Annotated in this window: 176 protein-coding genes (1 of these 176 only partly in view); 71 read left to right on the top strand and 105 right to left on the bottom strand. The window is 69.9% G+C overall.

The features are described from left to right. Positions 1-1751, bottom strand: a 1751-nt coding sequence (locus tag ACOWU6_RS03555; protein WP_421074730.1) for a carbohydrate binding domain-containing protein, incomplete at its 3' end; no start/stop codon positions are given. Between the two features lie 233 nt (positions 1752-1984). On the opposite strand from ACOWU6_RS03555, the gene ACOWU6_RS03550 reads away from it, so the two are divergent. The 4 genes from ACOWU6_RS03550 to ACOWU6_RS03535 are packed head-to-tail and all read left to right on the top strand — an operon-like array spanning position 1985 to position 4629. Beyond that, entirely contained in the window at positions 1985-2914 is a 930-nt protein-coding gene (locus tag ACOWU6_RS03550; protein ID WP_271172351.1) for a Ppx/GppA phosphatase family protein, read from the top strand. A 52-nt stretch (positions 2915-2966) separates the two neighbouring features. Then, positions 2967-3944 carry a formylglycine-generating enzyme family protein gene (locus ACOWU6_RS03545; RefSeq protein WP_421074729.1) on the top strand — a complete coding sequence of 326 codons (978 nt, stop codon included), beginning with the start codon at positions 2967-2969 and terminating at the stop codon, positions 3942-3944. Beyond that, positions 3941-4294, top strand: a complete 354-nt coding sequence (locus tag ACOWU6_RS03540) for a YidH family protein (RefSeq protein ID WP_421074728.1) — start codon at positions 3941-3943, stop codon at positions 4292-4294. The genes ACOWU6_RS03545 and ACOWU6_RS03540 overlap by 4 nt, the downstream gene beginning before the upstream one ends. Beyond that, entirely contained in the window at positions 4291-4629 is a 339-nt protein-coding gene (locus tag ACOWU6_RS03535) for a DUF202 domain-containing protein (protein ID WP_282978223.1), read from the top strand. Before ACOWU6_RS03540 ends, ACOWU6_RS03535 begins: the two co-directional genes overlap by 4 nt. A 109-nt stretch (positions 4630-4738) precedes the next feature. Here ACOWU6_RS03535 and ACOWU6_RS03530 read toward each other — a convergent pair whose 3' ends face one another. The 47 genes from ACOWU6_RS03530 to ACOWU6_RS03300 form a co-directional block, all read right to left on the bottom strand. After that, on the bottom strand, positions 4739-5086 hold the full coding sequence (locus tag ACOWU6_RS03530) for a hypothetical protein (RefSeq protein ID WP_421074727.1): 348 nt from the start codon (positions 5084-5086) through the stop codon (positions 4739-4741). Positions 5087-5163: 77 nt separating this feature from the next. Further along, on the bottom strand, positions 5164-5760 hold the full coding sequence (locus ACOWU6_RS03525) for a GTP cyclohydrolase II (protein ID WP_421074734.1): 597 nt from the start codon (positions 5758-5760) through the stop codon (positions 5164-5166). Between the two features lie 675 nt (positions 5761-6435). After that, complete coding sequence (locus tag ACOWU6_RS03520) at positions 6436-7509, bottom strand: hypothetical protein (protein ID WP_421074726.1); 1074 nt, start codon at positions 7507-7509, stop codon at positions 6436-6438. 204 nt (positions 7510-7713) lie between these two features. Continuing rightward, positions 7714-9069 carry a phosphoglucosamine mutase gene (gene glmM, locus ACOWU6_RS03515; RefSeq protein WP_421074725.1) on the bottom strand — a complete coding sequence of 452 codons (1356 nt, stop codon included), beginning with the start codon at positions 9067-9069 and terminating at the stop codon, positions 7714-7716. Between the two features lie 14 nt (positions 9070-9083). Continuing rightward, positions 9084-9548, bottom strand: a complete 465-nt coding sequence (gene rpsI / locus ACOWU6_RS03510; protein ID WP_374727767.1) for a 30S ribosomal protein S9 — start codon at positions 9546-9548, stop codon at positions 9084-9086. Between the two features lie 33 nt (positions 9549-9581). After that, the gene (gene rplM / locus ACOWU6_RS03505; protein ID WP_271172358.1) at positions 9582-10028 is read right to left on the bottom strand and encodes a 50S ribosomal protein L13; all 447 of its coding nucleotides are present in this window, start codon (positions 10026-10028) and stop codon (positions 9582-9584) included. A 169-nt stretch (positions 10029-10197) separates the two neighbouring features. Beyond that, a complete protein-coding gene (locus ACOWU6_RS03500; RefSeq protein WP_271172359.1) occupies positions 10198-10866 on the bottom strand; it encodes an endonuclease/exonuclease/phosphatase family protein in 669 nt (222 codons plus the stop codon). A 104-nt stretch (positions 10867-10970) separates the two neighbouring features. Further along, positions 10971-11834: a tRNA pseudouridine synthase A gene (locus tag ACOWU6_RS03495; RefSeq protein WP_421074724.1), complete on the bottom strand. Its 864-nt coding sequence runs from the start codon at positions 11832-11834 to the stop codon at positions 10971-10973. A gap of 515 nt (positions 11835-12349) precedes the next feature. After that, positions 12350-13045: a 5'-methylthioadenosine/S-adenosylhomocysteine nucleosidase gene (mtnN, locus tag ACOWU6_RS03490; protein ID WP_421074723.1), complete on the bottom strand. Its 696-nt coding sequence runs from the start codon at positions 13043-13045 to the stop codon at positions 12350-12352. Continuing rightward, positions 13042-13509 (bottom strand): S-ribosylhomocysteine lyase, encoded by a 468-nt coding sequence (locus tag ACOWU6_RS03485; RefSeq protein ID WP_282978270.1) that lies wholly within the window; start codon positions 13507-13509, stop codon positions 13042-13044. Before ACOWU6_RS03485 ends, mtnN begins: the two co-directional genes overlap by 4 nt. A 115-nt stretch (positions 13510-13624) precedes the next feature. After that, positions 13625-14203, bottom strand: a complete 579-nt coding sequence (rplQ, locus tag ACOWU6_RS03480) for a 50S ribosomal protein L17 (RefSeq protein WP_271172362.1) — start codon at positions 14201-14203, stop codon at positions 13625-13627. 35 nt (positions 14204-14238) lie between these two features. Next, entirely contained in the window at positions 14239-15228 is a 990-nt protein-coding gene (locus ACOWU6_RS03475; RefSeq protein WP_271172363.1) for a DNA-directed RNA polymerase subunit alpha, read from the bottom strand. A 144-nt stretch (positions 15229-15372) separates the two neighbouring features. Further along, the gene (gene rpsK, locus ACOWU6_RS03470) at positions 15373-15771 is read right to left on the bottom strand and encodes a 30S ribosomal protein S11 (RefSeq protein ID WP_271172364.1); all 399 of its coding nucleotides are present in this window, start codon (positions 15769-15771) and stop codon (positions 15373-15375) included. Between the two features lie 28 nt (positions 15772-15799). Further along, positions 15800-16174 (bottom strand): 30S ribosomal protein S13, encoded by a 375-nt coding sequence (gene rpsM, locus ACOWU6_RS03465; protein ID WP_271172365.1) that lies wholly within the window; start codon positions 16172-16174, stop codon positions 15800-15802. Between the two features lie 168 nt (positions 16175-16342). Then, positions 16343-16459: a 50S ribosomal protein L36 gene (rpmJ, locus tag ACOWU6_RS03460; protein ID WP_005050492.1), complete on the bottom strand. Its 117-nt coding sequence runs from the start codon at positions 16457-16459 to the stop codon at positions 16343-16345. 73 nt (positions 16460-16532) lie between these two features. After that, on the bottom strand, positions 16533-16760 hold the full coding sequence (gene infA / locus ACOWU6_RS03455) for a translation initiation factor IF-1 (protein ID WP_156242004.1): 228 nt from the start codon (positions 16758-16760) through the stop codon (positions 16533-16535). A 164-nt stretch (positions 16761-16924) separates the two neighbouring features. Continuing rightward, a complete protein-coding gene (locus ACOWU6_RS03450) occupies positions 16925-17614 on the bottom strand; it encodes a DsbA family protein (protein ID WP_421074722.1) in 690 nt (229 codons plus the stop codon). A 23-nt stretch (positions 17615-17637) separates the two neighbouring features. Next, complete coding sequence (gene map / locus ACOWU6_RS03445; RefSeq protein ID WP_421074721.1) at positions 17638-18483, bottom strand: type I methionyl aminopeptidase; 846 nt, start codon at positions 18481-18483, stop codon at positions 17638-17640. Between the two features lie 4 nt (positions 18484-18487). Further along, positions 18488-19081, bottom strand: coding sequence for an adenylate kinase (locus ACOWU6_RS03440; protein ID WP_271172368.1), 594 nt, complete (start codon positions 19079-19081; stop codon positions 18488-18490). Next, positions 19078-20403 carry a preprotein translocase subunit SecY gene (gene secY / locus ACOWU6_RS03435; RefSeq protein ID WP_271172369.1) on the bottom strand — a complete coding sequence of 442 codons (1326 nt, stop codon included), beginning with the start codon at positions 20401-20403 and terminating at the stop codon, positions 19078-19080. Before secY ends, ACOWU6_RS03440 begins: the two co-directional genes overlap by 4 nt. A 110-nt stretch (positions 20404-20513) precedes the next feature. Next, positions 20514-20975, bottom strand: coding sequence for a 50S ribosomal protein L15 (gene rplO / locus ACOWU6_RS03430; protein ID WP_271172370.1), 462 nt, complete (start codon positions 20973-20975; stop codon positions 20514-20516). Then, complete coding sequence (gene rpmD, locus ACOWU6_RS03425) at positions 20975-21160, bottom strand: 50S ribosomal protein L30 (RefSeq protein ID WP_271172371.1); 186 nt, start codon at positions 21158-21160, stop codon at positions 20975-20977. The genes rplO and rpmD overlap by 1 nt, the downstream gene beginning before the upstream one ends. Next, a complete protein-coding gene (gene rpsE / locus ACOWU6_RS03420; RefSeq protein WP_374727720.1) occupies positions 21160-21840 on the bottom strand; it encodes a 30S ribosomal protein S5 in 681 nt (226 codons plus the stop codon). Before rpsE ends, rpmD begins: the two co-directional genes overlap by 1 nt. After that, on the bottom strand, positions 21837-22196 hold the full coding sequence (rplR, locus tag ACOWU6_RS03415) for a 50S ribosomal protein L18 (RefSeq protein ID WP_271172373.1): 360 nt from the start codon (positions 22194-22196) through the stop codon (positions 21837-21839). Before rplR ends, rpsE begins: the two co-directional genes overlap by 4 nt. A 2-nt stretch (positions 22197-22198) precedes the next feature. Continuing rightward, positions 22199-22735, bottom strand: coding sequence for a 50S ribosomal protein L6 (gene rplF / locus ACOWU6_RS03410; protein WP_271172374.1), 537 nt, complete (start codon positions 22733-22735; stop codon positions 22199-22201). Positions 22736-22742: 7 nt separating this feature from the next. Then, entirely contained in the window at positions 22743-23141 is a 399-nt protein-coding gene (rpsH, locus tag ACOWU6_RS03405) for a 30S ribosomal protein S8 (RefSeq protein ID WP_271172375.1), read from the bottom strand. A 150-nt stretch (positions 23142-23291) separates the two neighbouring features. Continuing rightward, positions 23292-23882, bottom strand: coding sequence for a 50S ribosomal protein L5 (rplE, locus tag ACOWU6_RS03400; RefSeq protein WP_271172376.1), 591 nt, complete (start codon positions 23880-23882; stop codon positions 23292-23294). 2 nt (positions 23883-23884) lie between these two features. After that, entirely contained in the window at positions 23885-24244 is a 360-nt protein-coding gene (rplX, locus tag ACOWU6_RS03395; RefSeq protein ID WP_271172377.1) for a 50S ribosomal protein L24, read from the bottom strand. A 3-nt stretch (positions 24245-24247) separates the two neighbouring features. Then, positions 24248-24616 (bottom strand): 50S ribosomal protein L14, encoded by a 369-nt coding sequence (rplN, locus tag ACOWU6_RS03390; RefSeq protein ID WP_271172378.1) that lies wholly within the window; start codon positions 24614-24616, stop codon positions 24248-24250. A 36-nt stretch (positions 24617-24652) separates the two neighbouring features. Next, positions 24653-24937 (bottom strand): 30S ribosomal protein S17, encoded by a 285-nt coding sequence (gene rpsQ, locus ACOWU6_RS03385; RefSeq protein WP_271172379.1) that lies wholly within the window; start codon positions 24935-24937, stop codon positions 24653-24655. Continuing rightward, positions 24937-25251, bottom strand: coding sequence for a 50S ribosomal protein L29 (rpmC, locus tag ACOWU6_RS03380; RefSeq protein WP_271172380.1), 315 nt, complete (start codon positions 25249-25251; stop codon positions 24937-24939). Before rpmC ends, rpsQ begins: the two co-directional genes overlap by 1 nt. Further along, entirely contained in the window at positions 25251-25670 is a 420-nt protein-coding gene (gene rplP / locus ACOWU6_RS03375) for a 50S ribosomal protein L16 (RefSeq protein WP_271172381.1), read from the bottom strand. The genes rpmC and rplP overlap by 1 nt, the downstream gene beginning before the upstream one ends. Next, the gene (gene rpsC / locus ACOWU6_RS03370) at positions 25670-26431 is read right to left on the bottom strand and encodes a 30S ribosomal protein S3 (RefSeq protein ID WP_271172382.1); all 762 of its coding nucleotides are present in this window, start codon (positions 26429-26431) and stop codon (positions 25670-25672) included. The genes rplP and rpsC overlap by 1 nt, the downstream gene beginning before the upstream one ends. Next, entirely contained in the window at positions 26431-26826 is a 396-nt protein-coding gene (gene rplV, locus ACOWU6_RS03365; RefSeq protein ID WP_271172383.1) for a 50S ribosomal protein L22, read from the bottom strand. Before rplV ends, rpsC begins: the two co-directional genes overlap by 1 nt. Positions 26827-26847: 21 nt before the next feature. Continuing rightward, positions 26848-27129 carry a 30S ribosomal protein S19 gene (gene rpsS / locus ACOWU6_RS03360; RefSeq protein ID WP_147911206.1) on the bottom strand — a complete coding sequence of 94 codons (282 nt, stop codon included), beginning with the start codon at positions 27127-27129 and terminating at the stop codon, positions 26848-26850. A gap of 11 nt (positions 27130-27140) precedes the next feature. Then, the gene (gene rplB, locus ACOWU6_RS03355) at positions 27141-27980 is read right to left on the bottom strand and encodes a 50S ribosomal protein L2 (protein ID WP_271172384.1); all 840 of its coding nucleotides are present in this window, start codon (positions 27978-27980) and stop codon (positions 27141-27143) included. 24 nt (positions 27981-28004) lie between these two features. Beyond that, the gene (rplW, locus tag ACOWU6_RS03350) at positions 28005-28304 is read right to left on the bottom strand and encodes a 50S ribosomal protein L23 (protein ID WP_271172385.1); all 300 of its coding nucleotides are present in this window, start codon (positions 28302-28304) and stop codon (positions 28005-28007) included. Next, entirely contained in the window at positions 28301-28960 is a 660-nt protein-coding gene (gene rplD, locus ACOWU6_RS03345) for a 50S ribosomal protein L4 (RefSeq protein ID WP_271172386.1), read from the bottom strand. Before rplD ends, rplW begins: the two co-directional genes overlap by 4 nt. A 5-nt stretch (positions 28961-28965) precedes the next feature. Then, positions 28966-29625, bottom strand: coding sequence for a 50S ribosomal protein L3 (gene rplC / locus ACOWU6_RS03340; RefSeq protein ID WP_271172387.1), 660 nt, complete (start codon positions 29623-29625; stop codon positions 28966-28968). A gap of 8 nt (positions 29626-29633) precedes the next feature. Beyond that, positions 29634-29942, bottom strand: coding sequence for a 30S ribosomal protein S10 (rpsJ, locus tag ACOWU6_RS03335; RefSeq protein WP_098409068.1), 309 nt, complete (start codon positions 29940-29942; stop codon positions 29634-29636). Positions 29943-31020: 1078 nt separating this feature from the next. Beyond that, positions 31021-31968 carry a lytic transglycosylase domain-containing protein gene (locus ACOWU6_RS03330; protein WP_421074720.1) on the bottom strand — a complete coding sequence of 316 codons (948 nt, stop codon included), beginning with the start codon at positions 31966-31968 and terminating at the stop codon, positions 31021-31023. A 27-nt stretch (positions 31969-31995) separates the two neighbouring features. Further along, positions 31996-32841, bottom strand: a complete 846-nt coding sequence (locus ACOWU6_RS03325; protein WP_421074719.1) for a phospholipase — start codon at positions 32839-32841, stop codon at positions 31996-31998. A gap of 315 nt (positions 32842-33156) precedes the next feature. After that, positions 33157-34074: a dihydrodipicolinate synthase family protein gene (locus ACOWU6_RS03320; RefSeq protein WP_421074718.1), complete on the bottom strand. Its 918-nt coding sequence runs from the start codon at positions 34072-34074 to the stop codon at positions 33157-33159. Between the two features lie 101 nt (positions 34075-34175). Further along, positions 34176-34394 carry a hypothetical protein gene (locus ACOWU6_RS03315; RefSeq protein ID WP_271172391.1) on the bottom strand — a complete coding sequence of 73 codons (219 nt, stop codon included), beginning with the start codon at positions 34392-34394 and terminating at the stop codon, positions 34176-34178. A 196-nt stretch (positions 34395-34590) separates the two neighbouring features. Beyond that, entirely contained in the window at positions 34591-36180 is a 1590-nt protein-coding gene (locus ACOWU6_RS03310; RefSeq protein ID WP_309299959.1) for a sugar transferase, read from the bottom strand. 112 nt (positions 36181-36292) lie between these two features. Further along, entirely contained in the window at positions 36293-38377 is a 2085-nt protein-coding gene (locus tag ACOWU6_RS03305; RefSeq protein WP_421074717.1) for a DUF4012 domain-containing protein, read from the bottom strand. Positions 38378-38466: 89 nt separating this feature from the next. Then, on the bottom strand, positions 38467-40662 hold the full coding sequence (locus ACOWU6_RS03300) for a carbohydrate binding domain-containing protein (protein ID WP_421074716.1): 2196 nt from the start codon (positions 40660-40662) through the stop codon (positions 38467-38469). A gap of 127 nt (positions 40663-40789) precedes the next feature. Between ACOWU6_RS03300 and ACOWU6_RS03295 the strand changes: the two genes are divergently transcribed. From ACOWU6_RS03295 to ACOWU6_RS03285, 3 genes are read left to right on the top strand one after another with little or no spacing between them, the layout of a single operon-like run. Further along, the gene (locus ACOWU6_RS03295) at positions 40790-41749 is read left to right on the top strand and encodes a glycosyltransferase family 2 protein (RefSeq protein WP_421074715.1); all 960 of its coding nucleotides are present in this window, start codon (positions 40790-40792) and stop codon (positions 41747-41749) included. 13 nt (positions 41750-41762) lie between these two features. Continuing rightward, positions 41763-42968 (top strand): lipopolysaccharide biosynthesis protein, encoded by a 1206-nt coding sequence (locus ACOWU6_RS03290; RefSeq protein WP_421074714.1) that lies wholly within the window; start codon positions 41763-41765, stop codon positions 42966-42968. Further along, on the top strand, positions 42968-43978 hold the full coding sequence (locus ACOWU6_RS03285; protein WP_421074733.1) for a glycosyltransferase family 2 protein: 1011 nt from the start codon (positions 42968-42970) through the stop codon (positions 43976-43978). The genes ACOWU6_RS03290 and ACOWU6_RS03285 overlap by 1 nt, the downstream gene beginning before the upstream one ends. A gap of 462 nt (positions 43979-44440) precedes the next feature. On the opposite strand, the gene ACOWU6_RS03280 is transcribed toward ACOWU6_RS03285, so the two are convergent. Next, positions 44441-45286, bottom strand: a complete 846-nt coding sequence (locus ACOWU6_RS03280; protein ID WP_421074713.1) for an NAD(P)H-binding protein — start codon at positions 45284-45286, stop codon at positions 44441-44443. 196 nt (positions 45287-45482) lie between these two features. Between ACOWU6_RS03280 and ACOWU6_RS03275 the strand changes: the two genes are divergently transcribed. Beyond that, a complete protein-coding gene (locus tag ACOWU6_RS03275; RefSeq protein WP_421074712.1) occupies positions 45483-46373 on the top strand; it encodes a LysR family transcriptional regulator in 891 nt (296 codons plus the stop codon). A gap of 388 nt (positions 46374-46761) precedes the next feature. On the opposite strand, the gene ACOWU6_RS03270 is transcribed toward ACOWU6_RS03275, so the two are convergent. The 3 genes from ACOWU6_RS03270 to ACOWU6_RS03260 all read right to left on the bottom strand — a co-directional run bounded on the left by ACOWU6_RS03270 (position 46762) and on the right by ACOWU6_RS03260 (position 50404). Next, positions 46762-47793, bottom strand: a complete 1032-nt coding sequence (locus tag ACOWU6_RS03270) for a hypothetical protein (protein WP_421074711.1) — start codon at positions 47791-47793, stop codon at positions 46762-46764. Then, on the bottom strand, positions 47790-49229 hold the full coding sequence (locus ACOWU6_RS03265) for an O-antigen ligase family protein (protein ID WP_421074710.1): 1440 nt from the start codon (positions 49227-49229) through the stop codon (positions 47790-47792). The genes ACOWU6_RS03270 and ACOWU6_RS03265 overlap by 4 nt, the downstream gene beginning before the upstream one ends. Before the next feature lie 155 nt (positions 49230-49384). Beyond that, entirely contained in the window at positions 49385-50404 is a 1020-nt protein-coding gene (locus ACOWU6_RS03260) for a LacI family DNA-binding transcriptional regulator (protein ID WP_421074732.1), read from the bottom strand. A gap of 192 nt (positions 50405-50596) precedes the next feature. Here ACOWU6_RS03260 and ACOWU6_RS03255 point away from each other — a divergent pair, with 192 nt between their 5' ends. The 7 genes from ACOWU6_RS03255 (at position 50597) to ACOWU6_RS03225 (ending at position 60135) form a co-directional block, all read left to right on the top strand. After that, positions 50597-51910 (top strand): ABC transporter substrate-binding protein, encoded by a 1314-nt coding sequence (locus tag ACOWU6_RS03255; protein WP_421074709.1) that lies wholly within the window; start codon positions 50597-50599, stop codon positions 51908-51910. A 55-nt stretch (positions 51911-51965) separates the two neighbouring features. Beyond that, a complete protein-coding gene (locus ACOWU6_RS03250; protein ID WP_421074708.1) occupies positions 51966-52880 on the top strand; it encodes a carbohydrate ABC transporter permease in 915 nt (304 codons plus the stop codon). Continuing rightward, the gene (locus ACOWU6_RS03245) at positions 52877-53707 is read left to right on the top strand and encodes a carbohydrate ABC transporter permease (RefSeq protein ID WP_421074707.1); all 831 of its coding nucleotides are present in this window, start codon (positions 52877-52879) and stop codon (positions 53705-53707) included. Before ACOWU6_RS03250 ends, ACOWU6_RS03245 begins: the two co-directional genes overlap by 4 nt. Further along, the gene (locus ACOWU6_RS03240; RefSeq protein WP_421074706.1) at positions 53704-55572 is read left to right on the top strand and encodes an alpha-L-rhamnosidase C-terminal domain-containing protein; all 1869 of its coding nucleotides are present in this window, start codon (positions 53704-53706) and stop codon (positions 55570-55572) included. Before ACOWU6_RS03245 ends, ACOWU6_RS03240 begins: the two co-directional genes overlap by 4 nt. Next, positions 55569-58139 carry a glycoside hydrolase family 78 protein gene (locus ACOWU6_RS03235; protein WP_421074705.1) on the top strand — a complete coding sequence of 857 codons (2571 nt, stop codon included), beginning with the start codon at positions 55569-55571 and terminating at the stop codon, positions 58137-58139. Before ACOWU6_RS03240 ends, ACOWU6_RS03235 begins: the two co-directional genes overlap by 4 nt. Positions 58140-58259: 120 nt before the next feature. Next, positions 58260-59141 (top strand): EamA family transporter, encoded by an 882-nt coding sequence (locus tag ACOWU6_RS03230; protein WP_421074704.1) that lies wholly within the window; start codon positions 58260-58262, stop codon positions 59139-59141. Between the two features lie 301 nt (positions 59142-59442). Next, on the top strand, positions 59443-60135 hold the full coding sequence (locus ACOWU6_RS03225; protein WP_421074703.1) for a hypothetical protein: 693 nt from the start codon (positions 59443-59445) through the stop codon (positions 60133-60135). A 291-nt stretch (positions 60136-60426) separates the two neighbouring features. Here ACOWU6_RS03225 and ACOWU6_RS03220 read toward each other — a convergent pair whose 3' ends face one another. From ACOWU6_RS03220 to ACOWU6_RS03210, 3 genes are read right to left on the bottom strand one after another with little or no spacing between them, the layout of a single operon-like run. After that, on the bottom strand, positions 60427-61392 hold the full coding sequence (locus ACOWU6_RS03220) for a glycosyltransferase (protein ID WP_421074702.1): 966 nt from the start codon (positions 61390-61392) through the stop codon (positions 60427-60429). Positions 61393-61425: 33 nt separating this feature from the next. Then, the gene (locus tag ACOWU6_RS03215; RefSeq protein ID WP_421074701.1) at positions 61426-62484 is read right to left on the bottom strand and encodes an acyltransferase family protein; all 1059 of its coding nucleotides are present in this window, start codon (positions 62482-62484) and stop codon (positions 61426-61428) included. A 46-nt stretch (positions 62485-62530) separates the two neighbouring features. After that, positions 62531-62998 carry a MarR family winged helix-turn-helix transcriptional regulator gene (locus tag ACOWU6_RS03210; protein WP_421074700.1) on the bottom strand — a complete coding sequence of 156 codons (468 nt, stop codon included), beginning with the start codon at positions 62996-62998 and terminating at the stop codon, positions 62531-62533. Positions 62999-63051: 53 nt separating this feature from the next. On the opposite strand from ACOWU6_RS03210, the gene ACOWU6_RS03205 reads away from it, so the two are divergent. Then, a complete protein-coding gene (locus tag ACOWU6_RS03205; protein WP_421074699.1) occupies positions 63052-63420 on the top strand; it encodes a VOC family protein in 369 nt (122 codons plus the stop codon). A 30-nt stretch (positions 63421-63450) separates the two neighbouring features. On the opposite strand, the gene ACOWU6_RS03200 is transcribed toward ACOWU6_RS03205, so the two are convergent. The 4 genes from ACOWU6_RS03200 to ACOWU6_RS03185 all read right to left on the bottom strand — a co-directional run bounded on the left by ACOWU6_RS03200 (position 63451) and on the right by ACOWU6_RS03185 (position 70061). Next, positions 63451-64548, bottom strand: coding sequence for a glycosyltransferase (locus tag ACOWU6_RS03200; RefSeq protein WP_421074698.1), 1098 nt, complete (start codon positions 64546-64548; stop codon positions 63451-63453). A gap of 177 nt (positions 64549-64725) precedes the next feature. Beyond that, positions 64726-66450, bottom strand: a complete 1725-nt coding sequence (locus ACOWU6_RS03195; RefSeq protein WP_421074697.1) for a DUF4012 domain-containing protein — start codon at positions 66448-66450, stop codon at positions 64726-64728. Positions 66451-66693: 243 nt separating this feature from the next. Further along, entirely contained in the window at positions 66694-68454 is a 1761-nt protein-coding gene (locus ACOWU6_RS03190) for a right-handed parallel beta-helix repeat-containing protein (RefSeq protein WP_421074696.1), read from the bottom strand. Positions 68455-68618: 164 nt separating this feature from the next. Further along, entirely contained in the window at positions 68619-70061 is a 1443-nt protein-coding gene (locus ACOWU6_RS03185) for a polysaccharide biosynthesis tyrosine autokinase (RefSeq protein WP_421074695.1), read from the bottom strand. Positions 70062-70257: 196 nt separating this feature from the next. Here ACOWU6_RS03185 and ACOWU6_RS03180 point away from each other — a divergent pair, with 196 nt between their 5' ends. From ACOWU6_RS03180 to ACOWU6_RS03150, 7 genes are all read left to right on the top strand, one after another. Beyond that, on the top strand, positions 70258-72384 hold the full coding sequence (locus ACOWU6_RS03180; RefSeq protein WP_421074694.1) for a polysaccharide pyruvyl transferase family protein: 2127 nt from the start codon (positions 70258-70260) through the stop codon (positions 72382-72384). Continuing rightward, positions 72381-73241 (top strand): polysaccharide pyruvyl transferase family protein, encoded by an 861-nt coding sequence (locus ACOWU6_RS03175; RefSeq protein WP_421074693.1) that lies wholly within the window; start codon positions 72381-72383, stop codon positions 73239-73241. Before ACOWU6_RS03180 ends, ACOWU6_RS03175 begins: the two co-directional genes overlap by 4 nt. Next, positions 73242-74330, top strand: coding sequence for a glycosyltransferase (locus ACOWU6_RS03170; RefSeq protein ID WP_421074692.1), 1089 nt, complete (start codon positions 73242-73244; stop codon positions 74328-74330). It abuts the gene before it with no gap. Positions 74331-74730: 400 nt separating this feature from the next. After that, complete coding sequence (locus ACOWU6_RS03165) at positions 74731-75672, top strand: O-antigen ligase family protein (RefSeq protein ID WP_421074691.1); 942 nt, start codon at positions 74731-74733, stop codon at positions 75670-75672. Next, entirely contained in the window at positions 75659-77122 is a 1464-nt protein-coding gene (locus tag ACOWU6_RS03160) for a lipopolysaccharide biosynthesis protein (RefSeq protein WP_421074690.1), read from the top strand. Before ACOWU6_RS03165 ends, ACOWU6_RS03160 begins: the two co-directional genes overlap by 14 nt. 9 nt (positions 77123-77131) lie before the next feature. Next, positions 77132-78070 (top strand): hypothetical protein, encoded by a 939-nt coding sequence (locus ACOWU6_RS03155; RefSeq protein WP_421074689.1) that lies wholly within the window; start codon positions 77132-77134, stop codon positions 78068-78070. A 203-nt stretch (positions 78071-78273) separates the two neighbouring features. After that, on the top strand, positions 78274-78894 hold the full coding sequence (locus ACOWU6_RS03150) for a polysaccharide pyruvyl transferase family protein (protein WP_421074688.1): 621 nt from the start codon (positions 78274-78276) through the stop codon (positions 78892-78894). Positions 78895-79508: 614 nt separating this feature from the next. Here the strand turns inward: ACOWU6_RS03150 and ACOWU6_RS03145 are convergent. The 3 genes from ACOWU6_RS03145 to ACOWU6_RS03135 all read right to left on the bottom strand — a co-directional run bounded on the left by ACOWU6_RS03145 (position 79509) and on the right by ACOWU6_RS03135 (position 82659). Further along, positions 79509-80567 carry a polysaccharide pyruvyl transferase family protein gene (locus ACOWU6_RS03145; protein WP_421074687.1) on the bottom strand — a complete coding sequence of 353 codons (1059 nt, stop codon included), beginning with the start codon at positions 80565-80567 and terminating at the stop codon, positions 79509-79511. Continuing rightward, positions 80564-81454 carry a glycosyltransferase family 4 protein gene (locus ACOWU6_RS03140; RefSeq protein WP_421074686.1) on the bottom strand — a complete coding sequence of 297 codons (891 nt, stop codon included), beginning with the start codon at positions 81452-81454 and terminating at the stop codon, positions 80564-80566. The genes ACOWU6_RS03145 and ACOWU6_RS03140 overlap by 4 nt, the downstream gene beginning before the upstream one ends. Positions 81455-81606: 152 nt before the next feature. Beyond that, positions 81607-82659: a glycosyltransferase gene (locus ACOWU6_RS03135; protein ID WP_421074685.1), complete on the bottom strand. Its 1053-nt coding sequence runs from the start codon at positions 82657-82659 to the stop codon at positions 81607-81609. A 508-nt stretch (positions 82660-83167) separates the two neighbouring features. On the opposite strand from ACOWU6_RS03135, the gene ACOWU6_RS03130 reads away from it, so the two are divergent. Then, the gene (locus ACOWU6_RS03130) at positions 83168-85273 is read left to right on the top strand and encodes an acyltransferase family protein (protein WP_421074684.1); all 2106 of its coding nucleotides are present in this window, start codon (positions 83168-83170) and stop codon (positions 85271-85273) included. Between the two features lie 87 nt (positions 85274-85360). Here ACOWU6_RS03130 and ACOWU6_RS03125 read toward each other — a convergent pair whose 3' ends face one another. Next, positions 85361-86521 (bottom strand): acyltransferase family protein, encoded by a 1161-nt coding sequence (locus ACOWU6_RS03125; protein WP_421074683.1) that lies wholly within the window; start codon positions 86519-86521, stop codon positions 85361-85363. Positions 86522-86687: 166 nt separating this feature from the next. Between ACOWU6_RS03125 and ACOWU6_RS03120 the strand changes: the two genes are divergently transcribed. Together ACOWU6_RS03120 and ACOWU6_RS03115 are read left to right on the top strand one after the other, a co-directional pair. Further along, complete coding sequence (locus tag ACOWU6_RS03120; protein ID WP_421074731.1) at positions 86688-87356, top strand: GntR family transcriptional regulator; 669 nt, start codon at positions 86688-86690, stop codon at positions 87354-87356. Positions 87357-87510: 154 nt separating this feature from the next. Then, on the top strand, positions 87511-88842 hold the full coding sequence (locus ACOWU6_RS03115) for a D-alanyl-D-alanine carboxypeptidase family protein (protein ID WP_421074682.1): 1332 nt from the start codon (positions 87511-87513) through the stop codon (positions 88840-88842). 625 nt (positions 88843-89467) lie between these two features. On the opposite strand, the gene ACOWU6_RS03110 is transcribed toward ACOWU6_RS03115, so the two are convergent. The 4 genes from ACOWU6_RS03110 to ACOWU6_RS03095 form a co-directional block, all read right to left on the bottom strand. Continuing rightward, on the bottom strand, positions 89468-90589 hold the full coding sequence (locus ACOWU6_RS03110) for a hypothetical protein (protein ID WP_421074681.1): 1122 nt from the start codon (positions 90587-90589) through the stop codon (positions 89468-89470). Positions 90590-90647: 58 nt separating this feature from the next. Next, positions 90648-91316 carry a response regulator gene (locus tag ACOWU6_RS03105; RefSeq protein ID WP_421074680.1) on the bottom strand — a complete coding sequence of 223 codons (669 nt, stop codon included), beginning with the start codon at positions 91314-91316 and terminating at the stop codon, positions 90648-90650. Then, positions 91313-92485 carry a sensor histidine kinase gene (locus ACOWU6_RS03100; protein WP_421074679.1) on the bottom strand — a complete coding sequence of 391 codons (1173 nt, stop codon included), beginning with the start codon at positions 92483-92485 and terminating at the stop codon, positions 91313-91315. Before ACOWU6_RS03100 ends, ACOWU6_RS03105 begins: the two co-directional genes overlap by 4 nt. A 495-nt stretch (positions 92486-92980) precedes the next feature. Next, positions 92981-94117 (bottom strand): epoxide hydrolase family protein, encoded by a 1137-nt coding sequence (locus ACOWU6_RS03095; protein WP_421074678.1) that lies wholly within the window; start codon positions 94115-94117, stop codon positions 92981-92983. Positions 94118-94179: 62 nt separating this feature from the next. On the opposite strand from ACOWU6_RS03095, the gene ACOWU6_RS03090 reads away from it, so the two are divergent. Further along, a complete protein-coding gene (locus ACOWU6_RS03090; RefSeq protein ID WP_421074677.1) occupies positions 94180-95142 on the top strand; it encodes a helix-turn-helix transcriptional regulator in 963 nt (320 codons plus the stop codon). A 342-nt stretch (positions 95143-95484) separates the two neighbouring features. Here ACOWU6_RS03090 and ACOWU6_RS03085 read toward each other — a convergent pair whose 3' ends face one another. Both ACOWU6_RS03085 and ACOWU6_RS03080 read right to left on the bottom strand, forming a co-directional pair. Continuing rightward, complete coding sequence (locus ACOWU6_RS03085; protein WP_271174472.1) at positions 95485-95817, bottom strand: hypothetical protein; 333 nt, start codon at positions 95815-95817, stop codon at positions 95485-95487. Positions 95818-95909: 92 nt separating this feature from the next. After that, positions 95910-96542 (bottom strand): VanZ family protein, encoded by a 633-nt coding sequence (locus ACOWU6_RS03080; protein WP_421074676.1) that lies wholly within the window; start codon positions 96540-96542, stop codon positions 95910-95912. A 135-nt stretch (positions 96543-96677) separates the two neighbouring features. Here ACOWU6_RS03080 and ACOWU6_RS03075 point away from each other — a divergent pair, with 135 nt between their 5' ends. Continuing rightward, positions 96678-97505 carry an alpha/beta fold hydrolase gene (locus tag ACOWU6_RS03075; RefSeq protein ID WP_421074675.1) on the top strand — a complete coding sequence of 276 codons (828 nt, stop codon included), beginning with the start codon at positions 96678-96680 and terminating at the stop codon, positions 97503-97505. Then, entirely contained in the window at positions 97505-97948 is a 444-nt protein-coding gene (locus ACOWU6_RS03070) for a GbsR/MarR family transcriptional regulator (RefSeq protein ID WP_421074674.1), read from the top strand. The genes ACOWU6_RS03075 and ACOWU6_RS03070 overlap by 1 nt, the downstream gene beginning before the upstream one ends. Here the strand turns inward: ACOWU6_RS03070 and ACOWU6_RS03065 are convergent. Further along, positions 97945-98781, bottom strand: a complete 837-nt coding sequence (locus ACOWU6_RS03065) for an aldo/keto reductase (protein ID WP_421074673.1) — start codon at positions 98779-98781, stop codon at positions 97945-97947. The genes ACOWU6_RS03070 and ACOWU6_RS03065 overlap by 4 nt on opposite strands. A gap of 49 nt (positions 98782-98830) precedes the next feature. After that, positions 98831-99964 carry an epoxide hydrolase family protein gene (locus ACOWU6_RS03060; protein WP_421074672.1) on the bottom strand — a complete coding sequence of 378 codons (1134 nt, stop codon included), beginning with the start codon at positions 99962-99964 and terminating at the stop codon, positions 98831-98833. A gap of 67 nt (positions 99965-100031) precedes the next feature. On the opposite strand from ACOWU6_RS03060, the gene ACOWU6_RS03055 reads away from it, so the two are divergent. After that, positions 100032-100997 carry a helix-turn-helix transcriptional regulator gene (locus ACOWU6_RS03055; protein WP_421074671.1) on the top strand — a complete coding sequence of 322 codons (966 nt, stop codon included), beginning with the start codon at positions 100032-100034 and terminating at the stop codon, positions 100995-100997. A gap of 96 nt (positions 100998-101093) precedes the next feature. Here ACOWU6_RS03055 and tuf read toward each other — a convergent pair whose 3' ends face one another. From tuf to ACOWU6_RS03030, 5 genes are all read right to left on the bottom strand, one after another. Beyond that, on the bottom strand, positions 101094-102287 hold the full coding sequence (tuf, locus tag ACOWU6_RS03050) for an elongation factor Tu (RefSeq protein WP_271174467.1): 1194 nt from the start codon (positions 102285-102287) through the stop codon (positions 101094-101096). A 160-nt stretch (positions 102288-102447) separates the two neighbouring features. Then, positions 102448-104562, bottom strand: a complete 2115-nt coding sequence (gene fusA / locus ACOWU6_RS03045) for an elongation factor G (protein WP_282980231.1) — start codon at positions 104560-104562, stop codon at positions 102448-102450. Between the two features lie 92 nt (positions 104563-104654). Further along, on the bottom strand, positions 104655-105125 hold the full coding sequence (gene rpsG, locus ACOWU6_RS03040; protein ID WP_271174465.1) for a 30S ribosomal protein S7: 471 nt from the start codon (positions 105123-105125) through the stop codon (positions 104655-104657). Positions 105126-105130: 5 nt separating this feature from the next. Then, the gene (rpsL, locus tag ACOWU6_RS03035) at positions 105131-105499 is read right to left on the bottom strand and encodes a 30S ribosomal protein S12 (protein ID WP_018171438.1); all 369 of its coding nucleotides are present in this window, start codon (positions 105497-105499) and stop codon (positions 105131-105133) included. 299 nt (positions 105500-105798) lie between these two features. Beyond that, positions 105799-107916, bottom strand: coding sequence for a hypothetical protein (locus ACOWU6_RS03030; protein WP_421074670.1), 2118 nt, complete (start codon positions 107914-107916; stop codon positions 105799-105801). A 174-nt stretch (positions 107917-108090) separates the two neighbouring features. On the opposite strand from ACOWU6_RS03030, the gene ACOWU6_RS03025 reads away from it, so the two are divergent. After that, positions 108091-108480 carry an META domain-containing protein gene (locus ACOWU6_RS03025; protein WP_271174463.1) on the top strand — a complete coding sequence of 130 codons (390 nt, stop codon included), beginning with the start codon at positions 108091-108093 and terminating at the stop codon, positions 108478-108480. Positions 108481-108557: 77 nt separating this feature from the next. Here ACOWU6_RS03025 and ACOWU6_RS03020 read toward each other — a convergent pair whose 3' ends face one another. The 6 genes from ACOWU6_RS03020 to ACOWU6_RS02995 all read right to left on the bottom strand — a co-directional run bounded on the left by ACOWU6_RS03020 (position 108558) and on the right by ACOWU6_RS02995 (position 118830). After that, a complete protein-coding gene (locus ACOWU6_RS03020) occupies positions 108558-109229 on the bottom strand; it encodes a spermidine/putrescine ABC transporter substrate-binding protein (RefSeq protein WP_282980224.1) in 672 nt (223 codons plus the stop codon). Positions 109230-109274: 45 nt separating this feature from the next. Then, entirely contained in the window at positions 109275-109760 is a 486-nt protein-coding gene (locus tag ACOWU6_RS03015) for a hypothetical protein (protein WP_271174461.1), read from the bottom strand. Then, positions 109757-111013 (bottom strand): ABC transporter, encoded by a 1257-nt coding sequence (locus ACOWU6_RS03010; protein WP_421074669.1) that lies wholly within the window; start codon positions 111011-111013, stop codon positions 109757-109759. The genes ACOWU6_RS03015 and ACOWU6_RS03010 overlap by 4 nt, the downstream gene beginning before the upstream one ends. Before the next feature lie 95 nt (positions 111014-111108). Further along, the gene (locus tag ACOWU6_RS03005) at positions 111109-111288 is read right to left on the bottom strand and encodes a hypothetical protein (RefSeq protein ID WP_271174459.1); all 180 of its coding nucleotides are present in this window, start codon (positions 111286-111288) and stop codon (positions 111109-111111) included. Between the two features lie 129 nt (positions 111289-111417). Beyond that, on the bottom strand, positions 111418-115293 hold the full coding sequence (gene rpoC / locus ACOWU6_RS03000) for a DNA-directed RNA polymerase subunit beta' (protein WP_271174458.1): 3876 nt from the start codon (positions 115291-115293) through the stop codon (positions 111418-111420). A 42-nt stretch (positions 115294-115335) separates the two neighbouring features. After that, the gene (locus tag ACOWU6_RS02995; RefSeq protein WP_324012344.1) at positions 115336-118830 is read right to left on the bottom strand and encodes a DNA-directed RNA polymerase subunit beta; all 3495 of its coding nucleotides are present in this window, start codon (positions 118828-118830) and stop codon (positions 115336-115338) included. A 314-nt stretch (positions 118831-119144) separates the two neighbouring features. Here ACOWU6_RS02995 and ACOWU6_RS02990 point away from each other — a divergent pair, with 314 nt between their 5' ends. From ACOWU6_RS02990 to ACOWU6_RS02980, 3 genes are all read left to right on the top strand, one after another. Then, complete coding sequence (locus ACOWU6_RS02990; RefSeq protein ID WP_421074668.1) at positions 119145-119558, top strand: GIY-YIG nuclease family protein; 414 nt, start codon at positions 119145-119147, stop codon at positions 119556-119558. 54 nt (positions 119559-119612) lie between these two features. After that, complete coding sequence (locus ACOWU6_RS02985; protein WP_421074667.1) at positions 119613-120473, top strand: spermidine synthase; 861 nt, start codon at positions 119613-119615, stop codon at positions 120471-120473. Positions 120474-120588: 115 nt separating this feature from the next. Then, positions 120589-121116: a hypothetical protein gene (locus ACOWU6_RS02980; RefSeq protein ID WP_271174454.1), complete on the top strand. Its 528-nt coding sequence runs from the start codon at positions 120589-120591 to the stop codon at positions 121114-121116. 3 nt (positions 121117-121119) lie between these two features. Here the strand turns inward: ACOWU6_RS02980 and erm are convergent, their stop codons facing one another. Further along, on the bottom strand, positions 121120-121887 hold the full coding sequence (gene erm / locus ACOWU6_RS02975; protein ID WP_421074666.1) for a 23S ribosomal RNA methyltransferase Erm: 768 nt from the start codon (positions 121885-121887) through the stop codon (positions 121120-121122). Between the two features lie 743 nt (positions 121888-122630). Here erm and ACOWU6_RS02970 point away from each other — a divergent pair. Continuing rightward, the gene (locus ACOWU6_RS02970) at positions 122631-123119 is read left to right on the top strand and encodes a SprT-like domain-containing protein (RefSeq protein WP_271174452.1); all 489 of its coding nucleotides are present in this window, start codon (positions 122631-122633) and stop codon (positions 123117-123119) included. Between the two features lie 15 nt (positions 123120-123134). Here ACOWU6_RS02970 and ACOWU6_RS02965 read toward each other — a convergent pair whose 3' ends face one another. Together ACOWU6_RS02965 and ACOWU6_RS02960 are read right to left on the bottom strand one after the other, a co-directional pair. Continuing rightward, positions 123135-123824, bottom strand: a complete 690-nt coding sequence (locus ACOWU6_RS02965; protein ID WP_421074665.1) for a response regulator — start codon at positions 123822-123824, stop codon at positions 123135-123137. Further along, on the bottom strand, positions 123821-125518 hold the full coding sequence (locus tag ACOWU6_RS02960) for an ATP-binding protein (protein ID WP_421074664.1): 1698 nt from the start codon (positions 125516-125518) through the stop codon (positions 123821-123823). Before ACOWU6_RS02960 ends, ACOWU6_RS02965 begins: the two co-directional genes overlap by 4 nt. Positions 125519-125673: 155 nt before the next feature. Here ACOWU6_RS02960 and ACOWU6_RS02955 point away from each other — a divergent pair, with 155 nt between their 5' ends. From ACOWU6_RS02955 to ACOWU6_RS02945, 3 genes are all read left to right on the top strand, one after another. After that, positions 125674-127077 (top strand): cation:dicarboxylate symporter family transporter, encoded by a 1404-nt coding sequence (locus ACOWU6_RS02955; protein WP_282980209.1) that lies wholly within the window; start codon positions 125674-125676, stop codon positions 127075-127077. Between the two features lie 35 nt (positions 127078-127112). After that, positions 127113-127427, top strand: coding sequence for a hypothetical protein (locus tag ACOWU6_RS02950; protein ID WP_421074663.1), 315 nt, complete (start codon positions 127113-127115; stop codon positions 127425-127427). Positions 127428-127517: 90 nt separating this feature from the next. Next, positions 127518-128726, top strand: a complete 1209-nt coding sequence (locus ACOWU6_RS02945; protein WP_421074662.1) for a DUF418 domain-containing protein — start codon at positions 127518-127520, stop codon at positions 128724-128726. A gap of 458 nt (positions 128727-129184) precedes the next feature. Here ACOWU6_RS02945 and ACOWU6_RS02940 read toward each other — a convergent pair whose 3' ends face one another. Then, positions 129185-129817 carry a 2-phosphosulfolactate phosphatase gene (locus tag ACOWU6_RS02940; protein ID WP_421074661.1) on the bottom strand — a complete coding sequence of 211 codons (633 nt, stop codon included), beginning with the start codon at positions 129815-129817 and terminating at the stop codon, positions 129185-129187. 80 nt (positions 129818-129897) lie between these two features. On the opposite strand from ACOWU6_RS02940, the gene ACOWU6_RS02935 reads away from it, so the two are divergent. After that, the gene (locus ACOWU6_RS02935; RefSeq protein WP_421074660.1) at positions 129898-130419 is read left to right on the top strand and encodes a GNAT family N-acetyltransferase; all 522 of its coding nucleotides are present in this window, start codon (positions 129898-129900) and stop codon (positions 130417-130419) included. Here ACOWU6_RS02935 and ACOWU6_RS02930 read toward each other — a convergent pair. Beyond that, complete coding sequence (locus tag ACOWU6_RS02930) at positions 130403-131332, bottom strand: oxidoreductase (RefSeq protein ID WP_421074659.1); 930 nt, start codon at positions 131330-131332, stop codon at positions 130403-130405. The genes ACOWU6_RS02935 and ACOWU6_RS02930 overlap by 17 nt on opposite strands. A gap of 97 nt (positions 131333-131429) precedes the next feature. Here ACOWU6_RS02930 and ACOWU6_RS02925 point away from each other — a divergent pair, with 97 nt between their 5' ends. Next, complete coding sequence (locus ACOWU6_RS02925) at positions 131430-132089, top strand: DNA-binding response regulator (protein WP_421074658.1); 660 nt, start codon at positions 131430-131432, stop codon at positions 132087-132089. Between the two features lie 38 nt (positions 132090-132127). Beyond that, the gene (locus tag ACOWU6_RS02920) at positions 132128-132628 is read left to right on the top strand and encodes a hypothetical protein (protein ID WP_271174438.1); all 501 of its coding nucleotides are present in this window, start codon (positions 132128-132130) and stop codon (positions 132626-132628) included. A gap of 7 nt (positions 132629-132635) precedes the next feature. Here ACOWU6_RS02920 and ACOWU6_RS02915 read toward each other — a convergent pair whose 3' ends face one another. The 4 genes from ACOWU6_RS02915 to ACOWU6_RS02900 form a co-directional block, all read right to left on the bottom strand. Further along, positions 132636-134102, bottom strand: coding sequence for an FtsX-like permease family protein (locus ACOWU6_RS02915; protein WP_421074657.1), 1467 nt, complete (start codon positions 134100-134102; stop codon positions 132636-132638). Then, a complete protein-coding gene (locus tag ACOWU6_RS02910; protein WP_324012369.1) occupies positions 134099-134896 on the bottom strand; it encodes an ABC transporter ATP-binding protein in 798 nt (265 codons plus the stop codon). The genes ACOWU6_RS02915 and ACOWU6_RS02910 overlap by 4 nt, the downstream gene beginning before the upstream one ends. Positions 134897-135001: 105 nt before the next feature. After that, positions 135002-135637, bottom strand: a complete 636-nt coding sequence (locus ACOWU6_RS02905) for a response regulator (protein ID WP_271174433.1) — start codon at positions 135635-135637, stop codon at positions 135002-135004. Between the two features lie 123 nt (positions 135638-135760). Beyond that, positions 135761-137035, bottom strand: a complete 1275-nt coding sequence (locus ACOWU6_RS02900; RefSeq protein ID WP_421074656.1) for a sensor histidine kinase — start codon at positions 137033-137035, stop codon at positions 135761-135763. 232 nt (positions 137036-137267) lie between these two features. On the opposite strand from ACOWU6_RS02900, the gene ACOWU6_RS02895 reads away from it, so the two are divergent. The 8 genes from ACOWU6_RS02895 to ACOWU6_RS02860 all read left to right on the top strand — a co-directional run bounded on the left by ACOWU6_RS02895 (position 137268) and on the right by ACOWU6_RS02860 (position 145432). Next, positions 137268-139001, top strand: a complete 1734-nt coding sequence (locus ACOWU6_RS02895; protein WP_282980192.1) for a nitrite/sulfite reductase — start codon at positions 137268-137270, stop codon at positions 138999-139001. Beyond that, a complete protein-coding gene (locus ACOWU6_RS02890) occupies positions 138998-139741 on the top strand; it encodes a phosphoadenylyl-sulfate reductase (RefSeq protein ID WP_421074655.1) in 744 nt (247 codons plus the stop codon). The genes ACOWU6_RS02895 and ACOWU6_RS02890 overlap by 4 nt, the downstream gene beginning before the upstream one ends. Next, positions 139738-140670 carry a sulfate adenylyltransferase subunit CysD gene (cysD, locus tag ACOWU6_RS02885; protein WP_421074654.1) on the top strand — a complete coding sequence of 311 codons (933 nt, stop codon included), beginning with the start codon at positions 139738-139740 and terminating at the stop codon, positions 140668-140670. The genes ACOWU6_RS02890 and cysD overlap by 4 nt, the downstream gene beginning before the upstream one ends. Continuing rightward, positions 140670-141986 (top strand): sulfate adenylyltransferase subunit 1, encoded by a 1317-nt coding sequence (locus ACOWU6_RS02880; RefSeq protein WP_421074653.1) that lies wholly within the window; start codon positions 140670-140672, stop codon positions 141984-141986. The genes cysD and ACOWU6_RS02880 overlap by 1 nt, the downstream gene beginning before the upstream one ends. Continuing rightward, on the top strand, positions 141979-142773 hold the full coding sequence (gene cobA / locus ACOWU6_RS02875) for a uroporphyrinogen-III C-methyltransferase (protein WP_309299977.1): 795 nt from the start codon (positions 141979-141981) through the stop codon (positions 142771-142773). The genes ACOWU6_RS02880 and cobA overlap by 8 nt, the downstream gene beginning before the upstream one ends. After that, on the top strand, positions 142770-144122 hold the full coding sequence (locus tag ACOWU6_RS02870; RefSeq protein ID WP_421074652.1) for an FAD-dependent oxidoreductase: 1353 nt from the start codon (positions 142770-142772) through the stop codon (positions 144120-144122). Before cobA ends, ACOWU6_RS02870 begins: the two co-directional genes overlap by 4 nt. Then, a complete protein-coding gene (fdxA, locus tag ACOWU6_RS02865) occupies positions 144119-144439 on the top strand; it encodes a ferredoxin (protein WP_271172157.1) in 321 nt (106 codons plus the stop codon). Before ACOWU6_RS02870 ends, fdxA begins: the two co-directional genes overlap by 4 nt. Positions 144440-144988: 549 nt before the next feature. Then, positions 144989-145432 carry an RrF2 family transcriptional regulator gene (locus ACOWU6_RS02860; RefSeq protein WP_271174752.1) on the top strand — a complete coding sequence of 148 codons (444 nt, stop codon included), beginning with the start codon at positions 144989-144991 and terminating at the stop codon, positions 145430-145432. A gap of 9 nt (positions 145433-145441) precedes the next feature. Here ACOWU6_RS02860 and ACOWU6_RS02855 read toward each other — a convergent pair whose 3' ends face one another. Further along, the gene (locus ACOWU6_RS02855; RefSeq protein ID WP_421074651.1) at positions 145442-146368 is read right to left on the bottom strand and encodes a sulfite exporter TauE/SafE family protein; all 927 of its coding nucleotides are present in this window, start codon (positions 146366-146368) and stop codon (positions 145442-145444) included. Positions 146369-146467: 99 nt separating this feature from the next. After that, complete coding sequence (locus ACOWU6_RS02850; RefSeq protein ID WP_421074650.1) at positions 146468-147091, bottom strand: NUDIX hydrolase family protein; 624 nt, start codon at positions 147089-147091, stop codon at positions 146468-146470. 48 nt (positions 147092-147139) lie between these two features. Here ACOWU6_RS02850 and ACOWU6_RS02845 point away from each other — a divergent pair, with 48 nt between their 5' ends. Together ACOWU6_RS02845 and ACOWU6_RS02840 are read left to right on the top strand one after the other, a co-directional pair. Further along, positions 147140-147775: an alpha/beta hydrolase gene (locus ACOWU6_RS02845; RefSeq protein WP_421074649.1), complete on the top strand. Its 636-nt coding sequence runs from the start codon at positions 147140-147142 to the stop codon at positions 147773-147775. Between the two features lie 245 nt (positions 147776-148020). Continuing rightward, positions 148021-149664, top strand: a complete 1644-nt coding sequence (locus tag ACOWU6_RS02840) for an ABC-F family ATP-binding cassette domain-containing protein (protein ID WP_421074648.1) — start codon at positions 148021-148023, stop codon at positions 149662-149664. 51 nt (positions 149665-149715) lie between these two features. On the opposite strand, the gene ACOWU6_RS02835 is transcribed toward ACOWU6_RS02840, so the two are convergent. Next, the gene (locus ACOWU6_RS02835) at positions 149716-152397 is read right to left on the bottom strand and encodes a hypothetical protein (RefSeq protein WP_421074647.1); all 2682 of its coding nucleotides are present in this window, start codon (positions 152395-152397) and stop codon (positions 149716-149718) included. 256 nt (positions 152398-152653) lie between these two features. Between ACOWU6_RS02835 and ACOWU6_RS02830 the strand changes: the two genes are divergently transcribed. The 3 genes from ACOWU6_RS02830 to ACOWU6_RS02820 are packed head-to-tail and all read left to right on the top strand — an operon-like array spanning position 152654 to position 158523. Further along, positions 152654-157234: an ATP-dependent helicase gene (locus ACOWU6_RS02830; protein WP_421074646.1), complete on the top strand. Its 4581-nt coding sequence runs from the start codon at positions 152654-152656 to the stop codon at positions 157232-157234. After that, positions 157234-158034 (top strand): DNA-formamidopyrimidine glycosylase family protein, encoded by an 801-nt coding sequence (locus ACOWU6_RS02825; protein WP_421074645.1) that lies wholly within the window; start codon positions 157234-157236, stop codon positions 158032-158034. The genes ACOWU6_RS02830 and ACOWU6_RS02825 overlap by 1 nt, the downstream gene beginning before the upstream one ends. Positions 158035-158094: 60 nt before the next feature. After that, a complete protein-coding gene (locus ACOWU6_RS02820; RefSeq protein WP_421074644.1) occupies positions 158095-158523 on the top strand; it encodes a rhodanese-like domain-containing protein in 429 nt (142 codons plus the stop codon). A gap of 38 nt (positions 158524-158561) precedes the next feature. Here the strand turns inward: ACOWU6_RS02820 and ACOWU6_RS02815 are convergent, their stop codons facing one another. After that, positions 158562-159089 carry a transferase gene (locus ACOWU6_RS02815; RefSeq protein ID WP_271174743.1) on the bottom strand — a complete coding sequence of 176 codons (528 nt, stop codon included), beginning with the start codon at positions 159087-159089 and terminating at the stop codon, positions 158562-158564. A gap of 68 nt (positions 159090-159157) precedes the next feature. Here ACOWU6_RS02815 and ACOWU6_RS02810 point away from each other — a divergent pair, with 68 nt between their 5' ends. Continuing rightward, positions 159158-159889: a LysR family substrate-binding domain-containing protein gene (locus tag ACOWU6_RS02810; protein WP_421074643.1), complete on the top strand. Its 732-nt coding sequence runs from the start codon at positions 159158-159160 to the stop codon at positions 159887-159889. Between the two features lie 5 nt (positions 159890-159894). On the opposite strand, the gene ACOWU6_RS02805 is transcribed toward ACOWU6_RS02810, so the two are convergent. Genes ACOWU6_RS02805 through ACOWU6_RS02795 form a run of 3 tightly spaced genes read right to left on the bottom strand, consistent with a single transcriptional unit; the run spans position 159895 to position 161974 of the window. Next, a complete protein-coding gene (locus ACOWU6_RS02805; RefSeq protein ID WP_271174741.1) occupies positions 159895-160701 on the bottom strand; it encodes a tryptophan-rich sensory protein in 807 nt (268 codons plus the stop codon). A gap of 55 nt (positions 160702-160756) precedes the next feature. Further along, a complete protein-coding gene (locus ACOWU6_RS02800) occupies positions 160757-161242 on the bottom strand; it encodes a glutaminase (RefSeq protein ID WP_421074642.1) in 486 nt (161 codons plus the stop codon). Positions 161243-161260: 18 nt separating this feature from the next. After that, positions 161261-161974 (bottom strand): GTP pyrophosphokinase, encoded by a 714-nt coding sequence (locus ACOWU6_RS02795; protein WP_271174739.1) that lies wholly within the window; start codon positions 161972-161974, stop codon positions 161261-161263. Between the two features lie 81 nt (positions 161975-162055). Here ACOWU6_RS02795 and ACOWU6_RS02790 point away from each other — a divergent pair, with 81 nt between their 5' ends. After that, the gene (locus ACOWU6_RS02790; protein ID WP_271174738.1) at positions 162056-162364 is read left to right on the top strand and encodes a hypothetical protein; all 309 of its coding nucleotides are present in this window, start codon (positions 162056-162058) and stop codon (positions 162362-162364) included. 4 nt (positions 162365-162368) lie between these two features. Here ACOWU6_RS02790 and ACOWU6_RS02785 read toward each other — a convergent pair whose 3' ends face one another. Both ACOWU6_RS02785 and ACOWU6_RS02780 read right to left on the bottom strand, forming a co-directional pair. Further along, a complete protein-coding gene (locus tag ACOWU6_RS02785; protein ID WP_271174737.1) occupies positions 162369-162695 on the bottom strand; it encodes an ATP-dependent DNA ligase in 327 nt (108 codons plus the stop codon). Positions 162696-162748: 53 nt separating this feature from the next. Next, entirely contained in the window at positions 162749-163228 is a 480-nt protein-coding gene (locus ACOWU6_RS02780) for an SRPBCC family protein (protein ID WP_421074641.1), read from the bottom strand. Positions 163229-163434: 206 nt separating this feature from the next. Between ACOWU6_RS02780 and ACOWU6_RS02775 the strand changes: the two genes are divergently transcribed. From ACOWU6_RS02775 to ACOWU6_RS02765, 3 genes are read left to right on the top strand one after another with little or no spacing between them, the layout of a single operon-like run. Beyond that, on the top strand, positions 163435-163566 hold the full coding sequence (locus ACOWU6_RS02775) for a hypothetical protein (protein ID WP_421074640.1): 132 nt from the start codon (positions 163435-163437) through the stop codon (positions 163564-163566). Between the two features lie 10 nt (positions 163567-163576). Then, the gene (locus ACOWU6_RS02770) at positions 163577-164254 is read left to right on the top strand and encodes a DUF6766 family protein (RefSeq protein ID WP_421074639.1); all 678 of its coding nucleotides are present in this window, start codon (positions 163577-163579) and stop codon (positions 164252-164254) included. 47 nt (positions 164255-164301) lie between these two features. Continuing rightward, entirely contained in the window at positions 164302-165966 is a 1665-nt protein-coding gene (locus ACOWU6_RS02765; RefSeq protein ID WP_421074638.1) for an ABC-F family ATP-binding cassette domain-containing protein, read from the top strand. Between the two features lie 69 nt (positions 165967-166035). On the opposite strand, the gene ACOWU6_RS02760 is transcribed toward ACOWU6_RS02765, so the two are convergent. Next, positions 166036-166518, bottom strand: a complete 483-nt coding sequence (locus tag ACOWU6_RS02760) for a ferritin-like domain-containing protein (RefSeq protein ID WP_271174732.1) — start codon at positions 166516-166518, stop codon at positions 166036-166038. A 253-nt stretch (positions 166519-166771) separates the two neighbouring features. Between ACOWU6_RS02760 and ACOWU6_RS02755 the strand changes: the two genes are divergently transcribed. Genes ACOWU6_RS02755 through ACOWU6_RS02745 form a run of 3 tightly spaced genes read left to right on the top strand, consistent with a single transcriptional unit; the run spans position 166772 to position 169898 of the window. Beyond that, complete coding sequence (locus ACOWU6_RS02755) at positions 166772-168169, top strand: ABC transporter substrate-binding protein (protein WP_421074637.1); 1398 nt, start codon at positions 166772-166774, stop codon at positions 168167-168169. Then, a complete protein-coding gene (locus ACOWU6_RS02750; RefSeq protein WP_324012417.1) occupies positions 168166-169059 on the top strand; it encodes a sugar ABC transporter permease in 894 nt (297 codons plus the stop codon). Before ACOWU6_RS02755 ends, ACOWU6_RS02750 begins: the two co-directional genes overlap by 4 nt. Further along, entirely contained in the window at positions 169056-169898 is an 843-nt protein-coding gene (locus ACOWU6_RS02745; protein ID WP_421074636.1) for a carbohydrate ABC transporter permease, read from the top strand. The genes ACOWU6_RS02750 and ACOWU6_RS02745 overlap by 4 nt, the downstream gene beginning before the upstream one ends. Positions 169899-169956: 58 nt before the next feature. On the opposite strand, the gene ACOWU6_RS02740 is transcribed toward ACOWU6_RS02745, so the two are convergent. Both ACOWU6_RS02740 and ACOWU6_RS02735 read right to left on the bottom strand, forming a co-directional pair. Then, positions 169957-170166, bottom strand: coding sequence for a hypothetical protein (locus ACOWU6_RS02740; RefSeq protein WP_271174728.1), 210 nt, complete (start codon positions 170164-170166; stop codon positions 169957-169959). 83 nt (positions 170167-170249) lie between these two features. Then, positions 170250-170999 carry an enoyl-CoA hydratase/isomerase family protein gene (locus tag ACOWU6_RS02735; RefSeq protein ID WP_421074635.1) on the bottom strand — a complete coding sequence of 250 codons (750 nt, stop codon included), beginning with the start codon at positions 170997-170999 and terminating at the stop codon, positions 170250-170252. Positions 171000-171155: 156 nt separating this feature from the next. Between ACOWU6_RS02735 and ACOWU6_RS02730 the strand changes: the two genes are divergently transcribed. From ACOWU6_RS02730 to ACOWU6_RS02705, 6 genes are all read left to right on the top strand, one after another. Continuing rightward, positions 171156-171914, top strand: a complete 759-nt coding sequence (locus tag ACOWU6_RS02730; RefSeq protein WP_421074634.1) for an SDR family NAD(P)-dependent oxidoreductase — start codon at positions 171156-171158, stop codon at positions 171912-171914. A gap of 76 nt (positions 171915-171990) precedes the next feature. Continuing rightward, positions 171991-173517 carry an MmgE/PrpD family protein gene (locus tag ACOWU6_RS02725; protein ID WP_421074633.1) on the top strand — a complete coding sequence of 509 codons (1527 nt, stop codon included), beginning with the start codon at positions 171991-171993 and terminating at the stop codon, positions 173515-173517. Then, on the top strand, positions 173517-174416 hold the full coding sequence (prpB, locus tag ACOWU6_RS02720) for a methylisocitrate lyase (protein WP_421074632.1): 900 nt from the start codon (positions 173517-173519) through the stop codon (positions 174414-174416). The genes ACOWU6_RS02725 and prpB overlap by 1 nt, the downstream gene beginning before the upstream one ends. 13 nt (positions 174417-174429) lie before the next feature. Next, the gene (locus tag ACOWU6_RS02715; RefSeq protein ID WP_271173083.1) at positions 174430-175608 is read left to right on the top strand and encodes a bifunctional 2-methylcitrate synthase/citrate synthase; all 1179 of its coding nucleotides are present in this window, start codon (positions 174430-174432) and stop codon (positions 175606-175608) included. Positions 175609-175639: 31 nt separating this feature from the next. Continuing rightward, positions 175640-176821, top strand: a complete 1182-nt coding sequence (locus tag ACOWU6_RS02710) for a thiolase family protein (protein WP_421074631.1) — start codon at positions 175640-175642, stop codon at positions 176819-176821. 414 nt (positions 176822-177235) lie between these two features. Then, positions 177236-177388: a hypothetical protein gene (locus ACOWU6_RS02705; protein ID WP_271173085.1), complete on the top strand. Its 153-nt coding sequence runs from the start codon at positions 177236-177238 to the stop codon at positions 177386-177388. 9 nt (positions 177389-177397) lie between these two features. Here ACOWU6_RS02705 and ACOWU6_RS02700 read toward each other — a convergent pair whose 3' ends face one another. Both ACOWU6_RS02700 and ACOWU6_RS02695 read right to left on the bottom strand, forming a co-directional pair. Next, the gene (locus tag ACOWU6_RS02700) at positions 177398-178330 is read right to left on the bottom strand and encodes an aldose 1-epimerase family protein (protein WP_271173086.1); all 933 of its coding nucleotides are present in this window, start codon (positions 178328-178330) and stop codon (positions 177398-177400) included. A gap of 95 nt (positions 178331-178425) precedes the next feature. After that, positions 178426-179613, bottom strand: coding sequence for an MFS transporter (locus ACOWU6_RS02695; protein ID WP_421074630.1), 1188 nt, complete (start codon positions 179611-179613; stop codon positions 178426-178428). Between the two features lie 65 nt (positions 179614-179678). Here ACOWU6_RS02695 and ACOWU6_RS02690 point away from each other — a divergent pair, with 65 nt between their 5' ends. From ACOWU6_RS02690 to ACOWU6_RS02680, 3 genes are all read left to right on the top strand, one after another. After that, positions 179679-180251 carry a TetR/AcrR family transcriptional regulator gene (locus ACOWU6_RS02690; RefSeq protein ID WP_282978941.1) on the top strand — a complete coding sequence of 191 codons (573 nt, stop codon included), beginning with the start codon at positions 179679-179681 and terminating at the stop codon, positions 180249-180251. A 26-nt stretch (positions 180252-180277) separates the two neighbouring features. Next, positions 180278-181693, top strand: a complete 1416-nt coding sequence (locus ACOWU6_RS02685) for an amino acid permease (RefSeq protein WP_421074629.1) — start codon at positions 180278-180280, stop codon at positions 181691-181693. Between the two features lie 64 nt (positions 181694-181757). Further along, positions 181758-182446, top strand: the 5' portion of a protein-coding gene (locus tag ACOWU6_RS02680; protein WP_421074628.1) for a hypothetical protein. 424 nt of this gene lie beyond the right edge of the window; the window shows 689 of its 1113 coding nt (coding positions 1-689); its start codon is at positions 181758-181760; its stop codon lies beyond the right edge, outside the window.

Raw genomic sequence — 182446 nt, 5'->3', positions numbered from 1 at the left:
ACGGCGCCGTTCGCGACCGCAGCGGTCGTGCCCGACAGGACGTAGTCGGACCCGCCGTTGTTGTCCCACGTGCCCGCGCCGTTGTTGAACGCCGCCGTCACCGACGCGCCGTTCGAGTCGATCGTCCGCGACACCCATCCCGAGCACGCCGCCGTCATCGACTGCCCCGGCGCCGTCGTCCACGCGCCCGAGCCGACCTTGTAGTGGATGTTGTACGCCGACCATCCCTTCGACGTCGAGTAGTACACCGTCAGGTCGTCGCCGGTGACGGGACCCGTCGTCACCTTCGCGTCCTTGTGGAGCGCGATGGCGTCGTCGGCGCCCACCGTCGCGGTGAACTGGCCGCCCGAGACCGTGATCGTGGGGCCCGACCACACGCCGTTCGTCTTCACCGCGTCGATGACGTTGTAGTAGGTGCCGTCCGGCAGGCTCGTCGTGAACGTCCGGGTGAGGTCCCCGCCGCGGTTGATCGCGACGAAGCCGGCGTCTCCGCGGCCGAACGCGATCGCGCTGCTGCCGTTGGTCCACTTGTCCGTGATCGGCTTGCCGTACGTGGCGGTGCGGAAGCCGACCATGTTGAGGATGTCGTTCTGCTTGTGCGTGAAGGTCCATCCGCCCTGAGGGCTCGCGTCGACGACCGCGCCCGCGCCATCCGTCGCCGGGCCGGCGTCCTTGTTGCTGAACGCGTAGCCGGAGTGGATCGACGGCGATCCGTAGTTCCACGCGAGGGTGAAGATCTGCGCGAGGTCGTAGGCGGCGCCGTCCTTGTACGAGAGGGTCTCGCCGTTGCGCTCGGTGTCGTGGTTGTCGACGAACACCGCGGCGTTGGCCTGCGGGAGGAAGCCGCTCCAGGTCGGTCCGATGCCGTTGCCCTCGATGAGCCAGTTGAGCGTGCGGCCGCCGAACGCCTCCTTGAGCTTGCGCGCGAACGCGAACTCGTGGATGTCGCCGGTCGAGGTGTACTCCTCCGGCTGGATGGGCTCGTTGGCGCGGATGACCTCCTGCACGACGTAGAGCGAATCGCGGTTCTTCACCTTGCTCCAGATGCCCTGCATGTCGGTCGCGGCGATGTGCTTGACCGCGTCGATGCGGAAGCCGGCGACGCCCATGTCGACGAGCTTGTTGAGGTAGCCGGCGATCGTGTTCTGCACGTACGTCGAGCTCGTGTTGAGGTCAGCGAGGTTGACGAGATTGCACTCCTGCACCTCCCAGCGGTCCTGGTAGTTGACGATGTCGCGCTTGCAGCCGTGGAAGTCCCAGCTCTGGTAGAGCCCGGGGTACGTGTAGTGCTGGTACTGGGTTCCGGCCCATCCGGTGCCGCCCGCAGACTGCCCCGACATGTGGTTGATCACGGCGTCGACGATGACGCCCACCCCCGCCGCGTTGCACGTGTCGATCATGTTCTGGAACTCGGCCTCGGTGCCGAGGCGCGAGTCGAGCTTGTACGAGACCGGCTGGTAGTGCGTCCACCACGCCGACCCGAGCACGTGCTCCTGCGGCGGCGACGTCTGCACGTACCCGTATCCCGCAGGGCCGAGGGTCTCGGTGCACTCGCGGGCGATCGCGTCCCACGTGTACTCGAACAGGACGGCCGTGGTGTCCTTCGGCCCGGGAGCGGCGGCTTCGGCGGGCTCGGCGGGAGCGGCGATCGCGAGGAGCGGGGCCGCGAGGGCGAGGGCTCCGGCGAGGGCGATCGCGCGGAGCGGGCGCCTTCTGCGGCGCGGGCGGTCGACGGTCGGGGCAGGGTTCATCGGGGCATGCTCCTTCGCTTGTCGTCGATGCGCGCTTCGTCTTCGAGTGCGCACCGGGGCACATCCGCGTGCCCGCTGTGACGCTAGCGGCGCGGATGGGTCTGCTGCAAGCGTTTGCAGAAAATCCGTCGAGGGCGGATGGTGATGGCGCGGGTCGCGCGCAATCTCGGGGCTTCTCATCGACATAAGTCGGCAAGCGCTTGCATCCACGGCACGACCACTACGCTGTCGACGTGCGCCTCGGAGTCCTCGACATCGGTTCGAACACCGTCCACCTGCTCGTCGCGGATGCCCACCCCGGCGGCAGACCGCTCGCGCAGACGAGCGAGAAGTCCGTCCTGCGGCTCATGCGCTATCTCGAGGACGACGGGCGCATCTCCGACGAGGGTGTGAAGGCGATCATCGACGCCGTGCATCGCGCGCGCGAGGTGGCCGAGAAGGAGGGCGTCGACGAGCTGCTCGCCACGGCGACCTCCGCCGTGCGCGAGGCCGCGAACGGCACCGACGTCATCCTGCAGATCGAGGCCGCGCTCGGCCAGCCGCTCCAGGTGCTGGGCGGCGAGCAGGAGGCGCGCTTCACGTTCCTCGCCGTCCGGCGCTGGTTCGGCTGGTCGGCGGGGCAGATCCTCCTCTTCGACATCGGCGGCGGGTCGCTCGAGATCGCGGGTGGCAGCGAGGAGCTGCCCGATCTCGCCGAGTCGGTCCCGCTGGGCGCCGGCCGGATGACGATCGGGTTCCTGCCCGACGACCCGCCCGGCGACCGGCAGGTCGACCGGCTCCGCGCGCACGCGGCGTCGGCACTCGCTCCGCTCGCCGAGCGCTTCGCGTCACTCCCCCGCCCCGACCACGTCGTGGGGTCGTCGAAGACGATCCGCTCCCTCGCGAGGCTCGCGGGCCATCCGCTCGAGGGCTGGGCAGGCAACGACCGGATGGTGCTGCGCCGCGACGCGCTCGGCTCCTGGATCCCGGTGCTCGCGCGGATCCCCGCGCAGGCGCGGCAGGAGCTGCCCGGCATCACGGCCGATCGCACGTTCCAGATCACGGCGGGTGCGGTCGTCCTGCACGAGGCGATGGCCGCACTCGAGGTCGACGAGCTCGAGGTGTCGCCGTGGGCGCTCCGCGAGGGCGTGCTGCTGCGCTACATCGAGGACCTGGGCTGGTAATCCCCACTTCTGGCGCGGGATTCCGCGCCGCGCCGAGGGCTACCGTGGAAGGGTGAGCGACGAAGACACCGGCTGCGGCTGCGGGTGCGGAACCCCCGGGCGCGGCGCTTTCCTCTCCCTGAGCACACGGCCGCCTTCCACGGCGCCGACCAGCACAGGGCGCCACGCGATCGAGCAGGCGCGCATCCCGGCGGGCGCGTTCACGATGGGCGACTCGTCGGGCGATCGCAATCCGCAGGACGGCGAGACGCCGCTGCATCGCGTGACGCTCGATGCGTTCGAGATCGACGCGACGGCCGTGACCAACGCCGACTTCGCGCGCTTCGTCGACGACACCGGCTACCGCACCGAGGCCGAGACGTTCGGCTTCTCGGCGGTGTTCCACCTCGCTGTCGCGGCTCCCGAGGAGGACATCGTCGGTCAGCCGCCGGGGACTCCCTGGTGGTTCGGCGTCAGGGGCGCCGACTGGCGCCATCCGGGAGGATCCCGCTCCGACCTCGACGGACTCGACGACCATCCGGTTGTGCACGTCAGCTGGAACGACGCCGTCGCGTACTGCGCGTGGGCCGGCCGGCGCCTGCCCACCGAGGCGGAGTGGGAGTACGCGGCGCGCGGCGGAATCGAGGGCGCGAAGTACCCCTGGGGCGACGCGGAGGTCGACGAGGGCGGATGGCGCGCCAACATCTGGCAGGGCGTGTTCCCGCGCGAGAACACTCTGGACGACGGATGGCTCACCACGGCTCCCGTGCGCACCTTCCAGCCGAACGGCTTCGGGCTCTGGCAGACCGTCGGGAACGTGTGGGAGTGGTGTCAGGACTGGTTCGATCCGCGCACCTACGAGCGCGGCGACGTCGAGAACCCGAGAGGGCCCGCCACCGGGGCCGCGCGCATCCTGCGCGGCGGCAGCTATCTCTGCCACATCTCGTACTGCAACCGCTACCGCAACTCCGCCCGGTCGCAGAACACCCCGGACTCGTCGATGGGCAACGCCGGGTTCCGCACCGTCGCGCTCCGCGAGGAGCGCTCGTGAGCCGCTTCCCGCAGCGCGTCTACCGCGAGGGCGACGAACCCGACCCCCGTTTCAGCCTCGCGAACGAGCGCACGTTCCTCGCGTGGCTCCGCACCGCGCTCGCGATGTACGCCGGCGCGTTCGCTCTCGAGGCGCTCGACATCCCGACGGCCGCCGGGTGGCGCCTCGCGGCCGCGGCCGTCTTCCTCGTGCTGGGCACCCTCGCCGCCATCCAGGCCTGGCTCGGGTGGGCGCGCACCGAGAAGGCGCTCCGTCTGGGTCGGCCGCTTCCGGGGCTCGGCGTCGGAGGGGTCATCGTCGTCGGCGTGGTCGTCGCCGTGGCGCTCGTCACCATCGGGATGTTCGTGTGACGGACGCGGTCTTCGACCCGGGGCTGCAGCCCGAGCGCACGCTGCTCGCATGGCGCCGCACGTGCCTCTCCTTCGGGCTCGCGAGTCTCGTCGCCATGCGCTTCACGGCGGAATCGCTCGGGCTCGCGGCCGTGATCGTGGGCCTCGTGGGGGCAGGGCTCGCCGTGGGGGCGTACTTCGCGGCGGCCATCGGATACCGCCGTGCGCACGCGTCGCTCCACCGCTCCGGCGCCCTGGAGCGGGGAGCGTGGCCGCTCGCTCTCGCGACCGCCGCCGCGCTCATGCTCGGTGCCGCATGCGCCGGCTACCTCGTGATGGGCGCGCTCGGGAGCTGAGGCCCGTCATCCTCGTCAGACTAGCTTTCGTCGTCGAAACCGGTGCTCCCGGCACAGGTCCCGACGACCAGGGCTAGTCTCGACGGCGGTGGCGGTTCCCGACCCGCGCTCAGACGAAGAGGGAGTACGTGACGAGCGCGCCGCCGCGTCCCCGAGACCGTTCGACGACGACCTCGGGCGGTCGCTCGGCCTTGCACTGGCCTGCGACCGCTGCCGGCGGCAGTCCGCCGGTGAACGGACGCGCCTTGCCCTTCGATCGGTCGCGGACATGCTCGGCGACGCCATCCGGAACCCTCATGACCGGGCCGCAGCGCGAGCCGTCGATCACGACGTGCACCGAGACATCCGCGGGCGCCGAGGGCTCATCCGGCTGGTCGTCCGCGTGCGCGGCGCCGCCGAACGCGAGCGCGCCGCAGATGGCGAGCACTCCGCCCCATCGCGCCGTCCGCCGCATCACCCCCGAAGCATATCGGGGCGCTGCCGCAGCGCGATACACGGATGGCGCCACGCGTGCGGGCGCGGCGCCATCCGTGCTCAGGCTGCGGGCAGATCGATCGTGTGCGCGGTGTGATCGCGCTTCGTGCGCAGGTAGTTCGCGTTCGAGGCCGAGAGGTGCACGGCCGTGGGAACGCGTTCCTCGACCCCGACGCCGAGGGCGCCGAGCTGGGCGGCCTTGTCGGGGTTGTTGCTCAGCAGACGGATGCGGTCGACGCCGACCGCGCGCAGCATCTGCGCCGCCGCGGTGTAGTCGCGCTCATCCTGACCGTGGCCGAGCGCGAGGTTCGCCTCGTAGGTATCGAGTCCCGCGTCCTGCAGGGCATAGGCGTCGAGCTTCGCGTAGAGTCCGATGCCGCGTCCCTCCTGGCGGAGGTACAGCAGGAAGCCGCCCTCGTCGGCGATGCGCTCGACGGCCTCGCGCAGCTGCGGGCCGCAGTCGCAGCGCTCCGAGCCGAAGACGTCGCCCGTGAGGCACTCGCTGTGCGGGCGGACGAGCGGTGCGACGCCGTCGCGCTCGAGCGCGCCGCGCCAGTCGCCCAGGGCGAGAAGGAGGTGCTCCCGGCCGTCGACGAGTCCGTCGAACGTGATGACCTCGACCTCCGTCGCGTATCCGTCGGGGAACCGAAGAGGGATGCGCACGCGCACCCGCTCACGGGCGGCGGGGACATCCAGCGTCGCAGCGGGGCGCGAATCCGAGAACTCGATCACAGCAGGTGAAACAGCCCTCTCCGGCGTCTATTCCCGCGAATCGAGAATGTGACGAGGGGGCCTTTGGCGCGTGTCTCGGTACGGGCGGGAATCCGCCCCGGACAACCGCGGGATGCGAGACACGGGGCGTGCGTCGGACCGGCGTGTCTCGGTGCAGGCGGGAATCGGGCCCGGATAGCGGCGGTAACCGAGACACGCGGCGTCAGCCGGACCAACGTGTCTCGGTACCGGCGGGAATCCGCCCCCAATAACCGCGGTAACCGAGACACGGAACGTCAGCCGGACGAGCGTGTCTCAGTACCGGCGGGAATCCGCCCCCCGATAACGGCGGGGCGTGAGACACGGGGTGCCCGCCGGACGAGCGTGTCTCGGTACCGGCGGGAATCGAGCCCGGATAACCGCGGAAACCGAGACACGCGCCGTGCGCCGCACCGGCATGTCTCAACACCGGCGGGAATCGAGCCCGGATAACCGCGGTAACCGAGACACGGAAGCACCGCCCCCACAGAAGGCCGAACGAGCATGTCTCGCCACCGGTGGGATTCCGCCCCGAATTACCGCGCGAAGTGAGACACGTGAGGTCTCGGCCCGGACGAGCGGCTACGACGCGTCGGGAGTGGGGGTCTCGGGAGTCGGGTCGTCGGGAGCGGGCGTCTCGGGCGCGGGCGTCTCGGGAGTCGGATCTTCGGGCGTCGGCGTCGGCTCCTCGGGCTCGGGCGTCGGCTCCGGGCTCGTCTCGGGCGTCGGCTCGGGCGTCGGGTCCGGCGTCGGCACGGGAGCGGGCACGACCGGCGTCTGCTGCCGCTCGCGCTCCTCCGCCTCGCGCTGCTCCTGCTCGAGGCGCTCCTGCTCGATCGCGATCGCCGCCCGATGCTGGTCCGCACGCAGCGCATCGACCGCAGAGGCGAACTCCTTCAGCCGCTGCTCCAGCTGGGCGGGGTCGCTCGCGTCCGCCGCGCTCTGCGCGGCCGACGCGACCGCCGCGCGGAAGTCCTCGACGGCATCGGGGTTCTCCCCCAGGATGACCTCGGCGCGGGGCAGCAGGGATCCACGGAATGCCTCGAGCGCTGCGGAGAACTCGGCGTCGAGCTCGGCCATCCGATTGCGCGCCTCGCCGACGGCGGCGATGGTCGCGTCGGCTTCGGCCTCGGCCCCGTCGAGAGCCGTGAGGGCACGGTCGAGCTCCTCATCCGTCTCGACCGTCGCGGTCTCGGGCACGGCCGCCGGCTCGGACGGCAGCTCGAGCCGGCCGAGCCCGTCCGCATAGGCGGCCACCGCCTGCGCGGCGGTCGACCGCGCGGCCTCGTCGGCGTACCCCTCCGCGCCTGCAAGGGCCGTGGACATCCGCTCGGCCGTCTCCGTGCGGGTCGCGATCGCGGCGGCGACATCGGACCGCGCGGAAGACGCCTCATCCCGAGCCGAGACAGCCTCCGCACGAGCGCTCGCGTACTGCTCGGTCCGGTCCGACTCCCCCGCCCGCGCGAGCATCGGCCCCGCCACGAGCGCGACGACGACGATCGCCAGGACGACGGCCGCCGCCGACCCGATGAGCAGCGGACGCAGACTCCGGCCCGGGGCCTGCGCGCGAAGCGAACGACGCGTGGGCGCGAGGTCGGGGTGAACCGGCACCCAGGTGGTGCGCATCGGGCGTTCGGGCGTCTCGGAGCGGGGCATCGTCTCCAGGATAGAGAGCCGACCGTACGTCCGACGATTCGGCGGCCGCGGCCATCCGCCCAGAGAGCGCGGAGGGCACGACCGGGGATGGCCGCCGCTCGCGTCAAGCCCGCCGACGGATGGCCCCGGCTCGCGTCAAGCCCGCCCCGGCAAGCCGCGCCGGCGGAGGGCCCGGCAGGCCCGCGCGCCGGGAGCGGCCGCGCGTCAGAGCGCGAGCCGCTCCCGGACGACGTCGGCGATCGCGTCGGCGTGCCGCTGGGCCGAGGCGCCGTCGGCGGCCTCGACCATCACGCGGACGAGCGACTCCGTGCCCGATGCGCGCAGGAGCACGCGGCCGGTGTCGCCGAGCTCGGCCTCGACCGTGCGGACGACGTCCTGCACGATCTCGTCGTCGACGCGCGTCTTGTCGACGCCCTTCACGTTGACGAGCACCTGCGGGTAGACCGTCATGATCGACGCGAGCTCGGCCAGGCTCTTGCCCTGACGTGCCATCTCGGCCACGATGTGCAGGCCCGTGAGCACGCCATCGCCCGTCGTCGCGAAGTCGCTCATGATGACGTGGCCCGACTGCTCGCCGCCGAGGGAGTATCCGCCGGCGTTCATCTCCTCGAGCACATAGCGGTCGCCGACGGCGGTCGTCTTGACCGTGATCCCCCGCTCGCGCATCGCGACGTGCAGGCCGAGGTTGCTCATCACGGTCGCGACGAGCGTGTCCTGCGCGAGCATGCCGCGCTCCTGCATCGAGGCGGCGAGGATGGCCATGATCTGGTCTCCGTCGACGGGTGTGCCGTCGGCGGTCACGGCGAGGCAGCGGTCGGCGTCGCCGTCGTGCGCGATGCCGACGTCGGCGCCGTGCGCGACGACGGCCTCGGCGAGCTTGTCGATGTGCGTCGATCCGACGCCGTCGTTGATGTTGAGCCCGTCGGGGTCGGCGCCGATGACGGTGACCTGAGCGCCTGCGTCGCGGAACACCTCGGGCGAGACGCCGGCGGCCGCGCCGTGGGCGCAGTCGAGCACGACGTGGATGCCGTCGAGGCGCGCGGGAAGCGAGCCGAGCAGGTGCAGGAGGTAGCGGTCCTCGGCGTCGGAGAAGCGCCGGATGCGGCCGACCTCGCCGCCGGTCGGCAGCAGCTTGTCGCGCGTGAGGTAGCTCTCGATCCGCTGCTCGACGACGTCGGGCAGCTTCACGCCGCCGCGCGCGAAGATCTTGATGCCGTTGTCGGGCGCGGGGTTGTGCGATGCCGAGACCATGACGCCGAAGTCGGCGTCGCGATCGGCGATGAGGAAGGCGAGCGCGGGCGTCGGGATGACGCCGGCGTCGTAGACGTCGACGCCGGATGCCGCGAGACCCGCCGCGACGGCAGCGCTGAGGAACTCGCCCGAGATGCGGGGGTCGCGGCCGATGACGGCCGTGGTGCGCTTGCCCGCGGCGCGGCGCGCCTCCGCGGAACGCCCCTGGCCCAGGACGACCGCGGTCGCCTGGGCCAGGGAGAGAGCCAGGTCGGCGGTGAGGGTGCCGTTGGCAAGCCCTCGCACGCCGTCCGTGCCGAAAAGCGGCATGGAGTGTGTCTGCCTCAGCGCTTCGAGAACTGCGAAGCCTTGCGGGCCTTCTTGAGACCGGCCTTTTTGCGCTCGATGACGCGAGCGTCGCGCGTGAGGAAGCCGGCCTTCTTGAGGGTCGGGCGGTTGTTCTCGCGGTCGACCTCGTTGAGGGCACGGGCGATCGCGAGGCGCAGCGCGCCGGCCTGGCCCGAGGGGCCGCCGCCGTTGATGCGGGCGATCACGTCGTAGGCGCCGTTGAGGTTGAGCACCGTGAAGGGGTCCGTGATGAGCTGCTGGTGCAGCTTGTTCGGGAAGTAGTCCTCGAGGGTGCGGCCGTTGACCGTGAAGGAGCCCGAGCCGGGGATGATGCGCACGCGGGCGATGGCCTGCTTGCGACGGCCCACGGCAGCACCGGGGACGCTCACGACGGGGCGCTCGGCCACGACGACGTCGTTCGCCGGCGTCTCGGTCGAGTAGTTCTGGATGTCGTTTTCGATTTCGTTCGCCACGATGAAGTCCTTAAACGCCGCTTACTGGGCGACCTGGTCGAGGGTGTACGTCTTGGGCTGCTGAGCGGCGTGCGGGTGCTCGGCACCGGCGTACACCTTCAGCTTGGCGAGCTGCTCGCGACCAAGGGTGTTCTTGGGGAGCATGCCGCGGACTGCCTTCTCGACAGCGCGAACCGGGTTCTTCTCGAGGAGCTCGGCGTAGGTGACCGACTTGAGGCCGCCCGGGAAGCCCGAGTGACGGTAGGCCTTCTTCTGCTGGAGCTTCTGACCGGTGAGCGCGACCTTGTCGGCGTTCACGATGATGACGAAGTCGCCCATGTCCATGTGGGGAGCGAAGGTCGCCTTGTGCTTGCCGCGGAGGAGGGCGGCGGCGTGCGAGGCCAGGCGGCCGAGAACGACGTCGGTGGCGTCGATCACGAGCCACTCGCGCTGGGCTTCACCGGCCTTCGGGCTGTAAGTGCGCGTCACAGTAGTGCTGCTTTCTGTTCGAACGGAGACGTTCGTGAATCCCGCTCCGGGCGGTTTGACCGGTCGATGCCGGCCATCACCTGCGGTGGAGGGCTCACGTTCGCGGCGCCCGAGACGGGCACCAAAGAGCAATCCTAACCGATGAGGGTGCGGATGGCCAAAGTGGTCGTCAGCGATAGCTCGCGCTGACGAGGATGGGCAGGTGATCGCTCGCGCCCTGCGGCAGCGTCGTGATGTCGTCGATCGTCAGTCCGGCGGACGTCGCGAAGTCGTAGTGCCCCCGGAAGAACCGATACCGCGTGTAGGTGCGGGCGTCGCTCAGGGTCAGGTCGTAGCCGTGGCCCTTGATCCGCTCGTGCAGCCGCTCCTTGAAGACGGGGTAGTTGTAGTCGCCCACCATGAGCGTCGGGAGGCCGGGGCCCAGGCGCTGGAGCGCACCCAGCGCCGAGCGGATCTGGTGACGCCGGAGCGAGTTGAGTGCGGTGAGCGGAGCCGCATGGAATGACGCGAAGATCACCTCGCGCCCGGCATCGATGTCGAACATCCGCGCTCCGAGGAGTCGCTCGTGGGCGGGCTTCAGGAGGATGTCGTGCAGCGAGCGCTTGAGCGAGAGCACGACGACGTCCTCGAGGCGGAACATGTTCTCGCGGTAGTAGAGCGCGAGGCCGAGCCGGTTCCGCTCGGTCGCCTTCGCGAGTCGGAGGCCCGCGACGTGCTCGGGGAGGTCGGTCGTGTCGGCCTCCTGCAGGCAGAGGACGTTCGCCTCCCACCGATCGACCAGGTGCTCGAGCTCCGCGGCCGCGGCGTGCTTGCGGAGGTTGTACGAGATGACTCTCATGCCGCCCACGGTATGCCCGCCGAACGTGCGGAGGCTATGGGTTGCGCGCGCGTGTCCTGGACGCGAGCCGGCCCCCATCCGCTCGGCCGCCACCCGCTCGCGCGTCAGCCGCCGACCTCGTCGGCGTCGCGCCGGTTGCGCGTCTGCTCGGCCCGCTGCGCGAGCTGGCCGTCGGCCGGATAGCCGACCTCGGTGAGCGTGAGGCCGCGCGCGGCGAGCACCTTGAACTCGTTCGTGCGCTCGAGTCCGTCGCGGATGATGCGGAGGTGCTCGGCGGTGAGCTTCCCCTCCCCCACGGCGACGCACGCGCCGACGAGCGCACGCACCATCGAGTGGCAGAACGCGTCGGCGCGGACGTTCGCGACGAGCACGCCGTCGTCGTCACGACGCCAGTCGAACTCGAGGAGCGTGCGGATGGTCGTGGCCTCGGGCCGCGGCTTGCAGTACGCGGCGAAGTCCCAGAGTCCGACGAGTCCGCGCGCGGCATCGTCCATCGCGGCGACGTCGAGCTCCGCGCGGACGGTCGTCGTGCGGTGGCGCTCCATGGGGTCGTAGCCGACGACCTGGTCGGCGATGCGATACGCGTAGCGGCGCCACGTCGCGGAGAAGCGCGCGTCGAATCCCTCGGGCGCGGTCGACACGCGGTTCACGGCGACATCGGAGTACTGGCCGAGCACGCCCATGAGGCGACGCGCGACCGGCTCCATCGGGTCCTCGACCTCGGGGGCGTTGCGGCGACGCTGCGTCATCCGCTCCCACTGCACGTCGTCGATGTCGGCGTGGGCGACCTGCCCGGTCGCGTGCACGCCGGCGTCGGTGCGCCCTGCGACCACGAGCTGCACGGGCGAGCTCGCGATCCGCGTGAGCGCCGCCTCGAGCGTGCCCTGGACGGTGCGGAGCCCCGGCTGCCGGGCCCATCCTCGGAAGTTCGTGCCGTCGTACGCGATGTCGAGCCGGATGCGCCGCATCGGTTCAGGATATCGGGGAGCGGCCGGCGCTCTTTCGCGGCCGGGAGCCGGCGGCGTCCATCCAGGGCCGCGGCACCGCCGGGGACACGCACCACCCCGCCGCCCCGCCCCGCCGCACCGGTCGCCGCCCAGGGCCCCGCCGCCCCGCCGCCCAGGTCGCGGAAGCCGTACCAGAAACCGCCGATACGGACGACAACTGCGACCCAGACAGATGGCGCCTCGCCCAGGTCGCGAAAACCGTCCCAGAAACCGCCGATACGGACGACGACTGCGACCCAGACGGATGGCGCCCAGCTGTTCACGCCCAGGTCGCGAAAACCGTCCCAGAAACCGCCGAAAGGGACGACAACTGCGACCCAGACGGACGGCGCCCCGCCCAGGTCGCGAAAACCATCCCTAAAACCCTCGATAGGGACGACAACTGCGACCCGAACAGATGGCGCCCAGCCCAGGTCGCGAAAACCGTCCCAGAAACCGTTAATACGGACGACAACTGCGACCCGAACGGATGGTGCCTAGCCGACGAGCTGCGGGAGCGCCGCGAGCACCGCCTTCGCCGACCGCTCCGCGGCGTCATCGACGTGTGTGAGGAACTCGGTGCCGTCGGGGGCGCAGAGGTCGCTGATCGCACGCACCGACACGAAGCGGACGCCGTGATTGAAGGCCGTCTGCGCGATGGCCGCGGTCTCCATGTCCACGACGTGGATGCCCGGGAAGACCTCGCGGAGACGATGGGCGATCTCGACCGTGACGAACTTCTCGCCCGAGCCGATGCCGCCGCCGCGCACGCGCACGCCGTCCGGTGCCGATGCGGTGAGAGCGGCGACGGCGAGCGGGTCAGGTGCGTAGCTCGCGGGCATCCCCGGAACCTGGCCCGCCTCGTAGCCGAATGCACGGGCATCCGCCTCGACGTTGACGTAGTCCATCCCGACGAACACGTCCCCGACCTCGACCTCGGCGGCGAGGCCACCGGCCGACCCGGCCGAGACGAGGAGCACGTCGTCGCCGTACCGATGCAGGGCGCCGACCGCGGCATCCGCCGCGTTGACCATGCCGATGCCCGATCGCACGAGCACGAACGTGCGGCCGTCGACCACGACTCCGCGGTGCTCGGCGCGCGCGATGCGGACCGGCTCGCTCACTTCGCTGGCGGCGTCGAGGAAGGGCTGCGCCTCCTCGTCCATCGCGACCTGGACGACGACGGTCGTCATGCGCTCGCGCCCGGCGCGAAGACGGTCGCCCACGCGTCGCGGTGCGCGAGGAAGTCGCGGACGGCGCTCTGGGCGCCCTCGAGAGTGTGGTTCGCACCCCATCCGCACTGCGTCTCGTTCGCGGCGGGCACCTCGGTCGCCTCGAGGATGTCTCGGAGAGTCGCCTCGACGAGCGCGAGGACCTCCTCGTACGCGGGCTCGCCCTGCAGGATGAGGTAGAAGCCGGTCTGGCATCCCATCGGCGAGAAGTCGATCACGCGATCCGAGTGATTGCGGCTCTTCTCGGCGAAGAGGTGCTCGATCGAGTGGATGGTCGGCATCTCGAGATGCGCGACGTTCGGCTGCGCGAAGCGGACGTCGTACTTCACGATGACGTCGCCCGCCGGCAGCTGCTTGCGGTCGGCGAGGCGCACGTACGGCGCGGACACGATGCGGTGGTCGAGGTTGAACGACTCGACGTTCATGCGGGGCGCTTCAGTCACCCTCCGAGCCTACGCGCACCGCCCCGCGCCATCCCCCGCCCGAACAGCGAAGCGCCCCGCACCATCCGGTGCGGGGCGCTGCGCGGTCGCGAAGTGCTTACTTCGACTCGGCCTCGGGAGCGTCGGCCTCCTCGGCCGCCTCCTCGTCCGATGCCTCGTTGTCGACGAGAGCCTCGCCGGCGGTGTCCTCCGCGGCGACGCCGGCCTCTTCGACCTCGGCGGGCTCGGCGGCCTCGTCCTCGTTCGCGTCGGCGACGGGAGCGGCGGGCTCAGCCGGCGCGGCGGGCTTCGACGTGGACTTCTTCGCCTTCGGCGTGACGGGCTCGAGGACGAGCTCGATCACGGCCATGGGAGCGTTGTCGCCCTTGCGGTTGCCGACCTTGGTGATGCGCGTGTAGCCACCCTCGCGGTCCGCGACGAGCGGAGCGATCTCGTTGAACAGGACGTGCACGACTTCCTTGTCACCGATCACCGAGAGCACGGTGCGGCGCGCGTGGAGGTCGCCGCGCTTGGCCTTGGTGATGAGGCGCTCAGCCAGGGGGCGGAGGCGCTTCGCCTTCGTCTCCGTGGTCTTGATCGACTTGTGGGTGAACAGAGCCGCTGCGAGGTTCGCGAGAAGCAGGCGCTCGTGGGCCGGGCCGCCGCCGAGGCGGGCACCCTTCGTGGGCTTGGGCATTTCTTGTTACTCCAGTATCAGGACAGGAAGTCGGGTCAGAGGGACTCTTCGTCGTAGCCGCTGTAGAAGCCGGTGCCGTCGAAACCGGGCACCGAGTCCTTCAGCGACAGACCGAGCGAGACGAGCTTGTCGCGCACCTCGTCGACCGACTTCTGACCGAAGTTGCGGATGTTCATGAGCTGCGTCTCCGAGAGGGCGACGAGCTCGCTGACCGTGTTGATCCCCTCGCGCTTGAGGCAGTTGTACGAGCGGACCGACAGGTCGAGGTCCTCGATGGGCATCGACAGCTCGTTCGAGAGGACGGTCTCGACCGGCGCGGGGCCGATCTCGATGCCCTCGGCCTCGACGTTCAGCTCGCGGGCGAGGCCGAACAGCTCGACCAGCGTGCGGCCGGCCGACGCGACGGCGTCGCGGGGCGCGATCGACGCCTTCGTCTCGACGTCCAGGATCAGCTTGTCGAAGTCGGTGCGCTCACCGGCACGGGTGGCGTCGACGCGGTAGCTGACCTTGTAGACGGGCGAGTAGATCGAGTCGACGGGGATCTGACCCGCCTCTGCGTACTCGTTGCGGTTCTGCGTCGCCGACACGTAGCCGCGCCCGCGCTCGATCGTGAGCTCGAGCTCGAACTTGGCGTCCGAGTTGAGCGTCGCGATGACGAGCTCGGGGTTGTGGACCTCGACGCCGGCCGGAGCCGAGATGTCTGCGGCCGTGACCTCGCCGGCACCCGTCTTGCGCAGGTACGCGGTGATGGGCTCGTCGCGCTCGCTCGAGACGACCAGCTGCTTGATGTTGAGGATGATCTCGGTGACATCCTCCTTCACGCCGGGGATCGTGCTGAACTCGTGCAGCACGCCGTCGATGCGGATGCTCGTGACAGCCGCGCCGGGGATCGACGAGAGGAGGCTGCGACGGAGCGCGTTGCCGATCGTGTAGCCGAAGCCGGGCTCCAGGGGCTCGATGACGAACCGGCTGCGGAACTCGGAGATCTTCTCCTCGGTGAGGGTCGGACGCTGTGCGATGAGCACTATGTGTTCCTTTCGATCAAGTGCCCGCTATATGACACTTGCGATGATGAGAGGTCTTGAGTTGTACTCGGGACCCAGCTCGCGCCGGGCGTTGAACGGCGAATGCGCCGGGGTGCTCGAACGAGCACCCCGGCGAAGACGTTCTCAGACGCGGCGACGCTTCGGCGGACGGCAGCCGTTGTGAGCCTGGGGCGTCACGTCCTGGATCGAGCCGACCTCGAGGCCGGCGGCCTGGAGCGAGCGGATCGCGGTCTCGCGGCCCGAGCCCGGACCCTTCACGAACACGTCGACCTTCTTGACGCCGTGCTCCTGCGCCTGACGCGCGGCCGACTCGGCGGCGAGGCCGGCGGCGAACGGCGTCGACTTGCGCGAGCCCTTGAAGCCCACGCCACCCGACGAGGCCCAGCTGATCACGGCGCCGGACGGGTCGGTGATCGAGACGATCGTGTTGTTGAACGTCGACTTGATGTGGGCCTGGCCCAGCGCGATGTTCTTCTTCTCCTTGCGGCGCGGCTTGCGCGCGGCAGTCTTCGGTGCAGCCATGGTTTTCTCCTAAACCTATCCGCGCGCCTTAGCGGGCCTTCTTCTTACCGGCGACGGTGCGCTTGGGACCCTTGCGCGTACGCGCGTTGGTCTTCGTGCGCTGACCGCGGACCGGGAGACCACGACGGTGGCGGAGACCCTCGTAGGAGCCGATCTCGACCTTGCGGCGGATGTCGGCGGCGACCTCGCGGCGGAGGTCACCCTCAACCTTGTAGTTGCCCTCGATGTAGTCGCGCAGCGCGACGAGCTGGTCGTCGGAGAGGTCCTTCACGCGGATGTCGGGGCTGACACCGGTGGCGGCGAGGATCTCGTTCGAGCGGGTACGGCCAACGCCGTAGATGTACGTGAGTGCGATCACCACGCGCTTGTCGCGCGGGATGTCGACGCCGGCAAGACGTGCCATGCGGTTCTCCTGATGATTGTGGAGGTGTGGAGCAGGATCGGTGCCCGGGCCTCCGCCCCGAGGTGTCCCCCGCCGAGCGGGTTCTGATCCTGCCTGAATTCAGTTGTGGGTCTCTGCGACTGATCCGTCACGACTCAACGCTCCTTCGTCGCATTGAGCCGCGCCGCATCAGCCCTGGCGCTGCTTGTGGCGCGGGTTGCTCTTGCAGATGACCATGACGCGGCCGTGACGGCGGATCACCTTGCAGTGGTCGCAGATCGGCTTGACGCTGGGGTTGACCTTCATGATGCTTCCTGTTCGCTGTCTTCGTACCGGCGTCGTCGCGCGCGACGGCCGCCGGTCGTTACTTCTCGACCGGTCAGCGGTAGCGGTAGACGATGCGGCCGCGCGTCAGGTCGTAGGGGCTCAGCTCCACGACCACACGGTCTTCGGGGATGATGCGGATGTAGTTCTGCCGCATCTTCCCGGAGATCGTTGCGAGCACCTTGTGCCCAGCGGGCTTGTCGAGCTCGACACGGAACATCGCGTTCGGCAGCGCCTCGACGATGGTCCCCTCGGACTCGATGACTCCGTCTTTCTTCGCCATATCCTCGCTCGCGTAGCTGCAGACCGGTCGGTCTGCGGTGGTTGGATGGTGATGCCGGGTTCGTCGAGACGACACGCCGAGATGAGGCGCAAGGCACCAAAGATCTATGTTAGGTCACGTCGGGCGTGTCGGCAACTCGGCGTGTCGCGCCCTGCGCACCCCTGCTACTTCGTGAGGAGCGGCTCGAGGTCGGCCTCGGGGCCCTGGAGCGTGAGCGAGACGACCTCGCCGTTGACGACGATCGTCGGCGTCGAGATGCCGGTGGCGCCCTCCGCGAGCGGCGTCTCGGGCGTGCGCTCGGCGACGTAGTCGGCGTACTCCTCGCCCTGGATGCACGACGCGGCGTCGCCCGCGCCGACCTGCGACGCGTACTCGACGAGCTGGTCGTTCGTGAGGCCCTCGGTCGACTCCGCCGGCTGCTTCTCGAAGAGGCGGTCGACGTAGGCGTAGAACGCGTCGGGGTTCGTCTCGGCGACGCAGTACGCGGCGCTCGCGGCGCGCGTGGAGTACTTCGTGCCCATCGACGCGTTGTCGAGGATCGAGATGGGGTGGATGACGAGCGTGACGTCGCCCGACTTCACCTTCTCGCTCACGTAGTCGCTGTAGCCCGCCCAGTAGTCCCCGCAGAAGGGGCACATGAAGTCGACGTACTCCTCGATGACGTTCGGCCCGTCGCCGAGGCTCACTCCCCCGGTCTCCTCGTTGACGACGCCCGCGGCGGGCGCCTCGGCGGGAGCGGTCGCGGCGTTGTTCATCGTCACGACGAGCGCGCCGACGCCGACGACGGCGACCACGACGACCAGCGAGATGATGATCGCGAACCAGTTCGTCTTCTTGCCAGGGGCTGCCATCATCACGTCAGTTCTTCTCCGGGGTGTCAGGCGATGGGGTGAGGGGTCACGCCGAACGCGGCGAGAGCAGCGGCTCCGCCGTCGGGCGCGGTGAGGACCCAGATGCCGTCATCATGCACGGCGACGCTGTGCTCCCAGTGGGAGCCGTCGCTGCCGTCGACGGTCGACACGGTCCAGTCGTCGTCCTCGACGAAGACGTCCTCCGATCCGGAGGTCATCATCGGCTCGATGCACACGGTGAGCCCGGGGCGCACATCCGCGCCGCGGTCGCTCGTGCGGTAGTTGAAGATCGAGGGCGCCTCGTGCATCTTGCGGCCGATGCCGTGGCCGACGTAGTCGCGCAGGATGCCGGCGGGCTGCCCGGTCCACGAGAGCGGGTTCGCCTCGATGTGGTCCTGGATGGCTGCGCCCACCTCACCGAGGTGCGCCGCGGATGCGAGGGCGGCGATCCCCGCCCACATCGAGCCCTCGGTCACGCGAGAGAGCTCCTCGCGGCGCGCGACGACATCCGCATCTCCCCCGGGCACGACGATCGTGATGGCGGAGTCGCCGTTCCAGCCGTCCTTCGTCTCGGCGCCGCTGTCGATCGACACGATGTCGCCGGGCTCGAGCACGCGCTCACCCGGGATCCCGTGGACGACCTGCTCGTTGACCGAGATGCACGTCGTGTGGCGGTACCCGCGGACGAGCTGGAAGTTCGAGCGCGCACCGCGCTCGACGATGACGCGGTGGGCGGCGGCGTCGAGCTCGGCGGTCGTGATGCCCGGGCGGATGATCCGGCGCACCTCCTCGAGGGAGGCGGCCGTGATCAGTCCGGGCTCGATCATCGCCCGCAGCTGCGCGGCGTTCTTGTAGGGCGAGCGGCGGAACACGCGCTCAGGCAGCCACGCGCACGAGGCCGCGGGCCTCGAGGGCGGCGAAGATGCGCGCCGTGATCTCGTCGAGCGTGCCGACGCCGTCGATGCGGTCGACGATGCCGCGCTCGGCGTACACGTCGACGATGGGCGCGGTCTCCGACTCGTAGATGTCGAGGCGCTTCGCGATCGCCTCCTCCGTGTCGTCGCTGCGTCCCTGCTCCTCGGCGCGCTTCGCGATGCGCGCGATGGACTCGTCGCGCGGGACGTCGAGGAGGATCACGGCGTCGAGGTTCTCGCCGCGCTCCGCGAGGAACGCGTCGAGGTGGCCGACCTGCGTCGTGTTGCGCGGGTAGCCGTCGAGCAGGAAGCCGCCCTGGGCGTCGTCCTGCGAGAGGCGGTCGCGCACGATCTCGCTCGTGACCTCGTCGGGCACGAGGTCGCCGGCGTCGGTGATCGCCTTCACCTTGAGGCCGAGCTCGGTGCCCTGCTTGATGTTGGCGCGGAAGATGTCGCCGGTCGACACCACGGGGATGCCGAACGCCTCGGCGACGAGCACGCCCTGCGTGCCCTTGCCGGAGCCCTGGGGGCCGACGATGAGGAGACGGGCTGTCATCGGAGGAGTCCTTCGTAGTGGCGCTGCTGGAGCTGCGCGTCGATCTGCTTCACGGTCTCGAGTCCCACACCGACGATGATGAGGATCGACGCGCCCCCGAACGGGAAGTTCTGGTTGGCGCCGACCGTCGCGAGGGCGATGAGCGGGATGAGAGCGATGAGGCCGAGGTACAGCGAGCCCGGGAGCGTGATGCGCGTGAGCACGTAGTCGAGGTACTCGGCGGTGGGGCGGCCGGCCCGGATCCCGGGGATGAAGCCGCCGTACTTCTTCATGTTGTCGGCGACCTCGACGGGGTTGAACGTGATCGCGACGTAGAAGTAGGTGAACCCGATGATGAGCAGGAAGTACACCAGCATGTACAGCGGGTGGTCGCCTGTCGTCAGGTAGCTGTTGATCCACGTGACCCAGCCGGGCAGGTTGCCCTCGGCGTCGGGCGTGGAGTTGAACTGCGCGACGAGCGACGGGATGTACAGCAGCGACGAGGCGAAGATGACCGGCACGACGCCCGCCATGTTGACCTTGATCGGGATGTACGTGTTCGTGCCGCCGTACGTGCGGCGTCCGACCATCCGCTTCGCGTACTGCACCGGGATGCGCCGCTGGGACTGCTCGACGAACACCACGGCCGCGACGACGACGATGCCGACCGCGAGCACGAGGAGGAAGATCTCGAAGCCGTTCGCCTGCCAGATGGCCCACATCGCGGCCGGGAAGGTCGCGGCGATCGACGTGAAGATGAGCAGCGACATGCCGTTGCCCACGCCGCGCTCGGTGACGAGCTCGGCGAACCACATGATGAGGCCGGTGCCGGCGGTCATCGTGATGATGACGAGCAGCTGCGCCCACCAGGCGTCGTTGGTCAGCACGTTCTCGCACTCGGGGACGCCGGTGACCCCGAACAGCTGGCCGCTGCGCGCGACGGTGATGAGCGTGGTCGACTGCAGGAGCGCGAGCGCGATCGTCAGGTAGCGCGTGTACTGCGTGAGCTTCGCCTGGCCCGCCTGGCCCTCCTTGTAGAGGGTCTCGAAGTGCGGGATGACCACGCGCAGCAGCTGCGTGATGATCGTCGCGGTGATGTAGGGCATGACGCCCAGCGCGAAGATCGACAGCTGCAGGAGCGCGCCACCGGAGAAGAGGTTGACGAGGGAGAGCAGGCCCTGCGTGCCCGACGTCTGATCGATGCAGCTCTGCACGTTCGGGAAGTTGACGAACGGTGCGGGGATGTGCGCGCCGAAGCGGTACACGGCGATGATCCCGAGCGTGAAGCCGATCTTCCGCCGCAGATCGGGCGTGCGGATGATCCGCGCGATAGCGCTGAACAAGGAAGAGCCTCCCAGTGGAATGGAGTGGTGGGCCGCGAAGAGAAGGCGCACCGATGTCCAGAGTAACGGAAAGGGCCGGAGGCTCTCGCCTCCGGCCCTTTCGCGGGGTGTTACTTGATGCTGCCGCCGGCGGCGACGATCTTCTGCTCAGCCGAGCCGGAGACCTTGTCCACCGAGACGTTGAGCGCGACCGAGATGTCGCCGTTGCCCAGGAGCTTGACCTTCTCGTTCTTGCGAACGGCGCCCTTGGCGACGAGGTCGGCGACGGTCACGTCGCCACCCTGGGGGTAGAGCTCCGCGAGCTTGTCCAGGTTCACGACCTGGTACTCGACGCGGAACGGGTTCTTGAAGCCGCGGAGCTTCGGGGTGCGCATGTGCAGCGGCATCTGCCCACCCTCGAAGCCGACGCGCACGGTGTTGCGGGCCTTCGTGCCCTTGGTGCCACGACCGGCCGTCTTGCCCTTCGAGCCCTCACCACGGCCCTTGCGGGTCTTCGCGGTGTTGGCGCCCGGGACGGGACGGAGGTGGTGGGCCTTCAGCACGCCGGGGCGCTGCTCGTTGGTCTCAGCCATCAGTCGATCTCCTCAACGTTCACGAGGTGAGCGACGGTGCGGACGTAGCCGCGCGTCTGAGCGTCGTCGGGACGGACGACCGAGTCGCCGATCCGCTTGAGGCCGAGGCTGCGCAGCGTGTCGCGCTGGTTCTGCTTCTCGCTCACCTTGGACTTGATCTGGGTCACCTTGAGACGCGCAGCCATCACGCACCTGCCTTTGCGGTAGCGGCGGCCTCGGCCTCCGCGCGCACGAGACGAGCCGGAGCCACCTGGTCGAAGTCGAGACCGCGACGCGCGGCGACCGCACGGGGCTCCTCGAGCTGCTTCAGCGCCTCGACGGTCGCGTGCACGATGTTGATCGTGTTCGACGAGCCGAGCGACTTCGAGAGCACGTCGTGGATGCCCGCGCACTCGAGGACGGCGCGGACGGGGCCGCCCGCGATGACACCGGTACCGGCAGCGGCCGGACGGAGGAGGACGACACCGGCGGCCGCCTCACCCTGCACGGGGTGCGGGATGGTGCTGCCGACGCGGGGCACGCGGAAGAAGTTGCGCTTCGCGTCCTCGACGCCCTTCGAGATGGCCAGGGGCACCTCGCGGGCCTTGCCGTAGCCGACGCCGACCACACCGCTGCCGTCGCCGACGACGACGAGCGCGGTGAAGCTGAAGCGACGACCGCCCTTGACGACCTTCGACACGCGGTTGATCGTGACGACGCGCTCGAGGAACTGGCTGTCGTTGCCGCGGCTGTTGCGGTCACGGCTGTTGCCGCGCTGCTCGCGACCGCCGCGGCGAGGCTCGCGCTCGCGGCGCTCCTCGGTCTGCTCGGGCGCTGCCTGAGCAGCGGCTTCGGTGGTCACTTCGGTCTCCTTGTTCTCACTCACAGGTTCAGGCCTCCCTCACGGGCGCCATCCGCGATCGCGGCGACACGACCGGCGTAGCGGTTGCCTCCACGGTCGAACACGACGTCGTTGATGCCGGCGGCCTTCGCGCGCTCGGCGACGAGCTCGCCGACCTTGCGGGCCTTGGCGGTCTTGTCACCCTCGAACGAACGGAGGTCGGTCTCGAGCGTCGACGCGCTGAAGAGCGTGATGCCCTTGCTGTCGTCGACGAGCTGCACGAACACGTGGCGCGCAGAGCGGTTGACGACGAGACGGGGGCGCGCCTCGGTGCCCACGACCTTCTTGCGAAGGCGAGTGTGGCGACGCGAGCGCGCGACGGACTTCGACTTCACAGCCATGATTACTTACCAGCCTTTCCGGCCTTGCGACGCACGACCTCGCCGGCGTAGCGCACACCCTTGCCCTTGTACGGCTCGGGCTTGCGGATCTTGCGGATGTTGGCAGCCACCTCGCCGACGGCCTGCTTGTCGATGCCGCTGACGGTGAGCTTGTTGTTGCCCTCGACCGTGAACGTGATGCCGGCCGGCGGCTCGACGACGACCGGGTGCGAGAAGCCGAGAGCGAACTCGACGGACGAGCCCTTCTGGGCGACGCGGTAACCCGTGCCGACGACCTCGAGGCCCTTGGTGTAGCCCTGGGTCACGCCGATGATGTTGTTGGAGATGAGGGTGCGGGTGAGGCCGTGCAGGGCACGCGACTCACGCTCGTCGTCGGGGCGGGTGACGAGAACCTGGTTCTCCTCGACCTTGACCTCGATGGGCTTCGCGACCTCGAGGGCGAGCTCGCCCTTAGGGCCCTTGACCGCAACCTGCGACCCGTCGACCGTCACGGTGACGCCGGCGGGGATGTCGATGGGAAGACGTCCGATACGCGACATGGTTCGATCACCACACGTAGGCGAGAACTTCTCCGCCCACGCCCTTCTGCTCGGCCTGGCGGTCGGTGAGGAGACCGCTGGAGGTGGACAGGATGGCGACGCCGAGTCCGCCGAGCACGCGCGGGAGCTCGGTCGACTTCGCGTACACGCGGAGACCGGGCTTCGAGACGCGCTTGATGCCCGCAATGGAGCGCTCGCGGTTCGGGCCGTACTTGAGGGTCAGCGTGAGGGTCTTGCCGACGCGCGCGTCGGTCTCCTCCCACGCCGAGATGTAGCCCTCCTGCTTGAGGATGTCGGCGATGTGCGTCTTCAGCTTGCTCGACGGCAGCGACACGGAGTCGTGGTGCGCCGAGTTCGCGTTGCGCAGACGGGTCAGCATGTCTGCGACCGGGTCTGTCATTGTCATATGACGATTCCTTTGTTCATGAGGTTTCGGCTGCCGTTACACGACAGACGACCTTCGATGACCTGCGATGTTCGATTGTGTGCCTTCACACGAGACGCCCCCGCGGCGCGGCCGCGGGGGCGAAACGCATGAAGCAAACGCCCTAGTGTATCAGGCCTGCTCGTTCTTGCCCACGAAGGGGAATCCCAGGTGGCGCAGGAACGCGCGACCCTCGTCATCCGTCTTCGCGGTCGTCACGATGGTGATGTCGAAGCCGCGGACGCGGTCGATCTTGTCCTGGTCGATCTCGTGGAAGATCGACTGCTCCGTGACACCGAAGGTGTAGTTCCCGTTGCCGTCGAACTGCTTCGGCGACAGGCCGCGGAAGTCGCGGATGCGGGGCAGGGCGAGCGAGATGAGACGGTCCAGGAACTCCCACGCGCGGTCACCGCGGAGGGTGACGTGCGCGCCGATGGCCTGGCCCTCGCGCAGCTTGAACTGAGCGATCGACTTCTTCGCCTTGGTGACGACAGGCTTCTGGCCGGTGATGGCGGTGAGGTCTGCGACCGCGCCCTCGATGACCTTGCTGTCGCGAGCGGCCTCGCCGACACCCGTGTTCACGACCACCTTGACGAGGCCGGGAACCTGCATCGGGTTCGCGTAGCCGAACTCGTCCTGCAGCTTCTGACGGATCTCGTCCCGGTAGACCTGCTTCATACGCGGCTGGATTTTGCCAGTCTGCGCAGCGGTATCCGTGCTCATTCTCAGATGTCCTTACCCGACTTCTTCGCGTAGCGCACGCGAACAGTCTTCTTGACGCCGTCCTTGACCTGCTCCTCGAGACGGAACCCGACGCGGGTCGGCTTCTTGGTCTCGGGGTCGACGAGCGCGACGTTGGACACGTGGATGGGGGCCTCGAGGGTCTCGATGCCGCCGGTCTTCGTGCCGCGCTGCGTCTGGCCGACGCGGTTGTGCTTCGTGATGTAGTTGACGCCCTCGACGACGACGCGGTTGCCGCCGTCCACGACCTCGAGCACCTTGCCCTGCTTGCCGCGGTCTCCACCGCGCTCGGGCTTGGCGCCGGAGATCACCTGGACGAGGTCGCCCTTCTTGATCTTCGCCATGAGTTACAGCACCTCCGGTGCGAGCGAGACGATCTTCATGAACTTGCGGTCACGAAGCTCGCGGCCGACGGGCCCGAAGATGCGGGTGCCGCGGGGCTCCCCGTCGTTCTTCAGGATGACGGCGGCGTTCTCGTCGAACTTGATGTACGAGCCGTCGGGACGGCGCGTCTCCTTGACAGTGCGGACGACGACGGCCTTGACCACGTCGCCCTTCTTCACGTTGCCGCCGGGGATCGCGTCCTTGACGGTGGCGACGATCGTGTCACCGAGACCCGCGTAGCGGCGGTTCGAGCCGCCGAGCACGCGGATGGTGAGCAGCTCCTTGGCGCCGGTGTTGTCAGCGACCTTGAGGCGGGATTCGTTCTGAATCACTTCTTACTCCTTGGTTCCAAGCGAGCCCCGGAGGGCTTACTTGGCCTTCTCGAGGATCTCGACCAGGCGCCAGCGCTTGGTGGCGCTCAGCGGGCGGGTCTCGTTGATGACCACGAGGTCGCCGATGCCGGCGGTGTTCTGCTCGTCGTGCGCCTTGAGCTTCTTCGTGCGACGGATGACCTTGCCGTAGAGGGGGTGCTTCACGCGGTCCTCGACCTCGACGACGATCGTCTTGTCCATCTTGTCGCTCACGACGTAGCCGCGGACGGACTTGCGGTAGCCGCGCTCGGCGGTCTCCTCGGTCTTGTTCTCGGTGGCCATCACTCAGCCTCTCCCTCGGCGGCAGCCGGCGTCTCCGCCTTGTCCGCCTTCTTCGCCTTGGTCTTCTTGGCCTTCGTCTCGACCGGAGCCGGCGTCGCCCGGATCCCGAGCTCGCGCTCGCGGATCACGGTGTAGAGACGCGCGATGTCGCGCTTGACCGCACGGATGCGGCCGTGGCTCTCCAGCTGGCCGGTGGCCGACTGGAAGCGCAGGTTGAACAGCTCTTCCTTGGCCTTGCGCAGCTCCTCGACGAGGCGCTGGTCTTCGAACGTGTCGAGCTCCTTGGGGGCGAGCTCCTTGGTGCCGATCGCCATTACGCGTCGCCCTCCTCGCGCTTGATGATGCGTGCCTTGAGAGGCAGCTTGTGGATTGCTCGGGTCAGTGCCTCACGGGCGAGCTGCTCGTTGACACCGGCGACCTCGAAGAGGACGCGACCCGGCTTGACGTTTGCGACCCACCACTCGGGCGAGCCCTTACCGGAGCCCATTCGGGTCTCGGCGGGCTTCTTCGTGAGCGGACGGTCGGGGTAGATGTTGATCCACACCTTTCCGCCACGCTTGATGTGACGCGTCATGGCGATACGAGCTGCCTCGATCTGACGGTTCGTCACGTACGCGGGCGTGAGCGCCTGGATGCCGAAGTCGCCGAAGCTGACCTTCGTGCCACCCGTGGCCTGGCCGTCGCGCTTGGGGTGGTGCTGCTTGCGGTACTTGACCTTGCGGGGGATGAGCATTACGCCGACGCTCCTTCCGCGACCGGCGCTGCCTCGGCGTCGTTGCGACGCGGGCCACGACGGCCGCCACGGTCGCGCTGCGAGGAGGGCTTACGCGAAGCCTCTTCACGCGCGAGTTCCTTGTTGGTGAGGTCGCCCTTGTAGATCCAGACCTTCACGCCGATGCGGCCGAAGGTGGTCTTCGCCTCGTAGAAGCCGTAGTCGATGTTCGCGCGGAGCGTGTGCAGCGGCACACGGCCCTCGCGGTAGAACTCCGAGCGGCTCATCTCGGCGCCGCCGAGACGGCCCGAGACCTGGATCCGGACGCCCTTGGCGCCGGCGCGCTGCGCGCCCTGCAGGCCCTTGCGCATCGCGCGGCGGAAGGCCACGCGGGCGCTGAGCTGCTCGGCGACACCCTGCGCGACGAGCTGAGCGTCGGCCTCGGGGTTCTTCACCTCGAGGATGTTCAGTTGGATCTGCTTGCCCGTGAGCTTCTCGAGCTCACCGCGGATGCGCTCGGCCTCCGCACCACGGCGGCCGATGACGATGCCCGGACGCGCGGTGTGGATGTCGACGCGCACGCGGTCGCGGGTGCGCTCGATCTCGATGTTGCTCACGCCGGCGCGGTCGAGCGACGTGGTGAGCAGCTGACGGATCTTGATGTCCTCGGCCACGTAGTCGGCGTACCGCTGACCCGGCTTGGTCGAGTCAGAGAACCAGCGCGAGACGTGGTCCGTGGTGATGCCGAGGCGGAAGCCGTACGGGTTTACCTTCTGTCCCATTACTTGCTCGCCTTCTTGTTGCCCGCAGCGGCCGCCTCGGCGACCTCCGGGGTCGAGAGCACGACCGTGATGTGGCTCGTGCGCTTCTTGATCTGGAACGCGCGGCCCTGTGCACGGGGCTGGAAGCGCTTGAGCGTCGTCCCCTCGTCCACGAAGGCGTTCTTCACGTACAGGTCCTGCTCGTTGAGGTACTCACCGGCGTTGCCGGCCTTGACCTGCGCGTTGGCGATCGCCGACTCGACGAGCTTGTAGATGGGCTCCGAGGCGGACTGCTGCGCGAACTTGAGGATCGCGAGAGCCTCCTGGGCCTGCTTGCCCTTGATGAGGGCCACGACACGACGAGCCTTCTGAGGGGTCACGCGGATGTGTCGCACACGTGCGATGGACTCCACCATTTCTCTCTCCTCTCGGTCGCCTTAGCGGCGACGGCCCTTCTTGTCGTCCTTCACGTGACCGCGGAAGGTGCGGGTGGGCGCGAACTCGCCCAGCTTGTGGCCGACCATGGTCTCGGTCACGAACACGGGGATGTGCTTGCGACCGTCGTGCACGGCGATGGTGTGTCCCAGCATGGCGGGGATGATCATCGAACGGCGCGACCAGGTCTTGATGACGTTCTTGGTACCCGCCTCGTTCTGCGAGACAACCTTGCGAAGCAGGTGCTCGTCGACGAAGGGGCCCTTCTTCAGACTGCGTGGCATCTTCTTGACTCCTACTTGCGCTTCTTGCCGGCGTTACGACGACGAACGATGAGCTTGTCGCTTTCCTTGTTCGCGTGACGGGTGCGGCCCTCAGGCTGACCCCACGGCGTGACGGGGTTGCGACCACCGGAGGTCTTGCCCTCACCACCACCGTGCGGGTGGTCGACCGGGTTCATCGCGACACCGCGGACGGTCGGGCGGACGCCCTTCCAGCGCTTGCGGCCGGCCTTGCCCCAGTTGATGTTGGACTGCTCGGCGTTGCCGACCTCGCCGATGGTGGCGCGGCAGCGTGCGTCGACGTTGCGGACCTCGCCCGAGGGCAGACGGAGCTGCGCGTAGGGGCCGTCCTTGGCGACGAGACGCACCGAGGCGCCCGCCGAACGGGCCAGCTTCGCGCCGCCGCCGGGGCGGAGCTCGATCGCGTGGATGACCGTACCGGTGGGGATGTTGCGCAGCGGCAGGTTGTTGCCGGGCTTGATGTCGGCGCCGGAGCCCGACTCGACGATGTCGCCCTGACGGAGCTTCTCGGGCGCGAGGATGTAGCGCTTCTCGCCGTCGAAGTAGTGCAGGAGCGCGATGCGCGCGGTGCGGTTGGGGTCGTACTCGATGTGAGCGACCTTCGCGTTGATCCCGTCCTTGTCGTTGCGACGGAAGTCGATCACACGGTACTGGCGCTTGTGGCCACCGCCGATGTGACGCGTCGTGATGCGGCCCTGGTTGTTGCGGCCACCCGTCTTGGCGAGCGGGCGGAGCAGCGACTTCTCGGGCGTCGAGCGCGTGATCTCTGCGAAGTCAGCCACCGACGAGCCGCGGCGACCCGGGGTCGTGGGCTTGTAGTTGCGAATAGCCATTTCTCTCTATTCCTCCTGGCCGTCTCAGGCGACAGCCGTGAAGATGTCGATGGTGCCCGACTTGAGGGTCACGATGGCGCGCTTGGTGTCCTTGCGCTTGCCCGTGCCGAAGCGGGTGCGGCGTGCCTTGCCGACGCGGTTGATCGTGTTCACCGAGGCGACCTTCACGTCGAAGATCTTCTCGATCGCGAGCTTGATCTCCGACTTGTTCGAGCGGGGGTCCACGATGAACGTGTACTTGCCCTCGTCGATCAGGCCGTAGCTCTTCTCCGAGACGACCGGCGCGATGATGACGTCGCGCGGGTCCTTGTTGAGAGCGGTCATGCCGAGACCTCCTGGGTGGCGCCGGTCTTCTGCGCGATGAACGCGTCGATCGCGGCCTTCGTGAACACGACGTCGTCGGAGGTGACCACGTCGTAGGCGTTGAGCTGGTCAGCGGCCAGGACGTGGACGTTGCGCAGGTTGCGCACGCTCAGCCAGCCGAAGTCGTCCGTGCGGTCGAGCACGACGAGGACCTTCTTCGACGAGGTGACCTGCGCGATGAACTGCGCAGCGGCCTTCGTCGAGGGCTTCTCGGTGCCGAACGCGTCGACGACGTGCAGGCGTCCGCCGCGGAAGCGGTCGCTGAGCACGCCCGCGAGGGCGGCGGCGATCATCTTCTTGGGGGTGCGCTGCGAGTAGTCGCGCGGCTTCGGACCGTGGACGATGCCACCGCCGGTCATGTGCGGCGCACGGATCGAGCCCTGACGGGCGTTGCCCGTGCCCTTCTGCTTGAAGGGCTTGCGGCCGGCGCCCGAGACCTCACCGCGACGCTTGGTCGAGTGGGTGCCCTGGCGAGCCGCCGCGAGCTGCGCGACGACGACCTGGTGGATCAGCGGGATGTTCGTCTTGACGTCGAACACCGAAGCGGGAAGCTCGACCGTGCCGGTCTTCTTGCCGTCGGTGCCGAGGACGTCGAGAGCGAGAGTCGAGTCAGCCATGTGCCTCAGGCTCCCTTCACAGCGTTGCGGACGAAGACGATCCGGCCGCGCGCACCGGGGACGGCGCCCTTGACGAGCAGCAGACCCTTCTCGGCGTCGACGGCGTGAACCGTGAGGTTGAGGACGGTCACGCGCTCGCCGCCCATGCGGCCGGCCATGCGCATGCCCTTGAAGACGCGGCTCGGGGTCGACGACGCGCCGATCGAACCGGGCTTGCGGTGGTTGCGGTGCGCACCGTGCGAAGCCGAGACGCCCTTGAAGTTGTGGCGCTTCATGACACCCGCGGTGCCCTTGCCCTTGCTGGTGCCGACGACGTCGACCAGCTGGCCGGCCTCGAACACGCCGTCCACCGTGAGCTCCTGGCCCAGGGTGTAGTCGGCGGCGTCCGCGGTGCGGATCTCGGTGAGGTGACGACGGGGCGTCACGCCGGCGGCCTCGAAGTGGGCCGTGAGGGGCTTGTTCACCTTGCGGGGGTCGACCTGCCCGTAGCCGATCTGGACGGCGTTGTAGCCATCCTTCTCGACCGAGCGGATCTGCGTGACCACGTTCGGAGCGAGCTCGATCACCGTGACGGGGATGAGCTTGCCGTTCTCGTTCCAGACCTGGGTCATGCCGAGCTTGGTGCCGAGCAGACCCTTCGAAACCTTGTTGTTGATGTCAGCCATGTCGAACCTCAGAGCTTGATCTCGATGTTGACGTCAGCAGGGAGGTCCAGACGCATGAGCGAGTCGACCGCCTTGGGGGTCGGGTCGACGATGTCGATGAGGCGCTTGTGGGTGCGCATCTCGAAGTGCTCGCGGCTGTCCTTGTACTTGTGAGGCGATCGGATGACGCACACGACGTTCTTCTCCGTCGGGAGCGGCACCGGGCCGACGACCTGAGCGCCGGCACGGGTCACCGTGTCGACGATCTTGCGCGCCGACGTGTCGATGACCTCGTGGTCATACGACTTCAGGCGAATGCGGATCTTCTGTCCCGCCATTGTCTGTCTCTCTTTCCGCGTCGTACCTCTCGGGCATTGGACGCACTGCGGCGCTGGCGCGCCTTCGGCACATCGAGGCCGCCCGAGGACGGCGCATGCTGCACCACTGTTCTGCTGTCAATCGGCCGTCCGGAGACGACCGCAGCCGCACTTCTCCCCGGGAGGGGAGGTGGGGTTGTGTGTGTTCTGCTGCCCGCGGCCTAGGTCTCTGCGCTCGAGGCGCCGCCTATGCACTGCCCTGGCAGTGATCCGGCTGGCGCGCCGAAGCGCACGCCGGAATGTGGAACCTGTCTATTCTGCCATCCCCGACGGTGTCGTCGCAACCCGGGCGTGTCGCGCCTCGGGCCGTTGTGCCGCAAGGGATCCCGGGCAGGCGTTCAGGTTCGTCGCGCACCCCTCCGGATGCCCCGTCGTCGGACTGCCGGGGCTGTCGCACCCCCTCCTGCATGTCTCACTTTCGGCGGCCATCCACTCGCCATTCCAGCGACGAGTGAGACACGGATGGGGGTGGTGGCACGGCCGCTGCGGGCATGTCTCGCTTCCGGCGACCATCCGGTCACCATTCCAGCGACGAGTGAGACACGGACGAGTGGGTCGCCGACGTGGTGCGGGGCATGTCTCACTTTCGGCGGCCATCCGGTCACCATTCCAGCGACGAGTGAGACACGGACGGATGGATGTCTCACGCACTGCGGGGCATGTCTCGGTTTCGGCGGCCATCCGGGCACCATTCCAGCGACGAGTGAGACACGGACGGATGGATGTCTCACCCGCAGCGGCTATGGGCCTTCGATTCCCACGCCAGGTGAGACACGGGCAAGGTGGCGGACCCGTGCTCCGTTGCCGTAGGCCGGCCTGCCTCGAGGATACTCATCCCCTTGCCGCGATTCGCGACGAACCGGCGTCCGTTCGACGCGCTCCGGGGCAAGGCTCGTCGAGCCTTGCCCCGGAACGCGTCGAGTCCAGACCGGATGGCCGCGAAACGCGGCGACGGCCCCGGCGCGGCGGACGGCCCCGGCTCACCGAAGCGCGGCTGCCCCACACGCCAGCCCCGCCCGCCGAACGAGCCTCGTGCCGCTCAGTACCAGCCGACGGACTGGGAGTGACCCCACGCACCGCACGGCGTGCCGTAGGTGCCCGCGATGTAGCTCAGACCCCACGCGATCTGGGTGGCCGGGTTCGTCGCCCAGTCCGCGCCGAACGACGCCATCTTGTCGCCGGGGAGCGCCTGCGGGATGCCGTAGGCGCCGCTCGACGGGTTCTGGGCGGTCGACGACCATCCCGACTCCTTGTCCCACAGGGACACGAGGCACGCGAACTCGCCGTCGCCCCAGCCGTACTGGTCGGCCGCCATCTGCCGTGCGATCTCCTGCGCGCTGCCCGACGGCACCGCCGGCGCCTGGGGCGCGGGCTGAGGCGCGGGAGCAGCCTGCTCCTGCTGAGCCTGCTCCTCCGCCGCCTGCTGCTCCGCCGCGGCCTGCTCCTCCGCGGCGCGCTGCTCCGCCGCGGCCTGCTCTGCGGCCGCCTTCTCGGCGGCAGCCTTCTCCGCGGCGGCCTTCTCGGCCGCGGCCTTCTCCTCGGCGGCCTTGCGCTCGGCGTCGGCCTTCTCGGCGGCAGCGGTCTCGGCGACGACCTCGTCGGTCTCCGCCTCGGCGTCCTCGGCCGCGGCGAGCACCGTCACGACGGGGAGCTTGTCGGAGGCGTCGAGCGTCGCGACGTACTTCTCGAGCTGCGCCGTGTCGACCGAGGGGTGCGCCTCGTCGATCGCCTGCTGCGCGGCGTCGAGGGCCTCGGTCGCCGTCCGCGCCGCGGTGTCGACGGTCGCAGCGGCCGTGACCTCCTGCGCCGTGCGCGGCACGGGCGTCAGCTCGACGGCGGCCGCGGCGACGCTCCCGCCCGCGGCGGAGAGGCACAGCGCGAGAGCCGACCCGATCGCCCAGCGGCGACGGCGACGGCGTTCCTTCTCCTGACGGAGGAGCACGAGGTGGTTCGGGCGGGGGAAGGGGGTGAGAAGCTGCTCGGCCATGCGGTGTCCTGATCTCGTGTTCGTGGCTCAGTACCAGTCGGTGGCCTGGGAGTGCCCCCAGGCGCTGCAGGGGGTGCCGTACGCGGCGGCGATGTACTCGAGGCCCCAGGCGATCTGCGTCGACGCGTTGGTCTGCCAGTCGGCGCCGGCCGTCGCCATCTTGTCGCCGGGGAGCGACTGCGGGATGCCGTAGGCGCCGCTCGAGGGGTTGGTCGCGGTGTACGACCATCCCGACTCCTTGTTCCAGAGCGAGACGAGGCACGAGAACTCGCCGTCGCCCCAGCCGTACTGCTCGGCGGCCATGGTGCGGGCCGTGGCCTGCGCGCCCTCGACCGTGTTGGCGGCTGCGGCGGCCTCGGCGGCGGCAGCGGCCTCCGCCGCCTCGGCGGCCGCCTTCTCCTCGGCGGCCTTCTTCGCGGCCTCCGCGTCGGCGGCCTCGGCGGCAGCGGTCTCGTCGGCGACGCGCTCGGTCTCGGCAGCGGCGTCCGCGATGGCGGCCTCGACGGTGACGACGGGGAGCTTGTCGTACGCGCGAAGCGTGTCGACCTGCTCGACGAGCGCGGCCGTGTCGACCGACGGATGCGCGTCGGCGATGGCTGTCTCGGCCTCCTCGATCGCCGACGTCGCGGCCTCGACCGTCTCGGGCTGCACGAGGGCGACCGTCACCTCGGCGGCCGTGCGGGCGCCGGTCTGGAGCTCGGCGGCCGCTGCCGCGACGCTTCCGCTCGCGGCGGTCACGCAGAGGGCGAGCGTCGCGCCGATCGCCCAGCGGCGGCGCGTGCGTCGCTCCTTCTCCTTGCGGAGCAGCGAGAGGTGGTTCGGTCGGGGGAACGGGGCGAGCAGGGGCTCACCCGCTTCGAGATCGCGGGGCATTCAACGTCCTGTGTCGTGGGGGCCGGCGGTGCGCCGGGGCGGGCGCCGGTCTCGCCGGTGAGGGTGCCGGTGTCGGGTGCACCGGTGCGGCCGCCGTTCGGGCGTCGGCCACAGGACGAAGACCCTGACCCGCGAGTCTGGGCGGTCTCTGGGTATGCCCTCCGAGGCGCATGGATGGCCCCGCTCACGTCGATCACGGAATGTAACGGATCGATAACGAGAGATCCGCATGCTGACGCGGATCGCGGAGGGGCGCGTCACACCGCCCGAACCGGAACCTCCGAAATGCCTGGCAATCCCCCGAACCGGGCGCGATCAGCGCGTGATCGCCACTCCCTCGGCCACGAGGACGGCGCGGATCTCGTCGATCTCGGCGGCGTCGAGCGCGCCGAGCGGGGCGGATGTCGCGGGCGTCGCGATCACGCCGCGCAGCCACAGAGCGGCCTTGAATGCCCCGAGCGCTGCGGCCGTATAGCCCAGCCGCGCACGGTCGCCGACCTCGGTGATGCGGAAGAGCCGGATGAGCCGCTCCTGCTCGCGCCGGGCGGTCGCGATGTCGCCCGCGGCGACGGCCCGCTCGATGGCGACGTAACCGGCGGGATCGACGTTGCCGAGGCCGGGCACGATGCCGGCCGCACCGAGTTCGAGTGCCAGGTCGGCGAACAGCTCGGAGCCGGTGAAGACGGCGACGTCGGTTCCGGCGACGGCGTCGAGCGCCCGCCGGAAGCCCGCGATGTCGCCGCTGGAGTCCTTGAAGCCCGCGATCACGCCATCCCGACCGAGTTCGCCGAGGACGGATGCCGGAAGCGGCACGTGCGTCGCAGACGGGATGTCGTATGCCACCACGGGGATCGACACGGCCTCCGCCAGCAGCCGGTAGTGGCGGGAGATCTCATCGGCGTGCGGCGCGACGTAGAACGGGGGCGTTGCGACCACGGCGTCGACGCCCGCCGCCTCCGCCCGCTGCGCGTGCCGCACGACCCGCGCCGTGCCGGTGTCGATGACGCCCGCGAGCACGGGGACGCGCCCGGCCGCCGCCTCGACCGCGACCTCCGCCGCCCGCACGCGCGTCTCGTCGTCGAGCAGGGCGATCTCCCCCGTCGACCCGCCGACGAAGACGCCGCCCGCGCCCGCCGCGATCTGGTCCTCGACGACCCGGACGAGGCTCGCCTCGTCGAGAGCACGCTCAGCCGTGAGGGGCGTGACGACAGGAGGGATGACTCCGCGCAGCATGTGCCGCACCCTACCGAACGCACGGGGCGAGCGGGTGAACCGCCCCGGACGCAGACGAGGGCCCCGCCGTCCGGCGGGGCCCTCGTGCGCTCACGGCTGCGTCAGCGGTCGTTGCCGATCGCGCCGTCGATGTTGTCGCGGACCTCGTCGATCTTGCCGTCGACCGAGTCCGGGAGGATCTTCTTCGCGAAGTCGGCGACGCCGCCGAGCACGTTGTCGCTCACCTGCTCGGCCTGGTCGCTGTGAAGCGCCTCGTCGACCTTGTCCTTGTTCTGCTCGTAGAGATCCTTGCCCTTGTTCACGAGGTCATCCAGACCCATGTCACCCTCCTCGGCGTTGGACGCCCGCAGGTCCGGGCGCTTCGCGATCAGTCTGGCATCCGGGGAGCGCAACCGGCTAGACATCCGGGTGAATTCGTGCATGGGGTGCCCGGGGCGCGACCGGACCGGCCACGACGCGCGGCGCGTCAGGAGGCCGTGACGCGAGGCGCGTCAGGAGGCCGCGATGCGCGGCGCGTCAGGAGGCGGTGTCGCCCGGGAAGAGCGCGGCCTTGCCCGTCTTGAGGAGGATCACGATGTCGCCCATGACGCTCCAGTTCTCCACGTAGGAGAGGTCGAGACGCACACTGTCGTCCCACGAGAGCGTCGAGCGCCCGGAGACCTGCCACAGGCCCGTGATGCCGGGCTTGACGAGGAAGCGGCGGTGCACATGGTCGGCGTACTGGTCGACCTCGCGCTGGATGGGCGGGCGAGGGCCGACGAGCGACATGGATCCGCCGAGCACGTTGAACAGCTGCGGCAGTTCGTCGAGGCTGAACTTGCGCATGACCCGGCCGACCTTCGTCACGCGCGGGTCGTCCTTCATCTTGAACTGCACCTCGTTGCCGAGGTCCTGCTGCTCGATGAGGTCGTCGAGGAGGTGCTCCGCACCCACGACCATGGAGCGGAACTTGAGCATCTGGAACTCGCGCCCGTGGCGCCCGATGCGGGTCTGCTTGTAGATGACGGGGCCGGGCGAGGAGACCTTCACGATGGCCGCGAGCACGAGGAGCACGGGGCTCAGCAGCGTGACGATGAAGAGCGAGCCGAAGAGGTCCATCATGCGCTTGACGAAGCGCTGGCCCGGCGAGAAGCGCGGGGTCTCCACGTGCATGAGCGGGAGGCCCGACACGGGGCGCATGTGGATGCGCGGACCCGCGATGTCGGTGATGCTCGGCGCGAGCACGAGGTGCTGGCGACCGGCCTCGAGCGCCCAGGAGACCTGCTTGACGCGCTGCGGCCCGAGCTCGTCAGTGCTCGTGATGACGACGGTGTCGGCACCCGTCACCTCGATCGCGCGCTCGACCGAGTTGACGCTGCCCATGACGGGGATGTCGGTGTCGGTGAGCTGACCCGCGATGCGCCCGGTCGGGATGCACGCGCCCACGATCCGGTAGCCGGCGCCCTTCGCGCGCTTGAGCTCGCGCGCCGTGTGCGCGACCGAGCGCTCGGAGCCGACGAGGAGGACGCGGGCCGAGTACTCCCCCTTCGCCCGCTGCCGCGCGAGCCAGCGTCGCCAGATCCAGCGCTCGATGAAGAGCGCGGCGACCCCGGACGGGAGGGCGATGAGCAGGTACCCGCGGGCGATCTCGACCTTGAGGAGAAAGGCCGCGATGGCGATGACGCCGAAGAGCATGAAGCTCGCGTCGAAGATGCGCTTGTACTCGGCCGTCCCGACGCCGATCACGCGATCGGAGCGCGTGTCGTTGAGGGCGAGCACCATCATCCAGAGCAGCACGACGACGACCGAGAGCATCGTGTACGACGTGAGCCCCGGTAATGCCGGGATCGGCATCTCGATGAGCTTGTGCATGCCGAGCCAGCTGAACTGCGTGCCGAACACGACGAGCGTGAGGACGATGAAGTCGGTCAGGCGCAGGTAGCGCGCGTAGCGCTTGCGCCAGTTGAACTTCGGCGGCGCCGACGCGGCGACGACCGGGATCTTGCCGCTCGCGGTGCGCACGAGGGCGGGGAACGCTGCGCTCGTCGTGAGAGCAGAGGCGGTCGTCGCGGCGGCGGACTCGGCGTCCGCGGCGCGCTGCCCGCTTCGTGTGATCTCCGTGGTCACGCGTGTTCCCCCGTGTCCTGATCGAAAGATGGACTGAGGCAGTGTACCGCGCAGGTTATTCCCAGACACGCCGAGGAGCGCGCGAAACGGCTCGAACGGGCGCTTCTGCCCATCAGCCGCATGCCGTCAGCGCACCCGTCGTCGCCTGCACCATCGGGGTCGAGCGCAGCGCGAGCGGGCCGAACTCGCCCTCGCCCGAGAACGTCGCGGTCACCGTCGCGAGCTCACTCGGGTCGAGCACGGTCGTGAACCACGCGACCGGACGACCGAGGTCGACGACGTCGTCGCGCCGCAGCGTGACCTCCTCGCCCTCCACCGCGACCGACTCGACGGTCGTGCCGGGAGGGCCGTACACGTAGACCTGCGTGTGGAAGCGCGTCCCGTCGGTCTGGCTCTTCACATACTGCGGAAGCGCATCCGCCGTCGCCTGGTCGATGTCGAGGTGCAGCGTCGTCCGGACCTCGAAGGTCGACGCGTCGGCCTGGCACGTCTGGGTGACGTCGATGTTCGACTTCATGTAGTAGTCGATCTTCGACGCCGACTCGTCGCGGAAGAACACGCCGAGGGTCGTCTGGTCGTCGTTGTCCTTCGGCAGGATGCCCGCGACCTTCTCGTCGGCGATCTGCTTCTGGACATCCTCGTTCTGGCTGTGGAAGAGGATGTTGCCGCCCTCGATCCCGTGGCGGATGGCCCACAGCATCGACTGGATGTCGAAGTCGCCGGCCGACACCTTGGTGAAGACCTGCTCGGCGACGCTCGCGAAGAACTCGTCGGCGGCGGCCGGATCGGTGACGCTGTCGAAGCGGCTGTAGACGTCGCTCAGCAGCAGCTGCGCGGCGTTCTGGCTCGTCATGACGTCGCCGGTCGTCAGCTGGATGGGCCCGGTCGCCTCGAGGATGTAGCCGAGCGCGATCGGGTCGATCGACGCGACCCCGTCGATGCGGTCGTCGGAGATGTCGCGCTGCCAGAACTTCGTGACGATCTCGGCCATCGTCGGGAAGTCCGGGCGGCTCGGCGACGTGTTGACGTGGTGGATGAGGTACTCGTTGTAGAGGTCGAGCGCGCTCTGGTCGACGTCGACGTCGACCGGCACGAACTCGGTGAAGTCGGCGCTCGAGGCCTGGTTCACGATCTGCAGGTTGCCCGCATCGGCGCTCATGAGGGTCTGCGACGCCGCGGACCCGCCGAGGCCGACCGACTCCGCGTTGTTCTGGAACACGAGCAGGTAGTTGCGCGAGCCGTTCGCGCCGAGCAGCTCGGGGCCGTACTCGAACGCGGGCGCGGCGACCGACATCACGGAGTCGACGAGGTTCACGCCGGTCTGCACGGGAGGGATGAGCGTCCCCGCGTCCTTGACGTCGGCGATGCCCTCCGCGATGCGCACGACGTCGTCGGTCGAGTCCTGGAGGAGCGGCAGCACGCGCGCGATGATCGACTCGCCGCTGTCGGATGACATGGCCTCGAGCGCGGGCTGGCCGATCCGGTTGCTGACGACGTCGAGCGCCTCGGCCGCGAGGCGCACGCCGCGGAGGTTGTCGCCGGCCCACGGGATGAACTCGGCGAGGCGCCACACCGGGTCGACCGAGACGCTCGCGGCGTTGGCGGCGTGCTCGCCGAGGATGGGCACCGACACCTCGAGGGTTCCGCCGTCCTGCACGTGGTTCACCACGCGCTGGGCGGCCTCGAGCTCGCTCTTGACGATGAGCACGCGCGCGCCCAGCCACAGGCCCGCGACCACGAGGACGGCGATGCCGATGAGCACGCCGATGCGGATGCGGCGGCGGCGCGAGCCGTCGCCCTTGTCCTTCGCGCCCTTCCCGGGAGGCGGGGCGGATGGCGGTGCCGCGCTCTCGCCGCGGGGCGCGTCGAGAAGCTGGGTCGGCGCGTCGAAGCGCTGCGTCGGCGTCGCGTCGGCGGCCCCGCCGACCGCGCCCATGCGGGTCGTCGGCGTCTCCCCCGCGTCGCGCGGGGTGTGCAGCACCTGCGTCGCGGGCGCCGCGTCGGCGCCGCTCGGCGCCTGCGCGGAAGCCGGCGCATCCTGCCGCTCGAGGTCGAACACGTCGATGCGGCCGGTCGCGGCCGCATCGATCCCGGTGGCGTAGAACCCGGGCTCCTGCGGTGCCTCAGCCTGGCGTGCGAGCCGTCGGGCGCGTCGACTCAGGGGCTTGTCGCGCGCGTCGTCCTGCGAGTGGGGCATTCTCCAACCCTACGAAACCTTCTGCAAGATTCCCTCGTTGTCGCGTGCGCGACATGGCCGGGGCGCGCGGCCCCGGCCATCCGCTCGTCTCAGTCCTCGGGGCGCGCGGGCGTCTCCGTGGGGTCGGGCGTCGCGGTCGGCGACGCCGTCGGAGTCGGCGTGGGCTCGTCGGCGGGCGAGAAGTCGCCGGCCAGGAAGACGGCGCTGCCCGTCAGCGGCACGGTCACGGTGCCGTTCTCGGGCTCGAGGGTCGTCACAGCGCCCGACATGTCGGTCATCGTGATGGGGCCCGACGCCTCGTACTCGGCGCTGGCCTGGCCGTTGAGCGTCCACGCGACGCGGACGCCGTCAGACTCCTCGCCGAAGAGGTACGAGTGGTTGCCCGACCCGATGTCGTCGCGCGCGGTGGCCTCGCGCCCGCCCAGCTGGTCGATGAAGAGCGCCTGGGCGAAGGCGGCGGGCTTCGGGGCCGCGGTCGCGACGCTCGCAGCCTCCTGGTAGAACATGCCGAAGTTGCCCTCGTGGTTGTTGCCGTCGGTGCTGTCGTCGATGAGGTCGTACCAGTAGTACTTCTCGACGCCGTTCGCGAGGCTCACGGCCTCGGCCGCGACGAGGTTCTGCGCCTGCGCCTCGAGCGAGCGCGCCTGGCCGAGCTCGTTGCCCGTCGTCCATCCGAACTCGGTGAGCCAGATCGGCAGCTCGCCGCCCGCGCCCGCCTGCATGTTCTCGCGCGCGTCGGCGAACGCGCCGGTCAGGTTCTCGGGCTGCTGGTAGTACGACGGGTTGTACGGGTGGAAGCTCATCGCGTCGGCGTGCGCGAGCGTGTCGGTCTCCGCCCACAGGCGCCGGAACCACTCGGCGTCGTAGTTGGCCGTCGATCCCGCGATGACGGGGATCGAGTCGTCGACCTTCGCCTGCACCGACTGGACGAGCGGGAAGTAGCAGGTCGGCGCGGTGCCGCAGCCGCCCGTGTTGAAGCGCTCGTGGTTGAACTCGTTGAACACCTCGAGGCCGACCACGTCGAACCGCTGCGCGATCGCCGCAGCGTAGTTGCCGTACGCCTCGACCGCGCCGGGCGACGACGGCGGGTTGCCGCCGTCGTAGAGCGGGTTGCCGTAGTTGACGATGCCGAGCAGGCCGATGCCGTGCGCGTGCATCTTGTCGAACTCGGACGTGTAGTGGCCGCTGAACTCGTAGACGCCGGGTGTGCGCTCGTTCTGCTCCCACAGCACGTCGTTGCGCGCCGAGCCGAAGCCGACCGACTGCAGCACGTCTGCCGCGTCGACGTACCACGACTGGTCGACGTGGGTGATCGCGCCGATGCGCTCGTCGGGCGCGATGCGGGCGCCCTCGAAGTCGACGACGGCGACGGGGGTGGCGACGCTCTGCCCCGAGGCGTCGGTGACCGAGACGCGGTAGTAGCCCTGCGTGACGCCCTCGAGCGGGATGGCCGAGACGCCGTCGCGCAGCGGGGCGGTTCCCTCGGCCGCGACCGAGCCGTCGGCGCGGGTCACCTGCCAGCGCGCGTCGCCGGCGCCCATCTTCACGCCGAGCGCCGCGCTCTTCTCGCGGAGGATCAGGGCGTTGTTGAGGATGCCCCAGTCGGAGGTGACCTCCTCGAACGACGGGTTCGGCACGACGTTCTCGCCGCCCTGGGGCGTCAGCGAGAGGTCGTCGATGCCGAGACCCGACACCGGCCCCTCGATCTGGATCGCGATGGTTGTCTCGCCGGCGCCCTCGGGCGCGGTGTACTCGCCCTCGACCTCGGTCCACGACGCGTCGATCTCGCCGAGCTCGATGCGCGTCTCGCCGATGAGGATGGCCGCGGAGACGGGCTCGGGCAGGGTCGCCATCTGGCGCACCTGAGCCGAGAAGTCGTAGGTGGTTCCCGCCTGGACCGCGACCGTCGCGCTGAGGGCGGCGACCGGCGCGTCGACGACGGGGGCGTCGATGTACGCGGAGGTCTCGCCGCTCGCGGCATCGCCCGCCTGCGGCCACACGTCGGCGATCTGCGCGGAGCCCGCGCCCTGCCATCCGTTGAGCGCGCCCTCGACGGGAACCGAGACCGGCAGCTCGACGGGCTCCGGCGTGGGGGTCGGCGTCGGGGTGGGGGTCGGCGTCTTCGTCGCCGTCGGCGTCGCGGTCGGCGTCTCCGACGCGACCGGCGCGGGCTGCTGCGTGAGGTTGAGCGCGAGCGCCGTGCCTCCGCCCAGCACGGCGACCGCGCCGACGGCGCTCGCCGCGATGATGGCGATCTTCTTCTTGTCTCTCTGGCGAGCGAACATCGGCTGGTCCTTCCCCCGAGGGCTGGTCGACTGCGTCAATCCTGTCACCCGCGCGGCTCCTCCCCCTGCGCATTGCCCGGGGATGCCGCCTCCCGGCGCCGGCCATCCGCCTCCGTAGGATTGACGCATGCCGCACGACACCCCGCTCATCGACGTCGTCGTGCCCGTGTACGGCGGCTGGGATCATGTCGAGCCATGTCTGCGCGCGCTCGAGGAGCAGACGGTCGCGGCGAACGTCATCGTCGTCGACGACCGCTCGCCCGACGACACCGCCGACCGGATCGCCCGCGCGTTCCCGGGCGTGACGCTCCTGCGCAACGGCCGCAACCGCGGATTCGCGCACACATGCAACCGCGGCATGGCGCACGGCGAGGCGCCGTACGTGCTCCTCGTGAACAGCGACGTCATCGCCGAGCCGACGCTCGTCGAGCACGTCCTGGCGGCCTTCGAGGCGGCGCCGTCGACGGTCGGCAGCGTGGCTCCCCTGCTCCTGCGCCCGGATGGCCGCGTCGACTCCCTGGGGATCACGGCCGACGCGACGGCTGCGGGCTTCGTCCGCTATCACGGCGCGACGGTCGACCGCGCGTCGGCGACGCGGCCCGCGCTGCTCGGACCGTATGGCGCCGCCGCGGCATATCGTCGCCGCGCGCTCGGCGAGGTCGGCCTGCTCGACGAGGGCATCTTCATGTACGGCGAGGAGCTCGACCTCGCGTTCCGACTGCGGGCCGCGGGATGGGACGCGATCGGCCTCGAGACGCCGGGCGGCATGCACATCGGCGGCGCGTCGGCCGGCGAGGGCTCGCCCAAGCAGCGGTACCTCGCGGGCTTCGGGCGCGGCTACCTCCTGCGCGCGTGGGGCATCCTCCGGACGCGTCGGGCGGCGCGCGCGCTCGCGACCGAGGCGATCGTGTGCCTGCGCCGGATCGTGCTGTACCGCGACGTGAAGTCGCTCACCGGGCGGATCGCCGGATGGCGCGCGGCGGCGCGCGAGGTGCGGCCGCAGTTCCCGCTCGCGGCGGCGGATGCCTCGATCGACATGCCCCGGTCGCTCCGGATGCGCTCGGCGTCGTTCTGGGAGAAGCTGTGACGGGCTCTCGCTGATGGCCCTCGCACGACGGCTCCTGAGCTTCTCGACGATCCCGGCGGCGTCGGCGCTCATCCCGTTCCTCGTCCTGCCGGTCCTCGCGTACAACGCGGGAGCGGGCCCGTGGGTCGCCGTCGCCGTCGGCCAGTCCGTCGGCGGGTTCTTCGCGCTCGCCGTGAGCCTCGGCCTCAATGTCGTCGGGCCCACGCTCGTGAGCCTCGCGCCCGAGGCCGAGCGCCCCGAGCTCTTCGCGACCGGGACGCGCGCTCGCCTCGCGGTCGCCCTCCCCGGGGCGCTCGTCGCGGCGGTGATCGCAGCGGTGCTTGCTCCCGGTGCCGACGCCCCGATCGCGGCGACCATGGCGGTCGCGATCACGCTCGGCGGGCTGTCGTCGGCGTGGTTCCTCATCGGGCTCGGGCGGCCGCTGCCGCTCATCCTGTTCGAACTGCTCCCCCGGGCCGCCGCGACCGCACTGGGCGGCGCGATCATCCTCGTCGGCGGCCCTGTGCTCTGGTACCCGGCGCTCCTGCTGCTCGCGATCGCGGGAGGCGTCGCCGCATATGCCGCGACCGTGATGAAGCCCGCCGCCCTCGTGCGCGGCGACTGGCGGGGATCGCTCGCCTTCGCCCGTCGACACCTCGCGGCGGCGGCGACGGAGACGGTGAGCGGCGCGTACACGACGCTCGCCGTGTCGCTCGTCACGGCCGGGACGACAACCGCGCAGGCCGCCGCCTACGTCTCCGGCGACAAGCTGTTCCGGATGGGCCAGACGGTCGTGGGCGCGCAGGGCAACGCCCTGCAGGGCTGGGTCGTCGAGGAGGATCGCGCGCACTTCGGCGCCCGCGCGCGCAAGGCCCTGCTCCTGCACGCGGTGCTCGGCGTGCTCGGGTTCGCGGCCTTCGCGCTCATCGGTCCGTGGCTGACCGGCATCCTCTTCCGCGGGAAGGAGATGGACGCGGCCACCGCCATCCTCTTCGGCGCGGCGATCCTCTGCATCTCGCTCACGACATCCCTGGGGCGGCATGTGCTCGTGCCGCTCGGGCGCACCCGCGCGATCTTCGTGAGCGTCGTCGCGGGCGCAGTCGTCGGCGTGCCGCTGACGCTCGTGCTGTCGGCGCTGTGGGGGTCGGTCGGCGGCGCGACGGGCCTCGCCTCCGCCGAGGTCGTCGTGCTCCTCGTGCAGGTGGGGTACGTGCTCGCGGCGCGGAAGGCGAGGGTGTGATGCGGGTTCTCGTGGTCGTCCTGAACTGGAACGGCATCGACGACACGGAGGAGTGCCTCGACGCCCTCGCGGCGCAGACGCATCCGGCCGACGTGCTCGTCGTCGACAACGGCTCCTCTCCCGACGACGTGCGGCGTCTTCGCGCGCGTGCCGCGAGCGGGGCCATCCGCCTCCGGCTGGAGCCCGAGAACCTGGGGTTCGCCGGCGGCGTGAACGTCGGCATCCGCCTCGCGCAGCACGACGGCTACGACGCGGTCGCGCTGCTGAACAACGACGCGCTCCCCGAGCCCGGCTGGCTCGAGGCACTCGTCGCGGCGCTTGAGGCCGACGCCGACGCGGCGATCGCGACCGGCCTGCTCGTCCGGCGCTCCGACGACCCTGCGACCGCGGGCACGATCGACACGGCCGGCGACGGCCTGAGTGTCTGGGGCATGCCGTTCCCCCGCGGGCGATCGGATGGCCGCGCGGACGCCCCCAAGAAGGGGCGCGTGTTCTCGGCGAGCGGCGGCGCGTCGCTCTATCGCACGGCGCTGTTCGATGAGATCGGTCGGTTCGACGAGACGTTCTTCGCGTACTTCGAGGACATCGACATCGGGTTCCGCGCACGGCTCGCGGGCCACGAGATCGTGTACGAGCCGGCGGCTGTGGCCCATCATCGGATCGGCGCGACGAGCGGACGCATCCCCGGCTTCACCGTGCGGCAGACGTTCAAGAACCTCCCCGTCCTCCTCGTGAAGGACGTGCCCCGCGGCCTCCGTCACGTGATCTGGCCGAGGTTCGCCCTGCTCTTCGCGATGATGCTCGGCAAGACCTTCGCGACCGGCTCGGGAGCGCATGCCCTGCGCGGAATCGGCGGGGCCATCCGCCTGCTGCCGCACGCGCTGCGGGAGCGTCGCCGGATCCAGCGCGCCCGCATCGCGACCGCGGCGGACATCGACGCGCTCCTGCTGCACGACCTTCCTCCGGAGCAGCACGGGATGCGGAAGCTGCTGCGCGTCTTCCGGCGCTGAGGCCGGGGCGGGTGGCCCGGGGCGCGTGTGGTTCGGACGGGGCCGGGGCGGTCAGCGGCGTCACCGGGGTCGGACTCGTGGGGCAGAAGTGCGCGTGTCGCACGACACCAGGCCACACCAGCTCCACCGATCCGAATCGGGTGACGGGTGGGCCGGCGCCGGCGGCGGCGTCACCGGAATCGGACTCGTGAGACAGATGTGCGCGTGCCACACGACACCAGGCCACACCAGCCCCACCGATCCGAATCCGGTGACGGCAGCGACGGCGACGGCGACGGCGACGGCGACGGCGACACCGGAATCGGAGTCGTGGGGCAGAAGTGCGCGTGTCGCACGACACCAGGCAACACCGGCCCCACCGATCCGAATCCAGTGACGGATGGGCCGCGCCCGCCGCCCGCGCCCGCCACCCGGCCGCGCCACCCGCGCCCGCCACCCGCCCCGCCCTGGCCCCGGCCCCGGCTACCCCGCGAGCTCGTCCTGCAGCGTCTGGGGCGCGCGACCGAGCGCTTCCGCCAGCGCCGGATGCACCGCCGCGAACTCCCCGGCGTGCGCCGCGGCGAACATCTCGACGAGCATGCCCGCGAGGAAGGCGTGAACGCCCGCGTCGAGGAGCCCCGAACGGAACTCCTCCGGCGAGACGACCGTGTGGCGGATGGTCTTCCCCGTCGCGCGCGACGCGACGTCGGCCACGGCCGCCATGTCGAGGGCTTCCCCGCCCGTAAGCGGAGGTGTCGCGCCGGTGCCGAGGCCGGTCGTGAGCGCGACGGCCGCGGCGTCGGCGAGGTCGGCGTGCGTGGTCCAGGAGACGGGGCCGTCGACGGGAGTCCGCAGCTCCCCCGTCGCCATCGCCCCGGTCAGCAGGATCGGCACGGTCGAGGCATAGAACCCGTTGCGCAGCGAGGTGTACGACAGGCCCGACTCGTCCAGGGCGGCCTCGGTCGCGTGGTGATCCCGCATCGGCGAGAAGAGCGAGTCGGCGCGCGACGCCATGTGGCTCGTGTAGACCAGGTGCTCGACGCCCGCACCGCGCGCGGCGTCGATCGCGCGGCGGTGGAGCTCGACCGTATCCGGGCCGTTTCCGCGCGCCGAGACGAGAAGCACGCGCCGCGCTCCCTCGAAGGCGTCGATGAGCGACGCGCGGTCGGCGTAGTCCGCGCGGCGGACGCGAACCCCGCGCTCGGCGAGGTGCGCGGCCGCGGCCGGATTGCGGACGGCGACGCCCACCTCCTGCGCCCCCACGCGGTCGATGAGACGCTCGACGACCGCGCTGCCGAGCTTGCCCGTGGCGGCTGTGACGATGATCATCCGTGCTGTGCTCCTCGTGTTCGCGCGCCGGCGCACGGCCGAAGCGATGGATGGCCCGAGTTCTGGGCGTCTCCACCCTCGCGCCGCGCCCGTCGCGGTGGAAGGATCGGGTCGGTCACGGGTATTGCCCCTGGAGTCATACCGGCACGCCATCGCGGTCGGGATGGTCGAGGATGGTCGCAGAAGAGGAGGTGCGATGCTCGAGTCCCGATCGCTCCGCTACTTCGTCGCGGTGGCGGAGGAGCTGAACTTCACGCGTGCCGCCGAGCGCCTGCGCATGTCGACGCCGCCGCTCTCGCGCGCCATCCGAGCCCTCGAGCGCGAGCTCGGCGTCACCCTGTTCGAGCGGAGCACGCACGCCGTGTCGCTCACGTCGGCGGGCATCGTCCTCCTCGAGCACGCTCGCACGGCCCTCGATGCGCTGCACGCCGCGGGACGCCGGGCACAGCGTGCGGCGGCCGCCCCGCGCGGCGTCGTGCTCGCGATGAAGGCCGACAACGACGGCGGATTCCTCGATGCTCTGCTCCGGCGCCTCGCCGAAGACGAGCCCGACCTCGAGGTCTCGGTGCGCCTATGCGCGTGGGGCGAGGAGCCCGTCCTGCTGCGGCGCGGCGAAGCGGATGTCGCACTCATCCGCGGAGCGTTCGACCGCACGGGTCTGGATGCCGACCGCCTGAGCGAGGAGGAGACCGTCGCCGCCGTGCGCGTCGACCATCCGCTCGCGGGAGCGCCCCTCGCCGGATCGGGCACGACCCTCGCCGCACTCGCGCTCCCGATCTCGGGTCCTGACGACGAGGTCGGTTTCCATGCGTACCAGCGCGCCCTGGTCCGCGACCACGACATCCGCGACCTGCCCCAGCTGCTCGCGCTCGTAGAGCTCGAGGGCATCGTCGCGCTGCTGCCCGCGCATGTGGCGGAGCGGTACCCGCGCCCGGGTGTCGCGTATCTGACAGTGGCTGACGCTCCGACGACGGAGCTGTCGATCGTGTGGCCGCAGGACTCGCGGTCACGCGCCGTCGCGGCGCTCGTGCGAGCAGCGGAGCAGGTCGCGGACGCCCCGGCTCCGGCTCGGGCTTCGGCCCGCTGAGGCCGCCGGCGGCCGCGGCAGCGAGGCAGCGACGGGGCGGCACGTCGCGCCGAGCGACACAGCCGACCTGCAGGCCGAATGACGTCACCGGATTCGGAGTCGTGGGACGGATGTGCGCGTGTCGCACGACACCAGGCCACACCAGCCCCACCGATCCGAATCGGGATACGGCACCGACGTCACGGGAATCGGAGTCGTGGGGCGGATGTGCGCGTGTCGCACGACACCAGGCCACACCGGCCCCGCCGATCCGAATCGGGATACGGATGGGCGCTGAGGGAAGGCAGGTGACGGACGCGGGATACGGATGGCCGGCACGGCATGGCCGGGCCCGGTGACGGATGGCCGGTCACCGGGGCCACCCGCCCGAGCGCCCCAGCCTCCGCCCCTACACCCCCGCGGCGCCGTCGCGGCCGAACTCGCCTCGGATGAACGCCGCCTCGACCTCGCGGTCGAACACCTCGCGCTCACGGCGGATGGCTGCACGGTACGGCTCCTGCGCGGCGAGTGCGGCGGCCGGGTCGGCGAGCACGCGCTCGATGGCGGTGTGCGCCGCCGCGACGACGTCGGGGGCGACGTCGACCTTGTGCTCCCACGGCAGCGGCACGTCGACGTCGTTCGCCCCCGCGCCGCGGCGCGCGACGAGCACGATCGAGCCCATCGCGGCGGCTTCGCGGGGCATCCGGTCCTTGCCGGGGTGCGTGCCGAGGTCGAGGTAGATGAGGGATGTCCGCAGCGCGTCGGCGACCTCGTCGCGCGTCATCCCGCGCAGCGGCAGGAGCTCGATGCCCGGCCAGCGCCGCGAGAACTCGCGCATGAGCGCGGCCGACTTCGCGGGGTTGTAGGTGATGCGCGGCGCGCGGCCTTCGACCGTCACGGAAGCGGGAAAGTCCAGGGGCGTGTAGTCGGAGAGGATGGTCCCCACCCGGCCGAGGTGCGCGAAGACGTGGTTCCACGCGTAGTGCGACTGCACGAGGTGGCCCGCGCGGGCGAGCACGGCGTCCTCCCCCGTCGTGACACCGCGCAGGGCGCGCTTGAGATGGCGGGCCCAGATGAGCGGCGGGCGCGACATCGGCGTGCGCTCGAGCGGGAGCGTCGACTTCTGGGCCCGCTCGATGACGAAGCGCGGCGCGTAGTCGATCGAGAGCCACCACACGAACGGCTGCGCGTGCGCGAGCCCCCGCAGCAGGAGGGCCTGCGTCTCGGGGACGACGACGGCGTTGCCCGGCGCATCGACGACCGCGAGCGCCTCGGGAGCGTCGTAGTGCGCGTAGCGCTCCGCGCGAGGCGCGTCCTCGGTGCCGGGAACGGGGACGAGGAAGGCGTCCTGCCCCTGGCGACGGAGCGAGTCGACGAGCTGGTGCAGCGCCTCGGGCCCGCCTGTGGCGAGCCCGCGCGGGTAGTAGACGTAGGTGGTCATGCGGCCTGACTGACGGAGGCGGATGGGATGCGACCATCCTGCCGTGTCCCCAGCCGCGTCGAGAACGCGACCGCCGTGATCGCGGCGAAGAACGGCACGAGGTGGTTGTCGCCGAGGAACGTCGTCGTGTCGAGCATGCCGTGCGCGAGCACCCACGAGACGCCGACGAACACGACGAGCAGCTCGACGGACCCGCGCGAGACGAGCTTGTCGTGGCGCGCGGCACCGATGCGACGGAGCACGGCGATGATCGGGAGCAGCGACAGCGCGATCGTCAGGAGCAGCGCGATGATGCCGGCGTCGGCCCACGCCTGAGCGAAGAGGTTGTGCGGCGGGAAGAGCTGCAGGCCGCGGCCGGGGAAGGCCATCCGCCACTCCTCCGCGATCGTGAGCCGCCAGTTGCCGAAGCCGAGCCCCGTGAACCAGTTCTCGGGGAACCTCTGGAAGACGACGCCCCACAGCCGCCGCCGCTCGTCGAGCGTGCGCACGACCTCGTCGAGCAGGCGCGGCCGCATGGCGGTGACGACGGCGACGGCGCCCGCGGCGAGCCCCGCGCCGGCGACCGCGACGACGACCGTGAGGATGGGCTTGCGCACGGCGACGAGGGCGAGCACGCCGAGCACCGGCAGGATGACGATGGCGACGAGGGGCGTCTTCGATCCGGTCCCGAGGGAGGCGTCGATCGAGATGGCCGCGACCGCGAGGAACAGCGAGAAGCGAGCGCGCCCTGGGCGCTGCAGAGCGGCCCACACGTACAGGCACGCGACGACCGCGAGGAAGAGCGACGCGGTGTTCGCGTTCAGGAAGAGGCCGCCCGCCTTGAAGAGGTCGTTGACGTTCTCGGTGCTGCCGTGCGCGATCATCTCGACGCCCGGCTCGGTGAACACGCGCGCGATCGGCGACGTGAGATACGCCTTCTCGAGATCGGGCGCGAGGCGGAAGAGCGTGACGAGCCACGCCTCGATCAGGATGAGCGGCGACACGATCGCGAGAGCCTCGATGAGCCCCTGCGGAGACGAGCGGATGGTCTCGCGCGCGAGGAGCGCGGTGGCGATCAGCGCGAGGGTGAGCAGGACGCCATAGGCGGCCGAGCCGACCTTGTCGGCCCAGAGCACCGAGATCGCCTGCCACACGGCGAGCGCGCCGAGCAGCCCGATCCAGACGTGGGCGTTGCCGCGCCAGAAGCGCCAGATCGCGCCCGGGAGGAGGGCCGCCGTCGCGATGAGCCCGAGGGACGTGAACCCGAACGGGCCGAAGAACTGCAGCGTGCCGAGCGCGAAGGCGCCCGCGAGCAGCGTCCGCGCCGGCAGCCGGAACGACAGCAGCACGATGACGCCGGCCCCGAGCAGGGCGGCCGCGAGGATGAGGACGATCTCGAGCGGCGTGCGGGAGCCGAGGAACGACGGCTCGGCCAGGACGATCACGATCTGCTCCACACGTCGACGGCACGGTATGGAGGTCTTGCGTCCCCCGCCATCCAGGTTAGCGCTCTCACTTCCGAGCCCTGGGAGGCGGTGCCCGGGCGATAGTCCCCACCCCGGCCCGGCGGGCGCGCGAGGCCGCAAGTCGCGCGCGGCCGGCTCCCCGGCCGCTAGTCGCGCGGCGGGCGCGTCGAGCCGCGGACGACGAGACGTGTCTCGCTCACAGCGTGCGCGGGCTCGGTGCGTCCGCCGATGCGCTCGAGCAGCAGGGCCACCGCCGTGCGCCCCATGCCGACGCCGTCCTGGTCGATGGTCGTGAGGTCCACCCCGGGATGCCCCGCGAGGTCGATGCCGTCGTATCCCGCGATGGAGACGTCGTCGGGAGTGAGCCCCGCGTCGGCGAGCGCGCGCTGCGCATCGAGCGCGAGCGAGTCGTTGCCGGCGAAGATCGCGGTCGGCGGCTCGGGTTCGGCCAGGAGCGCGCGCACGACGTCGTAGGCATCTCCCCCGGCCTCGCCGCTCCGTGCCACGCGGATGGACTGCGCCAGGCCTGCCTCTCGCATGATCCGCTCGTAGGCCCCGATGCGGCGCCCGTGCGGCGAGCGGTCGCCGGAGTCCGCGGTGGTGATCGTCACGTGCGCGATCCTGCGGTGGCCGAGCTCGATGAGGTGGCGCAGGACGAGCTCGGTGCCGAGGTCGTCGTCGCCCGTGACGGTGTCGTAGAGCGCAGACTCGTCGTGGCGGCCGATCATGACGAGCGGCGTCATCGGCGCGATCCGCTCCAGCCAGGCCTGCTCGATCTGCGGCCCGATCGCGACGAGGCCGTCGACCTGGCGGTCCACCAGCGCGTCGATGGGCCCGCGCTCGGATGCGCCCGGCGGGGTGGGTGCGACGATCAGCTGGTAGCGCGACCCCTCCATGGCGTCGGTCGCTCCCGTGAGGATCTTCGCGAGGAACGGGTTCGTGAGCGCGGGCAGCTCGAACCCGATCGTGTGCGTCGAGCCGCGCAGCGCGCGAGCCCCCACGCGCGGGCGGTAGCCGAGCTGCTCGATCGCTGTCTCCACGCGCTCGCGCATGGCGGGGCTCACGCCGTAGGCGTTGCGGATGACCTTCGACACGGCCGCGCGGGACACTCCGGCGAGGTCGGCGACATCCTGGATGGTCGCCTGCCCCACGCTCGCCTGCGTCATCGCCACGTCTCCCCTTCGACCCGCGGTCGCCCGCTTCGGCCTCATGGTAACAGCCGGATCTCGATTTCGTAGATCGCTCTACGAATTTGTGTAGATCGATTGACAACCGCGCTTTCGGCTCCTTAGCCTGCTCATGCCGCGCAAGGTCGAGCGGCGCACAGACGAAGACGTTTCGCACCAGGAGGTTCCCTGATGTCCCCTCACACCCAGCGCAGGCTCCTCGCCGCGGCGGCTGCCGCCGGCGGCGCGGCGCTCGTCCTCACCGGATGCTCCGGCGGGGCGTCCGACGACGGCTCCGAGATCTCGATCCTCATCGACAATGCCGAGACCTCGGTCACCACGATGGAGGCCCTGGTCGAGGCCTTCGAGGCCGAGCACCCCGACATCCAGGTCGAGATCGAGACCCGCCCGCAGGGCACGGAGGGCGACAATGTCGTCAAGACGCGCCTGTCGACGGGCGAGATGACCGATCTGTTCGCCTACAACACGGGCTCGCTCCTGCAGGCGCTCAACCCCGACCAGCAGCTCGTCGACCTCGGCGACGAGCCGTGGGTGTCGAAGCTCCAGGACAGCTTCGTGCCCGTCGTCTCGACCGAGGAGGGCTTCTACGGCGCTCCGCTCGGGCAGACGTCGTCCGGCGCGATCATGTACAACAAGCGGGTCTACGAGGAGCTCGGGCTCGAGATCCCGCAGACCTGGGACGAGTTCGTCGCGAACGCCGAGAAGGTCAAGGCCGAGGCGCCCGACATCGCGCCGATCATCCAGTCCTACGGCGAGACGTGGACGTCGCAGCTGTTCGTGCTCGGCGACTTCGCCAACGTCATGAAGGCCGACCCGGAGTGGGCCGAGAAGTACACGGCGAACGAGGCCAAGTACGTCGACGAGCCCGCGTTCACCGGGTTCCGCCACCTGCAGGAGCTGAACGAGGCCGGCCTCTTCAACGAGGACTACGCGTCGGCCACCTACGACGAGGCCGTGGGCATGCTCGCGAACGGCGAGGGCGCGCACTACCCGATCCTGTCGTGGGCCATCCAGAACCTCGCGGCCAACTATCCCGACGCCGTCGACGACATCGGCCTCTTCGCGATCCCCGGCGAGTCCGCCGAGGACAACACCCTGACGGTGTGGCAGCCGGGCGCCGTGTACGTGCCGTCGTCGACGGAGGGCGCGCGGCTCGAGTCGGCGAAGGTCTTCCTCGAGTGGCTCACGACGCCGGAGAGCTGCGACGTGCAGGTCGAGGCGACCGGCGTTCCGTACGGCCCGTTCGTGGTGGAGGGCTGCGAGCTCGGTGACGACGTTCCACCGATCGTCACCGACGAGATCGCCTACTTCGACGAGGGGCGCGTGCAGAACGCGCTCGAGTTCCTCTCCCCGATCAAGGGCCCGTCGCTCGAGCAGATCACCGTCGCCGTGGGCTCGGGCATCACCTCCGCCGAGGAGGGTGCGCAGCAGTACGACGACGACGTCCGCAAGCAGGCCCAGCAGCTCGGCCTCGAGGGCTGGTGACCTCCGAGAGGGGCGGCTCCGGCCGCCCCTCTCCCGACATGCCTTGGAGCACCCCATGACCGCACTCGCCGCCGAGCCGACGCGCGTCGCGCAGGCGCCCGCCCGACCCGCCCGGCGCCGGAGCATGTACCCCTCGTGGTTCTTCCTGCCCGCCGGCGTCTTCTACGTCATCCTCTTCCTCATCCCGACGGTGGCGTCCTTCTACTTCGCGCTCACCCGCTGGACCCTCTTCGACTCGGAGTTCATCGGCTTCGAGAACTTCGTCGAGTTCTTCAAGGACCCGGCTCTCAGCACGGGCTTCGTGAACACCTTCGTCTTCGCGGCCGTGACGAGCGGGCTCAAGGTCGTCCTCGGGATGGCTCTCGGCCTGCTTCTGAGCTCGCAGATCATCGGCCGCGGTTTTCTGCGCAGCGTCGTGTTCTTCCCCGTGCTCGTGTCGACGATCGGCGTCGGCATCACGTTCAAGGTGCTCCTCGATCCGTTCGACGGGCTCGTGAACCGCGTCATCGAGGCGCTCGGGGCGACCGGGCCCGGATGGCTCACCGATCCGGCGCTCGCGCTGCTCTCGGTCGCGCTCGTGGACGTCTGGAAGGGCGTCGGCCTCGCCGCCCTCATCTACATCGCCGGCATCGTGGCCATCCCCCAGGAGTACAGCGAGGCGGCGCGCGTCGACGGGGCGAACGCCTGGAACCACTTCCGGCACATCACACTTCCGCTCCTTCGCCCCGCGACCGTGACGGTCATCCTGCTGTCGCTCATCGGCGGTCTGCGGTCGTTCGACCTCATCTGGGCGATGACGAAGGGCGGGCCAGGATTCACGAGTGACGTCATCGCGTCGGTCATCTACAAGCAGTACCAGGCCGGCTTCTTCGGGCTCTCGACCGCCGGCAACGTCATCCTCTTCCTCGTGGTCGCGGCGATCATCTTCCCGCTGTCGGCCTGGCTCAACCGCAAGGAGACCGAGCTGTGAGAACCCGACTCTGGCGATACGGCGGCGGGGCCGCCGCGATCGCGCTCGCGATCGTCGTCTTCATCGTGCCGTTCGCGTTCATCGTGCTGACGGCGTCGAAGACGCAGCAGGAGGCATCTCTGCTCGACTTCACGCTCCCGACGCAGTGGGCGTTCTTCGAGAATCTCATGACCGTGCTCGAGAACCGCGACTTCCTCCTCGTGCGCGCCTTCGTGAACAGCATCGTGCTGACCGTGGTCTCGGTGACGATCATGGTCGTGCTCTCGGCCATGGTCGGGTACGTGCTGCAGCGCCGGTCGTCGCGGTGGAATCGCGTCGTCAACGCGCTCGTCCTGTCGGGGCTCATCATCCCGCCGGCGGTGGTCCCGACCATCTGGGTGCTGCAGACTCTCGGCCTCTTCAAGACGCTCCCCGGCCTCGTCTTCGTGCACGTCGCGTTCGGGCTGTCGTTCTGCGTGCTGCTGTTCCGCGCGTTCGTCGCCACGATCCCCAAGGAGCTCGACGAGGCGGCCATCATCGACGGCGCGAGCCCGCTGCGCCTGTTCTTCGGGATCATCCTGCCGCTGCTGAAGCCGGTCGTCATGACCGTGGTCGTCGTGCAGTCGGTGTTCGTGTTCAACGACTTCACCTACGCGCTGTACTTCCTGCCCGGCGACGAGAACGCGACCGTGCAGCTGACGCTGTTCAACTTCTCCTCGCAGGCGGTGAGCAACTGGAACCTCCTCTTCATGGACGTCCTGCTCATCACCCTCCCGCCGCTCGTCATGTACATCTTCTTCAACCGCCAGATCGTCGCCGGCATGACCTCGGGCGCGGTGAAGGGGTGACGCCGGACGACATCCGCCGCCTCTCGCGCGCCGCGAGCCCCGACCCCTTCCCGCTGCAGCTGCCCGCCCGCGGCGAGCGCACCTGGCTCTACGCGCCCGGCGCCTACGCGCGCGGCGTGCTGAGCCGGCTCGTCGCCGAGAGCCGAGCGAGTGCGCGGTTCGTGCACTACGACGACAACCAGCGGCCCGCGGCATCGCGTGTGCGCTTCCGCGCCGGCGACGGCGAGGTCGTCGAGTGCGTCGCGGCGGAGGGCGAGCCCGCCGCGCTCTGCGACGACGGGCGCGGATGGCGCGTCGAGGCGGATGGCGCATGGGTCGCGCCGGACATCCGCCCCGGAGGCGACCGCCCGCCGCACCTCGACCCCGGGACCCCGTTCGCGCTCGAGCCGACCGCGCTCGGCGTGGGCCTGCACGACGCGGGCGCGACGGTGCTCGCGCGCCCGGTGATCGCGAGCGGCACGCGCCCCGCCATCCGGGTCGGGGAGTCCCTCGCGGAGGTCGAGGCGGATGGCGACCAGGAGGCGGTCGTCGAGATCGTGCGGCGCGCAGACGGCGCGTGGACGACGCGGGGCCGCCTCGGCTTCCGCTACCTGCGCGTCGACGACGCGGCCGCCGAAGTGCGCCTCGAGGCGTTCGCGCATCCGGTCGAGCGCGGCGGCGCGTTCGCCTGCTCGGATGACGACCTCACCCGCATGTGGGCGGTCGCGGCGTACACGACGCGGGCGAGCCTGCAGGGGCTCGCCGTCGACGGACTCAAGCGCGACCGTGTGCCGTGGGCGGGCGATCAGGCGCTCGCCCTGCTCGCGAACGCCTACGCGATCGGCGACGGCGGCATCGCCCTCGACAGCCTCGACGCGCTCGGCGCTCCCGAGGGCGGGTACGTCAACGGGCTCGCCGACTACTCCCTGTGGTGGGTCGTCGCGCAGGGCCTGCACGTGACGCACTTCGGCGACAGCGTCTCGACGCGCCGCAGGGCCGATGCGGTCGCGCGGATGCTCGGCACGCTTGCGTGCGACGTCGACGACGACGGGGTGTTCCGCCCACGGCAGCCGTCGGGCTTCCCGGCCGGCCCCGTGCTCATCGACTGGGGCGTCGACACGACCCCCGGCCGCGATCTCGCCGCGCTCCAGGTGCTCTTCGCGTGGGCCGCGCGCACGGGGGCCGACCTGCTCGCGCGCGGCGGTCATCCCGACGCCGCGCGATGGCGCGAGGCCGCCGTGCGCGCCGAGCGCGTGCTGCGTCAGCGTGCGTGGGATGAGCGCGGATTCTGGCGCGAGCACCTCGACGCCGACAGCGGGCCATCCGCGTATCCGAACCTTCTCGCGATCCTCGCCGGCTTCGGCGTCTCCGACGGCGTGGTGGATGCCGTGCGAGACGGGCGGGTCCGCACGCCGTACATGACCGGGTTCGCGGCCGCCGCCCTCGTCGCGGGCGGGTGTCGCGACGACGCGCTCGCGCTGCTGCGTCGACGCTGGCAGCCCATGCTCGACGCGGGGGCGACGACGTTCTGGGAGGAGTTCGCCGAGCCGGGGCACTCGCCGTACGAGATGTACGGACGCCCGTTCGGCAAGAGCCTCTGTCACGCGTGGGGCGCGGCGCCCGCTGCCCTCCTGCCGTGGGCCGTGCTGGGCATCGAGCCGCGCGCGGCCGGATGGCGCGAGGTCGCGGTCGCCCCGGCGCTCGGAGACCTCACCTGGGCGGCCGCGGTCGTCCCGACACCGCACGGCGATCTGACCGTGCACGCCGAGGGCGACGTCGTCACGGTCGACGTGCCCGCCGGCATCCGCATCACGGGGCTGGGCGACGACGTCGTCGGCCCGACGCGCGTCGAGAGGCGCGCCGCATCCACGAGGGGGACAACATGACACAGGTCGCATCCGTGCGTTTCGAGCACCGAGACGAGGCGCTCGGCATCGGCGAGGCGTGCCCGCGCCTGTCGTGGCACACGACCGCGGCAGCCGGATGGGCGCAGCGCGCCTACGAGGTCGAGGTCGCGCGGGGCGGCGAGAGCCGTCGGTTCGCGGTGGAGTCGGCGGAGTCCGTGCTCGTGCCGTGGCCCGATGACCCGCTCTCGTCGCGCGAGGAGGCGCGCGTGCGCATCCGCGTGGCCGGCGACGACGGCGCGTGGTCGGGATGGTCGGAGCCCGCGGTTGTCGAGGCGGGTCTGCTCGACCCGCTCGACTGGATCGGTGCGGGCGTGCAGGCTCCGTGGGACGACCCCGCCGGCGGCGAGCGCCGCCCTCCCCTCTTCCGGCGCGGGTTCACCCTGTCGTCGGGCGTCCGCCGTGCGAGGCTCTACGCGACGGCGCACGGCGTGTACGAGCTCGAGGTGAACGGCCGCCGCGTCGGCGCCGACGAGCTGAACCCCGGATGGACCGTCTATCCCGCACGCCTCCGCTACCACACCTATGACGTGACCGATCTGCTCCGCGCGGGCGAGAACGCGGTCGGCGCGTGGATGGGCGACGGATGGTGGCGCGGGCGCCTCGGGTTCGACGGCGGGCAGGCGGATCTCTACGGCGCCGACCTCGCGCTGCTCGCGCAGCTCGAGGTCGAGCTCGAAGACGGCTCGCGCGTGACGATCTCGACCGACGCGGAGTGGCGCGCGCACCGCTCGCCGATCCTGCGCAGCAGTCTCTACCTCGGCGAGACCTTCGACGTGCGGGAGGTGCCGCGCGGATGGAGCGAGCCGGGGTTCGACGACGCCGCGTGGGAGCCCGTGCGCGCGGCGCACGTCGCGCACGGCACGCTCGTCGCGCCCGAGGGGCCTCCCGTGCGGTGCACGGAGGACCTCACTCCGGTCTCGATCGAGCGGCGAGCGGATGGCCGCATCGTCATCGACTTCGGGCAGAACTTCGCGGGGCGCCTGCGTGTGCGCGCGAGCTCGGGCGTCGGGCCCGAGCTGACCATCCGCCACGCCGAGGTGCTGCAGGACGACGCGCTCTACACGCGCACCCTGCGCGGCGCGATCTCGGAGGACCGCTACCTCGGCTCGGACGGCTCGATCGACTGGGAGCCGCGCTTCACGATCCACGGCTTCCGCTACGCCGAGATCGCGGGCTACGACGGGCCTCTCGACGACCTGGCGGTGACGGGGCGCGTGCTGCACACCGCGATGCGCCGGACGGGGTGGCTCGAGACGTCTGATCCCTCGCTCGACCGGCTGCACGACAACGTGCTGTGGAGTCTGCGGTCGAACTTCGTCGACATCCCGACCGACTGCCCGCAGCGCGACGAGCGGCTCGGGTGGACGGGAGACATCCAGGTCTTCGCGGCGACGGCGACCTATCTCTACGACTGTGCCGGATTCCTGTCGAGCTGGCTGCGCGATCTCGAGGTCGAGCAGCGCCGGGTGGGGACCGTGCCGGTGTACGTGCCGTTCATCCCCGGCGGCTTCTGGTGGACCCCCGGGCGCCCGATCGCCGCGTGGGGCGACGCCGCCGCGCTCACCCCGTGGGATCTGTGGCGGCGCTATGCCGACCGCGAGCTCGTCCTGCGCCAGCTGGAGAGCGCTCGCGCCTGGGTCGACCAGGTGGCCGGTCGCGCGGGCGCGACGCGGCTGTGGAACGCCGACCGGCAGCTGGGCGACTGGCTCGATCCCACGGCTCCGCCCGAGGATCCCGCGGCCGCGCAGACCGACCCCGCGCTCGTCGCGACGGCGTTCTTCGCGCACTCGGCCCGCCGCGTGGGCGAGCTCGCCGCGGCCGTCGGGCAGGCCGCCGTCGCGGAGCAGTACGAAAGCCTCGCCGCGGAGGTGCGCGCCGCCATCCGCGGGGAGTGGTTCGATGCCGACGGGCGCCTCGCCCACCCGACGCAGACCGGCTACGCGCTCGCGATCGCATTCGAGCTGCTCGACGAGCGGATGGCCCGGGTCGCCGGAGCGGAGCTCGCGCGGCTCGTGCGCGAGGGGGGCTTCCGCGTGGGCGCCGGCTTCGCGGGGGTCAACCTCGTGGCTGACGCGCTCACCGCAACCGGCCATGCCGACGACGCGTTCGCGATGCTCACGGAGCGGAGCACCCCGTCGTGGCTCTCGATGGTCGACAAGGGCGCGACGACGATCTGGGAGCGGTGGGACAGCCTGCTCGACGACGGCACGGTGAACCCGGGCGAGATGACCTCGTTCAACCACTACGCGCTCGGGTCGATCGCCGACTGGATGCACCGCGAGATCGGCGGCATCGCGACGAAGGCACCCGGCAGTCGCACGGTGCGGATCGCTCCGCGCCCAGGCGGCGGACTGACCTGGGCGCGGGCTCGGCACGCGTCGCCCTATGGCGAGATCGCCGTGGCGTGGTCGGTCGACGGCGGCCGCTTCACGCTGGATGTCTCGGTTCCGGTGGGTGTCACGGCCGAGGTGGTGCTGCCGTCAGGCGCGACGTCGACCGTGTCGCACGGCACACATCACTTCGAGGATCCTGGCCCCGGTCGTTGAGCGAGCGAAGCGAGACGAAACGCCCCACCCGCGCCCGGCGGGCGCCGTCTCTCGCGCCGCCAGGCCGCCCCTAGCGCTACGGTCGGACGTGTCACCCGTTCGCAGGCCGGGCTCAGGAGGATGCATGCACCCGACGCCCTCCTCGGCGACCGCCTCGAGCTGACGACCGTGCTCACGCTCCCCTTCGCAATCGCGGCAGCCATCTCGTACGGCCTGTCGGACTACGTCGGCGGGCGCGCGTCCGAGCGGATCGACGCTCGGGTCGTCGCGCTCATCAGCCAGGCATGCGCGGCGGTGCTCGCGGTGCTCCTCGTCGTCTCGCCGGCCGGGCAGGGAGCTCCGACCGGAGCGGATGTCCTCTGGGGAGCAGGCGCGGGGCTCGGCAGCGCGATCGGCAACGTGCTGATCTACCGGGGCATCGCGACGAGCTCGGTCACGAGCGTCGCGCCGATGTCGGGTGTCGTCGCGGTGACGATCCCAGTGGTCGTCGGCGTCGCGTTCGGCGGCCTGCCGACGCCGTTGCAGACGGCCGGTCTCATCGCCGTCGTGCCGGGGATCTGGCTCGTCGCGGCAGGCGGCCGGTCCGAAGTGGACCGGCGCGGCCTGCTCATCGGCGCGGGAGCCGGCGCCGGCTTCGGCACTCAGTTCACCTGTCTCGGCCAGACGTCGGAAGCGGCGGGCCTGGTGCCCCTCGCGATCGGCCAGGGCGTGTCGGTGGCGCTGCTCGCGGTGCTGGCCGTCGGCGTCCTGCGCACCGGAGGTCCGCTCCCCCGGCGGACGGTCGGGATGGCGGCGGTGGCGGGCGTCCTCGCCGGCGTCGCGACGGTGAGCTACCAGATCGCGGCACAGCTCGGGGATCTCGCCATCGCGGCGGCGGTCACGTCGCTCTACCCCGCGGTGACGGTGATCGCGGCGGCGATCGTGACGCGTCGCTGGTGGACGCGCACCGAGGGCATCGGCCTCGCGCTGTGCACACTCGCGCTCGTGCTCATCAGCACGTGAGCGCGCGTTTCGGCTCGCACCCCCGGTGGATGAGCGAGCGTCCACCCCCGGTCGTCGAGCGAGCAACCACCTCCCGGTCGTTGAGCGAGCGGAGCGAGACGAAACGACACCCGCTCCCGAGATCGGCTCGCGACGTTTCGACTGCGCTCGCTGGCGCTCGCTCCGCTCAACGACCGGGAGGACGGCCACCCCCGTTGAGCGAGCACGCCACCCCGGTCGTTGAGCGAGCGAAGCGAGACGAAACGACGCAACCTTCCTCGAGTTCCTGGCGCGCTGACGGCGCTCGACCACACTGGAACCCATGCAGTACGTCGAGGTATCGCCGGAGGACATCCCCGACCCGCGCGTGGAGTGGCGTCAGAAGCTCCGCGAGATGCCGGTGCCGGCGCTGACCTTCGTGGCGCAGAGACATCTCGAGAGCACCATGCCATCCGGATATGAACAGGGTCAGGACGGCCGCGGGCTGCGCGAGATGCGTGTCAGCTTCACGTACACGCTCATCCGCGATCCCGACAACCGGATGGCCCCGGGGAACCTCGTCGAGATGGACAATGACATGCGGCGTTCCCTCGAGGTGGCCTCCGCCCACCCTCGGCCGGACTGGCTCGTCGAGATGACCGAGCAGATGCGGTTCCCGCAGCTGTGGGAGGCCGTACGGACGACGTGGCACCGCGATCACTCGGAGGAGGCGTCTGTTGCGGGGGTGCTCGTCCAGCATGCGAACCACGTGCTGCGCAACACCTTCCGCGTCGAACACGGCCTCGAGGGAATCGCCGGCGGACTCCCGCCCGCGCCCGACATCCACGAGCGCGCGGTCCAGCGGCCGATCTCGCTGATGGTGGATGGTCTCGAGCTCGATGGCGCGTTCATCGACACCGACCCGCACATCTATGCGATCGGCGCGGAGCTGCCCACGGGCGGAATCGTCACGGTCGTCGTTCCTCGCGACGAGCTTCCGCTGATCACGCTCGAGCTGGAGACCGTTCCGCGCTGACGCGGATCGTCAGCGCCCCGCCTCCCGGTCGTTGAGCGAGCGAAGCGAGACGAAACGACGCCCGCCCCCGACGTCGGCTCACGACGTTTCGACTGCGCTCGCTCCGCTCAACGACCGGAAGGACGCCCCGCCCCGGTCGTCGAACGAGCAACCACCGCCGGTCGTTGAGCGAGCGAAGCGAGACGAAACGACACCCCGTCCCGACATCGGCTCACGACGTTTCGACTGCGCTCGCTGGCGCTCGCTCCGCTCAACGACCGGAAGCTCCGCTCAACGAGCGGGACGGCGCGCTCAACGACCGGAGGCCAGCAGCTCCCCCAGCGTCGCGTCGATCGTGCGCGCGGTCGCGTCCCAGTCGTATCCCGACGCGGGCGGATCGACGCGACGCGGGGAGGCCAGGGCCGAGCGGATGGCCCCGGCCCACTCCTGGACGTCGGTCGCGTTCTCGACGGCGCGGCCGCGATCGCCCACCGTCTCGGCGACCGCCGCGCAGCCGCGCCAGAAGAGCACGGGCGTGCCGGTCATGACGCTCTCGAGCGCGGGAAGACCGAAGCCCTCGAGGGTCGACGGCATCACGGTCGCCGCCGCGCCGCGGTAGTGGCGCGCGAGCGCGGCGTCGTCGATCCCCGCGAGCAGCTCGACGCGAGCCGAGATGCCCCGCTCCGCGGCCATCCGCTCGGCCTGCTCGTGCTCGCGCGCGGGCAGGAGCATCCGCAGTCGCGCATCCGGAACGCGCCCGAGGGCGTCGAGCACGACCTCGACGTTCTTGTGCGCGCGGAGGTTGCCGACATACATGAGGTACGGATCACCCGTGGCCGGCGCGACGTCGGCGCGGAAGGCGTCGGAGCATCCGATGCCCGCGTTGACGACCTGCACGGCGTCGTCGTCGAGCCACTCCTCGATGAGCGCCTTCGACGTCTCGGAGACGGTGAGCACGACCCCCGTCCGCCGCACGACCGGGCGGACCACGAGCCGGTAGTACGCGAGGTACTTCGCGCGCCCGGGCCACGGCGTCTGCAGCTGGATGAGGTCGTGCAGCGTCACGAGCTGCCGCTTCGCCCGCACGAAGGCGTTGTAGCCGGGCGAGTAGATGAGGCGGTCGCGCGGCACGGCGCGCAGCGCGTCCAGCGGGGCGAGGTGGTCGCCGTCGAGCCCGAGCGACTGCCACGGCGTCGTCAGCCGCGGGAGCACCTCGCGCGAGTAGCGCTGGATGCCGGCGATGCCATCCCACCGGGTGTCGATCGCGACCTGTGCCATGGGTTCCATTCTGTCGTCCCGGAGACCGGGCCCCTACCGCCGCTCCCCCAGCAGCGCGCGCTTCGCCGGCCGCGGCAGCTCGAACACGACCCGCGCGGGGGTGCGCATGACGAGCTCGTAGACCGCGACCGACAGGATGGCGATGGCGAGCGTCACCAGCAGCGGCGCCAGCGAGCGGATGACCGGGCGGTCGATCACGAGGCCCCAGTTCGGCACGCGCGACAGCAGCTCGAGCAGGAGTCCGTGCAGGACGTAGATCGGCAGGGTCCGGCGCCCGATCCACGCGAGCGCCCGGCCGACGGGCCGTGCCCGGCAGATCACCGACATGAGCAGCAGGAGCAGGATGGCCGCGGCCGCGTCGCGCGGAACCGACAGCACCGCGCCGACGTGCGGATCACCCATGGCCATGATGCCGCCCGCGCCGAGGTACACGGCGAGCGCGCCGAGCGCGAACGGGAGGTGCCGCGACGCGACGCGCTCACGCAGCCACGTCGAGCCGTAGACGCCGATCGCGAAGAAGACGGCGTACCGCATGAGGTTGCGGTACTGGTCGTTGTCGTCGGCGACCGGCACGTAGTGGCTGCAGATCGACACGACGACGAGGATCACGAGGACGAGCGCGGGGTCGACCCTGCGCAGCGTCGCCAGGAGGGCGGTCCACACGGCGAGCGCGAACACGTACCAGAGGAGCGTCTTCGGCAGGACGAGCTCGTTGAGGTACGCGTCCCAGCGGATGGCACCGGTCCCGCCGAGCGGGCCGGTCCAGACGTACGCGCCGACGAGCCCGGCGTAGAGCGCGAACGCGAGGAGCCACACCGCGTAGAGCCAGTACGACGAGGCGACCGACACGCGCACGGTGCGGTCGGACCATCCGTGCCGGATCCGTCGCGCCAGCAGCAGGCCGCTCAGCATCGCGAGCCCCGGGATGCGGAACGGCGTCATCGCGTCGATGAACCACGACCAGAAGCCCGTGGATGCCCCCGGCTGCAGATGCCCGAGGTAGCTCGAGAGCGTCGTGTGCATGAGCACGACGCCGAGCACGCAGATGCCGCGGGCCGCGTCGATCCACACGATGCGCTCGGTCCGGGCCATGCGCCCCAGCCTATGCGGGAGGGCTCGGATGGCCGGGGCCGGGCCGTCACGGCTCCTCGGCACGCTCCGCATCGCCGCGCCCGGTGAGCGCCGCGATCATGCTCCGCAGGGCAGACCGTGCCGCCTCCTGCTCGCGCGGGGTCATCCCGCTGACCATCCTGTCCTCGACCGCGCGGACGGCGGTGCTCGCCGCCTCGAGGCGCTCCCGACCGAGCGGGGTGAGCTCCGCGGGCAGCGCCCTCCCCACGCGGGCCTCCGCGGGCCTCGTCACCGAGCCGTCCTGCTCGAGGGTCTGCAGCAGGACGTTCATCGACTGACGCGTCACGAATGCCCCGCGTGCGAGTTCGGAGTTCGACAGGCCCGGCCGCTGCGCGAGCAGCTCGAGGCAGGCGTAGTGCGTCACCGTCATCCCGAGCGGTCGGAGCACGGCCTCCATGGCCGAACGGAGCGCGGAGGACGCCTCCTTCAGCAGATAGCCGAGGGATGTCTCGAGATCGATCACGTCTTGACTCATGTCAGAAGTCTGACATAGCCTCCTTGTCAGTTATCTGACACAAAGGAGCAGACATGCCCGTCACCGGCCCCGATTTCATCTCCCTGCAGGTGCGCGACCTCGAGGCGTCGCAGGCGTTCTACGAGCAGCACCTCGGTCTCGTGCGGTCACCCGCAGGGCCGCCGCACGCCATCGTCTTCGATACGACTCCGATCGCGTTCGCCCTGCGCGACATCGTGCCCGGGACAGACCTCGAGTCGGCCGCGCAGCCGGGCATCGGCACGGCGATCTGGCTCCACGCGACCGACGCGCAGGCGATCCACGATGCGCTCGCCGATGCGGGTCACACGATCGTCTCCGCGCCGATCGACGGCCCGTTCGGGCGCACCTTCACCTTCGCGGATCCCGACGGCTACCACGTCACGATCCACGACCGGGCGTAGGCGAGGAAGGGGCGCTCCGGCGCCCCTTCCTCACACGTTCCGCTCGACGAACCCCTGGATCTCGCGGGCGAAGACGTCCTCGCCGAACCGCTGCGCGCGCACGCGGCACTCCGCGGGCGACGAGGCGAGCGCCTTGTCGACCGCCGCGCGCAGCTCCGACGGAGAGTCCCAGTCGTGCACGTGCGCGCCTGTGACGCCATCGAGCACCGACTCGACCGCTCCCCCGATGGCGTTCGCGAGCACGGGCGTGCCGGCCGCCATCGCCTCGACGGGGATGATCCCGAAGTCCTCGATGGGCGCGAAGACGAGCGCCGAGGCACGCTGCAGGATGGCAGTCAGCAGCGGATTCGACGGATGGTGCACGAAGGTCACCGCGCCGGGGTACGTCTCGTCCGCGATCGTGCGGAGGCGGTCTTCGTCAGGCCCCGACCCGGCGAGCACGACCGGCAGTCCGGAAGCGCGGCCGGCGGCGATCGCCGCATCGAGGCGCTTGTACGGCACGAAGCGCGAGAACCCGAGGATGAACGACTCCGGCAGCGCGTCGAGCTGATCCTGCTCGGCCGCCGTCAGGTCGGGCTCCTCGCCGAAGCCGTGGACCGCGACGGGCGGGTAGATGACCTCCGACTCGCGCTCCCAGGCGTCGGCGATCCGCTCGGCGATGAACCGACTGTTCGCCGCGATCGCGACGGGCTCCTGCGCGCGCTTGCGGTCCAGCGGCTTCAGCACTGCGGAGACCGCACGGATGGGCAGGCTGTCGCCTCGTCCGTCGAGCTCGGGCACCCAGATGTAGCGCGCCGGCGTGTGCGTGTAGACGAGCTTCGGCACGTCGCGTGCCGGGCCACCGAAGCGCGCGTGGTGCGCAAACAGGTGCGTGCTCGCGAGCAACCAGTCGGCGTCACGCGCAGGGAGGTGACGCCATACCGTCGGCATGAACGGAAGGGCGAGCGCCTTGCGCCCGCGCAGCGGCGTGCGTGCGAGGACGGTCTCGTGGACGGGCTGCAGCCGGTCGCCGGCGTCATTCCACAGGCACCAGCGCTCCGCGTCGGGGAAGACCTGCGCGATGGCCTCGAACACGTTCTCCGACCCGCCTGCGGGCGAGAGCCACTCGTGCACGATCAGACCACTCACCGGTGTCTCCTTGTTGAAGCTGTGGTCTCGATCCTATGGGTCGACGACTGAGCGGACGCCTGAGGCAGCGGATGGCGCGCCGCGCGACTGCGGGGGAACCTCGCGGGGAAATCGCCGCCGACGCGAAGCGCAGCTGAGGCGACCACGCTCACGTTCCGCGTGGCCGCCCCAATTTCGTCAGCCGCAGCGCGGGCTCGATGTCTCGACCGGAACCGGCTTGACGAGCGGAGTGTGGACGACGCTGAGGGGGCCGTACTCCTGGTCAGGCGCACCGCTGAACGTCACCTCGAAGGTATGCGATGTGGCCGGCTGGTTTTCAACGCGGATGCGGACCGCTGGTCGCCCCTCGTCCATGGTGCCGACGTCCGGCTGCACCTCGACGCCGTCGACCTTCGCGGAGACATACGTGCCTCCGACGGGACCGTAGAACACCATGTCCGTCGCCTTCACGCCACGCTCGAAATAGCGGCCTGTCGAGATGTAGATCGGCAGACTCGCGACATCACCCGGCTGAAGGTTGTAGTTATACGTCGCCTTAGTCGTGAAAGTTGGCGCTTCGCCCGTCGCTGCGTCGCAGACGTTCGACGTGGCCTCAACTTCCATGTCGGCGTAGTAGTCGAGCTTGCCTTCGGTCGTGTCGTTGACGAATACCGCGAGGGCTGTCTCATCCTCGTTGTCGGCAGGCAAGGGGTTCGAGAGCGTGGTGCCCTGCACAGCCTGCGACTCGATCGGATCCGTCGAGGAGAAGTAGAGGCGCCCTTCGGCGCCCGCCCTGCCGAAAGCCTGAGCGAGTTCTACGATATCCACGGATCCGCTGGTGATCTTTTGGAATACGCCCGCCGCCGCTGCGGCAAAGTAGCCATCCTGCGCTGACCGTTCCACGGGGGTGGCCCCAGGGAACTTGAAGTACACGCCATTGAGCAGCGCCTCAACTGCGTTATCTGACGTCAGGGGTCCACCCACCGGCATGTCCACGGGACCCGTCGCTTTCAGCATGTACGACAGGGCAACTGGGTCAAGCGACAACACTCCGACCCCAGGGTCACCATGCGCTTCCTGCCAGAACGCTCTAACAATTCGAGCGGTCTCATTAAAATCGGGCGTCATGGTCGCGTCCTGGATCCATCTGCCCACCCGATCGCCATAAAGTGCGACGGTAGCCGGATCGAGCGCCGTGATCTCCGATTCACGCGCGTTGTTGAAATCGGTCGACGCGGCTTGCTGAGAGATCGCGATCCTTCCTTGATCCGCCGTCAGCATCATAAGCGAAGCAGGATTGCCACCCGTGGTCCGCGCCTCCGCATTGTTTTGCACGATGACGATGTAGTTCCTGGGTCCCTCCGCACCGAGCATGGTCGGAAGATGGGGCATTAGCTCACTGAGCCGAGCAAGCGTCGGCCACAACGCACCGACCGCGTCCGTCAACTTCCCCACGGCCGACGCGACGGGCGGGAGGAGAGTGGACGATTCAATCTCGGACAGATCAATTTGCACTCGTTCGGCGGCAACCGCAGCGTCGGCGACAGGAGCGCTTAGCGCTCGAACACCGTCGAGGTTGATAACCCCGTCTACTGGACCGATCGATGCGAGATCAACGCTCGCAAACGGGCGCATAGCGCCCGCCGCCAGGTCGTCTGCAGCAGCAGCAGCGAGCCTCACCGCCCTTAAATCGTCACCGAAGAACGGCACCAACTCCGCGCCACGCCACAACGGATGACTCGTCGCCGCTCGCGCCGCTCCTGTGCGCTCGGACACCTGCTCAGCGGCAGCTTGCGCCCTCGCATGATCGCCCTCAGCGATAGCTGATTGAACGTTGCTCGCCGCGGTCGGAATCTCATCGAACGCGCTCTTCGCGATAAATCCGCTTACGGCGAGAGCAGCCACGTAAATGAGGAGCAGCACGGGCAAACCCCACCCGAGCCAACGACGCAAAAGTAGACGGCGCCGCGCCCCGGCCTCTCGATCCGACTCGGTACCAACCACGGCCGGTGCCTCTCCCTGGTGTGAACTCATCGCTCCCAGCGACTCCTAACTCCATCGGCACAAGCGCGAACCCACCGCCCGAACGAGCAGCATCCTTCGCGATTCACCTGACTCGCATCGTAATGCGCGCCACGGCAGGCTCTCGACCGCGCCATCGAATCCCTAGGCCTCGCGGCCGTCCAAGGTTCTCCAGACTTTGCCGTCAGAAAAAACTACGAGCACCTTCTGGGCATCATATGCAAGCGTTCCAGCGGCAGTCGATCCAGCATCAAGGTCGGAGGCCAAGGGAAGCGGAGCGGTGTCACCGAGATTTCTCGGGGTCTCGAACGAGGCATAATTTCCGGTCGCGCGAATGTCGGCACCGTGCATCGACGTTATTCGCACAAGGGGTTTCACGCCGAGCATTGACTCACGATCTTCAAACACGGCGTTCGCGCTTGCCACGACTCGCCGCACCGAGCTCGCTTCAGGATCCTGGGGTGGTGCCGTTCCAATTGCAAAGTTGACCGCCGATGAAGACGATTTATATGCCGCCCCAGACGGGCTGATTGGCAAGCCCACACGCCTGAAAGAGTTGCCTGAAATGAGGACATCTTCCGCATCCCGGTCAATCAATATCCCAGCCTTGTGGGAGCGGACGACGTTATTTCCAACGATGACAATATTCTGCGCGATTTGACTCCCAGTCCCCCCGCGAATGAGGATTGCGGACCCTTGATATTCTGTTGCAGATCCGTCCGCGCCACGATGAACGTCGGCAATGAAGTTTCCCGTGATTGTGATGTCACGAGGACCCTCATAGAGGTTGATCCCGACCGCACCTGAGTGCACCACAGTGTTCCCCGTGCACGAAACACTACGGGGACCAGGGTCGCCGCTATACCCGCCAAGGTGGATGCCAAAGTAGAACGATTTTGAGATGATGTTGCCACTGCACGCGACATTGCGATTCCCGCGGGAAATGGACACGCCGTTGTCGGCCGAGTACTCAATGTGGTTTCGCGCGAATCTCACGTTCGCACAATAGGTGAAGCCGATATCCAGACAACGGTATGCGTAGCTGTCGTCGACAGCAGCAAGGCCCCTCACACCCCTCAGATAGATTGGAAGTGAAGATATCCCGAGGAGACGAACATTCTCCACACTGACATTCGAGAAGGCCAGCGTTGTATCCGCTGTCTCGTCAAGATCGCCGATCACTTCGATAGCGCGGTAAATCGCTAGACGCGGCTCTTCCTCACTAGCGCCGGACGGTGCGTACCTTCGCGCCTCTCGGGCAAATGCCCCCTTCCCACTCTTGACCCGGGTCCCTTCGTCGTCGTAGTCATAGAACGCAGCGCTGTCGAGATCTACCCCGTTCTCCAAACCGCCGTCGAACGCGATGCCGCGAATGACGATGTTTGACGCCCCCGTCGTGCTCAGAGGCTCATTGTCCGCCCCACGGGCTTCCTTCGAGCCAACGAACGCTTTCAATTTGACACGAGGCTCAGCACACCGCACGACCGATCCAGTCCGCGACTCGAAGACAACGTTCTGAAGGCCGTTCAGCGCAACAGGCGCTCCGAATTTGTACTCGTTCCGTGTAAGAAGCACAGTCCCGCCGCCATGCCGCGTCGCGGCGTCCGCCGCGCGACGGATGGACTGGTCATCGCGGTCGCCCTCTATAGCGTGAAGTTCAGGCAAGAATACGCCCAAGTGTTGCTCAAGCACCCGAGCATCGAACGCCTCTTTGCCCTCAGAAATCACGGGTACCTTCGCCCGTTCCGGTCTCGGAAGATTGCGCCCGATCTCGACGCCACCAGCCACCGATGCGGCGACGGCTCCGGCAGCTGAGAGTGACATGAATATCGCGCGTCGCGAGATACGCGATGCCGACCTGTTCCGATGACGAGCCTCATCATCGGCGCCGAGCTTCTCCGACATGCCTACCTCGCCCCCGAATCAAGGCCAGGAAACTGTTTTCCGATCCGCCCGTCCAACGTACGAGGAACGGTCGGAGGCCGACGCGCTACCCCCGCTCGAAAATCTGTTGGCCTCGCCTTCTCTGCCACCTCTACGCCGGGCCCCTCCGCGACATGCACACGAGCTCATCTTGCGGCTCGGCGCCGTCGCTGCCGACTGCTAGCGTCAGCACTCTCCTTCGCCGGCGACGCGCCGTACTCCTCGAGCGCGGCACTTCCATATCCCGAGAAGCCCTTACGCTCCGGTCCCTTGACCGGCACGTTGGTGACGACCAGGCCTACAAGCTTCGCTCCCGCCGCGTCGATCGCTCGGACCGCGGCAGACAACTCCTGCTTGCGAGTTCCCCCCGACGAGACAGTCAGAAGGAGACCACGAGTGTGCCTGCTCACAACGACGGCGTCGGTCACAAGCAAGAGCGGAGGCGCGTCGATGAGCACGTAATCGAAGTGCTCAGCAAGTTCACGCAACATCTGCGACATGGCCTTGGACCCGAGCAACTCGCTCGGGTTTGGCGGCATCTTTCCCGCGGGGAGCACATAAAGTTGGCGGCGCCCCCATCTCTGGAGCGCGTCAGCAAGGTCCGTCTGGGAAATCAGGACGTCCGTGAGCCCCACGCTTCCATCGAGATCCATCAATTCATGAATGGACGGACGCCTCAGGTCAGCATCGATGAGAACGACGCGCGCTCCGCTCTCGGCGAGGGAGATTGCCAAGTTGGTCGCCGTTATACCCTTGTCGTCCCCGAGCTCCGGGCTTGCGACGACGAAGCTGCGCTGCCCGTCACTCGCTTGCACAAATTGCAGATTTGTTCGGAGCGATCGGAAGGATTCAGCTCGTGGACTTCGCGGATCCGCATGGACGATTAGCGGCCGCTCGTTCGCCTCCGGCTCCTGCACAACCACGCCCAGCACGGAAGCATCGGTCGCTTGCTCAATGTCTCGCTGCGACCGAACCCGGTTATCGAGCAAGGCCCTGATCGCTGCGAACGCGATTCCGGCTAGCAGACCCAACGCAAGTCCGAATGCGAGGTTCGTCTTCAGCTTCGGGGTGACAGGTTCGTTCGGAACCGACGCCGGCTGAACCGTCGTCAGCTGCACGGCCGCTCCTCCGCCGCTGCCTTCTAGCTGCTCCTGCACGACCTTCGTGAAGCTCGCACCGACCGCGTTCGCGATGTCCGCGACTTCCTGTGCTTCGTCGCCGACGACACGCACTGTAAGCAGCACAGTGTCGGCAGGAGAGCTAGCCGACACTCGGGAGCCGAGCTGATTCGCCGATACCCCCAGATTGAGTTCTTCGATGACCGGATCGAGGACAGCCGCCGAATCTACGATGCTCGCGTAGCTGGCAATGATCTGCCGAGAGAAGTTCCCTCCCTGCACGAGCTCGCCCGTCGAGGACCCACCTCGCACCGAGACGTAGAGGTCCGTCGACGCCTGGTACGTGGGCGGCGTCACTGCCGTCGCCACCGCGCCACCACCCAGCCCCACGAGTGTGGCGACGATGATCGCGATCCAGTTCTTGCGCAGGATCCGAAGGTAGTCCTGAAGCTCCACGTAGTCTCCCGCCATGTCTCGACCAAGCAGCGATTCTTGCACAGAAGCGATGGGAGCTTGATGGACAGGCCACCGCCGCCGGCTGCGACCCTCCTCAGATTCTCCCTGAGCACCCCCTGTTAGCCTGGACGTCCAAACATCAAGGCTGTTCAGCTATCACGCCGACAGGGGCCTCGCAGGACTGTTGCTCCGAACACCCCGGGGGTTAGCTGTGCTCTTCGTGATTCGAGCCCATCCAGTGAGCATTTCAAGACGTAACCCGCGTGTCCTTCTCGTATCCGCAGACCGGACCACAGCGACCGGACGCCCGCAGAACATCGGCGACGCGCTGCTCACCTCGAGTCTTGCAGAGGCGCTCGCGGCCCAAGGATTTATTCCCAAGATCGCCGACTTCGGCGGCGAACGTTCGGGCGACGAAAGCCACGTCAATCTCGGTGGCCTCAGGGATCTTTATCGCATCATTGCCACGAGTGACGCGGTCGTGATCGGCGGCGGCACCCTCCTTCAAGACGATGCCAAGTCAGGGCCGCCATGGCGCGGATTGCCGCGCTTGCTCCTCGCGACAGTCCTCGCGGCGCGAGTAAGCCGCACACGTGTCGCCATGTTCGGGGTCGGAAGCAATCCCATTTCACGTTTGCTCCCGAAGGTGTTGCTCGGCGGCTCCCTGCTTGGCACTCGCGTGTGGGTGCGTGATCAGCTGACTGCCAATCTAGTAATGAATCAGTGGAGAAAGAGCGCCCCAGTCGCCGCCGATACTGCACTTCTTGGAGAGCCCGCTCCGCGAGGCGTAGGCATAATCGACCAAGGCCCGCTTGTGATCGCTGCGTATCCAGCCGAGATCTCGCTAATGACACCCGCCCAAATGCAGCACTTGCGTTCCATATATGGCAGTGTCCAGTTCCTCTCCATGCACCAGGGCCCGAAAGCAGACGCGAAATCGCTTCCTGCTGACATCACGGCGCTCCTCGATGCGATCCATGTCGACATATCCGTCAACGAAGCGCGCGAGGTCGTGCGTGGCGCGAGGGCAATTCTCTCGTCGCGAATGCACGGACTTTATCTTGGTCTCCTCGAGAATAAGCCGCTATGCGGAATGAGTTCGCGCCCAAAGGTGAAGTCGTTCTGTGAAGAGTTTGCCGTGCCGCGAATCGAAGTCAATGAACTTCCTTCGGAGCACCCGCTTCCCCTGCCAACCTCCATCCCCGCGCCGGAGCCGGTGCTTACGGCCCGTCAACGCGTATCGAGCGCACTTCAAGAACTTTCGGAATACTTGCGGGGCGATTCGGCGCGCCAGCCCACCGTACTCATGAGCTATTCCACGGAAAAAAACAGTCTGAACCCATTCACTCGACTGTTGTCGGGAGCCTTGGCGCGTTCCGGAGCAACAGTCAAAGATTTCAAATGGCCCCGTGCTCTGTTCGGCCGATACGACGTCTTTCACATGCACTGGCCCGAGCACCTCATCCGCGGGCGGCGCGGAATTAAGGCCATGGCGGTCCGGGTTCTTACGTTGCTGCTCGCCGTACGCCTCCGGGTGACGCGCGTCGCCGTTGTCCGGACGGTACACAACGTGGCGCCACACGAGGCACTGTCGCGACTGGACCGGTTCTTGCTTCGCTCGATCGATCTCACAGATTCACGCATCATCATGAATACCGCGAGGCCGTTCCCCGACGACGTGCCAACGACTTTGATTCCACACGGCCACTACCGCGGATTCTACGAAACAAAGATCGAAAGCAGCAATCGGGCGCATAAATCCGGGAACGGAACCTTCAACTTCCTCTTCTTTGGCCTCATCCGCAAGTACAAGCAAGTCGATCAGTTGCTGCATGCGTTCTCGGAGATCGACCAGGCAGAGCGCGTCGCCCTACGGGTGCTTGGAAGCATTGACGACGCGGCCCTCGAAAAAGAACTCAAGCGTGTGGCGGAACGGGACTCGCGAATTAGCCTGGTTCCGGAAAGAGTCTCAGACGACAACCTCATTGCCGCCATCCTCCACTCTGATCTAGTGGTACTCCCTTACCAGGATCTTTATAATTCCGGTGCCGCCCTCCTCGCGCTCTCCTTGCATCGACCAATCCTGATACCTGACAGCGCAGCCGCCCGCGAATACGCACGAGAGATCGGCGACGAGTGGGTATTGACCTACACGGGCAAGCTCGACGGCGCCACTCTGCACGCCGCTCGAGGTCGGGTACCGCTCAATGGAGCCACACCCGACCTATCGGCACGGGACTGGGCCGCAATCGCGAATAAACATCTATCCGTCTACGGAGCAGCAATCCGACAGAAGCGCGCGAAGTCGCTCATGAGTGGTCGGAGGGATGCTTCGTGACCGTGACCTTTGTGCGGGGAGTGCCAGTTGTGCATTGGAATCCCCGAAAGCACATCGTCCGCATACCGGGTGCGCCGTTCCGTTGGGGGCCCCGTATTAATAACTTCGGCGACGTGCTCGGCCTCGACATCGTTCAAGGTCTAGCCTCGGGCGCGCGAGTGACCCGTGTCTCCGACAGCCCGGTGCGGCGGCGCCCACGCGCGCCTCGGCTCCTCGCTGTCGGATCGATTATGCACCTCGCCGAGGATCGGGATGTGATCTGGGGAACGGGCATAAATGGAAAGGTCAGCGACTTCCGCTATCGCGCCAAGGAGCTCGACATCCGTGCGGTACGTGGGCCTCTCACTCGTTCGCGCCTTGAGTCGTGGGGGTTCGAGGTTCCAGAGGTATATGGAGACCCTGCGGTCTTGCTGCCCGAGCTCATCAGCCCTCCGGCAGTTCCAGAACGTTCTCAGGAGTACGTCGTAGTCCCGAATCTAAATGATGAGCCTTCGTGGCGCGGGCTTCCAGGTCTGATCAGCCCTCGGCAGGAGCTTTCGTACATCATTTCCAAGATCTGTCAGTCTGAGTTCGTGGTCGGATCGTCCTTGCACGCGATGGTTCTCGCAGACGCGTATGGCGTGCCCTCCGTTCTAGTTCGAAGCAAGAACGAGCCGCCATTCAAGTACGAGGACTACTACCGCGGAACAGGACAAGGCTCCTTCGTTAGCAAAGACAGCGTGGATGACGCGATCGCTGAGGCGCGCGCAATGCTCCGCTCGAATGCGTTCAACATGCCAAACCTCGACAGTGTCCGCGCGCGTCTGCGCGCTGCTTTCCCAACCGAATTGTGGACACGGACCGAAGGGGATGGATAGTTGAAGCGGATCCTCTTCCTGAGCCACACCCATCGCTCCGGACCTTTCAAGGTGGGTAGCTTCCACCTCTCGCGTGAGATGGCGCTGCTCGGCAATCAGGTCGCGCATGTCTCCACTCCTGTGAGCGCGCTGCACGCGGTCGCAGGAGTGGACCCCGCTAGGAGAAGCTTGCTTGCCGCTGGCCCCTCCCGCGCGGAAGACGGAGTCCTCGATTTTGTGCCGCGCTCAATGTTCCCTGTGCGATGGGGATGGAGTCGAAGAAGCCTCGAGCGGATCCTCGACCGGATCGAATTTGACAGTGTCGACTTCTGTTTCGTCGATCAACCACTGATGGCAGCACGGACGCCCCGAATCCGAACTGTCATCTTCCGTCCCACGGACATCAAGACCCACAGAATTGACGCGGCACGCGCGAACAAGGTCATGGCCAACATCGCGGACGGCCTAGCCGCCACTTCTCCCTTCGTTGCCGACTCGCTGCCGAACCCTCGCGCTGTGCCGACAATTGTTATCGAGAACGGATGTGAGGTATCTCGATTTCAGCGGGCACGAGCGTCATCGCATGGACGGAGCGGTTTCGTCTATGTCGGAGCGATGGATCACCGTTTCGACTTTGACGCCGTCAGACGCGTCGCCATTGAGTTCCCAACGGAAGAAGTTCACCTCTACGGACCTGTCCCCGAATCTGCCCCCTCGATTCATGCAGAGCATCCGAATATTCTTTTCGAAGGCGTAGTGGGATACGAACAGGTGCCAGATGTTCTCTCGCGCGCAAAGGTGGGCCTTCTGCCTTTCACGCGAACCGCGGCGAATCGTGGCCGCAGCCCGATGAAACTCTACGAGTACCTCGCCGCCGGTCTAAGGGTGGTCAGCTCGGAAAAGCCGCGGGCCGACGAACGCATCAATAACGCGGTCTTTTCGTATGGAAGCCTGTCCGAGCTTCCCAACGCAGCAAGTCGCGCCCTAGGCGCAGATGTGGACTACAACGCCGTCGACGCCATGATCGCGGGGAAGGACTGGTCCCAGAACGCCAATCGTCTTCTCGCCTTTGCTGGGAACGTTGCCTCATCAGATCGTGCTCGGGGATAGCGAGGCGCAAATGAACAAACCGCCGTTGGCGCGCCGGAGTCTGCTTCCTCTCGGCAGGTATCCGACCACGCGCAGGCTATCCGCTGTCCCAGCCGAGCCTCGGATAGTAAGAATCCAGCACACGTTGACGATACCGCGGCTGCTCTTTCTGCTCATCCTGGTCCTGTTCTCGTTATACCGTCGCGAGCTTTTCAAGTTCGGAATCCCGTCTGGCGCGCCCACAGACATTGCTGGCTCCCAGGTGACAATATTCAACTACACTCTCGCACTTGCGATTCTAGGTCTGGCTGTTGCGGCACACGTGAAACACCAGTTCCGCCTCGGGTTCGCGGTCTCGGCGGCTCTCGTGCTACCTCTGTGGATTACACAATGGCCACATACGACCGAGGTGGCTAGCGGAATGTTCCAACTCGGCGTCGCCGTCATGGCGTGGATCGTGGGGGGCGCCTTCATGGCGACAGAGCTTCGAAGGCCCGACCCTTTTGGCTTCATTATTGTCGCCGTAACGCTGTTTCTTATCATTCAGTTCGCGTACGTTGCGCTTCAGACGACGGGCGTACTCTCGGTCGGTGTGCTTGAAGCCGGCGGAGAGACGCTCGCCCGTGTTCGAGGCACGTTCCATCACCCTGGAAACCTAGGGAAAGCGCTGTACGCAATGCTGCTCCTAACGCTGCCTGCGTTGATTTCTCGAGTCCGCCGCACGCGCCTGCTGGCTGTCTTCTCTCTTGCAATGATTCTCGTCATGATCGGGTTGTCCTACTCGCGGGCTAACATGGTCGCGGTGGCAGCGACACTGGTCGTCTGGGCGATCTGCTCGCCTGGCCAACATGCAGCGCGTCGGTTCTTGACCCTTCTCATTCTCGCCATCATCGCGCTTCCGTTCGTCGATGCGTTGGTCGCAAGATTCGAATCGGATCCAGAGGGCGGCGTGCGCCCACAGGTTTGGGAAGCCGCAATGCAGCAGCTCTCTCAGAACCCCCTCTTCGGCACCGGACCGAACGCGTTCATCGCAGAAGTCGGGCAATGGAATTCCTCCGTGGCGCTCGGATATCCCGTCCATAACAGCTTCGTGCTCCTCGCCGCGGAACTTGGTGTCCTCGGAGCCCTGGCCTACTTTGCACCGCAACTAGGCGCGTGGTTTAGTGCGGCTCGGATGTGGTTCACGCGACGCGCAACGCCTGCGTCGTCTGCTGTGCTTGCTTCTGCGCCCGGCATTCTCGCAATCGGGTGGACGGGATGGGGGCTCATCGACCAGCCGTACCTCAGCCTTTGGTTCCTCGCCATGGGGATGCTCGTCGCGATGATGCGCTCGGACAGAAAGGGCGCCGATGAGCACCGATGACATCGGCGGACGAGCTCTTCGCGGGATGGGTTGGGTTGCCGCCGAGAAGTGGGGCGTACGTCTTGTTTCCCTAGCGGTTTTCGCCGTGCTCACCCGCACAGTCGCACACGAAGCATTCGGACTGCTCTCGCTAACGACGGTGTTCATCGCCATTCTCATGGTGTTTGTCGACTCAGGTTTTGCGAAGTCGCTCGTTCAGAAGCCCGAGATCGACAATCGGGACACGTCCACCGCTTTCTGGACTTCTCTCGGAATTGCCGCTCTCATATACGTCGTCCTGTTCTTCGCTGCGCCCCTCATTGCAGCGGCGTATGCGGAGCCGACATTAACTCCCGTCTTGAGAGTTATGGGCCTGGGGCTCTTCGTCAATGCGGCAAGCGGAGTGCCTGCCGCTCTGCTCGAACGCAACATGGACTTCCGAGTGCTCTCGCTCAGGAGTATCTCTGGCACAATGGCCGGTGCTGCGATCTCGATCCCTCTGGCGCTGAGTGGCGCTGGCGTATGGGCCCTCGTTGCGCAGACCCTAGGAACACTCGTCGCGTCAGCTATCGCTTTGTGGCTCTCCTCGGAATGGCGACCACAGCTTCTATTCTCCGTCAGCTCCCTTCGAGCGATGATTTCGTTCGGGATGAGCATTCTAGGACTCGAGTTGATGAATGCGGTTCAAGCTAATGTTGACAAGCTACTGATTGGAACATTTCTCGGCTCGGGGCCGCTCGGCATTTACTTCATCGCGCAACGCCTTCTCAATATCATTACCGAGCTCATGACCACGGTGATCGGAAAGCTTGCGCTTACTACATTTTCGCGTCTACAGTCAGAGCCCTCGAGGCTAAGGCGTGCCTTCCTACAAATGACGTTCGGTTCCGCCGCTGTTGCCGTTCCAGTGTTTGCCGCAGTCGCCTTGCTCGCAGAGATCATCGTGCCTTACGTTTTCGGGCCGAACACGATGCCTTCGGTTCCGGTAATGCAAGTCCTCGCAATCTCTGCGGCGTTCGCATCAATCGTCTACTTCGACAAGAACACGCTTCTCGCCGTCGGACAGGCGCCGCGCGCATTCACACTCGGACTGATCGAGAACGTCGTAGGCGTGGTGCTGCTCCTTCTCTGCCTTCCGTACGGGCTGCTGGTCGTCGCAATCGGAAGGGCGGCGCGACTTTTTGTAGTTTGGCCGTGGCGCCTATGGCTGCTTCACAGACACGTCGGAATTGATATTCGCCGATATCTTTCGATTGTAATCATTGCAGTTTCATCGATCGTTCCTTCAGTGCTCGTGTATCTCCTTCTTGAAAAGACAGCTTGGCGAATGACTGAGCCCGCCTTTTGGACATTCGCGGTCCCCGTCGGAATTATCATCGTGACCATTTACGCGCTCACACTTGCCGGGATCGCGCGGGAGGATGAACGCGCATTCCTAAAATCGGTCCTGCGACGGATCCGCAAGAAGTAGGGGGACCCCGTGATGTTCAATTTCCGAACGCTCTCCGGCAACGCGGACGCGCAACTCATCGGGCGCTTGTCTAGTGCCGCGAGCGAGGCGGCTCTCGGTGGAGTATTCAATCCGAGCATCCTTCGCATTGAGGACGGTTATGTAGCCGCCTTCCGAGCGATACCCGCTGGTACTCAAGCGATCCGGGCCTACCTTGTCCACTTGTCCGCGGCTTCCTCTAGCGCGAGCGTCCACGACCTTACCGCTGCGGGCGAGCGCGCAGGTATCCCCAAGGTTGCCGACCCAAAGTTGGTCAGGATCGGCGCCGTAGTCTATGCCACTTTCAACACAGGCTTCGTACGGGAAGGGAGAAACGAGCTGTTTTTGGCGCCGGTCTATCCCAAGGTCGGCGCCCCGCAACGAATTGTTGCCGACTTCGATCGACAGCGAATTGAGAAGAACTGGGCGTTTTTTGAGGGCGATAGCAAGACCGTGCGCGCTGTCTACCAGCTCCACCCATACCGCGAGGTTTGTCTGGTTCAAGGCCAGCTCGGGGCCGAGGATGATCTCGTGTTCGCATCCGCGCCACCGGCGCGCGTTCACAGCAATATGAGCGGCACTCTCACCATCGGCACTCAACTTCTCGTTCGCGATGACCGCGCGCTACTTATGGCTCACGAAAAGTGGGTCGTACCGCGCTCTAGTAAACGAACCTACTTCGGGAGGGCTGTGGGACTGACCGGGATTGGGACGTCCGACATTCGCGTCCATGCCTACCCTGAGCGTCTAATACATCGATGGCGAGATGCTCTCCCCCGGCGGGGGGTTCACAACTATAACCTCCTTTCTGCCACATATTTTTCAGGCCTGTCGGGCGAGCCCGACAGTGAGGACGTCGTTCTGGGCTACGGCGTGAACGACGCACGTTTTTCGATTGTGAGATTGCACGAGGCAGACCTATGGCCGTGAATACGTACTATTACGACAAGCGCGCGACCACGTCCTGGACGCAAAGACTTGTTGAGACGTTGCGACGCTCTCCGCATCGCCTTCGCGTGGGAAACGCGGGCGATCTCTACAATGCTGACCTCGTACGTCACCTGTATGGGACCTCGGCCCGCAACACGGACACTGCACCCCGAATTCTTTTCGTTGGCTCCACCATTCATCGCATGCAGTCGGGCGATATCGTTGCAGGGTTGGGCACCAAAGGCGCCCCTCTTCCCTCGTCGAAGGTATCTCCCCGGATCTTCGGCGTGCGCGGTCCCCTCACGGCCTCGGCACTCCGCGAGGCAGGGTTCGATCTATCGGAGCTTAGATTCATGCTCGACCCCGGCCTGCTTATAGGCGAGGTGTTTCCGCATCTCAAAAATGAGCGCTCGCTCCCGGGGCGTGAGATCTTCATTCCTCATTACCGCGAACGGGACACCTATCGTGGCTACCGCGCGCCAGCAAACCGCAATCTGAGATTGGTCTCGGTCGATTGCACTGCGGAAGAGCTGGGGAGGGCAATCGCGCGAAGCGAGGTCGTGTATTCGTCGTCGTTGCATGGCGTCATCTTTGCGCACGCCCTGGGCAGGCCAGCGGTACTGGTCGCCCCTGCGACCGCCGAACCGGAGCTTAAGTACCGCGACTACTTCGCGTCAGTTGGCCTTTCGTGGTCTTCGCCTTTGCCTCTCGTCGACGCTGTGACCAGAGGGGTGCCCACTCTGCCGAGCAGTGTCAGGGACCTCATTCGCTCAGCCGACTTCCCCTCGATCGAGGAGCTTCGTGCAGCTTCGATTGCGGACTAGCAGTCATGGCTCGCGGAGTAGTCGTGACTGCTCTAACTGAGCCAGCTCTGCCGCAGCTTCATGTTCGGCGAATCAAGCATGGTGGACCGGTCCCCCACCCTCACTCGTTCGTATTCGCGCAAGGCTCCGCAGCGCGAGGTCGTCGTCCAATTGCGGGCTCCGCAAGCGCCTCTGTCCGCTCAGAGTCCCTGGTCGGCTAGAGACGACTTCCTAGCCGGTCGAAGGCAAGCTGTAGTGCTTCCCTGTTGAATCGGCTCTCGTAGGCCGACGCCTGGACGTGGTAGCTCGGCGACGGTCCCCAACCGCGACGGATGGTGCTACACACGACGATGTCCAGGTGTCCACGACCGAGCAGCTGTGGCCGACTACTCACAAACTCGGCATCGCCAGCGACATACTCGCCGGCGGTGCCGCGTTAATCCACCCCAGTATCGATGGTCGAAACCGACCCGCAATCGTTGGTCGCCGTCAGCCAGGGACGTTCAGGCGCCCACGAGCGTGGGCGTCGTGCTTCGCAAAGGAGTTTCGCGTCTGCTCGGCACTGGAGTTCGGGACGATGCTCGAACGGGAAGAAGAAACAACTTCCAAGTCGCGTGCAATCCCGGCGTTCCTCATTAGGGCCTCTGAGCGGCGCGCTCTCTGATCTCCTCCACAATCTGCGCTCGCGCAAGCCGAATCTTCTCCGCCGCCGAAAGAATTCGATCGTCGTACGCTCTCCGCTCCTCGACGCTGAATCTCAGCCGCGAGACCTGATCGCGGACTGCGTCGGGGTCAAAGGCGTTTACAGAGTGGACCCAGGGGCTGATCTCTAGGTCCTCAAACGCTCCGAAGCCCTTCCGCTCATAGGCCAAGTGCACCACGTAGTGCCCTGCAGCGAGCGCCATGAGGGCGGCGTGAAGACGAACGGCGACAACGACTCGAGGCTGCCCGCCGATGGTCATGAGCTCGTCACGGGCGAGGACCGAGCGCGGGCTAAGAGTGGAAGACGCGGCTCGATCGTCGTTTCCGCCGACGGTGCTCTGTATGTAACCGTCGTAGGTACCGATGCTCTCCGCCAGACGATAGATGTCCGGATTGACGCGGCCGCGAACTTCCCGAATAGAGAGAACTGGCACGGAATCAACGACGCTTCCGGGCCGTCGCCCGTTCACCACCGCAGCCGTCGCGAGGTCAGGTCGTCTACGCATCGTCGACACGTCGATCTCTCGCATTGTGCGATCATCTCTGACCATGACGAGGTCGATGCACCGCAACATCTTTTGCGCCCAGCGCCGAGTCCCGAATCTTGCCGGCCCGATGCTCTGGGGTAGATAGACGGTCGGGACACTCGCCCGCGCCGCAGCACGGAGCTGAGGTACGTGGACAAGAGCGGTCTTCAATGCCTCTACTGGCGTGCCCGCCCGGAGGTAGCCGCCTCCGACGCCGATGACGATGTCGAAGCCATCAATTCGCTTTAGAACGTCGCGAGTGCCTGCGTCCCAGCCCCGGACGGCGGGCACAGTCGGCAATGCCCGCACGCCGAGTTCGGTGAAGGTGTCGGGACGGGCCGCAAGCAGTGTGACCTCCGCGTCCTCTCCCAGTGCTTCGCGGATCAGGTCGAGCGTCTCGCGCACCAGCAGGCCATCCCCGGCGTTGTCCGCGGAGTAACCATGGAGAACGAGAACTCGCTTCATGCGCCCAGCGCCTTCCTATAGACCTCGATGTGCTTCGCGACGCTTACTTCCCAGGTGAATCTCGAAGCCCACTGCGCGCCCTGATCTACGCAACGCCGACGAGCACTCGAGTCTGAGAGAGCCCTCACCACTCCCGCTGCGAGCGCGTCTCGCTCAAGCCCTTCAAACCTTATCGAGGGACCAGCCACCTCGGCCAATGAGCCCCGCTCAGATGTCACGACTACGGCACCCGCTGCCAGTGCCTCGACGACCGGGAAACCGAAGCCCTCATAAAGACTCGGGAAGACGAACACCTCACATCGCTGCATGAGGGCTGTTCGATCACTGTCAGAAACGAACCCGAGACGAACGACGTCGGGGGAAGTAGCGATCGCCCGCATTGAGTCTTCGGAGTTCCAGGCAGGCTTGCCGGCGATCACGAGCTTTACGCCCATAGATCGCACTTCCGGGCTCGCGAAGGCCGCGACGAGCTCGACCAGGTTCTTGCGCGGCTCGATGTTGCCAAGGTATAACGCGAACCTTTCGGGGAGCTTGCTGGCGATCTCTTCCGAAAGCCTTGCTCGCCGACTGAATCGCTCAAGATCAATTCCATGCTCGATCGTCGTGAGTCGGCCTGTCTCTACCCCGAACACCTCCTGGACGTCCGCGGCGCTCGAGTTCGAAACTGTAATGACTTGATCCGTCGAGTCGACTGCTCGTTGGACTCGGGTCCGCCAGAGCATCTCCTGTTTCCGACTCCGCGCGACCGAGATCCAGCGACTCGCAACTCCGTGGACCGTCACTACGGAGGGCCTGCGCGTGCGCACAAGCGGACCGGTGTCTGCAACATAGTGAAGGACCTCCCCCGGCCGTCCGCCGCGCCACGCTGCCAGCGTTTCGTTGACCATCGTGAGTGCAGGATGAGGACCAGCAGGTATACGCCCGACGTCAACCCCGCGTTCGCGCAGGCCGGCTTCGATATGACGTGCGTAGGTTGTATTGCCTCCGGTATGACGGTCCAGAATCCGGCTCGGCATCAGCACACGCATCAAATATCTCCTCAAACCGACGCGTAGAGCGCGCACAGCGCCTTCCGCTGAGCGTCGCGGTTCATAGTTTCATTCAGGTGGTGAGCTGCCGCGACTGCGCGTCCGTACGCTGGCCCTCGGTCGAGGATCTCAAGAATCAAGTCTGCCGCTTGACTCTGCGTGGCAGCATCGGGGATATCCAGACCGTCGAATGTGGGTATCCGCCGCACCGCAATGGGATGTTCGAAGGCCGCAGCGTCGAGCAGGCTTAGCGGGAAACCTTCGTAATGAGCGGAGTGGAAATACACGCCCGGCTTAGCCAGTTCTGCGGCCAACGCGTCACCGTTAAGCCACCCGAGAACCCTAACGCCGGCAGATTCAAGTCGACGACGCATCGCCGCGCCGCGTCCGTCGTCTACACCGTCGACGTCCCCAATCCATCTGAATGTTACATTCGGGTCAATCGCAGCCACTCGCTCAGCCACTTCTGCAAAGAAGTCTGGGTCTTTCTGGTCGGACAGTCGCCCGATCATAAGGACGTCGCGAGCGGGCCTAAACTCTGTCGCGGCAAACGCCGATCTAGGCCGAATCGTGGCCACGTTCGGGAGGTAATACGTGCGGGCGTGCTTATCCAGGGATCTCGCAAGACGCTCTTCATGCGGAGAGAGGACCACCGTCCCTGCGGAACGCCGGGCGAGTGTCTGCTCCGCTAGCCGGAAGGCCACACGACGAACGACCGACTGCTGCCCATCGTCGAACTTATAGCAATGCGGCTGGTAGAGAACCGGGACATCTAGTCGCGCGATGCGAGCGTACACGCCGCCGAAGCTCGAATGAGCGTGCACGGCATCAGGCTCGAGCAGCGAGACAACCTCCCGCAGCCGGCGCACAGCGCCAATCAGCTGTCGCGGCGACTGCGGCATCTCATGAACGCTCGCGAACGGGAGCGCAGCATCAGGCACCTCATTACCGGCCCATAGAAGGTGATGCTCGGCTTCCGGCATGAGTTCGACGAGCGAAGCAATCGCTCGGCTGATGCCACCTGCATACACCTGCGTGACGTGGAGGACGCGCGTCGCTGTCATACCCGACCAATCATGACTCCCGGCTTCCGGAAGCGTCCGGGGACCAGGTTGAAGGCTAGCAAACCTCACCCGCAGCGCCTCAGGCCCGCTGAACGTTCGGGGCTCACGGGAGCAACACCCATCGCGCGCACGCGATGATGAGCTGCAGAGCTCGCAACGAGGACCGGTGAGCGCGTGCCGCGCTCCGGGGGCGCGTTCAGCTCACCCGCAACAGAGACAGGACAGCGTTCTATATCGTTGGGTCATGCGTCGATCGCGTTTCACCTGGGCCCCGGTGCTCCCGTTCTGCTTCGCGGTCACCCTCGGCTACGTCTGCCTTGCGATCGGCTGGGTCGCGCCTGGCGCCCTACCGGGAATCTGGATCGCTTGGGCGGCTGTGTCTGCCGGATGCTTCTTGACATCGCTGATCCGCCAGCGATCGCTGTACCGCCAGCAAACGCAGGAGGTGCCTCTGCGTGACAGATGAGTCGGGATGTCGCGTTAACGGAGAGATGGTGGCTAGTTCACGATGCACGCAATGACGAGCGGGAAAACGCCGCGTTCCGAAGGGGCTCGGACGACGAATCAACCATTGGGAGAAGGGCAAGCGGCACCAGTTAAGGCCCGCCCTGACAGAGTGCGAGCAGACATCCAGGCACTGCGTGCCGTGGCGGTGCTCATGGTCCTCCTCTTCCACTTCTGGCCCGTAGCGCTCCCTGGCGGCTATGCCGGTGTCGATGTTTTCTTCGTCATATCAGGATATTTGATCACCTCGCACCTCATTCGGGAGCGAGACCGGTCAGGCCGCATTGACCTCCCCCGCTTTTGGGCTCGTCGCGCACGCCGTCTGCTTCCCGCATCCTTGTTCGTCGTCCTCGTATCGGCCGTCGCCACTTGGTTGGTCGTTCCCGTAACATTTTGGCAAGACTGGTATAAGCAGATGGCGGGCGCCATCGCGTATGTACTGAACTGGCTCCTTGCCGCCGATAGCGTTGACTATCTTGCGTCAGAGAACAACGCTTCCGCAGTTCAGCACTACTGGTCTCTCTCAGTGGAGGAGCAGTTCTATATTTTCTGGCCGCTTCTGATCCTCGCGTGCGCGGCCTCGCTGCGCAAATTTCCACGACGAGCGATCGTTTTCGGCATATCTGCGATAACCACACTATCCCTTGTGGTGTCGGTCGCGATGACAATATCAGCGCCAGCCGCAGCTTATTTCGTGACCCCCACGCGCGCTTGGGAATTCGGCGTCGGAGCCCTTCTCGTATTTCTACCCGCCGCATCGAATGCTCTAATCAGAGCAATTTCCGGGTGGGCGGGTTTAGCAGCGATTCTAGCCACCGGGCTTTTCTACACAGCCGCCACTCCCTTCCCGGGATATGCCGCCCTGCTGCCCGCACTCGGCACCGCATTGGTTATCTGGTCTGAATCAACGCGTTATCGGTGGTCGTTTACGATCGCTGCGAATCTCCGACCGCTGCAGTATGTCGGGGATATTTCGTATTCGCTGTACCTGTGGCACTGGCCCCTGATCGTCGTCACGCCGTACGTAACCGGGCGTGAGCTCAGCTTCCTTGACACCCTCGCGCTTTTCGTCATATCTCTGGCCCTCGCTGCGTTGACGAAGAAGTACATCGAGGATCCTCTCCGGATGTCTCCGCGGCTCACCTCCCGACGCCCGCGCTTCACCTTCGCCATTACGGCAGCCGCAATGGTCGCGGTGCTCTCGGTCTCCGCTGGTGGCTTCTTCGTCGCGCGCGAAATGAAGCAAAACGACATGATCGCGGTGACGACTCTGCTCGAGGATTCGCCGGATTGCTTCGGCGCCGAGGCACTAATACGACCGGACTGCGACCCCACGCCCCTTGCCGGTGCGCTGTTCCCCTCGCTGGCTGCCGTGAAGTCAGACACGACGTTGGCGTATGACTGTTACGCCAATGCCCCGCAGAACGGGCGCATAGAATCCTGCACCTACGGCTCCGAAAGCTCGGACGCCTTACGTGTTGCGGTCACAGGGGACTCGCACGGAGCCATGCTCGTCGCGGGCTTCTACCCCTATCTCGAGGATTGGAACTGGTCACTTGACACTTATGTGAGCCGGGGTTGCACGTGGGCCGATCCGAGCCTCGATGAACAATGTGCCGAGTACCGAGCGAATCTGGCAGATCGCCTCCTGGAAGGCGACTACGACCTCATCGTCACCACGGCGGTACGCGACGCCGACGCAACCACTGCTGAGGTACAAGCGTTTGCCTCCGCTCGCGCGGACGCATGGGCTCCGGTGCTCGAGGACGGGGCGCACGTGGCCGTCGTTGCGGACAATCCGCGCGTTCCTGATGACATGGTTGATTGCGTCACGGAGCGTCCTGGACCGGCGATTGCCGCGGAGGATTGTGTGATGCCGCTCGACCGACTCGACTCACCCGCCGACAGCGGACCGATTGCCGCCGATCTTGAACCGCGTGCCCAACTAATAGACACCGCCGATCTATACTGCGCCTCGAATGGTTGCCCGATGGTGATAGGCAACGCGAATGTGTATCGAGATCAGCACCACGTCACGGCCACTTATATCATCACTGCTGCGCCCTACTTGGCAGAGCGTATAGAGGGTGTTGCGACCTCTCGTCGTTGACTCGCACGGCCACTCCACCGGCCGCCCTCACGCGAGGATAGCCAAGCCGTCGACGTCTGACAGTTGCATGGCGACGTGAGCACGCACCTACGTGGACCTGCACGAGCTGCAATAGCACGCCATACCGCGGGCCTGCGACGTGATCGCCGTGGGCTCTGCCGCGGCGGCCGCGGGTGCAGGAGGTCGCACCGCTCCCGCGGCGACAAGCCCCGCGATCAGCAGCGCGACTCCCCCCGATCGTCGCGACCCAGACCATCCGCCCGCTGGCTCGCGCGAGCCACGCCGACCGCAGTACGTGGTTCTCGACCAGGTGATATGTGACAGCCGCGAGGGCGAGCGTGACCGCGAGCACGACCGCGAGGAACTTCCGCTCGTGCGCATCGAACCGCGGCGCGAGGCCGTTGCGACCACGGCGAGCAGCGCGCCGGCCACGGGCATTCCCTCGCTGCCGCTGGTGAGGAGCGCGAACGCGAGGGCGGCGAGACCCACCCAGACGATCCGCGGGCGCCACGCGTCGCGCAATCGAGCCAGCAGCGGCGCGCCGACCGCCACGAGCGCACCGAGGGCGAGCTCCCACGCGCGCGTGAGGGATGAGAAGTACGCGACGCCGGGCCTCTGCGGCGTCTCGAGCGCACCCCACGCGAGCGACCCGACGAGGATGGCGCCGAGCGCGATCGCCAGGACGCGACGGCTGGGCACACGGCGACGAGCCGCGAGCAGAAGGCAGAGGATGAGGATGGCCGGCCAGACGAGGTAGAACTGCTCCTCGACGCCGAGCGACCAGTAGTGCTGGAGCGGCGAGACGGCGCCGGTGTCGGCCCAGTAATCGGTGCCCTCGGCCGCGAATCGCCAGTTGCTCACGAAGAAGACCGCGGCGAGCGCGTCGAGTGCGATCGACCGCGCCTGCTCGCCGCCGAGGAGCACCCAGCTTGCGCCGACGGTGACGACGAGCACGAGAACCGACGCCGGCATGATCCGGCGGACGCGACGCCGATAGAACTCGGCGAGTGAGATGCGGCCTGTGCGGTCGCTCTCGCGCAGCAGCAGCGCCGTGATGATGAAGCCCGAGATGACGAAGAAGACGTCGACCCCGAGGAATCCGCCCGCGGGCCATCCGACGGCGTGGTTCGCTATGACGGCGAGCACCGCGACGGCGCGCAGACCCTGGACGTCGCGGCGGAGGTGGCTCGGTTCGCGTCCGCCGCTCATGCGGGGCTCTGCGCCGATGCCCTGAGCGAGAGCGGACACGAGGGCCAGTTTAGGGGCGGCGGGCGGAATTCGACCCCGCCGGATCCCGCCCCAGCGCCGGGGATTATGCCAATATGTTCGTACCCTAACAACCCCGTGCGCGAAGTGTCGCAGGGGCCGTACCTTCAGTCGCATACCCGAGTGCGACTGCGAAGGAGTCGATGTGATGCAGCCGCGTATCCGCGCCCACACGGAGTCCCTGACCGACAGCGTGTTCCAGCATCTCGCGCGTGAGATCTGCGAGGGGCGCTACTCTCCCGGAGAGGCCCTCGAGCTCGCGGAGATCGCGCAGGAGCTCGGCATCTCGCGCATGCCCGTGCGCGAGGCCATCCGACGCCTCGTTCCCCTCGGACTCGTGGACGTCGAAGCCAGCCGCTGGACGCGCGTCGCCCCGGTCACGCCGGCATCGACGAAGGCGGCGGCGGAGTTCGCCGCCTATCTCGCGGGCGGCGTCGCGCGGGTCGCAATCCCGAAGCTCGCCGGCACGACGATGCACGCGGCTGCGTCCGCCGAGCTGGCGGCCCTGGTCTCAGCGGCCGAGCCACGCGACCTGCTCCTGAGCTCGACCCGCTTCGTCAGCGTGCTCGCGCGCGCCGCCGAGAACGAGCACCTCCTCGAAGCGTGGAATGCCGCCCGGATCACGCTGCTGTTCCACGTCGGGCACGTCGTGCGCACGGGCCCGAGCCACGACATCGACATGGCTCCCACCATCTCGCAGCTGAAGCGGGCGTTCGAGGCCGGCGACGGCGCCGAGGTGGCGACGCACCTCCAGGAGTTCTTCCTGCCCGCGGCCTTCGCCGACTGCCGCCCCGCCGTCGAGGAAGGCGCACCGTAGCGCCGCAGCCAGCCCGCGCCATCCGCTCGGGTGCCCGGGTCGCTCCGTTCCCCACCGCCATCGGCCCGTCGATACGATCGGGATCATGACTTCCGGGGGGATGGCGCGCGCAGCGCGGGGGCGAGCACGTGCACGAGGGCGGAAGCCGGGTTCCGTGATCCGCAGGCTCGCGAGCGGACTCGCGGCCGCCATCCTGCTCGGCGGGATGGCCGCGGTCGCGCCGAGCGTGACGGTCGCGCCGGCAGCCGCCGCGAGCGCCTCGCCCGACCCGAGCTCGAGCCGCCCGATCTACCGGTTCTGGAGCCAGGGGTACGAGAACGCCCACTTCTACACGCTCGACCACTCCGAGGCGCAGGGCCTGCACAGCAACGACGGCAACTGGACATACGAGGGAACGGACTTCCGGGTCTGGCCGCTCGCGTCGGGCTCATGCCCGGCCGGGACCTCGCCCGTGCACCGATTCTGGTCATCCGCCTACACGTCGCACTTCTACACGATGAACGCGGCCGAGGCTGATGAGGTGCGCCGCACCGACCGCAACTGGACGTACGAGGGTGTGCGGTTCTGCGCCGCAGCGCATCAGACCGCGGGGACCGTCGCGGTCCACCGGTTCTGGAGCCCCGGCTTCGAGAAGCACTTCTACACCGCCAACGCCGACGAGGCCCAGAAGCTGCGCACGAGCGACCGCAACTGGACGTACGAGGGTGTCGCCATGTACGCGCCCACCTCGGGGGCGGCGTCGCCTCCGATCACGGGCCAGCCGGCACCGCGCGTCGGCTGCCAGTCGCCCGACATGCCCGCGGCGCTCGCAGCCCACGACGCGGGGCGCATCACGCAGCTCTTCGGCGGGGCGGGCGCGCTGCGCGACGCGATCGCCGACGGCCGCGCGGCGTGCGTGCCGCTCGACGACCCGGCGCTGCCGTGGGTCGTCGTGAACAAGCAGCGCCCCGTGACTCCGCTCGACTACGTCCCCTCGTCGCTCACCGTGCCATCCGGCTCTCTCGTCGACGGCGGCATCCGCTCCGACGCCGTCGGATCGTTCGAGCAGCTGCAGCGCGACGTCGCCGCATCGGGCGCCGGCCGCATCGCGCTGACGAGCGGCTACCGCTCGTACGGCACCCAGGCGGGCATCCATCGCTACCAGGTCGAGACGCTCGGCCAGGAGCAGGGCGAGCGGCTCGCGGCCCGGCCGGGCTACAGCGAGCACCAGCTCGGCCTCGCCGCGGATGTCGTGTCGTGCGGCGGCGGATGCGGCTCGCTGTACAGCTTCGCCGGCACCGCGCAGGAGCGCTGGGTGCGCGAGAACTCGTGGCGGTACGGGTGGATCGTGCGCTACGAGTCGGGCCAGACCGGCACGACCGGATACAACGCCGAGCCGTGGCACCTGCGGTACATCGGCCCCGACCTCGCGCGGGTCTACCACGACAGCGGGTACCACTCGCTCGAGGCGTTCTTCGGGCTCCCGGCTGCGCCGGAGTACCGGTGACGCGGGAGGTCCCTTGCCCGCAGCAGACTGGATGCACCTCCGGCGACGTCGGCGCTCCTTCCAGGCGTTGAGCGAGCTGGTGCCCCTTCCGGGCGTTGAGCGAGCTGGTGCCCCTTCCGGGCGTTGAGCGAGCTGGTGCCCCTTCCGGTCGTTGAGCGAGCGAAGCGAGACGAAACGCCGCCGAAGAACGGTCACCACGTTTCGTCTCGGTCGCTGGCGCTCCCTCGCTCAACGACCGGGGGAAGGCACCGGCACTTCCGCTCGGGAGGTTGAGCGAACGAAGCCCCTTCCGGACGTTGAGCGAGCGAAGCGAGACGAAACGCCGCCGAAGAACGGTCACCACGTTTCGTCTCGGTCGCTGGCGCTCCCTCGCTCAACGACCGGGGGAAGGCACCGGCACTTCCGCTCGGGAGGTTGAGCGCACTCGCCCCTTCCGGTCGTTGAGCGAGCGAAGCGAGACGAAACGCTGCCGAAGAACGGTCACCACGTTTCGACTCGGTCGCTGGCGCTCCCTCGCTCAACGACCGGGGGGGAGGCGCCGGCGCTCCCTCGCTCAACGACCGAGGGGAGGTACCGGCACTCCCTCGCTCAACGACCGGGGGGGAAGACAGCCGAGCTCCCGCGCTCACCGCACCTCGGCCATCCGCTTCCGCGCATACCCCCACGTCGCGAGCGCGAGCAGCGGACCCCACGCCCAGAACGGCAGCACGAGCGCGCTCGCGCCGTGCAGCTGCCCCGAGACGATCAGCCCCAACTCCTGCACGCCGCCGGCGGTGAAGAGCACTGCGACCGAGAGCGCCGGCACGACGGCGAGCGCGATCGGCACCGGCCGCTCGCCGATGCCGGGCACCCACCGCGGCGCACGCTCGCCCCACGGCAGCACGAGGCCGAGCGTGAGCACGGCCCCGAGCAGCATCGCCGCCCCGAGCAGCAGCCCCGTCACGAACATGTCGGGGTGCTCCGCGAAGGCCTCGAGGTCGCCTCCGAAGACCGGCCACGGCGTGAGCCAGGTCAGACGCGCGACGACGTACGGCGCGGGGCACAGCGCCGCGACCACCGTGATCACCACGCGATGCCGCTGCACGAACGCGCCCATGCGCGGCAGCGCGGCCGCCGTCGAGGTCGCGGCCCAGACCATCCAGACTCCGGCGAAGAGGGTGAGCCCGAGCGCCCCGACGAAGCGGACCGGATCGTCGAGGACGCTCTCGGTGAACCGGGCGTAGAACATCCCGATCGGGAACACCCCCGTCACCGCGAGCACGACGACGGCGACAACGGGCACCACGAGCGCGACCGCTGCGAGCGGACGCCGCCGCGCGAGCAGGGCGATCACCACGACGACGCCGATCGGCACGAGGGTCGCGAGCGTGTACCCCGCGATGACGATGCCGTCGAATCCGACGAGGCCGAGCGCGACGGCGAGCGACGCGATGAGCGCGAGCGCGGGTGCCGCGCGGTCGAGCGACCGCCATCCGGCGAGCGAGGCGAGCCCCGCGGCGAGCGCGAGCACTCCCGCGAGCGCGAGGATGGCGCCCGCCGCGAAGGACGCGAACGGCGCGGACCCGCCGAGCAGCTGCTCGAGCGGAGTGCCGCCCGCCGCGAACGGGCCGGCGTCGGGAGCGACGAGCCACACCCCCGCGGCGGCGAGCGCCACGGTCGCGAGCGCGACACCGACCCACGTGAGCGGCCGCGACGCGGGCGGGCGGATGGTCGGAGCCGGGTTCGGAATCTGCGTGCGAATGTCCATGGCTCCACGGTCGCGCGGAGACCCGGTGCCGCGCTTCGCCCGCGAGAGCGGGAGCGGATCACCCGCGCGGGTGAGGCTGAGCGCCCGGCTCGACAACGCCCTGCTCGTACGCCCAGATGACGACCTGGATCCGATCGGCGAGGCCGAGCTTCGCGAGGATCGCCTTCACGTGAGTCTTGACCGTGTTGCCCGTGAGGTACAGCGCCCGCCCGATCTCGTCGTTCGACGCGCCCCGCACCAGCAGCAGCGCGACCTCGCGCTCGCGCGGGCTGAGCACGGCAAGCGGGTCGCCGCCTGCCTGAACCGCCTGCCTCCGCACGTGCTGCAGCAGGAGCGCCGTGGCCCGCGGCGCCATGACGGCATCACCCGCGGCCACCCGCACGATCGCGTCGACGAGCGCGTCGGGCCGCGCGTCCTTCGTGAGGAACCCGCTCGCTCCCGCGCGGATGGCGCCGAACACGTACTCGTCGACGTCGAACGTCGTCAGCACGAGCACGCGCGTCGACGGCCTGACCCGCCGCACCTCCTCGGTCGCGCGGATCCCGTCCATCCCGGGCATCCGCACATCCATCAGCACCACGTCGACGTCGTGCGCGCGCACGTACTCGACCGCGGCCGCGCCATCCGCCACTCCCCCGACGATCTCGAGGCGCGCGTCCGCGCCGAGGACGGTCGTGAGCGCGTCGCGCAGGAGCTCCTGATCGTCGGCGAGCAGCACCCGGATCATGCGCCCTGCTCCACCGGCATCGTCACCTGCACCGTCCATCCCGCTCCCCTGCGCACCTCGAGCGCGCCGCCCGCCTGGCGCACGCGCTCGGCCATCCCGATGAGTCCCGTGCCGCCGCCCGGATCGTCGCGCGGGCCGGAGCCGCCGTCATCCGCGACCGTGAGGCGCACATCCTGTTGTCCCCATGCGAGCTCGACGCGCACCTCGACCGGCGGGCGCACGTGGCGCACGGCGTTGGTGATCGCCTCCTGCGCGGCGCGGTACAGCGCGAGCTGGGCGTCGGGCGCGAGCGGGCGCGGATGCCCGGTCTCGATGAACGAGAGGCGGTGATCGGATGATCCCGCGCCGGCCACGAGAGCGGCGAGCGACGCGAGATCCGGCGCGGGCGCGGTCTCGTCGAGCGCGCTCCGCCCGGCATCCGCCTCGTCGAGCACGCGGAGCATCCCCCGCAGCCCCTGCATCGCCGAGCGCCCGGTGTCGGCCACGCGGGCGAGGGCATCCGCCGCGCGCGGCTCGCTCGTGAGCACGCGCGCCGCCTCGGCCTGGGCGATCATGACCGTGAGCGAGTGCGACACGACGTCGTGCAGGTCGCGCCCGATCCGCGCGCGCTCGGCGGCGAGAGCTTCCCGCACCTGCTGCCGCTCGCGCTCGGCCATCGCGATGCGGCGTCGCCGTGCCGATCTTCCGAGCGCCCACGCGGCGCTCGCGACCGCGGCGAGCGCGATGACCTCGAAGGCGATGAGCGCCGGGTCGACCTGCCGCGTCGAGACCACGTCGACGCTCGTGATGACGAACGCGCCGACGATGCCGACGACCAGCGCCGCGACGGCCGTCGCGCGCCCCTGGGTCGACGCGACCTGCCACTCGAGCAGGAGGAACGCCACCGCCGACGGCACAAGGGCGGCGCTCGACGTTCCGGCGTCGGCCGTGAGGGCGAGTGCGAGCATCACCGCGGCTCCGACCGCGAACGCCGCCCGCGGCAGCCACGGCGATGCGAAGGCGGCCGCGTGCAGCACGATAGCGAGCGCGCCGATCCACGTCGCCCACGCCCCGCCCTGCACGGGCGCGACGAGCTGCACGAGCATCGCGATCGTCATCGGCAGGGCGATCGCGCACAGGAGCGCCGCCGCGACGAGCGGCCCACGACGGTCGGCGTCGGTTGCGGTCACGGCTCCATCGTGCCGCGCCCCGGCGCCGCCGCGCCTCCCCCGCGCGGGTGAGGGCGGCGGGGGTGGGGTGATGAGTGCCGCTTCGGGATGTGGAGCGGGTGGGTGCCCACTCCCCGGGCGTTGAGCGAGCGAAGCGAGTCGAAACGCTGCCGAACCCGAAGAACCGTCACCACGTTTCGTCTCGGTCGCTGGCGCTCCCTCGCTCAACGACCGGGGAAGAGCAATCGCTCAGGTCGCAAAAACCGGCCGCTAACCGGCGTTTTGGGACCGAAACTGCGACCCGAACAGCCCAGCCCACACTCAGGTCGCAGAAACCGTCCCCCAACCGTCGTTTAGGGGCGGAAACTGCGACCCGAACACCCGACCCAACTGCCCAGGTCGCAAAAACCGTCCCCCAACCGGCGTTTAGGGGCGGAAACTGCGACCTGAACAGCCAGGGGCGGCCGAGCAACCCCCGGTAACGGCCGAGGAACCCCAGCGGCGGCCGAGGAACCCTCAGGCGAGCCCGTGGAGGAAGCCCCGCAGGTCCGCGGCGAGCAGCTCCGGCGCATCCATCGCAGGGAAGTGACCTCCCTCAGTGAAGTCGCTCCAGTGCTCGATGCGGTTCACCGGATCCATCGTGCGGCGCAGCAGCGGGTGCGTGTCGAACGCCGCCCAGGCCGAGGGCACCGGGCCGCCCATGAGCGGCATCACCCCCGAATGCGCGCCCTCGTAGTAGAACTGCGCACTCGATGCGCCGCTGCGGGTGAACCAGTACAGGCTCACGTCGGCGAGGAGCTGGTCGCGATCCACCACCGGCGCGCCGTACCCGTCGCCCGACCGCACCTTGAACTTCTCCCCGATCCACGCGAGGAGCCCCACGGGCGAGTCGGTCAGCGCCGCACCGATCGTGTCGGGGCGGTGGTTGTGCATCTCGAGGTAGCCCCGCTCCGCAGCGCTCGCCGCCAGGATCGCGTCGAGCTCGGCCGCCTCGGCCTCCGACAGCCCGTCGGGTCGCGGGAAGACCGCACCCACGAGCCCGAGTACCGCTCGATCGATGCCGAGGTGCATGCCGATCACGCGCTCGGGGTAGACCGCGGCGAGACGGCCGGCGACGCCGGAGCCGATGTCGGTGCCGTGGACCGCGAACCGCTCGTAGCCGAGCCTCGTCATGATCTCGGCGAAGGCATCCGTCGTCCGCGCGAGCTCCCATCCGGTGCCCGCGAGCGGAGTCGAGAAGCCGAACCCGGGCGGCGAGGCGATCACGAGGTGGAAGTCGTCGGCGAGCATCGGGATGATCCGCTCGTACTCGATGAACGAGCCGGGCCATCCGTGATTCAGGAGCAGCGGCGTGGCGGCGGGGTCGGACGACCGCACGTGCACGACGTGGAAGGTCTGGCCGTCGACGACGGTCGTCAGCTGCTCGAGTTCGTTGAGCCGGGCCTCCTGCGCACGCCAGTCGAACCCGTCGCGCCAGTACTCCGCGAGCTCGCGGAGGTACGGGAGAGGGATGCCCCGGCTGAAGTCATGCGGGTCGTCGCGACCGGGCACCGGGTGCGGCCAGCGCGTGCGCGTGATCCGGTCGCGGAGATCGTCGAGGTCGGCCTGCGGGATGTCGATGCGGAAGGGCGTGAGAGCTGTGCTTTCGGTCATGACGTCGACGCTTCCAGGCAATGCGGACGATGAGCTTCCGCGATTCGGAGGATGATCGAACCATGCTGGAGACCTCGGCCCGCCTGCTCGAGCTGCTCTCACTCCTTCAGGCGCGACACGACTGGACGAGCTCGGCGCTCTCGGAGCGCCTCGGCGTGAGCACGCGGACCGTGCGCGCCGACATCGGCCGCCTGCGCGCGCTCGGCTATCCGGTCGACGCGCGCCCGGGCGTCTCGGGCGGGTACCGCCTCGCCGCCGGCACGGCGATGCCGCCGCTCCTCCTCGACGACGACGAGGCGGTCGCCGTCGCGCTCGGGCTCGGCGCGATCGCGACCCGAGGCGTCGGCGTCGAGGAGACATCCCTCACCGCCCTCGCGAAGCTCGAGCAGGTGCTGCCTTCGCACCTGCGCCGGCGCGTCGAGGCCGTGCGCGCGGCGACGAGCGCCGTGCCCGATCCGGGCGGCCCGGTCGAGCTCCCCGTGCTCGGCGCAGTCGCGGCGGCCATCCGCAGCCATGAGCGGCTGCGCTTCGGATACACGACGCATGACGGCCGCACCGAGCCGCGCCACGTCGAGCCGCAGCGGCTCGTGAACTGGGGGCCGCTCTGGTACCTGCTCGCGTGGGATCTCGCTCGCGACGACTGGCGCATCTTCCGCGTCGATCGGATGGTGCCGCACACGCCGACGGGCGCGCGGTTCCGACCGCGGGTCATCCCCGAGGAGGAGGTCGTGAACTTCGTCGTGCGCCGCGTCGCGCGGTCGACCTGGACGTACCGCGCACGCGTGATCGTGCATGCACCGGCCGCCGAGGTCGCCGCGCGGATCCCCATCCCGATCGAGATCGAGGAGCTCGACGAGAGCACGTGCCGCTTGGAACTCGGCTCGAACGACCCCGACCGGCTCGCGCTCTCACTGACGCAGCTCGGCGCGGACATCGAGGTACTCGAAGGCGACGAGGTCGTCGCGGCGCTCGAACGGCTCGCCGCGCGCCTCCAGCGGGCGGCGGGCGGCGCTTCCGGTCGTTGAGCGAGGGAAGCGAGACGAAACGGGGTGAGCTGTGGAGGAACTGTCACCGCGTTTCGACTCGGTCGCTGGCGCTCCCTCGCTCAACGACCGGGGAGAGGGCGCTCGCGCTCCTCGCTCAACGACCGGAGAGAGGGCGCTCGCGCTCCTCGCTCAACGACCGGAGAGAGTGCGCTCGCGCTCCCTCGCTCGACGACCGGGACGAGCGCCTCCTGAGCCCGCACCATCCGGACATGCGAAACGGGCCGAACGTCCCCCGGCGTTCGGCCCGTCTCCTCTCGGTCATATTCGCTGCGCGTCATCCCCTGTGCCCGGCTCCCCCACCGGATGCAGGTGCCTGCCCCTTCAGGCGGCGCGCGGCAGATCCCGGCGTCGTGCAGACGCCGACTCGGCCATGAGCTCGGTCACGTCGAGCCCACGGTTCGAGTTCGCCGCCTCGACGAGCTGCACGAGCAGCTCCCGGTCGAGTCGACCATCCGTCTCCTCGTCGAGGACGATGCGGATCGGGATCGCGGAGTTGACCCACATCGTCTCGCGCGAGCCATCCGCCGCGCGGCACGTGAGGGAGAACGACTCCCCGCGCCGCAGCTTGGTGATCACGACGGCCTGGACGTGCGCGAGGAGCCGGTCCTCGATCTCGATCGCCTGGTCGCTCGTGCCGTAGAAGATCCTGCCCATGACGTGCCCCCTCGTTCGTCGACCTGTGAGCGTCTGCCCACACTTCGGAGGTTACTAGACATGGAAGCGATTAGCCAAGTTAACTTTTCGTTTCAGAACGGGAGCCGCTCGGTCGGAGCGTCCTGGGGGTCGCGCCATGCGGGCTGCTGCTCGAAGATCCGCGTCGCCGGGTCGGGCTCCCGCTGAGTCGCGCGCTGCTGCGGAAGCGGATGCTGCCGGGCGCGGATGATCTCCGCGTCGCGCTCCCAGATGGCACGCGCGATGATGCGCCGGTCGCGCGCATAGATCATGGCGCGCATCGTCATCGCGAAGAGGAGGCCGATGTAGCCGCCGGTCGTGTTCGCGAAGACGTCGAGGATGCTCGAGACGCGCGATTCGAGGGCCGTCGCCTGCGTGAACTCGATGAAACCGGAGTAGCCGGGCACGAGGAACAGCGCGAGCCACCATCCGCGCCGCGGCAGCGCGAGACCGAGGAAGAAGCCGAGAGGCACGAACATGCCGATGTTCGCCGTGAACTCGAGCTCGTCGAAGCCGAACGACTCGGGCACGCCGAAGCGGTACAGCACGTTCAGCACACGGTCGGCGATGCCGCCGAACTCGAGGTCGCTCGGGTTCGGCCAGAGCGTGACGAGAGCCACGAAGCCCGCGTAGACGAGAAGAAGGAGCGTGGCGACCCACAGGCGAGCGCGGCTGCGGGGCGGCTTCGGTCCGAGGACGTCGGTCATGCGGTGCCTCCTCTGGAGCAGATGATGCCCTCGACGATAGGCGGTGTCACCTGGCAATCATCGGTGCCTCGGGTAACGGTTGGGTGACCGGGGTGGGTGGCCGCGTCGTGTCCGATGGGTTATTTTCAGAAAGTGGTGAATTTGACGAAGCGGCTCGCGAGCCGGGACGCGCAGATCGCGTACGAGGACGCCGGCAGCGGCGAGCACGCTGTCGTCTTCCTGCACGGAGCGGGCCTCGACCACACGATGTTCGACGACCAGGCCGGCGCGCTGATCGAGCGCGGCTTCCGCGTCGTTGTCTGCGATCTGCGCGGGCACGGAGAGTCCGCGATGAAGGCCGGCACGCGCTTCTCCGCGCAGGACGCGCTGCGGGATCTCGACGCTCTTCTCTCGGCCTGCGGTCATCCGTCGCCGGTGCTCGTGGGGCATTCGCTCGGCGGCAACCTCGCTCAGGCCTTCACGCGCGCGCACCCCGATCGCGTGAGCGGTCTGATCGTGCTCGGGTCGACGTGGAACACCGGCCCTCTGTCCGCGATGGAGCGGCTCGGCCTCCGGCTCGCCGCGCCTGCGCTCGCGGCGATGCCGGCGCGGACCATGGCGCGCCTGATGGCCCGTGCGTCGGCCGTGCGGCCGGAGGCGGCGACCCGAGCCGAGTCGGTGTTCGCGCGGATGCCCAAGAGCGTCTTCCTCGATGTCTGGCGGGCGACGACCTCGTTCGTGGAGCCGGATCCCGCCTACCTCTCCCCCGTGCCGCTCGCCCTCGTGCGCGGCGCGGAGGATCGAACGGGGAACATCGCGTCGGCGATGGCGCGGTGGGCGGCGGCCGAGGGCGTGCGCGAACGGGTCATCCCCGGCGCCGGGCATATCCTCACCTGGGATGCGCCCGCGGAGACGTCTCGCACGCTGTGCGAGATCCTCGACGAGTGGCGTGCCGCGGAGCCCGGCCGCGCAGGGCGCCGCTGATGAGCGCGGACCGCGAGCAGTTCATCGACGCGATGGGCGCCAGACTCGCCGCGTGGAACCTCCCTCGCGCAACCGGCCGGGTCTACGGCTATCTCCTGCTCCAAGATGAGCCTTCCCGCGCGGAGGAGCTGCGCGCCGAGCTCTCGCTCAGTGCCGGAGCCGTGAGCACCGCCGTCCGCGAGCTCGTGGCGTGGGGGCTCGCCCGCACCATCCCCCAGCCCGGCAGCCGGCGCCTCCTCATCGAGGCGACGGGCGGATTCGAGAGCCTGCTCGCGGCGAGCCATGAGCGCGCACGCGCGTTCATCCGCACGCTGCAGGCCGCCGAGAGCCTCACCGAGACGCCCGAGACCGCAGACCGACTGCGCGACGTGACCGAGCTGTTCACGTCGTACGTCGAGGCGGGCGAGCACGTGCTGCGCGCACGAGCTCGCCGCGCGACCTAGAACTCCTCGTACTCGGCGGGATCCTGGTCGGCGAGTCGGCCATCCGCGTGCCCGAGCGCCGTGATCGCCGCAATGTCGTCCTCGTCGAGCTCCACCTCGAGCGCGCCGAGGTTCTCGAGCTGCCGCTCGTCGCTCGCCGCCTTCGGAATCGGGATCGACACCCGCGCGATCGCCCATGCGAGCACCGTCTGGCCGGGTGTCGCGCCGTGCTTGCGCGCGATGTCGACGATGACCTCGTTCTCGAGGAGGTCGTTGCCGCGCCCGAGCGGACTCCAGGCCTCGGTGAGGATGCCGTGCTCCGCATCGAACCGCAGCAGCTCCTCCTGCGGGAAGTACGGGTGCATCTCGATCTGGTTCACCTCGGGTAGCACGCCGGTCTCGCGCTCGAGCCGCTCCAGGTGCTCGGGCAGGAAGTTGCACACCCCGATCGCCTTCACGAGCCCGCGCTCGCGCGCCTCGATGAGCGCCTCCCACGCCTCGACGTACCGGTCGGTCTTCGGGTTGGGCCAGTGGATGAGATAGAGGTCGAGATCGCCGAGGCCCGACCGGAACACGCTCTCCTCGATCGTCTCCAGCGCCTCGTCGTACGCGTGATGCCGACCCGGGAGCTTCGACGTGACGATGACCTCGTCGCGGTCGATCCCGGCTCGCCGCACCCCCGCGCCGACCGTGCCCTCGTTCTCGTAGTTGAAGGCGGAGTCGATGAGCCGGTAGCCCTTCTCGATCGCGCGCGCGACGCCATCCGCGCCATCCGATCCCTTGAGGCGGTAGGTTCCGAATCCGAGGACGGGCAGCTCGAGCCCGCCGTGTGCAGTCCAGGTGGGGATGGTCATGCGTCTTTCCTAGACGGCGACGGCGGATGGCGCGAGCGGCTTGACACCGTCAGCGGAGGCTGCGGAAGAACGTGCGGACGTCGGCGGCGAGCAGGTCAGGGCGCTCGAGAGCGGCGAAATGACCGCCTTCATCGAAGCGGCTCCAGTGCACGATGTTCGCGTTGTCGCGCTCGGCGAAGACGCGGATGGTCTGGAAATCGTCCGCGAAGACCGCGACGCCCGTCGGAGCCTCGTTCACGCGCGGCTCCGACTCGGCGCGGGCGTTCTCGAGATAGCTGCGCCCCATGCCCGACGCCGCGTTCGCGAACCAGGCCACGCTCACCTCGAGGATGATCTGCTCGAGCGTCACGAGCGACGTGCCGTTGCCGAACGAGTTGAAGAGCTCGCTGTAGGCCAGCAGGCCGATCGGCGAGTCGCTCAGGCCGACCGCGACCGTCTGCGGGCGGGAGGCGTTCATCGCGTTGTAGCCGCCGACCGACTGGAACCACTGCATGTGCTCGAGGCCCGCGTAGTCGGCGGGCTCGAGCCGCTCGAACTCAGCGGGGTCGCCCGAGGGGAAGGAGAAGAGCTGGAGCACGTGCAGCCCGAGGAAACCCTCCGGGTTCAGCAGTCCGAGCTCGCGCGCCACGAGGGCGCCGTTGTCGGAGCCGTGGATCCCGTAGCGCTCATACCCGAGCGCGCGCATGAGCCTGTCATAGGCCGCCGCGACCCTCGCGGTCGTCCACCCGGTCGTCGCGAGAGGCTGCGAGAAACCGTAGCCCGGAGCATCCGGGATCACGACGTCGAAGGCGTCATCGACCGCGCCGCCGTGCGCCGTCGGATCGACGAGCCGGTCGATCAGGTCGAGGAAGTCGACCGCAGAGCCGGGATAGGTGTGCGCGAGGAGAAGGGGAGTCGCGTTCTCATGCCGCGAGCGGACGTGCATGAAGTGGATCGTCTGTCCGTCGATCTCGGTCGTGAAATGAGGGAAGGCGTTGAGCCGCTCCTCCGCCGCACGCCAGTCGAACGCGGTCCAGGCGTCGAGGGCCTCGCAGAGGTAGGAGTTCGGCGTGCCCGCCTCCCAGTCGTCGACCGGTGCGGGCTGCGGGAGGCGAGTGCGCGCGAGACGAGCGCGGAGATCATCGATCTCGGCGTCGGACACGGAGACGGAGAAGGGGCGGATGGCGAGTGTCGCGTTGTTCATGTCTCCGACGGTAGGAGCGCAATAGGTTGGATCCGTTCCTGATGGACGCACCTGTTACGGAGGCATCGTGGCCGACCCCACCGCTCGCCTGCTCTCACTGCTGGCGCTTCTCCAGGCGTCACCCGAGCGGTCGGGGCGCGAGCTCGCCGAACGGCTCGGCGTCACGGTCCGAACCGTCCGCAACGACATCGAGCGCCTGCGCGACCTTGGCTACCCCGTCGATGCGACGCGCGGGTCGACGGGCGCGTACCGGCTCGGGCCGGGCGGCAGTCTCCCTCCCCTGCTGCTCGACGACGACGAGGCCGTCGCCGTCGCCGTCGGCCTCAGCGCGGCGAAGGGCATCTCCGGCGTCGAGGAGGCGGGCGCCCGCGCTCTCGCGAAGCTCGAGCAGGTGCTCCCCTCGCGGCTGCGACCGGCGGTCGACGCCCTGACCACGAGCATCGATCACGGCCCAGAGAACACCGGCACCGATGCACCCGACCCCGAAGTCCGGCCATCCGATCTCCGCGCGATCGCGCAGGCCATCCGTGACCGCGAGTGGCTGCGCTTCGACCTCGACGACGAGCCCCGCGTCGTCGAGCCCTACCGCCTGCTCAGCTGGCAGCGACGCTGGCACCTCGTCGCGCGAGACCCGCGCGACGGCACGTGGACCACATACCGCGTCGACCGCATGGCACTGCGGATGCCGACGCGTCGCCGCTTCGAGGCTCAGCCGCTCCCTGGCGGCGACTACACGGCGTTCGCGATGCGGACGATCGCCTCAGCGGGATGGAACGTGCACGCGCGGCTGCGGATCGATTCACCGGCGGACGACGTCCTGGCGCGCATCAACCCTGCCGTCGGCGTCGTCGAGCCGCTCGACGAGCACCGATGCGTGCTCGTCACGGGAGCGGACAGCCTCGACACGGTGGCCGTGTACATCGGGATGCTCATGATGGACTTCACCGTCGAGTCCCCGCCCGAGCTCATCCCCCGCCTGCAGGCACTGTCCGAGCGCTATGCGCGGGCCGTGGCGGGCTCGCCTTCTGCCTGAGTTCGCGCCGCCGGCTCTCGTCCGACCAACCCCGGACACACGAAAGCGGGGCCGCCCCGAAGGGCGACCCCGCTGACGAAGCAGGTTCGGAAGAACTTACTTGATGATCTTGGTCACCGTGCCGGCGCCGACGGTGCGGCCACCCTCACGGATCGCGAAGCCGAGGCCCTCTTCCATGGCGATGGGCTGGATGAGCTCCACCGTCATGTCCGTGGTGTCGCCGGGCATGACCATCTCGGTGCCCTCAGGCAGCGTGATGACGCCGGTGACGTCCGTGGTGCGGAAGTAGAACTGCGGGCGGTAGTTCGTGTAGAAGGGGTTGTGACGGCCACCCTCGTCCTTCGAGAGGATGTACGCGGTGCCCTCGAAGTTGGTGTGAGGGGTGACCGAGCCCGGCTTCACGACGACCTGGCCGCGCTCGACGTCCTCGCGCTTGAGGCCACGGAGGAGAAGACCGCAGTTCTCGCCGGCCCACGCCTCGTCGAGCTGCTTGTGGAACATCTCGATACCCGTGACCGTGGTCTTCTGCGTCGGGCGGATGCCGACGATCTCGACCTCGGAGTTGATGGCGAGCGTGCCACGCTCGGCGCGGCCCGTGACGACGGTGCCACGACCGGTGATCGTGAAGACGTCCTCGATGGGCATGAGGAACGGCTTGTCCTTGTCACGCACCGGGTCGGGGATGGACTCGTCGACGGCCTCCATGAGGTCGAGGATCGACTGCGTCCACTTCTCGTCGCCCTCGAGAGCCTTGAGGCCCGAGACGCGGACGACGGGAGCGTTGTCGCCGTCGAAGTCCTGCGACGAGAGGAGCTCGCGAACCTCGAGCTCGACGAGCTCCAGGATCTCCTCGTCGTCGACCATGTCGGCCTTGTTCAGCGCGACGAGCAGGTAGGGAACGCCGACCTGCTTGGCGAGCAGAACGTGCTCACGGGTCTGAGCCATGGGACCGTCGGTCGCGGCGACCACGAGGATCGCGCCGTCCATCTGGGCGGCACCGGTGATCATGTTCTTGATGTAGTCGGCGTGACCCGGGGCGTCGACGTGAGCGTAGTGACGCTTCGGCGTCTCGTACTCGACGTGCGAGATGTTGATCGTGATGCCGCGCTGGCGCTCCTCAGGAGCGGAGTCGATCGACGAGAAGTCGCGCTGCACGTTGGTCGCCGACGGGAACTTGTCAGCGAGCACCTTCGAGATCGCCGCGGTGAGCGTCGTCTTGCCGTGGTCGACGTGACCGATCGTTCCGATGTTCACGTGCGGCTTGGTGCGCTCGAACTTGGCCTTAGCCACTGGGTCCTCCTCAGGACGGTCGTGCAGAGATCACGGTCGCCGGATTGCGACCGGGCCTCTACGGGGATGTTTCACAGTCTAGTAGAGACTCGTTATGAAGTTTTGAGGTGCCGGGGCCGGCCACGCAGCCGGCCCCGGCGAGCCATGAGGCTCGGGCGAATTACTCGCCCTTGCCCTTCTGGATGATCTCGTCGGCGACAGCCTTCGGGACCTCGGCGTAGCTGTCGAACTCCATCGAGTAGACAGCGCGGCCCGACGTCTTCGAACGCAGGTCGCCGATGTAGCCGAACATGCTCGAGAGCGGGACGAGGGCCTTGACGACCTTCACACCCTGAGCGTCCTCCATCGACTGGACCTGGCCACGACGCGAGTTCAGGTCGCCGATGACGTCGCCCATGTACTCCTCGGGCGTACGGACCTCGACGGCCATGAGCGGCTCGAGGATGACCGGGTTCGCCTTGCGGACGGCCTCCTTGAAGCCCATCGAACCGGCGATCTTGAACGCCATCTCCGAGGAGTCGACGTCGTGCGATGCGCCGTCAACGAGGGTCGCCTTCACGCCGACCATCGGGTAGCCGGCGAGCACGCCGGTGTTCATCGCGTCCTGGAAGCCCTGGTTCGTCGGCTCGATGTACTCGCGCGGGATGCGACCACCGGTGACCTCGTTGACGAACTCGTAGGTCTTGTCGGCGGTCACCTCGAGCGGCTCCAGCTTGAACTGGATCTTCGCGAACTGACCCGAGCCACCGGTCTGCTTCTTGTGCGTGTAGTCGTGACGCTCGACGACCTTGCGGATCGTCTCGCGGTACGCCACCTGCGGCTTGCCGACGTTGGCCTCGACCTTGAACTCGCGCTTCATGCGGTCCACGAGGATGTCGAGGTGCAGCTCGCCCATGCCCTTGACGACGGTCTGACCGGTCTCGGCGTTGTTCTCGACGCGGAACGTCGGGTCCTCTTCCGCGAGCTTCTGGATCGCGAGACCCAGCTTCTCCTGGTCGGCCTTCGTCTTGGGCTCGATCGCGACCTCGATGACCGGCTCCGGGAACGTCATCGACTCGAGGACGACCTGGTTGTTCGGGTCGCTGAGCGTGTCGCCCGTGGTCGTGTCCTTGAGGCCGATGACCGCGTAGATGTGGCCCGCGGTGACCGACTCGACCGGGTTCTCCTTGTTGGCGTGCATCTGGAAGATCTTCCCGATGCGCTCCTTCTTGCCCTTGGTCGAGTTGACGACCTGCGCACCCGACTCGAGGTGACCCGAGTAGACGCGGATGTAGGTCAGACGGCCGAAGAACGGGTGCGAGACGACCTTGAACGCGAGAGCCGCGAAGGGCTCGTCACGGTCGGCGTGACGCTCGATGATCTTCTCTTCGTCCTTCGGGTCGTGGGCCTCGATGGCCGGCACGTCGAGGGGCGAGGGGAGGTAGTCCACGACCGCGTCGAGCATGGGCTGCACGCCGCGGTTCTTGAACGCCGAGCCGCAGAGGACCGGGTAGACCTCGCTGGCGATCGTCATCTTGCGGATGGCGCCCTTGATCTCGTCGACCGTGAGCTCCTCGCCGCCGAAGTACTTCTCGAGCAGCACGTCGTCGCTCTCGGCGACGGTCTCGAGGAGCTTCTCGCGGTACTCGGCAGCCTTGTCGGCGAGGTCGGCGGGGATCTCGCCGATCTCGTACTTGGCGCCCATGGTCACGTCACCCTTGGCGTCGCCGGGCCACGTGAGTGCGCGCATGTTGACGAGGTCGACGACGCCGACGAAGTCGTTCTCGGCACCGATGGGTAGCTGCAGCACGAGCGGCTTCGCCTTCAGGCGGTTGATGATCGTGTCGACCGTGAAGTAGAAGTCCGCGCCCAGCTTGTCCATCTTGTTGACGAAGCAGATGCGGGGGACGTTGTACTTGTCGGCCTGACGCCACACCGTCTCGGACTGGGGCTCGACGCCCTCCTTGCCGTCGAACACGGCGACCGCGCCGTCGAGGACGCGGAGCGAGCGCTCCACCTCGACGGTGAAGTCGACGTGACCGGGGGTGTCGATGATGTTGATCTGGTTCTTGTCCCAGAAGCACGTCACAGCGGCGGAGGTGATGGTGATACCACGCTCCTGCTCCTGCTCCATCCAGTCGGTGGTCGCGCCACCGTCGTGGGTCTCGCCGATCTTGTGGTTGACGCCCGTGTAGAACAGGATGCGCTCGGTCGTCGTGGTCTTACCGGCATCGATGTGCGCCATGATGCCGATGTTGCGGACCTTCTTGAGGTCGGTGAGCACGTCTTGTGCCACTTGCGTTCTTCCTTACGTGTGGAGAGGGAATGAAGCAGGAAGCCGGCCCCGGATGCCCCGGGGAGCGATCCGGGACCGGCTCGGGGCGCTTCCTACCAGCGGTAGTGCGCGAAGGCGCGGTTCGACTCGGCCATCTTGTGGGTGTCCTCGCGGCGCTTGACCGCGGCACCGAGGCCGTTCGACGCGTCGAGGATCTCGTTCATGAGACGCTCGGTCATCGTCTTCTCGCGGCGACCCTTCGCGTAGCTCACGAGCCAGCGCAGAGCGAGCGTGTTGGCACGGTGAGGCTTGACCTCGACCGGAACCTGGTACGTCGAGCCGCCGACGCGGCGGCTGCGGACCTCGAGCGTCGGGCGCACGTTGTCGAGCGCCTTCTTCAGCGTGGCGACAGCGTCCTGGCCGTTCTTCGCGGCCACACCCTCGAGAGCGGTGTAGACGATGTGCTCGGCGATGGACTTCTTGCCGTCGACGAGGATCTTGTTGACCAGCTGCGTGACGATCGGGGCGCCGTAGACCGGGTCGTTGACGACGGGGCGCTTGGGGGCCGGACCCTTACGAGGCATCTAACTCAACCCTTCTTCGCGCCGTAGCGGCTGCGCGCCTGCTTACGGTTCTTGACGGCCTGGGTGTCGAGCGCACCGCGGACGATCTTGTAGCGCACACCGGGGAGGTCCTTCACACGACCACCGCGGACGAGCACGAGCGAGTGCTCCTGAAGGTTGTGACCCTCACCGGGGATGTAGGCGGTGACCTCGGTGCCGTTGCGCAGCTTCACACGGGCGACCTTGCGCATCGCCGAGTTCGGCTTCTTGGGCGTGGTCGTGTAGACGCGGGTGCAGACACCCGCCTGCTGCGGGTTCGCCTTCAGCGCCGGAGCCTTGGTCTTCGAGACCTTCGGCGAACGGCCCTTGCGAACCAACTGCTGAATAGTTGGCACGTTTCTCCTTGTTCGTTGCTGCACGGTGACAGCGCGTGATGTTTCACGAAAACCCACCCCCACGCCGAAAGAGCGAGAGACTTCTGGTGGATATGCCGTGGGGGTGACCTGTTCGCAGGCCCATCCCGATCGTGGGCACGCACGCAGACGCGTGTACGCACACCCGTCCCATGATACGGGTCGCGCGACACGCGGTCAAACGGCGGTCGGATGGCCGCGGCACGGTCCGTGGTACCGCACGCACGAAGAAGGGGCGCCCCGTACGGGACGCCCCTTCTGCGCTATGCGCTAACTCGTGATCAGCGCTCCGAGTTCAGCTGGCGCCGACGCGCGATGAGGAGGACACCGCCGGCGACGACCGCGAGGCCGAGGCCCATGGCGATCGGGGCCGTGGCGTTGAACTCCGCGCCCGTGGGAGCGAGCTTGCCGTCCTTCTCCTGCTCGGGCTTCTGGGGCTGCTGCGGGTCCTGGGGAGCCGGGGTCGGGCTCTCCTCACCCTGCGGCTGCTCAGGCTGCTGCGGCTCCTGCGGAGCGGCCGTCACCGTGATGGTGATCACGGCGTCGGTGCTGGCCACGCCATCGACGATCTGGCGAGCGGCGAGCTTGTGCTCGCCGACCGGCAGCTGCTCGATCTTGATCGACCACACGTTGGCGTCGACCGTGCCCGTGCCGACGACCTTGTCGCCCACGCGGAGCTCGACCGTGGCGCCGTTCGTGCCGGTGCCGGTGATCGTCGTCGGAACCTGGCCCTCGACGTACGAGCCGCCGTCGACCGGGTTGATGAACTCCGGCGCCGCGGGAGCAGCCGCGCCGACCGTGAAGGTCACCGTCGTGCGGTCCGAGGTCTTGCCGTTGATCGTCTGCTGCGCGCTGACGGTGTACTCGCGGCGGTCGGCGAGGTCGACGCTGTGCGACCAGTTGCCGTCGGCGTCCGACGTGACCTTGGCGTTGACGTCACCCGAGAGCGTGACCTCGGTGTTCGGCGCGGCGTTGCCCGTGATCTTCGTCACCGGGTCGGTGTAGGTCTTGCCGTTCTCGGGCGAGGTGATGCCGGGAGCCGTCGGGAAGACCTGCACGTCGATCGACGTGACGTCGGAGGTGTTGAAGCCGCTCGTCGAGCGGGCGTAGATCGTGTAGTCGCCGGGGGTCGCGGGGCCGGTGAGCTTCCAGTTGCCCTCGCCGTCGGCCTTCGTCTTCGCGCTGTTCTCCCAGGACGCCTTCGCGCCCTGCTTCACGAACGCGTACTCGACCTCGGAGTTCGCACCCGCCGTGCCCGAGAGCTCGGCGTTCCACGAGACGTTCGCGCCGTCCTTGACCGAGGTGACCTTCGCCTCGGGCAGGTCGAGCTTGACCGTGTAGCCGGCCGCGGCCTCGAGGCCCGTCTTGAGGTCGGCGCCCCACATGTGCGGCTCGCCGTTGAACTCGAACGTGGCCGTCACGACGCCCACCGCGGTGCTGCCCTGGAGGATGGTGCCACCCGAGTCGCCCGGGATGACCTCGGTCGCGGCCGAGAAGCCCTTGACCAGGCGGCCGTCGACCTCGATGTAGCCCTCGTAGTCGACGTAGGGGTTGATCTGGTCGGTGTCGACGACGCCCGACGAGTAGCCCGTCGTGCGGCCCGAGCGCTGAACCGTCTGGCCCACCTCGGCCGTGCCGACGCCCGTGATGTTCGACGCGAGCGATGCCGACAGGTCGTCGGTGTTCGTCCAGTCCGTCATCGCGGCGATGAGGTCGAGGTCGGCGTTCGTGACGTCGATCGCGGCGATGTCGGTCGCGTTGCCGGGCTCACCGGCGGTGTTGCCCGAGCCGCCGAACTGGTTGAAGCCGACCTGGCCGACCTCGTGCGTCGGCGTGACCGTCGAGAGGTCCTCCGCGCCGCCACCGGCCGTGTCGCCCTTGGGGTCGGTGAGGTACACGTTGTTGTAGGCGCCATCGCCCGTGCAGTGGCCGGCGGTGAGCACGGCGGGCTTGCCGTCGGGCGTCCACGCGGGGAAGCCGACCGAGCAGACGCCGCCGCTGCCGGAGTTGTCGAACAGGCCGATGCCGTAGCCGCCGACGACGTCGGTCGCGGCGGTCGGCTTGGCGAGCTCGTCCTCGGTGACCGGGACGATCTTCACGTTCTCGTACGCGCCGGCGATCTCCGCAGCCGCGGCGGACGCGTCGATCTTGGCCGAAGCGGAGCCCGCGGTCTCCTCGAGGCGCTGCACGACGACATTGCCCGCGCCGTCGTGGAGGACGCCCGTGACGGCCTCGTCCTTGAACAGGTCGTGCGCGAGCGCCTCGAAGGCCTCTCCCTCGGTCGGCGCGACCGCGCCCTCGGCGGCGGTCGCCGACGTCGCGGCGACACCGCCGAACGCCAGCGCCGATGCGACGCCCAGCGCTCCCAGACGCGCGACGCGCGTAATTGAAGACTTCAAACCCAGTCCCCCAGATCTCGTTTGTGCGAACTTCTCGGAACAGGGGTCCAGGCCTGGTTCGGCCCACAGCCCCCGGAAGCTTGGGTCTCTCGGGAGAGACACAGCGAACCCAGAGTATCCGCACACCTACTATGAAACGCAAGTCCACATTCGCCGACATGAACGGGGGACGACATGGTCAGGAAGCGGATCACGGCCGCAGCGGCGATGATGCTCGCGGGATTCGCGCTCGCCGGCTGCGCGTCGAACGCGACCAGCGGAGAAGGGGTGGAAGACGTGAACTCGGTTGTCGGAACCTGGCAGAGCAGCGAGGAGAACGAGCCGTACCTGACCTTCTCGGAGGACGGGAAATTCCAGGGAAACGACGGGTGCAACGGCATCGGCGGCCGCTACGAGCAGGACGGCGACACCGTCACCGTGACGTTCGCCGCGAGCACGCTGAAGGGCTGCCCCGGGGTCGACACGTGGCTCTCGAAGGTCAAGACGATCACGGTCGGAGAGACCACTCTCGAGGTCTTCGACAAGACCGGCGAGCCGCTCGGATCGCTCGCTCGCGAGAGCTGATTCGACGATTTCGATGGGCACAACTGCCCATCGGAATGGACACATCCCCGTCTCCTCGGAGGCGGGGATGTCGCGTTTCAGGGGGTCTTGCCCGGCCCGGAGAGGAAGTCGTCGGGGCCGAACGGCGTGTCGAGGGAGCGCGTCAGCTCGGCCAGCATGGCCTCGACCTGAGGCTCGACGAACTCCACGATCGCGGCCTGGATCCGCAGTCGGTGTCCCAGGAGCAGCGAGCAGATCTCCCGCCCGACGAGGTTCGCATACTCGTCAGCCAGGCCGACCTCGCGGCGGAGAGCCTCCTTGGCCTCGTCGGAGAGCGGCGGCAGGCTCGGCACCTCGGCGTCTGCCTCGCTCGCGAGCCCCTCGATTGTGAAGAGGAACGGGGCGCCCGGCACGGGATCCGGGTCGAGCGGCAGCCCCTCGTACTCGGGGGCGAGGTCCTCCCCCGGACGATACGAGCGCGCCTGATTCCGCGCCGCCTGCTGGTCGAGCTCGAGCTGGAGAAGCGGCAGGTTCCGGGCGGTGTACTCGGCGACCGCGAGGTCGACGATCTTCTTCATGCGGGTCGAGAGGCCGTGCTGGACGCCGTGCGGGACATCCGATCCGACCCCCGCGGCGGAGAGCACGGGCGAGCCGAAGCAGCGGCGGCAGGGCGCGGATCGACCGCGGTGCGTCGCCGGCTGCCAGCGCGGCAGCCAGCGGAGCCAGGCATCCACCGCCTGCGCCACCTGCGAGTCGAGCGCGCGCTCCATGATCACAGGGTATGACGCCCGGGCTCTCGCGGTGCGGACTCTCGGCTACTCGTCGTCATCGTGGCGCTCCCACGGCCAGAGAGGGCGCCGCGCGCGCGTGCGCCGCACGGCGATCGCGCCCCAGGCCGCGACCGCCGCGGCGCCCGCGATGACCGGCACCGGCCATCCGATCGTCACGTCGGCGACCGCGGCCGTCGCCGACGCGATCCCCGCGCCGAACGCGAGCGCGAGCAGCCAGAGCGCCGCGCCGTAGGCCGCGGCGGACGCGAACAGCACCCCGATCACGCGGACGAAGCTCGGATGAGGGATGCGCAGCGCGGGCCACAGCGCGAGGCCGAACACCGCGATGCTCACGACGACCGCGAGAGCGGCCGGGACGATCCCGATGCCCGGGGTCTCGATGACATCGCTGCCCGTGAGGAGGCTGCCGAAGCCCAGCCCGCAGACGACGAGCGCGCCGTCGGCAGCGACAGCGAAGGCGAGGAGCGTCCCTGCGGGAAGCCCCTCGCCTTCGCGAAGAGGTGCGGTCACTGCGAGAGCTGCGGACCTGCCTCGAGCGTGCGCTCGTACTCGGCCTGAGCCTCGGCGTTCTGCGCCGTGACCTTGGCGCCGCGGCGGGCGGCCCAGGCTCCGAACCAGATCGTGATCTCGCGGCCGAGGATGAACGCGACGATCGCGACCGGCGACAGCAGGCTCTCGGCGACGAGCTCCGACCCCTGCGACGGCGTGAGCATCCAGAACGGCGCCTGGAACAGCTGGCCGAGGAGGTGCCCGCCGTAGGAGATCACGCCCACGAGGAGGCCGAAGATGACCCACTTGCCCCAGCGGGCGCGGTTCACGAGGGCCCCGAGCAGCCAGAAGCCGAGCCAGAACACGACCACGGGAACCCAGAACTCGAAGCTCGTGAGAAGCGCGACGGCGGGCTCGGCGATGGTCGAGAGCTCCGCCTCGCCGGCGAGCAGGCGCCAGCCGAGGGTCGCGGCGAAGTAGAGGATGGCGAAGACGATCGCGGCGACGAGGCCGATGAGGCCGGCCGCGCCGCGGTTGCCGCGGACCTTCGGCGGCTCGGGCGCCTGCACGAAGATCGGCTGGGGTGCGACCGGGGCAGCCGTCGTCTGCGGCTCGACCACGGGCTCGGATGCCGTGACGGCCGGCTCCGAGGCCGAGAACGTCTCGGTCTTGGCCGGCTCGAACCACGGGTCGTTCCGCTTGTCCTGCGCGTCGGCGGCACCCGCGGCTGCGACGCCCGCGACCGTGGGCCCTGCGGCGCCCGGCGCGGAGAAGGAGTCGCTCGCGTCCGCGTTGCGGCGCTCGAACTCCTCGAGCTCGGCGGCCAGGGCCGCGTAGTCGGGCTCGCCGTCGTGGTCGTTGTCGACCGGCGGGATGTGCGTGGACGCGGCTGCATCGGCGGGAGTGTCCGCGACGGGCGCATCGGCGGCCGTCGCGTCGTCCTCGGGAGCGGCCGGCACGTGGGGCTCGTCCGAGGACGCCGCCGGGATGGCCGCGTCGGCAGGGCCTGCCTCGGAGTCGTCCGCCGGGGCCTCGCTCGACGCGGGCGCCGCGGGGGCGGGCTCCGCGGACTCCGTGAAGGTGCCCGCGACGCGCTCGTCCGAGTTCGCCACCTCAGCGCTCTCCGCGCCCTGGCCATCCGCGGGCGACCACGCCTCGGCGGCGCGGGCGTCGTCGTTCTCGGGCACAGCGGTCTCGGGCGCGTCGGCGGGTGCCGACTCCTCGATGGGATCGCCGTTGCGCGGTCCGCCGTTCGAACCCTGGGCGTCGCTCATCAGAAGCACTCCTCACGACGGGGACTCTCCCCTGCCCGCGAGAATACCTACGCGGCGCGGCGTGTCGCCGGAGCCTCGCCGCGGAATGTCGGGCTCTACGGGCGTGTCGGCGTGATCGAGCGGAGCCAGTCGAAGAAGAAGTCGACCGCCGCGACGACCCAGTCGCCGACGATGTGCAGCGACGGGAACGCGACCCACAGGATCGCGCCGATGATCCCCACGATGAGCAGCCCCGCGATCCACGTGGCTGCGAGATTGCGTCCCCCGATCGCCATGGCACCAGGGTAGAGCCCGCACCCGGCGCCCGCGCGCGACACGCGTCTGCCGGGAGTGCCATCCGGCCCCGGACGACGAAGGAGGCCCCGGGGCGAACCCCGGGGCCTCCTCAATGCTTCACGGCCGGATCAGTTGTACGTCCCGGGCGTGAAGTCGTCGGTCGAGAACGCGTCGAAGTCGACGAACGAGTAGTCGCCCTCGGCGTAGGCGCCGTCCGACGCGAAGATGCGGTTGGGGTACCGCTCGCTCTTCGCCTCCTCCGTCGCCTCGACCACGACATCGCGGTACTTCGACAGGCCCGTCCCCGCGGGGATGAGCTTTCCGATGATGACGTTCTCCTTGAGACCGATCAGCGGGTCGCGCTTGCCCTGCATGGCGGCCTCGGTGAGCACGCGCGTCGTCTCCTGGAACGACGCGGCCGACAGCCACGACTCCGTCGCGAGCGACGCCTTCGTGATACCCATCAGCTCGGGACGACCCGACGCGGGGCGCTTGCCCTCGGCGATCGCCGCGCGGTTGATGTCCTGGTAGCGGCGCATGTCGACCATCTCGCCCGGCAGCAGGTCGGTCTCGCCGTGGTCGACCACGGTGACCTTCCGCAGCATCTGGCGCACGATGACCTCGATGTGCTTGTCGTGGATCGGCACACCCTGCGAGCGGTACACGCCCTGCACGCCGCCGACGAGGTACTTCTGCACCTCGCGGGCGCCCTGCACGCGCATGATCTCCTTCGGGTCGAGCGTGCCGACCTGAAGCGGGTCGCCGACCTTGACGTGCTGGCCGTCCTCGACGAGAAGCGTCGCGCGCTTCAGCACCGGGTAGACGTGCGGCTCGTCGCCGTTGTCGGGCGTGAGGATGACCTTCTTCTGCTTCTCGGTCTCCTCGATCGTGATGCGGCCATCCGCCTCCGCGATGGGCGAAGCGCCCTTCGGGGTGCGGGCCTCGAACAGCTCCTGCACGCGGGGAAGACCCTGCGTGATGTCGTCTGCCGACGCCGATCCACCGGTGTGGAACGTGCGCATCGTGAGCTGCGTGCCGGGCTCGCCGATCGACTGGGCCGCGATGATGCCGACGGCCTCGCCGATGTCGACCAGGTTGCCGGTCGCGAGCGAGCGGCCGTAGCAGCGGGCGCAGACGCCGACCGCCGAGTCGCACGTGAGCACCGAGCGCACCTTGATCGAGGTGACGCCCGACTCCACGAGCTGGTCGATCAGCACGTCGCCGACGTCCTGGCCGGCCTGCGCGAGGACGGTGCCGTCCTCCCCGACCACGTCGACCGCGAGGCTGCGGGCGAACACCGAGTTCTCGACGTTCGCGTCGCGCACGAGCACGCCCGACGCGTCGGCCGCGGCGATCGGGTACTCGAGGCCCTTCGACGTGCCGCAGTCCTCCTCGCGGATGATGACATCCTGCGAGACGTCGACGAGACGACGCGTGAGGTAGCCCGAGTCGGCCGTACGGAGAGCCGTGTCGGCGAGACCCTTGCGGGCACCGTGCGTGGCGATGAAGTACTCCGCCACCGACAGGCCCTCGCGGTACGAGGAGATGATCGGGCGGGGGATGATCTCGCCCTTCGGGTTGTTCACCAGACCGCGGATACCCGCGATGTTCCGGATCTGCAGCCAGTTACCACGGGCACCCGACGACACCATGCGGTTGATGGTGTTGTCGGCCGGGAAGTTGGCGCGCATCTCCTTCTGGATCTCGTCCGTCGCCTCGGTCCAGATGCGGACCAGCTCGGTGCGGCGCTCCTCGTCGGTCGTGAGGCCCTTCTCGTACTGAGCGGTGACCTTCGCGGCCTGCTGCTCGTAGCGCGCGACGATCTCGGCCTTGTTCGGCGGCGTGAGCACGTCGCTGAGCGCGACCGTGACACCCGAGCGCGTGGCCCAGTAGAAGCCCGCGTCCTTGATCTTGTCGAGCGTCTCCGCCACGACGACCTTCGGGTACTCCTCGGCCAGCTTGTTCACGATCTGCGAGAGCTTGCCCTTGTCGGCCTGCTCGCGCACGAAGGGGTAGCCCTTCGGCAGCTGGTCGTTGAAGATCGCCTGGCCGAGCGAGGTGTCGACGAGGCCGTGCTTGTCGTAGCCCTCCGGAGCCTGGCCCTCGAGGAACTCGAGACCCGGGATGCGGATGCGGACCTTCGCCTGGAGGTCGAGCGTGCCCTCCTCCTTGGCGAGCTGCGCCTCCCACACCGAGCCGAACACGCGGCCCTCGCCGGTCGCGCCGTCCTTGAGCGTGGTCAGGTGGTGCAGGCCGATGATCATGTCCTGCGAGGGCAGGGTCACCGGACGGCCGTCCGACGGCTTCAGGATGTTGTTCGACGCGAGCATGAGGATGCGCGCCTCGGCCTGGGCCTCGACCGACAGCGGAAGGTGCACGGCCATCTGGTCGCCGTCGAAGTCGGCGTTGAACGCCGCGCAGACGAGCGGGTGCAGCTGGATGGCCTTGCCCTCGACGAGCTGCGGCTCGAACGCCTGGATGCCCAGACGGTGCAGCGTGGGGGCGCGGTTCAGGAGAACCGGGCGCTCGCGGATGATCTCCTCGAGCACATCCCACACCTCGGGACGCGTGCGCTCGACCGCGCGCTTGGCGGCCTTGATGTTCTGCGAGTGACCGAGGTCGATCAGGCGCTTGATGACGAACGGCTTGAACAGCTCGAGCGCCATCTGCTTGGGCAGACCGCACTGGTGCAGCTTGAGCTGCGGGCCGACGACGATGACCGAACGGCCCGAGTAGTCGACGCGCTTTCCGAGCAGGTTCTGGCGGAAGCGACCCTGCTTGCCCTTGAGCATGTCGCTCAGGGACTTCAGGGCGCGGTTGCCGGTGCCGGTGACGGGGCGACCGCGGCGGCCGTTGTCGAACAGCGCGTCGACGGCCTCCTGCAGCATGCGCTTCTCGTTGTTCACGATGATCTCGGGAGCCCCGAGGTCGAGAAGGCGGCGCAGACGGTTGTTGCGGTTGATCACACGACGGTAGAGGTCGTTCAGGTCGCTCGTGGCGAAGCGGCCGCCGTCGAGCTGGACCATCGGGCGCAGCTCCGGCGGGATGACCGGGACGACGTCGAGCACCATCGCGGCCGGCGTCATGCCGGTCGAGATGAACGAGTTGACGACCTTGAGGCGCTTGATCGCACGGATCTTGCGCTGGCCCTTGCCCTCGGCGATCTGGTTGCGCAGCGACTCGGCCTCGGCCTCCAGGTCGAACTCCGCGAGGCGACGCTGGATCGCCTCGGCGCCCATGTGCGCCTCGAAGTACTGGCCGAAGCGGTCCTGGAGCTCCTGGAAGACGTCGTCCTCCGCCTTGAGCTCGCCGACCTTGAGGGAGCGGAACTCCTCCCACATCCGCTCGAGCTTGGCGATGGACTCGTCCGCGCGCTTGCGGATGGTCGCCATCTCCTTCTCGGCGGCGTCGCGGACCTTCTTCTTCTGGTCTGCCTTGGCGTCCTCGGCCTCGAGAGCCGCGAGCTCCTCCTCCAGCTTCTGGAGGCGAGCCGCGATGCGCGAGTCACGACGGTCGTTCAGGTTCTTGATCTCGAGACGCAGGTTGTTCTCGTGAGTCGGCATGTCGCGGTGACGCGCCTCCTCGTCGACCGAGATGACCATGTAGGCGGCGAAGTAGATGACCTTCTCGAGGTCCTTCGGCGCCATGTCGAGCAGGTACCCGAGGCGCGACGGGACGCCCTTGAAGTACCAGATGTGCGTCACGGGCGCGGCGAGCTCGATGTGGCCCATGCGCTCACGGCGGACGGAGCTCTTGGTGACCTCCACGCCGCAGCGCTCGCAGACGATGCCCTTGAAGCGGACGCGCTTGTACTTGCCGCAGGCGCACTCCCAGTCGCGGCTGGGACCGAAGATCTGCTCGCCGAAGAGGCCGTCCTTCTCCGGCTTCAGCGTGCGGTAGTTGATGGTCTCGGGCTTCTTGACCTCGCCGAAGGACCAGCGACGGATGTCGTCGGCGGTGGCCAGGCCGATGCGAAGCTCATCGAAAGTTGTTGCGTCGAGCACTAGTTCTCCTGTATTCGGAAATCTCTAAATCGGCTGGCCGGATCAGATCTCGTCGATCGAGGCGGACTCGAATCGGCTGGAGATGTTGATGCCGAGCTCCTCCGCAGCGCGGAAGGCCTCGTCGTCGGTGTCGCGGAGGTTGACCGCCGTGCCGTCGGACGAGAGGACCTCGACGTTCAGGCAGAGCGACTGCATCTCCTTCATGAGCACCTTGAAGGACTCGGGGATGCCGGGCTCGGGGATGTTCTCGCCCTTGACGATGGCCTCGTACACCTTGACGCGGCCGAGGATGTCGTCGGACTTGACCGTGAGGAGCTCCTGCAGCGCGTACGCAGCGCCGTAGGCCTCGAGGGCCCACACCTCCATCTCGCCGAAGCGCTGACCGCCGAACTGCGCCTTACCACCGAGCGGCTGCTGGGTGATCATCGAGTACGGGCCCGTCGAGCGCGCGTGGATCTTGTCGTCGACGAGGTGGTGCAGCTTCAGGATGTACATGTAGCCGACCGAGATCGGAGCCGGGTAGGGCTCGCCGGTGCGGCCGTCGAAGAGCTGCGCCTTGCCCGAGCGGTCGATGAGGCGGTCGCCGTCGCGCGTCGGGAGCGTCGAGTCGAGCAGACCCGCGATCTCGGACTCGTAGGCGCCGTCGAACACGGGGGTCGCGACCTTCGTGCCGGGGGCGACCTCGCGGGCGTCCTCGGGGATGTGCACGGCCCACTCGGGCTCGCCCTCGATCTTCCAGCCCTGCTTGGCGATCCAGCCGAGGTGCGTCTCGAGGACCTGGCCGAAGTTCATTCGGCCGGGGATGCCCATCGGGTTCAGCACGACGTCGAGCGGCGTTCCGTCCGCGAGGAACGGCATGTCCTCGACGGGGAGGATCTTCGCGATGACGCCCTTGTTGCCGTGACGGCCGGCGAGCTTGTCGCCCTCGGTGATCTTGCGCTTCTGGGCGATGTAGACCACGACGCGGCGGTTGACGCCCGAGCCGAGCTCGTCGTCGCCCTCCTCGGCGTTGAACTCCTTGACCGCGATGATCGTGCCCTGCTCGCCGTGCGGCACCTTGAGCGACGTGTCGCGGACCTCGCGGCTCTTCTCGTTGAAGATCGCGCGGAGCAGGCGCTCCTCGGCCGAGAGCTCGGTCTCGCCCTTGGGCGTGACCTTGCCGACGAGGATGTCGCCGGGGCGGACCTCGGCGCCGATGCGGATGATGCCGCGCTCGTCGAGGTCCTTCAGGAGCTCGGGGCTCACGTTGGGGAGGTCGCGGGTGATCTCCTCCTTGCCGAGCTTCGTGTCACGGGCGTCGACCTCGTACTCCTCGATGTGGATCGAGGTGAGGGTGTCGTCCTTCACGAGGTTCTGGCTGAGGATGATCGCGTCCTCGAAGTTGTGGCCCTCCCACGACATGAACCCGACGAGCAGGTTCTTGCCGAGCGCGAGCTCGCCGTTCTCCGTCGCCGGGCCATCCGCGATGACCTCGCCGACCTCGACGCGCTCGCCCGCGGTCACGATCGCACGCTGGTTGTAGCAGTTGCCCTGGTTCGAGCGGTCGAACTTGCGAAGGAAGTAGTCGCGGCGGCCGCCCTCGTCGAGCTGCACCGAGACGTAGTCGCTCGTGACGTCGGTGACGACGCCCGCCTTGTCGGCGATGATCGAGTCGCCCGCGTCGATGGCCGCGTAGCCCTCCATGCCGGTGCCGACCAGCGGCGACTCGGCGACGAGGAGCGGAACGGCCTGACGCTGCATGTTGGCGCCCATGAGCGCGCGGTTCGCGTCGTCGTGCTCGAGGAACGGGATGAGCGACGTTCCGACCGACACCATCTGGCGCGGCGAGACGTCCATGTACGACACCTCGTCGGCGGGCACGAGGTCGACCTCGTTGCCGCGCTGACGCGCGAGCACGCGCTCGTCGGCGAACGTGCCGTCCTCGTTGAGGACCGCGTTGGCCTGGGCGACGTTGAAGCGCGTCTCCTCGGCGGCGGTGAGGTAGTCGATCTCGTTCGTCACGCGGCCGTCGACGACGCGGCGGTACGGCGTCTCGATGAAGCCGAACGCGTTGATGCGCGCGAACGACGCGAGCGAGCCGATGAGGCCGATGTTCGGGCCTTCCGGCGTCTCGATCGGGCACATGCGGCCGTAGTGAGACGGGTGGACGTCACGGACCTCGACGCCCGCGCGGTCGCGCGAGAGACCGCCGGGGCCCAGCGCCGACAGGCGGCGCTTGTGGGTCAGACCCGCGAGCGGGTTGTTCTGGTCCATGAACTGCGACAGCTGCGACGTTCCGAAGAACTCCTTGATCGCGGCGACGACGGGGCGCACGTTGATCAGGGTCTGCGGCGTGATCGCCTCGATGTCCTGCGTGGTCATCCGCTCGCGGACGACGCGCTCCATGCGCGACAGACCGGTGCGGACCTGGTTCTGGATGAGCTCGCCCACCGCGCGGATGCGACGGTTGCCGAAGTTGTCGATGTCGTCGACCTCGATGCGCAGGTCGACGACCTCGCCGCCCTTGCGGACGCCCTCGAAGGTCTCGTCGCCGCGGTGCAGGCGGACGAGGTACTTGATCGTCGCGACGATGTCCTCGACCGTGAGCACCGAGTCGGTGAGCGGCTTGTCGAGGCCGAGCTTCTGGTTCAGCTTGTAGCGGCCGACCTTGGCGAGGTCGTAGCGCTTCGGGTTGAAGTAGAAGTTGTCGAGCAGCGAGCGCGCGGCCTCGGCGGCGACCTGCTCGCCCGGACGCAGCTTGCGGTAGATGTCGCGGAGCGCCTCCTCCTGCGTGAGGATCGTGTCCTTCGCGAGGGTCTCCTCGATCGAGGAGATGCCGGCGAACTCGGCGAGGATGTCGTCGCTCGAGAGGCCGAGGGCCTTGAGGAACACCGTGACCGACTGCTTGCGCTTGCGGTCGATGCGGACGCCGACCTGGTCGCGCTTGTCGATCTCGAACTCGAGCCAGGCGCCGCGGCTGGGGATGACGCGCGCCGACACGATGTCCTTGTCGGACGTCTTGTCGGGGGTCTTGTCGAAGTAGACGCCGGGCGAGCGGACGAGCTGCGACACCACGACACGCTCGGTGCCGTTGATGATGAACGTGCCCTTGTCGGTCTGCAGCGGGAAGTCGCCCATGAAGACCGTCTGAGTCTTGATCTCACCGGTCTGGTGGTTCATGAACTCGGCCTCGACGTAGAGCGGGGCCGCGTAGGTCTTGCCGCGGTCCTTGCACTCCTCGATCGTGTACTTCTCGGGCTCGAGGTAGGGGTTGGTGAACGAGAGCTGCATCGTCTCGCTCAGGTCCTCGATGGGCGAGATCTCCTCGAAGATCTCGTCGAGACCGCTCCGCTCGGGCACGTCGGTGCGTCCGGCGGCCTTCGCCTCGGCGACGCGGGCCTTCCAGGCCTCGTTGCCGACGAGCCAGTCGAACGACTCGGTCTGCAGTGCCAGCAGGTCGGGGACCGTGAGCGTGTCGGAGATCTTGGCGAACGAGAGGCGGGATGCTCCGCGTCCGTTCTTCGGGGTGGTGGTGGATGCGTTGCGCGCAGCAGCCAAGGGGAAAACCTCCATGAGCCCCGCGTGCGGGGCCGCTAGATTCCTTGTCGACAGGTGAGGTGCGCTTCGGGTCTATCCTGTGATTCGCACGCCGCTATCTGCGGGGATCACGGGAGCCAGCCGACCACCATATGAAGGCATGGATGACCCATAAGAGCGCAAATCTCAAGCATAGACCCTCTGACGCGCCGTGGCAAGCGGAGTCCTTGACCTCGCTCGGACTGTCCGGTATAAATGCGCGCCCGGCGGCGCCGCGGGCCAGCTCGGGAGCCGGTGAGGGCGCCGGTGTCGGAGCCCCGGCGTAGCCTCGGCGGGTGACGACACTGGCCGACCCGTGCGCCTTCTGCGGAGAGCGCGAGCGCGAGCGCGTCGGCGGATGGCCGCGGTGCGCACGGTGCGGATGGATCGTCGGCGACGTTCCCGACGCGGACCTCGCCCCGCCGCGCATCGAGGTCGTCTACTACCTCCGCTACGCCGAGCGCGTGAAGATCGGCACGTCGGCCGATCCCCGCCGCCGGCTCCGGGCCATCCGCCACGAGGAGCTGCTCGCGTTCGAGCAGGGCGGGAGGCCGGTCGAGCAGGCCCGCCACGCGCAGTTCGCGCATCTGCGCGAGGGCGGCGAGTGGTTCACGGCCGCGCCCGAGCTGCTCGCGCACATCGCCTCGCTCGCCGACGGCGATCCGTGGCACCGGTACCTGCGCTGGCTCGCCGACGCGCATCGCCCTTGACCCCGCGAGAGCCACTGCAGCACGAGACGCACCGCCCCGCGAGAGGATGGACGCATGGGACGCCAGCGGAGAGACGAGCGCGACGAGCCGCAGGCACGTCTGTCGGACGGGTCGATCGCGCAGATCGCGCCGAGCGAGTTCGGCTCGGGCTGGGAGCTGATCGTCGACGGCACCCCGCAGTCGCACGTCGACCTCGACGACCCGACGCACCTTCACTTCGAGTACGTCGCGCGGATGGGCGCGGTCATCGACCAGCTGCCGCCCGGCCCGCTCACGGCCGTGCACCTCGGCGGCGGGGGCCTCACGATCCCGCGGTACATCGACGCGACGCGGCCGGGGTCGCGGCAGCAGGTCGTCGAGCTCGAGCAGGCGCTCGTCGACCTCGTCCGCGCGCAGCTCCCGCTCCCCCGCGGCGCGGCCATCCGCATCCGGATCGGCGATGCGCGCGAGGGCCTCGGACGACTCCCCTCCGCCCTGACGGGGCAGGTCGACCTGCTCGTCTCCGACGTGTACTCGGGCGCGCAGACGCCCGCGCACCTCACGACGGTCGAGTTCTACCGCGCGGCCGCCGCCCTCCTCGCGCCGCACGGCGTGCTGCTCGTCAACGTCGCGGATGGCGCGGGTCTCGCGTTCGCGCGGAGGCAGGTGGCGACCATCCGCGATGTGCTGCCGCACGTCGTCGTGCTCGCCGAGGTGCAGGTGCTCAAGGGCCGGCGCTTCGGCAACCTCGTCGTCGCGGCGTCGGCCGCACCCCTCCCGACCGAGTGGCTGCCGCGCCTCATGGCGGCCGGGCCGCACCCCGCGAAGGTCGCCGAGGGCCGCGAGATCGACGAGTTCGTGCGCGGCGCCATCCCCGCGACCGACGCGGATGCGACGGCCTCGCCCAAGCCGTCCGCGTCGCTCTTCGAGCGCTGACGCCGACGGCTTTCTTCCGATCCGCGATCGATCCGACCCGGCCCGGTGTGCCTGCCCGGCGGATGCGCGGACGCGTTGCACACTGGACAGGCGACTGCGCGGAAGGGAGTGGGAATTGAGCTACATCCACGGATACGATCCGGAGACCCTTCGTGAGGTCGTCGACCCCGCCGAGTGCCGCGAGCGCCTCGCGGAGATCGGCCCCCAGCGGAGCCTCCCCGCTCTGCTCGAGCGGGTGTGGCTGCTGAAGGTGCTCGGCGAGCTCGACGAGGCCCTCTCGATCTCGGAGCAGGCCGTCCGCGTCGCGCGGATGGCCGGAACCCGCAAAGACCTCCTGCGCGCCCGTGTGCTGCACGCGACGGTGCAGCAGTTCCGCGGCGCGTACGCGGCCGCCGAGTACGAGCTGTCGACCTGCATCGAGGAGGCCGAGGGTCAGGAGTGGGCGGGCATCGCCGCCTTCGCGCTCCAGCACCGCGGCAAGACGCGCTTCGACGCTGGCGACTTCGAGGGCGCCCGCCAGGACTTCAAGCGCGTGCTCTTCCTGCGCCAGGAGATGGGCGCCCCCGAGCAGCAGCTCGAGGCGACGATGTCGGCGATCGAGGCCGCCGAGCGCCGTCGCCCCCGCTCCGCCGTCGCGAGCTGACGGCTACCGCCGCGACACCTCCCGCCACAGCGCCGCCCAGTCCTCGGGCTGGAGATCGCGCGGGAGACGCGCCACGTCGATGCCGCACGCCGCGAGCGCACGGCGCGCGCTGCGGCCATCCGCACCCGTCGCGCGGCGCAGGATCTCGGCCATCCCCCGCCCCTGGCCGGTGAAGGCGGAGCGCACGAAGCGCTCGTAGCCGCGCCGCTCCCGGGTCGGGACGAGCGGGGTCGGCCGGCGCGAGATCGTCAGGATGCCGCCGTCGACGCCGGGCACCGGGCGGAAGCCCCGCGCCGGGACGCGCCCGTGCAGCGCGAAGGCGAACCACGGCGCGGCCTGCGCCGTCATGAGGGTCGCGCCGCCGACGCCCGCCCGCTTGCGCGCGACCTCCCACTGGGTGAGGAGCACGGCGTCGGTCCAGCGCCGCGCGGCGAGGAGGTGACGCAGCAGGGGCGTCGTCAGGTGGAACGGCAGGTTGCCCACGACGACGTCGGCGTCGAGCGGATGGCCGAGCGCGTCGGCGCGGACGATCCGCACGCCCGGCAGGCGGCGGCGGAGCCCGCGCACCCGCGTCTCGTCGATCTCGAGCGCCGTGAGGTCGCGCGGCAGCGTCGCGAGGCGGCGGGTGAGGGCGCCGTCTCCCGCGCCGATCTCGAGCACCGAGCCGGTGGTGTCGGCGACGAGCGCGACGAGCCGGTCGATGGTGGGCTGGTGGATGAGGAAGTTCTGTCCGAGTTCATGGCGTCCGCCATGGATGGATCGGGGTCGCATGCGAGCGCTCCAGGGAAGGATTCGGAGCGCCCGGGCACGTCGGGCGTGAGCGAGGACGCGCGTCCGGGCGCGATGGCATCCGGAACGACGGCGCGGAGAAGGTCGACCTGCGAACGCGCCGTCAGGCGCGGCGGTCGCGGACGTAGACGCACGCCGTCAGCGCGCTGCACAGAGTCCCCATGCGTCCCAGTCTATGCATGTCTCGCTCTCGGCGGGAAAGACGGGCGGATGGCGGCGGGGCGTGAGACACGGGGGCGTGGGGGGCTTTGCGTGTCTCACTTTCGGCGGGAAAGACGGGCGGATAGCCGCGGCGGGCGAGACACGGGGGGGGTGTGGGCTTTGCGTGTCTCACTTCCGGCGGGAAAGACGGGCCGATACCCGCACTGACCGAGACACGGTGGCCCTGCCGACGACACATGTCTCACCTCCGTCGAGATAAGCCGCGGGATACCCGCACCAAGTGAGACACGACGTGCCTGGTTCCGAGGCAGGTGAGCCCGGCGAACCGCGCGTGTCTCACCACGAACCAGAAAGACCGGCGGATGGCCGCGCCGAGTGAGACATGGAAGCCCACGCCCACCCCACAAGCCCGCGCCCCCGCGCCCCACACCCCACGCCTCCACCCCCACGCCCCACGCCTCCGCACCTCCGCCCCGCCCTCGCCCACCGGCCGCACGCGACACACGCCCGCCCGGCGGCCGGCGCTGGGCCGCGTTGTCGGCGGGGGCGCTTAGCCTCGAAGCGTGTCGGATCTGCAGCGCGTCACCCGATGGGCCGAAGCCCTCATCGCCCAGCACCTCGACGAGAGCTGGAGCTTCGCCTTCGACAACGCCAAGCGCCGGGCCGGCCAGTGCGACTTCTCACGCAAGCGGATCACCGTCTCGCGCTACCTCGCCGCACGGTACGACGACGACACGAACCACCAGACCCTGCTGCACGAGGTCGCGCACGCCCTCGCGGGGCGCGCCGCAGGGCACGGCAAGGCCTGGAAGCGCATCGCCCGCGACCTCGGTTACGTCGGCGGCACGACGCACGACGGCGAGACGGCGACCGAACTCGCGCCCTGGGTCGGCACGTGCCCGGGCGGCCACACGGTGTACCGTCATCGGCGTCCGGCGCGGGCGTCGTCGTGCGTGAAGTGCGCGCCGACGTTCGACCGGCGCTTCCTCTTCACGTGGGAACGCCGCGAGATCACGCGCGCTGACCGCGTCGCCGCGATGACGCCGCGGTAAGACCCCAGGCGGCGTTCACTCGACGCGCCGGTACTCCAGCTCGGGGCGCCCTCGGCCGCCGTGACGCGGCGAGCGCGCCACGACGCCCCCGTCGGCGAGGAACTCCAGGTACCGGCGCGCCGTCACCCGCGACAGTCCGAGCACGTCGGCCACCTCGGATGCCGAGAGCCCCTCGGCCGCGATGAGCTCCGTGACCGCGTCGAGCGTCTCCTGAGAGAGGCCCTTCGGCAGCCCGGGCAGGTTCGTCGTCCGCAGCGCCGCGAACGCCGTGTCCACCTCGCGCTGGCTGAGCGCCGACACGGGCGACCGCATCCGCTCGAAGTACTCGCGGTACGCCCGCAGCTTCGCCGCGAACACGTCGAACGTGAACGGCTTGATGAGGTACTGCACGACGCCGACGGCGACCGCCTGCCGCACCGCGCCCAGCTCGCGCACGGCCGTGACGGCGATGACGTCGATCGCGATCCCCGCCGCCCGCAGCTCTCGGCACAGCTCGAGCCCGTGGCCATCCGGCAGGTTGAGGTCGAGCAGCACGAGATGGATGCGATCGTCGGTCGCGTATGCATCGCGGATGGCCCGGCGCGCGGATGCCGCGGTGTGCGCGGTCCCGACGAGCGCGAACCCGTCGAGGCGGGCCAGGTACGCGCCGTGCGCCTGCGCCGCGCGGGGGTCGTCCTCCACGACGAGGACGCGGATCGGCGTCATGACCGCTCCCCCGCGAGGCCGGCTCCCGCCCCATCCGGTCGCGGCAGCGTCGCCGTGAAGACGGCTCCCCCGCCCGGAGCCTCGGCGACCTCGATGTCGCCGCCCAGCCCGCGCGCGGCCTGACGCGCGAGCGCGAGACCGTAGCCGTGGCCCTGCGCGTCATCGGCCTTCGTCGAGAACCCGCGCTCGAAGATGCGCTCGCGGTCGACCGCCGCGACGCCGTCTCCGCTGTCGGTCACCTGGAACACGAGCGCATCGTCCTCCGTCTCGCCGAGATACACCTCCACCCACGCATCGCGGACGCCCGTGCGCGCCGCCCGCCTCGCCGACGCCTCGATCGCGTTGTCGATGAGGTTGCCGAGGATGGTCACGACGTCGGCCGGCGGGAGGCCATGCGTTCCTGGGGCGAGATGGGTCTCGAAGTGCATCTCCACGGCCCGCTCATGCGCCTGCGCGACCTTGCCGAGCACGAGCGCCGCGATGACCGGCTCATCCACGGCGTGCAGCACGCGGTCGGCCAGCCTCTGCCCGAGGTCGCGCTCCGACGCCGCGAACGCGAGCGCCTCGTCGGGGCGCCCGAGCTCGATGAGCGACGCGATCGCGTGCAGGCGGTTGTCGAACTCGTGCGCCTGCGCGCGCAGCGCATCGGAGATCGTCTTCACCGACGACAGCTCGCCGGCCATCCGCCGCAGCTCCGTGCGATCGCGGAGCGCGAGGATCTCCGCGCGACGGCCGCCGAGCTCGATCTCCGACCGGTCGACGACGAGCTCGCGCGCACCCACCCGCACGACCGCTCCGCCTTCTCGCCCGGTGAGCACGTCGCGCACCTCGGCCGGGAGGGTCGGATCGTCGACCGCGAACGGCGGCTCCTCCGCGATCCCGAGCAGCACGCCCGCCTGGTCGTTCGCGAGCACGACGCGCGCCGCGCCATCCGATCGCGGGCGCTCGACGAGCAGCAGGCCCTCCTCGAGCGAGTGGAGCACCGCCTCGTGAGCGGCGAAGAGCCGCGCGAGCTCGTCGGGATCGCGGCCGTCGGTCACGCGGTAGAGGCGGCGGAACAGCAGGATGGTCGCGAGCGCTCCCAGCCCCACGACCGCGAGCGTGGCGAGGCCGACGATCTGCAGACGCAGCAGGATGGACCCGGTCACGTTCTCGAGCGTCACGCCGGCCGAGACGAGGCCGACGATCTCGCCGTCGTCCGCGACGGGAGCGACCGCGCGCACCGAGGGCCCGAGCGTGCCGGAGTACACCTCGGTGAACGTCTCCCCCTCGAGGGCGGGCGCGATCGTGCCGATGAACGCGCCGCCGATCCGCGCGGGGTCGGCGTGCGTGTAGCGGGTGCGGTCGGTGTCCATGATCGTCACGTACGAGACGCCCGTCGCGGCGATGATCCGCTCGACGTACGGCTGCAGCTCGGCCGACGCCGTCGCGACGGCGCCCTCCGGGTCGGCGCCGATGCGCCCGTGAGCGGCGGAGACGACCTCGATCACCGTCGGCTCGCTCGCGAGGGTGAGCACGAGGCTCGTCGAGCGCTCCTCGGCGTCCGCGTGCGCCGCGGTCTGCGCGTCCCACGCGAGCACGCCGAACACGATCGCCCCGCCGGCGAGCAGCACGGCCGTCTGCACGCCGAGCACCCACGCCGCCACGCTGCGCCGTCGTCCGCGCGCGCCGATCCCGGCGCCTCGTCGTGCCATCCCCCCATTGTGTCGGCCGCGGGCCCTCGCCCTCCGCCTCTCGACGCGAACACTATGCACGCAAGTCGTCCGGGCCATCCGCGCCGGAACAGGATGAACCCCGCACGCCGGACCGCGAACCCGAGGCTCCGGTGCCCCGAAGGAGAGGACGCACCATGGCGACGACGCCACAGGCCGCGCAGCGCAGGCGCGGCATCGACAAGCAGCACTGGCTCTACATCGCGGTCATCATCGCCGTGGTCGCGGGCATCGCGGTCGGACTCATCTGGCCCGACTTCGGCGCATCGCTCGCCTGGATCGGCAAGGCCTTCGTCGGCCTCATCAAGATGATGATCGCGCCGGTGATCTTCTGCACGATCGTGCTCGGCATCGGCTCCATCGCGAAGGCCGCGACCGTCGGCAAGGTCGGCGGGCTCGCGCTCGGCTACTTCCTCGTGATGTCGACCTTCGCGCTGTTCATCGGCCTCGTGGTCGGCAACCTCATCCACCCCGGCGAGGGACTCCAGCTCAGCAACCCGGGCTACGAGGTCGAGGGTGAGGCCGAGTCGACGACCGACTTCCTCATGGGCATCATCCCCGCGACGCTCTTCTCGCCGCTCACGGGCGAGTCGGTCCTGCAGGTGCTCTTCGTCTCGCTGCTCGTCGGCTTCGCCATCCAGCGCCTCGGCGCCAAGGGCGAGCGCATCCTCGAGGGCATCCGCCTCGTGCAGGCCGTCGTCTTCCGCGTGCTGACCATGATCCTCTGGGTCGCCCCGATCGGCGCCTTCGGCGCGATCGCCGGCGTCGTCGGCTCGACCGGATGGGGCGCCGTGCTCGCGCTCGGGACGCTGATGATCGGCTTCTACGTGACGTGCATCCTCTTCATCGGCGTCGTGCTCGCCGCCGTGCTGTGGTTCACCGCGCGCATCAACATCTTCTCCGTGATGAAGTACCTCGCCCGCGAGTACCTCCTCATCGTGAGCACGTCGTCGTCGGAGTCGGCCCTGCCCCGCCTCATCGCCAAGATGGAGCACCTCGGCGTCTCGAAGCCCGTCGCGGGCATCACGGTGCCCACCGGCTACTCGTTCAACCTCGACGGCACCGCGATCTACCTCACGATGGCGTCGCTGTTCATCGCCACCGCGATGGGCACGCCGCTGTCGATCTCGGAGCAGATCGGGCTGCTTGTCTTCATGATCATCGCGTCGAAGGGCGCCGCGGGCGTCACCGGCGCGGGCCTCGCCACCCTCGCGGGCGGCCTGCAGACCTACCGTCCCGACCTCGTCGACGGCGTCGGCATCATCACCGGCATCGACCGCTTCATGTCGGAGGCCCGCGCGCTCACGAACTTCACGGGCAACGCCGTCGCCTCGATCGTCATCGCGACGTGGACGCGCGAGTTCGACCGCGACCAGGCGCGCCAGGTGCTCCGCGGCGAGCGGCCGTTCGACGAGGAGACGATGACCGACGACCACGACGAGCCCGACTTCTCGAAGCTGCCGGAGCTCCCCGAGGACGGCCAGGGCCCGTCGCCCATCTCGCGCGTGATCCGCACCGACGAGGTGCGCGCCGGGCGATAAGTCCCGCTCATCCGCTGCGACGCGGCCCCGGTCGGATGGCCGGGGCCGCGTCGTGCGCGGACGTCCCGCGCTCTGACAAAAGGCTAAGGCGACAGCCTTCGGTTACGATCGGCCCCTCGGTCCATCGTGCGCTGGACGCGCTGCTCACCCAGCCCGTCCTCACGACCCGCGTTCTCGCGACCATCCTGAGGATCAGCGACGTCGCAGCGGCCTCCGCGATCTCACGCCTCGCCGACGCCAGGATCCTCACGAAGGTCTCGGGCAAGGCCCGCTACCGGATCTGGCAGGCACCCGACGTCCTCGACGCTCTCGACGCCTTCGCCGCACGCGCCCGGCGCGGCCGCATCTGAGCCCCACCGCATCTCACCCGTGCGGGGGATGCCGCCGCGCCCGCGCCATCCGTAGGCTCGCCCCGGGGAGGCGGAGACGAGGGGGCGCTCATGACGATCCAGGACACCCGCACGACCGCGCGCGCCGTCGCGCCCGACCTCGCGCGCGGCCTCATGCTGCTGCTCATCGCCGTCGCGAACGCGCCGTGGTCGCTGTACGGCGCCGAGACCGCGTCGACGAGCGCGCACCGCACGGGCGCCACCGGGCTCGACGCGGTGTGGCAGGCGATCGCGATCATCGCGGTCGACGGGCGCAGCTACCCGCTCTTCGCATTCCTCTTCGGGTACGGCATCTGGCAGCTCTACACACGCCAGCAGGCGCTCGGCCGCGATGAGAAGGCCGCCCGACGACTGCTGCAGATCCGCCACGCGTGGATGATCGTCTTCGGCGCCGTGCACGCCGCACTGCTCTGGTACGGCGACGTGCTCGGCGCATACGGCCTCATCGGGCTGCTCGTCGTGTGGCTCTTCCTGCGCCGCCGTGACCGGACGCTCCTCGTCTGGTGCGTTGTCCTCCTGTCGGTGCTCGTCGTCCTCGCGGGGCTCATGGTCGTCGGCGGGCTGACCATCCCGGCCGAGTACGTGGCCATGACCGAGGTCGCGCTGCCGCAGCTCGCCGCCGTCGAGCCCTACCCCGCCTCGATCGGGCCCCGCCTGCTCTTCTGGCTGCCGCTCGTGTTCGGCCAGGGCGTCATCGGGCTCGTCGTGCCGATCGCGGTGCTCCTCGCGATCGTCTGCGCACGCCGGCGCATCCTCGAGGAACCCGCTCGGCACCGCGCACTCCTCGTGCGGACCGCCCTCGTCGGCATCGCGATCGGATGGCTCGGGGCCATCCCCTCGGTCCTCATCCACTTCGGCGCGTGGGATGTGCCGAGCTGGACCGCGAGCGAGCTCCACTCCGCGACGGGGCTGTTCGCCGCGCTCGGCTACGCGGCCGTGTTCGCGCTCCTCGCGTCGCGCGTGTCAGCCGACGGCGCACGCCGCGGCGTCGTCCGCGCACTCACCGCCGTCGGCAAGCGGTCGCTCTCGTGCTACCTGCTCCAGTCGGTGCTGCTCACGCCGCTGCTCTCGGCCTGGGGGCTCGGGCTCGGCGCCGTCGTCACGCAGTGGCAGGCGACGCTCATCGCCATCGCGGTGTGGCTGGTCTCGGTCGCCTTCGCGGTCGCGCTCGACCGGGCGGGGCGCCGCGGACCCGCGGAGTGGGCGCTCCGCGCCCTCACGTACCGAGGCGCACGCAGCACAGCGACGCCTGTGGCGTAGGCGGGTCGGACGGGTTCGGCCGATTCGGCCCAATAGCGGCCGACCGGCCCGTTGCGGCCGAAACTGGCCCGTTGCGGCCATCCGCCCCCACCCACCCCGCCCAGGTCGCAGTAACCGTCCCCAAAACGGCCGAATAGCGGCCGAAACTGCGACCTGAACAGGGCCGACCTCTCAGCCGAGCCGTCGGCCCCCACCCTCCCCGTCTAGGTCGCAATTACCGTCCCCAGCGGGCCGAATAGCGGCCGAAACTGCGACCTGAACAGGGCCCGGCCCCGCCACCCCGTCCAGGTCGCAGTAACCGTCCCCAAACGCCCGAATAGCGGCCGAAACCGCGACCTGAACAGGGCCAGCCCTCAGCCGAGCCCCGTCGACCCCCACCCACCCCGTCCAGGTCGCAAGAACCGTCCCCAAACGGCCGAATAGCGGCCGAAACTGCGACCCGAACACGGCCGCCCCCCTCAGCCCAGGGCCGCGAACACCCCGTCCCGCAGCACGGGCACGACGTCGAGGTCGTCGATCGCGGCGGCGGGCTTCACGTCGGCGTGCCGTGGGTCGCCCTCGAGCTCCCGGCCCGAGCCGCTTGCCGTCAGCAGGTGCTTCACCGCGCGACGGAGCGCCCGGAACGACTCGGCCGGCACCACGGCCTCGGGCGAGGAGTGGTCGATGCCGAGGTCCGACAGTGCGGCGATCACGGCGCCCGCGCCGAGCTGGTCCTCGACCGCGAACCGCAGCCCGGCGCCATCCCTCTCGCCCGCCGCGATGACGGCGATGCTCGTTCGAGCGCCGCGGCGCTCCTGCTCGGCGAGCACGGCGCGGGCGACGGCCGCCGCGTTGCGCAGCGCCCCGGCGAGCACGACCGGTGCGTGTTCCAGCCCCGCGGCGGCCTGCGCGACCGCGGCGCCGTTGATCGAGACGGCGTGCGCGTCGGCCAGCGCGACCTGCTCGCCGCGAGCGACCGCGGCGGCGACGTTCGAGGTGAAGCGGATGACGTCGACCACGATCACGACGTCGGCGGGCGCGAGGCGCCGCAGCCCGTCGACTCCCCAGTCGAAGCGCACCTGATACGAGGACTGATCGAACGCGGAGGCCATCCCTCGATTCTCCCCGACCGTCCCGAGTGCTCGGCGCAAGCCCCTGGCGCGGGCGCCGCCGGATGCGGCATCGTGCTGAGGTGGAGACGACGATCGAGATCCGGCGAGCGCGACCCGACGACGCCCGAGGGCTCGCGGAGGTGCACATCCGCACCTGGCGCATCGCCTACGCCCACCTCCTGCCGGCCGAGACGCTCTCGCGTCTGTCGGTGCCCGCACGGGCTCGGCGGTGGGAGCGCATCCTCCGGCAGAACCGCAATCCGACGTGGATCGCGCTCGAGGGGGCGCGCGTGCTCGGGTTCGCGTCGTCGGGCCCGGCCCGCGATCCCGAGCCGCCCGCCGAGCGGGAGCTGTACGCGCTCTACCTCGACCCCGATCGCCACGGCTCGGGCGTCGCCGACGCGCTGATCCGCGAGGCGATCGGCGACCGCCCCGCCTACCTGTGGGTGCTCGCGGGCAACGCCCGGGCCATCCGCTTCTACGAGAAGCACGGCTTCGCGCTCGACGGCGTCGAGCGCGTCGAGGACGCGGCCGACGGCACGCCGCTCCCCGAGCTGCGGATGGCCAGGGACGCCGGATCGGACGTCAGCGCCCGGAGGTGACGCCGTCGAGGAGCGCGAGCTCGTCGTCGGCGAGGCGGATGGCGCCGGCCGCGACGTTCTCCTCGAGGTGCCGGAGGTCCCCCGTGCCCGGGATCGCGAGGACGTTCGGCGCGCGGTGGAGCGTCCAGGCGAGCCGGATCTCCGCGGGGGTCGCGCCGTGCGCCTCCGCCACCGCCGCGACCTCGGCGGCGCCGGTGTCGTCGTGGCCGCCGCCCGGCAGCGCACCCGGCACCGCCGCCCCCATCGCGAAGAACGGGACGAACGCGATGCCGCGCTCGCGCGCGAGCTCGAGCACGTCGTCGTCTGCCCGATCGGCGACCCCGTAGCGGTTCTGCACGCAGACGACCGGCGCGACCTCCAGGGCCTCGCGCAGCTGCCCGGCCGTGACGTTCGAGACGCCGATGCTGCGGAGCAGGCCAGCGCCCTGCAGCTCGACGAGGGCGCCGAGGTGGTCGGCGAGGGACCCCTCCTCCTTCCCCAGGCCGGCGCCCCAGCGCAGGTTGACGAGGTCGAGCTGCTCGACGCCCAGCTGGCGGATGTTCTCCTCGACCTGCGCGCGGAGCTGCTCGGGTCGCGCGTAGGGCTCGAACTCGCCCTCGCGGCTGCGGGAGGCTCCGACCTTCGTCGCGAGGACGAGCTCGTCGCCGTAGGGCTGGAGCGCCGTCGCGATCAGCTCGTTGGCAGATCGCGTCGCGAAGAAGTAGAAGGCCGCCGTGTCGATGTGGTTCACGCCGAGGTCGACGGCGCGGCGCAGCACCGCGATGGCGTCTGAGCGGTCGCGCGGCTTCGGATCCCATGGCATGCCGGTCAGGCGCATCGCGCCGAACCCGAGGCGGTTGACCGTGCGGTCGCCGAGCTGCCAGGTGCCGGAGAGCGCTCCGGAGGGGGCGAGGGTGTCATTCGGTTCGGTCATGCCCTCAGCGTGCGACGGCCGCGACGGGAATCCGCTCCCGTGGCAGGTTGTTGCCACGAGGGGCCGCGGCAGGCGGCCGCTGACGAGCATGGAGGGCATGCCGACCATGACCCGGACCGACGAGAGCGTGACCGTCGTGCGCGGCGAGGCCGAGGTGATGCGCCGGACCGCCCACCTGTTCGCGAGCGCGCGCGAGATCACGTGCGCCGCCAACGAGCTCGCGAGCTGGCGCTGGGAGGCGGATGGCCCGGCCGCGATGCCCGAGCCGGCTCGCGATGCGACGGTGCGGAAGGTCTTCCGCAGCGGCGCCCTCCTCGACCCGGGCTGGGCGCAGCGGATGGCCGCGATCCGGCACCACCCCGCCGTGTCGATCCGCGTGACATCCGACGAGGTGAACGAGACGATCATCCTCGACCGGCGCGTGGCCATCCTCGCGGGAGACCGGCGCGCCGGGGTGCGCAGCTACAGCATCCTCACGCAGCGCGACGCGGTGCAGGGGGTCACGTCGCTGTTCGAGGCCGCGTGGCGCGCTTCGACCGACCTCGATGTGCACGATGCGGCGAGCGCCGAGATCCGCGAGCTCGCCCCGCAGGTGCTCGACCTGCTCAGCCAGGGTGTGAAGGACGAGTCGGCCGCGCGCGCCCTCGGGCTCAGCGTGCGCACCTACCGCCGTCGCGTGGCCGAGCTCATGGAGGCGCTCGGCGCGGAGTCGCGCTTCCAGGCCGGCGTGCGCGCCCGCGAACTCGGACTCGTCTAGCCTCCGCCGCCGCGGCGCCGCCGGTGCGACACTGGAGCATGCGGATCCTGCAGAAGCTCGTCCTCGACTGCGACGCCGACGCCGCCTGGCGTGCGCTGCACTCGCCCGCCGTGCTCGCGGAGCTCTACGGCCCGATCGTGCGCATGCGGCCGCTCGGGGCCGATCCGATGCCGCTCCAGTGGGAGTCGGGGTCGGACGCGGCCGTCCAGCTCGACACGGGGGCCATCCCGCTCGGCTCTCAGCTCATCGCGACCGTCGACCGCGAGAAGGAGGGCGGCGCCGTCCGCATCCTCCGCGACGTGGGGATGCCGCTCACCGGTCCCCTCGGCTCCCTCGACGTCTGGGACCACCAGATGGCGGTCTCGGCGACGGCGGATGGCCGGACGCTGTGGCGCGAGCGGCTCACGATCGGCGGTCCGACCGCTCCCCTGCTCTGGCTGCCGCTGTGGGCCATGTGGCAGGTGCGCGGCGTCCGCCTGCGGAAGCTCGCCCGCACGTGGGCGTTCGATCCGGAGGCGGACGCGGCCGAGGCCGGCTGAGCTCCCGTCAGTCGGCGGCCAGCGCCTCGACGGGTGCGATGCTCGTGGCCAGTCGCGTCGGCGTGACCGCGGCGACCACGGTGAGCACGGCCATCGCGGCGACGATCGCGAGCACGGGCGCCCACGGCACCGCGGGCAGGACGAGCGAGCCGGCCGGGCCGCCGGGGTACGCCGGCACCGACCCGAGCAGCGACTGCGCCCCGGCCCATCCGTAGGCGATCCCGAGCACGAGGCCCGTGACGAGCGAGGCGAGCGTGATGTGCGTCGCCTCGAGGAGCACCATCGCGCGCACCTGGCGGCCGGAGAGGCCGAGCGAGCGCAGCAGCCCGAGCTCGCGGCGCCGCTGCACGACGCCGATCGTGAGGAGGTTCACGAGGCCGACCGCGGCGATGACCGCCGACACCGCGACGAGCCCCATCATGATGTTCGCGAAGGTGTCCATGATCACCGAGAACTCGCTGTCGAGCTCGCCGCCCGCATTCGCCGTGAGCACCGCCTTGGCGGTCTCGGTCGCGACGGCGAACATCGTCACGAGCGTCACGCCCATGACCACGCCGATCGACATGCGGCTCGAGCGCTCCGGATGACGCAGTGCGTTCTCGGACGCGAGCACCGCGGTCGCGGACCTGCCGAACCAGCGCCCGACCATCCGGAGCACGGGAGGCATGACCGTCGTCGCGCCGAGGACGAGTCCCGTGAACGAGAGGAGCCCGCCCGCGAAGGCCGGCAGGACGCCGAGCGGTGTCACGAAGCCGCCCACGACGCCGACCCCGAGGAGCACGGCGCCGATCGCGAAGAGCACGATCGCGAGCACGTTGCGCGCGGGGCGCTGCGAGACCGCGTCGTGGGTCCGCTCGACGGACCCGCCGAGCGCCTGGAGCGGCGTGACGGTGAGCACGCGACGCGAGCCGACCCACGCCGCCGCCCACGTCGTGAGCACGACGATGGCCGCGGGGAGCACGAGCACGGGCTGCGCGACGACGTAGCCGTGCCCCGCGACGCCGAGCAGCCGATCGCCCAGCGCCGTTCCCGCGTAGGAGAGCCCCACACCCGCAGCGAGCCCGATGAGGGCGCCGATCGCGCCGACGACGAGGCCCTGGCGGCCGACCTCGGAGCGCTGCGAGCGCGCGGACGCGCCGATGAGGCGCATGAGGGCGATCCGGCGCACGCGACCCGCGACGATCGTCGAGAACGTGTTGGCCGTCACGACCGCGGCGACGTACATCGCGACCGCGGTGAGGAGCACGCTGAGGATGGCGACGACGATCGCGAGCGTCTCGGAGTCGCCGATGTACGGGTCGTTCTGCAGGACGGCGCCGATGTAGCCGGTCGTCGTCACGAGGGTCACGCCGAACGCCGCCGACAGCGCGGCGACGAGCACGCTCGCGCCCATGCCGCGCTCGCGCAGGAAGGCGAGCCGAGCGGATGGCCGGACTGCGGCCGTCCGGGCGGGTGCCGCGGCGACCGCGGTCATCGCGCGGCTCCCGCCGTGGGGATGGCCGACGTCGCGGGTGCGGTCTCCGCCGCGAGCATGTGCGCCGAGATCTGCTCGGGCGTCTGCCGCGGCTTGTCGGCGACGATGCGGCCGTCGCCGAGGAAGAGCACGCGGTCGGCGTAGCTCGCGGCGAACGGATCGTGCGTCACCATCGCGATGCTCTGGCCGTGCTCGCGGCTCGCGGCGGCAAGCAGGGCGAGCACCTCGCGCCCCGTGCGGGAGTCGAGGTTGCCGGTGGGCTCGTCGGCGAAGAGCAGGTCGGGAGCCGTCGCGAGCGCCCGCGCGATCGCGACGCGCTGCTGCTGCCCGCCGCTCAGCTCGTGCGGCTTGTGGCGCAGGCGCGGCGCGAGGCCGAGCGTCTCGATGAGCCCGTCGATGCGCGCGCGCTCGGCGCTCGACGGCTTGCGGCCATCCAGGTCGAACGGGAGCTGGATGTTGGCCTGCACGTCGAGCGTCGGCACGAGGTTGAACGCCTGGAAGACGAATCCCACGCGGCGCCGACGGAGGATCGTCAGCTCCTCGTCGCGCATCCCCGTGATCTCGGTGTCGCCGATCCAGACGCGTCCGCTCGAGGGCGCGTCGAGCCCCGCCATGATGTGCATGAGCGTGGACTTGCCCGAGCCGGACGGCCCCATGATGGCGGTGAACTGGCCGCGTCGGATGCCGACGCTGACGCCGTCGAGAGCACGGACGCCGTTCTCGCCGGCGCCGTACTGCTTGGTGAGCTGCTGCACGCGCGCGGCGAGCCCCATGTCGGTGGTCGTGATCTCCATGCCTACGACGCTAGGAACCGACCCCCGTCGCGGTCATCGCCCGCCCGGCTCATCCCGCTACATCGCGAGGATGATCCCGCGCGCCTCGCGGGATGACGCGGACATTCAGGCCAGGCCGTGCTCGAACGCGAAGACGACGAGCTGCACGCGGTCGCGCAGGGCGAGCTTCGTGAGGATGCGGCTGATGTGCGTCTTCACGGTCGCCTCGCTGAGGAACTCGCGCTGGGCGATCTCGGCGTTGCTGAGCCCGCGGGCGGCGAGCGCGAAGATCTCCTTCTCGCGGTCGGTCAGCTCGCCGAACGCGGGCGGCGCAGGCCGCGGCGCCTCCGCGAAGTGCGCGAAGAGCTCCCGTGTCGCGGATGCCGCGATGACCGACGATCCGGCATGGACGGTGCGGATCGCCGCGAGGAGGAACTCGGGGTCGGCGTCCTTCAGCAGGAAGCCGCTCGCCCCTTCCCGGATCGCGCGCGCCGCGGCCTCGTCGAGGTCGAATGTCGTGAGCATGACGACCTTGGGCGGGTCGGGCTCGGCGAGGAGGTGCGAGGTCGCGGCGAGGCCGTCCATGACGGGCATGCGGATGTCCATGAGGACGACATCGGGACGGGTCGCCCGCACGACGGCGATCGCCTCCTGCCCGTCGCCCGCCTCGCCGACGACCTCGAGGTCGGGCTGCGACGCCACGACCATCCGGATCCCGGCGCGGAACAGCGCCTGGTCATCCACGAGCACGACCCTGATCATCCGTCTCCCCTTCGTCGCTCCACTCTTTCACGCACCCGCACATGTCTCACTTTCCCCGGCTTTCCCAGCGCCATACCCGCACGAAACGAGACATGCTCGCCGGGGCGCGCTGGGGCGGGCGGGTCATACGGGGAGCGTCGCCTGCACGACCCAGTCGGCGCCCTGCAGGCCGGCATCGAACCGGCCGCCGACGAGCTCGGCGCGCTCGCGCATGCCGATGAGCCCGTGGCCCGCCGACTGCACGGGCGGAGCGTGGAGCACCTTCGTCCGCGCCGTCGTGACCGGCACCGGACGCGTGTCCGACGAGACCCTCCGGTTGCGCACCGACAGCGCGACGCTGCCCGGCAGCCACGCGAGGTGGACGTGCACGGGCCCGCCGTCGCCGTGCCGCATCGCGTTCGTCGTCGCCTCCTGCAGGATGCGGTAGACCGCGAGCTGCACGGACGCGGGCGGCTCGCCGGGCGGCGCGGGGTCGACCGTCACCCGGAGGTCGACGCCCGCGGCGCGCACGTGCGCGTAGAGCTGCTCGAGGTCGGCGATCGTCGGCTGCGGCCCCTCGGCCTGCCGATGCCGCAGCTGGGTCAGGAGCATCCGCACATCCGACAGCGCGGAGCGCGCGGTCTGACTGATCGTCGCGAGCGCCTGGGTCGCGGCCTCGGGGTCCGCGGCGGCCGCGTACCGGGCGCCGTCGGCCTGCGCGATGACCACCGCGAGCGAGTGCGCGACGACGTCGTGCATATCGCGCGCGATGCGCCCGCGCTCCTCCTCCGCCGTGGCCCGCTCCTCCGCGAGCAGCTGCGCGCGCCGCGTCTCGCGGTTTCGGATGACGACGCGGAAGAGGGCGCCGAGCGTCCAGGCCAGAAGCAGGCTGAAGAGCGCCGCGCCGAACACGAGCATGAGCGACAGCACCGCCTGCAGCGGCGAGCTCGCTCCGCCGACGTATCCGACGTAGCCGATGCCTGCGATCGCGGGACCGAAGACGAACAGGTAGAGCGCGACGCAGAGCGCCCCCGCGCACGCCGAGGCGAAGCCCACCCAGAAGACGACGCGCGAGCCGTAGGCGGCGACCGCGAAGAGCACGACGAAGATCGCGACGTTCGCCGCCATCGGCTGCTGCCCCGTGCCCATCTGCACGAACGCGCCGATCCACGCGACAGCGAGCGACAGCGCCGGTGCGCAGCGGCTCAGCATGAGCGCGGTCGTCATGAGCGCGAGCGTCGCGGCGCCCCCGATCCACGAGAAGCCGTCGTCGTAGGTCGGCAGCAGCACGGCCGCGAAGAGGAGAAAGAACGCGCCCGTGAAGCCGTCGAGGATCCACTGCGCCGCCGACACGCGCCGGAAGAGCCCCCGCCACCGTGTGCGCAGGGGCGTGCTCGTGCTCGTTCCGGCGCCGTCCATCCCCTCCACGGTACGGGCCGGCGCGCGGCGCGGCATCCGCCGTGCGGCGTATCCGCCATCCGTCGCGAGTCGCACGGCTGAGCGGATGGCCGCGCTGCGGCCCCGAGGACGACCTGCGTTGCGTCATGTGACGCTCTGTTTCGCCGCGTGTGACGGTCTGTTGCGCATGCGCGCGAGCCCCTCACCCTCCGCTCCCTAAGCTCGACCCACATCGAGCGAGCGGGAGACGAGCATGACCTTGAGCGAGACCGGCACGCAGGCCGCACCGGCGGCGGCGCGCGGGGCGCGCATCCGTCCGCCTCGCCCGTCGAGCAAGCCGAACGGGCAGTGGAAGATCGACGGCACCGAGCCGCTGAACGCCAACGAGCAGTTCAAGCAGGAGGACAACGGCCTCAACGTGCGCGAGCGCATCGAGACCGTCTACGCGCAGGGCGGCTTCTCCTCGATCGACCCGACCGACCTGCACGGCCGCTTCCGCTGGTGGGGCCTCTACACCCAGCGCAAGCCCGGGATCGACGGCGGCAAGACCGCGACCCTCGAGCCGCACGAGCTCGAGGACGAGTACTTCATGCTGCGGGTCCGCATCGACGGCGGCCAGCTCACGACCGAGCAGCTGCGCGTGATCGCGGGCATCTCGAACGACTTCGCGCGCGGCACGGCCGACCTCACCGACCGCCAGAACATCCAGCTGCACTGGGTGCAGGTCGAGGACATGCCGGAGATCTGGCGCCGCCTCGAGAGCGTCGGCCTGTCGACCACCGAGGCCTGCGGCGACGTCCCCCGCGTCGTCCTCGGCTCTCCCGTCGCGGGCATCGCGGCCGACGAGCTCATCGACCCGACCCCGCAGATCGACGAGATCACGCGCCGGTTCATCGGCGACCCCGAGCTCGCCAACCTCCCGCGCAAGTTCAAGACCGCGCTCACCGGCCATCCGAGCCAGGACGTCGTCCACGAGATCAACGACGTCGCGTTCGTCGCCGTCGAGCACCCCGAGCACGGCGTCGGCTACGACGTGTGGGTCGGCGGCGCGCTGTCGACCGTGCCGCGCCTCGGCGAGCGCCTCGGCGCATGGGCCTCCCCCGACCAGGTCGCCGAGGTCTGGTACGGCGTCGCGCGCATCTTCCGCGACTACGGCTACCGTCGCCTCCGCAACAAGGCGCGTCTGAAGTTCCTCCTCGCCGACTGGGGCGTGGAGAAGTTCCGCGAGGTCCTCGAGACCGAGTACCTCGGCTACCGCCTCGCCGACGGCCCGGCCGCCCCGAAGCCGCCGACCCCCGGCGACCACATCGGCGTGCACCGCCAGAAGGACGGCCTCTTCTACGTGGGCGCGACGCCCATCGTCGGGCGCTCGTCCGGCACGCAGCTCGCGGCTCTCGCCGACCTGCTCGAGGCGCACGGCTCGACACGGCTGCGCACGACCCCGCACCAGAAGCTCGTCTTCCTCGACATCGCGGAGGACCGCGTCGAGTCGCTCATCGCCGGCCTCGACGAGCTCGGCCTCAGCGCGCGACCGAGCCTCATCCGCCGCGGCACGATCGCGTGCACGGGCATCGAGTTCTGCAAGCTCGCGATCGTCGAGACGAAGGAGAACGCGCGGATCGCCGTCCTCGAGCTTGAGAAGCGGCTCGCGGGGGTCGACCTCCCCGCGCCGCTCAGCCTGCACATCAACGGCTGCCCCAACTCGTGCGCGCGCATCCAGACCGCCGACATCGGGCTCAAGGGCCAGATCATCACGGATGACGACGGCAACAAGGTCCCGGGCTACCAGGTGCACCTCGGCGGCGGGCTCACCGCGCACGATCGCGAGGAGGCCGGCCTCGGCCGCACCGTGCGCGGGCTCAAGGTCGAGGCCACCGGCATCGCCGACTACGTGGAGCGCATCGCGACCCGCTATGCGGAGAGCCGCGAGGGCGACGAGAGCTTCGCGCAGTGGGCCCACCGCGTCGATGAGGAGGTCCTGCGATGACCGTCAGCCTCGTGCCGCGTCTGCAGACGCGCCGCTCCGCCGCCGAGCTCGAGGCCCTCGCCGAGGCCGGCGCCGCCGAGCTCGGCAGCCTCACCGACCACGAGGCCACGCCCGCGCAGGTCGTCGACTGGGTCGCGCGCAACTTCGGCCTCGGCGCCGTCGCCGTCGCGTGCTCGATGGCCGACGCCGCCCTTCCGCACCTCGTCGCCGAGCAGCTGCCCGGTGTCGACGTGCTCTTCCTCGACACGGGCTACCACTTCGTCGAGACCGTCGCGACGCGCGACGAGGTCGAGCGCCGCCTCGACGTCCGCATCGTCGACGTGCTCCCCGAGCAGACCGTCGCCGAGCAGGACGCCGCGCACGGCAAGGACCTCTTCGCCCGCGACCCCGCCCAGTGCTGCGCGCTGCGCAAGGTCGCCCCGCTCCACGACGCCCTGCAGGGCTACGAGGTGTGGTTCACGGGCGTGCGCCGCGAGGAGGCGCCCACGCGCGTCAACACGCCGCTCGTCACGTGGGATGCGAAGAACGGCCTCGTCAAGGTGAATCCGGTCGCCGCGTGGACGTGGGACGACCTGCAGGCCTACGCATCGCTCCACCAGGTGCCGATGAACCTCCTGCTCAACTTCGGCTATCCCTCGATCGGATGCCGCCCCTGCACGAAGCCCGTCGCCCCGGGCGAAGACCCCCGCTCCGGCCGCTGGGCCGGACTCGACAAGACCGAATGCGGACTCCACACATGAGCGACACCCTGACCGCGACCGCCGCCGCGCCGGCCACGCGCCTGAGCACGCTCGACCTGCTCGAGGCGGAGGCCATCCACGTCGTCCGCGAGGTCGTCGCCGAGTTCGAGCGCCCCGTGCTGCTCTTCTCGGGCGGCAAGGACTCCGTCGTCGTGCTGCACCTCGCCGCCAAGGCGTTCCTGCCCGGGCGCGTGCCGTTCCCCGTGCTGCACGTCGACACGGGGCACAACTTCCCCGAGGTCATCCGCTTCCGCGACGAGACCGTCGAGCGTCTCGGCCTCACCCTCGAGGTCGCGAGCGTGCAGGACTACATCGACGACGGGCGCCTCCTCGAGCGCGCCGACGGCACCCGCAATCCGCTGCAGACGCAGCCGCTGCTCGACGCCATCGCGGCCGGCAAGCACGACGCGGTCTTCGGCGGCGCGCGCCGCGACGAGGACAAGGCGCGCGCCAAGGAGCGCATCTTCTCCCTCCGCGACGAGTTCGGCCAGTGGGACCCGCGCAACCAGCGCCCCGAGCTCTGGAGCCTCTACAACGGCCGCCACACGCCCGGCCAGCACGTGCGCGTCTTCCCGATCTCGAACTGGACCGAGCTCGACATCTGGCGCTACATCGAGCGCGAGGGCATCGCCCTGCCGCCCCTCTACTTCGCGCACGAGCGCGAGGTCTACCGTCGCGACGGCATGTGGATGGCCGTGGGCCCGTTCTCCGAGCCGCGCGCCAACGAGACGGTCGAGACCCGCACGGTGCGCTACCGCACGGTCGGCGACATGAGCTGCACGGGCGCCGTCGAGTCGGCCGCCTCGGGCATCTCGGACATCGTCGCCGAGGTGGCGGTGTCGACCCTCACCGAGCGCGGCGCGACCCGCGCCGACGACCGGATCAGCGAAGCGGCGATGGAAGACCGCAAGAAGGACGGCTACTTCTGATGAGCACGCTCGCCCCCTCCACCCTCTTCCGGTTCGCGACCGCCGGGTCGGTCGACGACGGCAAGTCCACGCTCGTGGGCCGGCTGCTCCACGACTCCAAGGCCATCCTCGCGGACCAGCTCGAGCAGGTCGCGCGCACCTCGCGCGAGCGCGGCTTCGCGGGCGCAGACGGCATCGACTTCGCGCTGCTCACCGACGGCCTGCGCGCCGAGCGCGAGCAGGGCATCACGATCGACGTCGCCTACCGCTACTTCGCGACCGCCGAGCGCAGCTTCATCCTCGCCGACTGCCCCGGCCACGTGCAGTACACGCGCAACATGGTCACGGGCGCCACGACGGCCGACGCCGTCGTCGTGCTCATCGACGGCCGCAAGGGCGTGCTCGAGCAGACCCGCCGGCACCTGGCCGTGACGGCGCTCCTGCGCGTCCCCCACGTCATCGTGGCGGTCAACAAGATCGACCTCCTCGGCTTCGTGGAGGACGCCTTCGCACCCGTCGAGCGCCAGGTGCGCGAGGTCACCGACGAGCTCGGCGTCGCCGACGTGCACGTGCTCCCCGTCTCCGCCCTCGAGGGCGACAACATCGTCGAGCGCTCGGCGCGCACGCCCTGGTACACGGGCCCGTCGCTCCTCGAGCTCCTCGAGCAGCTGCCGGCCGCCGACGCCGAGGAGCGCGAGCTCGAGCCGTTCCGGCTGCCCGTGCAGATCGTCCTGCGCCCGCAGGGCGGCGTCTCGCCCGAGATCGCCGCGGCCGACCCCGACGCCGTCGAGCGCCTTCGCGACTATCGCGCGTCGGCCGGCCGCATCGCGTCGGGAACCGTGCGCGCGGGAGACCGCGTGCGCGTGCTGCCCGCAGGCATCTCGACCACCGTCACCGCGGTCGAGATCGCGGGCATCGAGGTCGACGAGGCGGCCGCACCGCAGTCGGTCGCCGTGCGCCTCGCCGACGACGTCGACGCCGCGCGCGGCAGCGTGATCGTGGCGGAGGACGCCCCGCCGCAGCTCTCGCGCGAGATCGACGCGCAGCTGTTCCTCCTCGACGAGCGCCCCCTCACGCAGGGTGCCCGCGTGCTCGTCAAGCACGGCACGAAGACCGTGCAGGCGATCGTCGACGAGATCGTCGAGCGCCGCGACCTCGACTCCCTCGCGCACGTGCCGGCCGACCAGCTCGGCGCGAACGAGATCGGCCGCGCGCGGATCCGCCTCGCCGAGGCGCTCCCCCTCGAGCCGTACAGCGTGTCCCGCCACTCGGGCTCGTTCCTCGTCATCCGGCCCGCCGACGGCCACACGATCGCCGCCGGCACCGTCCGTGACTGAGACCGCGCGCCGCGAGGGGCGCGTCACCCTCGTCGGAGCGGGTCCGGGCGACGCCGGCCTCCTCACCGTGCGCGGCCTCCGCGCGCTCGAGAGCGCCGACGTCATCGTCGCCGACCGCCTGGGCGCTCGTGGCGTGCTCGACGGCCTCGCAGCCGAGGGCATCGAGCTCCGTGCGGAGGTCATCGACGTCGGGAAGACGCCGGGCCACCATCCGATCCCGCAGGAGGCCATCTCGGAGCTCCTCGTCGAGATCGCCCTCTCCGGGCGCGACGTCGTGCGGCTCAAGGGCGGCGACCCCTTCGTGTTCGGCCGCGGCGGCGAGGAGCTGTTCCGCTGCCGCGAGGCCGGCCTGCACGTCGAGGTCGTGCCGGGCGTCACGAGCGCGAGCGCCGTGCCGGCGATCGCGAGCATCCCCCTCACGCACCGCGGGCTCGCGACCTCCTTCACGGTCGTCTCCGGGCACGACCAGATCGACGAGGTCGGCGGCGGCCGCGACCACACGGTCGTGCTGCTCATGGGCGTGGGCACCCTCCCCCATTCCGCGCATGTGCTGGGAGCCGGCCGCCGCGGCGGCGACTGCCCGGTCGCGATCGTGGAGGATGGATACGGGCCCCGGCAGCGCGTCACCTTCGGCACCCTGCAGACCATCGCGCACCAGGCCGCTCAGCGGAAGGTGCGCAACCCGGCCGTCGTCGTCATCGGCGACGTGGTCACCCTCAGCCCCTATGCACCATCCGAGCTCGTCGACGCGGTGCGTCGCGACTCCGAACGAAAGGCAGCCCTGTGAGCCTCGACAACCTGCGCGTCGCGATCGTCGGCGCGGGCCCTGCCGGGATCTACGCCGGCAACCTCCTCGCGAACGCCGTCGAGGAGGCGGGCGGATCGGTCTCGATCGACCTGCTGGAGTCGCTCCCCGCGCCCTACGGACTCATCCGCTACGGAGTCGCCCCCGACCATCCGCGCATCAAGGGCATCGTCAACTCGCTGCACGAGATGCTCGACTCGGGCCGCATCCGCTTCCTCGGCAACATCGAGGTCGGCCGCGACGTGTCGATCGAGGAGCTCCAGGAGCGGTACCACGCCGTCATCCTCGCGACCGGAGCCATCCGCGACGCGGCCCTCGACATCCCCGGCATCGACAAGGCGGGGTCGTACGGCGCCGCCGACTTCGTCGCGTGGTTCGACGGCCACCCGGATGTGCCGCGCACGTGGCCGCTCGACGCGCAGCAGGTGGCGGTCATCGGCAACGGCAACGTCGCGCTCGACGTCGCCCGCGTGCTCGCGAAGCTGCCCGAGGACCTCCGCTCGACCGAGGTGCCCGACAACGTCCTCGAGGGCCTCGAGGGCTCGGCGGTGACGGATGTGCACGTGTTCGGCCGTCGCGGACCCGCCGACATCAAGTTCACGCCGATCGAGCTGCGCGAGCTCGGCGAGGTGCGCGGCGTCGACATCGTGCTCGACGACGCCGACTTCGAGGGCGTCGACCCGGCCGCGGCGCCGAACAACCAGATGAAGATCATGCTCCGCACGCTGAACTCGTGGCGCGGACGCGAGCTCACCGGTGCTCCCCGCCGCCTGCACCTCCACTTCTGGCACGCGCCCGCCGAGGTGCTCGGCGACGAGCGCGTCGAGGGCATGCGGTTCGAGCGCACGCGCGTCGAGGGCGACCGGGTCGTCGGCACGGGCGCGTTCGTCGACTACCCGCTGCAGGCCGTGTACCGCGCCGTCGGCTACTACGGCACGCGCGTCGAGGGCGCGCCGTTCGACGCCTCCCGCGGCGTCATCCCGAACGTCGAGGGCCGTGTCGACGGCGTTCCGGGCCTGTACGCCACGGGATGGATCAAGCGCGGGCCCGTCGGCCTCATCGGCCACACGAAGTCCGACGCGATGGAGACGGTCGAGCACCTCGTCGAGGACGCGGCCGCCGGATCGCTCACGGCCCCCGCGGCCGACGACGTCGTCGCGCTCCTCGACGAGCGCGACGTCGAGTACACCACGTGGCAGGGATGGCTCGCCCTCGACGCGCACGAGCGCACGCTCGGCGAGACGCACCGCCACCAGCGGGAGCGCGTCAAGGTCGTGCCCCGCGAGGAGCAGGTCGAGATCTCGCGCGCCGACGCGCTCGCACGCTCGTGACGTACGTCATCGCACTCCCCTGCGTCGATGTCAAGGACCGCGCGTGCATCGATGAGTGCCCGGTCGACTGCATCTACGAGGGCGAGCGGTCGCTGTACATCCATCCGGACGAGTGCGTCGACTGCGGTGCGTGCGAGCCGGTGTGTCCGGTGGAGGCGATCTACTACGAGGACGACCTGCCCGACGAGTGGCAGGACTACTACAAGGCGAACGTGGAGTTCTTCGACGACATCGGGTCGCCCGGCGGCGCGTCGAAGGTCGGCGTGATCGAGAAGGACCACCCGCTCATCGCCGCCCTCCCGCCCCAGGGCGAGTAGGCCATCCGCGAAGGCCCCGGGCTTCGGCCCGGGGCCTTCGCCGTGCCACGACGCGCCGCCGGTGGCCGGGTCGCTGGCCCGTGGTGGCCGGGTCGCTGGTGGCAATCCTCCGGTGGCCACTCCTCCGCTGGCCACTCCTCCCCTGGCCAGGTCGCACTTCGCGGCCCCAAACGGCCGAATACCGACGCCAACTGCGACCTGAACAGCGACGGCCACCGCCAGGTCGCACTTCGCGGCCTCAACGGCCAAATACCGACGCCAACTGCGACCCGAACGGCCACGACCACCGCCGACACCCACCGCAACAGAACGCCCACACCACCGGCAGCGCCAAGTCGCACTTCGCGGCCCCAAACGGCCAAATACCGACGCCAACTGCGACCTGAACAGCGACGGCCACCGCCAGGTCGCACTTCGCGGCCTCAAACGGCCAAATACCGACGCCAACTGCGACCCGAACAGCCACCGGCCACGCCGAACGCCACCGCCCCACCACCGCCACCGGCGACACCGACCGGAGAGCACCGGACCCCGTGCCATGATCGAGGGATGCGCATCTCCGCTCGTGCCGAATACGCCGTGCGCGCGTGCGTGCTGCTCGCGCGCGCGACGGAGCGCCTCGCCTCGCCGACGATCGCATCGGACGAGGGCATCCCCGCGAAGTTCCTCGAGGGCATCCTGACGTCCCTCGTGCGGGCCGGGATCGTGTCGAGCCGTCGCGGCGCCGGCGGCGGCTACGAGCTGGCCCGCCCGGCGGCCGAGGTGACCGTGGCCGACGTCATCCGCGCTGTGGATGGCCCGCTCGTCTTCGTCCGCGATCAGCGGCCATCCGACATGGCCGAGGAGGGCGCACTCCTGCAGCTGTGGGTCGCGCTGCGCGCGAACGTGCGCAGCGTGCTCGAGGGGACGAGCCTCGCCGACCTCGCCGACGACCGGCTGCCGGCCGACGTCGCCGCGCTGACCGAGGACCCGGCCGCCTGGCAGAGCCCCTAGAGATCCGGTCTAGTCGGCGACGAGCGCGGGCTGCGCGGCCGGCGCCTCCGCGTCGGCCTTCTCGGCGCGACGCGCGATGAGGTGAGCGCGCACCGACCAGGCGACCGCCGCGGCCCACACGACGGCGATCCCGACGAGCGCGAGGTTCACCGTCGCATCGCCCACCTCGAGGCTGCGCAGGATGGTCCGGGTGTTGGTCAGGACGATGATCCCGCCGACGAGGGACCCGAGGATGCGCGGCGGCAGCTTGCGCACGAGCCACGCGGCGAGGGGCGCGGCCGCGACGCCGCCCGCGAGGAGCGCGAGCACCCAGCCGAAGTCGAAGCCCGCGGAGCCGAGGCCGAGGAGGAAGCCGAGCGATGCTGCGATCGCGACAAGGAACTCGCTCGTGTCGATCGTGCCGATGACCTTGCGCGGCTCGAGGCGGCCGCTCGAGAGGAGCGCCGGCGTGCCGACCGGGCCCCATCCGCCGCCGCCCGAGGCGTCGAGGAAGCCGCCGACGATGCCGAGCGGCGCGAGGAACGCGAGCGGGAGCGGCTTGTCGCTGCGGCGCTTCGGAAGGCCCTGCACGGTGAAACGGATGAGGATGTAGGTGCCGAGGGCCAGGAGGATGCCCGACGTGAGCGGCGCGGCCGCCTCGGTCGACAGGCCCGAGAGGAACGTCGCGCCCGCGAAGGCGCCGAGCGCGCCGGGCACGCCGATCTTGAAGACGGTCTTCCAGTCGACGTTGCCGAAGCGCCAGTGCGAGATGCCCGACGCGAGCGTCGTGCCGATCTCCGCGAGATGCACGGAGGCGCTGGCCGCGGCCGGCGCCGCGCCGATCGTGAGCAGCAGGGTCGTTGACGTGACGCCGTACGCCATGCCCAGAGCGCCGTCGACGAGCTGAGCTGCGAAGCCTGCGAGGCCGATCAGGGCGAGGAGCACGAGTGTCTGCATGCCGACGACGCTAGGGGCTATCCCCACCATCGAGGTAGGACATTACGCACGGCCGTAACACAGCGCGTCATACGGCGACACACGGGGTCGCCGCGGGGCTCAGCGGAGGGCGCCGACCGACGCCAGGGCCATCCGGATGAGCGAGCCGCGCCCGCCCTCCATCTCCGCGGCGAGCGCGTCCGAGGCCGCCTCGTCGGGCGTGAGCCACGTGACCTCGAGCGCATCCTGCCGCGGCTCGCACGTGCCCGTCACGGGAACGACGAACGCGAGCGACACGGCGTGCTGACGGTCGTCGTGGAATGCCGTGACGCCCGGGATCGGGAAGTACTCCGCGACCGTGAAGGGCGTCGGCTGCGGCGGCAGCAGTGGGAACGCCATCGGCCCGAGGTCGTTCTCGAGATGCCGGAACAGCGCGTCGCGCACGGTCTCGCCGTAGCGGACGCGACCGGAGACGATCGTGCGCTTGATCTCGCCCATGCTCGAGGCCCGCAGGAGGATCCCGACGTCGGTCACCTGGCCCACGCCATCCGTGCGCACAGGGATGGCCTCGACGTAGAGCATCGGAAGGCGGCGACGCACGGCCTCGAGCTCGAACTCGCTCAGCCAGCCCGGGTTCGACGAGCCTCCCGGCACCGCGCCGATCCCGCTCGCACCCAGGTCGGATGGCAGCGGCGGCTCCTCGGGGAGCTCTTCGGGATCGGGGTCAGGCGTGCGGACCGGCATGCGTCCTTTCTACCCCGGATGTCGCCGACGTGCGTCACGATGGAGACCATGGAAGCGACGCCTGCTCTGGACGACGCCGTCGTGCGCTGGTCAGGAGAGCCCGACGGCCGGCCCGTGATCGTGCTGCTGCACGGCTACGGCGCCGACGAGAGCGACCTCTTCGGGCTCTCGACGATGCTGCCCGACGCCTTCGTGTATGCGGCGGTCCGCGCCCCGCTCGGGATGCCGTGGCCGCAGCCGGGCTACTCCTGGTACCCGATCGAGGGCCTCGAGGGCCGCTCGCCCGAGCGCACGACCGAGGCCGCCCGCCGCTTCCTCGAGTGGGTGGACGCGGCGCTCGGCCCGGATGCCGTCGTGGGCCTCATCGGCTTCTCGCAGGGCGGCGCGATCTCGCTGCAGGCCATGCGGCTCGCACCCGAGCGCTTCGCGTTCTGCGCGAATCTCTCCGGCTACGTCACCCCGGGCGAGCTCGAGGGAGACGCGGCGCTCGCCGAGCAGCGCCCTCCCGTCTTCTGGGGCCGCGGGACGCACGACACGGTCATCCCGGAGGGGCTCATCGTGCACACGACCGACTGGCTGCCCGCGCACGCCGACCTCGCCGGGCGCATCTACCCCGGCCTCGGCCACGCCGTGTCGCCGGCCGAGCTCGACGACCTGAGGGTGTTCCTCGAGAAGCGGATCTGACGCCGACCCTGGCGCGCCCGCGACGGAGTGTGTACAGTGGTCGGGTCCTGTCCCCGAGGTCTGGAGAATCCGTTGAAGCTGATCGACGCTCACGCGCTCACGCGCTGAACCGTCGACGCTCGCCGTTCTCCCTCGGAACAACCGGGCCGGTCCTTCTCTCGGACCCGCCAAGAGCCGTCCGCCGAAGTCCTTCGGCGAGCGTCCGGTGTCAGTGCATCCGCACACTCGCACACCGGAGGTCCCTCATGCCCGCTCTCACTCTCGATCACCTTTCCTTCATCTGGCCTGACGGCTCGGTCGCCCTGTCGGACGTGTCCGGCACGTTCGGCGACGGACGCACGGGCCTCGTCGGCCGGAACGGATCCGGCAAGTCCACGCTGCTGCGGCTCGCGGCCGGCGAGCTGACCCCGACCAGCGGCCACATCGTCCGCACCGGGGACATCGCCTACCTCCCGCAGCGACTCACACTCGATGTCGACCGCCCGGTCGCCGAGCTCCTCGGCATCGCCCGTCCGCTCGCCGCGCTGCGCGCGATCGAGTCGGGCGACGTCGACCCGGCCCACTTCGACGCCGTCGGAGACGACTGGGACATCGAGTCGCGCGCGCACGCCGCGCTCGCCGACGCGGGGCTCTCGCCCGAGGCGCTCGATCGCACGGTCGGGAGCCTCTCGGGAGGCGAAGCCGTCCTCGTGGCGATCGCGGGCATCCGCCTGCGCTCCGCCGCGATCACCTTGCTCGACGAGCCGACCAACAACCTCGACCGCGACGCGCGCCTCCGGCTGCACGACATGGTGCGAGGATGGCGCGGTGCGCTCGTCGTCGTGTCGCACGATCTCGAGCTGCTCGAGCTCATGGACGACACCGCCGAGCTGTACCGCGACGAGCTCAGCGTGTTCGGCGGGCCCTACTCCGCGTGGCGAGCGTGGCTCGACGCGGAGCAGGAGGCCGCCGCGCAGGCCGAGCGCGACGCGGACAAGGCGCTCAGGAAGGAGAAGCGCCAGCGCATCGAGTCCGAGGTCAAGCTCGCCCGCCGCGCACGCACCGCGCGGAAGGCCGAGGCCGAGAAGCGCGTCCCGAAGATCGTCTCGCACGGCCGGCGGATGGCCGCTGAGGTGTCAGCAGGTCGTCTCAGCACCGAGATGCGCGAGAAGGAGTCGGCGGCCCGGGAGGCGCACGAGGCCGCGGAACGGCGCCTGCGCGACGACGTCGCGGTGCGCATCGACCTGCCCGATCCGGGTGTGGCCGCCGGGCGCCGCGTCGCGACGATCGGCGACGGCGAGCGCTCGTGGGTCGTGCAGGGTCCCGAGCGCATCGCCCTGACCGGGCCGAACGGCGCGGGCAAGTCGACGCTGCTGCGGAGGCTGCTCGGCCTTCCGGTCGCGTGGTGCGACGAGGCCGTTCCGACGCCGGACGCCGAGCAGGCACCGCTCGGCGCGGGCCTGCACGCCGAGCTCCACGTCGAGCACGTCGGGTACCTGCCGCAGCGGGTCGACGGTCTCGTCGAGGAGGCGTCGGTGCTCGACGCCGTGCGCGCGGCCGCGCCGAACACGCCGGACCGCGAGCTGCGGAACCGCCTCGCGCGGTTCCTCCTGCGCGGAGCGACCGTCGAGCGCCCGGTGCGGAGCCTCTCGGGCGGCGAGCGCTTCCGCGTGGCGCTCGCGCGGCTGCTGCTGGCCGATCCGCCGCCGCAGCTGCTCGTGCTCGACGAGCCGACCAACAACCTCGACATCGACACGGCCGAGCAGCTGCTCGACGCGCTCCGCGCCTACCGGGGCGCGGTGCTCATCGTGAGCCACGACGAGTCCTTCCTCGCGCGGCTCGCTCCCGATGCGGTGCTCGAGCTGCGCGACGGCCGGCTGTCCGAGCGCGAGCTGGCCCCGGTCGCCTGACGGGCGACCGGCGAGGTGACGGCGGCGGCACATGCCGCCGCCGTCACCCGGTCACCACCAGTAGCCGTCGGAGGTGACCGTCACGGCGTCGCCGTCGATCTCGATGCCGCCGCTGAAGGAGATGTCGCGCTCCTCCGTGACCTCCTCGTCGTCCGAGAAGAAACCGGAGTCGATGTAGGTCGCCTCGGCGACGCCCTCCGAGGCGGTGAAGTACGTGCCGTCCTCCGCGATCTCGATCGACGGGTACGTCGCGATGCTCCACGTCACCGGGGTGTCGTCCGGATACACGTACACCTGGAACGGGCAGTCCTCGGGCTGCCCGACCGTCTGCTCGGCGCATCCGTCGAGGAGCGCCTTCACCTGCGCGTCGACCTCGTCCTGGAGCGCCGACGTCGGGCGGAAGTCGATCTCTGCGGCGCCGCCCTCGAAGCCCGCCGGACCTGCCGCGATCACGCGCACCGGATCGGCCTCGAAGAACGCCGACGAGGCGGGCTCGACGTCGTACGCGCCCGGATACACCGCGACGGTCGCCTGTCCGGACTCGTCGAACGGCACGTCCACGCCGCCGATCCGCGCTCCGCCGCCGTCGGCGTACACGAAGACCTCGGTCAGCAGCGGTGTCGCGACGCGCCAGCGCTCGAGCACGAGCCACTCGTTGTCGAGACGCTCCACCTCGAGCGACGCGCTCTGCTCGACACCGTCGAGACGGTAGGTCACGTCGACGTATCGCACGTCTCCTTCGCCCGCACCGTCCGCGACCTCGACGTCGGAGATGCGCTCCGCCGCGGCCGACAGCACCTCGTCGGTGAGGAACGCGCGCTCGGCGTTCGAGACGTTCGGGTCGACGAGCGCGCTCGCGGCCTCCGCCTGTCCGTCGGCGATGAGGCCGACGTACCGCTCGACGGCGGCGGCGGGCCCCCGGCCGGCGTTCACGACCGAGAGCGCGACGGCCGCGCCGACGCCGAGCACCGCCACCAGGGCCACGGCCCCGCCCGTCCACGCGAGCGCCTTCTTCGTGCGCGGGCTCATCGGAGCCGGCGGCGCCGGCGGCGCGGCCGGAGCCGTCACTGCGGCTTCGTCGGCAGGGCCGCCCGCGACCGGCGCCGGCGCGCCCCCGGAGAGCCAGGTCGCGACGGTCGCGCGCCCGCCGATGACCTCGAGCAGGCGAGGCGAGAGCCCGTACACCAGCGCCGGCAGCACCTGCGCGCCGAACGAGATCGCGGCGGCCCATACGAGGAGGACGAGCAGCGACCACCACGCGATCGACAGAGCGACCGTCCCCTCGCCGGAGAAGAACATCATGCTGCCTGCGCCCGCGGCCGACGCGCCGAACAGCAGCAGCGCGAACACGATCCATCCGATCAGCGCGCCAGCCGGCAGCTGCCACATCCGCGCGAGGTCGACCTGCGCGCCGCGCGGCCGCCGCACTCCGATGCGCACCGCGGCGAGAACCGCCGTGACGAGCGCGACGAGCACGGCGAGCCACAGCCACCACTGCCCCGCGCCGAACACCGTGTAGAGCTCGCTCGCGCCGCCGAAGCCGCTCGTGCCGGCGCTCGCCTCGATGCCGCCCAGCTGGGCGATCACCGCAAGGGCCGCGGCGACGTTCAGGCAGAGGACGAGAAGCAGCGGGATGGCGCCGGCCATGTCCTGCTGGACGAGCCCGATCGCGCCGCCGATGATCGCGAGCGGGGTGAACACGACCGCGAAGATCGTCGCGACCACGAGCGGCTCGCGGATGATCGCCGGAAGCGCCCCGACGTTCCGGCGGATGGCCGCCACCAGGCCTTCGCCCTGCGCCGTGCGGCGTCCGAGCTCGCGACCGAGGAAGCCGGCCGCGGTGAGGAGGAGCGTGCCGACAGCGACGAGCCGGAAGCCCGCGCTCGTCAGCAGGAAGGATGATCCCGCCTCCTCGACCCGCGGCGACAGAATCGCGACGAGCAGGAGCAGGACGAGCGACGCGGCGAGTCCCGCCGCGGCGCTCGCGATGAGCCGATGCCACACGGTCTGCTGCGGATCGCGGCGTTCGAGACGCCACGACCACCACGCGGTCACGACGAGGACCGCGAGGGTGAGGACGAGCGGGAAGACCCATGCGGATCCGCCGCCGGACGCGCTGAACATGCCAGCGGATCCGCCCAGCTGCACGCTGATCTCGCCGCCCAGGACGAGTCCGGCGCACACGAAGACGAAGCCGATGAGCACGCCCGCGCCGGCGTCCGGCGAGGCGCTCGAGCCGCCCATGCTCTCGAACGCGTCGGCGAGGGGCGCGATCGCGGCGAGGGCGAGCAGGAGGCCGGCGACGATCGTCGTGCCGAGGGCGATCCCCGCGGTCGTGAGCGCCCCGATGAGAAGGGTCCGCGGCAGCTGCGTCGGGCGCAGCGACGGGAGGACCGCCGCGGGTGCGCCAGGTGCGGCGCCGTCGGGCGACGCGGCCTGCGGGGGCTCCGGCGGTCCGGGCTGAGGCGGCAGCGGCGGGACGGGCGGCACCGGCGGATGAGGCGGGCCGGGCTCGACGGGCGGCTCGGGCTGGCCGGGCTCGACCGGCGGCTCGGGAGCCGGTTCGACGGGCGGGGCCGGCGCGGGCTCCGGCTCGACCGGCGGCGCGGGCTCCGGCTCGACCGGCGGGATGGGCTCCGGCTCGACCGGCGGAACCGGCTCCGGCTCGACCGGCGGAACCGGCGGCTCGGGCTGGACGTCGTCCGAGGACGGCGGATGGTCGTTCATGGTCATGTGATTCCCCCCTCGTGGTGCGCGATCGCGCTCCATAGACATATCGGTGTCCGCCGACACCGCGCAATTCCGATGACACCGATATCCGGCTCGCCCGCCCGCTCCCCGCGTCGCCGCGGGAGCAGGAGAATCCGCCGAGCGAAGGACGATCCGTCAGGAGCCGTCCTGGGATGGGCGGATCTTCCTGCTCCGGGTCGGGTGAATCAGACCGCGATCGACCGAGCCGGATGTCGGCGGTCCGGGAGAGGATGGATGCGTGGATGTGCTCGATCGGTTCGGCGAGGCGACGCGGGAGTGGTTCCGCGGTGCGTTCGCGGCGCCGACCGACGCCCAGCGCGGCGCGTGGGATGCCGTCTCGAAGGGCCGCCATGCCCTCGTCGTCGCGCCCACGGGCTCCGGCAAGACCCTGTCGTCGTTCCTGTGGGCGATCGACCAGGTGTTCCGCGAGAAGGCGCAGGATGACGCCGAGCGCACGCGCATCCTCTACGTCTCGCCGCTCAAGGCCCTCGGCGTCGACGTCGAGCGCAACCTGCGCTCGCCGCTCGTCGGCATCGCGCAGGCCGCGCGGCGTCTCGGGATCGAGGCGCCGACCGTGAGCGTGGGGGTGCGCTCGGGCGACACCCCGTCGGCCGACCGGCAGCGGCTCGTCCGGCACCCGCCGGACATCCTCATCACCACGCCCGAGTCGCTCTACCTCATGCTCACGAGCCAGGCGCGGGAGACCCTGCGCGGCGTGCATACCGTGATCGTCGACGAGGTCCACGCGGTCGCGGCCACCAAGCGCGGCGCGCACCTCGCGGTGAGCCTCGAGCGTCTCGACGAGCTGCTCGAGCGGCCCGCGCAGCGCATCGGGCTGTCGGCGACCGTGCGCCCCATCGACGAGGTCGCGCGGTTCCTCGGCGGTTCGGCCCACGTCGAGATCGTCGCGCCGAAGGCGTCGAAGACCTTCGAGCTGTCGGTGACGGTGCCGATCGACGACATGCAGAACCCGCCGCCGGCCGCGGGCAGCGCGCCGCCCTCCGGCGCCGAGCAGGGCGAGGACGGCGAGGACTGGTTCCTTCCCGAGACCACCGAGATCACCGGGTCGGTGTGGCCGCACGTCGAGGAGGCGATCGTCGACCGCGTGCTCGCGCACCGCTCGACGATCGTGTTCGCCAACTCGCGGCGTCTCGCCGAGCGCCTGACGGGCCGCCTCAATGAGATCTACGCCGAGCGGCTCGGTCTCGACCTGCCCGATCCCGCCGTCCCCGCCGCGATGATGGCCCAGGCCGGGCAGACCGCGGGCGCCGAGCCCGTGCTCGCCAAAGCGCACCACGGGTCCGTCTCGAAGGAGCAGCGCGCCGTCGTCGAGGAGGAGCTCAAGTCGGGTGCGCTGCGGTGCGTCGTCGCGACGAGCAGCCTCGAGCTCGGCATCGACATGGGCGCGGTCGACCTCGTCATCCAGGTCGAGGCGCCGCCGAGCGCCGCGAGCGGCCTCCAGCGGGTCGGCCGAGCGGGCCACCAGGTCGGCGAGATCAGCCGCGCGGCGCTGTTCCCGAAGCATCGCGGCGACGTGCTGCACACCGCGATCGTCACCGAGCGGATGCTCCACGGCCAGATCGAGGCGATCGCCGTCCCGCAGAACCCGCTCGACATCCTCGCCCAGCAGACGGTCGCGGCCTCCGCGCTCGGCGAGATCGAGGTCGAGCGGTGGTACGAGATCGTCCGGCGCAGCGCCCCGTTCCGCACCCTGCCGCGCAGCGCGTTCGAGGCGACGCTCGACCTGCTCGCCGGCCGCTACCCCTCCGACGAGTTCGCCGAGCTGCGGCCCCGCGTCGTGTGGGACCGCGACGCCGGCACGATCGCCGGGCGCCCCGGCTCGCAGCGCCTCGCCGTCACGAGCGGCGGGACGATCCCCGACCGCGGGCTGTTCGGGGTCTTCATCGCGGGCGAGACCCGCAACGCGCGCGTCGGCGAGCTCGACGAGGAGATGGTCTACGAGTCGCGTGTGAACGACGTCTTCACGCTGGGCACGACGAGCTGGCGCATCGTCGAGATCACGCACGATCGCGTCAACGTGCTGCCCGCGTTCGGCCAGCCCGGCAAGGTCCCGTTCTGGCACGGGGACGGGCTGGGCCGCCCCGCCGAGCTCGGCGAGGCCCTCGGCCGCTTCTCGCGCGAGATCACGAGCGCTCCCGCCGACCGCGCGGAGCAGCGCCTCATCGAGGCCGGCCTCGATGAGAAGGCGCGCGGCAACCTCCTCGCGTACCTCGCCGAGCAGCGCGAGGCGACCGGCACGCTGCCGACCGACCGCACGCTGACTGTCGAGCGCGGGCGCGACGAGGTCGGCGACTGGCGGATCATCCTGCATTCCCCCTACGGCATGCACGTGCACTCGCCCTGGGCTCTCGCGGTCAACGCGCGCATCCGCGAGCGCCTCGGCGTGGAGGGATCCGCCGTCGCGAGCGACGACGGCATCATCGCGCGCATCCCCGACACCGAGTCCGAGCCGCCCGGCGCCGAGCTGTTCGTGTTCGATCCCGACGAGCTCGAGCAGATCGTCACCGACGAGGTCGGCGGCTCCGCCCTCTTCGCGTCGCGGTTCCGCGAGTGCGCGGCCCGCGCCCTCCTCATGCCGCGCCTCAACCCGGGCAAGCGCATGCCCCTGTGGCAGCAGCGCCAGCGCTCGGCTGCGCTGCTCGAGGTGGCCAAGCGCCACCCGACCTTCCCGATCATCCTCGAGACCCTCCGCGAGGTCCTCCAGGATGTCTACGACCTGCCCGCGCTGCTCCGCGTCGCGCGCGGGATCGGCGAGCGGCGCATCCGGCTCATCGAGACCGAGCCGTCGCAGCCGTCGCCCTTCGCGCGCGATCTGCTCTTCGGCTACGTCGGCGCGTTCATGTACGAGGGCGACTCCCCGCTCGCCGAGCGGCGCGCCGCCGCGCTGTCCGTCGACCCCGCGCTCCTGAGCGAGCTCCTCGGCAAGGTCGAGATGCGCGAGCTGCTCGACCCCGACGTGCTCGCCCAGTACGAGGCCGAGGCGCAGCGGCTCGCGCCCGACCGCCGCGCGCGCGGCGTCGAGGGCACGGCCGACCTGCTGCGCGTACTGGGCCCGCTCGCGGCCGACGAGGTCGCCGCGCGCCTCGAGGACGCCGCCGACGCGCCCGCGCACCTCGCCGCCCTCGTCGACGCGCGGCGCGCCATCCGCGTGCAGATCGCGGGAGCCGACCGCTTCGCGGCAATCGAGGACGCGGGGCGCCTCCGCGACGGGCTGGGCACTGCGCTCCCCGTCGGCATCCCGGTCGCCTTCCTCGAGCCGGTCGCCGATCCGCTCGCCGACCTCGTGTCGCGGTACGCGCGCACCCACGGGCCGTTCACGACCGACGCCGTCGCGACGCGTCTCGGTGTCGGCGCTGCGGTCGCGCGCCACACGCTGCAGCGACTCGAGGCGCAGGGTCGGCTGTCCAGCGGGTTCTTCCTGCCCGAGCGCGACGGCGTGCCGCTCTCCGACGAGGTGGAGTGGTGCGATGCGGAGGCGCTGCGGCGCATCCGGATGCGCTCGCTCGCGGCGCTGCGCGGAAGCGTCGAGCCGGTCGCGCCCGACGCCTACGCGCGCTTCCTCCCCGACTGGCAGCACATCGTGCGCCCGCTCGAGGGGATCGACGGCGTCGTCGCGGTCGTCGACCAGCTCGCCGGCGTCCCGATCCCGGCGAGCGCCTGGGAGTCGCTCGTCCTGCCCTCGCGGGTGCGCGACTACGCGCCGTCCATGCTCGACGAGCTCACCGCGACCGGAGAGGTCGTCTGGTCGGGGCACGGATCCCTGCCGGGGCGAGACGGATGGATCGCACTGCACCCCGCAGACGCGGCCTCGTTCACGGTTCCCGACATCGACGGCGAGCTCGCCGAGGGCTCGCTCGAGGCGCAGCTCGTCGCGGCGCTCGCGGGCGGAGGCGCCTACTTCGCGAGCCAGCTGCGCGAGGCGACGGGAGCCGAGAACGAGCAGTCGGTCGTGGAGGCGCTCTGGAACCTCGTCTGGACGGGGCGCGTGACGAACGACACGTTCGCGCCGCTGCGCACGCTCCTCGGCGGCGGCTCGCAGAGCCACAAGGTCGCGCGCCGCACCCCTCGCGCGCGGATGTACCGAGGAGCGACCTTCCGCCCGACGACCTCGGCGCCGCCGCGGCCGCCCGCGCTCGGCGGACGCTGGTCGCTCGTCCCCCGTCCCGAGCCGGATGCCGCGGCGCGGGCCACCGCGAGCGCGTCGCTCCTCCTCGACCGCTACGGCGTCGTGACGCGCGGATCGGTGCAGAGCGAGCAGGTGCCGGGCGGCTTCGCGCAGGTCTACCGCATCCTCGCCGGCTTCGAGCAGGCCGGCCACTGCCGACGCGGCTACCTCATCGAGCAGCTCGGCGCGGCGCAGTTCGCGGCGTCCTCGACGATCGACCGGCTGCGCCAGTTCGCCGCCGTGCCCGAGCCCGCTCCCCTGCGCGCGCTCACGCTCGCCGCGACCGACCCGGCGAATCCCTACGGCGCGGCACTCGGATGGCCCGCGCTCGAGGCCGTCAAGCACCGCCCGGGCCGCAAGGCGGGCGGCCTCGTCGTGCTCGTCGACGGCGCCCTCGTCCTCTACCTCGAGCGCGGCGGACGCACGGTGCTCCAGTTCGCCGACGACGAGGAGGTGCTCGCCGCGGCGTGCCGCGACCTCGTCGCGACCGCACGATCGCGGCGGCTGGAGACCCTCACCGTCGAGCAGGTCAACGGCGAGTTCGTCTTCGGGACGACGCTCGGCCGGGCTCTGCGCGCGGCGGGTTTCGTCGAGTCGACGAAGGGCCTCACGCTGCGCCGGGAACGCGGCTGATGCCCGAGGGCGATACCGTCCACCGCGCGGCGCGTCGACTGCACGCCGCCCTCGCCGGCCGGGTGGTCACGCGGTTCGACCTCCGTGTGCCGCAGGCGGCGACCGCCGACCTGCGCGGCGAGACCGTGCACGAGGTCGTCGCGCGCGGCAAGCACCTCCTCCACCGCATCGGCGAGCACACGCTGCACACGCACCTGCGGATGGAGGGCGAGTGGCATGTGTACGCGCAGGGCGCCCGCTGGCGCCGCCCGGCCTACCAGGCGCGCGCGATCGTCTCGGCACCCGGCGTCGAGGCGGTCGGATTCGAGCTCGGCATCGTCGAACTGCTGCTCACGCGCGACGAGGAGGCGGCGGTCGGCTACCTCGGACCCGACCCGCTCGCCCCCGACTGGGACCCGGACGAGGCCGCGCGGCGCCTCGCCGCCGACACACGCGCGGCGCACGTCGCGCTCCTCGACCAGCGCAACGTCGCCGGGTTCGGCACGGAGTACGTGAACGAGCTGCTCTTCCTGCGCGGCATCGCCCCCACGCGCCCGATGTCCGAGGTCGACACCGCGGCCCTCGTCGCGCTCGGCGCGCGGGCCATCCGGCGCAACGTCGATCAGCGCACGCGCTCGTTCACGGGGGATGCGCGGCCTGGCCGGGCGATGTGGGTCTACGGGCGCGACCGGCAGCCGTGCCGTCGATGCGGGACGCCCATCCGCAAGACCGCGATGGGGCCCGACCCCACCCGCGAGCGCCGCGTGTACTGGTGCCCACGCTGCCAGCCCGAGGCCGACGACGGCCGATCAGCGGCGTGATCCTGCCAGATGCGAGCGGATCGCGCGGCGGCCATCCGGCTCGCCGATAGCGTGCGTGCCATGACGAACTCCGCAGCCGCCGCCCACTTCCGCGCGAAGCTCTCCTTCGAGACCGACCCGTCCGACGTCTTCGCCGACCAGCAGGAGGGCGCCGCGTTCGCCCTCGTCGACACCCGCTCGCAGGCCGCCTGGGATCAGGGTCATGCGGTCGGCGCGATCCACCTGCCCACGCGCGAGATCGCCGCGCGAGCTTCGGCCGAGATCCCGCACGGCACTCCGGTCGTCGTGTACTGCTGGAGCCCGGGCTGCAACGGCGGAGACAAGGCCGCGCTCGCGTTCGCGCAGCTCGGCTACGACGTGCGCCTCATGATCGGCGGCTTCGAGTACTGGGCGCGCGAGGGCTATCCCGTCGAGAGCGCCGACGGCCCGGTCGTCCGCGCGGCCGATCCGCTCGTCGCGCCGGTCGCCGCGCCGTCCTGCGTCTGCTGACAGCGAGACGGCCCCGGCTGAGCCGGGGCCGTGCGGCCTCATGCGGCGAGCAGGAAGCCCTTGCGGTCGGTGGCGACGGCTGCGCCGTCCCGGATGCTCTCGTCGTCGCCGATGCGGGAGCCGGGCGCGACCCGCGCGCCCTCTCCCACGGTCGTGCGCACTCCGATGTGGGCGTTCGCGCCGATCATGGCGCCGGGGCCGATGTGCGCCCCGACCTCGATCGTCGCCTTCGGCCCGATGAGCGCGTTGGCGTCGATCCACGCGCCGCGCGCGACGCGCGCGCCCGCGGAGATCCGCGCCCCCGGTTCGACATAAGCGCCCGCTTCCACACGCGCGTCCGGATGGACCTTCGCTCCTGTGGCGATCAGTCCACGTCCGTTCACGTGCTTGCGATAGCGCAGCAGTTCGCCGTGGTCATTCTCGATGTCGACGTAGTTCTTTCCCACGATGCCCTTCTGCGGCCCCGGGCGAGGCCGGACATCTGCGACAACGCCGGCGTCCCGGCAGGTATTCCCCTGAATGGACGCTTTCGCTGCTGCTCGATGCACCCGGCTCGACGGGGGCATTCTGGTGTTGATCGGCGGAATCGGATGGTCAGATCGCCTCGCGGGGTCGGTCCGCGTAGGCTTGCGGCATGGCGCACGGGAAGGGATCGGCACCTCGCCGCGGCGGCGCCGCCCGCGGCGGTGCGCGCGGCCGGTCCACAGGCGGACGCGCTCCCGGGCGCACGACCCCCGCGCCGAAGACGGCGCCCTCCCCGGAGCCGGAGGCGCCCCGCACCTTCCGTCTCGGCGCCGTGCCCGGCGCGACTCCCGGTCGCTGGGTGGACCGCTGGAGCAGCCGCAGGCCCGAGGTCGCCCTCGAGCTCGTGCCGCTCGAGGTCGCGGAGCAGCGCAGGGCGCTCGACGACGGGCGCGTCGACGCCGCGATCGCGCGACGCCCGATCGATGACGACGGCCTCCACGTCATCGCGCTGTACGACGAGGTGCCGGTCGTCGTGATGTCGAGCGAGTCCGACCTGACGGTCGTCGACGAGCTCGAGGCGTCCGACCTCGACGGCTCGGTGCTCATCGTGCCGGGCGACGATGTGCTCGGCCCGTTCGACCTCCCCGGCACGGTGCCGCCGCGCTTCGACACGATCGAGACGACCGCGGATGCGATCGCGACGGTCGCCACGGGCGTCGGCATCGCGATCGTGCCGATGTCCCTCGCCCGGCTGCACCACCGGCGCGACGTGACGTACCGGCCGCTCGTCGGCGGCCCGGTCTCGTCGGTCGTCTTCGCGTGGCGGCGCGACCGCGACTCCGCGGACATCCAGGACTTCGTCGGCATCATCCGCGGGCGCACGGCGAACTCCTCCCGCTGAGGTCGTCACGACGCCGCCCTCCGCGAGAACCGGAAGGCGAGCGTCGCGCCGAGCGCGATCACCGCGACTGCGGCTGCCGTCACGCCGATCGCGGTGCTCGCCGGCTCGCCCGAGAGCCGTGCGACGGCGAGCCACGAGAGCCCCCAGGCGAGCGCGAGGGCGGGCGCCAGGCGGCCGCGGCCCCGCCACCCGATGCCGACGGCGATGATCGCGATCACCGCGAGCGCGACGACGCCCGCGACGGCGGCCGCGTCGGCCCACTCCTCCGGTGCCGTCCGGGTGAGCCACGCGGCCGTGTTCGCGACCGCTGCGATCGTGACCCAGCCGAGGTGGAGGCCCGTGACACCGTCGATGAGAAGCGCGGGCAGCAGGCCCTCCCGCGCTGTGCGGACGGCGCGATGGAAGGCCAGGGCGAGCACTCCCGCGAGCGCGAAGATCACCGCGACGGTCGTGGGCAGGTCGGCGAACTGCGCCGCGAGCAGCCACAGCCCGTTGAGCACCTCCGACGCCGCCACCCACCAGCCCATCGCACGCTGGCGGACGTCTGCCCGCTGCTGCGGAAGCGCCTGCCACGCGGCATACGCGACGAGGCCGATGTAGATCGCCGACCAGATGGAGAACGCCGGGCGCGCGGGGGCGAGGTACGAGCCGTCCACATCGAGCGCGCCGCCCTGGAGATCCTGGACGGGCGTCCCGCCGAAGAGCCCTGCGCCGACCATTGCCGCGGCGATCATGAGGCACGTCGCGGCCACGACGGCGACCTGGCGGACGACGTCGCTGCGGTTCGCGTGCGCGGGAGACGAGGGGGTCATCTGCCCACGCTAACGAGCGCTCCGACCCCGATTCCGGGGGTTGACAGACCCCGGGTCAGGTGCGAGGCGCCGTGAGCAGGTCGATCTGCTCATCGAGGTAGGGAGCCAGCGGGCGGAGGAAGCCCGCGGGCGACCAGCGCACGCTGAGCACGCCGTCCTGCCATGACAGCGGGCCATCCGCCCCGCCGTCGGCGACCGCGTCGACGTCGATCGCGGACCATCCGAGGTGGAGCGTCTCCCCCTCGGCGAACCCGCCGCGGAACGCCATCGCCCGCAGCTCCGCGCGCCGCCGCTGCGACTCGGCCGCGTAGCCGCGGCGCACCTCCTCGGCGGCGCGCAGGATCTCGCCCGTCGCGAGGAGCCCGTCGCCGGTCAGCAGGAGGACGCCGAGATGCCACCCCTCGCCGACCCGCACGATTCGCGGGCGCGCGCCGAGCGCTCCGCGGAGGCGCCCCGGCTCGCGCAGCTGTCCGAGACCCTCGCGGGGGATGCCGCGAAGACGGCCGCGCGTGTCGGCGAGCAGGGCGCGGAGGTCGTCCATCCGCCCCACGATAGCCCGCTACGCGGCGGTCGGCCCATCCCCGCCGGAGCGCGGGAGGATCGACAGCGGCGCGATCGGGGCCGGGCGCTCGCCGTGCAGCTCGCGGTGCAGGCGCTCCATCCGGTCGTCGAGCTCTGCGGCTGTGACGGCCGCGTCGCGCAGGCTGTCGATGAGCCGCGCCGGCACCTGCTTGTCGTACTTGTAGTAGATCTTGTGCTCGAGGCTCGCCCAGAAGTCCATCGCGATCGTGCGGAACTGCACCTCGACGGGAACCGACACCATGCCCGTCGACAGGAACACCGGCACCTCGACGATCGCGTGGAGGCTCTTGTAGCCGTTCGCCTTCGGGTGGGCGATGTAGTCCTTGACCTCGCGCACGCTGATGTCGTCCTGGCTCACGAGCAGCTCGAAGAGCCGGTACGCGTCGGTCACGAAGCTGCAGGTCACGCGGACGCCCGCGATGTCGAGGATGCTCGCGCGGATGGCCTCGATCGTCGGCTCGATGCCCTTGCGGTCGGCCTTCTCGGCGATGCTGTCCATCGACTTGAGGCGGCTCGAGACGTGCTCGATCGGGTTGTAGGCGTGCTGGTGCTCGAAGTCCTCGCGGAGGATGGAGAGCTTCGTCTCGATCTCGCGCATCCCGAAGCGGTACTCGTTGAGGAACCGCTGCATCTCATCGCGGAGCGAGCGAGCGTGCTCCAGCATGTCCTCGTCGACGGGGATCGAGCTCATGAGGCCCACGCTAGGGTCGCGCGCTATGGGATCCCTGTGAGATCCGCCTGGAGCACCCTGGCGCGGCGTTAGCCTGGGGCCATGGGCACTCTCTACTACGGCGCATCCGCGACGCCGATCTCCGTCGAAGACCGTGCTCTCGCGCACCTCAAGGTCGTGATCATCAGCAAGCTGCGCCGCGACGAGAGCTTCTCCGTCTCGTGGCGCCACCGCGAGGGCGAGCCCGAGGGCCGCAGCACCATCTGGGTGCACCCTGCGATCCCGCTGCGCTTCGAGTTCGAGGAGCCCGTCGCCCCCGAGCTCGACCGCCAGTGGCTCGAGGACCTCGCCGTCTCGGCCAACGCGCTCGGCGGCATCCAGCTCGTCGAGGAGCCGCCGACGCACGGCTGACGGGTCAGAGCGGGTCGCCTCCGGGCGCCTCGGCCGGCTCCGCCGGCTCGGGCATGATCGTGAGCCCCGACGGCCCGCTCGCGGCCTTCATGAGCTCATCCAGCCAGACCCGGTTGAGCCGCGGCGAGCGCCCGCCGGAGAACTGGAACTGCAGGGGCACCGCGGGGTGCAGCCAGAAGCTGCGACGCCCCGTGCCCTCGCCCAGGGACGCATCGAACATGAAGGGCTCGGAACGGCGGAGCTTGTTCATGACCACGATACGCAGATGCGCAAGGGTACGGTCGTCCATTTCGACGGAGTCGCCGCCCAGTCCGTAGATGAATTTGCCCACGAAGCGACTCTAACCGGTACAGGCGTCGAAAATCACGGCTTCGTCACGGGGAGTCAGATCGCGTCGGCCGGCCCGGGCCGATTCCGGTGCACCTCGCCGCGCCACCCGCCCGTCGCGGTGCCGCGCGCCTCCATGTACTCCTTGAACCGCTCGAGGTCCCGCTGCGCCTGCGCGGAGTCGACGCCGATGGCGGCGCCGAACGACTCGAGCATCCCCTCCGGCTCCCAGACCATGCGGAGCGTCACACGCGTGCCGTTCTCGACGCGCGCGAAGTCGACCCGCCCGACGTGGAAGATCCCGTCGGTGCTCTGCCAGACGATGTGGTCGTCCGGCACCTGATCGACGATGTCAGCGTAGAAATCCTCCGTGAATCCGCCGATCGTCACCGACCAGCGCGAGCGCACCTCGTCGATCTGGCGGACGGATCTCACCGCGCCGAGGTACTCGGGGAAGGTCTCGATCTGGGTCCACTGGTTGTAGACCTCTTCGAGCGGCGCCTCCACGTCGATCTCTGCGCTCAGCGATGTGGCCATGGTGCCTCCTCCCGGCGGCTCCGTCCCCAGGTCGCCGCCCCGTCGCTAGCCAGGCTAGGCAGCGCCTCCCGACCAGGCACCCGGGTTGACGCCACGGGGCTCGCGATGTATCGGCTGGGTGCGCGGCACCCACCCTGTCCTAGCCGGGCGCGTCGCGCGCCGTCAACCTCCTCCCGCGCGGCGGAGAAGCGCCATAGGGTGACGGCATGTCAGCACAGGTCAAGGGCGCATCCGATGACGACGAGACCGTCGGGATGCGCGTCGTCTTCTGGTCCTGGTTCTCGATCGTCGCGGTCGGACTCGCGATCATGATCGTCCTTCCGCTGACCGGCCGCTGAGGAGGGGTCCATGCCGCGCTTCATCCGCGACAACGCGCTGTCGCTCTTCTTCCTCGCGATCTTCGTCGCGACCCTCGTCGGGCAGGCGTTCGTGGGCCACGCGAACAACAACGAGGAGCTCGTCCGCCACGGCCAGCCCGAGATCCCGCTCGGCGAGTTCGTCACGTCGTCTGCGTTCCTCGTCGACGTCGCCGAGAACTGGCAGAGCGAGTTCCTGCAGTTCTTCCTCTTCATCCTCGCGACCGTGTGGCTCATCCAGCGCGGCTCGCCCGAGTCCAAGCGCCCCAGCGATGAGGGCCCCGGCACCGACGAGGACCAGATCGTGGGAGAGCACGCTCGGGCCGACTCCCCCGCCTGGGCGAAGCTGCGCGACTGGCGCCAGACGCTGTACGGCAACTCCATGCTCATCGTCATGGGCGCGATCTTCGTGCTCTCCTGGTTCGCGCAGTCGCTCGGCGGGCTCGTGGTCGCGAACGACGAGGCCGCGCAGCACGGCGAGCCCGCGATGACCTGGCTCGCGTACGTCGCGGGGCCGGAGTTCTGGAACCGGACGCTGCAGAACTGGCAGTCCGAGTTCCTCGCGGTCGGCTGCATGGTCGCCTTCTCCATCTACCTCCGCCAGCGCGGGTCCGCCGAGTCGAAGCCCGTCGGAGCGCCGCACGCGGAGTCGTCGATCGAGTCGGAGTGACGCGCTCCTCCAAGGGCCGTGCGAGCGCGGTCTGAGAGGATGGCCGGATGACCGCGACCCTCGTGGCCGGCGGGATCGCCGGCGGATACGGCCACCGGACGCTCTTCTCGGGGGTGGACCTCACGGTGTCCCCGGCCGATGTGGTCGGGGTCGTCGGCGTGAACGGAGCGGGCAAGTCGACGCTGCTGCGCATCCTCGGCGGCGTGTTCGAGCCGCAGGCCGGCACGGTGTCGCTCTCTCCCGCCGACGCGTTCGTGGGCTACCTGCCGCAGGAGCACGAGCGCGTCGAGGGCGAGAGCGTCGCGGCGTACCTCGCGCGGCGCACGGGGTGCCAGGCGGCGAGCGCGGAGCTCGAGTCCGCGGCGGCGGCGCTCGCCGACCCGGCCGCCCATCCTTCGGGCGTGGACCCCGCAGACGCGTACGCGTCGGCGCTCGATCGCTGGCTCGCGAGCGGGGCGGCCGACCTCGACGAGCGCATCCCCGCAGTCCTCGCCGACCTCGGTCTCGAGCTGGACGGCGAGGCGGCCGGCCGCACCCCGATGACCTCCCTCTCCGGCGGTCAGGCCGCGCGGGTGGGCCTCGCGGCGCTCCTCCTCTCGCGCTTCGACCTCGTGCTGCTCGACGAGCCGACGAACGATCTCGATCTCGACGGCCTCGCGCGTCTCGAGGCGTTCGTGAAGGGGGTCCGCGGGGGCGTCGTGCTCGTGAGCCACGACCGCGAGTTCCTCTCCCGCTGCGTCACGCGCGTGCTCGAGCTCGACCTCGCGCAGTCGTCGAACCGCGTGTTCGGCGGCGGGTACGACGCCTACCTCGAGGAGCGCGAGGTCGCGCGCCGTCATGCCCGCGAGGCGTACGACGAGTTCGCCGAGAAGAAGGCCGACCTCGTCGCCCGCGCGCGCGTGCAGCGGGAGTGGTCGAGTCAGGGCGTGCGGAACGCGCTCCGCAAGGCGCCCGACAGCGACAAGCTGCGTCGCAGGGCGTCGACGGAGTCGTCGGAGAAGCAGGCGCAGAAGGTGCGGCAGATGGAGAGCCGGATCGCGCGACTCGAGGAGGTCGAGGAGCCGCGCAAGGAATGGCAGCTGCAGTTCACGATCGGCGCCGCGCCGCGCTCGAGCACGGTCGTCTCGACGCTGACCGGAGCCGTGTTCCGGCGCGGCGACTTCGCCCTCGCTCCGGTGTCGCTGCAGGTCGACGCGGGCGACCGCATCGGCATCACCGGGCCGAACGGCGCGGGCAAGTCGACGCTCCTCGCCGCGCTGCTCGGGAGGATCGCTCCCGACGAGGGCTCGGCGAGCCTCGGCGCGAGCGTGCGGATCGGCGAGATCGACCAGGCGCGCTCGCTGCTGGCCGGGGCGACCCCGCTCGCTCGGCGCTTCGAGGAGATCGTCCCCGCGCTCACCCCGGCCGAGGTGCGCACCCTGCTGGCGAAGTTCGGTCTGCGCGCCGACCACGTGTCGCGGGCCGTCGGGGATCTGTCCCCCGGCGAGCGCACCCGCGCCGGCCTCGCCGTGCTCCAGGCGGTCGGCGTGAACCTCCTCGTCCTCGACGAGCCGACCAACCACCTCGACCTGCCCGCGATCGAGCAGCTCGAGCAGGCGCTGGACGGGTACGAGGGCACCCTGCTCCTCGTCACGCACGATCGCCGGATGCTCGAGAACGTGCGCACCGAGCGGCGCTGGCACGTCGAGGCGGGCGTCGTCACCGAGCGGTGACCCCGCGAAGACGGCGACGGGCGCCGGAGGCTCTCACACAGCCGTCCGGCGCCCGCGCCCCTCACGCTCTCAGGACACGAGCTCCTTGAGGCGCGTCGCGAGCTCCTCGCTCGTGTGCACCTCCTGCTCCCGGTTCTCCTCGAGCAGCTTGAGCGCATCGGATGCCCCGAGCGCGGTCACGGGGATGATGAGCGACTGGTAGGCGGCCATCTCGTAGTGCTCGTTGCCGAGCGCGGCCGAGAGGGTCACCTGGTCGCGCAGCGGCTTCGCCGTCTTCGCGATGAGCGACTCGGCCTGCTTGCTGATGCCCTTCGTGCTGGGGGACGCGGCGGTCGACTCCGGCACCTCGAGCAGCTGGAAGACCTTCTTCAGGTTCTCGATCTGCTGCTTCGTCTCATCGGCGTGATGCCGGAACAGCTTCTTCACATCGGGCGACGCCGCCGCCTCCGCGAGCTCGCCGAGTGCGGCAAGCGAGTCGTCCTCCATCGTCAGCGCGGTGCGCAGCTGCAGCCGCAGCAGGTCCTCGGGGGTCTCGAGGTTGACCTGGCTCATGCGTCCTCCTTCTGTCGACGACCGGCCCGTGCCGGCTGCCTTCGACGCTAGGGGCGGTCGCCGCTCCCGCCCAGCCGCTTGCCAGGGCACCTCGCGCCCTGCTAACGCGCGGTGCGCGGTCAACGCCATGGAAGCGCTTCTGTCAAGCCGGTACCCCGCGACCCGGCCCGCTCCTAGCCTCGGCACCGTCCGGGTGCCGCAGCACCCGAGGAGGAAGTGGCCCCGACCGGGCCGATCGCGAAGGAGCCGCATCATGCGCACACGAAGGCACTCCCATCCGCTTCTCGTCACGACCGCCGTGGGCGCGGCGGCGCTCGTGACGCTCTCGGGATGCGCCGTCGGCACGGGCGGCCAGAGCGGCGCCGACGATGCCGAGTACTCCTCCGACGCGACCCTCGACGGCGAGCTCTCGGTCATGGGCTTCTCGGGCGTCGACGAGGTCGCGACCTCGCGCATGGACTTCGCCGAGCAGCAGCTCGGGGACGGCGTCGAGGTGAAGCTCACGGAGGGCGAGCTCGACCTGCAGCAGTTCCTGTCCGCCGCCGCGACGGGGTCCCCGCCCGACCTCATCTACGCCAACCGCGACCAGATCGGATCGCTCGCCGCGCGCGGCGCCATCCTCCCCCTCGGCAGCTGCTTCGAGGGCGAGGGCATCGACGCCGACGCGTTCGTCGAGCCCGCGCTCGAGCAGGTGACGCTGGGCGGCGAGGTCTACGGCGTGCCCGAGTTCAACACCGTGCAGATCACGATGGCGAACGCCGACCTCCTCGAGGAGGCGGGGCTGTCGGTCGACGACGTGAACGGCTCGGACTGGGAAGCCATGTCCGCCGCCAACGAGGCGCTCATGCAGCGCGACGGCTCGCTCTCGGTGATCGGCGTCGACAGCAAGCTGCCCGAGTTCTTCCCGCTGTGGGCGCGTGCCAACGGCGTCGAGCTGCTCAGCGAGGATGGCCGCGAGGCGAACCTCGACGATCCCGCGGCGATCGAGGCGCTCGAGTGGGCCGTCGGCATCTACGACGCGCAGGGCGGCTTCGGCGACGTCAAGGCGCTGCGCGACTCCGCCGACTTCTTCGGCGAGGGCAACCAGTTCGCCACGGGCGTCCTCGGCGCGATGCCGATGGAGCAGTGGTACGTCAACGTGCTCAACGACGTCTCCCCCGATGCGCCGATGGTCTTCAACACGGTCCGCGACCACGAGGGCGAGCCGATCGCCTACGCGTCCGGCTCTGCCTGGGCGATCCCGTCCGGCGCCGAGAACCCCGAGGCCGCGTGCCGCTGGGCGCGCGCCATGACGTCGGTCGACGCCTGGATCGCGGCTGCCGAGGCTCGCCTCGACCTCCGCGAGGAGGAGGGCAAGCCGTTCACGGGCATCCTCACCGGCAACGCCGAGGCCGACGAGCAGATCCGCGAGATGGTGACCTCGGGCGGGGAGCCGTGGGACAGCGCGGTCGAGGCCGTGTACGAGGCCAACGAGCACACCTTCACCCTGCCAGCGAACCCCGCCGACGCGGAGTTCGAGGCCGCGCTCAACGACGCGATCAACGACGTGCTGTCGGGCGACGCGGAGGCGGCCGATGCGCTCACCCGCGCCCAGGAGACCGCCCAGGAGGCGCTCGACGAGGCCTGGGCCAAGGTCGAGGAGGGGTCGTGAGGGCGCGCGAGACGCGCGCGGCTCTGCTCTTCCTCAGTCCCTGGATCATCGGCTTCGCCGTCTTCACCGCCTGGCCCATCCTTTACAGCGCCTACCTGTCGCTGACGGACTACGACGTCATCAACGATCCGTCGTTCGTCGGGTTCGACAACTACGCCGAGCTGTTCTCGGACCCGAAGGTCTCGCTCGCGCTCGGCAACACGCTGTTCTTCACGGCCGTCCAGGTGCCGGCCTACGTGATCGTGTCGCTCGTGCTCGCCGTCCTGCTGCAGCGCGCGGGGCGGGCGTCCGGCTTCTTCCGCACGGTCTTCTTCCTCCCGAAGATGACCCCTCCGGTCGCCGTGGGCATCCTGTTCCTCCTGCTCTTCAACGGGCAGAGCGGGCTGTTCAACTCCGCGCTCGGCGCCGTCGGCATCGACGGGCCGTCGTGGACGACGGACGGCTCGTGGGTGAAGCCGGGCCTCGTCATCATGAGCCTGTGGACCGTCGGCTCGTCGGTGCTCATCCTGCTCGCGGCGCTGCGCGGCGTCCCCGAGGAGCTGTACGAGTCGGCGCGGCTCGACGGGGCGGGCGCGTGGCGCAGGCTCACGAGCGTGACCCTGCCGATGATCAGTCCCGCGCTGTTCTTCGTCGTCGTCGTGAACACGATCGCGGGGCTGCAGACCTTCGACGAGGCGTACACGGCGTTCTTCGGCGCGGGCAACACGACCTACGCCAACGATGCCGCGCTCTTCTACGTCATCTACCTGTTCCAGCAGGCGTTCGAGTTCCTCCACATGGGATACGCGTCGGCGCTCGCGTGGCTGCTGTTCCTCATCGTCATGGTGGTGACGGCCGTGCAGGTGATCGTCTCGCGCCGCCTCGTGTACTACGAGGGAGGTGCGCGATGACCGCCGGGCTCCGGGTCCGCGTCGGGCGCTGGGCGACCTGGATCGCGCTCGTCGCGGCCGGGCTCGTGTTCGCCTATCCCTTCGCCTGGCTCGTGAGCGCGTCGTTCAAGCCGCGCGGCGAGGTGTTCGACAACCGGCTCATCCCCCGGACCTTCACGTGGGACAACTACGTGCAGGTCTGGCAGGAGGCGCCGGTCGCGCTGTGGCTGCTCAACACCGCGGTCGTCACGGTGCTCGCCGCGACGGCGGTGACGCTCTCGAGCGCGATGGTCGCGTGGGGCTTCGCGTACTACCGCTTCCGCGGCCGCGGCGTGCTCTTCGCACTCGTCCTCGGCTCGATGATGCTCCCCGGGGCGGTGACGATGATCCCGACGTTCCTCATCTGGAACGCGCTCGGGCAGGTCGGCACGCTCACCCCGATGTGGGCGCACAACCTGTTCGGCAGCGCGTTCTACATCTTCCTCCTGCGCCAGTTCATGCTGTCGCTCCCGCGCGATCTCTTCGACGCCGCTCGCGTCGACGGGGCGAACGCGTGGCAGCTGTTCTGGCGCATCGCGATGCCGCTGTCGCGCCCCGCCATCGCCGTCACGCTGGTCTTCGAGGTGCAGGCGGTGTGGACCGACCTCATGCGCGCCCTCATCTACCTCCGCGACTCGGCGACCTTCACCATCCCGCGCGGTCTCAAGGCGCTCGTCGACGCCTTCGGCTTCGGCGGCGAGTGGCACTGGGAGATCCTCGTCACGGCGAGCGTCATCACGACGGTGCCGATGATCATCCTCTTCTTCCTCGCCCAGCGGCACATCGTGGAGGGCGTCGTCGCCGGCGGTGTGAAGGGGTGACGCGCGGAGGCGCCCGGCGGCCTCGGCCGCCGGGCGCCTCCGCAAGCGAGCGCTGCCGTCAGGCTGCGGCGCCCGCCTCGCTGCGGATGAACTGGACGTCCTCATCGCTGAGCTTCGTCCCGTCCTCGACCAGCACGCCCGATGCGTTCGAGACCTCCTGCCGGACGGTGCCGACCAGCGGCGCCGCCGGGTACTCCAGGAGGAACTCCTTCGCCTCGGCCGCGAGGTGCGACCACCACTCCCGGATGGGAGGCAGTTCGTCGGCCATGACAGCTCCTTCCGTCGGTGCTCGAACGGTAGATCCGCGGGGCCGCGGGCTTCCATCCGATTGACAGGGCTTCCCCGACGGTGCTAGCCGCGTCGGGCGAACGCCTCCAGGCGCGCGGCGGCGAACGGCGTCGCGGCCTCGCGCGCGATCGCCGCGCGCTCGGCGGCGAGCGCGTCGGCGTACGATCCGTCGAGATCGAGGAGCTCCTTCGTCGCGGACGGCGCGGTCGGACCCGCGCTCCGGATGGCCGAGAGCACGTCGGCGACGGATGCGTCGAGCTCCTCGGGGGTCGCCACCCGCGTGAGGAGCCCCCAGTCGAGCGCCGTCGCGGCGTCGATCCGGCGACCGGTGAGGAGGAGGTCGCGCGCACGCCGCTCACCGATGGCGCGCGGCAGCAGAGCGGTCGCGCCGCAGTCGGGCACGAGGCCGATCGCGCCGTACGCCGGGGTGAACGTGGCCGTGTCGACGGCGACCGCGACGTCGGCGGCGAGCACGATGCCGATCCCGGCGCCCGCGACGATGCCGTTCACGCGCGCGACCACGGGCTGCCGCACCGCCCGCAGCGCCGTCATCGCACGGTTGGCCGCCCCGACGAGGTCGAGCATGAAGGCGGAGCGGTCGTCGGCCGCGGCCATCGCCTGCACGTCCCCGCCCGCCGTGAACGCGCGGCCCGTGCCAGTGACCACGACGATCTCGGCGTCGGAGGCTGCGGCGCGCTGCGCGGCGTCCGCGAGCGCCTCGGCGATCTCGATGTCGAGCACGTTGAGCCGCTCCGGCCGGTTCAGCGTGATCGTCGCGACGGCATCGGCGACCTCGAGCAGCACGGCGTCCATCGGCTTCCTCCCTCCCGCGTCCTCGGCGACGCGGCCCCGGCCATCCTGCCACGGCCATCCGGCCCGCTCTTCCCGCCCGCGCGCTTCGCCGGTAGCGTCGAGCCAGGCAGACGACGGCGCGGCAGGCGCTCGGACGAGACAGAGCGGGGTGGGGCGATGGAGCTCGCTGGCGCATCGGCGGTGGTGACGGGAGGCGCGTCGGGGCTCGGTCTCGCGACCGCGCGGCGTCTCGCGCAGGCGGGGGCGCACGTCGTCGTCGTCGACCTTCCTGGCGCACCCGGAGAGGCGGCGGCAGCGGAGATCGGCGGCACATCGGCGCCGGCCGATGTCGTCGACGCCGCCCAGGTGGACGCCGCCCTCGACGCCGCCGAGGACCGCGGCCCTCTGCGCGCGCTCGTGCACTGCGCCGGGCGCATCACGCCCGTCCGGCTGATCGAGCGCGACGGGTCGCCCGGATCGCTCGAGGCGTTCGAGCAGGTCGTGCGCGTGAACCTGATGGGCACGTTCAACGTGCTCCGCCTCGCGGCCGCGCGGATGGCCCGCAACGAGCCGCAGGACGGCGAGCGCGGCGTGTGCGTTCTCACGGCGTCGGTCGCGGCGTTCGAGGGGCAGATCGGCCAGATCCCCTACACGGCGTCGAAGGCGGGCGTCGCCGGCATGACCCTCGTCGCGGCGCGCGACCTCGCGTCGAAGCTCATCCGCGTCGCGACCATCGCCCCCGGCACGTTCGACACGCCCATGCTCGCGTCGCTGCCCGACGAGGTGCGCGCGTCGCTCGCCGCCGCCGTGCCGCACCCGGCGCGCCTCGGGCGCCCCGAGGAGTTCGCGGCGCTCGCGGCGCACATCGTCGAGAACGCCATGATCAACGGCGAGACGATCCGCCTCGACGGCGCAATCCGCATGCCCCCGCGGTGATCGCGGCCCCCGCGCCCGGTCGCCCCGCGCCGTGGCACCCTGGAGACATCCGCTTCACGACCACGGAGGCCTGCCGATGACCGTCATCCACCCCGTCCGCACGTACCGCAGCGAGGAGCCGCTCCCCCGCGAGCAGCAGCTGGCCTGGCGGATCGCCGAGGTCGCCGCGGACCCCGTGGAGGTCGAGGACGACGTCGTCGACATGGTGATCAACCGCGTGATCGACAACGCCGCAGTCGCTGCCGCATCGCTCACGCGCGGCCCCGTCGTCGCGGCCCGCGCGCAGGCGCTCGACCACCCGGTCTCCCGCGGCGGAGCGGGCGCCACGGTGTTCGGGTGCGCGCTCGACGAGCACACGAGCCCCGAGTGGGCGGCGTGGGCGAACGGCGTCGCCGTGCGCGAGCTCGACTACCACGACACGTTCCTCGCGGCCGAGTACTCGCACCCCGGCGACAACATCCCGCCGCTCGTCGCGGTCGCCCAGCATGTCGGCGCGGACGGCCGCGCTGTCGTCCGCGGGATCGCGACCGGCTACGAGATCCAGATGGACCTCGTGCGCGCGATCAGCCTCCACAAGCACAAGATCGACCACGTCGCGCACCTCGGGCCGTCGGCCGCCGCGGGCATCGGGACGCTGCTCGGCCTCGCGCCCGAGGTCGTCTTCCAGGCCGTGTCGCAGGCGCTCCACACGACGACCGCCACGCGGCAGTCCCGCAAGGGCGAGATCTCGACGTGGAAGGCCCACGCGCCCGCCTTCGCCGGGAAGATGGCCGTCGAGGCGGTCGACCGCGCCATGCGCGGGCAGACCTCGCCCTCCCCCATCTACGAGGGCGAGGACGGCGTGATCGCGTGGCTCCTCGACGGACCAGAGGGCCGCTACGAGGTGCCCCTGCCCGCCCCCGGGGAGCCGAAGCGGGCCATCCTCGACTCGTACACGAAGGAGCACTCGGCCGAGTACCAGGCGCAGGCGTGGATCGACCTCGCGCGGCGCCTCGGCTCCGCGCGCCCCGAGCTGCGCGATCCCGAGAATATCCGCTCGATCGTGCTGCACACGTCGCATCACACGCACGTCGTCATCGGCTCGGGCTCGGGCGACCCGCAGAAGTACGACCCGACGGCGTCGCGCGAGACGCTCGACCACTCGATCCCGTACATCTTCGCTGTCGCGCTGCAGGACGGCGGGTGGCACCACGTCGACTCGTATGCGCCCGAGCGGGCCGCGCGCGGCGACACCGTCGCGCTCTGGCGCAAGATCACCACGACCGAGGACCCGGAGTGGACCCGCCGCTACCACTCCGAGGATCCCGACGAGAAGGCGTTCGGCGGGCGGGTCGAGATCGTCCTCGCGGACGGCACGACCGTCGTCGACGAGATCGCGGTCGCCGACGCGCACCCGCTCGGAGCACGTCCGTTCGCGCGCGCGGACTACGTGCGCAAGTTCCGCACGCTCGCCGAGCCCGTGCTCGACGACATCGAGATCGAGCGGTTCCTCGACCTCGCGCAGCGCCTGCCCGAGCTCACCCCCGCCGAGGTCGCCCAGCTCACGATCGTCGCGCGCGCGGGCGTGCTCGAGGCCGTCGCCCTGCCGAAGGGACTCTTCTGATGCTGTACGCGCAGACGCCGGCGCACGAGAAGCGCCGCCTGCTCCGCGAGCGGCTCGCGTCGGGCGAGCTGCTCCGCTTCCCCGGCGCCTTCAACCCGCTCTCCGCGCGTCTCATCGAGCGCAAGGGGTTCGACGGCGTGTACATCTCGGGCGCCGTGCTGTCAGCAGATCTCGGGCTGCCCGACATCGGGCTCACGACGCTGACCGAGGTCGCGCAGCGCTCGGGTCAGATCGCGCGGATGACCGAGCTGCCCGCGATCGTCGACGCCGACACGGGCTTCGGCGAGCCGATGAACGTCGCGCGCACCGTCCAGACCCTCGAGGACGCGGGCGTCGCGGGCCTCCACATCGAGGACCAGGTGAACCCCAAGCGGTGCGGCCACCTCGACGGCAAGGAGGTCGTCGACGTCTCGACCGCGACGCAGCGCATCCGAGCCGCCGCCGACGCCCGCCGCGACGGGAACCTCCTCATCATGGCGCGCACCGACATCCGCGCGATCGCCGGCCTCGACGCCGCGATCGACCGCGCGAAGGCCCTCGTCGACGCGGGTGCGGACGCGATCTTCCCCGAGGCGATGAAGGACCTCCGCGAGTTCGAGGCGGTCGCGTCGGCCCTCGACGTGCCGGTGCTCGCGAACATGACCGAGTTCGGCAAGAGCGACCTGTTCACCGTCGACCAGCTGCGCGACGCGGGCGTGCGGATGGTCATCTGGCCCGTCTCGCTGCTGCGGATGGCCATGGGCGCGGCCGAGCGCGCCCTCGACACCCTGAACGCGGACGGCAGCCTCGACGCCCAGGTCGGCGCGATGCAGCACCGCGCCGACCTCTACGAGCTCATCGACTACTCCGGATACAGCCGGTTCGACGCCGGCGTCTACGACTTCACGATCGAGAAGTGACAGGAGCGCGAACATGACGGACATCAAGAAGGGGCTCGTGGGCGTCGTCGTCGACGAGACGGCCGTGTCGAAGGTCGACCCCGAGACGAACAGCCTGCTCTACCGCGGCTACCCCGTGCAGGAGCTCGCCGCGACGCAGCCGTTCGAGGCGGTCGCCCACCTGCTGTGGCACGGCGAGCTGCCGACCGACGACGAGCTCGCGACCCTGCGGGCCGAGGAGCGGCGCCATCGCGCGCTCGCGCCCGAGGTCAAGGCCGTCATCGACCTCGTCCCGACGGCCGCGCACCCCATGGACGAGGTCCGCACCGCGGTGAGCGCCCTCGGCGCCGCCGAGCTCGGCGGCCTGAGCGCCGTGGCCTCGGGCGGCACGGCCGAGCAGAACCTCGACCGCAGCCTGCGCCTCTTCGCGGCCCTCCCCGCGATCGTCGCGTACGGCCAGCGCCGCCGCCGCGGGCTCGAGGCCATCCCTCCGCGCGATGACCTCGACTACGCGGCGAACCTCCTCTGGATGACCTTCGGCGAGGAGCCGCACCCGGTCGTCGTCGACGCGTTCAACCGCTCGATGATCCTGTACGCCGAGCACTCCTTCAACGCCTCGACGTTCACCGCGCGGGTCGTGACGTCGACGCTCAGCGACCTGTACTCCGCGGTCACGGCGGCGATCGGCGCGCTCAAGGGCCCGCTGCACGGCGGCGCGAACGAGGCCGTGCTCGACATCTTCGACGAGATCGGCGAGGCGTCGAACGTCGTGCCGTGGCTCGACGACGCGCTCGCGCAGAAGCGCAAGATCATGGGCTTCGGGCACCGCGTGTACAAGCGCGGCGACTCGCGCGTTCCGACCATGCGCGCCGCGCTCGAGTCGCTCGTCGCGCACTACGACCGGCCCGAGGTGCTCGAGCTCTACACGGCGCTCGAGACAGAGTTCGTGAACCGCAAGGGCATCTACCCGAACCTCGACTATCCGTCGGGCCCGGCGTACAGCCTCATCGGCTTCGACACGCTGACCTTCACGCCGCTCTTCGTCGCGGCGCGCGTGACGGGATGGACCGCGCACATCATGGAGCAGGCCGCGTCGAACGCGCTCATCCGCCCGCTCTCGGCGTACACCGGCCCCGCCCAGCGCCGGGTGCCCGGCTACGAGCCCGACGAGATCGACCGCGAGATCGCCGAGCGCGCGGAGGAGTCGGCCTGACACCGGCCGACGGCAGGACGAGGAGGTCCGGATGTCCGAGAGGGTCGCGATCGTATCGGGAGCGCGCACGCCCGTGGGGTCGTTCGCGGGAGCGTTCCGCGACACCGACGCGCATCTGCTCGGCGCCGCCGCGGTCGGCGAGGCGCTGCGCCGCGCCGCCGTCGACGGCGCGGAGGTCGGCGAGGTCGTGATGGGCTGCGTCGCGCAGTACGGAGCCGACGCCTACAACGCGCGCCGTGTCGCGCTCGCGGCCGGGCTCGCCCCGAGCGTGCCCGCCCTCACCGTGAACCGGCTCTGCGGCTCGGGCCTGCAGGCGATCTGGTCGGGCGCGCAGGAGCTCCTCTGGGGCGACGTCGACGTCGTCGTCGCGGGCGGCGACGAGAGCATGTCGCGCACGCCCTTCCTCGTCGACGACGCCCGCGGCAACGCGCGCTTCGGCGACCGCGCCCTCCGCGACGGGACCCTCGCGATCCTCACCGACCCGTTCAGCGGCCGCCACATGGGCACGACGGCCGAGACCGTCGCCGAGCGGTACGGCGTGTCCCGGGCCGAGCAGGACGCGTTCGCGCTCGAGAGCCAGCGGCGGGCCGCGAGCGACGCCGCGCGCGCGGCGTTCGCGGAGGAGATCGTGCCCGTGACGACGGCCGGGCGCACGCCGGTCGAGGTGTCGCAGGACGAGCATCCGCGCCCCGACACGACCCTCGAGGCGCTCTCGCGCCTGCGGCCCGCCTTCCAGGAGGGCGGCACGGTCACGGCCGGCAACGCGTCAGGGATCAACGACGGCGCGGCCGCGACCGTGCTCCTGCGCGCATCGGATGTCCGTGCGCGCGGGCTCGACGCGCTCGCGACGATCGAGGCGGTCGCGACCGCGGGCATCGAGCCCGGTCTCATGGGGTACGCGCCCGTCATCGCGCTGGCCCGCCTGTTCGAGCGGACGGGGCTCGCGCCGCAGGACGTCGACGTCTTCGAGGTGAACGAGGCGTTCGCCGCGCAGGCCGTCGCGGTCATCCGCGACGCCGGCCTCGACCCCGCCCGGACGAACCCCTACGGCGGCGCGATCGCCCTGGGCCATCCCGTCGGCGCGACCGGAGCCATCCTCGCGGTGCGCGCGGCTCTCGATCTGCGCCGCCGCGACCTCGAGTTCGCGGTCGTCACGCTCTGCATCGGCGGCGGTCAGGCGATCGCTGCTCTGCTGCGCCGCTGGGAAGGATGAGCGGCAAACGCTTTCCTGCGCGGGATCTCGGCGCGGAGGGGCGCGTCATCTTGCGGAAACTCTAAAGATCGGCGTTTTCTTCGCGAGGTTTCTTCTCCTGCACCCCTTGCGGGAGGCGCATCCTGGACTCGACGCGGCACCGACCGCCCCCAGATCGCCGACAGAAGGAGAACACCATGAACGCTCCGGCCCTCGAGTACGACACCGACGCCTTCGACTTCGCCGCGGTTCCGGCGTGGTTCGACCGCCACCCGTCGCAGGCGGAGGGCGAGGACGACTGATCCTCCCCCGCACCTCCCGCGACGACGCGCGGCAGCGCCCCCTCCATCGACGGAGGGGGCGCTGCGCTGTCAAGGCCTTCCGAACGGGCGCGCCGCGCGGGAGACTGGCCTCATCCGAAGAGAGAGGTGCGACATGAGCACGTTCCCCGACCAGCCCTCACGTCCCTCGGACCCCGAGCACCGTCACCCCTCCCAGGCCGAGGGCGAGGACCCCGACGAGATCGAGTCGTCGAGCGATCCGATCGAGTTCGGGCATCCCTCGCAGGCCGAGGGCGAGGACGACTGAGCGCGGAGCTCAGATCGCGGCGATCGTCCAGGACGCCACCTCGACGGGCGCTCCCGGCTCGAGGAGGACGAGGTCCGTGCCCGAGTTGAAGGCGTCGGGCGGGCACGTCATCGGCTCGACCGCGAGACCGGCGCGGTGCCCCGCGCCGCGGCCGGGCAGGTCGGCGGTGTGGATCTGCACCCACGGGCAGCGCTCGTCCCAGGACATCCGCACGCCCGAGCCGTCGCCGTCCGTCAGCGAGACGACAGCCAGCGCCCCCTGTCTCGCGAGGCCCGTGTAGGCGTGGTCGATCTCGACGGCGCCGATGCGGCGCGCGTCGCGGAAGTCGAAGCGCTCGGCGTCGTCGGTCACGGGGGCGAGCCCGGTCGGCGACAGCCGGTCCTCCGTGACGTTCAGCACTGTGTCGGCCGGGAGGGAGAGCGTCCAGTCGTCGACCGTGCCGGCGCCGCCGACGAGGTACGGGTGCGGGCCCGTGCCGAACGGGGCGCGCGCAGCGCTCTCGTTGACCGCCGAGACGGTCTGCGTGAGACCGAAGTCGGGGTCGAGCGCGTAGGTCGTGGTGACCGTGACGCGCCACGGGTACGCCTCCTGCGGCTCGATCGTCGCGGCGAGCGTCACGTGGGCGCCGCTCTCCTCGACGATGCGGAAGCCGGCCCAGGAGAGGAGCCCGTGCAGCGCGTGGCCCCGCGACGGCTCCGTGAGGGCGAGCTGGTACTCGACGCCGTCGAAGCGGTAGCGCCCATCGACCACGCGGTTCGGCCACGGCGCGAGCGTCGTGCCGCGATACGCCGGACGCACCTCGTCCGCGCGGAACGGCACGACGAGGTCGCGCCCCTCGAAGGTCAGCGCGCGGAGCGTGGCCCCCACGCTCGCGACGGCGGCCTCATATCCGCCCGCTCGCAGGATGTGCTGAGTGCCCGAGACATCGGCGTGCGTGGTCATTTCGCTCCCTCATCGGATGTGCGCGCTCACATTCGCGCGATCGCCAGTATCCCGCGTCCGAGGCGCGCACGCGAACCCGACGTGCGGAGCCGCCCTCAGCGGCGCGCGAGCTCGCGCTCGGCCGGGGTGCGCGCGCCCGGTGCGAGGAAGATCGCGACCGCGACGAGCGCGAGCACCACGATGAGGGCCGCGCGCAGCCCGAAGTGCTCGCCGAGCAGGCCGAGCACGGGCGGACCGACGAGGAACGCGACGTAGCCGATCGTCGCCGCGAACGAGACGCGCGCGGCCGTGTCCTCGCCCGAGTCGCCCGCGACCGAGAGCGCGAGCGGGAAGCCCAGCGACGTGCCGAGACCCCACAGCACGACCGCGGCCGCGGCGGCCGCCTGGCTGTCGACGAAGATGACGACCGCGAGGCCGATCGCCCCGAGCAGCGCGCTCGCGGCGAGCACCGTCGGGCGCCCGAAGCGGTCGACGAAGCGCCCGCCGGCGAAGCGGCCGACGGTCATCGAGACCGCGAAGATCGCATACACACCCGACCCGAGCGCCGCATCGACGCCGTGCCCCTCGACCATGAGGATCGGCAGCCAGTCGCCCGCTGTCCCCTCCGCCATCGCGAGGGCGAGGATGATGCCGCTCACGAGGAGGAGGCCGGGGTCCCGCCAGACCGCGGCGCGCGGGGCGCGTCGACCGCGCTCGCGCGGCGTCGCACGGCGGCCGATGCCGCTCGGGACGTTGCGGATGGCCGCGGCGAGCACGACCGCGATGAGCGCGGCGACGACGGCGAGATGCACGGCGACGGGGAACGCCGCGGCCGTGAGCAGCATGCCCGCGACCGCCCCGACGACCGTGCCGAGGCTGAAGAAGCCGTGCATGAGCGGCATGACCGAGCGGCCGATCGCCTGCTCGACCTCGGCGCCCTCGACGTTCAGCGCCACCTCGGCGCCGCCCATCCCGAGCCCGAACAGACCGAGCCCGACCGCGACGAGCGGCGCGGTCCCGAGGGCCGCACCGAGCCCCACGACCGCCACGCCGGTCGCGCTCGAGAGCGTCCCGACGGCGATCACGGGGCGCGTCCCGAACCGGGCGACGAGCGCGCCCGAGGACAGGATGCCGATCATCGATCCGACCGAGAGCCCGAAGAGGATGAACCCCATCTCGTCGATGCGCGCGCCGAGCAGCCGCTGCACGTCGGGCGTCCGCGTCACCCACGACGAGATGCCGATGCCGGGGAGGAGGAACATCACGAAGAGCGCGTTCCGGCGCTGACGGATGGCAGGGGTCACTTGTACGATGGTACACACTCAGGCGCGCGAGGGGCCGGGTCCACGGACATGAGAGATTGGTCGGCATGAGCGGCAGCCGCAGGCAGGTTCCGAACGACCCCGACCGCCGGTCGCGCATCCTCGAGGCCGCCCTCGACGTCATCGCCGAGGTCGGGGTGCACAAGACCACGCACCGGCGCATCGCGGCGCGCGCCGAGGTGCCGCTCGGGTCGCTCACGTACTACTTCTCGAGCCTCGAGGACATCCTCGAGCAGGCGTTCGAGAGCCTGTCCGTCGAGATGTCGGCGCGCTACCGGCGCAGCCTCGAGGAGGCAGCCGGCCCTGCCGAGGCGGAGGCCGCCGTCGTCGACCTCATCTGCGGCGCGGAGTACGCGGTGCCGCGCGAGATGGTCCTGCTCTTCGAGATGTACGCGTACGGCAACCACAACGCCGCCGTCGCCGAGCTCGCGCGCACGTGGCTCCTGCGCAGCCGCGACAGCCTCACCCTCCACTTCTCGCCCGACGTCGCGCGCGCCCTCGACGCGCTCGTCGAGGGCTGGCCCATGCACCGCACGTTCGAGCACCGCCCGCTCGACCGCTCGCTCGTGGCCGCCACCGTGCACGCGGTCGTCGTCGGGCTCCAGGCGCGCGAGGGCTGAGCGCCCGCATCCGCGAGGATGGAGGGATGAGCACCCGAAGGATCCCCGCGGCCTCCCGCGCCGTCGGCAGCGGCGACGGCGGCCTGAAGCGCGAGCTGCGCAGCCGCCACATCCAGATGATCGCGCTGGGCGGGGCGATCGGGACGGGGCTCTTCTACGGGTCATCCGACGCGATCGGCGTCGCGGGGCCATCCGTCCTCCTGGCGTACCTCGTCGTGGGCGCCGTGATCTTCCTCATCATCCGCGCGCTCGGGGAGATGTCGGTCGACGAGCCCGTCTCGGGAGCCTTCAGCCACTACGCGCACCGCAACTGGAGCCCGCGCGCGGGCTTCGTGTCGGGCTGGAACTACTGGTTCAACTACATCGCGGTCGCGATGGTCGAGCTCTCCGTCGTCGGATCGTTCGTCAACTACTGGCTCCCCGCCGTTCCGACGTGGGTCTCGGCGGCGATCGTGCTCGTGCTCATCACGGGCGTGAACCTCATCGGCGTGCGCGCGTTCGGCGAGTTCGAGTTCTGGTTCGCGATCATCAAGGTCGCGGCCGTGATCGCGATGATCGTCCTCGGCGTCGTCGTCGTGGTGCTCGGGATCAACAGCAGCCCCGACCTGCCGACGCCGAGCTTCGCCCATCTCGTCGATGACGGAGGCTTCTTCCCCCTCGGCGTGAGCGGCACCATCGCCTCGCTCGCGATCGTCGCGTTCTCGTTCGGCGGCACCGAGCTCGTCGCCGTGACCGCGGGCGAGGCGGCCGACCCGGAGCGCACGATCCCGAAGGCGGTGAACCAGGTCGTCCTGCGGATCCTCATCTTCTACATCGGCGCTCTCGCGGTCATCATGTCGGTCGTGCCGTGGTCGCTCCTCGACGGGGAGACGAGCCCGTTCGTGCAGATCTTCGACCGCGTGGGCATCCCGGGCGCCGCGCACATCCTCAACCTCGTCGTGCTCACGGCGGTCGTGTCGGTCTACAACTCGGGTCTCTACTCGAATGGGCGCATGCTCTACTCGCTCGCGCAGCGGGGCAGCGCGCCCGCGTATCTCGGCCGGCTCTCCCGCCGCGGCGCGCCGGTCGCCGGAGTGCTCACGTCGTCGGCCGTCACCGTGATCGCGGTCGTCGTCGTGTTCCTGTGGCCGGAGTTCGCGTTCCAGTACCTGCTGTCGATCGCGCTCATCGCCGCGATCATCAACTGGGGCATGATCGTCATCACCCAGATGAAATTCCGCCGACGGATCGGGCCGGATGCCGCGGCCGCGCTGGCCTTCCCGCTTCCGTTCGCGCGGGTCGCGCCGTGGATCGTCCTGGCCTTCCTCGCGTGCATCGTCGTGCTCATGGCGTTCTCGCCGCAGTACCGCACGGCGGTCGTCATCGGGCCGGTCTGGATCGGCGTCCTGCTCGCGGCGTACGAGATCCGCGCGCGCCGGGCGAAGCGCGCCGACGCCGCCTAACCCGCCCCGGGCGGATCCGCAACCCCCTCCCGTCCTCCCCGGGGGCTCTGCCTATCGTCGCCCCATGCTCACCGTGGACATCCCCGACGACGACCGACTGCTCGACCTCCTCGCGCATCGTCACCCCGCGAGCGCGACCATCGCCCTGGAGTCCTCCCCGGTGCCGGCGGATCATGAGCGCGTGCGGATCGCGCTGCGCGATGCGATCGATCAGGTCGCCGATCGTCTCGCGCAGCGTGGGATCCCGACCGAGGAGCAGCGCGCCGTGGTCCGCCGCCTCCGGGAGACGCTGGACGACGACGGGTTCTGGGAGCACCAGTCCCGCTCCCTCCTCCTGCTCGCCTCACCGGATCGGCGCGAGGCGTTCCGGCTGCCGTTCCCCGTGCAGGATCAGGTCCGTGTGGGCTCGCGCTTCGCGATCCGAGCGCTCCTGCGCACGCGCGACCACCATCCGTGCGCCTTCGTGCTGCAGCTGTCGAAGCACCGCGCGCGCCTGACCGAGCTGCAGGCCGACGGATCGCTCGTCGAGCACCCGCTCGAGCTGCCCGACGACCTCGACCTCGTGTTCGCGCGCGCCGACAACGACGGACAGCTCGACCGCGACCGCGCTCGCGGGGCCGACGGAGATCAGAACGAGCGCGAGCGCTTCTGTCGCACCGTGCAGGACGAGGTGGTCCGCATCGTCCCGCGCGGCGTCCCGCTCATCCTCTCGATCTCCGACGATCTGGCAACCGCGTACCGCGCGCAGAACAC

The sequence above is a fragment of the Microbacterium sp. SA156 genome (assembly GCF_049065455.1).
Classification (GTDB): Bacteria; Actinomycetota; Actinomycetes; order Actinomycetales; family Microbacteriaceae; genus Microbacterium; species Microbacterium barkeri.
The sequence above is the reverse complement of the archived record's forward strand: the minus strand, read 5'-3'. Positions and strand labels throughout refer to the sequence as shown.

What these genes read in the sequence shown, in the direction of transcription:
- ACOWU6_RS03520 (WP_421074726.1), bottom strand. Translation starts at nt 7,509, where the DNA reads ATGCCCCGCTCCGAGACGCCCGAACGCCCGATGCGCACCACCTGGGTG.
- glmM (WP_421074725.1), bottom strand. Translation starts at nt 9,069, where the DNA reads ATGCCGCTTTTCGGCACGGACGGCGTGCGAGGGCTTGCCAACGGCACC.
- ACOWU6_RS03500 (WP_271172359.1), bottom strand. Translation starts at nt 10,866, where the DNA reads ATGAGAGTCATCTCGTACAACCTCCGCAAGCACGCCGCGGCCGCGGAG.
- ACOWU6_RS03495 (WP_421074724.1), bottom strand. Translation starts at nt 11,834, where the DNA reads ATGCGGCGCATCCGGCTCGACATCGCGTACGACGGCACGAACTTCCGA.
- mtnN (WP_421074723.1), bottom strand. Translation starts at nt 13,045, where the DNA reads ATGACGACCGTCGTCGTCCAGGTCGCGATGGACGAGGAGGCGCAGCCC.
- ACOWU6_RS03485 (WP_282978270.1), bottom strand. Translation starts at nt 13,509, where the DNA reads ATGAACGTCGAGTCGTTCAACCTCGACCACCGCATCGTGTCCGCGCCG.
- rplQ (WP_271172362.1), bottom strand. Translation starts at nt 14,203, where the DNA reads ATGCCCAAGCCCACGAAGGGTGCCCGCCTCGGCGGCGGCCCGGCCCAC.
- rpsK (WP_271172364.1), bottom strand. Translation starts at nt 15,771, where the DNA reads ATGGCTGCACCGAAGACTGCCGCGCGCAAGCCGCGCCGCAAGGAGAAG.
- rpsM (WP_271172365.1), bottom strand. Translation starts at nt 16,174, where the DNA reads ATGGCACGTCTTGCCGGCGTCGACATCCCGCGCGACAAGCGCGTGGTG.
- rpmJ (WP_005050492.1), bottom strand. Translation starts at nt 16,459, where the DNA reads ATGAAGGTCAACCCCAGCGTCAAGCCGATCTGCGACCACTGCAAGGTG.
- infA (WP_156242004.1), bottom strand. Translation starts at nt 16,760, where the DNA reads ATGGCGAAGAAAGACGGAGTCATCGAGTCCGAGGGGACCATCGTCGAG.
- ACOWU6_RS03450 (WP_421074722.1), bottom strand. Translation starts at nt 17,614, where the DNA reads ATGATGGCAGCCCCTGGCAAGAAGACGAACTGGTTCGCGATCATCATC.
- ACOWU6_RS03440 (WP_271172368.1), bottom strand. Translation starts at nt 19,081, where the DNA reads ATGACAGCCCGTCTCCTCATCGTCGGCCCCCAGGGCTCCGGCAAGGGC.
- rplO (WP_271172370.1), bottom strand. Translation starts at nt 20,975, where the DNA reads ATGGCTGAGACCAACGAGCAGCGCCCCGGCGTGCTGAAGGCCCACCAC.
- rpmD (WP_271172371.1), bottom strand. Translation starts at nt 21,160, where the DNA reads ATGGCTGCGCGTCTCAAGGTGACCCAGATCAAGTCCAAGGTGAGCGAG.
- rplR (WP_271172373.1), bottom strand. Translation starts at nt 22,196, where the DNA reads ATGGCTGTGAAGTCGAAGTCCGTCGCGCGCTCGCGTCGCCACACTCGC.
- rplF (WP_271172374.1), bottom strand. Translation starts at nt 22,735, where the DNA reads ATGTCGCGTATCGGACGTCTTCCCATCGACATCCCCGCCGGCGTCACC.
- rpsH (WP_271172375.1), bottom strand. Translation starts at nt 23,141, where the DNA reads ATGACAATGACAGACCCGGTCGCAGACATGCTGACCCGTCTGCGCAAC.
- rplE (WP_271172376.1), bottom strand. Translation starts at nt 23,882, where the DNA reads ATGAGCACGGATACCGCTGCGCAGACTGGCAAAATCCAGCCGCGTATG.
- rplX (WP_271172377.1), bottom strand. Translation starts at nt 24,244, where the DNA reads ATGGCGAAGATCAAGAAGGGCGACCTCGTCCAGGTGATCTCCGGCGCC.
- rpsQ (WP_271172379.1), bottom strand. Translation starts at nt 24,937, where the DNA reads ATGGCCACCGAGAACAAGACCGAGGAGACCGCCGAGCGCGGCTACCGC.
- rpmC (WP_271172380.1), bottom strand. Translation starts at nt 25,251, where the DNA reads ATGGCGATCGGCACCAAGGAGCTCGCCCCCAAGGAGCTCGACACGTTC.
- rplP (WP_271172381.1), bottom strand. Translation starts at nt 25,670, where the DNA reads ATGCTCATCCCCCGCAAGGTCAAGTACCGCAAGCAGCACCACCCCAAG.
- rpsC (WP_271172382.1), bottom strand. Translation starts at nt 26,431, where the DNA reads ATGGGACAGAAGGTAAACCCGTACGGCTTCCGCCTCGGCATCACCACG.
- rplV (WP_271172383.1), bottom strand. Translation starts at nt 26,826, where the DNA reads ATGGTGGAGTCCATCGCACGTGTGCGACACATCCGCGTGACCCCTCAG.
- rpsS (WP_147911206.1), bottom strand. Translation starts at nt 27,129, where the DNA reads ATGCCACGCAGTCTGAAGAAGGGCCCCTTCGTCGACGAGCACCTGCTT.
- rplB (WP_271172384.1), bottom strand. Translation starts at nt 27,980, where the DNA reads ATGGCTATTCGCAACTACAAGCCCACGACCCCGGGTCGCCGCGGCTCG.
- rplW (WP_271172385.1), bottom strand. Translation starts at nt 28,304, where the DNA reads ATGACCGCTCTCAACAAGGACCCGCGCGACGTCATCATCGCGCCGGTC.
- rplD (WP_271172386.1), bottom strand. Translation starts at nt 28,960, where the DNA reads ATGGCTGACTCGACTCTCGCTCTCGACGTCCTCGGCACCGACGGCAAG.
- rplC (WP_271172387.1), bottom strand. Translation starts at nt 29,625, where the DNA reads ATGGCTGACATCAACAACAAGGTTTCGAAGGGTCTGCTCGGCACCAAG.
- rpsJ (WP_098409068.1), bottom strand. Translation starts at nt 29,942, where the DNA reads ATGGCGGGACAGAAGATCCGCATTCGCCTGAAGTCGTATGACCACGAG.
- ACOWU6_RS03330 (WP_421074720.1), bottom strand. Translation starts at nt 31,968, where the DNA reads ATGGCCGAGCAGCTTCTCACCCCCTTCCCCCGCCCGAACCACCTCGTG.
- ACOWU6_RS03325 (WP_421074719.1), bottom strand. Translation starts at nt 32,841, where the DNA reads ATGCCCCGCGATCTCGAAGCGGGTGAGCCCCTGCTCGCCCCGTTCCCC.
- ACOWU6_RS03320 (WP_421074718.1), bottom strand. Translation starts at nt 34,074, where the DNA reads ATGCTGCGCGGAGTCATCCCTCCTGTCGTCACGCCCCTCACGGCTGAG.
- ACOWU6_RS03315 (WP_271172391.1), bottom strand. Translation starts at nt 34,394, where the DNA reads ATGGGTCTGGATGACCTCGTGAACAAGGGCAAGGATCTCTACGAGCAG.
- ACOWU6_RS03305 (WP_421074717.1), bottom strand. Translation starts at nt 38,377, where the DNA reads ATGCCCCACTCGCAGGACGACGCGCGCGACAAGCCCCTGAGTCGACGC.
- ACOWU6_RS03300 (WP_421074716.1), bottom strand. Translation starts at nt 40,662, where the DNA reads ATGTTCGCTCGCCAGAGAGACAAGAAGAAGATCGCCATCATCGCGGCG.
- ACOWU6_RS03295 (WP_421074715.1), top strand. Translation starts at nt 40,790, where the DNA reads ATGCCGCACGACACCCCGCTCATCGACGTCGTCGTGCCCGTGTACGGC.
- ACOWU6_RS03290 (WP_421074714.1), top strand. Translation starts at nt 41,763, where the DNA reads ATGGCCCTCGCACGACGGCTCCTGAGCTTCTCGACGATCCCGGCGGCG.
- ACOWU6_RS03285 (WP_421074733.1), top strand. Translation starts at nt 42,968, where the DNA reads ATGCGGGTTCTCGTGGTCGTCCTGAACTGGAACGGCATCGACGACACG.
- ACOWU6_RS03280 (WP_421074713.1), bottom strand. Translation starts at nt 45,286, where the DNA reads ATGATCATCGTCACAGCCGCCACGGGCAAGCTCGGCAGCGCGGTCGTC.
- ACOWU6_RS03275 (WP_421074712.1), top strand. Translation starts at nt 45,483, where the DNA reads ATGCTCGAGTCCCGATCGCTCCGCTACTTCGTCGCGGTGGCGGAGGAG.
- ACOWU6_RS03270 (WP_421074711.1), bottom strand. Translation starts at nt 47,793, where the DNA reads ATGACCACCTACGTCTACTACCCGCGCGGGCTCGCCACAGGCGGGCCC.
- ACOWU6_RS03260 (WP_421074732.1), bottom strand. Translation starts at nt 50,404, where the DNA reads ATGACGCAGGCGAGCGTGGGGCAGGCGACCATCCAGGATGTCGCCGAC.
- ACOWU6_RS03255 (WP_421074709.1), top strand. Translation starts at nt 50,597, where the DNA reads ATGTCCCCTCACACCCAGCGCAGGCTCCTCGCCGCGGCGGCTGCCGCC.
- ACOWU6_RS03250 (WP_421074708.1), top strand. Translation starts at nt 51,966, where the DNA reads ATGACCGCACTCGCCGCCGAGCCGACGCGCGTCGCGCAGGCGCCCGCC.
- ACOWU6_RS03235 (WP_421074705.1), top strand. Translation starts at nt 55,569, where the DNA reads ATGACACAGGTCGCATCCGTGCGTTTCGAGCACCGAGACGAGGCGCTC.
- ACOWU6_RS03230 (WP_421074704.1), top strand. Translation starts at nt 58,260, where the DNA reads ATGCATGCACCCGACGCCCTCCTCGGCGACCGCCTCGAGCTGACGACC.
- ACOWU6_RS03225 (WP_421074703.1), top strand. Translation starts at nt 59,443, where the DNA reads ATGCAGTACGTCGAGGTATCGCCGGAGGACATCCCCGACCCGCGCGTG.
- ACOWU6_RS03220 (WP_421074702.1), bottom strand. Translation starts at nt 61,392, where the DNA reads ATGGCACAGGTCGCGATCGACACCCGGTGGGATGGCATCGCCGGCATC.
- ACOWU6_RS03215 (WP_421074701.1), bottom strand. Translation starts at nt 62,484, where the DNA reads ATGGCCCGGACCGAGCGCATCGTGTGGATCGACGCGGCCCGCGGCATC.
- ACOWU6_RS03210 (WP_421074700.1), bottom strand. Translation starts at nt 62,998, where the DNA reads ATGAGTCAAGACGTGATCGATCTCGAGACATCCCTCGGCTATCTGCTG.
- ACOWU6_RS03205 (WP_421074699.1), top strand. Translation starts at nt 63,052, where the DNA reads ATGCCCGTCACCGGCCCCGATTTCATCTCCCTGCAGGTGCGCGACCTC.
- ACOWU6_RS03190 (WP_421074696.1), bottom strand. Translation starts at nt 68,454, where the DNA reads ATGTCGGAGAAGCTCGGCGCCGATGATGAGGCTCGTCATCGGAACAGG.
- ACOWU6_RS03185 (WP_421074695.1), bottom strand. Translation starts at nt 70,061, where the DNA reads ATGGCGGGAGACTACGTGGAGCTTCAGGACTACCTTCGGATCCTGCGC.
- ACOWU6_RS03165 (WP_421074691.1), top strand. Translation starts at nt 74,731, where the DNA reads ATGTTCCAACTCGGCGTCGCCGTCATGGCGTGGATCGTGGGGGGCGCC.
- ACOWU6_RS03160 (WP_421074690.1), top strand. Translation starts at nt 75,659, where the DNA reads ATGAGCACCGATGACATCGGCGGACGAGCTCTTCGCGGGATGGGTTGG.
- ACOWU6_RS03150 (WP_421074688.1), top strand. Translation starts at nt 78,274, where the DNA reads ATGCAGTCGGGCGATATCGTTGCAGGGTTGGGCACCAAAGGCGCCCCT.
- ACOWU6_RS03145 (WP_421074687.1), bottom strand. Translation starts at nt 80,567, where the DNA reads ATGAAGCGAGTTCTCGTTCTCCATGGTTACTCCGCGGACAACGCCGGG.
- ACOWU6_RS03140 (WP_421074686.1), bottom strand. Translation starts at nt 81,454, where the DNA reads ATGGTCAACGAAACGCTGGCAGCGTGGCGCGGCGGACGGCCGGGGGAG.
- ACOWU6_RS03135 (WP_421074685.1), bottom strand. Translation starts at nt 82,659, where the DNA reads ATGACAGCGACGCGCGTCCTCCACGTCACGCAGGTGTATGCAGGTGGC.
- ACOWU6_RS03130 (WP_421074684.1), top strand. Translation starts at nt 83,168, where the DNA reads ATGCACGCAATGACGAGCGGGAAAACGCCGCGTTCCGAAGGGGCTCGG.
- ACOWU6_RS03120 (WP_421074731.1), top strand. Translation starts at nt 86,688, where the DNA reads ATGCAGCCGCGTATCCGCGCCCACACGGAGTCCCTGACCGACAGCGTG.
- ACOWU6_RS03110 (WP_421074681.1), bottom strand. Translation starts at nt 90,589, where the DNA reads ATGGACATTCGCACGCAGATTCCGAACCCGGCTCCGACCATCCGCCCG.
- ACOWU6_RS03105 (WP_421074680.1), bottom strand. Translation starts at nt 91,316, where the DNA reads ATGATCCGGGTGCTGCTCGCCGACGATCAGGAGCTCCTGCGCGACGCG.
- ACOWU6_RS03095 (WP_421074678.1), bottom strand. Translation starts at nt 94,117, where the DNA reads ATGACCGAAAGCACAGCTCTCACGCCCTTCCGCATCGACATCCCGCAG.
- ACOWU6_RS03090 (WP_421074677.1), top strand. Translation starts at nt 94,180, where the DNA reads ATGCTGGAGACCTCGGCCCGCCTGCTCGAGCTGCTCTCACTCCTTCAG.
- ACOWU6_RS03085 (WP_271174472.1), bottom strand. Translation starts at nt 95,817, where the DNA reads ATGGGCAGGATCTTCTACGGCACGAGCGACCAGGCGATCGAGATCGAG.
- ACOWU6_RS03080 (WP_421074676.1), bottom strand. Translation starts at nt 96,542, where the DNA reads ATGACCGACGTCCTCGGACCGAAGCCGCCCCGCAGCCGCGCTCGCCTG.
- ACOWU6_RS03070 (WP_421074674.1), top strand. Translation starts at nt 97,505, where the DNA reads ATGAGCGCGGACCGCGAGCAGTTCATCGACGCGATGGGCGCCAGACTC.
- ACOWU6_RS03065 (WP_421074673.1), bottom strand. Translation starts at nt 98,781, where the DNA reads ATGACCATCCCCACCTGGACTGCACACGGCGGGCTCGAGCTGCCCGTC.
- ACOWU6_RS03060 (WP_421074672.1), bottom strand. Translation starts at nt 99,964, where the DNA reads ATGAACAACGCGACACTCGCCATCCGCCCCTTCTCCGTCTCCGTGTCC.
- rpsG (WP_271174465.1), bottom strand. Translation starts at nt 105,125, where the DNA reads ATGCCTCGTAAGGGTCCGGCCCCCAAGCGCCCCGTCGTCAACGACCCG.
- ACOWU6_RS03025 (WP_271174463.1), top strand. Translation starts at nt 108,091, where the DNA reads ATGGTCAGGAAGCGGATCACGGCCGCAGCGGCGATGATGCTCGCGGGA.
- ACOWU6_RS03020 (WP_282980224.1), bottom strand. Translation starts at nt 109,229, where the DNA reads ATGGAGCGCGCGCTCGACTCGCAGGTGGCGCAGGCGGTGGATGCCTGG.
- ACOWU6_RS03010 (WP_421074669.1), bottom strand. Translation starts at nt 111,013, where the DNA reads ATGAGCGACGCCCAGGGTTCGAACGGCGGACCGCGCAACGGCGATCCC.
- ACOWU6_RS03005 (WP_271174459.1), bottom strand. Translation starts at nt 111,288, where the DNA reads ATGGCGATCGGGGGACGCAATCTCGCAGCCACGTGGATCGCGGGGCTG.
- ACOWU6_RS02985 (WP_421074667.1), top strand. Translation starts at nt 119,613, where the DNA reads ATGGGACGCCAGCGGAGAGACGAGCGCGACGAGCCGCAGGCACGTCTG.
- erm (WP_421074666.1), bottom strand. Translation starts at nt 121,887, where the DNA reads ATGCGACCCCGATCCATCCATGGCGGACGCCATGAACTCGGACAGAAC.
- ACOWU6_RS02965 (WP_421074665.1), bottom strand. Translation starts at nt 123,824, where the DNA reads ATGACGCCGATCCGCGTCCTCGTCGTGGAGGACGACCCCCGCGCGGCG.
- ACOWU6_RS02960 (WP_421074664.1), bottom strand. Translation starts at nt 125,518, where the DNA reads ATGGCACGACGAGGCGCCGGGATCGGCGCGCGCGGACGACGGCGCAGC.
- ACOWU6_RS02955 (WP_282980209.1), top strand. Translation starts at nt 125,674, where the DNA reads ATGGCGACGACGCCACAGGCCGCGCAGCGCAGGCGCGGCATCGACAAG.
- ACOWU6_RS02950 (WP_421074663.1), top strand. Translation starts at nt 127,113, where the DNA reads ATGGCCGGGGCCGCGTCGTGCGCGGACGTCCCGCGCTCTGACAAAAGG.
- ACOWU6_RS02945 (WP_421074662.1), top strand. Translation starts at nt 127,518, where the DNA reads ATGACGATCCAGGACACCCGCACGACCGCGCGCGCCGTCGCGCCCGAC.
- ACOWU6_RS02940 (WP_421074661.1), bottom strand. Translation starts at nt 129,817, where the DNA reads ATGGCCTCCGCGTTCGATCAGTCCTCGTATCAGGTGCGCTTCGACTGG.
- ACOWU6_RS02930 (WP_421074659.1), bottom strand. Translation starts at nt 131,332, where the DNA reads ATGACCGAACCGAATGACACCCTCGCCCCCTCCGGAGCGCTCTCCGGC.
- ACOWU6_RS02925 (WP_421074658.1), top strand. Translation starts at nt 131,430, where the DNA reads ATGCCGACCATGACCCGGACCGACGAGAGCGTGACCGTCGTGCGCGGC.
- ACOWU6_RS02920 (WP_271174438.1), top strand. Translation starts at nt 132,128, where the DNA reads ATGCGGATCCTGCAGAAGCTCGTCCTCGACTGCGACGCCGACGCCGCC.
- ACOWU6_RS02915 (WP_421074657.1), bottom strand. Translation starts at nt 134,102, where the DNA reads ATGACCGCGGTCGCCGCGGCACCCGCCCGGACGGCCGCAGTCCGGCCA.
- ACOWU6_RS02910 (WP_324012369.1), bottom strand. Translation starts at nt 134,896, where the DNA reads ATGGAGATCACGACCACCGACATGGGGCTCGCCGCGCGCGTGCAGCAG.
- ACOWU6_RS02905 (WP_271174433.1), bottom strand. Translation starts at nt 135,637, where the DNA reads ATGATCAGGGTCGTGCTCGTGGATGACCAGGCGCTGTTCCGCGCCGGG.
- ACOWU6_RS02900 (WP_421074656.1), bottom strand. Translation starts at nt 137,035, where the DNA reads ATGGACGGCGCCGGAACGAGCACGAGCACGCCCCTGCGCACACGGTGG.
- ACOWU6_RS02895 (WP_282980192.1), top strand. Translation starts at nt 137,268, where the DNA reads ATGACCTTGAGCGAGACCGGCACGCAGGCCGCACCGGCGGCGGCGCGC.
- ACOWU6_RS02890 (WP_421074655.1), top strand. Translation starts at nt 138,998, where the DNA reads ATGACCGTCAGCCTCGTGCCGCGTCTGCAGACGCGCCGCTCCGCCGCC.
- cysD (WP_421074654.1), top strand. Translation starts at nt 139,738, where the DNA reads ATGAGCGACACCCTGACCGCGACCGCCGCCGCGCCGGCCACGCGCCTG.
- ACOWU6_RS02880 (WP_421074653.1), top strand. Translation starts at nt 140,670, where the DNA reads ATGAGCACGCTCGCCCCCTCCACCCTCTTCCGGTTCGCGACCGCCGGG.
- ACOWU6_RS02860 (WP_271174752.1), top strand. Translation starts at nt 144,989, where the DNA reads ATGCGCATCTCCGCTCGTGCCGAATACGCCGTGCGCGCGTGCGTGCTG.
- ACOWU6_RS02855 (WP_421074651.1), bottom strand. Translation starts at nt 146,368, where the DNA reads ATGCAGACACTCGTGCTCCTCGCCCTGATCGGCCTCGCAGGCTTCGCA.
- ACOWU6_RS02850 (WP_421074650.1), bottom strand. Translation starts at nt 147,091, where the DNA reads ATGCCGGTCCGCACGCCTGACCCCGATCCCGAAGAGCTCCCCGAGGAG.
- ACOWU6_RS02845 (WP_421074649.1), top strand. Translation starts at nt 147,140, where the DNA reads ATGGAAGCGACGCCTGCTCTGGACGACGCCGTCGTGCGCTGGTCAGGA.
- ACOWU6_RS02840 (WP_421074648.1), top strand. Translation starts at nt 148,021, where the DNA reads ATGCCCGCTCTCACTCTCGATCACCTTTCCTTCATCTGGCCTGACGGC.
- ACOWU6_RS02835 (WP_421074647.1), bottom strand. Translation starts at nt 152,397, where the DNA reads ATGACCATGAACGACCATCCGCCGTCCTCGGACGACGTCCAGCCCGAG.
- ACOWU6_RS02825 (WP_421074645.1), top strand. Translation starts at nt 157,234, where the DNA reads ATGCCCGAGGGCGATACCGTCCACCGCGCGGCGCGTCGACTGCACGCC.
- ACOWU6_RS02820 (WP_421074644.1), top strand. Translation starts at nt 158,095, where the DNA reads ATGACGAACTCCGCAGCCGCCGCCCACTTCCGCGCGAAGCTCTCCTTC.
- ACOWU6_RS02815 (WP_271174743.1), bottom strand. Translation starts at nt 159,089, where the DNA reads ATGCCCCCGTCGAGCCGGGTGCATCGAGCAGCAGCGAAAGCGTCCATT.
- ACOWU6_RS02810 (WP_421074643.1), top strand. Translation starts at nt 159,158, where the DNA reads ATGGCGCACGGGAAGGGATCGGCACCTCGCCGCGGCGGCGCCGCCCGC.
- ACOWU6_RS02805 (WP_271174741.1), bottom strand. Translation starts at nt 160,701, where the DNA reads ATGACCCCCTCGTCTCCCGCGCACGCGAACCGCAGCGACGTCGTCCGC.
- ACOWU6_RS02800 (WP_421074642.1), bottom strand. Translation starts at nt 161,242, where the DNA reads ATGGACGACCTCCGCGCCCTGCTCGCCGACACGCGCGGCCGTCTTCGC.
- ACOWU6_RS02795 (WP_271174739.1), bottom strand. Translation starts at nt 161,974, where the DNA reads ATGAGCTCGATCCCCGTCGACGAGGACATGCTGGAGCACGCTCGCTCG.
- ACOWU6_RS02790 (WP_271174738.1), top strand. Translation starts at nt 162,056, where the DNA reads ATGGGCACTCTCTACTACGGCGCATCCGCGACGCCGATCTCCGTCGAA.
- ACOWU6_RS02780 (WP_421074641.1), bottom strand. Translation starts at nt 163,228, where the DNA reads ATGGCCACATCGCTGAGCGCAGAGATCGACGTGGAGGCGCCGCTCGAA.
- ACOWU6_RS02775 (WP_421074640.1), top strand. Translation starts at nt 163,435, where the DNA reads ATGTCAGCACAGGTCAAGGGCGCATCCGATGACGACGAGACCGTCGGG.
- ACOWU6_RS02770 (WP_421074639.1), top strand. Translation starts at nt 163,577, where the DNA reads ATGCCGCGCTTCATCCGCGACAACGCGCTGTCGCTCTTCTTCCTCGCG.
- ACOWU6_RS02765 (WP_421074638.1), top strand. Translation starts at nt 164,302, where the DNA reads ATGACCGCGACCCTCGTGGCCGGCGGGATCGCCGGCGGATACGGCCAC.
- ACOWU6_RS02760 (WP_271174732.1), bottom strand. Translation starts at nt 166,518, where the DNA reads ATGAGCCAGGTCAACCTCGAGACCCCCGAGGACCTGCTGCGGCTGCAG.
- ACOWU6_RS02755 (WP_421074637.1), top strand. Translation starts at nt 166,772, where the DNA reads ATGCGCACACGAAGGCACTCCCATCCGCTTCTCGTCACGACCGCCGTG.
- ACOWU6_RS02745 (WP_421074636.1), top strand. Translation starts at nt 169,056, where the DNA reads ATGACCGCCGGGCTCCGGGTCCGCGTCGGGCGCTGGGCGACCTGGATC.
- ACOWU6_RS02740 (WP_271174728.1), bottom strand. Translation starts at nt 170,166, where the DNA reads ATGGCCGACGAACTGCCTCCCATCCGGGAGTGGTGGTCGCACCTCGCG.
- ACOWU6_RS02735 (WP_421074635.1), bottom strand. Translation starts at nt 170,999, where the DNA reads ATGGACGCCGTGCTGCTCGAGGTCGCCGATGCCGTCGCGACGATCACG.
- ACOWU6_RS02730 (WP_421074634.1), top strand. Translation starts at nt 171,156, where the DNA reads ATGGAGCTCGCTGGCGCATCGGCGGTGGTGACGGGAGGCGCGTCGGGG.
- ACOWU6_RS02725 (WP_421074633.1), top strand. Translation starts at nt 171,991, where the DNA reads ATGACCGTCATCCACCCCGTCCGCACGTACCGCAGCGAGGAGCCGCTC.
- prpB (WP_421074632.1), top strand. Translation starts at nt 173,517, where the DNA reads ATGCTGTACGCGCAGACGCCGGCGCACGAGAAGCGCCGCCTGCTCCGC.
- ACOWU6_RS02715 (WP_271173083.1), top strand. Translation starts at nt 174,430, where the DNA reads ATGACGGACATCAAGAAGGGGCTCGTGGGCGTCGTCGTCGACGAGACG.
- ACOWU6_RS02710 (WP_421074631.1), top strand. Translation starts at nt 175,640, where the DNA reads ATGTCCGAGAGGGTCGCGATCGTATCGGGAGCGCGCACGCCCGTGGGG.
- ACOWU6_RS02705 (WP_271173085.1), top strand. Translation starts at nt 177,236, where the DNA reads ATGAGCACGTTCCCCGACCAGCCCTCACGTCCCTCGGACCCCGAGCAC.
- ACOWU6_RS02700 (WP_271173086.1), bottom strand. Translation starts at nt 178,330, where the DNA reads ATGACCACGCACGCCGATGTCTCGGGCACTCAGCACATCCTGCGAGCG.
- ACOWU6_RS02690 (WP_282978941.1), top strand. Translation starts at nt 179,679, where the DNA reads ATGAGCGGCAGCCGCAGGCAGGTTCCGAACGACCCCGACCGCCGGTCG.
- ACOWU6_RS02685 (WP_421074629.1), top strand. Translation starts at nt 180,278, where the DNA reads ATGAGCACCCGAAGGATCCCCGCGGCCTCCCGCGCCGTCGGCAGCGGC.